Below are 230,686 nucleotides of genomic sequence, written 5' to 3'. Positions count from 1 at the left end.
GAGACACAGAACACGGTGAGTGATCTGTATTACTCCTACCGAGGAGTAACCATAGATGGAAATCACAGCGAACGCCATAGCGTGCCACTAAACACGAATGAGTTTCGTGAATTTAGTCACTCTCTGCCACAACACGTGTCCTGTCAGACCGGCAAAGCCACCACGTCGAGACAGCATTCACACCACAAGAATCTCGCGCGAAAGGATCAGGTCGGAACCGCTCAAGCTGTTCGCACCCCACTCGATTGAGCGAGTACCGGTTGCGAAGCGGAAGAAATCGAACGCGGCGGCCGTCATCGCCGAAGCGTTCGGCGAAGGTGAGGCCGCTGCCTCGCCCGTGCGAGAGGAAAACCGAAATCGGGCGCGATAGCGAATATCGCTGCCCGGAAACCGTTCCCCACCCCGAAAAGAACGCCCCCAGCGGCGTGTCGAACGGGCGAATCGAGCTCCGGGGGCGAGACGCGAAATATCGAACCTGTCCGAAAACACCGTCCCGCCGGTGGTATTCGGCGGGGCCGAGCGCCGAAGACGGCCCCAGTCGCCCCCTTGGCGCGCCCGCGTCGGCGTCCACGGTAAGGAACACCGACGCGGAGCCCCGCCTCGCACCTCCGGGAAGGACCGAGGTGGTACGACTGCCCACTCGAGCTCGGCCCTGCCCGGATGAGTACGGGCGGGAGCCCCCGTCAGCCGGGTGTCCCGGCGAACCGGGACGACAACACTTGGCTACTACCCGTCACGAAGCGGTCGGGCCGGTATCTCACTCCGACTCGGAGCCAGTGCCCGCTTCGTCGGGAGGTCCGGCCGCTCTTCCGGCCGCACGCCGGGACGAACGTCGTACCGGTCCGGCGGAAACCGCGGTGGAACTCGTGGAACCCGCTGGTTCGGAGACGTCCCCCGCGCTCCGCTCCGTGGGATCCAGCACGACCGGCTGGGGAGCGGTGCCGGTGATACCGGTCGGCCTGCTGGCCTTACGCCTCCCCCGCTGAGCCGCTTCGGTTTCGTTCCGAACGCTCTCGTCCGAAGTGGCTCCCTCCGCCCCGGGCTCGCCGTCCGCTGCGTGCTCGGCGGCAGCACCCCGGGCAGTAGTGCTCTCGGCACCAGTGGTCTCCGCGGTAGCACTCTCGGCGGCACTGGTCTCGGCGACAGTGGTTTCCGCGGGAGCGGTCCGCTGAGCCTCCGGGACCTCCGAGGGCTCCGACGGGCGCGCACTTCCGTTGGAGGCCGACTTGGCCGACTGCTCGGCCGCGACGTGCTTGGCGGGCTCAGCGGTCCGACGCCCCGGTTGCTCCGCGTTGCCCGAGCCGTTCTGGCGCCGCTGACGGCGACGGGAACGGGAGTCGGAGCCGTGGTCCCCGTCGTCACGGGTGGTCTCGCCCTCGACCGCCGGGCTCTCGGCGCGAGCGGTTTCCGTCACCTCACCGGTGCTCTCGGCCTGCTGAGCCGACTTGTTGCGCTGCTTACCGCGGCGGGAACCACCCGTGGCCGCGACGTGCTGGCTGTGATCGATCGGTTCCGTGGAAACCAGGACACCACGACCACGGCAGTGCTCACAGGTACTGCTGTAGGCCTCCAAGAGACCCGTACCGACCCGCTTGCGGGTCATCTGCACCAGGCCCAGCGAGGTCACCTCGGCCACCTGATGCCGGGTCCGGTCCCTTCCGAGGCACTCGGTCAACCTGCGCAGCACCAGGTCACGGTTGGACTCCAGAACCATGTCGATGAAGTCGATGACGATGATGCCACCGATGTCGCGCAACCTGAGCTGACGCACGATCTCCTCGGCGGCCTCCAGGTTGTTGCGGGTCACCGTCTCCTCGAGGTTTCCGCCGGAACCGGTGAACTTGCCGGTGTTGACGTCGATGACGGTCATCGCCTCGGTGCGGTCGACCACCAGGTATCCACCGGAAGGCAACCACACCTTGCGGTCGAGGGCCTTGGAGATCTGCTCGTCGATCCGGTACTCGGTGAAGACGTCCTTGGTGCCCACGTGCTTGCTCAGCCGGGTCAACAGATCCGGTGCCACGTGCTTGACGTAGGCCTCGATCGTTTCCCATGCCTGGCCGCCCTGCACCGTCAGCGAGGAGAAGTCCTCGGTGAACAGATCCCGGACGACCTTGATCAGCAGATCCGGTTCGGCGTAGAGCAGCTGCGGGGCCTGCGCCCCGGCGGACTCGGCCTTGTCCCGGATGTCCTCCCACTGCGCCTGCAACCGGCGCACGTCCCGATCCAGTGCCTGCTCGCTGGTGCCTTCCGAGGCGGTACGGATGATCACGCCCGAGTCCTCGGGGACGATCCGCTTGAGGATGTCCTTGAGCCGCTTGCGCTCGTTGTCCGGCAGTTTACGGCTGATGCCGGTGGCCCCACCGCCCGGCACGTACACCAGGAAACGTCCCGGAAGACTGATCTGGGTGGTCAGCCTGGCGCCCTTGTGCCCCAGCGGATCCTTGGTGACCTGCACCAGCACGCTGTCGCCCGTGGAAAGGGCCTGCTCGATCCGGCGGGACTTACCCGCCAGCCCGGCGGACTCCCAGTCGACCTCGCCCGCGTAGAGCACCGCGTTACGGCCCCTGCCGATGTCGACGAACGCGGCCTCCATGCTCGGCAGCACGTTCTGCACGCGCCCCAAGTAGACGTTACCGACCAGTGAGGCACTGCCCGAGGAGGTCACGAAGTTCTCGACGAGAACGTCGTCCTCCAGTACAGCGACCTGGGTCTGCCCCTCGTTCTCCCGCACGACCATCTTGCGGTCGACCGACTCCCGGCGCGCCAGGAACTCGGACTCGGACAGCACCGGAGCACGTTTACGACCGGCTTCCCTGCCGTCCCGGCGCCGCTGCCGCTTGGCCTCCAACCGGGTGGAGCCCTTGACGGAGCGGACCTCGTCCTCAGCGTCCTGTCGGGAGTTGTCGGGCGCGGTCTCGCGCACGTGCACGACGGTGTTCGGCGGATCGTCGTCCCGGCTGGTCACGTTCTCGGACTCACCCGCCGACTTGCGGCGCCTGCGGCGCCTGCGCTTGCTGCCGGCACCACCACTGCCGGAGTCGGTGTCCTCGTCCACCGCATCGGAGCGTTCGGCTTCCCGCTCGCTCGTCTCGGCCGGTTCCTCCGAACCGGAGCCGCGGGAACCACCGCCCCGCTGCCCGTTGGACTTGTTCTCGCTCTCCCCGGACTTGTCCTTCTTGTCCTTCTTGTTCTTCTTTTCCTTCTTCGAGCTCCGCGAGGGTTTCTCGACGTTGTCCGGCTCGGCTGTGGTCTCGGCTTCCGCGGCGGACTCGGTCCCCGAGGCCTCGGAGTCGGCGGAGTTCTCGGAATCGCCCTCACCGCCGCGTCCACGACCACGGCCGCGCCTGCCCCGACGCCGCCGACGGCGCGTGGCGACGCTCTCGGACTGTTCTTCCTCCGAAGACGTCCCGTCGGAGTCGGCCGAGGACTCCTCGGCCTCCTCCTCCGCCTCGGAGGTGGCTTCCGTGACTTCCGCCCGCGACGGCGAGCTCGTCTCCGACGGAGCCAGGAACATGGCCTGCGGGGCCGCGAAAGCCGGCGCGAACGCACTGTCGTCCGAAGTGCCCCCGCCGGCGGCGCCACCGTCGGAACCGCTGTCCCTGTCCGTGCGCACCTCGTCGGAGGCGGTGCCGCTCTTCACTGCCGCATCCTCACCGCTGTCGGTTGCCGCCCCCCGGTCCGTCGTCGACGTGTCCGCGGTGGATTCCGCCTCGGACACGCCCGAACGCCGGGAGCCGGAACCACCCGCCGAGCGGCCGTCCCGGGCCTTCGAGCTCGTGTCCCGCTCGTCGGTGGTCCGCTGTTCGGACTTCCCTTCCGGCTCGGACTGGATCCGGTCCGGACGCAGCGAGCGCACCACGTTGAGCGCGACGTCCCGGGTGATGTTGGACTGCGCGCTGCGCACGGACTCACCGAGTTCACCGAGCGTGGCTATGACCTCACGACTGGTGGCCCCCAGCATCTTGGCCAGTGCGTGTACCCGCAGCTTGGCGGGCATCTCGAAAGTCCGGTGAGCGGATTCGCCCTGGGCCCGCTCCTGCTGCTCCGATGTAGCCGAAGGTCCGCTGGAGTTACCAGCGGACGTCTCCCTGTTCAACATTCAGCTCCTTCGCCCCCGGGCGCGTCCGACGCGGACGCGGCCGCACGAGGGTCTGCATACGTTCGCTGCCCTCCGCCACTGGTGGCGGCAATTCTGTTCGTTTCCCCTGCTTCCCTGGTCCGAACCCAGGAACCGCACGGTGGGTCGACGGCGCCCCCGCCGAATCCGTCACCCTCGGGTGAGATCCACCTGTCGAGATCCGGCCGCCGCCCTGTCCGCGGACAGCGGTTCGGCGATCGCGCCTCCTCCGTCGAGCCGACCCTGCGCCAACCGTGTGGCTCGCGCAACCCCCGGCACGGGCGAGTCGGCGACGACGCGAAGAGCGTCGAGTACGTCGTCGGATCGCACGACCGGAGTAACGTGCCGTACGACCATTACGATTATCCCATATTGTCTCGCGCGATCCGGGCAATCGTCCGTCTGTGGGGCGTCAACCGAAAAACGGTCACACACCGCGTTCAATCGGACACCCCGCCCGGAAAAGCCGTGGCTCGGTAGACCACCACCGTGCCACGGGTTTCACAACACGTCGCCCCTCGTGACGACATACTCCCGTCGCCACTCGGCTACCCGCTGCGACCGCCGGGAAACGGACACCCGTGAGTGGATCGGCCGCGTACCGGCCGGCTCGGGGAGCCGCGTAACGCGTGCTCGAAAGTACGCGCCGGATCTCGATACGAGACGACCCGTGACTGATCACGCCCGAAATCCCGGTCAAGAGCTCTCCACGCCGTCGCGGCCGCGGCCTGGTAGTGACTCAGCGTTTCCTCCGTAATCCGATCGAAGGTCCGCCCCGCCGAAACCGCTCGGGAGGCACCCCGCACCCTACAGCCTGGGCCGGATACACCGAGCCGCTTCGAGGGCAACGTTTCGGACGGTTTCGAACTCGTTCGGACCACGAGAGCCTCGTTCGGACCACCAGAGCACCGCGAAGCCCGACGGGAGCGAACCCGACCCTCGGCCACCCCGAAGGGCCGTCCCCGAACGGCGGGACGGACCAGATCGCTCGGAACGTCCGGTCAGAGGTCGCGGGTCAGCCAGACCTCGTCCCTCGATTCGCCTTCCCCCACGAGCAACGCCCCGGGCCAGCGACCACGCTCGGCCCAGCCCCGCTCGGTGTAGAAGCTCTCGGAGTCGGGGGCCGAACGCATCCGCAGCTGCAACCGGGTGATTCCCAGTGCACGGGCGTGCGACTCGACGGCGTCCAGCAGCTGTGCACCGATGCCACGGTCGACCACCTCCGGATCGACCAACAGCCACTCCAGCTCGGCACGGTGCCGCTCCACCGGGAGCTCTCCCGGACGCAGCACCACCGCACCGGCGAGGGTGTGCTGCTTGCCCGCCGTGAGCACGTGGCGTCGCTTCGGCCTGGTGGAAACGTCGTCGACGATCGCCTGCGCGGTCGCCGTCAACGTGTCCAACTCGGCATCCGCCGTGAAACCGGTGGCACCACCCGCCACGGTGACCCGCCCCAGCAGGTCGGCCAGCGCCTGCGCCAGCTCGGGATGCGGCTGGTCCACCCGGTGGGGGCCGCTGATGAACTCGGCTTCGGTCATGCCGACAGATCCGGGAACCACAGCTTGAGCTCGCGCTCGGCGGACTCGGCGGAGTCGGAACCGTGCACCAGGTTGTACTGCACTTCCAGCCCGTAATCGCCGCGCAGACTACCCGCCTCGGCCTTTTCCACCGGGTCGGTACCGCCCGCGATCTGCCGGAAAGCGGAAACGGCCTTGGGCCCCTCCACCACGGCGGCCACCACGGGCCCCGAGGTGATGAACTCCAGCAGCGAACCGAAGAAGGGCTTGCCGTCGTGCTCGGCGTAGTGCTGCTCGGCGAGTTGTTGGTCGACCTGGCGCATTTCGAGCGCGACCAGCTTGAGCCCCTTGCGCTCGATTCGGCTGATCACCTCACCGACCAGACCTCGCTCGACGCCATCGGGTTTGACGAGGACGAGAGTGCGCTCGCTCAACGGGTGTTCTCCTTGGTTTGCTGGGGTCGTCACAGACCCGGTCGACAACGGTCGATGCTTACCTTGTCAAGGGTATTCGCAACCGGTGCCATACCGACGAGGTGGGTAGCTGCCTCGCTGTCAAGTCTGGTTCGCGGTTCGTTCGCGCGATAACTTCCGGAGGAGCATACCGACTGGCTGGTCTGTCGCCGAATGATGAGGAGCCCCGCATGCGCGCCGCCGTACACACCGCAGTGAACGAGCCGCTGCGGATCGAGGAGATCGAAGCCGAGCGTCCCGCCGACGGCGAGGTGGCCATCGACGTGACTTCCTGCGGTGCGTGCCACTCGGACCTGCACGTACTCAAGGGCGAGTTGCCGTTTCCCACCCCCGCGGTGCTCGGGCACGAGGTCGCCGGGGTGGTCGGCGAGCTGGGGAGCTCGGTCAGCGGTCTGGAGGTCGGCGACCGCGTGGTCACCAGCTTCATCATGCCGTGCGGCAGGTGCGCGCAGTGCGCGGCGGGCAACGAGGAGATCTGCCTGGAGTTCTTCGCCTACAACCGAGCCAAGGGCCAGCTCTACGACGGGCGGACGAGGCTCTCGCGCGGGGACGGCGAACCGGTGTGGATGTACTCGATGGGCGGGCTGGCCCAGCGCGCGGTAACCCCCGCCACCTCGGTGTATCGGGTGCCCGAGGGGGTGGAACTCGCCGACGTGGCGGCGGTCGGCTGTTCGACCATGACCGCCTACGGGGCGCTGCGGCACGCCGCCGACGTGCGGGTGGGCGACACGGTGGCCGTGATCGCGGCCGGGGGCGTGGGCTCGGCGCTGATCCAGCTGGCGCGGGTCTTCGGGGCCGCCGAGATCATCGCGGTGGACGTCGCCGAGGAGAAGCTGGCGGCGGCTCGGGACCTCGGAGCCACCAGCACGGTCAACTCGACCGGGACTGACCCGGCGACGGCGGTCCGCGAACTCACCGGCGGACGCGGTGTGGACGTGGCCTTCGAGGCGCTGGGCTCGTCCCGGACCTTCGAGGTGGCGCGGGACTCGGTGGTCGAGGGTGGCCAGGTCGTCGTGGTGGGCATCGCGCCGCCCGGCGACACCGGGGAACTGAACCTGGGCACCATCGCCAGGCGCAAGCTGCAGGTCAAGGGCTCCTACGGCGCCAAACCCCGCAGGGACATGCCGGTCCTGCTGGATCTGGTTGCCCGTGGGCTGCTGCGGCCGCAGGACGCGATCAGCAAGCACTACCGGCTGGAGGAGGCTGCCGAGGCGTTCGCCGCGTTGGACCGGGGGGAGATTCGCGGGCGGGCCGTGATCGACGTGGCGTGATCGGAGCTTCTGGTTTCCGGCCTGTCAAGGTGATTGAAGTTGCGGAACCTCTCGCACGGCTCTCGCTCCGGCGAGGCCCGACATCGAGTAGCGACCTACACAACGTCGGGCCTTCCTCGCGAGAGCCGCACGCGAGAACCCGCGGCGGTGCCGACTGCGTGAGTGGTCGGAGTGCGGCTTGCGTAGTGGGAGTTCGACTTCGGGAACGCCGGAGAAAACCGCGGGAGGATTCCGCCACCGAGCTCCTGTCCCACCAGCGAGGAGAATTCCGTTTCACAGCCGGAGACGAAGACCTTCGCATCGCCGGCGATCACTCTTCGTCCATCACATCCCGCAACGAAGCATTGTCCGAAATATCCACACCTGGCTTGCAGCCGCCCATGTCAACGGTCGCGAGCGTGAACGGCTCGGGTCGCCTCCGCGTGCTGCTCAACCGCTCCCGCGGACTTTCCCGCACGAAGTCACTCACCGTCCGATGGGCCCGCGAAGCCTGCTGCTCGACTTCTTCCGGTAACTCCTGATCGAGAGTGATGTTCGTTCTCGTGGTGGCCATGCATCCGAGCATGGCCCCCACGCGCAGTGGTGCGCATCGCTCGAACGAGCGAAATTCCGAGAAGACCGCCGGGCGAATCCCTGGGCGGCACGACCACGAGCGGCCTCACTGTGGTGGCGGATAGCCGGGCGGGTGGCCGAGCTGGTCGGCCAGCCTCCCCTCCCGCATCCGCTTGGCCACGTCGTGCCGCACGTACAGGATGTAGCCCCAGATGGCCGCGAAGATCACTCCCATGATCCCCACCGCCGGGTGCACGAAGTAGCAGCCGATCAGGCAGAGCTGCAGCGCAAGCGCCACGCCGAGCCCCCAGCGGCGGCCCTGCACCCCGCTCGCGGCCAGCAGCAGCACGGTCAGCACCGCGACCACCACGAATCCCGTGCTGCTCACTCCCGCTCCGAGCTGCCAGACCACCGGCAGCGCCAGGCCGAACACGATGAACTCCAGCACCAGCGTTCCCGCCATGATGCCGCGCAACCCCTTCCAGGGATCGCGCACCTCGGGCGGTGCCTCGGGAAGTCCCGAGGCGCGCCGCCCGGAGTCCTCGCCGTGGGAATCCCGCTGGTCGCTCACGTGGGCTCCTTGCCGAACAGGGCACGGGCCTCGCCCGCGGTGACCACCGAACCGGTGATCACGATTCCCGCCCCCGAGATGGACTCGCTCGGATCGGTGGTGTGCTCGGCGAGGCTGATCGCGGAGGCGACCGCGTCGTCGAGCCTCGGCTCGGTGTGCACCCGGTCCCTGCCGAAGAGTTCCTCGGCCAGCGCGGCCAGGTCCTCGGGGTCCATGGACCGTGGCGCGGAGTTGCGGGTGACGACGAGCTCCTCGACCACCGGCTCCAGTTCCGCCAGGATACCCCTGGCGTCCTTGTCGGCCATGACACCGACCACGCCGATCAGCCGCCGGAACGAGAACTCGGAGCTGACGGCGTCGGCCAGCGCGCGTGCGCCGTGGGGGTTGTGCGCGGCGTCGACCAGCACGCTGGGGGCCGAGCGCACCCGCTCCAGCCTGCCGGGAGTGATCACCTCGGCGAAGGCGTCCCTGACCTGCTCGATGTCGAGCTGGCGCTCCGAGCCGGCGCCGAAGAACGCCTCCACGGCGGCCAGCGCCAGCGCCGCGTTGTGCGCCTGGTGCTCACCGTGCACGGGCAGGAACACGTCCTCGTAGACACCGCCCAGTCCCTGCAACCGCAGCATCTGGCCGCCGACGGCCACGTTGCGATCCAGCACGCCGAACTCGTGGCCCGCGCGGGCCACGGTGGCGTCGACCTCGGCCACCCGCCGCAGGATCGGCTCCTGCGCCTCGGGGCTCTGCGAGGCCAGCACCACCACCGAGCCCTCCTTGATGATGCCCGCCTTCTCCTCGGCGATGCCCGCGACGTCGTTGCCGAGGTACTCGGCGTGGTCCAGCGAGATCGGGCACAGCACCGCGACCTGGGCGTCCGCGACGTTGGTGGCGTCCCAGCCACCCCCCAGGCCGACCTCGAGCACGGCCGCCTCCACCGGTGCCTCGGCGAACGCGGCGAATGCCATGCCGGTCAGCACCTCGAACTTGCTCATCGGGACCTCGCTGTTGGAGTCCACGATGGACACGTACGGCGCGATGTCGCGGTATGCCTCGACGTAGCCGGCCGGGCTGATCGGGGCGCCGTCGATGCTGATGCGCTCGGTGACCAGCTGCAGGTGCGGGCTGCTGTAGCGCCCGACCCGCAGGCCGATGCGGCTCAGCAGCGCGTCGACCATGCGGGCGGTGGAGGATTTGCCGTTGGTCCCCCCTACGTGCACGACCGGGTAGCCACGCTGCGGCTCGGCGAGCAGATCGGTCAGCGCCCTGATCCGGTCCAGCGTGGGCTCGATCTTGGTTTCGGGCCAGCGCTCGTTGAGCTCGGACTCGACGACCCGCAGTTCCTGCAGGTTGCCGGGCTCGGAGTCGGCCACCAATTCACTCTCCTTCTAGGTGCGGCCGTCTCGCTCGACGGCCGCACCGGACACGGTCACGCCCCCGGAAGCGATTCCAGCCGGGTGTTGATTCGTTCGATCTCGGCGAGCGCGTTGGCACGCCGCGTGCGGATCTTCTCCACGACCTCGTCGGGTGCCTTCTCGGTGAACGAGGGATTGTTCAGTTTCTGCTCGGTACCGGCGAGTTCCTTCTCGGCGGCCTCGAGGTCCTTGTGCAGGCGCTTGCGTTCCGCCGCGACATCCACGGCCCCCGACAGGTCCAGCCGCACGGCCACGTCGCCGCCGGCCAGGCCGACCCGCAGCTCCGAGGAGGCGTTGAACTCCTCCCCCGGTTCGGTGAGCTTGACCAGCGCACGGATCGCCGCGTCGTGCTCGGCGATGCCGACCTCGGGCAGACCGTCCAGTTCCGCCGCGACCTTCTGGTTGGGCTTGAGGCCCTGATCGGCGCGGAACCTGCGGATCTCGGTGACCAGCGAGCGAACCGCGTCGATCCGCTCGGCGGCGGCGGTGTCGGCCGGGTGCCGCGTCGGCGTGGGCCAGTCGGCGATGACGACCGACTCCCTGCCGGTCAGCGCCGTCCACAGCGCTTCGGTCACGAACGGGATCGTGGGGTGCAGCAGCCGCAGCAGGACGTCGAGCACGTGGCCGAGCACCGCCCGCGTGTTCTCGGCACACGACCCGCCCTCATCGAGCTGGACCTTGGAAAGCTCCACGTACCAGTCGCAGAACTCGTCCCAGGTGAAGTGGTAGAGCGCCTCGACCGACTTGGCGAACTGGAAGTCCTCCAGCAGCTCGTCCACCTCGGTGATCAACGCGTCCGCCCGGTCCAGGATCCAGCGGTCGGCGTCGGTGAGCTCGGCGCGCTCCGGCAGCCGCTCGGGGACGTGGGCGTCCTTGCCGAGGGCGAACTTGGTGGCGTTGAACAGCTTGGTCACGAAGCTGCGCGCCCCGGCGACCCACTCGTCGCTCATCGGCGCGTCGGCGCCGGGGTTGGCTCCCCTCGCGAGCGTGAACCGCACGGCGTCGGTGCCGTAGGTCTCGATCCACTGCAACGGGTCGACGGTGTTGCCGGAGGACTTCGACATCTTCTTGCCGTGCTTGTCCCGCACGATGCCGTGCAGCGCGATCCTGCGGAACGGCACGGCCTGCTCCGGCTCGCGGTCGGACATGCCGTAGAGCCCCAGCATCATCATCCGGGCCACCCAGAAGAACAGGATGTCGTAGCCGGTGACCAGCACGCTGGTGGGGTAGAACTTGCGCAGGTCGGCGGTGTCGTCCGGCCACCCCAGGGTGGAGAACGGCCACAGCCCGGAGGAGAACCAGGTGTCGAGCACGTCCTCGTCCTGGTGCCACCCCTCGCCGGTGGGCGGCTGCTCGTCCGGGCCGACGCAGACGACCTCGCCCCCCGGCCCGTACCAGATGGGGATGCGGTGGCCCCACCACATCTGCCTGGAGATGGCCCAGTCGTGCAGGTTGTCGATCCAGTCGAAGTAGCGCTTGGCCAGTTCGGGCGGGTGCACCTCGACCCGGCCGTCGCGCACCGCGTCCCCGGCGGCCTTCGCCAGCGGGCCGACCTTGACGAACCACTGCATGGAAAGCCGCGGCTCGATGGGCTCCTTGGAGCGCGAGCTGTGGCCCACGCTGTGGGTGTAGGGGCGCTTCTCCGCGACGATGCGGTCCTGCTCGCGCAGGGCCTCCCGCACGGCGACGCGGGCCTCGAACCGGTCCATGCCGTCGAACCGGGTGCCGGTTCCGGCGATGCGCCCGCGTTCGTCCATGATCGTGGGCATGGGCAGGTCGTGCCTGCGACCGATCTCGAAGTCGTTGGGGTCGTGTGCCGGGGTCACCTTGACGGCGCCGCTGCCGAACTCCGGGTCGACGTGCTCGTCGGCCACGACCGGGATCTTGCGCCCGGTCAGCGGGAGCTCGATCTCGGTGCCGACCAGGTGGCGGTATCGCTCGTCGTCGGGATGCACCGCGACCGCCGTGTCACCGAGCATGGTCTCCACCCTGGTGGTGGCCACCTCGAGTGCCGAGTCCCCGTCGCCGTAGCGCATGGTGACGAGCTCGCCCTCGACCTCGCGGTGTTCGACCTCGATGTCGGAGATGGCGGTACGCATCTCCGGCGACCAGTTGACAAGCTGTTCGGCGCGGTAGATCAGCCCGTCGTCGTAGAGCCGCTTGAACATCGTGTCGACCGCGCGGGAGAGTCCGGCGTCCATGGTGAACCGCTCGCGGGTCCAGTCCACGCCGTCACCGAGGTGACGCATCTGGGACAGGATCGATCCGCCGTGCTGTTCCTTCCACTGCCAGACCCGTTCCAGGAAGCCTTCCCGGCCGAGGTCACGGTGGTCGATGCCCTCCTGCTGCAGCTGGCGTTCGACCAGCGCCTGCACCGCGATGCTGGCGTGGTCCATGCCCGGGAGCCAGAGAGCCTCGTAGCCCTGCATCCTGCGACGGCGCGTGAGCAGATCCATCAGGGTGTGCTCGAACGCGTGACCGATGTGCAGGCTGCCGGTGACGTTCGGCGGCGGAATGACGATCGAGAACGGCGGACGTTCGCTGTTCGCGTCAGCGGTGAAGTATCCGGCGTCTACCCAGCGCTGATACAGCTCGGCCTCTACGTCGGCCGGGTTCCAGGTCGACGGAAGTTCACGGGGCTGTGCTGGGCTGGTCTGTGTCACACCGGGATTCTACGAACCCCGTCGGGCATGCTTGTACGGTGCTAGGCTTCAACGGCGGAACCGAGCGTGGGAAGGCGGCCTGCGAACCATGGACGAAGCCGGTCTCGACCCCGTCCGGGAGGGTCACCACAGACTGCTGGACCTGGTCAGCGAGCTGGAGACCAGCGATCTCCGTGAGCCCTCCGGGCTGCCCGGGTGGTCACGCGCCCACGTGGTGGCGCATCTCGCCCACAACGCGATCGCGCTGGCGAACATGACCAGCGCCGCCGGGCGCGGCGAGCTGGTCGACCCGTACCCGGACGGGGACCGCGACGAGGCGATCGAGCGCGACGCCGCCCAGGACGCGATCGGGCTGGTGCAGCAGACCGCCACGGCCCACGCGCAGCTGGAGATCGTCTGGGACTCGGTGGCCGAGCAGGACTGGCAGCGGCCGGTGCGGCTTCGGAACGGCACCGTGGCCGACCTGGTTTCGTGCCGGTGGCGCGAACTGGAGATCCACATCGTGGATCTGAACCTGGGCCACACCGAGCTGGAGTGGCCGCCGGAGTTCTGCGAGCACACCATCGACTTCCTGCTGCCGAGGGTGGAGGGCAGCGGGGTCGTGCTGGCGCCCCGCGATCTGGAGCGCACCTGGGAGATCGGCGACTCGCCGACTCGGAAGATCGAGGGCTCCGGCGCCTCGCTGGCGTGCTGGCTGGCGGGCCGGAGCCCGCAACAGCTCCCGACCAGTGACGGACCGCTGCCCGAGCTGGGGCCCTGGCCGTGACCGGGGGCCCCTGGCCGTGAGCCGCGCGGCGATTTCGCGGGAAATTTACGTCCGGCCCGGTCGCCGCGGCGATGCACGCCGATCCCGAGCTACACCGATTCCTTTCCGAACCGCTGGAGGAGGACCACGGCGCCGTCGGTCCTCCGAAAAGCGTCTGGTCACGTAGTCGTCCGGGCGGCTTCGACGAAGCCCGGCGCTCCGCAGCACTTCTTGTACTTGCGCCCCGAAGAGCACCAGCACGGATCGTTGCGTCCGGGAGGCCAGCTGCTTCCCTCGCCGCGGGCAGCCTGGCGCAGGCTGTACTCCTCCAGCGCCGTGGCCCACTTCGGATCCAGTTCGTTCACGCGGCAGAACTCGGTGAAGTCGGCGACGTTTCCCCACAGCACGAGGGGCGTTTCCCCCTGCGCCGCCTCCCGTGCACGGCGTTCCACCACACGCCGGTGCTCGGTACGCGGTTCCTCCGAATCGACCTCCGGACAGAGCACGGGGTACCGACGCGCCAGCTCCTCGATCTCCTCTCCCAGCCAGTACAGCACCAGCGGTGCGGGCGGCAGTTCGGCCTCGTCGTCCTCGAACGATTCCCCGAACGACTCGTCAGCGGGTGAATCGAGGGTCGCCCGGAAAAGCTCGCCGGCTACCGCCGTGGCCTCGTCCAGCGGGTCCTCGGGTTGTTCCAGCGCGGCCCGTGCCCTGCGACGTCCCTGGAGCAGGCGCAGCAGTGAGGAATCGCGTGCCAGTTCCATCGCATCCGGTGGTGAGGGCATCCCCGGATAGCACCGGCTGATGCCGAGATTGAACCACTTCAGCATGCCGTGAAAGTCATCCAAGCTCTCCAGCGCTTCTCCGAGTGGCTCGTACAGGAGCGGTTCGCGTGGGAGCTCTTGCCGCAACCTCTCCAACAATTCGTAACCACGCGCGGTGTCCCGGCCGGAGAGCAGGAAGACGGCGTACCAGATATGACCCTCGCCGGGTACCCCTTCCCACTCGGCAGCCTCTCGGTGGCATCGCTCCGCTTCCGAGAGTTCACCCGCCTGATACCAGGCCTCAGCGGCGTCGCAGAGGATGTCGAGCCGGTCCTCCGGATATTCGTCGACCTCGGCTTCGATGTCTTTCGCCCGCCGGGCCCATTCGTGCGGTGAGAGATCTCCCGGGCGCGGTGGCTCACTGTCCGTCACAACCCGAACATAGCGCTCCGAGCGAGAAACCCCGCCGCTCCCCCGCGACGCGGCGATTTCGCGAGAAATTTACGGCCCTTCGGCCGCAGAGCTGCTGTCAACGATGCGATAACAGCGATGACCAGGTCGTGTTCGCGTTGTTTCTGATCAGGGAGAGCCGGAGTCCGTCGTTCAGGCGTGAGATCCGGGCCAATCGGTACCCGTCGGGTAGGTTCGGGAGGTTAGCCACCTCGTGCGGACTGTGAGCCTCGATGTGGTCGATCAGACCGGCGTCGAGATACGACTGGGCTGTCACACCACCCGCAGCCAGACCGACGACTCGGGCACCTTCGTGATGGAGCCCGGCGAGGGCTTGGTGCGGATCGTTCGGCAATGTGGACAGCGACCTGGGAGCGAGCCGCTCCGTAACAGCGGGCGTGGCCGAGGCCGTGCTCGTGTCATCGTGGACGAGCGTGTCGATCTCGCCCGGCAGGACCGTGGCATCTCCTGTCAGACTTCCCTCTCGGGTGAGGAAACAGCCCCAGGTGAGCACCGGGCGCTGCCGCTCCAGCGCGGCCAACCACGGGCCGAGCACCAAGTGAGCTTCCTCGACGAGCAAGCCCTCAACCACGTCGATCCCGGCCTCGTGCAGCAGGGCGGACCCGCCGCGTCCTCGGGAGGTCGGGTCCAGGACGGCGATGACAACACGGACGATGCCCGCCTCGATCAGTGCCCGATGGCAGGGCGGGGTGCGCCCGTGATGGCAGCACGGTTCCAGCGTGACCACGGCGGTCCCGCCACGAGCGGCGTATCCGGCTTGCGCGAGGACGTGGGCCTCGGCGTGCGGCTCGCCTTTCCGACGATGCCAGCCCTGCCCGACCAACCGCCCGTCGCTGTCGAGCACCACGCACCCCACCGGAGGATTAGGGCTGGTCGTGCCGCGTCCCCATGCCGACAGCGCGATCGCTTGACGCATCGCGCGGCGCTCGACCTCAGCCGTGGTGATCCTCATGAAGCTGGTCTAGCAGATCGGCGGGGTGTGGGTCGGAAGGTGCTGCCAGTTCATCGCCTCCAGTTGGGCGATCATGGGCAGCTCGACGGCTTCTTCCTCACTGGGCAACCCCACGGTCACTGATTCACTCCACGATCGGGTTCGACGTCGCGAGTGATCCTGACTCGCAGCCACGACACGATGGGGTGATTCGGTGACGAAGAGTCATCCATGATGGATCACAGGGCGCCTCGTCAGTACCGTTCCTCGTCCCGCATCATTCGGACGAGTTGCCCACTGTCGTGGTCCTGCCGTATCTGGCCACACGGTCGTGGAATCGGCTCTTTGACAGTGGACACCTCGAACCCGTCGTCTCTTCCCGGCTCCGACAGCGACTCCGGAGGACCGGAGCAATTACGCTCACGCTCCGGCACGGACACTCGCCAGAAAGGAGCGCCTTGGGCAGCGGGTATCGCAAGCATGCCAGTCTCGGACGACTTCGAGTCCCGCACAGCGGCGAAATCTTTGCCGGAGGCAACCTCGACGCAGGTGGTACCACCGTTACTCCCACCGGTGGAGTAACTGCTTCTCCGCCAGGTGCTCATCGGGTAAAGGTTGTCTCCGAACATGTTGCTCCCCTCGCGACTTCACGAATAGCACTTCTTACTTTGCCCGAAAATCCATGGTTTTCCCCTTGCCTACATACCAGACATACAGCAACATCCAGGACATCGAAACAATAGGCAAGCCGTGCGAGTGTACGACGCTCACACGGCTTGTTCTGCCGACTCAGGAGAAACGGTTCGCCTTGATCGCGGCGATGAAAGTCTGCCACTGCTGTCGCTCGGCGGTGACATAACCCACTGCGTGGTTCTTGCTGTCCCGTACGGCCGCGACGTTATCGAGCCACCCGACTTCGACACATGTGCTGGTGTTTTGACTTCGTGTAGGCTTTCGCCACCTTGTGGGGCCTGCCGGTGATGTCATGTCGTCTGCTCCAACTCTGTCCGTAGTTGCGCGAGAAGTTTTGAGGACTCCTCGGGAGTCATCGCCACCTGTCGAACCGTATCCACAGCTTGCCGGTAGGTCCGCACATCCTCGTGCTCGTGCAGGAAAATTCCCGACCGACGATTCTCCAGATGTACCACCGGGCTGTCTTCCGAATCGATCAGCAGAAACAAACCTTCCAGCGCTGGGTGCCATCCGCTGGAGAACGGTACAACCTGTAGTTCCACATTAGACATCCCTGCCATATCAGTGAGATATTCGAGCTGTTCGGCCATCACGGCTGCGGAGCCGATGACCTGCCGCAACGCTGCTTCGCCGATCATGGTCACGAATCGAGCGGGATCACGACGAACGATCGCATCGCGCCGTCCGATCCGTACCGCGACACGTGTCTCGATCTCGTCAGCCGGGACACCGCCCGCCGACATGATCGCTCGCGCGTAGGCGCTGGTCTGCAACAGCCCGGGGATCAGTAGTGGCGATACTTCCGTGATCGTCGTGGCAGTGCGCTCACACTCAAGCAGTGCGGCGAGTTGCTGGCGTTGCTCAGGCAAGTTCACCGCCAACCACTGGGGAGCACTGGTTCCGTCGGTAATCGCGATGATCTCGTCATAGCGCTCGCCACTCACACCGAGATGCGTCAGCAGTCGTGCCACATCGGTCGGCTGCGGTGCGCGCTCGCCGTTTTCCCAGCGGGACAATTGCCCGGCGTCCTTGCCCAATTCGGATGCCAATCGGCGCAGCGTAAAGCCCCGTTCGTTACGCGCCTCGCGTAGTGCGCTACCCAATGCCCGCGCCTTCGGGGTTCGTGTGTTGCCAACCACGCAACACAGCGTAAGACATGACTACTTCAAGTTGAAGATCACCTGATCAGGTAGTTGTCGAGACGAGCACCTCAGTTGCATCGTTGACGCAACATAGCAACATGACAACAGGGCAGGTGGTGAAAGATGATGCTCCCTTTCGCTTGGACCCCCGGTGCCGAACAGCGTCATGCGAGCCGTGAGCTGATGCCCGGCGAGGTGCTTGTTAGTGGTCTGAATGTGGAGACCTTGTGTGGTAAGCAGGTGACCACAATCAATGGTGATCTGGAATGGCTATGGCCAACATGGCCGTACTGCATGGCCACGGCTTGCGAAACAGTTGACGCACCGAATTATTTCCCGCTTTCCGATGGCCGAGACGAAACATGAGTGCCTCAGGGGAACTCGCCCGGCTGATGCGACTGGCTGCGATCATGCTCGCCAAATCCATCAGAGACCACGAGTAAACGATGACCAGTTCCAACCGAAAAATAATCCGGTTCGGCTATCGTTGTCGCTTACACCCGAACCGGCTCCAACCTTTCATCTGCAATCCCACCATCATCGTTGGTATCGCACCTCGTAGTCAGAAAGATATATCTTGCGGGAGGTAGTCATGTCGGGAGACTCAACCAACGGGATCACTTCTGAACCGGAGCGGCTCGCCACACACTCGAATAGCGGCGTGGAAAACTTCGAGAGCAACGTGGCTCTGAGCGACTCAGCCCCACGTGTGTTCGCCCTGCTGGAGAGAACCGGGCCAGATCCTGGCGAGCTGGAGCTGTACGCCTGGGGCGTGGAAGTGGGCGGGAGCGCCAACGTATTCCGTTCGGACGGTCACGTGCTGGCTCACTGCGGCTCGGCCGACGCCGCACAACGCATGTTCGGCATCATCCGCGACGTCGTGCTGGTCTGGCCCGAAGAAACCAGCCTGATCGAGTGAAGATCGGCGTGAGTGCCTTACGTACCCCGAGAGTCCGCCCCTACGAAGAAGTCGGATCACCCGGCGGCTCTGGAACAGCGGAGACCGCCGGGTTGGTTCACCGGCAACCATCGCTGTACCGGCCAGGTCTGTTTAGCGGCCGGGAGTACTGACCGAAAGTCGCTCACAACCAAAGTCGCGGCTGGCATATGAAGCAGCACGAGCGGAACCGACGGTAATCCAGGGGATCACTGCTGAGAACTGACCGCCGAGAAAGTCTCGAACAATGGCGTATCCCGCGCGCTGGCGGGATACGCCCCGAGATTCCAGAAATTATCGGACCGGTTGTCCGAGTCCGCCGCGCCGTGGAAAACAGCACCGGACGAGAGCCCCGAAAAACAGCTCCGCTCAGGAGGAGCAGTCGGCCGCCTGCACGGTCACGACGATGGCGGTGTCGACCTTGCTGACATCGTACTTCTGCTTGGTGGGCGCGCCGTGGCAGCTGGTGACTCCGATCGCGGCCTCCTGCACCTTCTCGAAACCGCCCAGGTAGCGCACCTCGGCCACAGTGGGCAGCTCGGGCTCGACCGACTCGCGCAGCTCACCGGCAGCGGTGGCGTGCGTGAACGTCACGCCGAGGAAGTTTTGCCCGGCCATCTCCACCGGTTTGCCCGAGCCGGGCGCCTTCGGATAACCATCGAGGTGCTTCACCCGATAACTCGGCAACTCGCTCTTGCCACCGACATCCTCGAAGCGGAAAGCGACCCGCGCGGAAGCACCCTCGCCCTCCTTGACGGCCACACCGGCCAACTCGGGGAAATCGCTGCCCCCACCAGTGGAATTCAAGCCCTCACCCGAACCGCTCGAACCGCCGGAGTCCGCGGCCGTGGAACGGCCGTCGGAAAAACTGTCGACGACATCGGTGGCGGTACTTTCCACGCTGTCGCCGTCCGAGCTCGCGCTGTCTGCCTCGACGGAGCCGCTGGTCTCGGCATCCGCAGCCCCAGCGGAGGACGCCGAGTCCGAGGCGCATCCGGCCAGCGGCAGCACCAGTGCCGCCGCCGCGCCCGTCAGCAACATCCGTGCACCACGACGTCGCATCTCCCTCACCCTTCCAAGTAATCTCACCGCGTCGCTCTGACATTCCGTGGGACGCCCGATCGTTCCGACAGGTTGCGAGCGAGCCGGGAGAACGATCCGGCGGGAGCGGAAGGACGAGACCCCCACCTCGGGGACTTCCGGTCAGGACTCGTCCCGACCCCAGCACGCCGAATCGACCGAACGGCGGATCCGCTCCGATGATCGACCTCGCTAGAGTTCGAGTTCGCTCGACTGATCGCCAGTACCGAGCTAACCTCGACTCACCTGGGAGAATCGATGAGACGAATCCTGTCGCTCGCGATCATGCTGCCGCTGTTGATCCTCGCGCCCGCCACCGCCACCGCCGCGCAGAGCTCCGAGGATTCCCGACAGGGCGTAACTCGACAGGCAGCCGTCGCGGCTTGCCCAGCCACCTACTCGCGTGGCGACAACGCCGAGATGATCGTCGCGTTGCAGCGCGCTTTGAACGACTACTCCTACGAGGTCAAGGGACCGGACCTGTTCGTGGACGGTGCCTACGGCCCCAAGACCGAGGCAGCGGTGATCAACTTCCAGAGCTGGTACGGCCTGCAAGTCGACGGGATCACCGGCCCCGAGACCTGGGGACAGCTCGGTTTCTGCACCTGGTGATCAGTGCGCCGGGAGCGTTCCGCACGAACGCTCCCGGCGAACTCCCCCGCAGCGTCCGCTCTACCTGCCTCGGACACGCCGCGTGAACGACGTGGGAGTTATGCTGTGCCTCCACGACGCCGGTGACGACTCGGAGAGCTGGCTGGGAGGCCCACCCGCATGGGACGGATCACGGTACGCAGGCCGGTGCGGCGCATCGGCCCGAACGGCGAGACCACCCGCCCCGACACGCTGGCCGCCGAGGAGCCACTGGAGATCCGGCTGGACGGCAAACCGCTGACCGTGACCATGCGCACCCCCGGACACGACGTGGAACTCACCCACGGCTTCCTGCTGACCGAGAGCGTCATCACCGCACGGGAGGACGTCGCGGCGGCGCGCTACTGCGACAGCCCCGGGCCCGACGGCCGCAACACCTACAACGTGCTCGACGTCCAGCTGGCTCCCCACGTCCCCCGGCCGGACAACTCGGTGGAACGCAACTTCTACACCACCTCGTCCTGCGGAGTCTGCGGCAAGGCCGCACTCGACGCGGTAAGGCTCCGCAGCGCACACCCACCGGAATCGGACGACTCCCGCGTAAGCACGGAAACACTGGTCGAACTGCCGGAGAAGCTGCGGGCGGCACAACGCGTGTTCGACACCACCGGCGGGCTGCACGGCTCGGGACTGTTCGACACGGCGGGCGAGTTGCTGACGGCCCGGGAGGACGTGGGCAGGCACAACGCGGTGGACAAAGTACTCGGCTGGGCACTGCTCGACGGCCGCACACCACTGCGGGGCCACGTGCTGATGCTGTCCGGCCGAGCCTCGTTCGAACTGGTGCAGAAGGCCGCGATGGCGGGCATCCCGACGATCGCGGCCGTTTCCGCGCCCTCGTCGCTAGCAGCCGAACTGGCCGAGGAACAGGGCATCACACTGATCGGCTTCCTGCGCGGCTCCTCGATGAACGTCTACACCCGGCCGGACAGGCTGTCGGGAACCGAATCACCCGAAGAGTGAGCCCGACAGCTCCGAGAACGAGAGCGGTCACACCAGGCGGAACGTACTCGGTGCCGCCCCTCCCGTCTGGGGTGGCGTCTCGAACCTGTCCGCCACCGGTGTCGTGCCGTGCGAAACCCAGCGCTGCACCGCCGGCCATGGGCCGTAACCAGCGTCGGTGTTGAGATGCTCCCCGTCCGGGATCACGTCCAGCGCCACCCGCATGGTCTCGGCCAAGTAGTGCCCGTCCTGCACGGACAGGTAAGGATCGCCGGTACCGACGACCATGCGCGTGGAGCCCGCCGCCCTGCGCAAGGCGTGCGCGTCGACCGGATAGGGGACGAGCCCGTGGACATCCGGATGGCGCCAGTCCGGTCCGGGCGGCGCGACCAGCAGCACCCGGTCGGCTCGACGAGCCGTACCGTGGATCGTCGCGGCGTGGTGCAGCCAGAGCGCCGCCCCACAGGAATGCGCGGCAACGACCAGTTCGGACTCGGCCGGAACGTCCTCCAGCCGCGAACGAAGCACGGCCAACCATTCCTGCAGCACCGGTTGGTCCTGCTTGGGCAGCTGTGGCATCTCACAGGTCACACCCAGTTCGCCCAGACGTCCGCTGAGCCACTGCTGCCAGTGCCACGGCCCCGAACCACCGAACCCGTGCACCAGCAGAACATGCATCTCGCTCACCGTGTTCCCCTCCCGACATCGGCAATCACGATGGTCGGCACCATGATTGCCCATCGGGGGACATTACGCCCGCGATACACGCGGAGCGGACACCATCCGGCTATACAGGTGCACAGCGGACTTGCGCGGCTGGCCGGTTAGCCGGCACGTGAGTCGGCGCCTTGCTGTGTTGGGCCGGCTCTTGAGTAGCGACCTACGCGGCGAGCGGCCCGGCCTCGCAATGCATCCGACTCACGCACCGGGGATGATCCCGCTGCCTCGCTCACGGTCGCTTCTCGTCGGCGGCCCCGTCCCGGCGATTTCTCGCGAAATCGACGCCGCGCCGGGGCGAGAGAACTCAGGCGGACTTCTCGCGGCGTTCGTGGCGGCTGCTCTGGCGGGCGACGATCGTGGGATTGACGTTCTCATCGACCGTCTTCTCGGTGATGACCACCTTGGCCACGTCTGACCGACTGGGAATGTCGTACATCACCGGCAGCAGCACCTCCTCCAGAATCGCCCGCAGTCCACGGGCGCCGGTGCCGCGCACGATCGCCAGGTCCGCGATGGACTCCAGCGCGGCCTGGGTGAACTCAAGCTCCACACCGTCCAGGTCGAACAGCCGGGTGTACTGCTTGATCAGCGCGTTGCGCGGTTCGGTCAGGATCTTGACCAGCGCGTCCTTGTCCAGGTTCGAAACGCTGGCGACGGTGGGGAGCCTGCCGATGAACTCGGGAATGAGCCCGTACTTGATCAGATCCTCCGGCAGCACCTCGCCGAAGTGGTCCGCCGACTCGATCTCGGCCTTGGAACGCAGGTCCGCGCCGAAGCCCACGCTGTGCTTGCCGACCCGGTCCTCGACGATGTCCTCCAGACCGCCGAACGCACCGGCGACGATGAACAGCACGTTCGTGGTGTCGATCTGGATGAACTCCTGGTGCGGGTGCTTGCGGCCACCCTGCGGCGGGACGCTGGCCGTGGTGCCCTCCAGGATCTTGAGCAGCGCCTGCTGCACGCCCTCGCCGGAGACGTCCCTGGTGATGGAGGGGTTCTCGCTCTTGCGGGCGATCTTGTCGACCTCGTCGATGTAGACGATGCCCTTCTCGGCCTGCTTGACGTCGTAGTCGGCGGCCTGGATCAGCTTGAGCAGGATGTTCTCGACGTCCTCACCCACGTAACCCGCCTCGGTCAGGGCGGTGGCGTCGGCGATGGCGAAGGGCACGTTGAGCATCTTGGCCAACGTCTGCGCCAGGTAGGTCTTGCCGCAGCCGGTGGGGCCGAGCATGAGGATGTTGGACTTGGCCAGTTCGACCCGCTCGTCCTTGCCCTCCCGGGAGCCCTGCTGCTCACCGGCCTGGATGCGCTTGTAGTGGTTGTAGACGGCCACCGAGAGGTTGCGCTTGGCGCTGGACTGGCCGATCACGTACTGGTCGAGGAAGTCGTGGATCTCGCCCGGTTTGGGGAGCTCGTCGAGCTTGACCTCGCCCGATTCGGCGAGTTCCTCCTCGATGATCTCGTTACAGAGGTCGATGCACTCGTCACAGATGTACACGCCGGGGCCGGCGATGAGTTTTTTCACCTGCTTCTGGCTCTTCCCGCAGAAGGAGCACTTCAGCAGGTCGCCGCCGTCACCGATACGTGCCATGCCGCTGACCTCGTCCCCTCCGGCACGCAGCCGCGTGCGCGCCTAAGCTGTTTTCATCGTCGGTTCCGCATTCGACGGTACCCGCCATTTCGACCCAGCGGGGTGGATCACGGTCCCGAATTCGTTCGTCCGGCCGAGACCGTTCCCCGCCCGAGATGGGCGCGGGGCACCGCCTGATCAACACCTTGCCTCGCCGGACCGAGCACGTCGAAAACATCGACACGCTCGGCGTGTCGGCGATTTCACGCCTGGTTGACCACTAGGTCCGCCGACCGGCGCGACTCGACTTCCGCTGGGACACCTCGGGCCGCCGGGACCGCTTACACCGTCCCGCGGCCCCCGCCGGATCCACTCGGGCGCCGAGAACGCCCCGGTCGACACGGACCGACACCAACCCGAGAATACGGGCACCAACCCGAGAAACGGGCCGACCGCGCTCTCAGGACTTCTTGGCCGAGAGCTTGCGGTACGGCATGACCTCGTCGATCAGACCGTACTCCTTGGCCTGGTCGGCGGTCAGGATCAGATCCCGCTCGACGTCCTTGTGGATCTGCTCCTGCGAACGCCCGGTGTGCACCGACAGCGTGGCCTCCATCTGGTTCCGCATGCGCTGCACCTCGTTGGACTGGATCTCCAGGTCGGAGACCTGTCCGTAGATCCCCTCGGTGGCGGGCTGATGGATCAGCGCACGCGCGTTCGGCAACGCCATCCGCTTGCCGGGGGTGCCGGCGCCGAGTAGCACGGCGGCGGCCGAGGCGGCCTGGCCGAGGCAGGCCGTGCGGATGTCGGGCCGCACGTACTGCATCGTGTCGTAGATCGCCATCAGCGCGGTGAACGACCCGCCCGGCGAGTTGATGTAGAGCTGGATCTCGCGGTCGGGATCATCGGACTCCAGGTACAGCAGCTGGGCCATGATGTCGTTGGCCGAGACGTCGTCGACCTGGACACCGAGGAAAACGATCCGTTCCTCGAACAGCTTCTGGTAGGGGTTCGACTCCTTGACCCCGTAGGCCGTGCGCTCTACGAACGACGGCACCATGTACCGGGATTGGGGGAGCTGGAATGAGCTCACTGGGGTGACTCCTCGTGACTGTGATGCCGGGCAGGGCTCGGTGGTTCGTAGGGTCAGCTGCTCGGCAGGTTGGCACGGTTGGCGATGTGGTCCACGAAGCCGTACTCGAGCGCCTCGTCGGCGGTGAACCAGCGGTCGCGGTCGGAATCCTCGGTGATCTTCTCGACCGTCTGGCCGGTCTGATCGGCGATGAGCTGGGCCATCTCCCGCTTCTGCCTGGAGAACACATCAGCCTGGATCGCGATGTCCGAGGCCGTACCGCCCAGACCGGCCGAGGGCTGGTGCATCAGCACCCGCGCGTGCGGCAGGGCGAACCGCTTGCCCTTGGCGCCCGCCGAGAGCAGGAACTGGCCCATCGAGGCGGCGAAGCCCATCGCCACTGTCGCCACGTCCGGCTTGATGAGCTGCATCGTGTCGTAGATGGCCATTCCGGAGGGAACCGAGCCACCCGGCGAGTTGATGTAGAGGGCGATGTCGCGTTCCGGATCCTCCGCGGCCAACAGCAGCATCTGCGAGCAGATCTGGTTGGCGATGGTGTCCTCCACCTGGGACCCGAGGACGATGATGCGTTCCCGCAGCAGCCGCTCGTAGACCGAGTCGTTGAGTGAAAGCCCGTTGCTACCGGTCCGCATCTGCGGTGACTGCGCGTCGAACGCCGGAACAGTCTGTTGCTGGGTCACGTCTCCCTGCCTTCTTCCACAATGGACCCGGTAAGCACGTCGTCGAACCGGGCCCGCCTGAAGTATTGCCCGTTACCGGGATGCCGGAGTCCGGGTGATCCGTTACAACCGACCCTAACGAACGTGGGCGGCACCAGCTTCCCGGTGCCGCCCACGTTCGCTGAGAGCTTGTTAACCGAGTCGGAATCGTCGTCGGATCCGACCGGCGCTCCATCACCCGTCGCTCACTGCGCGGCGGTGCGCTCCTCCTCGTCGGCTACCGCACCCTCGACCTGCTCCGGCTGCTCCTGGTCCTCGTCCTGAGTCCCCAGCAGCTCGTCCATGTCCAGCTGCTCGCCCGCGGAATCGGTGACCGTCGCCTGCCGGACGACCGAGAACAGGGCCTTGCTGCGCCGGATGTCGGAGTAGATACGGCCCAGCTGACCGGACTGCTGGATCTGCTGGACGTACTGGTCCGGGCTGATGCCGGACTGCTGCGCCTGGTAGATGATGCGCTCGGTGAGCTCGTTGTCCGAGACGGAGAGCTCCTCGCTGTCGGCGATGGTGTCCAGCACCAGCTGGGTCTTGACCGCCTCCTCGGACTCCTTGCGCGTCTCGGCGTCGAAGTCCTCGCGGGTCTTGCCCTGCTCGCGCAGCGACTCGGCGAAGCGCTCCTCGTCGTGCTCGTAGGGGTGGACCGCGTCGTGCTCGCGGATCTCCACCTCGGACTGCACGACGCTCTCCGGCAGCGGAACCTCGACCTTCTCCAGCAGGGACTCCAGGACCTTGTCCCTGGCCTGCATCCCCTGCTGCATCCGCTTGACCCGGCCGAGCCGCTCGCGCAGATCGGCGATCAGCTCGTCGATGGTGTCGAACTCGCTGGCCATCTGGGCGAACTCGTCGTCGGCCTCGGGGAGCTGGCGCTCCTTGACCGAGTTCAGCGTGACCTCGACCTCGGCCTCGCGGTTGGCGTAGTCCCCCGCCACCAGTGTGGTGGTGAAGTGCTTGGTCTCGCCCTCGCTCGCGCCGATCAACGCCTCGTCGATGCCCTCGACGAGCTCATCCGAACCGATCTCGTAGGACAGGCCACTGGTCTGTGCGTCCTCGACCTGCTCACCGTCGACGGTGGCCGAGAGGTCGATGCTGACGTAGTCACCGTTGGCCGCGGGACGATCCACTCCGGCCAGCGTCCCGAACCGGGCACGCAGCTCGTCCAGCTGTTCCTGGACGTCCTGCTCGGTGACCTCCTGGTCGTCCACGCTGACCTGGATGTCGTCGTAGGCGGGAACGGTCAGTTCCGGCCGTACGTCGACCTCGGCGGAGAACTCGATCTGCTCGCCGTCGGCGATGTTGGTGACCTCGATCTCCGGGCGACCCAGTGTCTGGACCTCGTTGCTGGTGACGGCCTCCGTGTACTTGGAGGGAACGGCCTCGTTGACGACCTCGTCGAGCACGGGTCCACGGCCGATCCGGCTCTCCAGCACCTTGGCCGGAACCTTGCCGGGACGGAAGCCGGGGATCCGGACCTGCTTGGCCAGTTCCTTGTACGCGCGGTCGAAGTTCGGCTTGAGCTCGTCGAACGGCACCTCGACGTTGAGCCGTACGCGCGTCGGGCTCAGGTGCTCGACGGTGCTCTTCACGTGGTCTCCTCGTGCGAACGTGCTTGAAAGACTCCCGGCTTCCCTGGGCTTCCCACGGCCGTAACCACGGGAAACACTTTCCGCGCCGGGCTGACCTCCGATTCTATGGCCTGAGCTCACGAGGGGCCGTTCCGGGTGCCGACCCGCCCGAGCGGGCGAATTGCGACCCCCTCGTGCTTGAGTGGAAACGTGCAGGATCCACGGGAACGAGCCGGTACGGCACGGGAGACGTGCTCGGCGTGGTCCGAGACCCTCTCGGAGCCCCTGGCCGGCACCGCGGCGGTGGCGACCAGCTGGTTGTGCCTGGAACAGCCGGGCCCCTGGGGCGGGGACGCGCTGGTGCGGAGCCATCTGGATCCCGACATCGGCGCCCGACTGGCCGAGCGTGCCGCCGCCACCGGAGTACGGGTCCAGCTCATCCGCAAACCGGGCAGGCACCCGGACACCGGGGTGGACGCGCCACGCACCGTTTACTTCGCCCACACCCGTCCCGGGGCGAGCTGGCTGCGTCGTACGGAACTGACCGACCCGGCGGAACTACTCAACCTCGACTTCGAAGCATTCGCCCGCGGCGAACACGGCGGGTGGGGAAGCCCCACCACCGAACCGGTACTGCTGGTGTGCACCAACGGACGCCGTGATCAGTGCTGTGCGCTGCGCGGAATCTCCCTGCTGCGCGAGATGGGACCGCGACACGAGGATAAGCTGTGGGAAACCACACACACCGGTGGCCATCGGTTCGCGCCCACGGGAGTGGTGCTGCCCTCGGGCTACAATTACGGGCGCCTCACACCGCACGGAGTGGACGCGGTGCTCTCCGCCGCGGCGGCCGGAAAGATGACAACGGCACACTGCAGGGGGCGGTCCGCGTTCTCACAGCGCGCGCAGGTGGCCGAACTGGCACTGCGCGAGGCCCTGGGCGAACACGCCGGAGAGGCGCTGAGCGTCGCTTCGGAAGCCGAGGACGAAGTGGTGCTGCGGCACCGCGACGGGCGCCGTTGGAGCGTCCGACTGCGCGAGATCACGCTGTCACCGCCGCGTCCGAACAGCTGCGGCAAGACTCCGGTGCAGGCCGGCACCTGGACCGCCGAACGGATCCGACGGATGCCGGATCCGGACTGAACCGGCTCCGGAAACGACGGATTCCCGTCGCTCGAGACGAACCTCGGGCCCGACACGAACAGGGCCGGACATCCAGCTGGATATCCGGCCCGAACGTCGGGGTGGCGGGATTTGAACCCACGGCCCCTCGCACCCAAAGCGAGTGCGCTACCAAGCTGCGCCACACCCCGATGACCCCACCGGAACGACTCCACCAGGAGAATTCCCACGAAAGGGGTCCTTCGCGTGCACTCTATCGTTGTTGGCTAGAATACGGCACACGTGGTCGTCGAGATCGGCGGGACCCCCGGGGATCACCCACGGGGATCGATTGTTGTAGTATCGGTGGCGCACTGCGGGTGTAGCTCAATGGTTAGAGCCCCAGCCTTCCAAGCTGGTTATGCGGGTTCGATTCCCGTCACCCGCTCGGTCTGTCGAGTCGGTGGTCATCCGCGCTGCGGGTGATCACCGATTTTCGTGCGGGCACGAGTTTCCACGGCAGGCTCGGGCATCCTCGATCCGGTCGCCTCCTGGCACGACCCTCGAAGCAACGTACGGCTCCCTCCGCCGAGGAGCGCCACGCCGGGCCCGCTCTGCCCCACGGCCGGTCCCCCCGAGAAATCGGATTGGCCCGGGACCCGCGGTGCCCGCATCCTGAACGTTCGCCCACGCACCCGGTCGACGCGTCCTCACGGCTCCGCGCCGGGATGCCTCGCGTTCCACTCGACACTTACGGAGGCGATGCGCCGTTGCGACGGCTCGAGTACAAGTGGCTCGTCGGGACAACTTTCGTACTGGCACTGGTCATGCAGATCCTGGACATGACCATCCTCAACGTCGCGCTGGCGACGCTGGGAAAACGGTTCGACGTCGACGCCGGAACCCTGCAGTGGGTACTGACGGCCTACATGATCAGTCTGGCGGTGTTCATCCCCTCCTCGGGCTGGATCTCCGACCGATTCGGTAGCAAACGAACCTTCCAGTTCGCCGTGATCATGTTCACCGGTGCCTCCGTCATCTGCGGCGCGGCTCCCGGGATCAAAACGCTGATCGCCGCGAGATTCCTGCAGGGAATCGGAGGCGGCATGCTGGTTCCCGTCGGACAGGCGATGCTCTTCCGGGCGTTTCCGGCCGATGAACGTGCCAAGGCCTCCGCGATCCTGGCCATCCCGATCACCGCCGCACCGGCACTGGGACCGCTGCTGGGTGGGACGTTGATCGAGGTGGCCAGCTGGCGGTGGATCTTCTTCATCAACGTGCCGGTGGGCGCGCTGGCACTGGTGTGTTCGATCCTGTTCCTGGTCGAGGAACGGGGACAGCGTCCGGGACGTTTCGACCTGCCCGGCTTCCTGCTCGCGGGCAGCGGGCTGGCCGTGCTGCTGTTCGGACTGGACCGAGCCGCACAGGACGGCTGGACCGAGCCCGCGGTGTGGGCCTGCCTACTGCTGGCCGTGGTACTGATCTGCGGCCTCGTATGGCGGGAGCTGCGGGCGGCCGAACCGATGTTGGATCTGCGGCTGCTCGGCAACCGGATCTTCGGAGCCGGTAACGTACTGCTGCTGTGTCAGACGGGCGCGATGTTCGGGGTGCTGTTCCTCATCCCGCTGTACTTGCAGAACCTGCGTGGTGCCTCCGCGTTACAGGCTGGAGCGATCCTGATGCCCCAGGCCCTGTCCATGCTGCTGGTCACCCAGGTGATCAGCAGGATCTACGGTCGAGTGGGACCACGGCGTCTGGTGGCGGGCGGATTCGCGATGCTGCTGGTGAGCACCGCCACCCTGCAGTTCCTGAGTCTGTCGGTCTCGCTGTGGGCCGTGGTCGGTTCGCTGTTGCTGCTCGGTGCTTCGATGGGGTTGTTGATGACTCCGCTGCAGACAGCCGCGTTCGCGCAGATGAGCTCGGCGGCCATGGGACAGGCGACCTCGCTGTTCAACGTGAGTCGCCAGGTGGCCACGGCACTGGCCACCGCGGTGGTAGCCAGTGCGCTGGTGATGTTCACCGAGGCGGCCACCAGCGAACTGAACTCACCCGATCAGGGGGAACTGGCCCAAGCACAGCTGAGCGGTTTCCACGGTGCCTTCCTGGTGCCGGTGGCGTTCAGCGTGCTCGGACTGCTGTTGACCTCGCTGGTACGCGACTCGGACGCGGTGGCCACACTCGATCAACGGGCGAGGGTTCAGCGGGAGAGTTCCTCGGTGAACTGACACGGCCTCGGACCGCCCCGTCACCGCGAGGCAAACTTGCCTCGTAGCCAACCGAACGCCGTCAGAGCAGTCCCGCACCGTCGCGGACGGTGCATCGTCTGGGAGTGACCCACATGCCGCACGCAGATCAGGTCCGCAAACACGCACGCTGGCGCCAAGGGTGGTCCTCCGGCCGTAGCAGTCTGGCCTGGCTGCTACCGCTCGGTGACCAGCCGGAGCTGCGGAGACTGGCCAACCAGTACCAGTACTCGCTGCGCGATCTGCCCGGTTTCGACCCCGTACCGCTGGAGTGGATGCACATCCTGCTGCAGGAGAACGGATTCCACGACGAGGCCCCGCAGGGACGTGTGGCGACGCTGCTGGAGGCGGCACGCGAGCGGCTGTCCTCCTTCGCCCCGCTCTCGTTGTCGTTCCACAGCGGTCTGGTACTCCCGGAGGCACTGTCGCTGCCCGCCGAGCCGCAGGCCACGCTGACGGATCTGCGGGCACGGCTGCGTGAGGCCACCGCGACGGTGGTGGGATCGGATCTCGCCGGGGAGCCCGAGGAGATCGACCAGCACGTGAGCCTCGCTTTTTCCACGGCCGACGGCCCCGCTGTCTTCGCGAAGGCCACGCTCGACGCGACCAGCGCCGAACCGGCGACGGTGCACGTACCGAGCATCTCGCTGGTACGGCTGAACCGGGATCACGCCTGCAACGAGTGGGAGGTCCTCGGCGAGGTCCCACTGTCCGGTTGACGGATACGGCCGTACGGCTCCCCGGCCGTACGGCCGTACGAGCGGTTCACGCGGAGCACTCGGAGTCGACCACCGGGGAAACCGGGCCGACCCGGCCAGTGGCCCTGGAAGCCGCTACTCGCCCTGACAGTGGGGGCACCAGTAGAGCTTGCGCCCGAGCAGCTCGGTCATGGCGATCGGGGTGGCGCAGACCAGGCAGGGGGCACCGGCACGCCGGTAGACGTAGACCTCACCGCCGTGGCGGTCGTTCCTGGGCTGTCTACCGGTCACCTCGGGCGAGTGGTGTTCCCGAACGGTGTCGATGCGCCCGGTACGGACTCCGTCGGACATCAAACCGACCAGGTCGTCCCAGACGGCGTCCCAGCATTCCCGGGACAGCGCGTGGCCCGGCAACCGGGGCGGGATCGCCTGCCGGAACAACACCTCGGCCCGGTAGGCGTTGCCCACCCCGGCAAGTACCGACTGGTCCAGCAGCAGCGCCGCGATGTTCGACCGCGAGCGCGTCACACGCTGCCAGGCGGTCTCGGAATTGGCGTCCGAACGCAACGGATCCGGCCCCAGCCGGGCAAGCAGGTCCGTCAACTCCTCCTCGGTGAGCAGTTCGCAGGCGATGGGTCCGCGCAGATCGGTGCCGTGGGTGGGGCCGACCAGGCGCATGCGGACCTTGCCCCGCGGCTGTCCGAGCGGGACGGGCGCCTCGGTGAACTTGCCGTACAGCCCCAGGTGCACATGCACCACCCGATCGGGGGTGTAGCGGTGCCAGAGGTGTTTGCCGTGGGCCTGCGCGTCACGGAAGGTGACGCCGTCGAGCAGTTCGGCGGCGGTGAAACGGCCCTGCGGGCTGGTCACCCGGACGGGGTTGCCCGCGAACCGACGCCGATGCAGCTCGGCGAGCCGATGCACGATGTGTCCTTCCGGCACCAAACCTCCAGTAACGACCACCGGGCGGAGCCCGGCGGAACGAACCACCGATCGTTGGCTGTTCCTACCGGATCAGCCGAACCTGATCAGCCGGGCACGGGCATCCCGCGCTGGCCGGTCCAGCCGGGGCGACCGCTGTGGGGCGGGCCGCGAGGCGGTGCTACCCACGTGGCTACCTACGTGACGTGCGGTAGCGGCGGGGATCACTGCTCGGGAAGAGCGGGGGGCTCACCGGTGCGTTCGTAGTCGGCCAGCATGTCGATGCGGCGCTGATGCCTGCCGCCCTCGAACTCGGTGGTCAGGAAGGTGTCGACGATCCCCTCGACCTCGTCGGTGCTGTGCATCCTGGCACCGATGCCCGCGAGCAGGGCGTTGTTGTGCTGCCGGCAGAGTTTCGCGGTGTCCTGGTTCCAGACCAGCGCGGCCCGCGCTCCGGAAACCTTGTTGGCCGCGATCTGCTCTCCGTTGCCGGAACCTCCGATGACCAGCCCGAGGCTGCCCGCGTCGGCCACCACGCGGCGGGCGGCCTCCACGCAGAACGGTGGGTAGTCGTCCTCGGCGTCGTAGACTGCGGGACCCACGTCGACTACCTCGTAGCCGAGACGGTCGAGTCGTTCGACCAGGTGTGACTTCAATTCGAGACCGGCGTGATCGGAACCAAGATAGACGCGCACACGCGTAGTGTGCCAAACCGCTTCACGCGCACTACTCACCCGGTCAAGGGACAGAAATGCCATACGAACCAGCGACGTCACCGACCGCACAGTCCGATCACGCGGTGAGATTCGAGTGGGGAACGGCGGGCCTCCGCTCTCTGGGGGAGCAGTGCGCCGTGCTGGTCGTGGTGGACGTGCTCTCCTTCGCCACGGCAGTGGACGTGACCACGGCAGCGGGCGCCCACGTGCTTCCGCTCCCCTACCGGGACGGCCGGGCCGGTGACGCTGCGTCGGCGGCCGGAGCGGTGCTCGCCCGTGACCGGGGCGAGGGCGGGTACTCGTTGAGTCCGGCTTCGTTGGCGAGCGCGCCAGCGGGCACACTCGTCGGACTGCCCTCGCCCAACGGAGCCACGCTGTGTTCAGAGGCGGCCGAAGTGGGCGCGGTGGTGCTCACCGGTTGCCTGCGCAATGCCGCCGCGGTCGCGGCGGCAGCGGGCTCGGCGGCAGCGGGCTCGGCGGCCCACAACGGCCCCGTCGGCGTGATCGCCGCGGGTGAGCGCCGCACCGACGGTTCGCTGCGTTTCGCGGCGGAGGACCTGTTCGGGGCCGGAGCCATAATCTCGGCACTGCCCGTGCCCGCGTCCGCTCGTTCGGCAGAGGCGGACTTGGCCGCGCGAGCCTACGAGGCGTCCGAGGATCTCGCGCGAAATGTACGGGAGTGCGTCTCCGGCCGTGAGCTCACCGCATGGGGCTACGGGGAGGACGTCGAGCTGGCGCTCGCGAGGGACACCAGCTCGACGGCACCACGCTTGCACGCGGGCGTGTTCAGCCACCACTGACCGTTCCGAGGGCACCGGAGCGGATGCTCGGCGATAGGCGGGGCGACAGGAGTCGCGGGCAGCTGTCGTGAGCCTTCGGACGAGCCGCTCGGGAAACCGCGGTCAGCCGAACCGCGGTCAGCCGAACTGCGGTCAGCCGAACTGCGGGTTCTCCGTCCGGGTGCGCTTGAGTTCGAAGAAGTAGGGATAGCCCGCCAGAGTGCGCGCGGCGTCGAACAACTCGCCCGCCTGCTCACCACGCGGGATGCGGGTCGTGATCGGGCCGAAGAACGCCACACCGTCCACGTGGATGGTCGGTGTGCCCACCTCGTCCCCCACCGGGTCCATGCCCGCGTGGTGGCTGGCACGCAGCTGCTCGTCGTACTCGTCGGTGACAGCCGCCTTGGCGAGCGTGTCGGGCAGCCCGACCTCCTCCAGTGACTCGGCGATCACCCGGTCGAAGTCCTTGTCGCCGTTGTCGTGGAACCGCGTTCCCATCGCGGTGTAGAGCGGCGAGAGCACCTCGTTGCCGTGGTGCTCGGCGGCGGCGATGGCGACGCGAACGGGCTTCCAGGCCCGCTGCATCATCTCGTCGTACTGGTCCCCCAGCTCACGCTCCGCGTTGAGCACGGAGAGACTCATGACGCGGAACCGCAGGTCGATGTCGCGGACCTTCTCGACTTCGAGGATCCATCGAGAGGAGACCCAGGCGAACGGGCAGATCGGGTCGAAGTAGAAGTGGACTTGCGGCTTCTGCGGACTGTCGGTGCTCATCAACACGCCTTCCACGATCACGTGCGGTCACGATTCCTGACGGTCAACCACCCGAGGGGGGCATCGTGTTCCCGGCTGCCGCCGATTCGCGGATATGAAAGCGCACACCGGACGTGATTCCCGCTCACACCACGGTGAGTAATAGCGCGAACAGGCGAACGGAGCACGCCCGCACCCGGCGCGAGGTGCGCGTGCCAGGACGAGACGCCGTGCCGGAGCGTGATTTCATTCCGGCATGATTGTTTCCGGGACTCGCGTAACCCGCGGCCCGGTCCCATCCGACGACGATCAACGAGGTGATCCGTGGCTCCGCCGAACCTGACCCGCCAACAGGCAGAGCAGCGCGCCGAACTGCTGCGCGTGCACTCCTACGCGATCGAGCTCGACCTGTCCGACGCCGCGGGCGGGGAGGACGTGGAGGTCTTCGGATCAAAGACGACCGTGCGGTTCGCTGCCCGACCGGGCACCACCACGTGGATCGATCTGATGGCCGCCCAGGTGCACAACGCCTCCCTCAACGGGGTGGAGCTGGACCTGTCCGACTACGACGAGGAAACGGGAATCGCGCTCCCCGACCTGGCCGAGCAGAACGAGCTGGTCATACGCGCCGACTGCTACTACACCAACACCGGTGAGGGGTTGCACCGCTTCGTCGATCCCGTGGACGGCGGGGTGTATCTCTACAGCCAGTTCGAGACGGCCGACGCCAAACGGATGTTCGCCTGCTTCGACCAGCCGGACCTCAAGGCGAACTTCCAGCTGACGGTGACGACTCCCAGCACGTGGCGGGTGGTCTCGAACTCGCCCGGAGAGATCACCGCCTCCAGCGAAACCCGCAACACGCACACCTTCAAGGCCACGCCCCCGATCTCCACCTACCTGGTGGCGCTGGTGGCCGGTCCCTACGCGGAGTGGCGCGACGTCTACAGCGGCCCGGAGGGCGAGATCCCGCTCGGGCTCTACTGCCGTGCCTCACTGGCCGAGTACCTGGACCCCGAACGACTGTTCACCGAGACCAAGCAGGGATTCGGCTTCTACCAGCAGGCGTTCGGCGTGCCTTACCCGTTCGCCAAGTACGACCAGTGCTTCGTGCCCGAGTTCAACGCGGGCGCCATGGAGAACGCGGGGTGCGTGACCTTCCTGGAGGACTACGTCTTCAGGTCGAGGGTCACCGGGTACTTCTACGAGCGTCGCGCCGAAACGGTGCTGCACGAGATGGCGCACATGTGGTTCGGCGATCTGGTCACCATGCGCTGGTGGGACGACCTCTGGCTGAACGAGTCCTTCGCGACCTGGGCCAGCGTGCTCGCGCAGTCCTCGGCCACCGAGTACACCCACGCCTGGACGACCTTCGCGAACGTGGAGAAGTCCTGGGCCTACCGGCAGGACCAACTGCCCTCCACCCACCCGGTGGCCGCCGACATCGAGGACCTGCAGGCCGTCGAGGTCAACTTCGACGGGATCACCTACGCCAAGGGCGCCTCGGTGCTCAAGCAGCTGGTGTCCTACGTGGGGCTGGAGAACTTCCTCAGCGGGTTGAAGATCTACTTCGACCGGCACGCCTGGGGCAACGCGCGGCTCTCCGACCTGCTCACCGCGCTCGAGGAGGCGTCGGGGCGGGACCTGTCGTGGTGGAGCGCGCAGTGGTTGGAAACCACCGGACTCAACACGGTGCGTCCCGAGTTCGAGACCGACGAACAGGACCGCTTCACCGAGTTCGCGGTGTCGCAGGGACCCGCCAGTCCGGGCGAGGGCGAGTACCGCACGCACCGCATCGCGGTGGGGGTCTACGACGACGACCCCGCCACGGGCAGGCTGGTCCGCACCCACAGGGTCGAGCTCGACATCTCCGGTGAGCGCACCGAGGCCCCCGAACTCGTCGGGGTGCCGCGCGGCAAGCTCGTGCTGGTCAACGACGACGACCTGAGCTACTGCACGATGCGGTTGGACTCGCGGTCGCTGGCCACCCTGGTGGAACGGATCGCCGACATCGACCAGTCGTTGCCCCGCGCGTTGGGCTGGTCGACAGCCTGGGAGATGACCAGGGACGCGGAGATGCGGGCACGCGACTTCGTCAGCCTCGTGCTCGGCAAGGACACCGACGGCGGGATCGGAGGTGAGTCCGAGATCGGCGTTGTGCAGCGGGTCCTGATGCAGGCGCGCACGGCACTGGGTGCCTACGGCGACCCGGGCTGGCAACCGGAGGGTTGGCAGCGCTACGCGGACCGGCTACTGGAGCTGGCACGTGCCGCCCGACCGGGTTCGGACAACCAGCTCGCCTTCGTCAACGCGTTGACGGCCGCGAAGCTCGACGAGGACAAGCTCACCCTGCTGCGCGGTTGGCTCGACGGTTCGCGGGTGCTGGAGGGACTGGTGGTGGACACCGATCTGCGCTGGCAACTGCTGCACGCCCTGGTGGCGCACGGCGCGGCGGAGGAATCCGAGATCGACGCGGAGCTGGCGTCCGACTCCACCGCCACCGGCAAGCGGCGCGCGGAACGCGCGCGGGCGCTCATCCCCACTCCCGAGGCCAAGGAACGGGCGTGGCAGCGGGCAGTGCACGACGACGAACTGCCCAACGCCATCAACGAGGCGATCATCTCCGGGTTCCAGCACCCCGCACAGCACGAGCTGTTGACCCCCTACGTGCGGCGTTACTTCGACGAGATCGACGAGGTGTGGCGGCGGCGTTCCAGCGAGCGGGCACAGCCGACTGTGGTGGGGCTGTTCCCCTCCTGGTCCGTGGATCCCGGGACGGTCGAGGCCGCCGACGCGTGGCTCGCCGGGGAGCACCCCTCGGCCCTGCGTCGCCTGGTCTCGGAGGGTCGTGCCGGAGTGGTTCGCGCGCTGACGGCACGCGAGTTCGACCGCTCCTGAACGCCGAGCACAGCACCGGGTGCCGGGGTCGTGAGGTCTCCTTCGCGGGCCCGGCATCCGATTTCCCGGTGCGAAGGCTCCACCGGACGGCACCGCCGCGAGCACGCCCTTCCGAGTGGCATCCGGCGAAGATCACCCAAACGCAGTATCACTGCGCGTAGGCTTGTGATCGCGCACCGTCCAACACGTCGTGGAGCGGCCGATGCCCGAGTTGATAACCGCCATCGCCACGCTGTTGTGGCCGCTGATCACCTTGCTGGTGCTGCTGCTGTTCCGACAGGCCATCGGAAGAGTGCTGCGTACCGCCGAGAAACGCGAGCTGGAGTTCGAGGTGGGCGGGCAGCGCCTGACCTTCCACGAGCTCAACGACCAACAGAACGAGATGATCCAGGACCTGCAGCGGCAACTGAGCATCCTGAGCAGTCGCCTGGACGAGCGGGAAGCGGTGCCGGTGGGCACGGCGCCCCCGAGCCGGGGCGGGGACGGGGCGAGCACACCCGAGGAACCCTCCGGATGGGAACTGGACGGCGATCCCGAGTCGGCCGAACTGCCCCCGGTGCAGGCACCGGTGGGGCCGGAACCGTTCGCCGTGCTGTGGGTCACCGACCGCGCCCAGAGCCACGCACTGCTCGTGGAGCAGCTCCGCGACAACGGGGTGCGGGTGACGATCACGGCCACCACCTCGGATGCGGTGGCCGAAGTGTCCAAACGCCCCTACCGCCTGGTGGTTTCGGACATGGCCCGCAAGGAGGACGGGGAGTGGATCACCGACGCGGGCCTGGCGCTACTGCGTGAGCTGCGCGATTTGGGCATGGAGATACCGGTGGTCGTCTTCGGCACGCAGCGCGGGCAACTGCAACACGCCAATCAGGCTCGCCAGCTGGGCGCCGTGGCCACCACGGCGTCGTCCTACGAGATGTTCCGCCACTTCCAGAACTTCGGGCTGCTCTGAACGCCCTCCCGCACCGGCACCGAAACGTGATCGGGGTTTCGGCACTCCCGGGTGTTTCGGCGATCGCGGTGCCGAAACACCCGGTCCGGCCTGCCGAAGCCCTGCGGGTGGAAACCTGTCAGTGAGGCTCGCCCTCGGTTTCGAAGTCGGTACCGGCCGCGTCGGAGAGCATCCGCAACGCGCTGATCAGCCCCTCGATCATGTCCCCCTCCTTGAAGGAGGCGACCATGTTCATCACGGCCAGATTGCAGGTGCGGTCGGGTATCCGCCGGTAAGCCTGTTCTCCGGTGACGACTTCCAGACAACGCTGGGCGGGCGAGACGGCGATGAGTACCCCGCGCGATGCGCGGTCGCCCAGGCCGGCGTGGATCTGCTCGGCACGATCACGGGTTTGTTCTCCCAGCTCACCGAGATAGATCGCGAATTCGAGTCCGGTCGTACGGGTGGACAGTGTCAGCGCCTCGTCCAACCGGGCCAGTTCTCCGGGGGAGAACGGCAGCTTCGGGCGCTCCGGCTCGATACGGCGCGCGATCGACAGCCGACCACCCGCCGTCAGAGCGTGTCCCGCCTCGATCTCGGCAGGATTCACGTCCGCTGCTGTTCGGGTCATCTCACCAGTTGCCACGAGCGCCTCCCCTTGCGGTACCGGTCTCCGGCTCGGACCCCGTGTGCTCGGTGGGTGGGCTGCTGGGGCTCACACCGGCGGGATTCGCCACCCACAGCACCGGCGGGAAGTTCCACTCCCCGTTGGGGCGGTAACGGGCACGGAACAGTCTCGGCCACAGCACCATCAACATGACGAGGCCGTAGACAGCCGCCGGTATCACGGCCAAGAAGAGTACGGTCTGCACGACAGTCACACCAGCACGGTATCCGATTTCCCCCACCAGCGGTCGACTACCTGTGCTCCCCGCCTCACCCACTGGGAAAACCTCACCCGGTTCCCGACACAGCCCACCCGCGACCCCGTGAAGTAGTCGCGCGCTCACGAAATACACATCAAGAGACATCGTTTCGTGACCCCGGGCACCTTCGGTGCTGCTTTCGCCCCATTCGAAACCGCCATTCGGAGCCGAACCGGACGGCCGCTCGGAGGGGTCGAGTTGGCGGCTTGTACCGGACAGTTTCCGATTCTAGATTTCACCTGTATGGATCTTGCGTATTTGATCGCATCCATGACAGGAGCAGTTCCGAACACGTGAGGAAACAACGATGACCATCGAAACCGGGAACACCCGCACCAATCTGATCTTTCCGTGTGACGCATTCATCTCGCATGAACACACTGCGTACTCGAAACAGGTGATCCGAACCGGAACCGGTTCCGAAACCGGGATCGAAAGTCGGCTCCGCACGGGAGTGCGTATCAGCGGGCGCGCGGGAGTAAGGATCAGCGGCCGCACGGGGGTGCGGATCAGCGGCAGGAACGGCGTGCGGATCAGCGGAGACGCCGGTGTGCGGATCAGCGGCAAAAGTGGGGTGCGGATCAGCTCGCTGAGCGGTGTTCGGATCAGCGGCAGCCACCGAGGAGTACGGATCAGCGGCAGCCACGACTTCCGCGGCTCGACCTCCGACACGGACGGACCGGGTGGACGCCGAGCTGTCACACGGCCCTGGGAGGAGCGGCGCTGGGAGGAGCGGCGCTGTGACGTGCGACGAAGGCGCGGACGGCAACCGGTCGACCCGGTGGGAAGCACACCGCGACCCGGACGGAGCCGCGGTGCTCATCGTGCCGGACCGAGCCCCGGGAAAGACGGCCCGCCTCACCGGTCAGTGTGATGCGACCTCGCCGAGATAGGGCAACCACATCGGGTCGGGGTCGGTCGCACCGGCCAACAGTCGCCAGTGCCTCCCGCGCGGCGCCTTCGGCGTCTCCGGAAGGCGCCACCCCAGTTCACGAAGCGTTCGATCGGCCTTTCGATGATTACAACGTGTACAACAGGCCACACAGTTCTCCCAGCTGTGCGCACCGCCCCTGCTCCGGGGAACCACATGATCGATGGTCTCCGCACGCACACCGCAGTAAACACAGCGATGGTTGTCCCGCAACATCAGGGCGGAACGGGACAGCGGAACCCGCCCGCGATAGGGGACGTGCACGAACCGGCTCAGCCTGATGACCGAGGGGACCTCGATGCTGTGCGTCGCCGAATGCAACATCGATCCGGCGGAATCACCGTGCACCACTTCGGCCTTGCCGCAGACGATCAACACGATCGCCCTGCGCACGGGCAGTGCGGTCAACGGTTCGAACGTCGTGTTCAGTAGTAGTACCCGCCGCTTCGGCGAAGCGCCCACGCCCTCCGATCTGTCGGCGGAGGCCGACAGGCGGTGACCCCGCTTACGTCCGGCAGGACGTGCGGGGGCGCGGGGCGGCGCCGTCCTCGGAGCGCCGCACGGGCTCGGTTTTCGGTCGGGCACTCGACCACCTCCACCGTGTATGTGCATCAGTCGAACACAAAACCCGCCCGGAACGCACGTGTGATCCGCGCCGCACCGGCGATCGGATATCGAAAATTCGCCGACGAGAAGGCAACACGATCGAAAATGTACGGTTACTCGTGGCGACGAAGCCACTCCGATCATTCGGATCCAACCGATTCGGCCCACAACCCGCCGCTCGCGTCACGTGAACGGACGAACGTTTCCGATACCCGTATCGTCCGGGGAGTGAACGAGGTTCAGTCATTGCCGGAGTCATATCCGAACGCGCATCGCACGGACACGGTGGAAACGCCGCACGGAATCGAGGTGCACGATCCCTACCGCTGGTTGGAAGACCCCGCGGACCCGGCCTGCGAGGCGTGGTCACGTGAGCAGGACCGGCTCACCGACGCGTGGCTGCGCGACCTGCCGCGGCGCGAGGAGATCGCCGAGCGACTGAGCACCCTGCTGCGCACCGGGTCGGTCTCGGCGCCGGTGTGGCGCAACGGCCGCTCGTTCTTCACCAGACGGGAGAGCGACCAGGAGTTCCCGGTGCTGTTCGTGCGGGAACCGAGCGGAACGGTTCGACAGCTGCTCGACGTGACCGAGCTCGATCCGTCCGGACTGACGACGCTGGATCGGTGGAGCCCCAGCCTGGAGGGAGATCGGCTCGCCTACCAGATCTCGAGCGGCGGTGACGAGGAGTCGCTGCTGTACGTGCTGGACGTGACCACCGGCGAACTGTTGGAAGGCCCCATCGACCGGTGCCGCTACTCCTCGGTGGCCTGGCTTCCCGGTGGCACCGAGTTCTACTACGTACGCAGGATCGCCCCTGAACTGGTCCCCGAGGACGAGCGCCAGTTCCACCGCAGAGTGTGGCTGCACCGGGTGGGAACCGACCCGGACAATGACGTGCTGGTGCACGGCGAACAGCTGCATCACACCTACTTCTACTCAGTGAGCCTGTCGCCGGACGGCAACTGGCTGCTGGTGCACGGCAGCCCGGGAACGGCACGACGGGACTCGCTGTGGCTAGCGGACCTGCGAAACGGTGACCGTGTTCCCGAACCGCGACTCGTGCTGGACGACGAGCAGGGCGTGCAGGCGAGCGCCCGGGTGGAACCGGACGGGTGGATGTACATCCGCACCACGCTGGACGCCCCACGCGGCAGGCTCTGCGTCGCCGATCCGAACCGACCGGACCCGAGCGACTGGACGGAGCTGATCCCGGAGGATCCGGAATCGGTACTGGAGACCTCGCGTTGGCTCGACAGCACGGGAGCGGATCCACTACTGGCGGTGTTGCGCACCGCACACGCGGTGTCCGAACTGACGCTGCACGATGCGGGCAGCGGCGAGCTCCGGCGCGCGGTGCCGTTGCCCGGCACCGGGCAGGTGACCACGATGAACACGGTGGACACCCGAACCGCGAGCGGACGGGACCGCATCTGGCTCGGCTGGACCGATTTCGCCACTCCACCGTGCGTGTACTCGTACTCGGTGGCAACGAACGAGACGGAGGCGGTGGAACACGCACCCGGGCAGGACGCCGTACCCGAGATAACCAGCACCCAGCTGAGTTACAGCTCCGCGGACGGCACCACGGTACGGATGTTCGTGCTGGCTCCCGCGACACCACCGACCGGCCCGCTGCCCACGCTGCTGACGGGGTACGGCGGTTTCGCGCTCTCCAGGGAGCCCGCCTACACCCCCAACGCACTGGCGTGGGTGGCCGCGGGCGGCGTGTGGGCCTTGCCCTCGTTGCGCGGTGGTGCCGAGGAAGGGGAACAGTGGCATCGAGCGGGCATGCGGGAGAACAAACAACGCGTCTTCGACGACTTCCACGCCGCGGCCGAGCACCTGATCGAGCGAGGCTGGACCACCTCGGACCAGCTGGCCATCAGCGGTGGCTCCAACGGCGGACTGCTCGTCGGAGCGGCGCTGACGCAACGCCCCGAGCTGTACCGGGCAGTGGTCTGCTCGGCCCCGCTGCTGGACATGGTGCGCTACGAGAAGTTCCTGCTCGGCAGACTGTGGAGCGAAGAGTACGGCAGCGCCGAGAATCCCGAGGAACTCGAATGGTTGCTGTCCTACTCGCCGTACCACAACCTCGGCGAGGCCGTGGAGTACCCGGCGGTGCTGCTGTCGGTGTTCGAGTCGGACAGCCGGGTCGACCCGATGCACGCGCGCAAGATGTGCGCGGCACTGCAGCACGCGACGAGTTCACCACCGGACAAACGCCCGGTACTGCTCCGGCGCGAGACGGAGGTGGGGCACTCGGCACGTTCGGTCTCCCGTAGTGTGGGCATGGCGACCGACCATTTCGCGTTTCTCGCGGAAGCCACAGGGCTCATCCGGAAATAGCAGGTCAGCGGCGGGTGCTCTGCGCGAGCACCCGCTCGCGTCGTGAACGGCGGGGCGTTCACGAAGCTCGCTCGACAGCGCCGGGCTCGCTCGGCGAGACCGGGCACACCGGCTCATCCGTCGGATCGCCGAAGCGCATGTGTGGGAGGACCCACTCGTACGCCGACCGTGAAGAACTTTCCAACGTCCGCATGGAGCCCCGAAACCATGACGACCACGTTGCCCCTGGCACAGTCCCACTGCTCGGATGATTCGAGCCGATGGTGCGAGACCGTCTTCGACTGGACCAGCAACGCGTGGCTGGCCAACTACTCGGAGATGCTGATCGCCACCCCGCTGCGGATCCTGCTGATCGTGGTGGTGGCGTTCCTGACTCGCTACGTGCTGCACCGGATCATCACCAGGCTCAGCCGCACCAACGGCGAGGCACCGAAACTGCTGCAGCCACTGCGGGAACGGCGCGGCGAGGCCGTCTCGGGCGAGACGCTGGCCGAGCAGCGGAGCCAGCGCGCACGAACACTGGGCTCGGTGCTGAAGTCGGTGGTCAGCTTCGTGGTCTTCGTGTTCGCGGGTTTCTACGTGCTGCGTCAGTTCGGTGTGGATCTGGCACCGTTGATCGCCTCGGCCGGAATCGTGGGTGTCGCGCTGGGGTTCGGCGCACAGAACCTGGTGCGCGACTTCCTGTCCGGCATGTTCATGATGATCGAGGACCAGTACGGGGTCGGCGACTGGGTGGACCTCGGCGAGGCCGGCGGTACCGTGGAGACGGTGGGACTGCGAGTCACCACGCTGCGCGACATCAACGGCACCGTCTGGTACGTACGCAACGGCGAGATCCTGCGGGTCGGCAACTCCAGTCAGGGCTACGCGGTGGCGGTGGTGGATCTGCCCGTGGCACACAGCAGTGACGTGGCGCGCGCGCAGGAGGTGGCGCAGTCGGTCGCGGCCTCGGCGGCACAACGAGAACCGCTCTCCAAGGACGTACTGGAGAAGCCGGAGATGCTCGGTATCAACCAGATCACCTCGGATACGATCACGCTGCGGTTGACCGCCAAGGTGCGTCCGGGACAGCAGTGGGCCGTGCAGCGCCTGCTCCGCGCCGAGATCAAGCGGGCCTACGACGAGGCGGACATCAAGCCGCCCTACCCGGCTGGGCGCTTGATGCCGGAGCCAGGCGAACAGCAGTGACGTCGAAGCCTCCCGAGGAGGGCATGTGAGCACTCCGGAAACCTTCTACGACGAGGTCGGTGGCGAAGCCACCTTCCGAACCATCGTGGCCCGCTTCTATGAGGAGGTCGCCAAGGACGAGCTGCTCAGACCGCTGTACCCGGAGGAGGATCTCAGCGGCGCCGAGCAACGACTGCGGCTGTTCCTGATGCAGTACTGGGGCGGCCCGCAGACCTACTCGGAGCAGCGCGGGCACCCTCGACTGCGGATGCGGCACGCGCCCTTCAAGATCGGCCTGGCCGAACGCGACGCCTGGTTGCGCTGTATGCGAATCGCCCTGGACGAGGTGGAGCTGACGGGACAACAGCGTGACCGACTCTGGCAGTACTTCGAGATGGCCGCACACAGCATGGTCAACTCGTGGTTCTGACTCCGTGTCCGCACGACACGGTGGTCCCGCCGCACCACTGATTCCGGACTGACGCCCCCTGGTCGACTCAGGACCGTCCCTCACACCCGTCCCCGCTGCGTATCCTGATCCGAGCTGCTCGACCGCTCCACTCCGAAGGAATCGGTCCTTTCGATCAGGTCCACAGCGGACCGCCGTTCTCGGGTGATCTCCCCAACGACGGCGGGCGGCGGTGTGGGTGCTGGAATATCCGGCACGACACCGCGGCGAAGTTCGCGGTATTACGGTTATCGACAACATCGACACCGGAGACCGGCGTCGCAGCCAGCGTCCGGGCGCATCGGCCCAATCGCCGGACACTCGGCTACGGTGGCCGGACAGTTAAGGGGTGACCACTGTGCGCCGCTGGACAGAACGAGACGCCCCCGGCCAGGAGCAACTTCCCTGGTGGTGGGACGCGACGCACTACGCGATCGACATCCGACTGTTCGCGGATTCCGACGGTGACGGTGTCGGCGATCTGGACGGGCTGCGCCACCGGCTGGGGTATCTCGAACTGCTCGGCATCGACACGGTGTGGCTGACCGGGGTCGCGATGACCGGTGTAGGGCCCAACATCGGCGAACCGCGGCAGGCCGCCGCGGTTCTGGAATCCTTCGAACACCTGACCGCGGCCGCCCACGACTGCGATCTGCGGGTGACCCTCGACATCGGCGCGGACATCTCCGATCTGCGGCAGCCCCGCGCGCAGCAGGAGCTGGTCCGCACGCTGCGATTCTGGACCGACCGGGGAGTCGACGGTTTCCGCCTGGCCCTCTCCCGCCGTGGAGGTCACTCCGGCGCCCCGGACGCCCAGGGGCTGGATCCGGATACCTCCCGCGCCATCAGGGCGGCGCTGGCAGAGGAGTCGGACAGGCTGATCGGCTCCCTGGTGGAGGAACAGCAGTCCAGCAGGGGTGTGTGGGACGTCGACTTCAACCGCTCCCTCGCGGAGGCGGAGTTCGAGGCGGACGAGATCCAGGAGACGATCAGCAAGGAACTGGCCGCCTGCCGGGAGTTCGGAACGCGCCCCGGCTGGATGGTTTCCGGCCGGAGCACCCCGCGACAGGTCACCCGGTACGGCGGTGGCGAACTCGGTCGTGCGCGTGCGCAGGCGATGTCGCTGGTGACGTTGGCGCTGCCCGGGGTCGTGTGCATCGACAGCGGGGAGGAGCTCGGTCTGCCCGAGGTCATCGCCTCCGCCACCGAGAGCCACCCCGGCGAGCTGGTCGGCGCGCGCGTGCCGATGCCGTGGGAGGGCGGCGAGCCACCCTACGGTTTCAGTGCGAACCCGACCTCCTGCCTGCCGGTGCCGGCGGACTGGCGAGAGCTCACGGTCGAGGCACAGCTGGAAAGCGCGGATTCCACCCTGTCGCTGTACCGTCAGGAACTGGAACTGAAACGCACCGCTCCCGCGGAAGCCGGTGTCGGCGAGAGCTCCGGAGCCGCGGGGCTCTTCGACGAGGACACCGTGGAATGGTATGGAGCTCCGAGCGGCTGCCTGGCGTTCCGACGGGGTGTCGGCGGAGTGATCTGCGCGCTGAACACCTCGGAACAACGAGTACCGCTCCCCCCTGGAGAACTCCTCCTCGCCAGCAGTCCGCTGGTGGACGGGCAACTACCGCCGAACTCCGCGGTGTGGTTGACAGCGAACTGATCGGGTCATCCCGCGGTATCGACGAACGGTGGGGTGTTCACCGGTGCGTCGACGCCGCAACACCACGCAGGTGGCTCGCATCATGGGTTCCGCGGGCGATCCCGGTACCACCACTCTCGGTGCCACCACTCTTCGGAATACCGGTTCCGATGACGTCGGAAGCGTGGCGTGGGGAAGTAGTGGCGCGTGGACGACCGATGACGGCGAGCCGCCTCGCTCGAGCCGACGAGATTTCAAGATCCACTCGATCGTGGTCCCGTCGACATCGCCGCGGCGGGGAAACTCAGTGACAGGATGGGCCACCGTGGGCTTGAGTGAATTGAGCCGCGAGGACTCGACGACGGGGCGTGGCTGGTGGGAAGACCGAATTTTTTACCGTGTCGATGTCCGGGCGTTCAGCGACTCCGATGCCGACGGGGTGGGTGATCTGGAGGGGGTTCGGGCCAGACTCGGGTACCTGGAACTGATCGGTATCGACGCCATCTGGCTGACCGGTGTGCTGGCTTCACCGGTGGGACGCACCGGGCAGGGGCGGGACGTGGATCCGTTGGTCGGCACCCCGAACTCGTTGGAAACGCTGCTGACCGAGGCACACGCGGCGGGAATGCGGGTGACATTGGACCTCGCCGTGGATGGCGCGGAGATCGTTCACGACGAGAACCAACGGGAGCTGGCGGAGTCGCTGCGGTTCTGGAGCGGGCACGGCGTCGACGGGTTTCGTATCGCCGCACTACCCGGCATCACCGGCCCGATCGACGAGTCCGCGCACCGGATCGTGCGAATGATCCGCTCGGTGCTCGACGAAGGGGAATCGGTCATGCTCGGTGGTCTGGTCGATGGCTGGCGCACCGGGCTCGGGGACCTGGTGGAACTGGACCTCGGCGTGGACCTGCGATTCAGCCTGACACGGTTCGACGCCACCGAGATACGCCGAATCGTGGACACCGTGCTGACGGACGCGGACAACAACGCGGGAACACCGGCATGGACTCTGTCCACATGGGAAAATCCGCGCCCGACCACCCGGTTCGGAGGCGGTGCGCGCGGCCTGGCCCGCGCACGGGCGATGGCGCTGGTCCAGTTCGCCCTCCCCGGGGCGGTCGGAGTGGACAACGGAACGGAACTGGGGCTGCCGGAAGCCGAGAAACCCGATCGCACGAGCAGCCACCCGGCCCGGGGCCCGATGCCCTGGGAGGGGACGCGACCGCCGTTCGGTTTCTCCGCGGCTCCCGGAAACTGGTGGCCCACCCCACCCAGCTGGGCCGCCAGCACTGTGGAGGCGCAGTTGGAGGACCCGTTGTCGACGCTGTCGCTGCACCGCAACGCGATGGAACTGCGACGCCGCCACGAAATCGCGCACCGCACCACAGTGCGCTGGTACGGAGCGCCGCCCGGATGTCTGGCGTTTCGCTGTGACCGGGCCGAGCTGACCTGCGCGCTGAACGCTTCCGGAGCGAGCGTGCCGAAACCGCCGGGCACGGTCGTGCTGTGCAGCGGATCGTTGGACGGCGAACGCATCCCACCGAACACGGCGGTGTGGCTGACCTGAGTCGGCCGGGAAGTTCCGCCGAACTAACGGACCCGACCGGAAAACTTCGATCAGGTCAGCAAGGGCAGCAGGGCATAGCGCCGCCGGACCACGGCACCGAACCGGGAATCGATGCGAAGCCACGTCTCGGTGGCGCTGACTCGCACGATCTCCTCCTCAGGGGGGTCGCTGGCCAGAAAACCCATCCCGGTCAGCACGAACAAGCAGCGCAACGGAACTTTGACGTGCAGACCCGAGCCGCTGACGGTGAACACTTCCTGATCCATCAGCGAAGCGGGCGGCGTGCCCTTCGGCCCCACGTTCTGCCTGGCGACGCCGACCCCCTGCTCGGCGACTTCTCCGACCACCCTGGCAGGCAGGTCGTCCACGTGCCGCCACCCCTCCGGGGGAGGCAACTCGGACCGCCACAGCAGGTCCCGTGCCGGGCCGGGATCCATCACCGGACCGTTGGAAACCGTCAACGCGGCCAGCAACTCGTTGCCCGAGACACTCACGTCGGCGGGATCGACCGCACCCCCCACCGAACGAGTACACAGCGCGTCGAACGGGGTGGCCGACCAGACGTCGAGCCGCTCGGCGTCGGACCTGTTCCGCAACCGCACGACGGCCTGACCGTCCAACCGCACGGCACGGGCCACGAACGCGCTCAGGTCGTCACGTTCGACCGAACCGGGCATTCGCAGTTCAGGCAATTCGCTGCTCCTCGTTCACGAGCGGATCGAGTACCCACTCCGCGAGGAACGAACGCTCACCCTCGGTGAGGCGACGCGGACGTCCGGCTCGCAGATCGTAGGGCACCATCAGGGTCTCGGCAGTGGCCACCGAATCGTCACCACCCGCGGCGACGGCGTAGTCGACCACGAACGAGGCCGTGCGCAGCTCGCGCACCGACATGCGCACCTGCACGGCCCCCATGTGGTATTCCACCGGGGAGCGGTAGTCGACCGACAACCGGGCCACCACCATTCCCTCCGCCATATCGGCGTGGCCCCGCCGTTCCGCTTCGTTGAAGAGCAGCCCCGCGCGGGCCTCTTCGAGCAGCGTCACGGTTCTGGCATGGTTCACGTGCCCGAAAGCGTCCATATCGGACCACCGCAGGGGCACTTCGGTGACGTAGGCTCCCACCTTCTGCCTTCCTTAGCGCACAGCCGAACAACGGGGGCCGGACAGCGACCGCGTCGCCCGGGTCCCCGGTTACACCGTACGCGGCCACGGTACGGAACCGGATCCGACGAACGCTCACCCTCGGTCGGGCCGAGCGGGCGGCTCCTCGGGGCGAGCCGCGGCTGAACGAACCCGACCCGAGGGGAAAGCCGTCAGCGCACCATGCTGCGCAGCTGCCTGGCCGCCACGGACAGTGTCGCCAGGTCCTGACGTCCGGAACGCTTGATCTCCTCCAACGAGGCCCGGGCCCGTTCGATGCGGGAGGCATTGGCCGACTCCCACTGGGCGATCTTGTTCTCGGGCTGCTCCTCCTGATCGCTGCTACGCAGCACATCCACCGCGATGGCACGCAGCGAGGCGTAGAGGTCGTCGCGCAGCGCCAGCCGCGCCAACGCGTGCCACCGGTTGCCCCGCTCCAGGTCGGCGACCGACACCAGCATCCGCTCCATGTCGAGGTACTCCCACAACGCGTAGTAGAGCTCGGCACTCTCGCGGGGACTGCGTTCGGTCACCAGGCCCGCATCCCGTTCCGCCAACTCCGCTATCTCGGTGATGTCCAGCAGGGCGAACGTGTCCAACAGCGTGCTGACCCGCCGTGCGGTCCGCTTAGGCACGCCCCGACTCACGAGCCGGTCGGTCTCGGTCGCGGCGTTGGCCGCTGCCCGCCCGTGCAGCATCTCCCACACCGATTCGGCCAACTCGGTCACCACGGGACGGAAGCGATGTATCTCGGCACCGATGGCCAACGGCTGCGGACGGTTGGAAAGCAGCCACCTGGAGGCCCGGTCCAGCAGGCGACGCGTCTCCAGAACCATGGAGTCGACGACATCGATGGGAACCGTGCCGTGCAGCTGTTCGATCTCCTCCCACAGCGCGGGGAGATCGTAAACGCCGGTCACCACCTCGAAGGCACGCACCGCGTCGGTGGTGTCGGCACTCATCTCCTCCGCCAGTCGGTACGCGTAGGAGACACCGGCACCGTCGACCACCTCGTTGACCAGGAGGGTCGTGGTGATCTCCCGGTGCAGCGGGTGCTGGCGCACCGCATCGCCGTACTGCTCGCGCAGCGGTCGCGGGAAGTACTCGGGCAGCCGCGAGGCGAAGGCTTCCGTGTCGGGCAGGTCGCTGGCCAGCACGTCCTGCTTCAGCGCGAGTTTGACGTGTCCCATCAGGGTCGCCAACTCCGGTGAGGTGAGTCCGTCACCGGCCTTCTCGAGCTCCCGGAACTGTCCCGGACTCGGCAGCGCCTCCAGTTCACGGTCGAGGCCGGTGCGTTTCTCCAGTTCGGCGACCTGCCTGGCGTGCACCGACAGCATCTGGGTCGCGTGCGAACGGGAAGTGCCGAGCACGGCGTTCTGGCGATAGTTGTCGGCCAACACCAGCTCGGAAACCTCTTCGGTCATCTCCCGCAGCAACTGGTCGCGCCGATCCCGATCCAGTCGCCCCTCGGCGACCAGCTGGTCCAGCAACACCTTGATGTTGACCTCGTGGTCCGAGCAGTCGACACCCGCCGAGTTGTCCAGCGCGTCGGTGTTGACCTTGCCACCGTTCCGGGCGAACTCGATACGCCCGAGCTGGGTCATCCCGAGGTTGCCGCCCTCACCGATCACGCGGGCACGCAGATCGGCACCGTCCACCCGTACCGGATCGTTGGCCTTGTCCCCCACCTCGGCGTGGGTCTGGGTACTGGCCTTGACGTAGGTACCGATCCCACCGTTCCAGAGCAGGTCGACGGGGGCACGCAGAATCGCTTTGATCAGTTCGGCCGGTGCCAACCGGGCGACGTTGTCGTCGATCCCGAGCGCGGCGCGGATCTCCGGGTTGAGCGGGATCGACTTGGCGGAACGCGGCCAGACACCGCCGCCCGCGCTGATCACGTCGCGATCGTAGTCGTCCCATGTGGAGCGCGGCATGGCGAACAGCCGGGATCGCTCGGCGAACGAGGCGGCGGGATCCGGAGTCGGGTCGATGAAGACGTGCAGGTGGTTGAAGGCGGCAACCAGCCGGATGTGCTCGGAAAGCAGCATCCCGTTGCCGAAAACGTCACCCCCCATGTCACCGACTCCGACGACGCTGAACTCCTCGCGCTGCGTGTCGGTGCCGAGTTCACGGAAGTGCCGTTTGACGCTCTCCCAGGCTCCTTTGGCGGTGATGCCCATGGCCTTGTGGTCGTAACCGACCGAGCCGCCGGAGGCGAAGGCGTCGCCCAGCCAGAAGCCGTAGGACTCGGCGACCTCGTTGGCGATGTCGGAGAACGTCGCGGTCCCCTTGTCGGCCGCGACCACCAGGTAGGTGTCCTCGGCGTCGTGCCGGACCACGCGTTCGGGCCCGACCACCTGCCCGTTGACCAGGTTGTCGGTCAGATCGAGCATGCCGGAGATGAACATGCGGTAGCACGCGATCCCCTCGTCACGGACCGCCTCCCGGTCGGCCCCCGGGTCTCCGCTCGGTGCGGGCTGGCGTTTCAGGACGAATCCGCCCTTGGCGCCTACCGGCACGATCACCGCGTTCTTGACCGCCTGCGCCTTGGCCAGCCCCAGAATCTCGGTGCGGAAGTCCTCGCGGCGGTCGGACCAGCGAAGCCCACCGCGCGCCACCGAGCCGAACCTGAGATGCACTCCCTCGAAGCGAGGAGAGTACACGAAGATCTCGTACTGCGGCCGCGGCTCGGGCAGCCCGGGAATTTCCTGCGGCTCCAGTTTGAACGACAGGAAGGAGCGGGGCCGCGAGCGCTCGTCCTCGACGAAGTAGTTGGTGCGCAGCGTGGCCCGGATCAGTCCGAGGTAGGCACGCAGGATGCGATCGGCGTCGAGGCTGGTGACCTCTTCGATGGCCCGCTCGGCGGCGTCGATCAGTTCCTGCTCCCCGGAGAGCCGCAGCGTCTCCGCGACACTCGGATCGAAACGCGTCTCGAACAGCTTGATCAGCCGCACGGTGATCGACTCGTGCGTGATCAGCGCGTCCTCGATGTAGTCCTGGCTGTAGGCCACTCCGACCTGCCGCAGATACTTCGCGTAGGCACGCAGCACCGTGGTCTGCCGCCAGGTGAGCCCGGCTCGCAGCACCAGCGAGTTGAACCTGTCGACCTCGGCGTCGTTCTGCCAGGCGGCCCGGAACGCCTCCTCGAACCGCTCCCGGAGCGTGTCGATCCGTTCGCCGTCGGACTGATCCAGCACGCCCTGCCCCGGGCGGAGTCCGAAGTCGAAGATCCAGCGGACGGTGTCGTCGTCCGGGGAAACCTCGTAGGGCCGTTCGTCGACGACCTCCACACCCATGCTCTGCAGCACCGGAAGCACCCGGGACAGCGTCACACGCTCAGTGAGGAACATCTTGAAACGACGGTTTCCCGGCCCGGCGTCACGTGGCGCGTAGAACGACATCGCGAGATCACCCGGGCTGGCGAGCTTCTCCAGCCTGCGGAGGTCGATCAGACCGTCGGAGGCCTCGAAATCCTCCTTGTACGCCTCGGGAAAGGCCGCCGCGTAGCGCAGCCCGACCTCGCTGATGGCCTCGGAGCCGAACGAGACGAGCCGACCGTCCCGTCGCGCCTCCGTGCGGTCGCCCGTGCGTTCCGACTCGACCTCTTCGACCATGTCGTCGTCCCAGGTGCGGATGGCCTCGCTGAGCCGGCGTTGCACCCGGTTGACATCGGGTTCGAGCCTGCTTCCCGGTTCGGTGTGCACCACGAAATGCACTCGGGCCAGCGCGGACTCACCCACCCGGGTGCTGTACTCCAGACCTGTCCCACCCAGTTCCGCCAGCAGCACTTCCTGCATCGCCAGTCGGGAGCGGGTCGTGTATCGGTCGCGCGGCAGGTAGACCAGGCACGAGAAGAACCGACCGTAGGGGTCGCGCCGCAGGAAGGGCTTGAGCTTGCGCCGTTCCGCGAGCGCGAGCACCCCGGTGATGATCTCCAGCAGGGTGTCGGTGCCGGTGGCGAACAGCTCGGTGCGCGGATAGCTCTGGATCTCCTCGAGCATGCGCTGCCCGGAGTAGGACTCCAGCGGGAACCCCGCACGGTGGATCACCTCGCGGGCCCGGCGGGCTATAACCGGTATTTCCAGCACGTTCTCGTGCAACGCCGTGGTGGTGAACAGCCCGATGAAACGGTGCTCACCGGACATCCCACCGTCGGCGTCGAAGGTTTTGACACCCACGTAGAACGGATGCCCGGCACGATGCACGGACGAGTTCGCGGTCGCCTGGGTAAGCACCAGCAACTCGTCGTTCGGGGACTCGACGAGCGTGTCCGGACCGGTGGACAGGGTCCGGACGACACCGTCGTCGGACCGCAGCACACCGAGACCGGACGCGAGCGCCGGTCGCACCGCGGGGCCGCCGGACTCCTCGTCGTGCACCACTTCGTCGTGTCGGTACCCCAGGAAGGTGAAATGCCCTTCGGCCAACCAGCGCAGCAGGGCGGCGGCATCGGAAGCCTGCTCCACGGACGGCCGGGAACCGTCCCGCTCCAGCGAGTTCGCGAGCTCGCGAGCGGTCTCGTGCATGCGGTCGGTGTCCTCCACGACCTCGCGCACGTCGGTCAACACCCGCAGCAGGCCGTGCTCCAGCTCGGCTATCCGATCCGGTTCGGCCAGTTTGTCGATTTCGAGGAACATCCACGACTCGGCCAGGGCGTCCTCGGGCGGATTCGAGGGGTCCGCACCGGGCAATACCTCGCGCAGCTCACCGGCGACGTCCCTGCGCACCACCACGATGGGATGAACCACGCGCTGCACCTGCGCACCGGCGCGCGACAACTCGGCGATCACCGAATCGACCAGATAAGGCATGTCGTCGGTGACGAGCTGAACCACCGACGCGGGGCTGTGCCACCCCTCGACGGCGCGAGTCGGGTTGAATATCCGCACCATGGCACGCCCGGGAGCACGGTGCGCGGCCAGGTCGTAGTGCGAGCGCAGCGCACCGGCGAGATCGTCCGGCTCCTCGCTCACGACTTCCTCGGCCGGGACGTGGCGGTAGTAAGTACGTAGCAGGTGAGCCAGTTCCGGGACCGTTCGCACGGCTCGCTCCACCAGGCTCGTCAGATACTCGGGACCTACCGCCCCCGGGTCGGACGTCCGCGGTGTCCGCTCCCCGTTCGGTACGGCGTACTCGGTACTCAACTGTCCGGATTCAGAGGTCATCGTCACGCAGCTCCACAACTAGCGGCACCTCGTTGTGCCAACACGACCACCCTAGAGTGCTCGACGCCGTGATCGGTGACGGGCTGAACAGATCAAGTAGAACCGGACCGCAGTGGGGCACGCCCCACCCGAGGTGGAAACGCCACACGTGCGCGCGAGAGGCACAGGTGGATCAACGGATCCGAGGGGTCCAACTGTGGGACTCGCCGGTCTCGGTCTCCCCCGCGGCGTGTCGTCTGCGCCCCCGGAACGCGGTGTCATCCGTGCCTGTCCGGGCCGTCGGCTCGTCCTCGGAACGCATCTCGGACTCACCGGAACGCCGAGAGCTTCGCGCAGTGGGAGACGCCGTTTCGGAGGGGGTTTCCGGAGCCTCGGGATACGCCCGCGGCGCCCTCGCCGGCGCGGACTGCCCGGCACCGGCGGTGTCGTCTGTCCGGTTGCCGTTGCGGTAGGCCACCAGCGCTTCCGCGAGCAGATCGGCCAGTCCCGCCTGCCCCGCACCGGACTCGGCGGCACTGTCGGAAACGTCCATCCCGGAGAAGTCCCTGATCAACTCTCTGCTCTGCTCCAGCAGGTGTTCCGGGACCGCGGGGCGGGAAGTCGTCGTCTCCCGCGGGGTGCCGCCGAAACTCTCATCCCCCTCGGGGTGGGTTCCCGATCCGCCCTCGCCCACCGGTGTCGTCGATTCGGCCCGATCCCCGGATGCGCTCTGCTCCCCGGAGGCGGCCGGTTCCGGTGGTTCCGCACGGCGACGGCGTCCTCCTGGCCGAGTGGGGGTGGCGGGCCGGGCGGAGAGGTCGGGCTCCGTGCCGCTCCCGGCCTCCTCGGTGGTTTCGGCGGCGGAACGACTCCGACGCTGGCGGGGCGCGCCCCTTCCCTCCGCTTCGAGCGCGGCACGGATCTCGTCCAGCGAACGCCCGTGCGACCGCCGAGCCGGTGGTTCCTCGGCTTCGATCGGTTCCGCTCGTCGCCTGGCCCTCTCCGCGCCGGGCTCGGAGGGGGCCGGCTCGGAGGGGCCGGGCGCGGCGTGCTCGTGGAGCGGCTCGGAGTCGTGGCCCGGCGGGGAATCAGCGGCCCGGGAAGGGTGGCGCTCGGTAGGTTCGGGCACGCCGCCCGGTTGCGGGTCGGACGTGGGCCAACCACTGTCGCCACCCGCGTGCTCACCGCTCTCCTCGACCGGGGGCTCCGATTCCGAAAAGCTCGGGACGATCGGCATTATCGTGGTCACGTCCTCGGTGCGGGAGGGCGAAGCGAAATCGCTTCCCGAACCGACTCCCGAGCCGGTGTCCGATTCCGTCGCGGTCCCGCCGAGCCCGGTTTCGGTTGGGAGCTCGGTGGGAAAGTCGATGTCGTCCCGAGCGGCGTACTCACGGGGTGGGTGGTGAGCATCCGGCTCACCCTGCCACGTGGTGTCGCGCGTCGCTCCCGATCGCTCGAACACGCCGGGCGTTACGGAATCGGCAGGGGTGTGCGGATGGGCTGAGCCGTGTTCCTCGGCTCCGTCCGGCACCCGATGGCGCCTGCCCGCGACGGTTCCCCACGAGACGACCTCGCCGAGGGGGGCATCGGAACGGTGAGCGGCGGCACCGTTCCCCTGACCACCCGAGCGATGATCACCGGTGTCGGTGCCTTCCTGCTGGTGCGGCACGCTCGCGGAGTCCCGCGTACCCGGCGCCCCACCGGACAGCAGGGTGTTCATCAACCGCCGGGCCTGTTGCCGGGTGTCCGGGTCCTCCGTCGCGGGCTCCGTCTCGCCCGCTTCGGGAGGCAACGGACCCGACGGCGAATGTTCGGTGGTGTGACCGTGCTGGTCGTAACCCTGTTGATCACGACCGTGCCCGCCGTTTTCGGACTGCTGCCGCGGGATGGCGGAGTTCGGCGCCGGGAACTCCTCCAGCAGGCGCAGCCTGGCCTGTTCGACGGTTCTACGCCAGTGATGATCGGCCGAGTAGGCATCGCGAACGCAACGCAACGCCTCGGGAAGGTCGGATGCTCTCTCGTGCAGCGCGGACAGCGTGTTCAGTACCGCGGCCTGCAGATCGAACAGTTCGTGCCTGCGCCCGCCGTCGAGAGCCTCCCGCAGCGACTCGAACGCGGCCGAATGCTGCCCGGAAGGCACGTGCACCCTGGTCGCCACCGCCAGTCGCAGCCAACCGACCGGAGCCGCGGCGGCGGCACGGAGCGGCTGCCGCACGATCTCGGACGCACACCGCAACGCCTCGGCCTGCTTGCCCAGATCCAGCAGTGACTGCGCCTGTTCGAGCACCAGTCCGGCGCGAACCTCCCCACTGTCAGCGGCCGGGTCACCGAGACGTTCCAGAAAGTCGAGTCCCGCCGTGGCCGACTCGATCGCGAGCGCGAACTCACCGTTGCCGCGGTAGTGAGCAGCCCGCACGACCGCGACCCTGGCACGGAGCAGCCGCGTGGTGTCCTGATCCTCGGTCGACTCGGCGGCGTAGAGCCGGTCGGCCTCGTCCAACGCCTCGACGCGCTCCGCCGCACGACGGTGCATCGGCAACGCACCACACAACTCGACCAGCGCGTGCGCGCGCAGCCGTGCCGGAACACGCTCCAGCTCCAACAACGGATGCAGCACGCGCAACGCCACATCGAGACTGCCGCTGCCACGGGCACAGCAAGCCAGTTCGACCCGCAGCTCCCCGAGTGGTTCCGCCGAGCCAGCGCGCTCGGCGTCCCGAAAGGCCCCGAGCGCGCGTTCGGTGGCGGTGACCGAACGCCCCAAGCGGTTCTCGGCGAAAAGCGCGATCGCCTCCGCCCGGAGTCGCTGCTCGGTGTCACCGGCCTGTCGGGCAGCGGCAGTCGCGCGGTTGGCGAACAACAGTGCCAGCTCCGGAACCCGCCAGCGCAGCTGCCGAGCGGATTCCAGAAGTTCGTGGCCGGGGCTGCTTATCCGCGAACCGCGCTCCCTCGCCAAGTCGACTCTCCGATCCTCAGCCGCGGGTCAGTTTCCGATGGGTAACCCGGTGCGGACGTGCGGCCTCGGCGCCCAACCGGTCGATCTTGTTGTTCTCGTACCCCTCGAAGTTACCTTCGAACCAGAACCACTTGGCCGGATTCTCCTCATCACCCTCCCAAGCGAGGATGTGGGTGGCCACCCGGTCGAGGAACCACCTGTCGTGGGAAATCACCACGGCACAGCCGGGGAATTCCTGCAGCGCGTTCTCCAGTGAGGACAACGTCTCCACGTCCAGGTCGTTGGTGGGCTCGTCCAGCAGCAGCGTGTTCCCACCCTGCTTGAGCGTCAACGCGAGATTCAACCGGTTGCGCTCACCACCGGAGAGCACCCCGGCCGGCTTCTGCTGATCGGCACCCTTGAAACCGAAGGCGCTGACGTAAGCGCGGGAAGGCATCTCGACCTGGCCGACCTGGATGTGGTCCAGGCCGTCCGAAACGACTTCCCAGACGTTCTTGTTGGGGTCGATGCCGGAGCGGTTCTGGTCCACATAGCTGAGCTTGACCGTGTCGCCGACCCGCACCTGACCGCTGTCCGGCTCCTCCAGTCCGACGATGGTCTTGAACAGGGTCGTCTTACCGACACCGTTGGGACCGATGACTCCCACGATGCCGTTGGGCGGCAACGTGAACGAGAGCCTGTCGATGAGTAGATTGCCCTCGAAGCCCTTGCTCATCTCGTTGGCCTCGACCACGAGGTTGCCCAGGCGCGGACCCGGCGGAATCTGGATCTCCTCGAAATCCATCTTCTTGGTCTTCTCGGCCTCGGCCGCCATTTCCTCGTAGCGATCCAGTCGCGAACGCGACTTCTTCTGGCGCGCCTTGGTGTTGGAACGCACCCACTCCAGCTCGTCCTTGAGACGCTTCTGCAGTTTGGCGTCCCGCTTGCCCTGCACGGCCAACCGCTCGGACTTCTTCTGCAGATAGGTCGAGTAGTTGCCCTCGTACGGGTAGGTGTTGCCCCGGTCGAGCTCGAGGATCCAGCCCGCCACGTTGTCCAGGAAGTAGCGGTCGTGGGTCACGGCCAGCACGGCGCCGGAGTAGTTGGACAGGAACTGTTCCAGCCAGTTCACGCTCTCGGCGTCCAGGTGGTTGGTGGGCTCGTCCAGCAGCAACAGGTCGGGCCTGCTCAGCAGCAGTTTGCACAACGCGACCCGGCGACGCTCACCGCCGGAGAGGTAACGAACCTCTGCTTCGGGGGGTGGACAGCGCAGGGCGTCCATCGCCTGCTCCAGTTGCGAGTCCAGCTCCCACGCCTCGGCGTGGTCGAGCTCCTCCTGGAGCTTGCCCATCTCGGCCATGAGCTCGTCGGTGTAATCGGTGGCGAGCTGCTCGGCGATGGCGTTGAAGCGGTCCAGCTTCTCCTTGATCTCGCCAACGCCCTCCTCGACGTTGCCGAGTACGGTTTTCTCCTCGTTCAGCGGGGGCTCCTGCTGCAGGATGCCCACCGTGTAACCGGGGGAAAGGAAGGCCTCACCGTTGTTCGGGTGGTCGAGTCCGGCCATGATGCGCAGCACGCTCGACTTCCCGGCCCCGTTCGGCCCCACCACACCGATCTTGGCACCGGGGTAGAACTGGATAGTCGCGTTCTCCAGTATCATCTTGTCCCCGTGCGTTTTGCGCACATTCTTCATGGTGTAGATGAACTCGGCCATGCCTCCGATCGTAGATGTGCGGGAGCGCGTGGTCTGCACTGCATCCGCACGGTGTGCACCTCCCGTGACGAGCCCCCTGCGCGTGGCGACCGTGCCCCGTCGGGAGACTCGGGATCCTCTCCTCGATCGGGCGGAAACACGACTTGTGCACCGACGAATCGGCAGCGAACGACGCCGCGACACGGCGCCGGGCGGCGGCGCGGAAGCCGGCACGCCGCCCGACGGACCGTTGTGTCGTCACCCGCTGTGCCGTCAGGCGCCGATCGCCTGCGTGGAGGTGTCCTCGGCGTCTCGTGGACAGGGCGGTGCGCCCCGGAAGCAGTCACGGGCAGAACCCGTGCCCCTCCCCGCCGTCACCTCGTCGGTGTCATCCGCCGGGGAACGGGAATCGTGCAACACGTCGAGCCCCACCGCCCCGGCCTCGACCTCCGCTGTGGTTCGACGCTGCCCGTCGGTTTCGTACTCCTTGGTGCGCAGCCTTCCTGTCACCAGCACCGAGTCGCCCTTCTCCAGGGCCTGCACCACGCCCTGGGCGAGCTGCTTCCAGCAGTGGACCGTGGCGTAAACCCGATCACCGTCGACCCAGCGTTGGTTCGCACGGTCGAAACGGCGGGTGATGCTGACCATACGGAAACTCGCCACACGATTGCCGTGTCTGGTCTCACGACTCTTCGGGGCACTGAGAACTTCACCGACAAGAGTGACAGCGGTTTCGTACATGAGCTCCTGCCCTTCCACCACTTCGAGTGGTCTCGTCTCGGCTCGGTGGCGCCGTGCGGCGCTGCACTTCAGCCTGCAAGAGCCCGGGCACGCTGAGCCACACTTTAATTACTTTATGTACATAAAACGCGACCATGTGGACAATTCGCGAGCAGAGCCCCCGATGGGGTAGCCGACAACATCGCGAAACTCCACCCGAACGAGCGAAAACCGAGACCGAAAGGCGCCGCGAGATAACGACTCGATTTCGTGAAAGCGGAGCGGATAGAGTCGTAAGCGAAGCGCGACTACGATGTCCACGATGACTCGTTGTCGCTGCGCAGGTCGCCACCACGCGGCCCGCGCCAGGAAAACGAACAATATTCAGGCAACTGGGATCAACCGCTCGGGATTATGATCGGCTTGCCATTCGATACCGTCTCGGCAACAGCTCCCGTGTGGGTTCTCCGTAAAGCGAGGGGAACCGTTAGTCTGCTTGGCGCGACACGACACGTGCCGTGAGCGCACGCCCGGTGTCGCTCGAGCCCTCGTAGCTCAGACGGATAGAGCAAGAGACTTCTAATCTCTAGGTCGCAGGTTCGAATCCTGCCGGGGGCGCCTAGTAGCAGGTCACAGACGTGGGGGCGGATCGGAGTCAAGATCCCTCCCCACTTTAACCCCACTTCTGCTCAGTCTTCCCGTTGCAGGTCGGCCAGGGCTCTGGCCGCCGAGTCACCGACCGTCTTCCGGAAACTACGGCGGTGCCGGGATCACCGCGCCAGGAAGCCGGACGAGTGCGAGCACCGCTGCCGCAAGCACCACGGCAAACCGTTGGGCGCCACACAGATCCGCCAGATCCACTACCTGCTGTCCGGCGCTGCCGCGCGATCGGGCGGGTCACGCACGCGTGGCAGCTCACCGGCACCTCGTGGACAGGTTGGGGCGCCGGATCGCCGGGTGAGTGGGATGCCTCAGTACTCGTCGGATATCGGGCGGACATGCCTCGCGAGGCTTGTGAACCGGTAATCGTCGACCTCTGGCGGGAAGCGCTGATTGGCCACGCGGGTGTTCACCGCCGAGGAGTTGGAGGGTTGCGGAGGTTCCCGGAAACCGGCGGTTAGGGGCTGCTCCGATTTTTCACGGTGCCCCGGAGGAAGTGCGTGGAGTGGGTTCGGTCAAGGGCCCCTGACCGAAGCAATCCTGGTGTTGCCCCGGACTTCGTCCGAAAACATGAGGACCTCGACACCGACGCGACCACTACTCTGGAACCACGATGATCCGTGAGCGCAGAAACGAAGACCTCGACCGGCTGTGCGAGCTCCTGGACGAATTGGACGACCACGCCCACGTCCTCGGAAGACGGCAACCGCGAGACTGGCTGCAGGAGGTCGACGCCGAGTGCTCCTGGGTGTTCGACCAGGCACCGGTGCGCGTCGCCCCGACCCGAAACGTGGTGGGCCACGTCCAGATCCATCCACCGCCCAACGCCCGCTGGGTCCGCGACGTCGCAGCCCAGACTTCTCGGCAGGTAGATGAGCTGCTGGTGATCAGACGACTGTTCGTGAAACCGGCCAAGCACGACCACGGCATCGCGCGATATCTGCTCAAGGAATCGGTGAAACACATCGAGACGCGTGGGAGTCTGCCCGTGCTGGATCCCGATGACCTCGCCTTCATCCCACCATCACTGTGCACGAAACTCGGTTTCAGAGAGTTCCAGACCGAGGACGACACCCCGAATCCCCTGGCCCGTGCGAAGTGACCCAGCAGGTGGTCTCCCCAGCCGTTCGCAGTTGCCGCACAAGAGCATCGCGCAGACAACCAGGGTCTCTGCACCTAACGGAACTCCCGCCCCCGCTCGATGGTCGATCGATCCGCGCGGAGAACAGCGCTCGCAATTCGCCGGCCAGCAGACGTGCCTCGGGATCGTCGAGACGGATCACTGTGTGAGTGTGGAGCACACCGCGTTTCCGGTACTCGGCGAATCGCGTACGACAAGAGCGCACCTGGTCGCCGATCTCACGTACCCGCAGCCTCACCAGCCGGGCGAGGTGACGCAGCAGGTAGGTGCGAAACCGAGCCCACAACACCCCGGCGTGGGCTTGCCCGAGTGCGTGCCCGGGGTAGTCATAGGTCTCGGGATCAAGGGCGGACCTTGCCTGGGATACCAGAGAAACGAAGCCCACGAGTACCTTCCGACGAGCGCCGACGCGGAGGCTCGGGGCGGTGGGGACGAGCGATCGCTGTCGCCTGCTGTGGACATCGAGGCTCGCGGACGAGCCGCGCTCCCCACAGCGGTTGCCCCCTGCCTCGTCGAACTGGCCTCGAGGCGAGACAGAAATGACCTACGGTAGAGCTCTCAGCCAACTTTTGGAGGCCTTGTGGAGATCGGCGCACTCCTGGCGTTCCTCGGCGTCGTGACGGTCATCAGCCTGGTGCCAGGTCCCGACACGCTTTTCATAATGGCCAACGGTATGACCTCGGGCGCACGTGCGGGGGTGATCGCCGCAGTCGGTATCTCAACGGGAATGGCAGTTCACACGCTCGCTGCCGTGTTCGGCTTGAGCGCACTGTTGCAGGCAGCCCCCGCTGCGATGAACGTCATCCGAGTCTTCGGGATCTTCTTCCTGCTGTATCTTGCCTTTCAGGCATACCGGTCATCAGGCGTCGAGGCCGAATCTCCGCAGGTGAACGCGCCAACGCGCTCGCTGCGCCGCGTCTACACCATGGCCGTCCTGACCAATCTCGCCAACCCGAAGATCATCCTGTTCTACCTCGCGTTCATGCCCCAGTTCACGAATCAGTCGTACGCATGGCCGGTGTCCGTTCAGCTACTGGCCCTCGGAGGCCTATTCATCCTGGTCGGCGTGGCGTTGGACGGCATGACCGGGTTGACCGCCGGAAAGCTGTCGGAGTTCTTGAGCCGACGCCGCAGCGTTCGTAAGTGGATGGACCGCGTCTCAGCTGGTGTATTCGGGGCATTGGCTGTTCATCTGGCCACCAAATTCGCCAGGCCCTGACCGAATGCCCTTGCCGGATGGGCAGGTCAGCGGCTGTGTTCTCTTCCTTGCCGGTGAGATCGGCCAGCGAGGAATCACTGACCACTTGCCCCGCGTCGAGCACGATCACTCGCTCGGCCACGGCCGCGACGTCTTCTGTCAGATGCGTGCTCAGCAGCACCGCCTGCTGCTGCCCCACGGAGGTGATCACCTCTCGAAGCGCGTTCACACAGCCCGGTGGATTCCAGCACCCGCCGCACCGCTGAACCGCGTTCCGCGCGTGGCACACGTCGCCACCAAGCGGACAGGGTCAGAAACTCCGCAGCGGTCAACTGCGCGGGCGCGTCGAAGTGCTGCGGCAAAAACCCAACGATTCACGATATCGTCGCCGATCCCGGACCGGATCCAAACCGTTCAACTCGATCCTACCCTGCTGCGGCGACAACACGGTGGAGAGCACACTCAGCAACGTGCTCTTACCCGCACCATTGGGCCCCAACAACGCGGTAACACCCGCGGGCAACGTGATATCCACATCCCGCAACGCCGTACGACGCCGATAAGCATGTGTTACGCCGCTGATCCGAACAAGCGCAGTCAACAGTCCACCTTCTAATGTCCATCAGAAGCCAATTCGGACAATAGCGGACAGACTGACGGCAACACGCTAAAATTCACGGCACAAGAAAGTTTAAATCGCCCTTGAGTTCCAATAGTCCGGATTTCGAAAAATCGACGTAACCGAGCTGTCCCCCAGTATAGCATACGAGCATGTCTGCGTTACCGTTCCCGGACCTCCGCTCTCCGACGAGGCCGTGGCTTTGCGCTGCTGGGCCACCTCCGACGCGCGGCAGTGGTTCGAGGGCTTCTCCGACCCGTTGTGCCTGCACTTCTCCTGGCCGCTCGTGGAGCCGTTCACGATCGCACACGTGCAGCAGGACATGGTGGAGCACGAGAAGATGCGGCTCCGCGGGGAGGCGATCAACTTCGCCGTGGTGGAGGCCACCGACCACGATCTCGTCCTGGGAGGTGCCTCGGTTTACGAAGTCGCCCTCGACCAGGGGCGCGCGGCGGCCGGTTACTGGCTCGCACCCCACGCACGAGGGCGCGGCCTGGCCACGCGGACACTGCGCCTACTGGTGGGGTGGGTGTTCGACCACCTGGAGTTGGAACGCTTGGAACTGACCTGTGCTCCCGACAACATCGCCTCCCAGCGGGTGGCCGAGCGTTGCGGCTTCGCACGCGAGGGAGTACTGCGCTCTTACCTCCCCTTTCAGGGCGGACGACGTGACAGCGTGATGTTCAGTCTGTTGCCCGGTGAACGGCTGTAAGAGGGAAGCGACCGGTTTTCCGGTGAGCGGCCGGACTTTCCAATGTGGACCATTCGCCCGGACCGGCGCCGAACCCGAGCACATCCGCTACGCATCTACCGCCGGGAGTCGGTCAGTGCTCGCTCGCACCGACCGCATCCGAACGATCGCCACGTGGTGAACGTGCGGCGATGACCACCAGGACACCGCAGCAGAGGGCAAGCACCGCCGGGGGCAGGAGGACCGAGAGTACCGGCACCACTTCCGGGATCCCGAAGCTGACGAACAGCGCCACGTGTTCCAGCAGGAACAGCGCGCCGATCACGGTCAGCGCGACCGACCAGGAGTTCGGAACCCGTTCCGGGGAACGAAGCCGTGCGACCAGAGTGAACCCGGCGGCGAGTAGCAGGCCCCAGACCTTTACTCCGGCAACCACTACCGGCGGAACGAGCCATCCCAGCAGCATGAAGACCAAGGTGGCCAGCACCGCGCCCGGCAGAGCGAACAACCACGGTTTTCGCGAGGGCTCGGGCGCGTCGCGGTGGAACCCGAGGAACACGCACGCGACCGGCAGCCAGCTGCCGACTCCCATGAGCACACTGGTGAGGGCCGTGGCCGGGCTGTTGTCCGGGCGGATCGCCGAAAGCAGCGAGGGCAGCAGCGCGGCACCCGCGAAGAGCATGCCCGTACGGCGCTTCCCCAAAACCAGTGACAGGTACGCGGGCACCCACAGCAGGCCGGGCAGCAAGCTCAGGAAGACGTATCCGCCGAGCGGGAACATCAACGTGGTCGGGTCCGCGAACGCCGCGCCGCCCCGAAGCTGGACGTGCACCAGACTGCCCACGGAAACGAGCGCCAGCACAGCGCGAACGAGCAGCCCGAGCAGCGCGATGGTGCGAACGGTGTCACCCCGGTTACGAGCCGCACTGGGTGCGCCGATACCACCGAAGCGGGTTCGGACCGCGAGCCCCGCCACGGCGAGGAACTCGCGCCAATCGGGCCAACCGTACTCACCACGCAGGTCCTCGTCCCAGCCGTCACCGCCGCCCCAGTCGTCCTGCTCCTCGTCCGCTCCCCCGCTGTGCCTCGCCGCGTCGGCGAGCAGGAAGACGTCCACCATCTCCTCCTCGCGATCGGCGCGGTACCAGCTCGGCAGCAGCCGCAGCAGATGTCGGTAGCGCTGTTCCAGTCGCGTCATGCCGTACCACCCGATTCCGGTTGCAGTCCCCGGGTCCGCAACCGCTCGGTGGCCGCCCGCACGGCATCGGAGCGACGAGCGGTCTCACCGACCAGTGTGGTCAGTCCGTTGTCGGTGATGCGGTAGTAGCGGCGCAACCGGCCGTTGTGGACCTGCTCGCTGTCGAGCTCCACGAGGCCGTCGCTACACAACCGGTCGATCACCCCGTAGAGGGTGCCCACCCGCAGCACCACTCGCTGCCGCGAGAGCTCGCTCACCGCACGCACGATCCCGTAACCGTGCAGGGGCCCATCGGCCAGCACGGTCAGCACCAGGAACGACTGCTCGGACATGGCTCGCCGTGTCATGTGAACAGCATATATTGTAAACCGATATATAGCGAATAGTGAGAGCTTTTATCCACCGAACGGAGGACAGCACCCTCGGGTGAGCTGCCGACCGACGAAGCACCGATCCGAAAGCACGTCGAACGGAACTACGGGAAACCGACGCACCTGCCGCGCTTACACTCGTGGTGGACACACCGGCGGGGAAGGTTTCGAGGACCACGGCATGAGCACGAGACACACGGTGATCGACTCACCGGTGGGTGAGCTGACCGTCGTGGCCGAGGACGACCGGCTCATCGGGCTGCACTTCGAGGGGCGGGAGCACAAGAACCCGGCGGCGACGCTCGGCCCCCGCGCCGACGGGGACTTCCGATACACCAGGGAACAGCTCGCCGAGTACTTCGCGGGAGAACGCACCCGGTTCGACGTTCCGCTGGCTTTCCACGGCGACGAGTTCGAACAGCGGGTCTGGCAGCTGATCGCCGCGATCGGCTACGGTGCGACGCGCAGCTACGGCGAACTGGCCCGCGAACTCGGCAACCCGGGCCTGTCCCGGGCTGTGGGAACGGCGACCGGACGCAACCCGATCGCGGTGATCGTGCCCTGCCATCGCGTGGTCGGCGCCGACGGCAGCCTGACCGGCTTCGGCGGCGGGCTGGACCGCAAGCGCTTTCTGCTGCGGTTGGAGGAACCGCCCGCCGAAGAGGCGGGCAGGCTGTTCTAAGGGACAGACCCTTCCGAGGAATCTCGCTGCGAACCTGGGAAAACGCTCGCCCCGAGCAAAAAACCAAAGCCGTTCCGGGGCTCCGCCCACCTCTTCAGTCGAGAAGCCGCACCGAGCTGACGTCGGCGACCCGACGATAGCCCAGCCTTTCGTAAACCTCGATCGCCCGAGTGTTGGCCACGGTCACCCCCAGCGCGACCTCGCCGAACTCCTCCAGCAGCACGCGGGTCATCGCCGTCGTCAGGTCGCTTCCCAAGCCGCGACCGGCGTAGGCGGGATCGACGGTGATCTTGGCGAGGAAACCGACCCCGTTGATGCTCCGGTCCGCACCACAAGCGACGAGCCGGTCACCGTCGCGGATACCGAACCAATGGCGAATCCCAGGGGCGCGAGGGTTCGCCGAGGTGGCCGGATGCCCCTCCCGCAGCAACCGCTCGACCCGCTCGTTCTCCCCGCTCGGCAGCACCTCGACCGCCGCCTCGCCGTGCCGCTGCTCGGGGGCGACCTCGGCCGCGAGGAAATACCAGTCCTCCAGTCGGGAGACGGGCAGCCGCACGTCTTCGTCCTCGCCCGACAGCAGCGGCAGCCGTACCGAATCGACCGAGTCGAGCAGCCCGGCCGCTCGGAGTTCACCGAGCAGGTCGATGGCCGCGCGCGGCCGACCACGCAGCGAGAGCGAACCGGGCTGCCACGGAATGCGGGTGAACCAGGCGACCGCCTTGTCGGTGGCGTAGCCGGTCACGTCCTCGGCCACGGTCATGCGGGTGTAGGTGTCGGTACCGGCCACTGTGAACAGTTCGGCTGCTCCGGCCAGGTGACGGACTGTCGCGGCGGACGAAGTCATGCCGACGATCCTGGCAGAGCGGCGCCGCTGCCGGGCGGGGGTGTCCGAAAGACGCCGGAGGAGCCGGAAAACCTCGGAAGTTCCAGGAACAACGGAGCTTCCAGGAGCGCCGGAGGTTCACTGGGCGCCGCGCCCGCTCGCCCACCGGTAGCGGTGTTCGGGCCTGCCCGCCGAGCCGTACCGCAGGTGCAGCGTGATCCTGCCGGTGGTGGCGAAGTGGTCGAGGTAGCGCCGGGCGCTCACCCGGGACAGTCCCGCGTTGTTGGCGACCTCGGAGGCGGACAGGTCGGTCTCGGCCGAGCGCAGCGTGTCGAGCACCAGGCGCGCGGTGACCGCGGAAAGCCCCTTGGGCAGCTCCTCGGGGACGGTGTGCTGGGGTTCGGCGGCGCGCAGCTTGCCGTAGACCCGGTCCACATCGGCCTGCTCGGCCTCGTCGACCGCGTCGAGTTCGTGCTGGGCCTCGGCGTAGCCGTTCAGCCGTTCCCGCAGCTCCCGGAACGGGAAGGGTTTGAGCAGGTAGTGCACCGCCCCGCCCTGCATGGCGGCCTTGACCGTCTCCACGTCCCGCACCGCGGTGATCACCAGCACGTCGAGCGGGTGGGCGTTGCCGCGCAGCCGCTGCAGCACCCGCACCCCGGACTCGTCCGGCAGGTACAGGTCCAGCAGCACCAGGTCCGGAAGCAGCCGTTCGCTCATGGTCAGTGCCTCGTGGGCGGTGTGTGCCACGCCCGCCGCCTCGAATCCGGCCATGCTCTCGACAAGTTTGCGGTGGTTGTCCGCGACCCGGACGTCGTCGTCGACCACGAGAACTCGGATCATCGGGAACTCCGGTGGGAGGACTGCCGGCCGGTCGGGGCCAGCCGCGAGTGGTTTTCAGGGGTTACGTCGGGTACCCCCGTCTCGTCGGGTGGCCCTGTTTCGGCGGGGTCGCCCACCACGGGCAGCAACGCGGTGAAGACCGCGCCGTCGTCGTTGTCGGCACGCACCCAACCTCCCCGGTTGCGGCAGGTCTGTCGGACCAGGGCCAACCCCAGCCCGCCGGTGCCGCCCTGCTGGGCCACCTTGGTGGTGAAACCCGCGCGGAACACCTCGTCGGCCAGTTCGGGGGCGATGCCCGCGCCGGAGTCGCCGACCTCGATGCGGGTGACCGCGGCCCCGTTGATTTCCTCCGACAGCAGCGACACCCGGACCCGCCCGGAGCCCGCCAGTGAGTCCAACGCGTTGTCGATGAGGTTTCCCACCACCAGTATCAGGTCGTCCCTGGCCGTGGTGGAGGGCAGGGCGTCGAGGTCGGTGTCGGTGCCGAGCACGAACTCCGCGCCCCGCTCGGCGGCGGCAGCAGATTTCGCCAGCAGCAGGGCCGCGACGGCGGCGTCGCGTACGCGGGTGGTGAGATCCTCGGTGAAGCGCCCGTGGGAGGCGCTGAGCTCGTCCACGAAACTGCGTGCCTGCTCGTACTCGCCGAGTTCGAGCAGCCCGGAAATGGTGTGGATGCGGTTGGAGAACTCGTGCGCCTGGGCACGCAGCGCGTCGGTGGTGGTCCGTGCCCCGTCGAGTTCCTGGGCGAGCTGGTCGAGCTGGGTGCGGTCGCGCAGCGTGACCACCGAGCCGCCCTCGGTGCTGTCCAGTCGGACCGGCATACGGTTCAACGCCAGCACCCTGCCCCGCCGCAGCACGATCTGATCGGTGCCGTCGGCCTGCCCGGCCAGCACCTCGTGCAACCGCTCCGGCAGTTCGAGTTCTTCGAGGTATCGGCCCTCGGCATCCGGGGGCAGCCCGAGCAGCCGGTGCGCCTCGTCGTTGACCAGGGTGATCCTGCCGGAGGGGTCGAAGGCGACCACACCCTCCTTGAGGGCGTGCAGCATGGCCATGCGGTGCTCGACCAGGCTGCCGATCTCATCGGCCGCCATGCCGAAGGTCATCCGGCGCATCCTCCGGAACACGAGATAGGTGCCGAGCCCGCCCAGCACCACCAGGGTCAGCACGGTTCCCAGCAGTTCGGGAAGGCTCTGCGACACCTCCTCGCTGACAGTCGAGACGGGCACACCGACGGAGACGACGCCGATCACCGTTCCCGACTCGTCGAGCACCGGCACCTTGGCACGCATGGAGCGTCCGGTGGTGCCGGTCTGGATCCCGGTCCATACGTTGCCCGCCAGCGCCGGGGCGGCATCGGTGGACAGCTGGTGGCCGATGCGCTCGGGCTCGGGGTGGGAGTAGCGGATCTGCTGCCTGTTGGCGACCACGATGAAGGAGGCGCCGGTGGCGCGGCGGATTCGTTCGGCCAGTGGCGCGATGGTGTTCTCGGGGTGCGGATCGTCGAAGGCGTCGCGCACCGTGTGCAGCGTGGCGACCGACTCGGCGATGGCCAGCACGCGCTGCGCGTACTGCTCGTCGAGCTCGGCGCGGGTGTTGCGCCACCAGAACAGCCCGCTGGCCACGAGCGCGAGCACGACCAGCACCAGCTGCAGCGCGAAGAACTGGCCCGCCAGCGGCCAGCGGCGCGCGCGGCTGCGAGTGCGCGCTGTGTTGTCCTCGGCGATGACGTCCACCCCTCCCGCTGTCGACGACCGTACGACGGTAACGGCAGCGCAGCGCGGCGGGAAACCACACCGGGGACGTGGCCGGGAAATCCGGTCCGACCGTGACCACAACGACCATTACTGCGTTTATGAACACCACATTTCCACCGAACGGGTGTGACCCACACCCTGTGATCCACGACTCGTAACGTGCTGTTCATCTCACGGTGTCGTGCCGCCGGTATCGCGGTGAACGTTCGCCGCCGGCACTTCCGGCCACGACGAACCGGGAACAGCGGGGCGCGGAGTCGACGTGAACGATCCGGACTTCGCAGGGAAGAAACCATGACAGGACGACTGATCCTGCGCCTGACCGCCGCGGTCCTGGGCGTGGTCATCGTGGGGGCGGGCCTGGCCGACGCCCACACGAAGGCCTCCGGTGGGAAAGATCCCCGGGACAAGTTGCAGCTGATGGCTCCCGCCGATCCGGGCGGGGGCTGGGACACCGTGGCCAGGGAGATCCAGAGCTCGGTGGACGCCCACGGTCTCTCGCGCGCCACCGAGGTTCTCAACGTCCCCGGCGCGGGCGGCACCATCGGGCTATCCCGGCTGGCGAACCAGTCCGGCAAGGGAAACAAGCTGATGATGAGCGGGGCGGTGATGACCGGCTCCATCCAGACCACCGACTCCGCCACGACGCTGGACGACGTCACCCCGATCGCGCGGCTGGCCGACGACTACGAGGTCGTGGTGGTGCCGAAGGACTCACCGTTCCGCACGGTGGAGGACCTCATGTCGGCCTGGCGGAACGACCCGCGCTCGGTCGCCGTCGGCGGCGGTTCGGCGGGTGGAACGGACCACCTGTTCGCGGGGATGCTGCTGCGCGCCGCCGGGGTGGATACCTCCGAACTCAACTACATCGCCTACGCGGGCGGCGGTGAGGTCGTCACTGGGCTGCTCGACGGCGGACTCGACGTCGGGGTCTCCAGCTACGCGGAGTTCGCCGGGCAGATCGAAGCGGGCAAGCTGCGTGCGCTCGGGGTCTCCTCCAAACGCCCCCTGGAGGGCGTGGACATTCCGACCTTCGTCGAGCAGGGCGTGGACGCCTCGCTGGCCAACTGGCGTGGAGTCGTCGCCCCGCCGGGGCTGTCGGATGCCCAGCGTGCGGAGCTGGAAAAGATCGTCACAACGGTGCACGGAAGCGCGCAGTGGCAGGACGCGGTGGAACGCAACGGCTGGAAGGACACTTTCCAGACTGGTGAACAGTTCCGGTCCTTCCTGGAGTCCGAGACGGCGCGCATCAAGCGAATCAGCGAGGAGCTGGGTCTGTCATGACCACATTCGTGCAACGAACCGCTTCGCGGCAGCGGGACGGCGAGAGCGGTTCCGGTTCGTTCTGGGCCGGACGCAGTGAACTGTTCGTGGGCGTGCTGGTCGGCGCGATCGGCGGTTTCCTGCTGCTGCGGACCGCGATGATGGCCGTGCCCTCCTCGGTCAGCTTCCTCGGCCCCCGGTTCTTCCCGGCGGTGATCGGCGCGCTGCTGGTGGTGCTGGGCGTTTCGCTGGCCGTGCGGGTGGCGCTGCCCGGGCATCGCCCCGCCGTGACTGACGAACAGCCCGCCGCGGCAGCCGAGGCGACCGGAGCGGGTAGTGACTGGAAACCGCTGCTGCTGACGGCCGGAACCCTGGTGGCGCATCTGGCGCTGCTGCGAACCGCCGGATGGATCGTGGCGGGAGCCCTGCTGTTCTGGGGTGTCTCCTGCGCGCTGGGCAGCAAGCACAAACTTCGTGACCTGGGGATATCGGTGATCGTTTCGTCCGCCGTGCAGCTGGCCTTCTCGGCCGGGCTGGGCCTGTCGCTGCCCTCCGGGCTGCTGCTGGAGGTGCTGTGATGGAAACGCTGTCGCTGCTGCTCGACGGGTTCGGCTCGGCGCTGACTCCCGTCAATCTGCTGCTGTGCCTGGCCGGTGTGGTGCTGGGAACGGTCGTGGGTGTGCTGCCGGGACTCGGCACCGCCATGGCGATCGCCCTGCTGGTGCCGGTCACGTTCCAGCTGGAGCCCACCGGTGCCTTCATCATGTTCGCCGGGGTCTACTTCGGAGGCCAGTTCGGTGGGGCGACCACCGCGATCCTGCTGAACACCCCGGGGCAGAGCTCCTCGATGGCCACGGCGTTCGAGGGCTTTCCGATGGCCAGGAACCGCAGGGCACCGCAGGCGCTGGCCACGGCCGTGCTCGGTTCGTTCCTGGCCAGCATCGTTGCCGTGACGCTCGTGGTGTTCTTCTCGCCGCTGATGGTCGACCTGGCCGTCGGGTTCGGGCCTCCCGAGTACTTCGCGCTGACCGTGCTGGCCTTCCTCGCGACCTCGGCCGTCGTGGCCGGCGATGTGCTGCGCGGGCTGAGCGGACTCGGGCTCGGGCTGGCCCTGGCGATGGTGGGAATCGACGAGCAGAGCGGTGCGGTCCGGTTCACGCTGGGGAGCCCGCGACTGCTGGACGGGATCAGCATCATCGTGGTGACGGTGGGGCTGCTGGCGATCGGTGAGGTGCTGTACGTGGCGTCCCGCGCGCGGCGGAAACCCGCCACCGAGACGGTCGCCTCGGGCAGGCCGTGGCTGAGCAAACGGGACCTGGGCAGATCCTGGCGGCCGTGGCTGCGTGGCACCGCGCTGGGTATCCCGTTCGGCGTGATCCCCGCGGGTGGCGCGGAGATACCGACATTCCTGTCCTACGGCACCGAGAAAACACTGTCCCGCCGCCGCGGCGACGACGAGTTCGGCCGGGGCGCCATCGAGGGCGTGGCAGGCCCGGAGGCGGCCAACAACGCGACCACGGCCACCTCGCTGGTGCCGCTGCTGGGGCTGGGACTGCCCACCTCGGCCACCGCGGCGATCATGCTCGGCGCCTTCCAGCAGTACGGCATGCGACCGGGACCGCTGCTGTTCACCCAGGAGGCCGACCTGGTCTGGGCGCTGCTGGCGAGCCTGTTCATCGGCAGCGTCATGCTGCTGCTGTTGAACCTGCCGTTCGCACCGGTATGGGCGAAGTTGCTGCGGATCCCGCGCAACTACCTCTACGCCGGGATCGTCGTGTTCGCCACCCTCGGGGTTTACACCGCGAGGTCCTCGCTGTTCGACGTGCTGCTGCTCTACGTGGTGGGGGCGCTCGGTTTCCTGCTGCGCCGCTACGGCTTCCCGGTGGCGCCGGTGCTGATCGGCGTGATCCTGGGGCCGCTCGCGGAGACCTCGCTGCGGCGGGCGATGGCGATGAGCCAGGGAGACGTGGGAGTGCTGTTCGCCAGCCCCTTCGCCGTGGGGATCTACTCGATCCTGCTGGTGGCGGTGGTCGTCTCCACCGTGCTGCGGGTGAGGCGCACGCGGGCGGCCTGACGAGGCCCTTCGTGCGGTGGGTTCTCCGGAGCACCTCCACCGGAGAACCCACCTCGCCGGTTCACGGACGAGACCAAGGACGGTCAGAGAACGGATCAGCACAACAGTTCGGCCTCCACCGCCGGTGTGAGACCGGACTTGCGCGGACGATGCAGTCCGCGTGCGCGTTCCTCGGCCAACGCGGCCCGCACCGTCTCGGCCAGTGGCCTGGTCAGCAACCCGTCGGCCGCTGCCGGTGCGGGGTCGTGCGTGACTACGCCGTAGTGCGAACTCGGCGCCCAGAGCGGCAGTGAGCGCGGCCCCTCCCAGTGCACTATTCCCGCTTCGAGCAGCTTCTCCGGCGTTACCGGCACCTGTTGGACATCGGCGGTTCCGGCGAGCTCCGCGATCTCGTCGAGCACGGAACCGAGCGTGCGGATCGGCCCGACGGCGTCGTGGGTTCCGGTGATCCCCAGTTCTCCCGCGGTCACGACCCACTCGGCCAGATCACGCACGTCGAGGTGCTGGATCGGCTGCTCAGGAGCGCCCGGGACGACCACTCGCCCGCCCCGCGCGAAGCGTGCGGGCCAGTAACCGAACCGATCCATGTTGTCACCGGGACCGGTGATCAGTCCCGGGCGCACCACCAGGGCCCGGTCACCGACCACCTCGCGCACGGCCCGTTCCGAGGCGACCTTCACACCGCCGTAGATTTCCGGGGTGAGTCGCGCTCCGGCCGATCGCTGGGGTTCGGTGACCGGTTCCAGCAGTGGGGCATCGATCGTCTGGTACCGCGTCGCGGTGTCGGCATAAACATTGATCGTGGAGACGAAGGTCCAGTGACCGGCGGTTTCGGCCAGTGCCCGCAGTGCGTTCCGTACCCAGCCGAGATCGTGGGTGGCGACGTCGATCACGGCGTCGAACCCGCTCCCCGCGAGTCGCTCGATCTCACCGGGCGCATCACGATCCACCGGGAGCAGGGTGGCACCGGGAGGCACCGCTCCAGAGGTTCCCCGAGCCGCACAGCTGACTTCGTGGCCACGCCGAACCGCTTCGGTCGCGATCGCGTGGGAGACGAACACCGTTCCACCAAGCACGAGAATCCGCATGTGTCCAACATGACCCACGGGATCCGATTTCTCCAGATGAATCACTTCCGGCGAAAACCAGCAGCTCGGACTCGCCTGTCGCGGAGTAGGTTGAAGCTGTGACATCGCGGTTGGTGGTACTCGGCAGTTGCGGCGCCTGGCCGGAACCGGGCCGGGCATGCAGTGGCTTCCTGTTGGAACACGCGGGTTTCCGCGTGGTGCTGGACCTGGGTTACGGAACACTGCCCGGGTTGTTGCGGCTGCTGGGAAACACGACAGCGTCCGGTGTGGACGCCGTAATCGTCACCCACCGGCATCCGGACCACATGGTTGATGTGCACGGTCTGTTCCGCGCCCGCTGGTTCGGTGAGCGCGGCGGTGCGGCGATACCGCTGTACGCGGCGGCAGGGGTGTGGGAACGGCTCTGCGAGTTCGAGGAAGACGACACCGAACCGCTGCACCGGGTCTTCGAACCACACCCGCTGCCCGCCGAGGAATACTCGCTGGGCCCCTTCCGGCTGGAGTCCAGGAGCCTGCCCCACTTCGTCCCCAACGCGGGAGTGCGCCTCAGCTGCGAGGAGTTCGTGCTCGCCTACACCGGTGACACAGGCCCCTCGCCGGAGATCACCGAGCTGGCACGGGAAGCCGACCTGCTCATCACCGAGGCCACCGATCGGCAGCAACGCGAGGGTGTCCCGGCTCCGGATACCGCCGAACGGCTGGATCTGACGTCCACCGAGGCGGGCGGGGTCGCTCGGGAGGCGGGAGTGGGAAAACTGCTGCTGAGCCACTTCTGGCCGGGCAACGACAGGAGCGAGTCCCGGAGTGCGGCGGCCGAGGCGTTCCCCGGCGAGATCGTGCTCGCGGAAGAAGGGCTGGAGCTCGCGCTTCCCCGAGCCATGTTCCCTGGATGAGGGGTAGCGCAGCCTGCTCGATGTCGGTACCCGCGACACGGGAAAGTTCATGAGATTTCGCCGGATCACCGGCAGTGCGGCACGTCTCGCGTAGTGTCCGATCCGGCACCGTGGTTCAACGTGGACGGTCCCACGTGGTCATCGGTTCTTCACCGCGGTATTGACCGGTGTTGACCCCCACTTGTCACGCTACGGGGGCCCTCTCACCCCAGCACGTGAGGAGAACGACCGTGCATCGGTTATCGATCGCGTTGACCACCGCGTTTTCCGCGGGAACACTGCTGCTCGCCACGGCGGGAACCGCCGCCGCCTACCCACCCGACCCGCCCGGCGAATCCACCGCCCGGCAGAACCTCGCCGAGCTCACGGTGAGCGCCGAGGGCTCGATGAGCGGCTACGACCGGGACAGGTTCCCGCACTGGTCGAGCCAGTCGGGCAACTGTGACACCCGGGAGACCGTGCTGCGGCGGGACGGCAGCGGAGTCACCGTGGGCTCGGACTGCTACCCGGACTCGGGAAGCTGGTACAGCGTCTACGACCAGCAGTGGGTCAGCGACCCGAGCGAAGTGCACATCGACCACGTGGTCCCGCTCGCCGAGTCCTGGCGCTCCGGAACCGCGAGCTGGAGCGACGCGAAACGCGAGGACTTCGCCAACGACCTGAACAGCCAGCAGCTGATCGCGGTGTCGGGCACGTCCAACATGTCCAAGAGCGACGACGACCCGGCCGCGTGGCAGCCCTCCAACACCGGCTACCACTGCGTGTACGCGCGCAGCTGGATCAACGTGAAGCACGTCTGGGGCCTGAGCGTCGATTCGGCCGAGAAGAACGCGCTGTCGAGCATGCTCGACAACTGCTGAACGCGCACCGCTCGGGTCACCGGGACAGCTCCCGGTGACCCGAGCGGGACGCCCTGCTCAGTCCCACTCCAGCGCCGCACCGGACTGGTACTCGGTCACCCGCGTCTCGAAGAAGTTCTTCTCCTTCTTCAGATCGACGGCCTCCGACATCCAGGGGAACGGGTTCTCGGTCTCGGCGAACACCGGTTCCAGTCCCAGCTGGTCACAGCGGCGGTTGGTGATGAAGTGCATGTACTCGGTGCACACCTCGGCGTTGAGCCCCAGCATGCCTCGCGGCATGGTCTCGCGGCCGTAGGCGACCTCCAGCTCACAGGCCTCGCGCAGCATCGTACGCACTTCCTCCTGGAACTCCGGTGTCCACAACCACGGATTCTCCAGTTTGATCTGGTTGATGCAGTCGATCCCGAAATTGAGGTGGATCGACTCGTCCCGGAGGATGTACTGGTACTGCTCGGCGATACCGACCATCTTGTTCCTGCGCCCCAGCGACAGGATCTGCGCGAAGCCGGTGTAGAACCACATCCCCTCGAAGATCACGTAGAACGCCACGAGGTCGCGCAGGAACGCCTGGTCCGCCTCCGGCGTCCCGGTGGCGAAGTCGGGATTCTCCAGGTTCCTGGTGTACCGCAACGCCCACGAGTCCTTGTCCGAGATGGACGGAACCTCGCGGTACATGTTGAACAGCTCGCCCTCGTCGAGGCCCAGACTTTCGCAGATGTACTGGAAGGTGTGGGTGTGCACCGCCTCCTCGAACGCCTGACGGAGCAGGTACTGCCTGCACTCCGGATTGGTGATGTGCCGGTACACCGCCAGCACCACGTTGTTGGCGACCAGTGACTCGGCGGTGGCGAAGAAGCCGAGATTGCGCTTGAGCATCAACCGCTCGTCGTCGGTGAGCCCGTCCGGGGACTTCCACAGCGCGATGTCGGCCTGCATGGACACCTCGGTGGGCATCCAGTGATTGTTGCACCCGGCCAGGTACTTGTCCCAGGCCCAGCCGTACTTCAACGGCAACAGCTGGTTGACGTCGGCGCGGGAATTGATCATCGCCTTGTCCGCCGCGTCGACCCGGGATCCGGAACGGTCGATCTCCCCGAGTCCGCTGGTGTCGGGGCTGGCGGTTTCCGGCACGTTCAACGAGGTCATACTGGCTTCCGGTCCTCCTGTGAATGATTTCCGCGAACCTTTCCGGCCCGCTGCGGTGCCCAGTGCTCTCGCTGGGACACCTCGAGACTTTCCCGGTGGGGCGAGCTCACCCGCGCGCTGTCCGTCCGCTCATTGGCAGACTTCGCAATCGGTGTCCGCCACGGCACAGGCCGAGCTCTCGCCCGTGCCATCGGCGGGGATCACGGTGGGTGAGACCGCGTTGAGCTTGCCGTCGGTGCCGCGCAGCGTGCTCTTCTCCACGTCCGAGGCGCTGCTGGAACGCAGGTAGTAGGTGGTCTTGAGCCCCTTGCGCCAGGCGTTGCGGTACTGCCTGTCGAGTTCGCGTCCGCTCGGCCGCGCCAGGTACAGGTTCAGCGACTGGGCCTGGTCGATCCACTTCTGCCTGCGCGCCGCGGCCTCGATGAGCCAGTCCGAGTCGATCTCGAACGCCGTGGCGTAGAGCTCCTTGAGTTCCTCCGGGATTCGCTCGATCGATCCGAGAGCACCGTCGTAGTACTTCAGATCGGCCACCATGCGCCGGTCCCACAGCCCCGCTCGCTTCAGGTCGTCGACCAGGTGCGGGTTGATCACGGTGAAGTCGCCGGACATGTTCGACTTGACGTAGAGGTTGCGGTAGAGCGGTTCGACGGACTGCCCGACGCCGCAGATGTTGGAGATCGTGGCGGTGGGAGCGATCGCCATCACGTTGGAGTTGCGCATTCCCCGCAGCCGCACTTTCTCCCGCAGCGACTGCCAGTCCAGTGTCGAGGAGCTCGACAACTCGACGTCCCCGTCGCGTTCGCGCCGCAGCAGCTCCAGCGAGTCCAGCGGCAGGATCCCCCGACTCCACAGCGAACCCTCGAACGATTCGTAGCGGCCGCGTTCGGCCGCCAGTTCCGAGGAGGCGGAGATCGCGTGATAGCTGATCTCCTCCATACTCCGGTCGGCGAACTCCACGGCCCGTTGCGAGGACATCGGGATGCGACGCCTGAACAGCGCGTCGGTCAGTCCCATGACTCCCAGCCCGACCGGCCGGTGCCGCAGGTTGGAGTCGCGTGCTTCCGGAATCGTGTAGAAGTTGATGTCGATGACGTTGTCGAGCATGCGCACAGCGGTTCGGGTGGTGCGTTCCAACCGCTCGCGATCGATACCGTCGGCGGTGACGTGGTTGGCGAGGTTGATCGAGCCCAGATTGCACACCGCGACCTCGTCCCGGTCGGTGTTGAGCGTGATCTCGGTGCACAGGTTGGAGGAGTGCACCACCCCGGCGTGCTGCTGCGGGGAGCGCAGGTTGCAGGGATCCTTGAAGGTGATCCACGGGTGGCCGGTCTCGAACAGCATGGTCAGCATCCGGCGCCACAGGTCCACGGCCCCCACCTCGCGGTGGACCTTCAGCTCGCCGCGCTCGGCGGCGCGTTCGTACTCACGGTAGCGCTCGGCGAACTCCGTGCCGTACAGGTCGTGCAGGTCACCAACCTCGTCGGGGGAGAACAACGTCCAGGTGCCGTCGGCCTCGACCCGCCGGAGGAACTCGTCCGGAACCCAGTTCGCGGTGTTCATGTCGTGGGTGCGCCTGCGGTCGTCGCCGGTGTTCTTGCGCAGGTCGAGGAACTCCTCGATGTCGATGTGCCAGGTCTCCAGGTAGGCGCACACCGCGCCCTTGCGCTTGCCGCCCTGGTTGACCGCCACCGCCGTGTCGTTGGCGATCTTGAGGAACGGCACGACACCCTGGGACTGCCCGTTGGTGCCGTTGATGTGGGCACCGATGCCGCGTACCGGTGTCCAGTCGTTGCCCAGTCCTCCGGCGTACTTGGACAGCTTGGCGTTGTTGCCGATCGAGTGAAAGATGTGCCGCAGGTCGTCGTCGACGGTGGTGAGAAAGCAGGACGACAGCTGGGGACGGGTGGTTCCCGCGTTGAACAGCGTCGGGGTGGAGCACATGAAATCCATGCCCGACAACAGCTCGTAGAACTCCACCGCACGACGGCCGCGATCGTCCTCCGCCAGCGCGAGCCCCATGGCCACCCGCATGAAGAACGCCTGCGGCAGCTCGTAACGCATCCCCCGGTCGTGCAGCAGGTAGCGATCGTAAAGGGTGCGCACCCCGAGGAAGTCGAACAGCGTGTCGCGTTCCGGGCGCAACGCGGCGCCGAGTTCTTCGAGATCGAACTCACCCAGCCGCGAATCGAGCTGGCCGATCTCGATGCCGTGTCGCACGTAGCGGGCGAAGTAGTCCGGATAGCGGTGCCGCATCTCTTCCTGGTCGGCCTCACGCTGCTGTCCCTCCAGGAAGCTGAGGGCCTCGCGGCGAAGGTCGTCCAACAACAGCCGGGCCGTGACCAGTGAGTAGTTCGGTTCGGCTTCGACGAGCGTGCGGGCGGCCATGATCAGCGCGCTCGCCAGCTCGTCGGACGAGATACCGTCGTAGAGGTTGCGCCGCACCTCGCGCAACACGTGCTCGGCGGACACGTCCGCCAACCCGGCACAGGCCTGTTCCACCACTGTGGACACCCTGTCCCAGTTCAGTGGTTCCGATTCCCCGAGCGGGCCGCTGACGCGGATGTCGAGGGCGACGGAAGACACGACGGCGTCGGACAGTTGAGTCACTGTGCACTCTCCTCGCGAGTTCGAACCGATGCCCGGACCGGGCGGGAACACACGAGGCCCGCGGGACACGGCACCGGATTCCGGGGCACGCGTCCGGCCAAGTTCGCGCGGACCCTCCCTCGAGGTCGCGGACGGCGCGCACGCTCGTGCGCGCATCGACGGCAGGTCTTCGGACTCACGGGCTTCCGGCGGTTCGACCGCCGGTCCTGATAACCGTCGCTTCCCGGACGAATCGACGTCCAGTGCTGAAACCACCCTGGGGGTGGCACGGCGTTCGTTCCCGTTTACCGCTGCGGGGCAGTCCCGGAGTCGCACCGGGTTCCCTGTTGGCACACCGAATCGTTCGAATCCGGTGAACCGCCGACATCAACACACTACATGTTGACTTGTTGGATCTATGCAACCCCCACATGGGCTACCGAGCTTTTGCTGCCCGGGTGTACGACCACTACCTGGGTGGAGCCACCAACTTCGCGGCCGATCGTGCAGCGGCCGAGGCCGGATCGACCGCGAGACCACACGCTCGCGAGTACGCGCGGGCCAACCGGGCCTTCCTCGGACGACGCGCGGTCGCGTACCTGTCCGCGCGGGGGATCGACCAGTTCCTGGACCTGGGGGCGGGCATTCCGACCGTTGGCAACGTGCACGAAGTGGCCCAGTCGCTCAATCCGAGTACCCGGGTGACCTACGGCGATCACGAACCGGTGGCGGTGGCCCACGCACAGCGACTGCTCGCCGACGCCGAGGAGGTCATGGCCCGCACGCCGACACCGGTCAGCTGGCGCCCTCCGCACGAGATAACCGAGTTGATGGGGCTACGAACTGGTGGACCCCGGACTCGTACCGCTGCCGAGCTGGCACCCCGGACACTGTCACCCGCGAGGCGATCGAGGTCTCGAACGCGTACGGAGCGGCGGGACGTCTGGCACGCTGAGACAGCCCCGGCAGGCCACGACCTCGAACCTCGGACAGCCTCAGAAACGGCGCTGACTCGGCACCGGAACGGGATAACCGAACCTGAGCAACGCGTGCGGGGGCCCCGGCAGTCCGAGTCGGTCCCGGAGTCCCGCGCGCACCTCGGTGAGGTTGAACGGTTGCGTGATGACCGAGGCCACCAGGCCCAGGCTGGTGGCGGTGAGCCAGGCGAACTGCATGGCTTCACCGGCACGGAGGTGCGCGGCGGGTTCGTCGGTGCCGGTGGTCAGCACCATGATCGACTCATTCGCGATCCACTCGGAGAGATGCCGTTCGTCGGGCAGCCTGCTGCTCGAGCCGACGAGGCCGACGGCGGCCACACCCTCGCTACCGAGATCCTCGGAGGCGATGCCGCCTCCCGGGTCCACACCACCCTGTCCACTCACCAGCCACATGGCCAGTTCCCGCTGGTAGTGGCGGTCCCTGCGGTGCACTCGAGCCGCGTAGCCCAGGATCTCGGCAAGGGTCCTGGCCTCCTCGATACCGGTTATCCAGCGCGCGTGAACCTCGGAGGAGTTCCCCGCCGCCAGCAACGCCTCCCGCCCCACGTGGGGGAGCTGCTGTTGGTGGAACGGCCTGCGATAGCTGGCACGCCGGGGGATCGCCCGGAAGCGCTGCCCCTCGGAAACCGTCGGCTGTTGCCGATGCGTGGCCCCGACGGTGGCGACCAGCCGGGGATCGTCGGATTCGCTTTCCTCCGGTCCCCGTCGAATCTGGGCGGCCCAGCCGCTCGCGCGCACCGCGAGGAACAGGTTGGTCACCGCGGCGCCGCAGGAGAGCCGCCGATCCCTGCCTTCCGGATCGTGCTGTTCGAGTGCCACGTCGGGTCGCTCACGCAGCAGGGCCGTGCGATCACTCGTCGTCAGTTCCCAAGGTTGGGTATTGTGCACCGAGGGTGCCCGGGCGACCGCGTCCTCCAGGCTGTGGACCTCTTCGGGTGACCAACCCTGTTCGGTTGTGGAAGTACCGGCTCGCCGCCGGTGCGGTCTGAGCCAACTCATGGTCGACCCCCTGGGACACGAGTGTGCGCTCGCCGCGATAGCGCGATCGATCGGCACCAGTGGCGGCCGAAGTGCCGGGCGGGATCACCGAGCGCGAAAGGGCCGGATATCGAAATCCCAGGGCTCACTATGCCGCCGTGCCGGGAAAGCCGCAGCGCGGTTACCGGGCACGAGCGGAATTCGACGGATATATGCCGGCGGAAAAGCGCGGGCGGACGGTACCGCGCTCAGGATCGGCGAGAGCAGTGCCAACCGCACGAGCTCGGACCGCGACGGGAGCACCATCCGTGCCGGACTGATCAGCCGAGCACGGGCAGCCCGATCGCGGCGTCGACGGCCAGTGCCAGGAACAACCCGCTGAGGTAGCTGTTCGACAGGTGGAACAGCCGCATCGGGTTGACGCCGCGACCACGGCGCACCCCCTGGTGCAGTCGCTGTGCCATCACCAGGAACACCGCACCGATCGCCACGGCACAGCCGACGTAGATCCAGCTGGTGACCGGGATCAGCAGCAGCGTGCTCGCCACGGTGGCCCAGGAGTAGGCCAGGATGCGCGCCGAGACCTGCCGCGGAGTCGCCACCACGGGAAGCATCGGCACGCCCGCCCGTTCGTAGTCCTCGCGGTACTTCATCGCCAGGGACCAGAAATGCGGGGGTGTCCAGAGGAAGACCACGGCGAACATCACCACCGCGGGCCACTCCACGGTTCCGGAGACGGCGGCCCAGCCGACCAGGACCGGCATGCAGCCGGCGGCGCCGCCCCAGACGATGTTCTGCGAGGTGCGCCGTTTGAGCACCAGCGTGTAGATGAAGACGTAGAACAACGTGGCCGAGAGCGCGAGCACCGCGGCCAACAGGTTCGCCCCGCCCCACAGCACGGCGAACGATGCCACGCTCAGCACGAGCCCGAACACCAGGGCGTGAGTACGCGGCACGCGGTAGCTGACCAGCGGGCGGGACTTGGTGCGGTCCATGACCGCGTCGATGTCCGAGTCGGCGACGCAGTTGAGCGTGTTCGCACTGCCCGCTGCCATGGCTCCCCCCACCAGGGTGACCAACACGAGCAGCAACGAGGGGACCCCGCGTTCCGCCAGGAACATGGCCGGAATCGTGGTGATCAGCAGCAGCTCTATGACGCGTGGCTTGGTCAGTGCCAAATAGGCGCTGAGCACACCGCGCGCCCCGGCGCGGCCCGCGGAGCTTTCCTCGTCCCCGGTGGATCGTGTCGCGGTCGTCATGTCTGCGCCGACCCGGTCTGCTGGGTTGTCCCGGCCGCGGGACCGTACTTTGCTGTGCTCCACACGCGGAACCACTGAACCACCTTGTGCTCGGCGAAGAAGGCACCGAAGGGAATCGTTCCGGCCAACAGGACCAGGATCATGGGCCCGATGGGGACCCGCAACAGCCGAGTGATCAACAGTGCCAACACCAGATAGACCATGTACAGCCAACCGTGGGCGATTCCGATGACGGTGGTGGCGGTCTCGCCGACGTGCTGCACGTCGGTGCCGCTCGGCCAGCCGTACTTGCCCACCATCGCCACGCACAGTGCGATCAGCAGCACGGCCGTCACATACGCCATGACCCGGTAACCGGTCAGCAGAACACTCGGCTTCACGACAACTCCCTCAATCCCGCCTCGTGCCTCCACCACGACCCCGGCGGCGGTGTCCGTCCCGTTCGTGGGCCGATGGATCGACTGCCGTCCGTGGCACGCGGATGAGGCGGGCCACCGTGGCTGCCCGTCGCTGAAGACCGTACGCCACGGCTCACAGCGACTTGCGACTACCTGACACCGACAGTGGTCTCGGCCACTTCGGGCGGGTACAACGGCACCCCGAACCGCCGGGTTCACGCGATGCACGGGGACGCCCCAGGCGGGTCACCGCGAGCGCTCCGGGCTGCGCCGCGGCACGGCCATCCCCGGAGCGACCACCACGCGCGAGCGACCCCAGCCGGGCCGCCGCCGTCGACGAACGATCGGCGAGCCGGGATAGCGGTCTCCCGCTACCGGTGCTCGCCGAGTGGGCCGAGTGGCGAGTGGGCCGAGTGGTACGCCTCGGCGCCGAACTCGTAGGAACGCGACTCGGGCTTCCGAGTGGCGAGGGCGGCGGTGATCATCGACTCGTCGGCCGGTGGTGGCTCGGAGTTCGTCGCCTCGGCACGCCCGGTCGCGCGGAATGCGGTAGACCGCCTCGGACCGCGGTTGGCGATGCACGCCTGTTCGGTGAACTCGTGTCGGCCACCTCCTTCGAGTTGGGAGCCTACTCGTACCTCCGGAATACAGTCGCAGCATGCTCAGCGCGGGTCAGGGAATTCGTCGAGCACTGCCACACGTTTCGTGAAAATTTTTCCTATCGATTTCGTATTCGCCACGATTTCGCGCGTAACATCCGCGTACCTACCCACAATAAAATGAATTTATTTCATTCAACGAGGAGTCTCGCTCGTTCGAGTGAGAACGCGGACGTGCGCATCAAGCATGCGCCGGAAAATCCGTCACTCCGCTTAGGATCACCAGCAGCACAGTGTCGAGCGGAAGTGCGGTGGACCATGGAAGACGAGGCCATCGTTCCCCTTAGGCCGGGGTTCGACAACGAGTTCCGCGGATTCAACCGAAAACAGGTTCTGGAACACATCGAACTGCTGGAGGACCAGATCCGGATCCTGGTCACCGACAGGGACGAGGCGATCCGGCTCAACGAGGACCAACGGCGCATCACCGATGAGACGCGCAGGCAGATGGAGGAAACCGCCGGTGAGTTGAAACGGGTGCAGAACGCCGATACCGGGCAGCCCTACATCACCGCGCGGATGCAACACATGCTGAACATGGCGGAGGAAGAAGCCACCGCCATTCGTGAGCACGCCAACCGTGAGGCCGAGACGATCCGCGGCGTCGCGGAGACCGATGCCGAACGCGTCCGGACCGAGGCGGAGAACCGCGCGGCCGAACTGCGCCAGGAGTGTTCGGAACTCGTCGACGACCTCGAGGAACGCAGAAAGCGTCTCGACGAGGAGCACGCTTCGCGTTCCGCCCAGGTCGAGGCGAGGGCCGAGCAACTCAAGCAGTCCTACCGCAGTACCTACGAAGAGGCCCTGACAGCCGCGCGCAGGGACGCCGACGAGCTGCTCCAGAACACTCGTCAGCGCTGCGGCGACTTGGAGGAGGACGCCCGTCGCAGGCACAGCGAGCTCATGAGTGAGCTGCGTTCCCGCGCCGAACAGCTGGAGGATCTGCGCAGCAGGTTGGTGCAGAACATGGACGCGGTGGCCACCTTCGTCGGGCAACAACGCGACGTACTCAGCGAACAGCCCCGACCGCTGTTGATCGTCGAACAGCCCCAACGGGAGACGGACCTCTCCTACGCCACTCCCGGTGGTGGGGCAACCGGTGAGACACGCGAAGCGCTCTCCCCCGCCGAACCGGAAATGCCGCGGGAGTCGGTGGAGGAACGCATCCCGTTCCAGCCGGACCAGCAGGCCGCGGAGACCGGCAATCGGCCGATCCCCGTGAACCCCGTCACCGAGGACGACCCGGTACACGACGAGGTCCCCGTGCTGAACAGGGCAAACCCCCTGGGTACGGACGGCGAGAACCACCCCCATTCGGTCGACTACGGACACTGATTCGATGACTGCTGAGCTGATCCCGTGGGCTCCGGCCGGATGGCACCTGCTCCGGCTGGGGCTCGCGGTGCTTTCCGGAGTCCTACTCACGGCGCTTCCGGCCGCGATCCTGCTCTTCCGAGCACGGCGACGGCAACAACGATTGCGCAGGCAACTGGCCAGACTGACCACCTCGACGGCCCTGCTGAGCGGTTCGGGACGTAACGGGCAACCGAGAAGGATCGGAAGGGGAGCTCCGCAGGAGGACGACGCGGAGCGCGTCGAGTCCTCCGAGGCAAGCGCGGCGGAACCGGATAACCGAACGGACCCGACACGGGACGAGGGTCCTCGGAACCGGCCGGTCACTCCTACCGGGGTGGAGGCACCCACCGAACCAGACGCGATGGCCGGAACCGATGTGTCGGAACAACCCGCCCGAACCGAACAACCCACGAACCCCGGGAAGTCGAACGCCGGGGACTCGCCCCCCGGGAGCCCCGGTGCCGAGTCCCACTTCGGCAGCGAGGAGAGCGCGGAGCGGTTCCACCGGGAGTACATCCAACCGATGGACGACAGCAAACAGCGGCTGGAGGAACTGCGCATGCGCCTGACCGGCGAACTGCGGATGGAGGAGAACGGTCATTCGAGCAACGGCAGGCAACAGCGGTAGCGCCGGAGCCACCCGGCGGCGAGCCGAAATCCCACCGGGCGCGGCACGCCGATAAGCACCCCCTCGTGGGGACCAGCGATCCCACGTCTCGATCCGATACGGCAATCCCACTCTCGATCATCATCGAGCCGATCTCGTAGGGCAGTCGCGGACAGGAGGATTCGACATGGAAGACGCCGCCGACGCCGTGGTTCCGCTCCGGCCCGGGTTCGACGTCCAGTTCCGCGGATTTCAACGTGAGCAGGTACTGGAGCATCTCGAGGTGCTGGAGAACCAGCTCGAACTGGTGACCATAGATCGCAACGAATCGGCTCGACTGAACTCGGATCTGCGCGAGCTCTACGACCGGACCCGTCAGGAGCTGATCGAGACACAGCAACGCCTGCACCACGTGGAGTCCTCGGAAACGGGTCTACCAGCCGCCTCCCAGCGGGTGCAGGAGATGCTGGCGCTCGCCGAGCAGGAACTGCGGACCATCCGCGAACAGGCAGGGCACGAAGCGGAAGTGATCCGCGGTTCCGCCGAGAGCGAGGCGAACCGGCTGATCGAGCAGGCCGAGGACACCGCGGGTGAGCTGCACGGGCAGTGCGAACGACTGCTCGCCGAGATAGAACGACGCCACGAACGGTTGCACCGCGACCGGGCACGACAGCTCAACGAACTGCGGGAACGGGAACAGCGGATGCGCCGGTCCGTCCGGGACGCCTACAAGTCGTTGATGAACGCGGCGCGGCGGGACGCGGCCGAGCTGGTGGAACGAACCCGCCGCGAATGCGGTAAGCAGGAAGCCGAGGCGGAACGGCACAGGCGGGAAACGCTGGAGGAAATCACCCGGCACCGCACGGAGCTGGAGTCGCTGCGTGATCACGTGCTGAACACGCTCGACACGGCCAGCAACACCATCGGCGCCTCCGCGGTCTCACTGCGCAAAGCGCCGGAGCAGGACGAAGCGCCGACACCGGAGGATGCCGGGCAGCAGGGTACGGCGCGGTACGACAGCACTTCCGGAAAGGAGGAGCGGGAAACGGCCGAGGCCGACCGGAAATCGGACGTGACCCGTTTCGTCACCTCGCCCACTTCGATCCCGGTACAGCTGACTCCGATCCTCCCCGAAGCGGAGGACGGCACATCGGAACCGGCCTCGGGTACCGACGGTTCCGCCCCGGAAACCTCGGTGATGGCGAGCGCCCCTGATCCACGCGTGGGTGATTACGAGCGCCCGGGGGGAGAGCAGTCGGATGCGGTGGTGACCCCCGAGGAGGGACTCACCACCGTCACCGGCGCGGCTTCCGGATCGCTGGAAGAGCAGGATCCCGCCGGTCGGAACTGACCAGGCACGGCAGGCGGAAGCGACACCGAAGGACCGCCCCACTCCGTTGACCGCGCTCGGGTGAAGGCCGTCCCGAAACAGCAGAGAGGAGCACACGCGACGATGGCGCTGGCACAGCTCACCTTCCCGGCGATCGACCTGCTCGCACTAACCTTCCTGGCCGGTTTCGGTGTGGCCACCTTGGTGTTCGTGCCGCTGTGGCGGCGCGAACACCGTCGCGGCAACCGAGCCGCGGCCAGGTCCCGACGACAGGCTCGAGTGGTGAGCGACGCACTTCAGTCGAGCCCGCCGACAGCGAGCCCGACCACGGCGAACATGCCGACAGCGAACGTGCCGACGCCCCCACCGGCGAGCACACCGGAGAATCGGCATCGGAACGAGGCCGGGGAGACCGATCCGGAATCGACCCTGCCGGACCACGAGGACGCGGCGAGCCCCTGGAACACCGAGGAGGCCGACCTCGGCACCGGACGTTCGTCCAACGCTCGCAGGAGCGAGCGGATCGAACTGTGCGCCGCCAAACACCGGGTACGATTCGGGCAGGCGAAAGCTCGGCTGCTGACGATCAGCAACGAACTCGAGCTCCACTGAGCGACGGCGCCGCGGAACGACTCCGCCGCGGTTCGTGAGCCTCGCTTCAGCACGGACCGGCCGAGGAGTACGTTTGACCGAACCTTCTCCGCAACAGGAAATCGTGTACCTGGTCGGCACCACCGGCCACCCCAACTACGGTGACGAGCACATCGCCGCCTGCTGGCTGCGCCACCTGGCACGCCAGGCACCCGACTCGGAGGTCTGGCTGGACTGCCCCAACCCCGGGCCGAGCGAGGTGCTGCTGGGGAAACTGCATCCGCACGTGCGGTTCACCGACACCCTGTGGCGACTCTGCTGGCACGCCGACTCGCGGGAGCCGTGGGAGGTGGCCTCGTTCGTGCGCCAGGCGATCCACGACCCCGGGACGGCACCACGCTGGGTCGCGGGCGTGCTCGCGGCCACCGGGGCGGACGTGGTGCACGTAATCGGTGGTGGCTACATCAACGGAATCTGGCCGCACCATCTCGGGCTGCTCGCGGCGGCCGTGGCGCTGGGGGAACGCTCCGGTGCGCGGCTGGCGATGACCGGACAGGGCCTGACGCCGTTACCCAGCGAGGCGAGGCCGTTGTTGAGTGCCCTGGCGAGGCGGTTCGACGTGGTGGACGTGCGGGACACGCCCTCGCTGGACGCGCTGGCCAACGTGCCGGACGTCACCGACACCGGCGACGACCTGTTCTTCGGGATCACGCCCCACATGTACCGGCAGGACGACTGTCCCGAGGTCATGATCTGCGTGCAGTCCGACCTGCTGAGCATGAGCCGGGCCGCGCTGGCCGGTTTCGTACTCGAGACCCTGCGGCACTGGAAAACCCCCTCCGAACGCATCGGATTCGTGGAGGGGATGCCGCTGGTGGATCGCGAGATCTACACCCTGCTGAAACACGAGTTACCCGGGGCCCGTTTCTACCCGTTCTCCGAGATCATGAATTCGGGCCTGCCCGCCAACGCCGAACAGCGGTGGTTGTCCACCCGGTTCCACACCCACCTGGTCGCCGCGGCGAGCGGAGCGGCCGGAACCGCACTGGCGATCGACGCCGACTACTACACCGGCAAACACGGTTCACTGATCGCGAGCGGGTCCGGGTGGTCGCTGAACACGGATCTGAGCATCTCGGTAGCCAAGGAGCCCGCCGGTGGATTCGATCTCGGCACGCTGGACTCGCTTCGCTCGGCCAAGGCCGAACTCGCCGCCAAAATCTACTCCCAGTAGAGCCCTGACCGGTCTCCGTAGCTACTCACTTGGCGGAACCTCCGGGGGCGCCTCGCTGCGGGTGCCCCGACATCGGGTAGCGACCTACACAACGTCGGGGCCGTCCTCGCGAGGCACTCCCCGGAGAACCCGCGGCGGTGCCGACTGCCGGCGCGGTCGGAGTGCGGCTACTCGTCGGTGCTGGCGGCCCGGCGATTTCGCGGGAAATTGACACCGCTCCGAAGCCGGGAGCCTCCCGAGCGGACCTCGCCGTTGAAGTGATCGTTTCGACGCTCACCGCGCCGAAGGCACACACCGAGCGAGGAGTCGACCGGGGACGAACTCCGGTGCGCGCGTCACTCGTGCGGTGCGGGGAGCCAGGCCGCGGTGGGCCAGCTCTCGGTCTCCCACGCGCTGTTCCAGAACAACCATTCGTACTCGCTGCACCGCACGAAGGCCGTGAGCATGCGGCGCCGCGTGTTCTCGTCGGTTCCCGCGGCGAGCCTGTCGGTGAGTTCCCTGGCACCGAGTACCGCGTTGGCGAACTCCTCGTCCGCATAGGTGGCGATCCACCGACCATAGGGGTGCCCGGCCGTCGTTCCGGTGCTCTCCAGAATCGTGCTGCCCACGTGCTGGTACACCCAGAAGCAGGGCAACAGGGCGGCGACCAGCACCGGGTAGGGCTCGCTCAGCGCGGTGGCACGCAGGTAGGAGGTGTAGGCCAGACAGGTCGGTGAGGTCTGGATCCCCGACATCTCCTCCTCGGTGAGACCGAGCTGTTCGATGTAACCGGCGTGCAGTTTGCGCTCCTCGGCCAACGCTCCGTGCGCGCTGCCTGCCAGGAAAGCCGCATCGGCGGGATCGTCGGCCCGACTCGCGGCGGCGGCCAGTGCCTGCGCGAAGCCGAACAGGTAGCGCGAGTCCTGCACGATGTAGAACGCGAACCGGTCCCGTGGCAGGCTGCCGTCGGCCAGTGCCGTGTTGAACGGGTGGTGCACGATCGCACGTTGCAGTTCGGCGGTGTAGGACCAGGCTTCGGCGCAGAAACCGCCGGGTACTGGGTCGGGAAGGCGGTAACTCATGTCTTTCCTCCGCTTCGGCGGTTCGTCGGGGCGGTTTGCGAGGTCTTCCCCTCGTGGGCCGTGTTCCCCTCTTGGGCCTCGGGAGCGATCCCTTCGAGGCGGGCCCACCGAGGAGACGGCGGTGGCAGGCCGGGACCTTCGCGGATGGTGTGCTTCGACGTCATGGACGGAGTGATCAGCTGGGCGGCGTGCTCGCAGCAGGCCACCAGCGGTAGAAGTGGTGCACCGGGCCGTGGCCCTGTCCGACGTCGAGCAGGTCGGCGGCGCGCAGCGCACCGGTGAGGTACTCCTTGGCCTCGCGCACGGCGGTGGGCCAGTCCCGCCCCAGGGCCCGCAGTGCCGCCGTGGCGGCCGAGAGGGTGCACCCCGTGCCGTGGTCGTTCTTGGTCACCACGCGCTCGTGCGCCAACATCTCGACACCGCTCGCGGTGCGCAGCACGTCCACGCTGGACTCGCCCCCCAGGTGACCGCCCTTCAGCAGCACCCGCTCGACTCCCAGCCCGGACAGCCGTTCGGCCTGAGTGGCCATTCCATCGGTACCGGTGGGCTCCGACGTACCGAGCAGATCCGCGGCTTCGGGCAGATTGGGTGTGATCAGGTCAACGCGGGGCAGCAACTCGTCCCGCAACGCGCGGACCGCGTCGGCGGCAAGCAGCCGGTCTCCGCTCTTGGCGACCATTACCGGATCCAGCACGATCTCGCGTGCCGAGTACTCGGACAACACCCTCGCGACGGTTCGGATGATCTCCGTGTCCGAGAGCATCCCGATCTTGACCGCGTCGACCCGCACGTCGTCGAACAGGGTCCGTAGCTGATCGGCCACGAAGTCCGAGGGGATCTCCCTCACCGAGGAGACTCCCGTGGTGGTCTGGGCCACGAGCGCCGTGGTCACCGCCATACCGTAGGTGCCGTGGGCGGAGAAAGTCTTCAGATCGGCCTGAATACCCGCTCCCCCACTGGGATCGGTACCGGCGATCGTGAGCACGTTCGGAATCACTGCTGCCCCTCTCACGGCTGGACGCGCACGGGGGCGTGGCGACGGCGTACGTGGCTCGTCCGGAGCGACCGCACACCGGCCCCGGAACAGCTGGAACCACCCGGCAACCGGGCATGACGGCACACGTACGAGCCGGCAACACCGCGACGTCCCTCCGCTAGTGCGAACTAGTTCAGGTTCGACGGGTCTCTCTCAGCCCGACCGAACGGCCGGGCACCCCGCGTCACTGGCCGGAGAGGGTTCGTTCGTCACCACTCCGGCGAACCTCAAGATAGCAGCGGCGGTCAACGCCGAACGGCACAACGCCGCGTCCGTCCAAGGCCGCTACTCGATCAGGCCGACCGGAAACCCCGGCAGCAACGCCTCACCCTGCCGCACCTGTTGGCGCAGCGTTCCGGTAGCCAGGGAGTGCACCCGGTCACTCCTGCCCGCGGCACGTACTTCCGCCAACGGCTGCCCAGCCCTCACCCGGCTGCCGTCCGCCGCCAACCACCGGACCAGTACGCCACTGGCGGTTTCCGGCATACGACCCTCCGGCTGTTCGGCGCAGTACAGCAACTCCGTCATCCGCTGCCTCCGACTCGCGGCCAACATGAGGCGTGTTCGTCGTCCGGTCGCTGCCAGACCGGACGGCGGGTACCTTCGAAAGGTGCAGCCTCCAAAACACACAGTCCCGGACGCAACACTGTACGGACACCTTTCGCGGAACGCGGGGCACGGTGGGAGCGACCGCCGCACTACTCGGATCCGGACGCCACGGGGGAACCGGCCGGGCACCACATCATGGAACGGCCTCCGGCGAGTTATGTCACACCGAGGGCCGCGGATGCCGCACAGCACTCCGGGATCGTGAGGCCACGCACGACGGCGGACTAGAGTTGGGGCAATGAACAGCACTACCGAAGTACTCAGCAGCACGCACGCCGGGCAGAACCCGGAGCAGGACCCGGCCGCGGTCTGGGAACCGCTGGCGGGACTCGCCGAGGCGGCAGCCGAAACCGCGAGTGGCTCCACCACGGTCGCGATCAACCGTGGTTTCGACCGCAAGGCGCGGGAGCGTGCCCGAGCGCTGCGGCAGCTGCTCGACGAGCGTGGGGTGCGAGCCACCGAGATCACCCCGGCGCCGGACAGCGAGGAACTGCTCGCCGACAGCAGTGTGGACTCGGTGATCAACCTGGTGGGCACGGGTTCCTGGCAGCCCTACCGGCTGGCCGCGAAGGAACGGGCGGCACTGCTGGCGCCGCGCCCGGAGGAGGGCGAGCCGGGCGAGAGCCTGCGGCGCGACGTGATCGCGATGAACCGGCAGGACTCCCGCAGGGACGCCGCGCTGAGCAGGGTCGTGGTGCTTCCGGAGAACGCGACGGAAGGCAGCATCACGCTCAACCGCGGCGGTGAGCCGCTGTCCATTCCCGGTGGGCAGGTCACGATCACGCTGCACGAGGGGCAACTGGACGTCCGCATCGAGGGGCCGGACTACTCCGAGCAGCACTTCACCGCGGACCGGTTGAGTCTGGAGACGCACGGTGGGCCACATCGCTTGATCCGCGACGAGATGCCGATCGCGGAGTTCGAGGGCTCGCTGGATTTCGTTTGCGAGCGGGAAGGTCTGGTCGTTCGGTCGGTCTGACCATCACCCGTTCTTCCGGCGGCTCCCGGGAGCGACCGGAGCGCGCCGAGGAATCGGGCCTCGTGCCACGACCAGCCCGTTCCGGTCGTGGCGAGTTGTCCGAAGCTCTCAACGACCCCGCCCGCCGGTGACCCGAACACCGAGGGTGGCGAGCCCGGCGAGAGCGAGCGCCGGAACCGCCAGCGCCAGTGGTGCGAGTGTCCCGGGCGTGAGGGCGTTGTGGAGAGTCCAGAGCGCGATGCACATCGCCGCACATGCCGCCAGGAACGCGGTGACCGTCAACAACCGACGGCGACGCGGGAGTTCGCGAAGTCTCGCGCGTGCGTGGGAGGGAAGTCGGCCCACGGTCACCGCGATCGGCAGCACAGCCGCCGCCAGGATCAGCAGCCCGAGGGCCGAGTCGACTCGTTCCGGCGAGTCGCCGAGCCCGATCAGCAGGCCCAGCGTTCCCACAGCCAGGATCAGCAGGGCCCGGTCGAGCACTCGCCACAGCCGCGCGTCGTAACCGCTCACCCCGCTGAGTGTGCCAGCCGATTCGGAGATCTGGACATTCCTGACGCCTCTCCCCTTCCTTGCGAGCGCCACACAAGGCATTATCTACTCACGAGTAGATAGAGTTGTGAGGTGTCGCGTGACGAGTGAGCGGACCCCTGAGAGCCGGTCGCGGAGCCCGTTGCCGAGAGCAACCGGTAAACGCCGAGTCGAGCGAGCCGAACAGGGCGCTGTAGCCCGATGGTTCGCACGACGGGCACCGGTACTGCTCGACGCCCTTACCCTGATAAGACAGGGTGTCGTCCGCCCGATGCGGCCGGACAGGCTGCTGCGGATCGCGATGGCCTACCGACGTTGGGGGATCGCGATTCCGCTCGGGTACACGGTGGGCGCGATACGCCACCCCGACCGCCCTGCCGTGATCGACGAGCGCGGTGCGCTGAGTTTCGCCGAAGTGGAGCAGCGCACCACCCGGTTGGCGAACGGGCTGCGCGAGTACGGGGTGAAATCCGGCTCCAGGGTGGCGATCCTGTGCCGGAACCATCACGGTTTCGTCGAGGGCCTGCTGGCGGCGAGCAAACTGGGTGCTGATTCCGTGCTGCTCAACACCGGCATGAGTGCCGAGCAGATGTCGGCCGTACTGGCCGAGCAGAGTGTGGCGGTGGTGATCTCCGACTCCGAGTTCACCGAGGGGCTGCGGCTGCCGGACGGCGCGGAACTGCTCGTGAGCTGGACGGAGAGCACGACGAGCGAGACCACCCTGGAGCAGCTGATCGGACGATCCCCGGCGACTCCGCTGCCCAAACGTCCCCGGCACGGCCGGATGATCGTGCTGACCTCCGGAACCACCGGCACACCCAAGGGCGCGCGGCGTCCCGATCCGCCGAACCTGAGCCCGGCGACGACGATCATGTCCAGGGTGCCGCTGCGCAGCGGTGAACGGATGTTGGTCTGCGCTCCGATGTTCCACACCTGGGGGCTGGCCGCGTTCCAGCTGGGAACCGTACTCGGAGCCACCCTGGTGCTACGCAGAGGATTCGATCCGCAGCAGACTCTCGCCGCGCTGCAGCGACATCGCTGCGGCGCCATGTTCGCGGTGCCGGTGATGCTGCAACGAATCCTGGAACTGCCGGAACGGCAGCGGCGCAACTACGATCACCGCGAACTGCGAATCGTCGCCTGCAGTGGTTCGGCACTGTCCGGCACGCTCGCCACCGAGTTCCAACGGGCCTTCGGGCCGGTGCTGTACAACTTCTACGGTTCCACCGAGGCTTCCTGGGTGAGTATCGCGAATCCGAGGGACCTGCGCACCGCGCCCGGCACGGCGGGCAAACCGCCCCGAGGCACGACGCTGCGGATCCTGGACGAGTCCGGCTCTCCGGTGGACAGCGGCGAGACCGGTGTTGTCCATGTGGGCAACGACATGCTGTTCGAGGGATACACCAACGGCAAGGAAGTCCGGCGCACGGACGGGTTGATGCCCACCGGCGATCTCGGCTATCTCGATCGGGAGGGCCGACTGTTCATCGTCGGGCGAGCCGACGACATGATCGTCTCGGGCGGGGAGAACGTCTACCCCAAGGAGACCGAGGACGTCATCGCCTCGTTCGAGGAGGTCCGCGAAGTGGCGGTCACCGGGGTCGAGGACCCCAAGCACGGACAGCGGCTGGCTGCCTTCGTGGTGCCGCACGACGGCCACGAGTTGGACGAGGACACCGTTCGTGAACGGGTGAGGGAAAAACTGTCCACGTTCGCCCGCCCCCGTGACGTGGTATTCCTGAACGAACTCCCCCGCAACGCCACCGGCAAGGTGGTCCCGAACAGGCTGCCCTTCCGGGACGCGTCACGGTAGAGCTCGTCGGCCGCACGCTGTCGGGGATGCGGTCGGTGGGACCGCTCGCGCGGCAATCGTTCCGGGAGGTGCGACGTCGAACGTTCCACCACACCACGTCGCACCTCCCCCGTCGCGGGTCCAGGTGGCAAGTCCCCTGGGGGAGAGCCGTGGCGTGACGACGCACCGACGGTTTAGCGTGCACCCACCGTGGCGCGTTAGGCTAACCACGGTGAACGATCGTCTAGTGTGGATCGACTGCGAAATGACCGGGCTGGAGCTCGGCAACGACGCGTTGATCGAGATCGCCGCCCTGGTCACCGATGCCGACCTGAACATTCTCGGCGAAGGTGTGGACATCGTGATCCACGCCGACGAGGAGGCACTGCGAAACATGCCGGAGGTCGTGCGGGAAATGCACGACCGTTCCGGGCTGACCGAGGAGGTACGCCGGTCCCCGGTCACCCTCGCCCAGGCCGAGCAGCGGGTACTGGAGTACCTGCGGGAGCACGTGCCGAACGGGCGGTCCGCACCGCTGGCGGGGAACTCGATCGCCACCGACCGCGGTTTCATCGCCAGGGACATGCCGGAACTCGACCAGTACCTGCACTACCGCATGGTGGACGTCTCCTCGGTCAAGGAGCTGTGCCGCCGATGGTACCCACGTATCTACTACGCACAGCCGGAGAAGGGGTTGGCGCACCGGGCCCTGGCGGACGTGCGGGAATCGATCCGGGAACTGGCCTACTACCGGCGCACCGCGTTCGTCCCGCAGCCGGGGCCTTCCAGCGAACAGGCCCAGGAGATCGCGGCGGAGCTGCTGGCCGAGGAGCAGGTCGGCGGCACGGAGCGGGCGAAGCGGCGTCTCGAGGAGGAATAAGCTTCGCCACCTCCGGTTGCGCAGCGAAATCGAGAACACGATCAGCAAAAGGGGATCCCGTTGCGAGCCCGAAAACCGGCCACGCTAGGATGGGATCCGTTGCCCGGCGATGAGCCCGGGTGAGCACGGTGGGTGTAGCTCAGGCGGTAGAGCACTGGGTTGTGGTCCCAGGAGTCGCGGGTTCGAATCCCGTCACTCACCCCACAGAAGGCGGTCCCGAGATCGGTTTCCGATTTCGGGACCGCCGTTTTCGTATCGGACGGCGTTCCCGGGCACCGTTCTCACGAGGTACGCCGAAACCGGGGCGCCCACCACGCACCCCGGTACGCTCGCACCCGACGGCTCGTGACCACCCGGGGCAGCCCGCCGGCCTCGGGCGGGGCGGTTCCGGACCCTCGGTTCGGGGGCAACAGTTCCGGGCCGTCAGTTCTCGGGAAAGCGCTCGGGAAGCATCCTGCCGAGCCTGCCGGTGAGTTCCAGCGCGCGACGCGCCCAGCTCGGTGAGGCCGCCGCCAGACCGCACCTCGGCGTGGGAACCACCTGTTCGGCGAGGATCCGTTCGGAAAAGCCCAACTTGGTCACGAAGGTGCGTACCGGCTCGACCAGTTCGCGCAGCCCCGACTCGCGGCGGGGCTCGGTGGTGGGAACCATGCCCAGCAGCACGGGCAGCCCGGCGTCGAAGACCTCGCCGACCTCTTCGGCGAACTCCTCGGAACAGGCCTCCAGTGTCCCGGCGTCCAGGCTCAGGGCCCCGGCTCCGGCACGGCGCAACATCCGCACGGGCGGCCGTGCCGCGCAGCAGTGCACGATCACCGGCCGCGCCACGGCTTCACCCAACCGATCGATGGTGTGCTCGAGCAGCCGCTGCACCTCGGGCTCCGGGAACGCCGGGACGGTCCCGTAGCCGGAAGGAGTGGGCAAATCCCCGGAGAGCACCGCGGGCAGGGTCGGTTCGTCCAGCTGTAGCAGCGTCCGTCCACCGGTACGTTCGGCAACCAGCGCGGCGTGCTCGCGAACCCCTTCCACCAGTGCTTCGGTGAAGTCGCGCAACGCGCCGTGGTCGGTCAGTACGCGATGTCCGCGCTCCAGTTCGATACCCGAGGCCAGCGTCCAGGGACCCGCGACCTGAAGCTTGATCAGCCGGGGTTCGGTGTCGGCGGCGGTGACTTCCTCCAGGGCATCGAGGTCCCAACGCAGCAAATCCCCCGCCCGCCGCTGGTCGCGCCCGACCGCACGAGCGACCCGGTAGCCGGAAGGTACGACCTCGACAGCCAGGTCGGGCAACATCGCGGCGGTGCGCCCCAGCATGTCCCCACCCACACCACGAGCGGGCAGTTCCGGTATCGGGGTCAGCTCGGGCAGTTCCCCCGCCACGATCCGTGCGGTTTCCAGCGGGTCGGTGCCGGGCATGGAGCCGATGGCGGTCGCGGTACCGGGGTTCCAGGGCTGTCGCTGCGTCACGCGACCATTCTCGCAACCGAGTTCGCGCCATCCGCCAAACGGGAATCAGGCGTTTCCCACGAGAGCGGGTCCACCCCGGGAATCGTCGGACCTCGCTGCCCTCGAACATCGCGTCACGGTCACTTCAACACTGCGACCGCCGAACCCCCACCACTTACGAAGTCGGCACCGCCGCGGGTTCTCCCGTACGGCTCTCGCGAGGACGGCCCCGACGTTGTGTAGTAACTACCCGATGTCGGGACACCCGCAGCGAGAGCCGTGCGAGAGGTTCCGCCACCCGCACCGCCACGCAACCCGAGCCGACACCACCGTTTCACCGGGTGCTGGAGATCTTGGCACTCCCGAGCACCAGATCTCCTGCTTCGTCGGGCCGGTAGAGCACCACCGACTGTCCGGGAGCCACACCGCGCATCGGCTCGTGCAGGCGCACCAGCACGCCCTCGTCGGTCGTCTCGGCCACGGCACGGCAGGTCTCGCCGTGCGCACGGATCTGGGCCACGCACTCGGTCGGACCGTCGAGGGGGCTCTCGGAGGGCCAGATCGGCCGGTCCGCGTCGATCTCGGTCACCGAGAGCCGTTCCGCCGAACCGACCTCGACCGTGCCGGAAACCGGCTCCAGCGAGAGCACGTAACGCGGCCGTCCGTCAGCGGCGGGCTTGTCGATGCCGAGCCCCTTGCGCTGCCCCACCGTGAAACCGTGCACCCCGGAGTGCTCGGCGAGCACCTCACCCGAGTCGGCGTCGACCATCTCGCCCGGTCGCTCACCCAACTTGGAGTCGAGGAACTTCTTGGTGTCGCCGTCCGGGATGAAGCAGATGTCGTGGCTGTCCGGTTTTTGCGCCACCGCGAGATCGCGCCGCTCCGCCTCTTCGCGTACCTCCGACTTCAGCGAGTGCCCCAGCGGGAACATCGCGTGGCGGAGCTGTTGCGGGGTGAGTGAGGCGAGCACGTAGGACTGGTCCTTGTCCTCGTCCCTGCTGCGGCGCAGCTCCGGCACTCCCGACTCCTGCGAGAGCCTGGCGTAGTGGCCCGTCGAGACGGCATCGAAGCCGAGCGCGACGGCCTTCTCCAGCAACGCCTCGAACTTGATCTTCTCGTTGCAGGTCATGCACGGGTTGGGGGTACGTCCCGCGGCGTACTCGCCCACGAAGGTCTCGATGACCTCCTCGCTGAACCGTTCGGCGAAGTCCCAGACGTAGAACGGAATTCCCATGATGTCGGCGGCACGCCGCGCGTCACGGGAGTCCTCCACGGTGCAACAGCCGCGGGCTCCCGTTCGCAACGTCCCCGGTTTGGCGGACAGCGCCAGGTGCACGCCGGTGACGTCGTGCCCCGCGTCCACAGCTCGGGCGGCAGCCACCGCCGAATCCACACCGCCGCTCATCGCCGCGAGTACTCGCACCCTCACACCTCCGTAGGCGCGGTGGCCGATCCCACCGAAGTCTTGCTCAAACCGGAGAGCCCGGCGCCACGGGCCCGCCGTACGGCCGGTTCCAGCGCGTCCAGGAACGCACGGACGTCCTCTCGGGTCGAGTCGTGTCCGAGCGTGAGCCGCAGCGACCCCCGAGCGACCCGCACGTCCGCGCCCATCGCCAACAATACGTGGCTGGGTTCGGCGACACCGGCGGTGCACGCGGATCCGGTGGAGCACTCGATGCCGTTGGCGTCGAGCAGCATCAGCAGGCTGTCCCCTTCGCAGCCGGGGAAGGTGAAGTGCGCGTTCCCCGGCAACCGGCCGCCCCCGACGGTACCCGGATCGCCGTTGAGCACCGCGTCCGGTACGGCCGAGCGCACGCCCTCGATCAGTTCGTCCCGCAGGGCGGCGAGCTCCACCGCGTGGTGCTCCCGGCGGTCGACCGCCTCGCGCAGCGCACTGGCGAGGGCCAGCACGGCGGGCGTGTCCAGCGTGCCGGAGCGGACCTCCCGCTCCTGGCCACCCCCGTGCAGCAGCGGCGTGCAGGTGACATCCCTGCCCAGCACCAGCACCCCCACGCCGTAGGGACCACCGATCTTGTGCCCGGTCATCGTCAGCGCCGACACCCCGGAGGACTCGAAGTCCACGGGCAGCGTCTCCACGGCCTGGACGGCGTCGGTGTGCAACGGTATGCCGTAGCGAACGGCCACCTCCGCCAGCTCCGGAATCGGGTTGACCGTGCCGACCTCGTTGTTGGCCCACATCACGGTGGCGAGCGCGACCTCCTCCGGCGCCTGGCGAACCGCCTCCTCCAGCACTTCGGGAGTCACCCTGCCGTGCGAGTCGACCTCCAGCCAGGTGACTTCGGCTCCCTCGTGCTCGGCCAGCCATTCCACGGTGTCGAGCACCGCGTGGTGCTCCACGGCGGAGGCGAGCACTCGGCGGCGCCGCGGATCGGCGTCCCTGCGGCCCCAGAAGATTCCCTTCACCGCGAGATTGTCACTCTCGGTTCCGCCTCCGGTGAACAGCACCTCGGAAGGACGAGCGCCGAGTGCGGCCGCGATGTCCTCGCGGGACTCCTCCACGGCACGACGAGCTCGCCTGCCGGAGGTGTGCAGGGACGAGGCGTTGCCCAGCGTGGCGAGCGCCTCGGTCATGACCTCGATAGCGCCCGCACGCATCGGGGTGGTTGCCGCATGGTCCAGGTACGTCATCGCCCGTCCAGGATAATCCCTCGGGAGCGTGCGACCAGGCGCGCACCCAGTGAGCCCGTCACCATCAGCAGCCCCGCGAGCACGGCCACGCCCAGGGTCGGTTCCTCGGTACTGGCCAACAGGTTCACCAGTGCCCCTCCCAAGCCGATCAGCAGGGCCTGCCCGAGCATGTCCGAGATCTGCAACGCGGCCGAGTTGAACCCTCGTTCGGTCTGGTCCGAGAGCCCCAGCACCCGCACGGCCGTGCTGGAGACGGACACCCCCATGCCCGCACCGGCGATCGACCAGAACACGAAGATCGCCCGGTCCGCTCCCCATTCCGGTGCCAGCATCGCCACACCGAGCACACCCACGACCACCAGTACGAATCCGGACGCCACCAAGTGCTCTCTGCTGAAGCGACCCTGCCTGCCCTGCCAGAACGATCCCAACGACCAGCCCAGCGAGGCCACGGTCAGCGGAATTCCGGCCAACATCGCCGAATAGCCGTGCACGACGGTAAGCACCAGCGGGATGAAGGCCTCGGCGGTGAAGAAGACACCGGCCAGCAGTCCACGCGCCAGCACCATGACCGGGATGCCCGGTCGGGCCGAAAGCGTCCCCGTGGGCAGCAGAATCCGCATGCAGCCCCACAGCGAGCCGATCGCCGCCACCCCGAGGAGCGCCGAGAGCACCGAGGGATGGTCGGCACTCCAGTTCAGCACTACTGTGCCGAACCCGGCGCCGAGCGCCGCGGGCATCAGGCCGGGTCTCGCAGTGGGCCGCGTATCGGGCTTGCTCCCCCCGCGCCGGATGGTGGGAGCGAGCAGCACCGCGCCGAGCAGCACGAACGGCGCGAGCCCGAGAAAGACCCATCGCCAGTGCAGCTGTTCGGTGATCAGGCCCGACAGGGCGGGCCCGAGCAGCGAGGGAAGAACCCAGGCCGCGGACATCGCGCCGAACGCCCTGGGGTGGTGTCGTTGGGGATAGACCCTGGCGATCATCACGTACAGCGGCACGGCGACGCTGCCGCCGCCCAGCCCCTGCAGGGCCCGGGCGAGCAGCAGCACGGGCATGTTCGGCGCGGATCCGGCCAGCAGGAGCCCCGCCGCGAACAGTGGCAGCGCGAGCAGCAGCGGCAGTGCGGGCCCGTGCCGGTCGGCGAGTCGCCCCGCGAAGACGGTTCCGACCGCGCTGGCGGCCATGAACAGCGTGAACGCCCAGGAGTACCACCGCTGGCCGTCCAGTTCGGAGGCGATGGTGGGCAGCGCCGTCGCCACCCCCATCGCCTCGAAGGCGACCAACGTGACCACCAGCAGCAGGCCGATGGTGAAGTTACGATACTGCTTTGACCACAGTGGACTTTCGGGTTCCGGTTCCGTCGTGGCGGTCGGCTCGCGAGGATCGTTCCGATCGGTCACCACACGATGTTGCGACTTCCACCGCGGTGCAAGTCCAGTGCTTCCCGGCGGGACGTGGCTCACACGCCTCGGTGATGATCCGGGCACAGTAGGAAGCCAGCTCCCGCCGCGTGCGGGGAGCGTCCCGCCGTACGGCCGCGTAGCCGATGGTTTCCGCACGGCCCGGCGTCCCCGCGGAAGCGTCGAGTGCGACCGCACCGGGCCCGCCGTCGAACCGCCCCGGCGAAACGGTGGTCGGGGCAGCGATGGCCGGGACAGTGGGGGACGAGGCAGCGGGGGACGGCAGCTGGATCAGCTCCACGACGAGGCCGCGCACCGCCAGGACCTCGCGCAGCGAACCCAGCAGGGTGTCCTCGCCGACGAACGCGGCAACCGTGGTGGGCTCCCCACTCATCAGTTCATAGCGCAGCGCGACGGGCCGTACCGGGGCGCCCGCGTCCAACGCCGCCTGGAAGACCGCGGAGCGGTACCGCCCGGAAGCACGACCGCATCGAGTCGTGCCTTCCGGGAAAGCACCGACCACATGGCCGTGGCGCAGTGCCTCGGTGACGGAACCGATCGCGACGGGGAGCCGGCTGGGACGGTTCCTGTCGATGAACAGCGTCCCCGCACGCGCCGCCAGCGTCCCGAGCAACGGCCAGTCGCGCACCTCGGCCTTGGCCAACAGGCGCATCGGACACACCGCCTGCAGCGCGAGCACGTCCAACCAGGAGACGTGGTTGGACACCACCAGCGCTCCCGTCCCCTCCCCCGTTCGGGGTGGCGGAACACCGCGCACTCGTAGTCGCACGCCGAGAGCGGCGAGAACGCCGGTGAACCACGTTCGGGCGGCGGCACGACGTCGGCCTTCGGGCAGCATCGGCGTGGCCGAGGCGAGCAGCACCCCGTACAGCAGCAGCACCGCCACCACCAGCAGCCTGCGGAGCCGACAGGTGAACGTGGCGCGGGGCAACGTCCGCCTGGGAGGCAGGCAGTGCGTTCCGCACGGCGAGTTCGGCGTCCAGGTGTCGGCCCCGTTCACGAGTCCCCCAGAAAACGGTCGAGGTATCGCCGGTCGATCTCGTGCGAGTCCAGCAGTACGAAGAAGTCCGCGACACCGAACTCGGGGTCGTGGGCGGGTGGGCCGCACACGCGAGCTCCCAACCGCAGGTATCCGCGCAGCAGCGGTGGCAACCGGACACGATCCGGAGCGGGCACAGTCCGGGTCGGCCAGGGCCGGTAGGGCCGAACCCGGTGGGAGCGGGATGCGTAGTAACCGCGGCGAACCGCCTGCCACACCCCGGCGGCCGACGTTCCGCCGTCCCGCAGCGACACCGAGGCGCAGCCCGCGAGCCAACGATGCCCGTGCAGCAGCAGGTAACGAGCGATACCGGCCCAGATCAGACCGATCACCGCTCCGGTGCGGTGGTCCGGGTGCACGCAGGAACGGCCGGTTTCCACCAGGTCCGGGCGCAGCGGCGCCAAGGTGGTGAGGTCGAACTCGTCGTCGGAGTAGAGCCGCCCCGCGGCGAGGGCGTGCTGGGGCGGCAGCATCCGGTAGGTACCGACGATCTCGTCCGATCGCTGCGATCGCACCACGAGGTGGTCGCAGAACTCGTCGAAAGGGTCGGTCTCGAGCCCGGCCTCGTCCTGGTGCACCAGGGCGCCCATCTCCGTGGCGAACACCCGGTGGCGTAGCCGCTGGGCGGCTCGAATCTCGGCTGGTTCCCTGGTCAGAAGTAATGAGTAGCGATCGGCTCCGCTCCGGTCCCGCCCGTCGGTAACGGCCAGCAGTGTGGCGTCGGATCGCGCTGTTTCGGCCATGTCCGCAGATGTAGCCGGGCGCGTGCGACCACCGGTAGTGGCGCGGGACGGACGCGACGAGAACTTCGGATGAATGACGGGTACCCGAGCCCCACCGGAACTCGGGAGCAGGGCCGACAGCATTCGGGGGCGAAAGAGACCGGACGATCTCCTTCGCCCCCGAGGACGCCGTGGCACGAGTGGTCGTCAACCCTTGCGGTTACCGACTTCCTCGGTCAGCTGCGGGGCCACCTTGAACAGGTCACCGACGACACCGAAGTCGGCGATCTCGAAGATCGGCGCCTCGGCGTCCTTGTTGACGGCCACGATGGTCTTGGAGGTCTGCATCCCGGCGCGGTGCTGGATGGCGCCGGAGATCCCCAACGCGAGGTAGAGCTGCGGGGAGACCGTCTTGCCGGTCTGACCGACCTGGAACTGGGCGGGGTAGTAGCCCGAGTCCACCGCGGCGCGCGAAGCACCGACGGCGGCGCCGAGGGAGTCCGCGAGCTTCTCGATCACCTCGAAGCTCTCCGCGCTGCCGACACCACGGCCGCCCGAAACCACCACGTTGGCCTCGGTCAGTTCGGGGCGGTCCCCCGATTCGGCGGGCTGCCTGCCGGTGACGGCACCGGACTTGCCCGCGTCGGTGCCCGGAACCTCGACGGATTCGCGCGCACCGCCGCCGTCCAGCGTCCCCGGCTCGACGCTGCCCGGCAGCATCGACACGACCGGAGCGCCGGAAGCGGCCTTGGCCCTTGCCTGGTACGACCCGCCGAACAGCGAGTAGTCGGCCACCCCGTCGGAATCGATGTCGGCGACCTCGGACAGCAGTCCGCTGCCGGTCCGCACCGCCAGCCTGCCCGCGATCTCCTTGCCGTCGACACTGGCCGACAGCAGCACCGCAGCGGGGGAGACACGCTCGACGAGGCTCGACAGCACGTCGACCTGCGGCGTGATCAGGTAGTTGTCGATGTCGGCCGATTCCGCCGTGTAAACCTTGGCCGCACCGGCCGAAGCCAACTCGTCGGCGATCTTGTCGGTGGCACCGGGGCCGCCGGTGACCACCGCGGCGGGCTCGCCGAGTCGGCGGGCCGCCGTGAGCATCTCGTACGTAACCTTCTTGACCTCGCCACCCGCGTGGTCGACGAGGACCAAAACCTCAGACATGGATAACGCCCTTCTCAAACGCGACCGAAGCCGAAACACACCACGACTCGAAACGATCCGGAATCGTCACGACCACCCCGCCAACGGCCGAGGAACGCCGTGCGAGCACCGGAACGCGGCACCCGGCCGGCACCCGGCCACGGAGCCGAATCCTCTTGCGGTGAGGATCTCTCAGACGAGGTTCTTGCCCGACAGGAACTCGACGATGCGGGTGCCGCCGTCGCCCTCGTCGGTTACCTGCTGGCCTGCTTCCTTCGGCGGCGCGGGCGCGGACGAGACCATCTGCGTCAGCGCGCCGGACAGTCCGACCTCGTCAGCCTCGATACCGGCGTCGCCCAGCGCCAGCGTGGAAACCGGCTTCTTCTTCGCGGCCATGATGCCCTTGAACGAGGGGTACCGCGGTTCGTTGATCTTCTCGGTGACGCTGACCACGGTGGGGAGCTCGGCGCGCACACTGGTAACCCCGGCGTCGGTCTCGCGTTCGACCGAGACCGTCGATCCCTCGACCGAGAGCGAGCGCGCGTAGGTGAGCTGCGGCCACCCCAGCAGTTCGGCCAGCATCGCGGGCACGGCACCGCTGCGTCCGTCCGTGGACTCGTTACCGGCGATGAGCATGTCCACCGAATCCAGCGTGCCGACAACCTTGGCCAGCGCCTTGGCCGTGCCGACCGCGTCGGTACCGTGCAACGCCTCGTCCGTGAGGTGCACGGCCTTGTCGGCACCCATCGACAGTGCCTTGCGGATCGCGTCGGACGCACCCTCGGGGCCCATGCACAGCACGGTCACTTCACCGCCGTGGGCCTCCTTGGCCAGCAACGCCTCCTCAACGGCCCGCTCGTTGATCTCATCCAACACCACATCGGCGGATGCCCGATCCAACGTGTGATCCGAGTCGGACAACTTGCGCTCGGACCACGTGTCCGGCACCTGCTTCACCAGGACGACAATATTCATGGGCCCTCTCCGACCTCCTGCGGACTGTTGACGGCTTCCTGGCTGGGTAGTCCCGGCACGGCTTGTCCCCGGGAAGGTTGACCTTGCCACGTAGCCCGGCGAAAAGCACAGTGACGCCAACCACCATGGATGTTACCGGCCGGTAGCCCCAGCGTAACCCGGGTACGAGGGTGACGGTACTCACGCCGTGAGGCCTTTCCCCGACGGGGCACCGAACACCGAATCGGCCGAGCGTAACCCCTAAGCCACGGGCATTCATACGAATAGATGATCAAAGCTAGTCTGAAAGCATGAATCGACGCGTCGCAATCGTTACGGACTCCACCGCATCGATCCCCTCCGGTCTCGCCGAGGAGCTGGGCATCACGGTCGTGCAGCTGGAACTGAGCATCGACGGAGAAAGCGACGACGAGCGACGCGTCCCGCACGGGAGACTCGCCGAGGCGATGCGCTCGGGACGAGCTGTGACCACCGCCGCCCCGCCCGCTCCCGCGTTCTTCTGGAACTACGCGGACGCGGTCGGCGAGGGCGTCGAGGCGATCGTCTCGGTGCACCTTTCCGGCGGACTCTCGGCCACCTGTGAGGCGGCACGCGCCGCGGCGGCGGAAGTCAGCGTGCCGGTACACGTGGTCGACTCCGGAATGTGCGGACTGGGATTCGGCCTACCGGTGATCGCCGCGGCCGAGGCCGCCGCCCGGGGGGCCGACGTGCAGACGGTGCTGGACCTGTTGCAGCAGCGGCTGAACGGCACTACGGAGATGGTCTACGTCGACACCCTGGAGCACCTGCGGCGCAGTGGACGGGTCAGCGGCGGGCAGGCCACCCTCGCACGAGCACTGTCGATCAAACCTCTGCTGGTGATGCGCGACGGCGAACTGCGGGAGATGACCAAGGGAATCGGACCGGAACGGGTGCTGCGCAAGGCAGTGGAGCAGGCCACGCGCACGGGAGCCGGAAGGGTCGATTTCGCCACGGAACACTTTCAGGCTCCCGAACGCGCCGGCTGGGTGCTGGAAAAGCTCAGCCGCAGGTTGTCACCGCAGCGAGAACCGCTGTTGGAGGAGACCAGCGCGATCATCGGTGCGCACGCCGGACCCGGAGCAGTAGGAATCACGATCACACCCGCGTGAACGAGAACTCCGCACCCCGATTTTCGTAGCGGTGCGAGTGGCGGAACCTCCGGGGGCGCCTCCCTGCGGGTGCCCCGACATCGGGTAGCGACCTACACAACGTCGGGGCCGTCCTCGCGAGGCACTCCCCGGAGAACCCGCGGCGGTGCCGACTGCCGGCGCGGTCGGAGCGCGGCCTGCGGAAGTGGTGGGAGTGCGGCCACTCGTCGACGCTGATGGCCCGGCGATTTCGTGGGAAATTGACGCCCACGAGCAGCGGTTTGGCTCCAGCTCCGTCAATTTCCCACGAAATCGTCGAAACGGGGCGGCGGTGTGGCCCCGGGTGCGTAAATTTCCCACGAAATCGCCGCGCCCTTGATGCTCCGAAAGCCGAGCCCCAACCACCAGCGCAGGCCGAGACCCGACCACCATCGCGAGCGGCACCGCCGCGGGTTCTCTCGTGCGGCTCTCGCGAGGAAGGCCCGACGTGGCGTAGGTGGCTACTCGATGTCGGGCCTCCCGGAGCGAGAGCCGTGCGAGAGGTTCCGCCACCCGCACCGCCACACAGGCCGAGTCAGCACAGTGCGACGCTCAGGGTTGGAGCTTGTCCATGGCCCGGTGTATCCGCTTCTCGGAGACCGAGTGCGGCGTTCCCAACTCCTGCGCGAAGTAGCTCACCCGCAGTTCTTCGATCATCCAGCCGATCGACCAGAGCTGCTCGCCCACCGGTTTGCCCTCACCCACGGAGTCGAGCATCTCCTGGTAACGCTGTTCCACGCCGCGCACCCCCTCCATCAGATCGCGATCCCGGCCGGGATGCTGCGCGACCTTCCGCAACCGGTAGGAGATCCCTTCGAGGTAGCGCCGCAGATCGGCCAGCCGCCACCACCCGGTGTCGGTGACGAAACCGGGATAGATCAGGTTGGACAGTTGGGTACGGATGTCCGCAGCGGCGTCGGCGGAAAGCGAGCGTGTGCCGTCCAGCTCGGCCTCGACCCGCTGTTGCGTGGCAAGCACCTGTTCCACTGTGGACAACACTCGCGCGGAGGTCTCGTTCACCCCCTCACGTACCTGTTGCACCACCGTGGCAAAGGCGTCCTGATCCTCGGGCACTCCCCCGGCTCGGTCGATGAGCGCATCAGCGGCACAGGCGATACAGTCCTCGAAGAGATTCTCGGGATCCCCGTGCGGGCTACGACCGAACACCAGTTTCGCCGAGTTCGTCAGTCGACGCCGCAGGAACTTAACCGGTGAGGGCAGGTTCAACAGCACCAGCCGACGGGCGCCACGACGTTGCTGGTCGCGTTGTTCGGCGACCGTGTCGAAAGCACGGATGCCGACGCTGTCGCCCTCGTCGACCAGCGCCGGGTAGGCCTTGACCACCTGACCGTGCCGCTGCCGCTCGAAAGTACCGGGAATCTTGCCGAAGTCCCACTCCCGCAGCCCGTGTCGTTCGATACTTTCCGCTGCCGCCGATATCTCGGCCCGCAGCCGAGGGCGCAGTCGTTCGGAGAGTTCCTCGAGGTCCTTGCCCTCCGCGAGGATGCTTTCCTCGCCGCTGTTCTCGTCGCCTTCCACCACCCGGAAGGTCATCCGCAGATGGTCGGGAATCCGCTGCGGGTCCCAGGCATCGAGCGGAACGGTGACCCCGGTCATGCGACGCAGCTCGGTGGACAGCGCTTCGAGCAGTGGACCGTCGTAAGGTCGCAGCCGCGCGAGCAGTGCCCTTACGTGGTCGGGAACCGGCACGAACTCACGTCGCCACTGCTTGGGCAGCGACTTGAGCAACGCCGTGATCAGTTCCTCCCGGAGCCCGGGGATCTGCCAGTCGAAACCGGCTGGGCTGAGCTGGTTGAGCACGGTCACCGGCACGTGCACGGTCACCCCGTCGGCGTCACTGCCGGGTTCGAACTGGTAGCTCAGTCGCAGCCGGTGCCTGCCCTGCTGCCAGAAGTCCGGGTAGTCGGTGTCGGTCACGCTCGCGGAGGTCTCGTTGAACAGCAACGACCTCGGGAACGTGAGCAGATCGGGCTGCTGACGCCGGGCCTTCTTCCACCAGGTGTCGAAGTGGCGCGCGGAAACCACCTCGGCCCCGACCCGCTGGTCGTAGAACTCGTAGAGCGCGTCGTCGTCCACGACGATGTCGCGGCGTCGGGCGCGTTGTTCCAGCTCCTCGACCTCCGCGAGCAGCCTGCGGTTGGTGTGGAAGAACTCGTGGCGGGTCTCCCAGTCGCCTTCCACCAGTGCGTGCCGGATGAACAGCTCGCGGCAGAGTTCGGGTTCGACGCGGCCGTAGTTGACCTTGCGGCCCGCCACGAGTGGAACACCGTAGAGCGTCACTCGTTCGTAGGCCATTACCGCGCCCTTGTCCTTCTCCCAGTGCGGCTCGCTGTAATGCCGCTTGACCAGGTGCCCCGCCAGACGCTCGATCCAGGCGGGTTCCACCTTCGCGACGGTGCGCGCCCAGAGTTTGGAGGTCTCCACCAGTTCGGCCGCCATGACCCACTGCGGCTGTTTCTTGAACAGCGCCGAGCCGGGGAAGATCGCGAACTTGGCGCCCCGCGCGCCGAGGTACTCGGTGCCGGAACGGCGGTTGGAGCCGGACTTGCGCTCGGTGTCCTTCAACCCGATGTGGGAAAGCAGTCCGGCCAGCAGCGACTGGTGCACCCGGTCCTCGTCGGCGGGCTCGTCGTTGATCGAGATGTCGAGCGAGTTGACCATCTGTCGCAGCTGGCTGTAGAGGTCCTGCCATTCCCGCACCCGGATGTAATTCAGGTACTCGTTGCGGCACATTCGTCGGAACTGGTTGCCGGAGAGCTCCTTGCGCTGGTCACGCAGGTACTGCCAAAGGTTGAGGTAGGCGAGGAAGTCGGACTGCTTGTTGTTGAACCTGGCGTGCTGCTGATCGGCTGCCTGCTGGTGCTCCGCGGGACGCTCCCTGGGGTCCTGGATCGACAGTCCGGCCGCCACGACCATCGTCTCGTGCACGCACCCGTTCACCTCGGCCTCGACGATCATCCTGGCCAGCCTCGGGTCGATCGGCAGCTGCGCCAGTTTCGACCCGACCTTGGTAAGCCGCTGGTTGTCCTGCTTACCCCGCTTGGTGGACTGCTCCAGCGCGCCCAACTCGTGCAGCAGGTTCACCCCGTCGGTGATCTGTCGCCGGTCGGGAGGCTCCACGAACGGGAACGAGGCCACCTCGCCCAGCCCCAGCGAGGTCATCCGCAGGATCACCGAGGCGAGATTCGTACGCAGGATCTCCGGATCGGTGAACTCCTGCCGGGCCAGGAAGTCCTCCTCGGAGTACAGCCGGACGCAGATCCCCTCCGACTCGCGACCGCAGCGCCCCTTGCGCTGGTTGGCCGAAGCCTGCGAGACGGCCTCGATGGGCAGCCGCTGCACCCTGGTCCGGAAGCTGTAGCGGGATATCCGCGCGGTGCCGGGATCGATGACGTACTTGATGCCCGGCACGGTCAGCGAGGTCTCGGCGACGTTGGTGGCGAGCACGATGCGCCGCGTGGAGTGCCGCTGGAAAACGCGCTGCTGTTCGGCCGAGGACAGCCGCGCGTACAGCGGAAGCACCTCGGTGCGAGCCGGTTTGCGCTGTTCCAGCGCCTCCGCGGCGTCGCGGATCTCCCGCTCACCGCTGAGAAAGACCAGGATGTCGCCGGGCCCCTCGGCGCACAGCTCGTCCACCGCGTCGCCGATGGCCGTGATCTGGTCGCGCTCGACGTCCTCGAGCTCGTCGGAATCGTCGACCAGCGGCCGGTACCGCACCTCGACCGGATAGGTGCGTCCGGAGACCTCCACGATCGGCGCGTCGTCGAAGTGCCGGGAGAACCGCTCCGGGTCGATGGTGGCCGAGGTGATGATCACCTTGAGATCGGGGCGCTTGGGCAGGATCTGCTTGAGGTAACCGAGGATGAAATCGATGTTGAGGCTGCGCTCGTGGGCCTCGTCGATGATCAGCGTGTCGTAGCGTCGCAGCAGCCTGTCCCGTTGGATCTCCGCGAGCAGGATGCCGTCGGTCATCTGCTTGACCAGGGTGTCCTCGTCGGCACGTTCGGTGAACCGAACCTGGTATCCGACCGCACCGCCCACCTCGACGTCGAGTTCGGTGGCGATCCGTTCGGCGACGGTACGCGCGGCGAGCCTGCGCGGCTGGGTATGACCGATCGAACCGAATATCCCGCGGCCCAGTTCCAGGCACATCTTCGGCAGCTGCGTCGTCTTGCCCGAACCGGTCTCACCGGCGACGATGACCACCTGGTTGTCCCGGATCGCGCTCAGCAGATCCTCCCGCCGCCCGGTGACGGGAAGCTCCGCGGGATAGGTGATCTCGGGAACCTGCTCCTTGCGGCGGGTGACGCGCTCGTGCGCCGCCGTGATGTCGTCGGAGATCTCGGACGCGACGCCGCGCAACGCCTCCTGGTCGCGGATCTTGTGCGCACCTTCGATGCGCCGCCGCAGCCGCCGGTGGTCCTGCGGCATGAGTTCGGTGAGGCGGTCGCGGAGCTCGGACAGCGAGGGCGGAACGGGTGCAGTGGCCATACTCTCTCCAGGATAGAGATCCCGGCGGACGGCACGCCGCCGTGCTTCGCGAATCACACATCACGGGCCCGGCAGTGACCGTGCCGGGCGGGCAGCCGGTATCAGCCCGTCCCGGCCTGACACAGTATCGCCGTGGGGGTTCTGCCCACGCGGGTGAGCACCACGGTGGCCGCCGCGTCGCCGGAAAGCTTGAGCCTCCGGCGCAAAGCGTCCGGATCCACGTCCAGGCCACGGACCAGAATCTCCAGCCGCCCGACATCGTGGCTACGCAGCAGCGCGCGCAGGCTCTTCTCGTTGTACTTGCCGTGCTCGAGCACTCGGAACGCCCGCACTCCCGGCGGTGGTGTCTTGCCGGTCAGGTAGGCGATGCGGTGATCGAGCTGTCCCAGGCCGTAGCGGGCTGCGTACTGCCGGACCAGCCCGGCACGCACCACGGCGCCGTCCGGATCAACCAGCCACTCCCCGATCGCCCGCTCCGGGCAGTCGTCCGGCTCGACGTCGGTGACGCGAAGCTTCGTCCCGCCCGACTCGTCGAGCAGGGTGGCCCCGCGCCGAACCCCCGGTTCGGCCAGTTCGCCGAACCACAGCGACGCCTCACGCACCTGCCCGGCGAGTGAGACCAGCTCGATCTCGGCTCGTTCCGGCACCGCCTCGAAATCCAGTCCGGGCGCGCACTTCACGACCAGGTCGCGGTCCCGGTAGGTCTCGACCAGCTCCCGCAGCGGCGGTTCCAGATCCTCCGGGCTCCACTTCCTTCGCCCCGCGCCATCACGGCGGCCCGGATCGGCGACCACCGTGCTCGCCGTGGTCACCGGTCGTAGTGCGTCCGCCCGCACCAGCATCGGTTCGACACCGCGCGCGGCCAGGTTGCCGCGGGCCATGTGGAGTCTCACCTCGTCGCGATCGGAGCCGACGAAGCTCCGTGCCAGCGGTGCGATCTCCGCGAGATCCGCACCGATGGAACAGGTGACGTCGTGCACGTCCCTGCCCGCCAGTCGGGCGGCACGGTGCGCGGCGACCGAACCGGTCGTGGCCTGCTGCAACGCGGTGTCGGTGAACAGCCATTCCGCGGCGTCGCGCAGCTTGGCGCCTGCCCTACGACGCAGCGCGACGGTCTCCAACACCGCGGCGGCGTACCGCTCGCCCGCGACCTCCCGGGCGGCTGCCGTGTCCGCCAGGCGGGAGGAGTCGGTCAGCGGGAGTCGTGCGACCCGTTCCAACGCCTGCCGTCCCGGTGCGGAACGCAGAAACGCGACGTCGGAAGGGTCGAACCGGTATGCCACGACGCCGCCTGATCAGTTGCCGGTGAACTCGGCCTTGCCGGGACCGTTCTCGATGAACGAGCGCATCCCGATCTTCTGGTCCTCGGTGGCGAACAGCGAGGTGAACAGGTGGGTCTCGATCCGTAGTCCGGTGTGCAGATCGACCTCCAGTCCCTCGTCGATGGCCCGCTTCGCCGCGGCGAGCGCGTGGACGGGGCCGTTGACGAACTGTTCGGCCCAGCGGCGCGCGGCGGTGTAGACGTCCTCGGCGGCCACGATCTCGTCCACCATACCGAGCGACAGCGCCTCCTGCGCCTCGACGAACCTGCCGCTGAAGACGATCTCCTTGGCCTTGCTCGGACCGACCAGCCGAGCCAGTCGCTGCGTACCACCGGCACCGGGGATCACCCCGAGCAGGATCTCGGGCTGCCCGACCTTGAGTCCCTCGGCGGCGATGCGGCGGTCGCAGGTGAGCGCCAGCTCGAAACCGCCCCCGAGTGCGTATCCGGTCATGGCGGCCACGGTGGGCTTGGGAATCTCGGCCACCGCGGTCAACGCGGCGGAGAGCCCGCTGCGCTCCTTGCTCGCCATCTCGGTGGCCGACTTCTCCGACATCTCCTTGATGTCGGCACCGGCCGCGAACACCTTCTCGCCGCCGTAGACGATCACCGCACGCACGTCGTCACGCTCGGCGGCCTCGTTGGCCACCTCCAGAATCTCGCGCTCGACCTGGCTGTTGAGCGCGTTCATCTTGGGCCGATCCAGCCGGATCGTGCCGATACCGCCGTCCACTTCGAGCCTGACGAACTCACCCACGTCGCAACCTCCTGAAAACCTGTGAAAACGCGCTGATCCAACCACGAACGGTGCCGCAGGCTACCGCGCTCGAACACCCGCCGCGCCCGTGGCCTCGGTCACAACCACCGCATCCGGACTTCCCCAGGAGGTGCCGGAGGAGATCACGAGGACGAGATCGAGACGGTAACGCGGGCGCACGGAGAACTCGCCACAGCGCTCCGGACGATATTGACCACGCCGCGGTTGGACCCCGGGACGTACGTGCGTGACACCGAGTATTCCGCTCGGAGCGCGGTCCGAAACGAGTGGCCCCGGTGGAGCGCGAGCCCGGGACCACTCTGTTGCCGGGCTACTGGATCACTTGGATCACTCGAACCGCTCGCTCTTCACGGCGTCGATGAACGCGGCCCACTGGGTGCCGGTGGTGGTGAAGTATCCGGCCGAGCGGTCCTTGGTGTCACGCACCGCCGCCCCATTGCCGATGCGGCCGATTTCGACGCAGCTCGTCCGCTGATGCGAACGGCTGGACTTGCGCCAGCCTTCAGGATGTGCCGTCATTGCTGTCATCCTCCATTTCGTCTGCACGGCTGGCGATGAACTCCACGGAGGCATCGGGGCTCATCGCCACCTCGTGCAGATTAGTAACCGCTTCCTGGTAGGCGTGAGCGTTGCCCGGGGTGTGCAACGACACCGATGAGTGGTACTGCTCCATGTGCACGATCGGCGTTGCCTTCGGGAACTCGAACAGGATGAACGAGCCCATGTGCGCCGGATGCCACATGGTCGCGCCGCTACGCAGGATACGAATCTCGATATTGTCCGCGTCAGCCATTTTTGCCAGGTGGCGCAGCTGTTCGACCATCACCTCACGGCCTCCGATCGGATCATCGAGTACGGATTCCGTGATGATCGCCACGAAGTGCGGAGCGTTTCGCGTGGTTAGGATTTCACGCCGTCCGATGCGCATGAGGACGCGCTGCTCACGCTCGTCGACGGGCAGCATACGCATAATGGCGCGTGCGTAATCCGAGGTCTGCAGAAGTCCAGGGATCACACCGGTGGCGACATCGGTGATGCGTCTGGCGCTGCGCTCGAACTCGATGAGCGTGGTGAGTTCCTTGCGCGGCCCGGAGGACCCGGTCGACAACCAATCGGGCTGATCGGCGTCGCGAGCCATCTCGATCAGGCGTTCGCGTTCGGCCGCTGATACGCCGAGCGCTCCGAGGTACGCGGCGACGAGCTCCGGATTCGGAACCGTGGCACCGGTTTCGTATCGCTGGACTTTGACGTGGTTGGTTTCGAGCTCGCGTGCCACGGCTCGCAGAGTGAACCCCGCGTTCTCCCGGATTTCCCGCAGCTCAGCACCCAGTGCTCGCGCTTTCGGTGTCCCGCCGCTGTTACGTGCCATGTAACAACCGTATCCACAACGGGTGGTTGTGCACCATCACCTGTTTAGGCCATTGCCCAAGTTGGACGAGTAAATCACTCTGGTACGCGTACCAAATCTGGTTACTGATTCTATTGCAGGAAGGGACACGAACATGCCGCAGAGATATGACTTTTCCGACCCCGGCGAACGGGCGAGGTGTGTTCATGAGGCCGGCCCGAGCTCGGTGCGGGTGTGGATCTCGCCGCACACACCGAGGGTGATCCAGATCGACACGCCGACGGTCTACAACCGGACACGGTGGACGCTCGGGCAGGCTCGGTACCTGCGCGCGGTGCTGGACGCGGCGATCCGGGTGGGAGAGCGGGCATGAGTCCCGGCGAGTTCGCGATGTGGGTCGCGCACGAGCAGTGGCGCATGGAACAGCTCTCGCACGACATCGCCGGGCGGCTGGCCACCGGACGGCAGTGCCGCGAGGCCGCCGAGGTGTTCGAGCGGATGGCCGACCGCCTCCGGCGCTACGCCGACGAACTGGACGGGACCACCGTCGTCGACGGGGACACCGATGCCTGACGAGGTCCGGGCGGATGCGGCGTTGACCGAGATCATGCCCGCCCTCGGCGGGGGCCGGTTCTCGCACTGGCGCGGCACGTTGCCGCTGCCGGCCGTGACGAAGCGCCGTCCCGGAAGCAGCGACCTCCCCGGTCGGCCCGCGACGGACAGCCCGCTCGCGCTCGACGGCGCGGACCCGGACCTGCTCGCCCGCGTCCTCGCTGGACTGCACGCCCTATGAACCACGGCCCGGCACTGTCGAGCCCCGACCTCCGGTGCCGGGCCGTCCGCCGCCCGGCCGGTCTCTCCCCTTCCCCGTCCGGCCGGGCGGTTCCAACCACCACCGAGGAGACGAAAATGGACCTGCCCGAGATCCTCGAACCGCTTCCCGGCACCTGACGTACCCGGGGTTTGCACTGGCACGGCTACCTGCTGCCCGCTGTGACCGGGGTCAGGGAACGCAGGTACCACACACCGAGCGAGGTGCTGACGGATCCGCACCACGCCGCCGTGTGGGGCGCGGAAACCATCCGCACCCACAGCACCCGCGACGTGTTCTTCAGCTGGAACACCCCTGGGATCACACGCTGAACGGCGAGGACGAACGCGACAGTTCTCGCGGTCGGTGGGTACTCACCAAAGGTGGCGACGTCGACGCCGTGATCGAGACAGGCAGTCGTCGGATGTGCCTCTACGTCGACCCACGCATCCCCCGAGCAGTGCCCACAGCAATGGAACCGTCCACGGCCGGGTTGCGGCTGTTCGACACTCTGACTGTCGTGGCCGCCTGGTAGGAGAAGTCGTGATGTTCGACGAGATCCGTGGACAGCTTCAGCAGATCATCGACACCGCACCAGCCGGCGAGCTCCAGACCGTGCGGACCACGCTCGACGAGCTGCGTGGGCAGTTGAACCAAGTCGCCGGAACCAGCACCAACCACGACGTGCAGCAGGCGACGCGACTGTTCGGCATCGCCTACGAGAAAGCAGGCGAAGCCGCGCGGGCAGCGATGGAAGCCGCCGACCACGTCAGCACCTTCTCAACCGTGCTGCGAGGAGCCTGATATGTCCCACGTGGAAGACATGGGCAACGCCCTCAGTGGGATGCTCGGGCGACTGCCACCCGAGCAGCTGCACCAGGCACGGGCCTGGATCGAGGAATACGCCCTACCCACCCTGACCGAGATCGGCCAGGGCAGCACCTCACCCGAACTGGCCGAGGCCATGGCGCTGCTCGAACAGGCTCGCGAGCTCATCGACGACGTGCTCGCCCTGTCCGACAACACCCGCGGACACCTGGTGAACTACCTCGCCACCCTCGGCATGAACGGTGACCAGCCTTCGCCGAGCCTGCCCCATCCCTCGACCCTCCCGCGCATTCCTACCGACACGTCCCGCGACCGATCATGGATCAACCAGGTCCGCGAACGGCTGCCCGAGCACACCGGAGGGCAGACCACCGGACTCATTTACGACCAGGACGGAAACGAACTCACCGAAACCAGCGGACGCGAAGAGGTCTCCGACCGCGCCCGGCTGAACCTGCACGATTCCACCTGGTTCAGCACGGACGATCGCGGCGCTCCCGCCGTCTTCACACACGTTGAGGTGAAATACGCCCAACGGATGAAGGAGCGCGGGCAGACACACGGCGTGATCGTGCTGAACAATCCGATCTGCGACATGGAGCGAGGATGCGGCGCGGCCGTGCAAGCCATCCTGCCCCAAGGATCCACGCTCGTGGTGTGGGAACCCGGCACGACGAAACCGATCGAATTGCGAGGAAAGGCTCGACCGTGACCAGCATCGACACACGCACAGTGGTTACCGTGGTGTTTCGCCACCTGTTCCGATACGCGTACACATCTGACGAGATCGCCGAGCTGATCGAGACCGTCCTCACCGAGCCGCCGTTGCCGATCTGCGAAATCTACGTGTGGGACCGTCCCTGCCGGTCGATCCGCGATGAGGACGGCCCTGCTTTCCCCGAGGACGGCCGGTTGCGTATCGCCTGCCCTGCCGACCAACCATGGGCGGCGTTGAACTACATCAACCCCGGAGCGCCGGACGGTGCGCTCGTCGACAGCTACAACCCCCACGCCACCGAGGCCACGCCCCCACTGCTGTTCGACCCCGAAGGCGACCTGTGGTTCCCAGCCTCTGCCTCGCTGCCCCTCGAGCAAGCCCGCGAAGCCATCACCGAGTACTGCCGCACTGGCACACGACCCGAATCCGTGCGGTGGCAACCCGGACAGTGGTACTGACCTCAGCCATCGATTCGGAGCGAAAGTGATTCCCACAGCAGGAAAGCGCTGTTAAGATCGCAGGCCACGAAGTGTAGGCCCCGCGCACGCGGGGATGGACCCGCTTCGCCCAGCACGGACAGCGCGTTGGCGGCGTAGGCCCCGTGCACGCGGGGATGGACCGTGCATCCCCCAGAGGTCGAACAGTGCACCGGAGTAGGCCCCGCTCATGCGGGGACGGACCCGGTGGCCATGTTCCACCAGCTTCGAGCGCTCCCCGCTCCGGGGCGGGGAGCGCCATCGACTCACACCCGCCAGTTCCCGGGTGGAACGGCCAGCCGTTCCGTCCCGTGCCGCTGTGCGGGACTTACCTCATGTCGCGCCCACCCGGGACGAGACCGGCTGGGCGCGAGCAGGCGGGAGATTCCGCCGAGCGAGCGTCCCGACGCCCCGATCGGAAGGCTTCGATCAGTCGCGGCGCGTCGCGAAGTAGCGATCCCCGGTGCGCTGCAACCGCAGGTCCTGGCCGAAGGTCTCGGAGAGGTTCCGCTCGGTGAGCACGTCGTCGAGCAGCCCCTGCGCGACCACGCCGCCCTCGCGAAGCAGCAGTGCGTGGGTGAATCCCGGCGGGATCTCCTCCACGTGGTGCGTCACCAACGTCATCGCGGGCGCGTCCGGGTCGAGGGCCAACGCCGAGAGCCTGGCGACCAGGTCCTCGCGCCCACCGAGATCCAGCCCGGCAGCGGGCTCGTCCAGCAACAGCATCTCGGGATCGGTCATCAGTGCCCGCGCGATCAGGGCCCGTTTGCGCTCCCCCTCGGAGAGCGTGCCGAAGGGCCGATCGGCCAGCTCTGCGATACCCATACCGCGCAGCAGTTCCTCGGCGCGCTCGGTGTCGATGTGGTCGTAGTCCTCGTTCCACCTGCCGACCACCGCGTAACCCGCACTGACCACGACGTCGCGCACGAGCTCCTCGGTGGGCATCCTCGACGCCAACGCGGCCGAGCACAGCCCGATGCGAGGGCGCAGCTCGAAAACGTTCGTGTTGCCGAGTCGCTCACCGAGCACGTCGACAGCGCCCGTGGTGGGGTACATCTCGGCACCGGCGAGCTTGAGCACGGTCGTCTTCCCCGCACCGTTGGGCCCAAGTACCACCCAGCGCTCGTCCAGCTCGACCGACCAGTCCACATCGGTCACGAGTGTGTTCGCCGCCCGCCGGACACTGACGCCATCCATCCGGATGACCAGGTCGTCCACGTCTACCTCCCAGCCCTGACCGGCCGTTGTGCGCTCGTTGGTCGACACGCGCTTCGCCTCCGCCGCGGACGGGCGGGGTCTCCGCGTCCGCGCTTGTCATTGTCCCGCTCGTCCGGTGGGGCTCCTCCACCGGGAGACATCCTCACCGGCCACGATATGCCAGTTTTTCCCACGAAATCGACGGCCGATTCCAACGGGGACGAGTAACATCCCCCGCCCGTGCACTCCTGGTTGAGACTACTCGGCAAACCCTGGTTCGTGGCGGCGACGGTGGCCCTGCTCGGACTGACGACTGTGGAAATATCCCTGGGCAACGGCATTCTCGGTGTACTCGCGGCGGTGGCCGGGGCACTGCTCGGCACGATCGTGCTCCCCATGTGCACCCGGACGGGCCTACTGCTGGGCTCGTTCCTCCTCGGACTGCGGGTTCGACACATCGTGTTCGGGGCGGGACGCCGAGTCGGCACCGTACACGCCGGACAAGTGGAAGTGACCTTTCGCACATTGCCCGTGGTGCTCAGCGCGGACATCGGCCCACGGCGGGAACCGGTCATCGCGCGTTGCTGGGCGGCCGGAGTCGTCTCGGCACTGTTCGGGGTGGCCGTGGCCGCGGCTGGTTGGTTCGGCATCGGAACGCCGTGGTGGGACGGTTTCGCGCCGGCCGCGACCGCGGTACTGCTGTATCAACTGATCCCCGGCAGGACGCCGTTGCGCACCTCGACGGGATGGCTGCTGTTCGGGCTCCCTCGACAGGACGAGCAACGCGCGCGGGAGTTCCGCGCGGGCGCTTACGCCGCCGAGGCACACGCGCTGCTGCAACGCGGTGAGCTCGACCGGGCGCAGGCCGTGGTGGACGAACTACACGGGATCGCACCGGAGTCGCACAGCGCGCTGTCCTGCCGGGTGACCATGCACGAGGCGCGTGGTGAGTTCGGCACGGCCACCATGCTGCTGCTGGAACGGCTTTCCGAGCAGCCACCGCCGCGACGAGAGATGTGCTACACGCTCGCGGGGCTGGCCGGACTGGGACTGGCCGCGGCTGAGGCGGGCCAACTGCCCGCCGCCGACATCGTGCCCACGGCAGAGCAGGCGCTGCACGACTCCGTCCGGCTGGGCTTTCCCGCCTTCGAGCTCAGCGGAACGTTCGGTCTGCTCGCGCTGTCGCACGGGGAAACGTCGGAGGCGGTCCGGTTGTGCGGCACCGGCGCGGAGTACTCGACCTCGGCCACCAGCCGTGCGGACAACCTGGCAACGCTGGCGAGGGCGTACATGGCCGAGAACGAGAACGGGCGGGCCCGCGAGACGCTGGCCGAGGCGGAACGCCTCGCGGACTGGTGGCCCCGCGTCCGCTCGGTGCGGGAACGACTGGACGTGGTGGGTTGACCGGTGTTTCCGCGGTCGACCCGTGTGGGCGCGGCACGGTAGTACCGGGGCGAGACCACTCAACGGGCGATTCACGACAGGCGATCACGACTTCTCGTCGGCGGGCACCACCTTGCCGAGCTCGGCGGGGCTGGAAAGCAACCGGTGTTTGGGCAACACCCGCACGGTGTAGCCGGCGGGTCCGGTGTGCGGCAGCGTCACGGTGGCCTGATAGCCGCCGTCGGCGACGCAGCGCATCGAGGTGGTGACGAAGTCGCGCAGCTCGTCCGAGTCGTCCACCCTGCCCACCACGACCTGCACGGTCACGTCGGAGTCGTGCAGCCCCGCGAGCTCCACCAGCGCGCGCACGGTGATCTTGCCGCCGAGCAGCGGGGTGGAACCGTCCTCGACCGACATGTAGGTGTCGGTGACCCGCACCGCGCTCCACGCCTCGTCCAGCCGCTCCCGGTAGCTCGCGATCTCCTTCGCCCCCCGGTAGTCGTTCGCGGTGGCGGCCTGCACCGAGCGAACCGCGGGCGAGTAGTGGTTGTCGACGTACTCGCGCACCATGCGGGAGGAGTGCACCTTGGGCCCCAGCGTGGCCAGCGTGTGCCGCACCATCGACATCCAGCGACCGGGCAGGCCGTCGCTGTTGCGCTCGTAGAACATGGGGGCGACGTGTTCGGTGATCAGTTCGTAGAGCGCGTTGGCCTCCAGATCGTCCCTGCGTTCCGGATCACTGACCCCGTCGGCGTTGGGGATGGCCCAGCCGTTGTGGCCGTCGTACATCTCGTCCCACCAGCCGTCGCGCACCGAGAGGTTCAGCCCGCCGTTGAGCGCGGACTTCATACCGGAGGTTCCGCAGGCCTCCAGCGGACGCACCGGGTTGTTCAGCCACACGTCGCAGCCCGCGTAGAGGTACCTGGCCAGTGACATGTCGTAGTCGGGCAGGAAGACGATGCGGTGGCGCACCTCGGGATCGTCGGCGAACCGGACGATGCGCTGGATCATGGCCTTGCCGCCCTCGTCGGCGGGATGCGACTTGCCCGCCACCACCACCTGCACGGGACGGTCCGGATCCAGCAGCAGGGCGCGCAGCCGCTCGGGATCCCGCAACATCAGGGTTAGCCGCTTGTAGGTGGGCACTCTCCTGGCGAACCCGATGGTCAGCACATCGGGATCGAAGACCGAGTCACACCAGCCCAGCTCCAACTCGGAGGCACCGCGCTGCAACCAGGCATGCCGCAGCCTGCGGCGCACCTCCTCGACGAGCCTGCCACGCAACGAGCTGCGCAGCTCCCACAACAGCGAGTCGCTGACCGGCTCGATGCCACGCAGTCCCGCTCCCTGATCCATCTCCGACTCGCCGATCAGCTTGCCGAGCTCCCGCGCCGACCAGGTGGGGCCGTGCACGCCGTTGGTGACCGAGGAGATCGGGATCTCCTCGGTGTCGAAACCGGGCCACAGGCCGCTGAACATCCGTCGGCTGACACCACCGTGCAGTTCGGAGACGCCATTGGCGCGCTGGGCCAACCGCAGCCCCATGTTGGCCATGTTGAAAGTACCCGGCTTGTTCTCGGCACCGAGTTCGACGACCTTGTCGGTCGGAACTCCGGGAAGCAGTGACTGCGCGGAACCGTCACCGAAGTAGTGCCGAACCAGGTGCACCGGGAACCGGTCGATACCCGCGGGGACGGGGGTGTGGGTGGTGAACACGGTACCGGCGCGGACCGCGGCCACCGCCTCGTCGAAGCCGAGACCGGGATCGGCCAGCAGCTCGCGGATGCGCTCCAGCCCGAGGAATCCGGCGTGGCCCTCGTTGGTGTGGAACACCTCGGGGGCGGGTGTCCCGGTCAGCTCGCAGTAGGCGCGCACCGCGCGCACCCCACCGATGCCCGCGAGGATCTCCTGCCTGATCCGATGACTGGCGTCCCCGCCGTAGAGTCGGTCGGTAACTCCCCGCAGATCGTCCTCGTTGTCGTCGACGTCACTGTCCAGCAGCAACAGTGGGACGCGCCCCACCTGGGCCTTCCAGATCCGAGCCCGCAGCAGCCTGCCCTCGGGGACCGCGACGTGCACCATCACGGGCTCCCCGGAGGGGCGGGTCAACAGCTCCAGCGGCAGGCCGCGCGGATCCAGCACCGGGTACTGCTCCACCTGCCAGCCCTCGGGGGAAAGCGACTGCCGGAAGTAACCGGAACGGTAGAGCAGCCCCACCCCTACCAGCGGAAGCCCCAGGTCGGAGGCCGACTTGAGGTGATCGCCGGCCAGCACCCCGAGTCCACCGGAGTAGTTGGGAAGCGCCTCGGTCAGCCCGAACTCCATCGAGAAGTACGCGATAGACGAGGGCAACGGTGTTCCCTCGTCGCGGCGTTGCTGGTACCACCGCGGCACCGTGAGATAACGACGCAGGTCGTCGTCGACGGCACGGCAACGAGCGAGGAAGTCCTCGTCCGCGGCCAACCTGTCCAACCGCTCCGCGGGTACCTCGGCCAGCAGCCGGAGCGGATCGCCACCGACCTTCGTCCACACGTCCGGTTCGACGGAGGCGAAAAGATCCTGGGTGGGCGGATGCCAACTCCAGCGCAGGTTTATGGCCAGTCGGCCCAGGGCCTGTAGGGAATCCGGCAGGTGCGCACTGACGGTGAAGCGACGAACGGCTCTCACGGACGCGCAGGGTATCTCGCCGGGACACGAGGGCCGAACCACCCACGCGCGAAACCCGGCGTGCGAACCTGGTGTACGTGCCCACGGGAGCCCGCCACAACCGCGTTCTCCGCGCGAACCGTGCCGAAACGAACCCGCGAACCTCGACGGGGGCGCGGACCCCCACCCGCTCGGGGAACCCCGTTCGGGCAACACGGCGTCGGAGCCTGGCGCTGTTGCCGATGGTGTTGCTGGCGCTGCTGAGCGGTTGCACCGTGGTCCGAAGCACGCCCGCCCCTGATCCGGGTGTCGTTCGTCATGCCGTGGCTCCCTCATTCGTGTTCGGGACCGATTCCTCCGCCGTGGACGAACTGGCGGCGACGGTGGTCACTGACGCGCAGGACTACTGGGAGGGCGAGTTCCGTCGACTGTTCGGACGGGACTGGCACGATCTGGACGGCGGCTTCTTCTCGGTGGACACCACCGACGAGAACGCCACACCACCGCCGTGTTCGGCCGATGTGACGGAGCTGACGGGCAACGCCTACTACTGCGCCGCCGTGGACGCGATCGCGTGGGATCGCGCGGCGATGCTGCCGGTGCTGCGGGACCACTACGGACAGTCGGCCGTGGTGCTGGTGCTGGCGCACGAGATCGGGCACGCGGTGGCACATCGGCTCGGCCACGAACCCGCGTCAGGCGAACGGAGCCCGTTGCGGATCGAAACCACGGCTGACTGTTACGCGGGCAGCTACGTGCGGTGGGTGGTCGACGGCGATTCGCGACGGCTGCGAATGGACTCGGCCGAACTGGACGCCGCGCTGCGAGCACTGATCAACTTCGCGGATCCGGTGACCCGAAGCGGCACCGACGCGCACGGCACCGCCTACGAGCGCACGGGCGCGTTCCAGGACGGTTACACGAACGGCCCGCGAACGTGCGCCACAGAGCACGAGCTCAGCGGTGAGTGGTCGGCCGGAGGCGGCTCGCGGGGCAACCGCGACGTGACTGAGCTGTTACGGGAGCGGGTTCCCGCGGCACGGGACTTCTTCGGCAGGCTGGTGGAACGACGGGGCGGTCGGTGGAACCCGCCGAGAGTGCTGGCCTCGGAGGTGGCCGGATGCGAGGGGCCCGCGATCCTCACCGACTGCGGCGGGAACGTGCTCGCGGTCAACCGCGAACGCCTACGACGTTCGATCTACGAGCTCGGTGACCAGGCCGCCGAAACGCCGCTGATCGGCGCGTTCGCCACCGCCGCGGCACGGGGGACGGCTTCCGGGACACCGGAACGGCGGGGGCTCCGTGCCGCGTGTCTCACGGGTGCCTACACAGGTCACCTGGTACGCGACACCGATCGCGCCGCCGGCTCGGACCTGAACGAGGCGATCCGCGCCGTGCTCGCCGGTGATGCGGCGCGCCGGGAGGTGTTCGGGGCGAGCACGGCCAGTGGCTTCGAGGAGTTGCGGGCGTTCCGGGGCGGGGTGAGCGGTACCGCGAAGTCCTGTTCATAGTATGACCTCGTCGGCTCGGATGTCCGCTCTGCCCGGTTGGCGGAAGCTCTCGCGGGCTCTCGAACCGGCGAGCCCCGACATCGGGTAGGCACGCGCCGGAAGCGGCGTGGGTACCGGGTGGCGACCCGCTCGGAACAACACGTCGTGTTGTGCAGCCCGGGATTCACTGGGTTCTCGACCGGATGCGCCTGGGGAAATGTGGGCAGGATTCATTCGCTACGCTGCGCGTGGCGCTCTGCCGAGCCCAGGTGGGGGACAGGACCCGAGCGATTTCGAGGATGGGACACGTCAGTGGGACGAAGCTCGACGACGCGGCGCCTGCTGGCAGGATCGGCGGCCGCCGTCGCACTGTGTTTGTTGGTGACGGGGTGTTCCCGTCCGGTCGACGGAATTCCGACCGCCAACGACGAACCGAAGGTCGATACGGTGGCCGGGCTGCCCGCCAGCGACGGCCCGAGTGGTCGCAAGCCGGGCGCGACGGACGCGAAGCTGCCGGTTGTCGGGAGTACCGGTGGTGAGATCGACACCCTCGCGGTCGACACGGTCGCCGATGTACGGGAGTACTGGAAAACCGCCTACCCCGACACTTTCGACGGCACCGCGTTCCGCCCGATCGCACGGTTGGTCTCGTACGATTCACGGAACACCGACAGACGCGTCTGCGGACAACGGCTGGCCGGATTGTCGAACGCCTTCTACTGCCCGCGAAGCGACACGATCGCCTGGGACCGCGGGGTGCTGCTGCCGAAGCTGCGCAACACGTTCGGACAGATCGCCCCCGTCACGGTACTGGCACACGAGATCGGGCACGCGGTACAGCACCGGGCGGGTCTCGTGGACGAGGACACGCCGACGCTGGTCAGTGAACAACAGGCGGACTGCTTCGCCGGGGCGTTCTTCCGGCACGCGGCGGAGGGCTCGGCACCACACATCCGCGTATCGACCGGTAACGGACTCAACACCGTCATGGGAGTACTCAGCTACATCCGGGACATCCCGGGGCGGACCGGCTTCGCGGATCCCCAGGCGCACGGCACCGCGTTCGACCGGGTTTCGGCGTTTCAGTACGGCTTCAGCGACGGCCCGAGCCGGTGTGCCGAGATAACCGAGAAGTCGGTCACGGAACGAACCACCCAGTTCCACTTCTGGAAGGACAAGCAGGAGTCGGATCTTCCGGTGGAACCGGACAACATCCGAGCCGTGACGCGGAGTCTGCGGAAGGTCTTCAGCGAGACCGGGGTCGCTCCCCCGCGGGTGGTCGTCGGTTCCCGCTCCTGCACCGAAGTCGACAGCACCGAGCCGGTCTCGTACTGCGTGGAGACCAACACCGTCTCGGTTCGACTGTCGGGGCTGCGGGAGCTCGCCCAGCCACCCACGAACGGCGAACGCGCCTCGGGCTACGGAGACTTCGCCGCCTACGCCCAGCTGGCCTCGCGCTACACGTTGGCCGTGCAGGAGTCCGCCGGACTGTCGCTGCGGGGGGACGCGGCGGGGCTGCGTACCGCGTGTCTGGTGGGCGCGTGGAGCGGCCTGCTCGTGGAGGACCCGATCGGGCAGCGCAATCCGGTCGGCAAGCTGCGAATCGCCCCTGGCGACGTTGACGAGGGCGTGGCGGCGCTACTGGGTGATGACAGCCTGATCGCCGCAGACGTGAGCGGTGAACAGGTACCTGCCGGCTTCCCCCGGGTGGAGGCGTTCCGCATCGGTTTCCAACAGGGGATGAGCCCCTGTGCTTCCGAGTACGGCACCTGAGCGCGGAGTCCCGGCCTCGCTCCTCCGGCACGAGTCAGGTGGCACCTGCCGCCGAGCTCGTTTCCGGGGAGGAAAGATCGGAGCCGGTACGCGAGAGCCCGGTGTCTCGACCGAAGCCCCCGGCGACCCTCGCCGGGGGCCAGCATCCCGCTCGGATCAGAAAAGCGCGCTGGCCAACGAGCGCCGCGCGTTGGCGACTCGTTGATCGCCCTCCGGGAACAGCCCGAACATCTCCAGCAGCTCCTCGCGGACACGATCGCGGTCCGCACCGGAAGTGCGGCGGACCGTAGCGATCAGCCGGTTGAAGGCGTCCTCCACGCGCTGTTGCGCCAGTTCGGCGTCGGCGGCGGCGAGCTGTGCCTCGACGTCGTCGGGAGCTCCCTCGGCACGCTCGATCGCGCCCGGGTCGGCGCTCTCGGCACGGGCGGTGAACCGGACCTGCGCGAGTGCGGCCTTGGCCTGCTCGTTGTCCGGCTCCGCGTCGAGGATCGCCTGGTAAGCCTGTTCGGCGGCCGCGTACTCACCGCGTTCCAGCGCCTGCTCGGCCGCGGTGAACCGGGAGTCCTCCTGCTCCTCCTCGGCCGCGCCCGCGCCCTGCTCGGCGGCACGGATACCGGGAAGCTGATCGCGCTGCGAGTCCAGGATGGAATTGATCCACTGCCGGATCTGCTCCTCCGGCTGCATGCCCTGGAACGCCTCGACCGGTTGCCCGCCGGCGATGGCGATCACCGTGGGGATCGACTGGACACCGAACAGCTGCGCGATGCGCTGGTTGTTGTCCACGTCGATGGTGGCCAGCACCCAGGAACCGCCGCCCTCGCCCGCGAGCTTTTCCAGGATCGGGGAAAGTTGCTTGCACGGCTGGCACCAGGTCGCCCACAGGTCGACCACGACCGGCACCTGCATCGACCGGTCGACCACCTCGGCCTGGAAGTTGGCCTCGGTGACCTCGACGACCGAAGCGCCCGCCCCACCGGACTCACCACCGGAGCCCGCGGACTTCGCCTGGGCATCGGCCCGGTTCTTCAACCCCGACAGGTCGACCGCCCCTGCCATGGAGGCGGCGGCCGCCGAGCTCTGCGCTGCATCGGAATTCTGGCGTGGATCAGGCCGTGTCACACCCCCATCGTGCCACGTCGCCAGTGGCAAGCGGTGCACACCCCGACCCACCGATCCGGGCCCGTGAAGACCCCGAAATCGATCACCGAGCGCATTCAAGCAGGCATTTTGCATCTCGACCGAGTTAGCTTTGCTCACTCGATCAGGGGCATCTAGCGAAAATCTCTAATCTTCGAGCGGGACAGCGTCGAAACCCACTCACGAGTCCGCGAGCGGCGCCGCACCGTGCGGTGCCCCGCAACTCCGTAGGGACTCGATCGGGATTTTTCCCTACCCACAAGTTCGACGAGAGGTATCAGAGAGTGCGTATTGCAACCCGTGTTGCCGGTGCAGCAGGCGTCGCCACCCTGGGCATGATGACCATGGGCACGGTCGCGTTCGCCGACACCAAGGACAACGACGGCATCAACGCGGTGGACGACAACAACATCAGCGCGGTGCCGATCCAGGCGTGCGGCAACAATGTCGGCGCCGCCATCGGAGTCGTCGTCAACCTGCTGTCGAGCCAGAACTCGAAGTGCGTCAACGCTCCGGTGGTCGACCACCCGCTGTCCAAGTGAGCTGACGGAGCTCCGTCGGGCGGCCCGAGGAGCGTTTCGTTCCAGAAGCGTTCCGAGGCCGCTCCGTGAGTCGTCCGTCGCGGCGGGTGAATCCGCCTCGTACCGGTGAACCGCAGGACGCGGTTGGCGTCCTCACGGACCCGGGACGTCACCGCCGAGGGGATTCGCGGCCCGCCGCGGCGGGCACTTTCACGGCACGCGCGTCACTGGGCGCGCGTGCCGATGGCCGGTTCTACTCGTCCGGCTTTGGCTACCCGGCTTTCGGGACCCAGCTCCCGGTTGTCGACCTCGCTCGGCCGAACCACCGGAATCGATCTCAGCTGCCGCCTTCGAGCTGCTGTTCGACGCGCTCGACCTTCTCCCGGAGCTGGTCGGTGTGGCCCGGTCGAATATCGGCCTTGATCACCAGACTGGTGCGGGGTGCCCTGGCCGAGACGGCCTCGGTGGCCCGCCGAACCACGTCCATGACCTCCTCCCACTCGCCTTCCACGGTGGTGAACATGGCGTTCGTCTCGTGCGGTAACCCGGACTCGCGCACGATCCGCACCGCCTCCGCGACAGCGGCACTCACGCTGTCGGAGTCCCCCGCCCCGGAAGGGGCCACGCTGAATGCGACCAACATGTGTGTTTCTCCTGACTACGAAGTCTCGTTCTCCTCGGGCTTCGCGGAGGGGTACCGCGACGAACCTATCGGCGCCCCGTGGCGCACGTGTCGGACCCGCGCCGAATACGGCTACAACGAACACCCCACATCGCCCGTTCGTGCAACAGCACGCTGCTAGCGTCGAATGTCATGAGCCCCCGCCAACCGCTGCCATTCGATCCCATAGCTCGCGCGGCCGAGACCTGGTCGCAACGTATCGGTCCTTCGTCGACGATGGCCGCGGTGACCAGCATCATGCGGGTCCAGCAAATCCTGCAGTCGGCGGTCGACTCGGCACTGCGGCCGCACAATCTGACTTTCGCCCGCTACGAGGCGCTCGTACTGCTGTCATTCTCCCGGCAGGGAAGCCTTCCGATGCGTGTCATGGGGGATCGGCTGCAACTGCACCCGACCAGTGTCACCAACATCGTCGACCGGCTGGAAGCCGACGAACTGGTGCGACGCGTCCCCCATCCGACCGATCGACGTACAACGCTGGTGGAGATCACCGAACACGGCCGCACGGTCACGGACAAGGCCACGGAATCGGTCACCGACATCGACTTCGGACTCTCGGGCATCACCGAACGACAGACACAGCAGCTCACCGATCTGCTCGGCAAGGTCAGACAGGCTTCCGGGGACTTCTGACCGCATCCCTCCGGCCCACTCGTTCAAAGCTCGTCGAACGGAACCATCCGGTGAGTACCGCTCCCGGATGGGAGGACATCGGGTGGGCGCGGTCAGTTCAACGCACGCAACGCGCCGACCAGCCTCGACAAGGACGTGGGCCCCAACGGTTCCGGCGTGGTGAGCAGCCCGCGTCGCAGCGCCCAGCGCTCGAAAACCACCGATCCGAACGGCGGTACCGAGGCGATCAGGGCGAGCACCAGCACCCGGAAGCTCCACCGCAATGGCCCGTACATCACCAGGCTGACGACTACGTAAGCGGTGAACACCAGCCCGTGAATCCACCCCATGACGGTCACGGCCTCGGGAAAACCGAACCCGTACTTGAGCACCATCGCGAGCAGCAACCCGGCCCACGAGACAGCCTCGGCGACCGCGATCAATCGGAACCATCCGACACCAGTCCTGAGCACGACCTCACCGTATCGTGGGAGCTGCCCACCTCGATGTCCGGTATGCACCGGTGGGGACGTGGCATGTGCGCACCGGACTGGTCGTTGTCGGTGGAATTTCGTTCAATGGCGGTATGACTCGTTGGGTGCTGCACTTGGACATGGACGCTTTCTACGCGTCCGTGGAACAGCTCACCCGCCCCACGTTGCGCGAGCGGGCCGTGCTCGTCGGTGGAACGGGACCGCGCGGCACCGTGGCGGGAGCCAGCTATCCGGCGAGGAAGTACGGAGCTCGCTCCGCCATGCCCATGTCGGAGGCCAGACGCCGATGTCGCACCGCAGTGGTGCTACCGCCGCGTTTCCGGCTCTACCGGGAGGTAAGCGAGCGGGTCTTCACGATAGTCAGGCAGCTTTCCGAGCGATTCGAGCAGGTTTCGATCGACGAGGCGTTCCTGGAACCGTTCGAGTTGGCCGGATCCGCTCCGGAGGTCGTGGCGGAATTCGCGGAGTTCCTTCGCACCCGGGTGGCCGCCGAGGTCGGAGTGCCCGCGTCCGTCGGGGCCGGCTCGGGCAAGCAACTGGCCAAGATCGCCTCGGGAATGGCGAAACCGGACGGCTCGATGGTTGTTCCCCCCGACGGAGAAAAGGAACTGCTGGCCGAGCTGCCGGTCCGCCGGCTGTGGGGCATCGGCCCCATCGGTGAGTCCAAGCTGCGTCGTATCGGGGTGCAGACGATCGGTGAGCTCGCGGCACTGAAACTCGGCGACGTGACCTCGTTGCTGGGGCAGGCGCACGGCACCGAACTGCACGAACTGGCCCACGGCATCGACGAGCGAGCCGTGACCGAACGGGCCGAGGCCAAACAGGTCAGTGCCGAGACGACATTCGACATCGACCGCACCGACTCAATCGGGCTGGCGGGGGAAATAGTCGGCATGGCCGAAGCCGCCCATCGACGGCTGGTGGCCTCCGAACGTGCCGCGCGCACCATCACCCTGAAGGTGCGTGACGCCGACTTCAGCACCATCAGCCGGTCCGAAACACTGTCCTCGGCCACCACCGAACGCGAGGAGCTGGTGGCCGCCGCGCGACGGCTGGCCGGGATCGCGCTCAGTCCCGGAGTGCCAGTACGGCTGGTCGGGGTCTCGTACTCGGGACTGACCGTCGCCGAACAGGCCACCCTGTTCCGGGTTCCCGAGACCGAGGAGAACGAACACCCGCAGGTCTCATCGGAACCACCTCGCACACCCACGCCCGCCGTCGCTACCGAGGGACGACAGTGGCACCAGGGCGACGACGTGAGCCACCCCAGCTGGGGCCACGGCTGGGTGCAGGGCTCCGGCCACGGCCGTGTGAGCGTGCGGTTCGAGACGTCCGCCACCGGCCCCGGCAGGATGCGCACCTTCGACATCGGGGACCACGAACTGGTGGCGGCCGATCCGCTCGACAGCCTCGAGGGAACCGACGAACCAGCCTGACCGCTGGGTCGGCGACCGGCGCGCCGGTACCCGTGCACCGCTCCGCTCACGGTGACGCTTCGATGATCATTCCGGATCCGGCGATTTCGCGAGAAATTGACACCGCCCCGGCCGCACCGCCACGTAACCCGCGTGGAGCAAGGTCACGATCAGGTTTCGGGTGACGGGAGGCGCCTGCGATAGTTCCCCACCCAGACGCGCGGCGCGGCGGCTTGAACGGCCTGTTCCAACCGCTTGGGAAGCCTGCTCAGTACCGGCAGGTGGAATCGGTAACGCACCGAGGGCAGTCCCTGCATGGGTGGGGACTCCTCGACCCGCCAGCGCTCCAGCTCCGGGTGCCTGCCGGGAAAGGCGGAATCGGCTGGGAACAGTTCCAGACAACGCCGACGCTCGGGGTGGACCAGCCTGCGGTTCTCGATCGGGCGCAACGAACCGATCCCGGCCGCCGCCACCTCGTCCCAGGGCACCGCGAACACCTCGCCACTGGTGCGGGGGCAGATGCCGCGCTGGTCCACCAGGAATCCGCGACCACTCAACGACCCCTTGGCCGAGGTGATGAACCAGACGAAGCAGACCCCGAACACGAGCTGCCAGATCCACAGCCACACCCCACCGGGGGAGTCGACCAGCGCTGCCGCGCACAACACGGTCAGGAAACCGCTGCTACCGCCGCCGACCGCGAGATTGCGGAAGGCCGCGGCGCTGACGTCGATGTCTCGGGCGTGCTCACCGAGCAATACGGCCGGACCGCCCGCACGTTCCGCGCCAGGTCTGTTCGGGTCACCCCCCGCTCGCCGCTGTACCCGGGTGGCCGGAGGATAGGCGTCCTGCCTGGTGCTCCCACCTCCCGAAGCGGAGGGCGGAGTGGGCTCCCCAGGGGGAACGTTACGACGTTCCACGACCGTTTCCTGCTGTGGAACCGTACGGCGCGGAGCCGTCCTTCCCTCCGGATCCACACGATCGGCGCGTTGCCATCCCCCGGGTAGCCACTTCATGCCGCCAGAATATCTTCACCGACGGTGTTCGGGCGGCACGGACCCACCGCCGGAAACGCCGACGATGGCGTGAACCCGAACACGTCCGGTCAGCTACGCGGTGCGTGCAGCAGCAGGGCGTCACCCTGGCCACCACCGCCGCACAGCGCGGCAACACCGTCGCCGCCCCCGCGCCGCCCGAGTTCGAGGGCGAGGTGCAACGCGAGCCGGGCGCCCGACATGCCGATGGGATGCCCGAGCGCGATCGCTCCCCCGTTGACGTTGACCTTTTCCTCGTCGACCCCCAATGCCTCGGTGGAAACGATCCCCACCGCGGCGAACGCCTCGTTGATCTCGATCAGGTCGAGATCGGTCGGCGCCACTCCCGCACGGTGGCAGGCTCGGTCGATCGCGTTCGAGGGCTGCTCGTGCAGACTGGCATCCGGTCCCGAGACCACGCCGTGCCTGCCGATCTCGACGAGCCAGTCGAGTCCCAGTTCCTCGGCCTTGGACTTGCGCATCACCACCACGGCCGCGGCCCCGTCCGAGATCTGCGAAGCCGTTCCTGCCGTGATGGTGCCGTCCGGATCGAAGGCGGGGCGCAGTTTGCCGAGACCTTCCGCCGTGGTGTCCCCGCGGATGCCCTCGTCGCTGTCGACGATCACCGGGTCGCCCTTACGGCGCGGCACTGTCACCGGCGCGATCTCCTCGGCGAAGACACCGCGTTCGGCCGCCGCGGCGGCCCGCTGGTGCGATCGTGCGGCGAACTCGTCCTGCCGGGCACGGGTCAAGCCGTAACGACCGTTGTGCTTCTCGGTGGAGGCCCCCATCGCGACCTGGTCGAACGAGCAGAACAGCCCGTCGTGGGCCATGTGATCGAGCATCCGCACATCGCCGTACTTGAAACCCTCTCGCGAATCGCCCAGCAGATGCGGCGCCCGCGTCATGGATTCCTGGCCGCCTGCCACGACGACGTCGAACTCACCGGCACGGATCTGCTGGTCGGCCAACGCGATCGCGTCCAGCCCGGAGAGGCAGACCTTGTTGATGGTCAGCGCGGGAACATCCATGCCGATTCCCGCCGCCACGGCTGCCTGCCTGGCCGGGATCTGTCCGGCACCGGCCGTGAGTACCTGCCCCATGATCGTGTACTCGACCTGCTCCGGAGCGACTCCGGAACGGCGCAGCGCCTCGGCTATGGCGATCCCACCGAGCTGGGCGCCGGAGAAGTCCTTAAGCGAGCCCAACAGCCTGCCCATGGGGGTACGGGCCCCGGCTACGATCACGGAACTTTCCACGGCTGCCTCCGATGCGGTGTTGGAAGTCTTGCGTAACGAACGGTCCGACGGGTCGACACCGGTCGGGCGGTCAACCACGGTTACCCCGTCCGGTCACCATGATGAACCGTGCCGACCGGCGGAACCATACCTGCACGGATCCGCACGATCCGCTGTGAGACGAAGCACACCGCTGTCACGTTTCCACCATGCCGCGTCGGCGGGTTAAGGTGCCGCCATGCGGGAGGAACTCGGTGAGCTGGTGACCGCGGTCGATCACGTGGGGGTCGCGGTGGCCGATCTCGACAGGGCGATCGACTTCTACCGGAACACCTTCGGTCTGGTGGCCACTCATCGCGAGACCAACCAGGAACAAGGGGTGCACGAGGCGATGCTGGCCGCCCCCGACTCCGCCGAATCGGACACGAGGCTACAGCTGCTGGCTCCGGCCGACGAGAGTTCCACGATCGCGAAGTTCCTGGACAGGAACGGCCCCGGACTGCAGCAACTCGCCTTCCGCGTAACCGACGTCGAGGCCGCCTGCACGATGCTGCGGAACAGGGATGTACGGCTGCTGTTCGAGACACCACGACGAGGCACCGCGAACAGTCGGGTGAACTTCGTTCACCCCAAGGACGCGGGTGGTGTGCTGGTGGAGCTGGTCGAACCCGCCTGAGCGCTCCGACCGTGTGGGGCTCGGCTCGCCCTCCACCGACGGCACCGGGTAGTGGTTCTCAGGTTCCCCTGGGCCTGGGGTGCCACCGGGGTCTCGGATCGAGCGCGCGGGCGATCAGCCCGATCTCACTGTCCAGCAACGAGCGCGATTCGGGAAGCCGTGCGGTGGAGTGGCCGTGGTTGACAGCCCTGGCCAACAGCAGGGCAGCGGTGTCGATGTCATCGGCCCGGTCGTACGGCAGTACCGCTTCGATCACGCGACGGATCTGTTCGACCACCAGCTGGAAGCGGCGGCGCAGCGCAGCGCGTATCACTTCGTGTGTTTCGGCCTCCCGCCAGAGCAGGTGGCTGAGCACCGGCGAGGGCTGCACTCGTCGCTCCAGTTCGGCCACCAGCCCACGCAGACTGGCGGCCAGATCGTCGCGCACCACCACTTCCTCGCAGGGGACGCTCTGCTCCGGCAGCCGCTCGACGAGGGCCACCAGGAGGTCCTCCTTACGTCGGAAATAGTAGTGGATCAGTCCTTTGGGCACCCCGGCGTGCTCGGCGATCCTGGAGGTCGGTGTCGCGTCGAAGCCGGATTCCGCGAAAAGCCGGACGGCGGCGTCGAGTATGCGTTCCCGGGCTCCGGTCGAACCGACACCGGCGTTCCTCCCGCGCGCCGGAGGGCGACTACCGGCGGTCATCTCCGTGCTCTTTTCACTGGTCGCTGCCGAGCGCTCCACCGGTTCCGGTGTGCCGGTGGGGTGCGGCCCGGGTCGAGCGAGGGCCGCGTCCCACCGGTGAGCGGTCGTCAGTGCTGTCCCGCCATTCCCGAGCGGTGGGCCGAGTTGGCTTCCGGGAGCGCCGCGACTCCCACGACCACGGCCAGTACTCCCACCACCCAGGAAGTCCAGGCCGCGCCGCCGAAAGCGGCGAACCCGAGGGCCCAGGGCGAGATCACCAGCAGGATTCCGAGCAGCACGTGCGCGTACTCGCTCGTTATGGATCCCGGCATCGCGAGTGACCACACTCCGGAGAGACCGAGCAGCACGCCGAGCACGAGCATCGACGTCAGCGCCGCCGGACCGGTGAGAGTCCACAGCGTAGCCAGAATCAGATAAACACCCAGTATCACGGCTCCCCAGTCCTGCCACCGGGTCCAAGGCCGTGTCTGCGAACCAGCCGAACCACGAGCCATAGTCGATCACCTCTCCCTTGTGACCGCTGAAAACACATTCTCCTCCTTGGTTGGCCAGCCGGTCAAACTGTGAGACAGCTCGCATCGCGGGGCGGATTCCCGGCCTGTTCCGGACTCGGAGCGCGCACCGGACAACATCGACAACGGTTCGGAGGTAGCGTTAGTGCCATGGGTCTTGCCGACGATCGTGATCTGCTACCGCTGGGATCGGGCTTCGACATCGTTCGTAAGGGTGGCTACGACAGAGCCCAGGTCGACGAGCACCTGGAACGTATCGACGCGGACCTGCGCCTACTCACCTCGGATCGTGATGCGGCGGTCTCGCAGTCTGGGGAACTGTCCAAACAACTGGAATCGGCGCGCTCCGAGATCGAGAGCCTACGTGGACAGGTCGAGCGGCTGGGGCAACCGCCGACCACGATGGAAGGACTCAGCGAGCGCCTACAACGAATGCTGCGACTCGCCCAGGAGGAAGCGGGCGAGATCCGTTCCAAAGCGGAGAGTGACGCCGCCGAGCGGCGGGAACGCGCCGAGCGGGAGGCTACCGATCTCCGCAACCGCTACGAGCAGTTGATTTCCGAACTCGACTCACGACGTACCGAAATGGAGTCCGAGCACCGCTCGGTTCTGGAGACCGCGAGGGCCGAGGCCGAGCGCATCACGACCGAGGCCGAGGAGAACCGCAAGCGGGCCGACGAGGAGTCCGAGGCACGTCGTGCCCAGGTCGAGGAGGACTTCGAGATCGCTATGGCGGCTCGCCGCAGCGAGTCGATGCGAACCCTTGCCGACCAGGAGGCCAACAGCAAGGCCGAGGCCGAGCGCCGTGTCAGCGAGGCCGCCGAGGAGGCCGACCGCAGGTTGCGGGAGGCGAGTGGGGAGGCTCACCGCCGGGTCCAGGAAGCCACCGAGGAGGCCGAACGGCTCACCCGGGAGAGCACCGAGGCCGCGGAACAACGCGAACGGGAAAGCAAGCAAGCGGCCGAACAACGCGAACGCGAAAGCGTCGAGGCCGCCGAGAAGCGGGAACGCGAGAGCAGGGAAGCTGCCGAGAAGCGGGAACGCGAGAGCATCGAGGCCGCCGAGAAGCGCGAGCACGACAGCAAGGCCGAAGCCGAACGCCTGGTCACCGAAGCGCAGGAGCAGGCGAGGTTGACTACGCAACGTGCCACCGAGGAAGCCACCCGCCTGCTGGAGGAGGCCACCCTCGAGAGTGAGCGGCTGCGCGGCAGGGCACGTGCGGATGCCGAGGAGCGGATCACGGTCACCACTCAGGAGTGCGAACGGCGGTTGAACACGGTCGACGAACAGGTCGGCACCCTGACCGAGTTGCGCGACAGCGTGGCCGGAAAGCTGCGGGACGCGTCCGAGCTGCTCGGGCAGACCGCCCCGTTGCTGGACAGGCTCACCAACGACGACGAGGCGGAACAGCGGCTGCGGGAATCCGCCGCCACCGCCCGTGAGACGGCCCGGTTGGAAACGATCGCCGCGCTGGACGAACCGGAACGAAACAACGAGGAGACTTCCTCCTCCCAGGTGGACGGTACGGAAACGACCGGGACCAGTTCGGAGACATCGGACGAGGAGAACGGCAACACGGCGACGATAAGGTTCACGCGGGCCGACATCGAGAAGTCGGGGGCCACGCTCGCCGAGCCGTCCGGCAACGGTCACGCCGACTCGGAAACCCCCGATCCCGGCACCGAGGGGGAAGCGGCTTCCAACGGGGCGGCGCCGAGCGGGAAGGTATCGCTGGAGGCGGCCACGGAAAAGATCGACCTTTCGCAGCTTTCCCGGCAGGAGACGGAGAAGAACGGGGGCGTGGACGCCCACGATCCGCCGACCAGGCGGATCCCACTTCCCAACATCGGGCACGGCTCGTCCCCCACCGGGGACGACGATTCGGGGACCGAACCGGAACACGGCTCGGATCAGCCCGTCCAGCAACACTGATCGAGCATCCCGGTTATGTCGCCGGGGTACCCCGGTGCGCCCCGGGCAGTCCGTCGGGTGGGTCGTCGCTCATTCGCCCAACCATCCCCGCACGGCCTCGGCGAACGCCTCAGGCGTCTCCAGCGGGGAGAGATGCCCGGCTTCGGGCAGGGTGACGACCTCGGAGCGGGACAGCAGCGCCGCCGTGTCACGCGCGGACCGCGGTGGGGCGAGGGTGTCCTCGGTGCCCGCCAGCACCAGGGCCGGCCCCTGGTAGGCACGCAGTGTGTCGGAGTTGTCCGGGCGGTTCGCCATGGCACGCTGTGCCCAGGCGATCCCGGCGGAGGGTTGTTGCTCGACCAGCTCGCGTGCCTGCTCGACCACGTTGCCGCGTCGCTGCCGGGTGCTCTCGCCCAGGATTCCCGGCAGGGTGTTCTCGGCCAACCAACCCGTGGTCCCCTCCCGCTCGGCCCGATCGGCGATCCGCAGCCGGTTGTCGCGCTGTTCGGTGGAGTCCGCATCGGCCTTGGTATCGGCGAGGATCAGCCCCTCGAGCCGCTCGGGCGCCTTGCGTGCCATCGCCATCGCCACATAGCCGCCCATGGAACAGCCCGCCACGTACGCTCGCCGCAACCGCAGCTCGTCGAGCAGCGCGAGCACGTCCTCGGCGACCGTTTCCAGACTGGGTTCCTCCGGAACGGAGCGCGGTGACTCGTCGGAAGTGAGTTCGGTCGTGGTGGCCTCCCACGACGAGTGCCGCCCCATCCCGCGTTGATCGGGGGCGATGACTCTGACGTGGTCCTCGAGTTCGCTACGCACCCCCTGCCACATCCGTGCGTCCACCGGGAACGCGTGCAGCAGCACGAGCGGCGTCCCGACTCCTGACTCGACGTAGTGCACGATCTCCATAATGCCGTAACGGATCACCACACGCGCGGTGTGGTGATCTTCCGGTGCGTGCTCGCCGAGTCAGGGCGGTGGAAATCCGTTGGAGAACCGCGTCCCGGAGCAATGCGGGGCGTGCGTGCCAAGGGGAGCCACCGCGGCTGTGCACTGACCGAGCGGGAGTTGCCGACAGAGGGGACCGGAACTACTCACTGCGATCTTCCGCCCCGATCGCTGTTGGGGCCACCGGGCGAACGCCGCCGCGGACTCTCAGGAGTCCACGATCGTCACCTGGTGGGTGTCGACCTCACCGTCCCAGTAGCGGGGCAACGGGTTGGGAACCTCCGGAGCGACCGCACGGACTACGGCATCGAGCGCCTGGTCGGCCTTGCCGACCCACAGGTGCTTGGTGTCGGGGAATCCGGTGACCTCGGCCTGGGTCAGCGGGGCGAACCTTCGGCGTGCCTCCTCGGGACGCAGATAGTCGTCAAATTCCGGGATCAGGGCGTGCACCGGTTTTCCGGACTCGGCCCAGGCACGCAGATGCCGCTCTTCGCTCCAGCGCAGCGGCGGGGAAAGGAGCACCGCACCCGTGACGGACGGGTCCAGACCGTGCACCAGCGTCAGATCGGTGCCGAAGGACCAACCGAGCAACCAGACATCGGGCAGATCGTGGAACTCGGCGTACTCCAGTGCCGCGGCGACATCGAAACGCTCCGATTCGCCGTTGTCGAAGGCACCGTCGCTGCGGCCCGCCTCGCTCGCGGTGCCGCGCGTGTTGAAGCGCAACACGGCGAGATCGGCCAGCGCGGGCAACCGCCAGGCCGCCTTGCGCAGCAGATGCGAGTCCATCATCCCACCGTGGGTGGGCAACGGATGCAGGCACACCAGGGTGGCTCGGGGGGAACGGTGCTGTGGCAGGGCGAGTTCACCCACCAGTCGCAGACCGTCCGCGGTGTGCAGCGTGATCGGCTCACGGCGGCCCGGGAGCACGGTGTTGGCGCGGATTTCGGTGCTCATCGTCGCGATCCTGCCACGAAGGGGTGAGGCTGCGGTGTCGGGTCGGCACAGGAGTTCCCCTGGTCACTCCGAGGCGGGCAGCGGTTCGTCCACCGCGGAACTCGACGGGCACTGCCGGTGATCCGGCTGCTGTAGAAGCCCGTGGCGATCTCCGCTCCACGGGGCTTACCTGAGGCCGAATCCGCGTCCACTGCGTTTGCGGGCGTTCCAGCATCCGGTGTGCCAGTGGCGGCGATCCCGCACGGTGCCGTACTCGTCGGCGGGCCAAGCGACGACATGTCCCACCCCGGGACGTATCTCGTGGTCACAGCCGGGACAACGGTAGTCCTTCTGCGCCTGGGCGGCCGGTACGGTTCGCACGATCCAGTCACCGTCCGGTCCCGTCTCGGTACGCGCGAAACCGAAACCGGACCCGAGCGGGCGCGCCGTGGACTCCGGTCTACGAGAACTCTTGGGGCGGTTGCGGCGGGGCACATCCCAACGTTAACCGGCGGGTTCAGCCCCCGAAAGCACCTCCCCGCCCGGGGTGTCCACGGCATGGCCGACCCGAACGCTGTTCACGATCTAGGACCCCTCCGGGCCGAGCTGCCTCGCCTTGCCGTTGCGTCGGTGCGGCGTAAATTTCCCACGAAATCGCCGGGCCCTCGGTACGGTGCCGAGTCCGCACCACGACCGCAGGAGAAACTCCCACCACCCTCGCAGCAGGACCGACCGCGGGAGGTTCCGCCAAGTGAGGGGCCGGGACAACCACGGTGACGACTTCGTGCCGAGTCACCGTTCCGGGAGTTCGGGCCATACCCGCTCGGCCAGTCCGCGTGCGTACTCGCAGGCCCGCACCCCGTCGGCCTCCGGCAGAAAGACCACCAGCATAGCGACCTCGACCTCACCGGCAGCGGGATCCCCGAATGGGATGTGGCCCGTCTCCGCGGCGCACAGCCCCACCTTCGGGTCGTCGCCGATGATGTCGACCACGGTACGTCTGCCCGCGGTGCGCTCCACCACGGCCGTGGCATCCCGCCTGCGCGGTGGTTCTCCCGCGGTGAGCGTCAGTTCCACACTGGGTACCCGAATGCTCTCACCGCCCCAACGACACCGGTGCCCGGCGGGACCGGCCTGCCGCTCGGCTCGCCGCAGCCCCGCGACCCGGTGCACGACCTCCGTCGGCAGCAACCCGCACGAATCCGTCCTGGCCAGCGAGTTCGGCGGAAAATCCCGATGCTCGACCCCACCGGCCAGCACGGCCTCGGCGGCGGCCTCCGCTCCCGCACCGGCTACGGTGCACAGTCCCACCTCCGGATCGCCGGAGAGCAGGTCGACGTCGACGCTCATGGCGATCCCGTCGGAGAACAGGATCCGCCTACCGCAGTGCTCGGGAACCGGAGGCTCGTCGACCACGCGGAGGCCACCGACGTGCCGGACGGGATTGCCGGAGGTCAGCTCGGCGGCGTTCACGTCGTGCAGTCGTCCCACGGCCAGTTGCAGCAGTCCGCCGGACTCCGGACGCAGATGGAACAGGCAGTAGTCCAACGAGACGGTGTCGGCGCGAGTCACTCTCCCGAACCGTTCGAGCTGCCGTGTCCGCAACAACCCGCACGGCTCGAGCGTGGACAGGTCCCCCAGCACGGCGCTGGAGATTCCCCGTTCTTCCCGGCGCGTGGCATCCCGGGAGGGAAACACCGCACAACCGGCGAGCAGTCCGAGCAGCAGCCCGAGCACCACGAGGGACCGGACACTTCGGTAGCGCGAGCGCGTGGCCACGCGTTCTTCACCGGTGAACATACGGAACGATCCGCACCCCGAAACTGTTCGACGTGCCGTCGGGCTCACCCTTCGAAATCGCTATCGGCCAGCTCGGTCACGCGTCGCAGGGCCGACTCGGCGTCCGGACCGGTGGCCTGCAGCCCGATGCGGTCGCCCTGGCGCGCCCCGAGTCCCATGACACCGAGCACGCTGCGGGCGTCCGCGGAGTTCTCGCCCGCGGTGATGGTGACCTCCGCGTCGAACCCGGTCAACGCGCGCGCCAACAGCGCGGCGGGCCTGGCGTGCAGTCCGACTTCGTTACGCAGGACCAGTTCCTGTTCCGCTCGTGGAGATGTCGAGGTGGGCGCCTCGGTTCCGGAATCCGTGCCTTCGGCCGCGGTGGTGGCTTGTTCGGGGGATTCGACGATTCCTCCCACGGCGCGTTCCGCCGCGTCGACAACGGTTTTCAGCCCGTCGCCTCCCTGCGCCGAGGCAGCGGCGGCGACGGCTCCCTCGACGAGTGGAGCCTCCGCCACCGCGGCGGTGTCCGGATCGGCCAGCGACTCGACGGCGAGTTCCGCCGTCATGCGAGCGCTGCCCAGGTCGTACAACAACACCACCCCGGCACCGGTGTCGGCATCGGCCAGAGCGGCGGAGGTCGCCTCGAAGTCGGTTCCGAGACCTCCGGCCGACATGCCGCCCGCGGGCTCGGCCCTGACATCGGGAGCGAGCTGCCCCAGCAGTTCGACCACCCCACGCGCGAGGGCGTCGCTGTGCGAAACGATCACAAGTCCGACCGGCATCACTCGGCTCCTTCGACGTCGGCGAACGCGGCCAGCAACAAGGCCACGGAACGGGCTCCCGGGTCGAGGTGCCCGGCACTGCGGTCCCCGAGGTAGGAAGCGCGCCCCTTCCTGGCGACCAGCGGCACGGTGGAGCGCGCCCCCACCTCGGCCGCCTCGGCCGCCGCCGACAGGGCCCCGACCGGCTTGCCACCCCGGCCCGCGCTCTCCTCCGCGGCACGCACGGCCGGGAACAGCGCATCGATCATCGTCTTGTCCTCGGGCTCCGCCTTGCCGCGGGCCACGACACCGTCCACGCTCGCACGCAACGAGGCCGCGATCGCCGTGGCGTCGAGTGATTCGGCGTCCCCGGCGGTGGATGCCGCGCGCAGGAAGGCGGTACCGAACAACGGACCGGCTGCCCCACCCACGGAGGAGATCAGGGTGGTGGCCACCAGTTTGAGGACGGCACCGGGTGTGGGCGGGTCGGCGAGCTCCAGTTGTGCCACCACCGCGCGGAACCCCCGGTCCATGTTCTCCCCGTGGTCGCCGTCACCGATCGCTCTGTCCAGTTCGACCAGCTCGTCGCGGTGGGCGGACATCACCTCGGCACCCCGACGTACCGCGGCGGTGACTTCTCGTGCCGTGCAAGACATGCGGTCCTCTATCCTGTCTTCGGGAGTCCTCACGCGACAACCGGAGTACTCGCGCGGGAATACGGCGGGACGAACCATCGGGGCGGGACGACACCGGACGAGCATTCGCGCCCACCCCGAGGGTGTCACCAGGTCAGTGCGGGAGTACTCACCGGCGCGTCCCACAATTGCCGCAGCTCGTCATCCAGCTTGAGCAGTGTAAAGCTCATTCCCTGCATTTCCAGACTGGTGATGTACGGTCCGACCAGTCTCCGGGTGACGCGGACACCGCGTTCCGCGAGGAACCGCTCGGCGACACCGTGCGCGAGGTACAGTTCCGTCGGAGGCGTTCCCCCCATCGAGTTGGTGAACAACAGCACCTCGTCACCCTCCCGGAACGGCAGATCCTCCAGAATCGGCTCGAGCAGCCGTTGCACGATCCGGTCGGCCGACTCCAGCTCGACCCGTTCCCTGCCGGGCTCGGCGTGGATGCCCACACCGATCTCCATCTCGTAGTCGGCGAGCTCGAAGCTCGGTTCACCCACGTGGGGGACGGTGGGAGCGGTCAACGCCATCCCCATGGAACGCACCCCGGCGCTGACGCGCTCGGCGATCTCGTGGCAGCTCGCCAGATCGTGACCTCGTTCGGCGGCGGCACCGACGATCTTCTCCAGCAGGACGGTCCCGCCCACCCCGCGCCGCCCCGCGGTGTGGGTGGAGTCCCGTACCGCCACGTCGTCCTGGAGCAGGACGGTGCGTACTCCGATGTCCTCCCCCGCTGCCAGCTCGGCGGCGGTCTCGAAGTTGAGCACGTCGCCGGTGTAGTTCTTGACCACCAACAACGTTCCCGCACCGCCGTCCACTTCCCGGACAGCTGCCTGCACGGCGTCCGGGGTGGGGGAAGTGAACACCGCCCCCGGTACGGCGGCGTCCAGCATCCCGGAACCGACGAACCCGACGTGCAGCGGCTCGTGCCCGGAACCTCCGCCGGAAACCACGGCCACCTTGTCGGCCACCGGGGCGTCGATGCGTGCCACGAAGTCCGGATCCAGGTGGATTCGCAACCGATCGGGGTAGGCGGCGGCCATGCCGCGCAGCGCGTCGCTCACGATATCGGCGGGAGCGTTGATGATCTTCTTCACTGGCGACCTCCTGACAGACCGTGGCACTTTCGGCCCGGCTCACCGCTGGATTTTCGAAACCGATACCTACCGGAGCCGGCCCACACCGGACGAATCCGCCCTAGGCCCGAGCCGGCCGCCCTGGTCGTGAACGGTTCCGCTTACCCAGGATCCTTCGGGAGACCACAGTCCGGCAACAGTCGAGTACCGGCCAGTCGAAAAGTCGTTCCGCCGGCCCCTCGGAGGCGGTCCGTCCGTACCCCGGTGGCCGGGTCCGTACCCGGAGCCCGGCGAGACACCCTCGAACGGGTGCCGGGTGGGGCGGGTGCGGTGTAGCGGCGGAAGCCTCACCGGCGTCCGCGAATCAGTTTCATCAGGCGCACCAGATACCGCACGGTCCGCGCGGAACGGCCGAAGGTCATCGGATCGATCGGCATGCGGAACCTGGTCCGGGTGACGGACTGTGCCCTGGCGAACTCCCGCAGCCCGTCGGCACCGTGAATCCGGCCGAAGCCGGAGTCCCCCACCCCGCCGAACGGCAGAGCAGGCACGGCGGCGAACGAGATCACCGAGTTCACCGCGACCATGCCGGTGCGCATGCGACGCGCCAGTGCCATCCCCCTGGAGCGTGAGAACACCGTTCCGCCGAGGCCGTAGTCACCGGCGTTGGCGCGTTCGACGCCTTCTTCGGCGGCACTCACCCGGTTGATCACGATTGTGGGTCCAAAGGTCTCCTCCGTGACAGCGGCCGAGTCCTCGGGCACGTCGGTGAGCACCACCGGAGCCACGTACGGTGGGCGAACCGAGGTCTCACCGCCCAGTTCGGCCTTCCCACCGGAGCGGACGGCATCGGCGATGTGCTCACGGATCACCTCCACCTGCGAATCCATCGTGATGGGACCGAGGTCGGCGGTGGGCTCTCCGCCGGGGCGCAACTTCTCCGCGCGCTCGAGTACCAGCTGGACGAACCGGTCGGCCACGGAGTCGACCACGTAGACGCGTTCCACCCCGATGCAGGTCTGTCCCGCGTTGGAGACGGCTCCCCACACCGCGGCCTCGGCGGCAGCACGCAGGTCGGCGTCCGAATCCACGATCAGGGCATCCTTGCCACCGCACTCCACCAGCACCGGAGTCAGCGACTCCGAACACGTGGCCATCACCCGCTTGCCGGTCTCGGTCGAACCGGTGAAAGCGATTTTGTCCGTCTCGGCACGACACAGCGCTGCACCGGTGTCACCGAATCCGGTCACCACCTGCAGTACGGGCTGTTCGGGAACCACCTCGGCGAAGGTCCGCCGCAGCCACTCCCCCACACCAGGGGTGAGCTCGCTGGGTTTGAACACCACCGAGTTGCCCGCGGCCAGTGCGTAGGCGATGGATCCCATCGGGGTGAACGCGGGATAGTTCCACGGCCCGATGACTCCCACCACGCCGAAGGCGCGGTACTCCACGGTGGCGGCCTGGTTGGCCATGAGGGCACCCGCGGAAACTCCGCGCCTGCGGAGCACCTTGGGCGCGTTGGTGGCCGCCCAGTGCAGATGGTCCACGACGAGCACCAGCTCGAGCCTGGCGTCGTCCATCGGCTTGCCGGTCTCCGCGGCGATCAGCTCCGCGGCCTCGTCCAACCGCGAGACCAGCAGCCTGCGCCAGACATCCAGCCTGAGTTTCCGCTGGTGGAAGCCCAGTTCCTCCCACCAGTGCTGGGCGTCGCGAGCGGTGCGGACGGCGTCGGCGACGTGCTCCCCGTCGTGAATCGGGTGAGTGTCCACCACTTCACCGGTACGCGGGTCGATCGATTCGAAGGTGGAACCGGGCGAGGTGTCGGCCGTCTTCTCGACAGGTGCCTCGACACCGCCACGGGCGGTCTGGGTCATGCTCGGCCTCCCCACCGGTCGGTGTTCGCCGGTCGCGACGTCGCTGATGTGACGCAGCCTACGCAATTCGGCCGGACGACGACGCACGCGACCTCCGCGCGGGCACGTGCCCGCGCGGAGGTTCAACGAATCATCGGCTCACCGGTTGCGCCGAGCCCGCGACCAGGGAAACGGGGAGCCGACGAGCTCTCACTAGGACTCGTTCTCCGAGTCGGTGGGAACGACGATCGGACGCAACCAACCCCAGAGGATGAAGGAACCGGCGAAGATCAGCATGCCGATACCGCTCCAGAGGTTGATGTTGATTCCCGCCGCCTGGTCGATCTCCTGCGAGCTGGTGCCGAACAACCCCATCAGGGTGCAAACCAGACCGTAGAGCACGAACAGCGCGGCGATCACCTGGCGAACGTCGAACACTCCGGCACGCTGCCCGCTGCGGGAGCCGTTCTCGTTGGATGCGCTCATACTTGCCTCCCGATATGGCGAACGCGGTTACCCGAAGACGATGTTGAGGATGATGACTATCACCAACACGATCCCGGCCAGCAGCGCGGGCCTGCGGTACCAGCCCGCGTCCTCTCCGGTGTTCGAGGCGGTGCGCTCCTCCTTCGGGGTCAGTCCGTAAACCAGGCCGACCAGCTCGGCGGCGGGCTTGGGCCTGGTGGCCAGGCTGACCACGACGCTGACGAGGATGTCGACCACGAAGGCCGCGCCTGCTCCGACGAAGCTCGCTCCCTGGCCCGGCAGGTCCAGCACACCGGTCTCTGCCATCAGGAAGACGCTCAACGAGGCAGCGGTACCACACACGAGACCGGACCAACCGGCCGCCGGGGTCATTCGCTTCCAGAACATACCGAGGATGAACGTGGCGAACAACGGCGCGTTGAACAGCGAGAACAGCTGCTGCAGATAGTCCATCAGGTTCGAGTAGCCCGAAGCGATGAACGCGGTACCGATCGCGATGACCGTGGAGCCCACCGTGACCCAGCGACCCATGTTCAGGTAGTAGCTGTCCGGGCGGTTCCGGACGATGTAGGCCTGCCAGATGTCGTAGGTGAACACGGTGTTGAACGAACTCAGGTTCGCGGCCATACCCGCCATGAACGATGCCAGCAGTCCGGCGAGCGCGATTCCCAGGATGCCGTTGGGCAGCAGGTCACGCATCAGCAGCAGGAGGGCGTCGTTGTACTCGACGTTACCCTCACCCGTCTGCTTGAACACCATCATTTCCTGGACGGACGCACCGGCGATCATACCGGGGATGATCACCAGGAACGGGATGAGCATCTTCGGGAAGGCACCGATGATCGGGGTGCGCTGCGCGGCGGACATGCTCTTGGACGCCATCGCACGCTGGACCTCGACGAAGTTGGTGGTCCAGTAGCCGAACGCCAGCACGAAGCCGAGCCCGAAAACGATCCCCAGCACCGACAGGAAGTTGCTGCCGAACCCGGTGAGTTCGTTGCCCGGCCAGGCGGAGAGTTCGTTGGCACCGTACTGGGTGCTCACCTTGTCCACCAGACCGGACCAACCGCCGACCTTGATCATGCCGACGATGGTCAGCGGGAGCAGCGCGGCGACGATGACGAAGAACTGCAGTACCTCGTTGTAGATCGCCGCGGAGAGGCCACCGAGACCGGTGTAGCTGAGCACGATCAACGCGGCGATGACCACGGAGATCCACAGCGGCCAGCCGAGCAGGACGTTGACGATGCTGGCGAGCAGGAACAGGTTCACACCCGCGATGAGCAGCTGCGCCACCGCGAAGCTGATGGCGTTGACCAGATGCGCGGGTTTACCGAAACGGCGCAGCATGAATTCCGGAACGCTGCGCACCTTCGAGCCGTAGTAGAACGGCATCATCACGACACCGAGGAACAGCATCGCCGGGATGGCACCGACCCAGAAGTAGTGCATCGTCGGCATGCCGTACTGGGCGCCGTTGGCGGACATTCCGATGATCTCGACGGCACCGAGGTTGGCCGCGATGAAGGCCAGCCCGGTCACCCACGCGGGCAGTGACCGCCCGGACAGGAAGAAGTCGAGACTGCTCGACACCGAACGACGCGCCAGGAGCCCGATCCCGAGCACGAACGCGAAGTAGAGCGCGAGCAGCAGATAGTCGACCGGCCCGGCGTCCAGTCGAAGCTGCTCCTGGGCTAGCACATGCACGCTACCCCACCTCCAAATTAAACAAGTTCAAACGGTAATCACCATTCACCAAAGCAGGTGAACAATACCCCACAGTGCGCCGGGTCACAGAGGGGCCGATATCAATTCGTTGACTACGGACGCTAAATCGATCAGGCACGCTCAGCCAAGCGGCCAAACGGAAGATCATCCTAGCCGATCAGGAGTAGTCCGCACTACGACATCCGGCTCGGCACGGAGGCGCCGCTCGAGTTCGTGGCCGCACGGCAGCGCCGAACCGGAACGAAAACGGGAACCAACACGAGCGCAACCGAGTGTTGAACACCGCACAGTACGACAGGAAAGATCAACAAATAGCCACCGAGAGTAGCCATGAAAATGAATCACGCTCGAACATTCGGAAGAGTCTCGCCACCGTGGCATCCAACTGAACACACACAGTCGAAAATCCGCACCACACAACCGCTACACGGGCCACTACCAGGGAGAGATATTAACCCGAAAAGTGCAGTAAATTCCGAACATCTACCACGGAAAGGAAGTCACAAATAACATCATATCGACCACAGGAGGTGAATCGATGAGCATCGCCGCCGTACTGGCACTACTGGCCGTGACACTGGTGGTGGGCCCCTGGTTGCTACTGCGCTGGCTCTCCACCACACCGCGGCGCGGCACACCTCATGGGTGAAGCGGCTCGCTCGCGGAACAGGTCCGACCCCGAGCTGCCGAGCGAGGAGGCACTTCCATGAGTGGACGGACCCCACAGTCGGGGACGTCGTGGACAGGACATCGGTGGCTGCCCGGCGAACACCGAGTGTCGACCGGAGCCGTGACGGAGCCGTCCGTCGTGGCGCATCGTGCCGCTGCCCCGGGGGACGACACCACCGCTGTGCTCACTCCGACAGCTCTTACATCGAAACGCGGCAAGGAAACCGAACAGTGACGGCTCCCGTTATTCCCGAAACACTTCCTCCCGTCGATGCGGAGCCGCTGCCGCGAGCACCACGCCCCTGCCGGACACATCGTTACGTAACCGCGTTCCGGGGCGAACTGCCACGACAGCACTCCCCGGGAGCCACCGCCCCATCGCCGTACCGCCCTTCCGGCTTCCCCGACCAAACTTGGAGTCCACCTCGGGTGAGCTCGCCGGACATGGAGCTGATGGAACGGATTCTGAACGGACTCCGCAGCCTACGGTAATTCTCATCAACTCGAGGACCGAGATGGTCGCGCGGCTGGTTGCGAGAGCGGGCGTAGGCGGCTGCGCCGCCTGTTCGTCAATTTCCCACGAAATCGCCGCACCTCCGGCACTCCCGTGCCGAGCTCCCACCAGGCCCCCGATCGAGACCGCCCCGAGTGGCGACTCCACGGAACCGACTCGGCGAACCGCTTCCCGAGCGGCATTCAGAAGAGCCGGTACTCGTCCGGTGTGATTCCCCGCAGTCGTTCGTAGTCCAGCGTCACACAGCGGATGCCGCGGTCCTCCGCGAGCGTACGTGCCTGTGGTTTGATCTGCTGCGCCGCGAAAACACCGCCGACCGGTGCCAGCACCGGGTCACGGTTGAGCAGCTCGAGATACCGGGTCAACTGTTCGACTCCGTCGATCTCGCCGCGCCGTTTGATCTCGACGGCGACATTGCTGCCCTCGGAGTCGCGGCACATCAGGTCGACCGGCCCTATCGGGGTCGGATACTCCCGGCGTACCAGACTCCAACCGTCACCGAGTGTGCTGACGTGTTCGGCGAGCAACTGCTGCAGGTGCGACTCGACGCCGTCCTTGACCAACCCCGGTTCCGCCCCCAACTCGTAGTTGGAGTCCTGCAGGATCTCCTTGACGTCGATGACCAGCTTCTCGCCCGCCTTGTTCTGCACGGTCCACACATCGGGATCCTCGATCAGCCAGCAGGGCGGACTCATCCAGTTCAACGGCTTGTAGGCTCGGTCATCGGAGTGCACGGACACCGAACCATCGGCTTTGATCAACAGTAGTCGTGTCGCCAACGGCAGATGAGCGTTGAGCCTGCCGATGTAGTCGACCTTGCAGGAAGCGATTACCAGACGCACTCGACAGAGCGTAAAGGCAAGACTCACCACTTCCGACAACCGCCTACCGGAACCACATCCGGAACCGGGGCCACATCCGAAGCGGACGGAGCAGATGCGAACCGAGAGCAGTAGGCAGGTTTACGCCAATGCGTGGATGACCGTCCGGGAGGACGCCGTCCGACGTGCCGACGGTTCCGACGGGATTTACGGCGTCGTGGACAAGCCCAACTACGCTCTGATCATACCGCTGGAAACCGGTGAAGTGAGCGATGTTCCGGGGGCCGAACGAGTACAGCTGGTCGAACAGTACCGCTATCCACTGGGGATACGCCGTTGGGAGTTTCCGCAGGGAACCGCACCCGGTCTGGTCGAGCTCGACGAGCTGGATCTAGCCGGGCGCGAGCTGCGCGAGGAGACCGGCCTACGGGCCGAGCGTCTCGTCGAACTCGGTTCGCTGGACGTGGCGCCCGGACTGTCCAGCCAACGGGGCCGTGCCTTCCTCGCCACCGGCCTCACCCCCGGTGAGCACGAACGTGAACCGGAGGAACAGGACATGCGCTCGGCCTGGTTCACACGTGCGGAATTCGAAGGGATGATTCGACAGTGTGCGGTAACCGATGCGCAGTCCATCGCCGCCTACACGCTGTTGTTGCTGCACGAACGAAGCGGAACGGACGAGGCGAACGGCTCGTAGCGGGAGCGCACGACGCGGTGCTCCCGTGTCGTCGGAACCGATGATAACCGAGGCCCCTGACACCTAACCTCGGAACGTGCCCGATCAACTGTTGCCGTTCCTGGTCCTGGCCGCCCTGATCACGATAACCCCCGGCCCCGACATCACCCTCGGGCTGCGCAACAGCCTGCGTGGCGGAACGAGCGCGATGTGGTGGACCGGACTCGGATGCTGCAGCGGGCTGGTGGTGCACGCGACGGCCTCGGTCATCGGGCTGTCAACCGTGCTGGCCACTTCGGCCACTGCCTACGCGGTGCTCCGGACGGCCGGAGCGGGATATCTGCTCTGGCTGGGATTCCAGAGCCTGCTGGGGGCCGTACGTGCGAACCGGACGCGCACGACACCGTCCGAGCCGGGTGTCACAGCCGCCCCGGCAGCCCTCGGAAGAAGTGTGGCTTACCGCCAGGGGCTTTTGAGCAACCTGCTCAATCCGAAGATCGCCGTGCTGTTCCTGACACTGTTGCCCCAGTTCATCGGGCCGAACGAACCACACGCGAGGACATCACTGCAACTGGCACTGGCGTTCATCGCGGTCGGACTGCTGTGGTGGCGGCTGACTTCCTGGTTGTTCGGCAGCATCCAAGGCGCGCTGCGCCGCCGCTGGTTCCGTCCAGCGCTGGAGTCGACCACCGGCCTGGTGCTGATCGCGTTGGGACTGCGCGTGGCCTTCACCACTTGGCGGGACGGCATACCTTGAACATCCGTTCGGTAGGCCATCGCGATACTCGCGTCCCCTTCCAGCGAGTGGCAGCACTCGCGGAACGGGGCGGTACGAAGCTCAGTCGTGGCTGCCGAGCAGTAGCAACGGGACCGCGGCCACGATCACGATGCCCTCGGCGACCCCGGCCAGCAACTGCGGAACTCCCATCGCCACCTCCTCGGAACCGAACAAGCCGATGGTGACGGCGAGGAGGAAGGCAACCAGCGTGAGAACACCGAAACCGAGCGCACCGAGCACGGGAAGCCAGTGCTTCCACCACAGCAACACGAACGCGAGTACCACACCCGCGACCGCGTTGAGCAGAAAGAGCGGCCCGATCACCGCTACGTCGCGCACACCTTGAGCCCAGAGTTCGAGGTGGACCACAGCGGACATGAGCAGTCCTGTCGCCACCAGTGTCCTCAACAGCTCGACGATTGCGCGTCCGGCTTGGTCAGAAGGGCTCATGGTTTTTCCAGCTCCGCCGTCGAAGTGTCCGTCACCGGGTCCGCCGTTGCGAGGCGCGTTCCGATCGGTTCCCGGAACGCTGTACCGCACTCGGCGACCGTGCCACTATGCCGGTATCGTGCGGTTCGACGCGAGTGACAGCTCGGAGGCGAAATGAGTTCCGAACGAGCGACCTCCCGGCGTCGATTCCTGGTCACCGGAGGGGCCGTCGCGGGCATGACGGCGTTGAGCGGCTGCGGGGACGGTTCCTACAACGGTTCCTCGTTGACAACCACCGAAGAGACCGGCTCATCGACGGGGGAAAGCCCGAAACAAGGCAGCGCACTGGCACGTGTGGACGAGGTTCCGGTCGGTGGCGCGCTGATAACCGAGGGACCCGAGAACGAACAGATCGCGCTGGCCCAGCCGAGCGAGGGGGAGTTCACCGCGCACAGTGCGGTGTGCACTCACATGGGATGCACGGTGCGGGCCGATGGCGACCAGCTGCGCTGCCCCTGCCACAACTCGGTGTTCGAATCCTCCTCGGGTGAGGTGGTCAGTGGTCCGGCCCGCACCGCGCTTCCCGGGATCGCTGTGCACGTGGAAGGGGAGCGGATCGTCACCGGAGAGGGCTGATCGAGTTTCTCACCCCGAGATGTCGACGGGACGTCCGGTGGAACCTCCTGCTCGCTCGGCGCGATAAGACGTGCGAGCGAGCAGGGTCCCACACCGGGCTGTCGGAGTGATCGATCACGATCGAGTTCCGCTCGGACGCTTGTCCGCGGCTACGCCGGGCGGGACCGACCCTGAATCAAACGGCATACCGGGGAGGAGGACGGAATCCGTCAGACTCCGAACTCACCGTTGCGGATCCCGGAAGCGAACGCCGCCATCTCCGCCTCGGTGAACTCGAGTACCGGCCCCTCGGGATCGCGCGAGTTCCTTATCCCGTAGATGTCACCGAGTCGCGCCACTTCGACGCACTCGGTGCCCTCGATACTGGAGGCTTCCGCCTTGCGGAACGTGGCCTGCGACCAGTCGAAGCTCATATCAGCTGCTCCTCGGATCCTGCGGCCCGAGAGTCCGAGACACACGGCACACGAACCCGCAACGAGCCGCGCCTTCAGTCGATCGGGAACTTCACAGCACCCATGTTCTTGAGATCGTGCAGAATCTCCGAACTGCGGGCGTTGACGGCGGCGGCCGCACGGGTCTCGCCCGGTACCGGACCGATACGTGGACACAGCTTGCTGAACCTGCCTTCGTCCAGCAACTGGGTCACCTGCTCCCAGGGAGCATCGCTGTCCCGGGAATTGAGATCCCAGGAACCGCCGCACCGCAGACAGTCGATCTGGACCAGCCACTGCTCGAACGAGCCGGTGAAGTCACCGAGCCAGCGCAGCCGCTCCCGCGGATGCGGGCACTCCGACTGTGTCAGCCGGATCGCGTTCGGATGGTCGAGATCGTGTCGAGGACGCTGCACTCCGTCTTCCATGGCCGTGTGAACTCCCCTGCAATGCCGGCGACAACCACGTCAAGATCATCGACAGCACACCCAAGGTAACTGAACGAACACCAAAAGTAACCACACGTAAGTGTGTAGTTCGCCTCGAACCGGCGTCAGCGGGTTACCGAACAGCTCGCAGGCCGCACCTACCTCGGGGAGAGCTCGCGGGCTCCGCACGAGCGGGGACACCCTCGGCGACCGGGATCTCCCGCTCAGTCGGAGACACGCTCGATGTCGGCCCCCAGTCCGCACAGCTGTTTGACGAAGTCCGGATAACCGCGATCGATGTGGAAGACGTCCCAGACCTCGGTGGTTCCCTCGGCGCACAGTCCCGCGAGGACGAGTCCCACCCCGGCACGGATGTCCGAGGCCCACACTGGAGCGCTGGAGAGCCGTTCCTGTCCCCGCACCACGGCGTGGTGCCCGTCGGTGCGAGCATCGGCCCCCATCCGGACCAGTTCCTCGATGAAGCGGAACCGGGACTCGAAGAGATTCTCGGTGATCATGGATGTGCCGTCGGCCACGGCCGACAAGGCGAGTGCCATGGGCTGCAGGTCGGTGGGAAAGCCGGGGAACGGCAACGTGACGTAGTCCACCGCGCTGGGACGCCGCTCCATGGCGACACGGAAGCTCTCGTCCTCGATCGCCACCTCGGCCCCGGCGCCGCGTAGCTTCTCCAGCACGAGATTCACGTTGTTCGGATCCACACCGTGCACGGTCACGTCACCACGGGTGGCAACGGCGGCGAAGGCCCAGGTCGCCGCCACGATGCGATCGCCGATCACCTGGTGACGAACCGGTTCGAGCCGCGGCACACCGTGCACTGTCAGCGTGGAAGTACCCGCTCCCTCGATCCGTGCACCCATCTGCTGCAGCATCACGCACAGATCCACGATCTCCGGTTCGCGGGCCGCGTTGTCGATCACGGTGGTGCCGTCCGCGAGCACCGATGCCATCAGAATGTTCTCGGTGGCACCGACGCTGGGGAAATCGAGCCATATCCGCGCACCGTGCAGGTTCTCGGCCTGTGCCACCACGGCGCCGTGCTCGATGTGGCTGGAGGCCCCCAGCTGCCGCAGCCCGTTCTGGTGCATGTCCAACGGTCGGGATCCGATCGCGTCACCACCGGGCAGGGTGACCACCGCGTGCCTGCAACGAGCCACGAGTGGCCCGAGTACGCACACCGAGGCCCGCAACCTGCTCATGTGAACCGAAACGGCTTCGTGACTGATGTCGGGCGGCGTGGTGATGGTGGTGGTGGGGCCGTCGATACTGACCGAACATCCCAGGCTGCGCAGCACGTCGGCCATCAACGGGACGTCCAGGATCTCCGGGCAGTTCGTGATGGTCGTCGTGCCCTCGGCCAGCAGCGAAGCGGCCATCAGCTTCAGCACGCTGTTCTTGGCGCCGACCACGCCGACTTCTCCGACGAGACGGGCGCCACCGTGTACCCGGAAATGCTCACTCACGGACAGCCAGGTTACGGCCGCGGTGCGGGTGCTATCCGAGTGGGTGGTACGACGATCGGACCAACGCGCCCCACCTATACTCCGAAACGGCCTCAGGGCGGCCCGAGAGCCGAGGACGCATAGGCTGGCACGCATGAGCGTGCACCTGACCAAGATCTACACGCGTACCGGCGACTCGGGCACCACCCGGCTCTCGGACAACTCCGAGGTCTCGAAGACCGATCCGCGGTTGGATGCCTACGCGGACGTGGACGAGACGAACTCCGTGCTCGGCGTCGCCCTGGCCACCGCCACGTTCGACGCCGACGTGCATGACGTGCTGCGTTCGGTGCAGAACGACCTGTTCGACGTCGGAGCGGATCTGGCCACACCAGTGCTGGAGGAACCGAAGTATCCACCGCTGCGGGTGCAGCCGAGCTACGTGTCGCGGCTGGAGAGCTGGTGCGACGAGTACAACGAACGTCTGGGCAAGCTGGAGTCGTTCATACTTCCCGGCGGCACCCCCGGCGGTGCACTGCTGCACCAGGCCCGTTGTGTGGCTAGGCGGGCCGAGCGTTCGGCCTGGCGGCTGCTCGACACCCATCCGGAGAACACCAACGAGGCACCGGCCAAGTACCTCAACCGGCTCTCCGACCTGCTGTTCATCCTCGCCCGCGTGGCGAACCCGGCGGGCGACGTGCTGTGGCGCCCCGGCGGCAACGCGGAACAGGAATCGTGAGCCGAAGTCGGTTCGACTTCCCTCAGGTGGATCGACTTCCCGCCCTCGGTATCGCGGTTAAGGCCCGCCGTCGGTATCGCGGTTAAGGCAGATCCATCAATCGGCGCAGCAGCGCCGAAGTCCCACCACAACCGCAGCTCGCACCGCCGCGGGTTCTCGTGTGCGGCTCCCGCGAGGAAGGCCCGACGTTGTGTAGGTCGCTACCCGATGTCGGGTCTCCCGGAGCGAGAGCCGTGCGAGAGGTTCCGCCCCGCCCCCGATGCGGTGTCAATTTCTCGCGAAATCGCCGCGCCGCTCGTCGGGACGGGACCATGGGATCAAGCAACGCGCGTGTCCCCGGTGCGGGAGTCGGATGCATCGCAAGGCCGGGCCGCTCGCCGCGTAGGTCGCTACTCAAAAGCCGGCCCAACGCCGCAAGGCACCGACTCACGTGTCGGCTACCCGACCACGCACACAAGCACTTTTCCGAGGTCTAGTTGAGTTCCTTGGCGAAACATCGGCTGTCGGGCTCCTCGCGGTACACCCCGAACTTGGCTGTCTCGTGGTAGCCGGACGACTCGTACAGGCCGATCGCCTCGGGCTGCTGCAGCCCGGTCTCGAGGACCATACGCTTCCGGCCTGCCCGCACGGCGGTGTTCTCCAGCTCGGCGAGGACCGCCCGCGCGAAGCCGGAACCACGTGCCCCCGGAATCACGTACATCCGCTTCATCTCAGCGTCGCCGTCCTCGAAGCCGTCGACCTCGGAGTCCTGCGCGCGCCAGCCACCGATCGCCACCGGAAGCTCGGCGTGATAGCCGATCAGGAACAATCCGCGCGGCGGCAGGAAGTCCTCGGGCAGCAGCGGCGTGCTGTCAGGCCCACCGTAGCGGTGGACGTACTCCTGCTGCACCTGACGGATGAGTTCCGCAGCGTCGGGGTGATCATAGCGACTGATTTCGATTCGCACTTCGCCATGCTAAGCAACCCGTCACGGAGCCCGCCACGAAAGTCTCCGGAAGCTTCCGCACCGGTGGAACGGCACGGCAGGACGGGCCTCAATTTCCCAAGAAATCGCCGCGCCGGTGAGCGAGAGCCGTGCCAGAGGATTCCGCCACCGGACACCTACGCGAGCCGGGCGGAAAACCTCAATGCCCGGCCCAGGGAGCGACGCTGCTGGGGGGTGCCGATTCCATCCAGGAGAGAAAGCCCGTCAACGCGTCGTAGCCCATCGCGATCTCGATGTCGTCACCGGATCGGCTCAGATGTACCACCAACGACCCGGAGGGCATGGTGTAGGTTTCGGCGGTACTGGGGTTTCGCCGGGAGGCGATTTCCATGTCGCCCCGGTTGAGTGCCCAGTCGGGGCCGGAACGCAGACTCAACGCGCGATACCAGGCGAATTCCTCGCCGTGGTAGTGCGCGACCCCCAGATGCCAGCCCCGACCGGGTTCAGCGCGGTGGACCCGCAGTGCGACCTCGATGCCCCCCGCCTTCAGCTTGCCCAACCGCCGACGCGCGAGCAGCAGCCCGCCGAGCACGGCCAGCACGACGACAACCGCCGAGCCGAGCACGAGGGCCAGCAGCAGGATCGAGGGGCTCATTCGTCGTGGCCGTCAGACGGAGTAGCCCGCCACTCGCAGCCGTGACCTGGCCCGCACTCTGGTCTGCTCATCCTCACCCTCGGCATCGCGCCGCGCGGCGGCCACGTCGATCTCCTGAGCCAGCTCCGCCGACTCCGCGAGAACGCTGACGACGCCGTTCGAGGTCGAGAGGAAGCCACCGTGCACCGCGGCGGTGACGGTCTCGTGATCGGGGGTCGTGATCTTGACGACACCCCCTTCGACCAACTGACCGAGCATCGGCTCGTGTCCGGGCAGGATGCCGATTACACCTTCGGTCGTCTGGGCTACCACACTGGTCGCGGTACCGGACCAGAGTCGGCGCTCCACGGCGACCAGCTCGACGGACATCTCGGCCACGCGTGTCTCCTTCGTCGGTGTGTCGTCGTAGTCTATCCGATGGATCGGGCCCGCCCGAACAGCGGCGTCACCGAGGTTCGAACCGTCCCGAACACGGCGCGGGTGCCGAGAGTCCCGACACCCGCGATCCGCCGAAGCAACGGGTGACTACCCGATCACTCCTGGTTGTACTTCTCGTAGGCCTGCTGCAGGTCCTCGAGCCCACCGATGGACAGGAACGCCTGCTCCGGATAGTGGTCGAAGTCACCGTTGCAGAGCTTGTCGAACGCCTCGATGGTCTCCTTCAGCGGCACGAAGGAGCCCTCCTGGCCGGTGAACTGCTTGGCCACGAAGAAGTTCTGCGACAGGTAACGCTCGATCCGGCGTGCCCGGTTGACGGTAACCTTGTCCTCTTCGGACAGCTCGTCCATACCCAGGATCGCGATGATGTCCTGCAGCTCCTTGTACTTCTGCAGGATCTGCTTCACCTGCTGGGCCACCCGGTAGTGGTCGTCCCCGACGATGCCGGGGTCGAGGATGCTGGAGGTGGAGGTCAGCGGGTCCACCGCTGGGTAGATCCCCTTCTGGGTGATCGACCGGGACAGCTCGGTCGTCGCGTCCAGGTGGGCGAACGTGGTCGCGGGCGCCGGGTCGGTGTAGTCGTCCGCGGGCACGTAGATCGCCTGCATGGAGGTGATGGAACGCCCCTGCGTGGAGGTGATCCGCTCCTGCAGCGCACCCATCTCGTCGGCCAGCGTGGGCTGGTAACCGACCGCGGAGGGCATCCGGCCCAGCAGGGTGGACACCTCCTGCCCGGCCTGGGTGAACCGGAAGATGTTGTCGATGAACAGCAACACGTCCTGGTTCTGCACGTCGCGGAAGTACTCCGCCATCGTGAGCCCGGACAGCGCCACCCGCATACGGGTACCCGGCGGCTCGTCCATCTGGCCGAACACGAGCGCGGTGTCGGCCAGCACGCCGGACTCCGACATCTCGACCCAGAGGTCGTTGCCCTCACGGGTACGCTCACCGACACCGGCGAACACCGAGGTGCCACCGAAGTTCTTGGCGACACGGCGGATCATCTCCTGGATGAGCACCGTCTTGCCCACACCGGCACCACCGAACAGGCCGATCTTGCCGCCCTGCACGTAGGGAGTCAGCAGGTCGATGACCTTGATGCCGGTCTCCAGCAACTGGGTCTTGCCCTCGAGCTTGTCGAAGGTCGGCGGGTTCCGGTGGATGCTCCAACGCTCCGCGTCGGAGGCGTAACCGGGCTCGTCCAGGCAGTTGCCGAGGGCGTTGAACACGTGGCCCTTGACCACGTCACCGACCGGTACGGAGATGGGGGCACCGCTGTCGGTGACCGGCGCGCCACGCACGAGCCCCTGAGTGGGCTGCATCGAAATGGTGCGCACCACGTTGTCACCGAGGTGCTGCGCGACTTCGAGCGTGACGTTGTTCGACATACCCACTGCCGTGATCTCCACGGACAGCGCGTTGTTCAGATCCGGCACGTGATCGCGGGGGAACTCGACGTCCACCACCGGGCCGAGGACCCGGACGACGCGACCGGTGCCAGTAGCAGTGCTAGTGGCAGTTGCAGTCATGTCACTCACTTCCTGCAGACGAGAGCGCCTCGACACCACCGACGATCTCGCTGATTTCCTGGGTGATCTGGGCCTGGCGCGCCCGGTTTGCCTCACGGCTGAGGTTCTGCACGATCTCGTCCGCGTTGTCCGTGGCCGACTTCATGGCGGTACGGCGCGCGGCGTGCTCGGAGGCAGCCGAATCCAGCAACCCGGCGAACAGGCGGGTGTTGATGTATTTCGGAAGCAGCTCCCGGAACAGGGTCGAGGCGTCCGGCTCGAAGTCGTAGGCCGGTCGCAGCCCCTGCGATTCGGTGTACTCGACTTCCAGCGGAGCGACGCGTCGAATGATCGGCCGCTGGGTGAGCATCGAGACGAACTCGGTGTGCACCAGATGGATCTCGTCCACGCCCAGTACGTCCTCGGGCGTTTCCCGATGCTTGGCCTCTTCGGTGCCCTGCATGAAAGCATTCACCAAGGTCTCACCGACGTCCGCGGCGTTGGCGTAGTCCGGCCGGTCGGTGAAACCGCTCCAGCTCTTGGTGATCTCCCGGTTGCGGAATCGGTAGTACGCCTCGCCCTTGCGTCCGATCACGTACAGCAGCGGAGTCTTGCCCTGCTGCCGCAACGTGTTCTGCAGCTCCTCCGCCGCACGGATCACGTTGGCGTTGTAGGCACCACAGAAGCCGCGATCACTGGTGACGACCAGCACGGCGGAGCGCTTGGAGTTCTCCCGCTCGACCAACAGCGGATGATCGAGTGGGCTGGCATCGGCCAGTGCGGTCAGCACCCTGGTGATCTCCTCGGCGTAGGGCCTGGAGGCCTCGACCCTCGCCTGTGCCCGCGTGATCCGCGAGGTGGCGATGAGTTCCTGCGCCTTGGTGATCTTCCGGGTCGACTGCACCGACCGGATGCGGTCTCGTAGTTCGCGAAGCTGAGCCATAGCTACCCGGTCACTTCTCGCTGTCCCCGGCGGGGCGGTTGACCTTCACCGTCTCCTGGGCGACCTCGTCGGCCTCCACGGTGCCGGCCTCGTCGTGCTGCGGGAGCGCAGCACCGCCTTCCGAGGTGGTGAACTGCTTCTTGAATTCCGTGACGGAGTCCTCGATGGCCCGGACACCGTCGTCGGAGAGCTTCTTGCTCTCGACGATGTCCTTGAGCACCGTGTCCTGGTTGCGCCGCATGTGCGCCAGGAACTCGGACTCGAACCGACGCACGTCGGCGGTCGGGACGTCGTCCAGGTGCCCCTTGGTTCCCAGGTAGAGCGAGACGACCTCTTCCTCGACGGGGAACGGCGAGCCCTCGCCCTGCTTGAGGATCTCCATCAGGCGTGCACCGCGATCGAGCTGCGCCTTGGAGGCCGCGTCCAGGTCGGAGGCGAACGCGGAGAACGCCTCCAGCTCACGGTACTGCGCCAGGTCGATCTTCAACGAACCGGTGACGGTCTTCATCGCCTTGAGCTGCGCGGAACCACCGACACGCGAGACCGAGATACCGACGTCGATCGCGGGGCGCTGCCCGGAGTTGAACAGATCCGACTGCAGGAAGCACTGTCCGTCGGTGATGGAGATGACGTTGGTGGGAATGTAGGCCGACACGTCGTTGGCCTTGGTCTCGATGATCGGCAGTCCGGTCATCGAACCACCGCCCAGGTCGTCGTGCAGCTTGGCACAACGCTCCAGCAGCCGGGAGTGCAGGTAGAACACGTCACCGGGGTAGGCCTCACGTCCCGGCGGGCGCCGCAGCAGCAGCGAGATCGCACGGTAGGCCTCGGCCTGCTTGGAAAGATCGTCGAACACGATCAGCACGTGCTTGCCCTGGTACATCCAGTGCTGACCGAGGGCCGAGCCCGCGTAGGGGGCCAGCCACTTCAGACCCGGGGAGTCCGACGCGGGGGCGGCGACGATGGTGGTGTAGTCCATCGCGCCCGCTTCCTCCAGCGAACGCTTCGCCGCGGCGATGGTCGAACCCTTCTGACCGATCGCCACGTAGACGCAGCGAACCTGCTTGTCCGCGTCACCACTCTCCCAGTTGCTCTTCTGGTTGATGATGGTGTCGAGCGCGACCGTGGTCTTGCCGGTCTTGCGGTCACCGATGATCAGCTGGCGCTGGCCACGGCCGATCGGGGTCATGGAGTCGATGGCCTTGATGCCGGTCTGCATCGGCTCGTTGACCTCTTGGCGCTGGACGACCGAGGCGGCCTGCAGTTCCAGGTCGCGGTTCTGCTCGGCCTCGATGTCGCCGAGCCCGTCCATGGGCTCACCGACCGCGTTGACCACGCGGCCGAGGAAGTTGTCGCCAACCGGTACAGACATCACCTTGCCGGTGCGCCTGACTTCCTGGCCCTCCTCGATCTGGTCGGCTTGACCCAGGATGACCGCACCGATCGACTGCGCCTCGAGGTTCATCGCGACGCCGTAGATGCCGCCGGGGAACTCCAGCAGTTCCTCGGTCATGACCGAAGGCAGACCCTCGACATGGGCGATGCCGTCACCGGTGTCCGTGACGACCCCGACCTCCTCGCGGCTGACCTCGGGTGAGTAGCTGGAGACGTACTTCTCGATCGCACTGCGGATCTCGTCCGACGAGATCGTCAGCTCCGCCATGTCTCGTTCCTGCTCTCGCTTCGTTCTGTGGAAAGGGGGTCCGGCCCCTTCCGACGACGGGCTCGGGAATACCGTCCGTCAGTCGGAGAGGTCGCGCCGCAGTGCCTGCAGCCGTCCGGACGTGCTGCCGTCGATGACTTCCTCACCGACCCGGATAACCAGCCCACCACCGATTTGCGGGTCCACTTCCAGGTGTACCGCAATCGGCCGCGCGTATATGCGCTGCAGGGTACTGGCCAATCGCTGCTGCTGCTCGTCGCTGAGCGGAATCGCCGAGCGAACGTGGGCGACCGAACGCTCCCGCCGCTTGGCGGAAAGCTCGGCCAACTCCTCCAGCCCTTCGCTGAGGTGCTGTCCCGACGACTGCTCGACCAGCTGCCGAACCAGTCGCTCGGTCACGTCCTCGACCCTGCCGCCGACCAGCTGTTGGATGACGGCTCCCTTACCGGTGGCATCGGCCGTGGGGTCCGACAACAGCCGTTCCAGCTCGGGTTGACCGCCGATGATGCGGCCCAGCCGGAACAGCTCGTCCTCGACCGCGTCGAGCCTGCCCGCACGCTCGGCCTGCACCAGCAGCGCGACACGGGCGAGCCGTTCGAGACCGTGCACCAGGTCACCGGGGTACGACCAGCGAACTCCCACCGCCTCGGTTACCACCGGCAGCGCCCGTGCACCGAGGTGATCGGTCAGCAGTTCGCGGACCAAACCTTGCCTGGACTCAGCGGGGGTGGCGGCATCGGCAAGAGCACGCCGCAGGGCGGACTCGCCGCGCAGCAGCGCGGCGACCCCGAACAACTCCTCGGCGAGCCCGGTGATCTCCGCGGGTCCTGCCCCGTCAGTGGCCTGCAACAGCTGCAGCTCGCTGGCTGCCAGGGCATCGCGACTCGCGGCGTTCACGAGGGTGCTCAACTCTGCACGCCTTTCTCTCCTGGGCCCATCACTTACGTCCCTTCGACCTTCGACCGAACGGTCGGAACCGTTCAGCTGTTGGCCGATGTCGACGGGGCGGAAGCGGCGTCCAGCTCGTCCAGGAACCGGTCCACCGTGCCGCGCCGCCGGGCCTCGTCCTCGAGGGATTCACCGACGACCTTGCTCGCCAGGTCAACGGCCTGCCTGCCGAGATCCTCACGCAGCTCCGCGATGACCTGCGAACGCTGCGCGGCGAGCTGTGCCTGCCCCTGGCTGATGATGCGGTCGCTCTCCTCCTGAGCCTGCGAGCGCATCTCGTCCAGGATCTGCTGCCCCTCGGCACGGGCATCGTCGCGGATCCTGGCGGCCTCCGCACGTGCCTCGGCGAGCTGTGCCTTGTACTGCTCCAGGGTGCGCTGTGCCTCGGCCTGCGCTTCCTCGGCCCGGGCGATGCCACCCTCGATCCGCTCGCTGCGCTCCTGGTAGACCTTCTCGAAGCGCGGAACGGCGTACCTGTAGAGCACGAACAGGAGGGCGGCGAACGCGACGAAACCGACGATTATCTCGGCCGGAGCGGGCAGAATCGGATTGTGGCCCTCCGCTGCCAGCACCATCTTGTTCTCCATCAGGACTTCTCCCAACCCGTCAAGCTGTCGGACTCAGGCGTTGGAAGCGATGAAGTAGAGGACCAGACCGATCAGCGCCAGCACCTCGACCAGAACGAAGGAGATCCAGGCGATACCCATCAACTGGCCCTGCGCCTCGGGCTGGCGAGCGGTTCCGTTGATGACGGCCGACCAGATCAGACCAACGCCGATACCGGGACCGATCGCACCGACGCCGTAGCCGATGGCGGCCAGGCCCGGGTTGATGTTGCTTGCGGTCTCCGCAGCCTGTGCAAGAACGATGTTGCTCACTGTTACTACCTTTCAACTCGGTCCGCATAACACGCGGATCGTGAGGTCTCGATCTGTCCTTCAGTGGTCTTGCGCGAGTGCGGCACCGATGAAGTTGGCGGTGAGCACCGCGAAAATGTACGCCTGCAAGACCTGAATCAAGGCCTCGGCGAAGGTCAGAAGGATCGCGAAGGCGAAGCTGACGATGGAAACCGGCTTGAGCAGCGCACTCCCCTCGAGCAGCAGATACTGCCCGCCGAGAGTGAACACCAGCAGAATGAGGTGTCCGGCGAACATGGCCGCGAAGACTCGAATGGCCAGCGCCACCGGCTGAAACAGGAACTTCTGCAGGAACTCGATGGGGGCCAGCAGGATGTAGACCGGCTTGGGTACCCCCGGGGGGAACATCACATGCTTGAAGTACCCCAGGAAGCCGTGACGTCGGAATCCCACGGTGTGGATAACGACGTAGACCATGAGGAACAGTGCGACCGGGAACCCGATCTTGGCCATCGTGGGGTACTGGATCAGCGGAATGATCCCGAACAGGTTGTTCACCAGGATGAAGGTGAACAGCCCGAAGATCAGCCCGATGAAGGGACGGAAGTGCTGCGCCCCGATCTGATCCCTGGCGATCGTGTTCCTGCTGAAGTCGTAGATGTACTCCGCCGCGAACTGAGCCTTGCCAGGTACCAACTTGAGATTGCGGGTGGCAATCAAGAAGTACGCACCGACGATGACAGCCGAGAGCACTACGAGCACGATCGGCTTGGTGACTTCACCAAAGATCGGCGGGAGGAAAAAGCTATCGACACCGGGCGGCTCGAAAGTTCCGCCCTGGCTCAACACCAGCGCGCCCAACTGGGCTCCTTCCGGTTCTCCCGGCTGGAGCTAACTCCACCGGGGGAATCGTCACGATTTGCACTCAACGTACCTGATACACGATCGAGAACTTAGGGGCCCTCCCACCGGACAGGTACCGCCGGGCAAGTCCCACGGGACGGACCACGACTTCCGACGACGGAGGACGTACTCGCGTCGAAACCCGAGTTACCTGCGCAGCGAATCCTACCATTCGGTAACAAAACGGTCGTAACGCCCACGTTCCGGGGAGCGCCGCCCGGGACGGACCGGCCCGTTCAGGAGCGGTCGGCCACCGCGATCGTGGGGGTCCTGGTCCTACGGAAACCACGCACTTCGGCCGCGGTCCACACCAGGACCGTGACCAGTATCGTCAGCGCCACGGACTCCACGTGGACGAAGTCGAGTCCACGCAGCAGGGTCACCACCACGAACAGCACGATCATCTTCCCGATGTAGCCGCCGAGCGCGGCGACCATCACGAACATCGGGTGAAAATCGGCTGTACTTCGCATCAACCACAGCGTGAGCAGCGACGAACCGAAAGCCACCGCGCCACCGATCAACCCGCCCGACAGACCCGGCATCCCTGTCAGGAAAGCGGCGACGACCGTGCACAACAGCACGGCCAGGGCACCCGGCAGTAGGGCGGCGCGAAGCATCGCCGCGGCCAACCGGCGCACCGTTCGGGCGTGCGGATTCGTCTCCTCGGCCGTGGGCCGGTCGGTGTCGTCGGAGGTTCCGGTCGCTTCCGTCATCACTCTCCCGCCGCGAAGTTCTACTTGGTCCTCATTCGGGGTATCGCGGATACGGTACCCGCTACGAGCACCGCGAAGCCCACAGCCCATGCCACGAGAAGCATATCGTCGAACAGCGTGAGCGAGACCGCACCGAACGCGACCACACCCGCCCACAGGTAGATGAGCAGCACCGCACGCCGCTGCGAGTGCCCCAGTTCGAGCAGCCGGTGGTGCAGGTGCATCTTGTCGGCGTGGAACGGGCTCTTACCCGCTCTGGTCCTGCGCACCACGGCCAGGCTCAGGTCGAGCAGTGGCACGAACAGCACAGCCGCCACCACCAGCAGCGGGGCGAACAGCCCGAAGGCGTCCAGGCTCGTGGGATCCATCTTGCCCGCGGCGGTGGTGCTGGCCGAGGCGAGCATCAACCCGATCAGCATGGAGCCCGAGTCGCCCATGAAGATACGGGCGGGCTGGAAGTTGTGCGGCAGGAAGCCGAGGCAGGCGCCAGCTATGGTGGCCGCGATGAGCGCCGGAGGATAAGCGGTGACGTCTCCGCCCTGGTCGTTGAGCAGCCCCAGGCAGAACGCGCAGGTCGCACTGGCGGCGATCAGACCTATGCCGGAGGCGAGACCGTCCAGCCCGTCGACGAAGTTCATGGCGTTGACCATGGCCACGGTCAGCAGCACCGTCAGCAGCTGCCCCTGGTTTCCGCTGAGCACCAGTACCGAACCGGACTCACCACCCTGACCGCCGGGCAGCATGTACCACTGCACACCCATCAGCACCAGGATTCCCGCCGCGGTGACCTGACCGGCCAGCTTGGTCCACGAATCGAGTTCGAAGCGGTCGTCCAGCGCGCCGACAAGCGTGATCAATCCACCGGCGAAGATCACCGCGAGCGCGTCGTTGGAGTAGTCGAACCCGCGGGAGAGAGCGGGCAGGTTGTCGGCCAGGAACATGCCGCCGAGCACGCCGAAGTACATCGCGACCCCGCCCATCCTGGGGATGGGGGTCGAGTGCACGTCCCGGCGTCGGGGGTGCGCCACAGCCCGGCTGCGAATGGCGAACACCCGGATCAGGCCGGTGAGCAGGAAAGTCACGGCCGCGGAAGTCAGGCACACCAGCAGGTACTCGCGTGCGGGCAGCCCTACCGGGGCCCAGGAGGGAACGGTGTCCATCGTCGCCACCTAGCCGCGCGTGGGAACGTGGCGCACGACACCGCTTTGATCCCACGACAGCACAGTCACCGTTGGTTGCTCCTCGTCATTTTCCGGGACGAACACGAAAAGATCGGCGTAACCGCGCCGACGCGCCGTTGCCGAGGACCGCACGGAACGGAACGAAAGCGTCGTCCACTGGCCGCGCACGCTCGTTCACGCTATCGAGAAGCGACGCGGCACACCGCGCGGGTCCGCACCGGCGGCCCCGGGAGGTCACCTTGAGCTCGTTTCAGCAGGTCAATCACCTGCTCAGCCCAGAGGGACACGAATTCCGCGCGGCAACGATTCACCCGTCCGAGGGAGGAGCGGGTCGAACGAACAGTGGTACGACACGAACGACCCGTTACTCCGCGGGCAGCTCGACACCCAGTTCGACGGCCAGCTCGTCCCGACTCACCGCTCCTTCACGCAGCACCCTCGGCTGGTCCCCGGTGAGGTCCACGATCGTGGAAGCGACCGGTTCGCCGGATGGACCGCCGTCCAGATAGACCGGGACGGACTCACCGAGCTGTTCCCGTGCCTGTTCCACGGTGGCGGCGGGGGGATTGCCGGTGGTGTTGGCGCTCGAGACCGCCATGGGGCCGACCTCGCGCAACAGATCCAGAGCCACCGGGTGCAGGGGCATCCGGAGATTGACCGTGCCGCGGGTCTCCCCCAGATCCCAGGAGAGCGAGGGTGCCTGCGGCAGAATCAGCGAGAGTCCACCGGGCCAGAACGCCTCGATGAGTGCCCGGGCCTGCCGCGGCACGGACATGACCAACCCGTCCACGGTGTTCCAAGAGCCAACCAGCACCGGAACGGGCATGTCGGGGCCACGTCCCTTCGCCGAGAGCAATGCGCGGACCGCCTCCGGATCGAAAGCGTCCGCACCGATTCCGTAAACCGTGTCGGTCGGCAGGACAACCAGCCCACCGCCGCGCAACGAACTCGCAGCCCTGCTCAGGCCTGCACTACGCCCGTCCGGGCTGCCGCAATCATAGACCGTGCTCACGGTCTCAAATCCTGGCACGTGCCCGAAGCTCGGCTGCGAGTGGTACCTCACCCGCGCATCGGACGGCACGTCCGGGCGATCGCGTTCGTCGGGCTCGACAACGGTTCCGGGAGGAAACCCCTGCTCCCGCCCGCGAGATCGCCGCGCCGCGAGGCGCCGGTCACGTGCGGGCACCCGACCGCGCACACCGGCCGAGCACGCACCCGAGTCCCGTCACGGACTCACGGAGGGTTCATGAGATTTCTTCTCGGCCGTGGCGAAACGTGGCCGCCCCGCCAGATCCGAATGATCGTGCACCTCGGCCAGCGCCCCGCTGTCGTTCATGAGCGCGGGTACGGCCTCGGCGTGCGTGTCATCGTGCTCAACCGCGAGAACCCCACCGGGACGCAGCAGACCGATGGCACGCGTCAGCACGTGCGGCACGATCTCGAGTCCGTCACGACCGGCGAAAACCGCCGCGTGCGGGTCGTACTCCCACACCTCCGGAGGAACCGGAGTGCCTTCCGGCACGTAGGGCGGGTTGCAGAGCACCAGGTCGACGAGCCCGTCCAATCCGGTGAGCAGGGTGGAATCGGTGACATCCCCGGCGAGCACCTCCACGGAGGTGTGCGCGGTGACACGAAGTGCGTCGGCGTTGTGTCGAGCCCATTCCAACGTGGTGGGATCGTTGTCCACGGCAAGCACCCGAGCATCGGGGCGCTGCTGGGCAACGGCCAACGCGAGCGCGCCGGACCCGGTGCACAGATCCACCACGAGGGGCTCGTGTACCGACCGGATCCGGGTCAACGCCCACTCCAGCAACTGTTCGGTCTCCGGGCGAGGGACGAACACCCCTGGGCCGACGGAGAGCGTCGTGCTTCCCAACGCGGCGGTACCGGTCAGATGCTGCAGCGGGACACGCTCCGCTCTGCGACGTACCAACTCGTGCAGTGAGTCGAGCACGGCGGGTTCGAGCGGCGGCAGCAACAGCAATCGAGGGCGCTCGACACCGAGCAGGTGCGCCGCGAGTGACTCCACGTCGGCACGGGGACTGGGAATCCCCGCCGCCGCCAACACGCGCTCGCCTTCCAGGACGGCCAACCGCAACGGCTTTCGTTCCACGGTGGTAACGATCCTTTCAGCATGCTCGTCGGGGGGAGTTCGGCGGGAATCACCGTGCGCTGTACCGACAACTTCGGAACGGTTCGAACGAGGCCACGGCCGTCCCCGGTGGTCGAACCCGGACGGCGTCACGGGTTCCGGCACGCGAAGTGGGCGGAGATCCGGATCAGACCCCGGCCTGCATCCGTTCGTTCCGATCGGCCTCGCGCAGCGCACCGAGTACCGAATCCAACTCGCCTTCGAGCACGTGGTCAAGGTTGTACGCCTTGAAGTTGATGCGGTGGTCGGAGATCCGGTTCTCCGGGAAGTTGTAGGTGCGTACCCGCTCCGAGCGATCCACGGTGCGGACCTGACTGCGTCGTGTCTCCGCGACCTCGCGTTCGGCCTCTTCCTCGGCCATGGCCTGCAGCCGAGCGCGCAGCACCTGGATGGCGCGCAGCTTGTTCTGCAGCTGCGACTTCTCGTTCTGGCAGGCCACCACGACACCCGAGGGAAGGTGTGTGATGCGTACCGCGGAGTCGGTCGTGTTCACGCTCTGCCCGCCCGGACCCGATGAGCGGTAGACGTCGATGCGCAGGTCCTTCTCGTCGACCTCGACCTCGACCTCCTCCGGCTCGGGATAAACCAGCACGCCCGCCGCTGAGGTGTGTACTCGTCCCTGCGACTCGGTGACGGGAACACGTTGCACCCGGTGCACCCCGCCCTCGAACTTGAGCTTGGACCAGACTCCTTCGAGACCGGGTTCGCCCTTGGACTTGACCGTGGCGATGACGTCCTTGTACCCGCCGAGGTCGGATTCGGTGGCGCCGAGTATCTCGGCATGCCAGCCCTGCCGCTCCGCGAACCGCAGATACATTCGGAGCAGATCTCCGGCGAACAGTGCCGACTCCTCGCCGCCCTCGCCGGACTTGATCTCCAACACGACATCGGATCCGTCGCGTTGGTCACGCGGAGCCAGCAGTTCGGCGAGTCTGTCCTCCAGCTCCGGAATCCGCTGTTCGAGCTGGTCGGCCTCACTTGCCAGACCGGGGTCCTCGGCGGCGAGTTCACGTGCGGTGGCCAGGTCGGAGCGGGCGTTCTCGAGCTCCCGCGCCGTACGCACGATCGGAGTCAGTTCGGCATGTCGCTTACCGAGTTTACGGGCCCGCGCCTGGTCGGCATGGACGTCCGGATCCGCGAGCCGCCCTTCAAGCTCGGTGTACTCGGCGAGCAACTCCTCGAGCCTCGACGTCTCCACGGTGCTCCCCACTTTCGCTACGAGTCCGATACAAGAACGGCGCCCGCCACGTTGTCGAAAACGGCGGGCGCCGCGGACCCGGCTACTTCTTGGTGCGAGCGTTCTGCGGACGACGACCGTACCGAGCCTCGAACTTGGCCACGCGGCCGCCGGTGTCCAGGATCTTCTGCTTGCCCGTGTAGAACGGGTGGCAGTTGGAGCAGACCTCGACGCTGATGTGCCCGCTGGTCTTGGTGCTGCGGGTGGTGAAGCTGTGCCCGCAGTCGCAGACGACCTGGGTCTCCACGTACTCGGGGTGAATGTCGCTCTTCATGGCTCGTCCTCTCTTCGTGGCACCGGGTCCTCGCGGCGTCAACCGGAGGTGAACCGGCACCGGAACAGCTCCCGATTCTGTCAGACCGGGGACCGCTGCTCGGCAACGCCCGAGGCAGCGCGGGTATTCCCGGAGGAGGCGAGTTTCGTCACGGCACCGTGCACCCCGGGTGGTCCGGGCCGGTGCCGCGACGTAACTTCGGCATCGCCGAGAAGCGGCGGGAACCGCCTTCCGGTGGCTCGCCGCACCACCGGGACGGCCCGTGCCGCACGCTTCCCTACTCTTCCTCCTTGCCCGGAGTGGTCTTGGCGACCTGGGTGAGGAACTCGATGTTGGTACGGGTCTTGCGCAACTGGTCCCGGACCAGTTCGAGCGCCTGCTGCGTGTCCAACGCTGCCAGCACCCGGCGCAACTTCTGGTGCACGGCCAGCTCGTCGGACGACATCAGCAGCTCGTCCTTACGAGTGCTGGAGGCGTCCACGTCCACCGCCGGGAACAGCTGCTTGTTGGCCAGCTTGCGGTCGAGCTTGAGCTCGGCGTTGCCGGTTCCCTTGAACTCCTCGAAAATCACGGTGTCCATGGCGGAACCGGTTTCCACCAGCGCAGTGGCGAAAATGGTCAGTGAGCCGCCGTTCTCGATGTTGCGCGCCGCGCCCAGGAACCGCTTGGGCGGATACAGCGCCGTGGAGTCCACACCACCGGACAGGATCCGGCCGGACGCCGGCGCGGAGAGGTTGTAGGCACGCCCGAGACGCGTGATCGAGTCCAACAGCACCACCACGTCGTGTCCCATCTCGACCAGACGCTTGGCACGTTCGATGGAGAGCTCGGCGACAGTGGTGTGGTCCGACGGCGGACGGTCGAAAGTGGAGGCGATGACCTCACCCTTGACCGAGCGCTGCATGTCGGTGACCTCTTCGGGCCGCTCGTCCGCGAGCACGACCATCAGATGGCACTCGGGGTTGTTCGTGGTGATCGAGTTGGCGATCGACTGCAGGATCATCGTCTTGCCCGCCTTCGGCGGGGAGACGATCAGTGCCCGCTGCCCCTTGCCGACCGGCATGACCAGGTCGATGACCCTGCTGGTCATACCCTGCGGGTCGGTTTCCAGGCGGAGCCGTTCGTTGGGGTAGAGCGGAGTGAGCTTGTGGAACTCCGAACGCTTCTTGGCGGCCTCCGGCTCCAGACCGTTGATGGCGTCGACCCGCACCAACGGGTTGAACTTCTGCCGTTGCTGCTCTCCCTCGCGAGGCTGCCGAACCACGCCCTTGAGGGCGTCGCCACGACGCAAGCCGTACTTGCGGACGAGCGAGAGCGAGACGTAGACGTCATTGGGTCCCGCGAGGTAGCCGGAGGTCCGGACGAACGCGTAGTTCTCCAGCACGTCGAGGATGCCCGCCACGGGCAGCAGCACGTCGTCGTCACGCACCTCGGGCTCGTTGTCCCCACGACCACGGCCACGTCTGCGGTCCCGGAAACGACGACTGCGCCTGTTGCCGCGGTCCTCGTCGTCCTGCCGGTTGTTGTCGTTGCGGTTGTTGTCGCCACGACCGTCCCGGCGGCTCTCCTGCCTGTCACCGGTATTGCCGTCCTGACGATCCTGGCGGTTGTCGGTGCGTTCCGCCCGACCGCCGCCGTCCGCGCCGCCCCGCTCGTTGCGATCGCCGCGCTCGTCCTGATCCTGGTTGCCGGACGAACGCTGCGAGGAGCGGCGACGACGGTTGTTCCGACGTCCTTCCTCGCCGGATCCGTCGTTACCGGAACGACGCGAACCGCCCCGGTTCGGCGCGGAACCGTTGGAACGTTTCTCGGTGCCGGTGCCGGATTCGGTGGCCGAGTCCCGGTCATCGTCCTTATCGGAGGGCGAGCCCGCGGCGGGTTTGCCGGACGTCCGTTCCGCTGTGCGGTTCCCGGCGCCCTGATCCCTGCCGCCTCGGCCCTTGGCCTGCTGCCCCTTGGGGCCTTGGTTCTCGGTGTCCTGAGTGTTGTCCTCCGGGGCCGCCTGCTGGTCGAGAGTCGGCTGACGGGTGCCGGACTCCGCTTGGCGCGGCGCGGCGGCACCTCCCTGACGCTCCTTGATCGCGGTGATCAGGTCGCCCTTGCGCAGGCCCGTGGTGTCGATCCCCAATTCGCCGGCGAGTTGCCGCAGTTCGGCGAGCACCATGCCCGACAGGCCACCCCGGCGGCGTGCGCTGCCGTTGGTTCCTGATCCGGAGGCTGCCTGCTGCGAATCGGACTCCTGCCCGCCGGACGGAGAGACGCCGTTGGTCGTCTCGCTGCTCAACAGATCGGTGTTGCTCACGAATGTCCTTCCTGACCGGATCCGCGCCTCCTACGCGGCCCAGCGGATTACCCCGCTCGCTGCGAACGCGAGCGGCCTTGTAGTGCTACCGGCCCCTTTATCGAATGAACTCGACGAGGACACCCGGCGCGCGTGGTGTCGGCACCCACTCGAAAACCGGCAGCACCGGGCAGCGGAGACGCCCGACTCGCGCACCCGTGGTGATATCACTCGTCCACAGCGGTACCACCACCTGCCGGAACAACCGTGACCGTGTTCGTTCACCACTCCCGGATGCATGCCTTGCTGCTCACTCGTTACCGGACTCACCGAATCGACCGGTGACGACGAGGTCCGCACTGCCCGTTCGGAGTGCGATCCCGTACGGTCGCGGAATACGGTGGCCAGCGAGGCCGAAGCCTCCACTGTGGTCACCGAGTTGTTCGTGACTGCCGTGCGGAACCACAATCCGTAACGCCAGAGCTCCCAGTCCGACACCGGCAACTGCGTGAAGTTCGACTCGACGACGCGAACCCCATTGAGTTGACAACTCTTGCCTCGGCCACCGCGCTCGGCCACTCGCCATCCTGATCTTCACCCGGAAGGTGTAGTCGATTCACAGCGAGGGATGCATCCCGGAAAGAAGCTCCCGGGCAAGGCACCGGCGCCGATGCGCCCGGTGACTGATTGACCTTGAGGGTATACGCCGAGTCACTCCGGTGCAACAACCAAGAGCATGACACGCCCGCCGCTGGAGCGCCCCTACCCGGTCACATGTTTGTCGGTCTCCCCCGCCGAACCACGAACCCGGTGCGACAGCACGGGGATTCACCGGCCGCGGCTACCGTGCCCCGGGCCTCGCGGGACCGACGATCCGACGACGGCGATGCCGACATTTCCTTTATACCACTCGAAACACCGGCCACCACGACCCGGCCCCGATCGGGAGCCACCACCCGACACACCTGCCGGGAAACCTCTCGGGAACAGCCGACCGGGAACGAGCTAAGGCCGGTGACACCGCCCCCGAGGACGAGCGACGGACACCACCGGTGACCGCCGCGCCCTGGTCACTCCATCGCGCCCCGGTCCATCGCGCCCCGGTCAACCCATTCGGTCGACCCACACGCCGGTCCGCTCCACATCCAGTCGCCTGACCTCGAAGTTCCCCGCCACCGCAGGCTCGGGAAGCTCACCGCCGGGTGGCAGGGCGAACACGGTGGGTCCCGCCCCGGAAACAACGGCGGGCACGCCGCTATTCCGGAGCCGGTGCACGAGTTCCAGCGTTTCCGGCATCGCGGGCCCGCGATACTCCTGGTGCAGCCGGTCCTCCGTGGCCTCGAGCAGCAGCTCCGGCTCGGTGGTCAACGCGTGCACGGCCAGAGCCGTGCGTCCGGCGGCGAACACCGCGTCGGAGTGAAGCACCTTCTCCGGCAACAATCCCCGCATCGTGTGGGTAGCGGATTCCGCACTGGGGATGAACACCACCGGATTCAACTCCGAATGGGGTTCCAGTCGAACGGATCGGTAACGATTTTCCACATTCCACGCGACAACCAGCCCGCCGAACAGCGCCGCGGCGACATTGTCGGCGTGTCCCTCGTAGGAGGCAGCCAGTCGCAACGCCTCCGGACGAACCCCTTCGGCTCGAACGTCGAGCCCGGCCAGCCGGTAACCGGCCGCCACCCCGGCGACGATCGCGCCCGCGGACGAACCGAGCCCCCGCGCGTGCGGCACGGCGTTCGTACAACGCAGCCGCAGCGCGGGTGGTGCCACACCGAGCCGATCCATGGTCGCGTGCAGCACCCGAACCACCAGATGACTCTCGTCGGTGGGTACCTCACCGGCCCCGGAACCGGTGACCTCGACACGCGCGGTCCGCGGGGCGGCATCCGTGCGGGTGATCTCCACTACGTCGTGCATAGCCAACGCCATGGCCAGCGTGTCGAACCCCGAACCGAGATTCGCGGTGGAAGCAGGCACGGTCACCCGGAAAGCGGCGTCCGTTCCGCTCGTGGCCGATTCGGCGTCGTAACCGGAAGGAAGGACGGTACCGGAACTCAAGACAGCTCCAGAGCCGTTGCCACCGCGTCCGGATCGACCGGTAGGGGCTCGACCTCCACCATGTCCGCCAACGCGGTGTCCGGGTCTTTGAGGCCGTGTCCGGTGACCGTGCACACCACCGTGGAACCACTCGGTAACCGGCCGTCGGCCGAGGTGGCGAGCAGCCCGGCGATACTCGAAGCCGAGGCGGGTTCCACGAAAACGCCCTCCTTCGAGGCCAGCAGCCGGTAGGCGTCCAGAATCCGCTCGTCGGTGATCGCCTCGAACAACCCGTTCGAGGCGTTCTTGGCGTCCACCGCCCCGGTCCAGGAGGCCGGGCTGCCGACCCGGATGGCGGTGGCCACGGTCTCGGGCGAGGCGACGGGCTCACCGGAAACCAGTGGCGCGGCGCCCGCGGCCTGGAAACCGAACATCGCCGGCGTGCGGTCGCTGAGCCCCTCGTCGGCGTACTGGCTGTAGCCGGCCCAGTAAGCTGTGATGTTTCCCGCGTTGCCCACCGGCAGGCAGTGCACGTCCGGTGCCGTGCCGAGCGCGTCGCAGATCTCGAAAGCGGCCGTCCGCTGACCGGCCAGCCGAACCGGATTGACGGAGTTGACCAGCGTCACCGGGTACTCCGCCGCTGTTTTACGCGCAAGCTCCAGGCAGTCGTCGAAGCTCCCTCGCACCTGCAGGATCCGCGCGCCGTGCACCACGGACTGGGCGAGCTTCCCCATGGCGATCTTGCCCTGCGGCACGAGCACGGCCGAGGTCATCCCGGCACGGGTGGCGTAGGCCGCCGCGGAGGCGGAGGTGTTTCCGGTGGAGGCACAGATCACGGCACGCATGCCCGCGGCCTTGGCGTGGGTCATCGCCACCGTCATACCGCGGTCCTTGAACGAACCGGTCGGATTGGCGCCCTCGACCTTGACGAGGACCCGGCAACCGGTCAGTTCCGACAGGTACGGGGCAGGCACAAGCGGGGTGTTGCCCTCGTGCAGGCTCACCACCTCGGCCTCGTCGGGAACGCCGATCCGGTCACCGTAGGCTTCGATGATCCCACGCCAACCGGTGCCTTCCCCGGAGGCCGCGAGTTGTGCTTGCGAGGTCAAGACGGTTCACCCTCCACACGCATAACGCTGGCGACCTCGTTGACCGAGGAGAGCCGTGCGATCTGTTCCACGGTGGCGCGCAGCGCGGAGTCCGCGGCGGTGTGGGTAACCACCACGAGGCTGGCATCGGCGCCCCGGCCCTGCTGCCGAACCACGGAGATACTGACGTCGTGCTCGTTGAACGTGGCAGCCACCTGGGAGAGCACACCCGGTCGGTCGGCCACGTCCAGACTGATGTGATAACGCGTGGGAGTCCAGTCCATGGAACGCGCGGGAAGCTGCGCGTGCGCGGACTCCCGCGGCCCCTTGCCCGAAACCACCACGTTGCGAGCGGCGGCGACGAGGTCGCCCAGCACCGCGCTGGCGGTGGGAGCACCCCCGGCTCCCTGACCGTAGAACATGAGCTGACCCGCCGACTCGGCCTCTACGAAGACCGCGTTGAACGCCCCACCGACCCCGGCCAGCGGGTGATCACGCGGAATCATGGCCGGATGAACGCGGGCCGAGACGGATTCGGTGCCGTCCTCGTCGATCACGCGCTCGCAGATGGCCAGTAGCTTGACCGTGCGGTTCAGCGAACGGGCCGCCTCGATGTCCCCGGCCCCGATACCCGATATCCCCTCCCGGTGGACGTCACCGGCACCGACCCTGGTGTGGAAGGCCAGTGAAGCCAGGATGGCGGCCTTGGAGGCGGCGTCGAATCCGTCGACGTCGGCGGTGGGATCGGCCTCGGCGTAACCGAGCCGGTTCGCCTCTTCCAGCGTCTCCTCGTAACCGGCGCCCGTGGAGTCCATGGCGGAGAGGATGTAGTTGCTGGTGCCGTTGACGATCCCGGTCACCCGGTTGATGCGGTCGCCCGCCAGCGACTCCCGCAGCGGACGAAGGAGCGGAATCGCCCCGGCCACCGCCGCCTCGAAGTAGATGTCCACCCCGTTGGCGTCGGCGGCCGCGTACAGTTCCGAGCCGTGCTCGGCCAGCAGTGCCTTGTTGGCGGTCACCACGGACTTGCCCGCGCGCAGCGCGGCCAGCAACAGCGAACGCGCGGGTTCGATACCGCCGATCAGCTCCACGACCACGTCCGCGCTGCCCTCGACCAGGGCGGCGGCGTCCGTGGTCAGCAGCTGCTCGGGTACATCGGGGTGCTTGTGCGGACGACGTACCGCCACTCCGGTGACGCGAACCGGCGCACCGGTTCGAGCGGCGTACTCGGTGGGATGCTCCTGCAGCAGGCGCACCACCTCGGTGCCGACGGTGCCGCAGCCCAGCAGCGCCACCCTGATCGGTTCCCGATCCTCGATCACTCACACCTCCAGGCGAAGCAGGTCGTCCTCGGTCTCCCTGCGTAGCAACAACCGCGACTGCCCGTCGCGTACCGCGACGACCGCGGGCTTGGGGAGTCGGTTGTAATTGCTGGCCATCACGTAGCAGTACGCACCGGTGGCGGCCACCGCCACCAGATCCCCCGGTGCGACATCCTCGGGCATCCAGCTGTCGCGCACCACCACATCGCCGGATTCGCAGTGTTTGCCCACGATGCGGGACAACACACCGTTCCGTTCCCCCGCACGGGAGACCAGTCGGCAGTCGTACGCGGCGTCGTAGAGCGAAGTGCGGATGTTGTCACTCATACCGCCGTCGACGCTTATGTAGCGGCGGGAAGCCCCGCCGTCGAGTGCGACGTCCTTGATCGTGCCCACTTCGTAGAGCGTGACCGTACCGGGGCCCACGATGGCACGGCCCGGTTCCACGGCTATCCGAGGCGGGTCGAACCCCGCCGCCGCGCACTCCTTGCGCACGATCTCGTGCAGCCCGGCGGCGAGTTCGGCGGGCGGCAGCGGATCGTCGTCGGCGGTATAGGCGATGCCCTGGCCCCCGCCGAGGTCCACCGTTCCGACCGTCTCCAGCGCCTGTTCACCGTGTTCGGCACGCAGTTCGGCCAGCAGACCGACCACTCGGTGCGCCGCCAGTTCGAAACCGTTGTCGTCGAATATCTGCGAGCCGATGTGGCTGTGCAGCCCCACCAACAGCAGTGAGTCCGACTTCAGCACCCGGCGCGCCGCTTCGGCGGCGTCGCCGGAGGCGAGTGAGAAACCGAACTTCTGGTCCTCGTGCGCGGTGGCGATGAACTCGTGGGTGTGTGCCTCCACACCTACGGTCAGCCGGATCATCACCCGCTGGCGGGTGCTGTGCTCGGCGGCGAGGTGCTCCAGTCTGGCGATCTCGTGGAACGAGTCGAGCACGATCGCGCCGACACCGGCTTCGAGCGCCGAGGCCAACTCCGCGGTGGACTTGTTGTTGCCGTGCATCGCGACGCGCTCCGGTGGGAAACCGGCTCGCAGCGCCACCCGCAGTTCGCCACCGCTGCAGACGTCCAGCCCGAGGCCTTCCTGGTCGACCCAGCGGGCCACCTCGGTACACAGGAACGCCTTGGCGGCGTAGTGCACCGCGGCGGGGTCACCGAACGCGGCGGTGTACTCCCGGCACCGGGTGCGGAAGTCGTCCTCGTCGAGCACGAACAGCGGCGTGCCGTGCTGCTCGGCCAGTTCACGGACATCGCATCCGGCGATGGTGGTCACCCCGTCGGCGCCCCGGGTCGCGTTGCGGGGCCAGACGGCGGGGTGCAGCCGATTGGTCTCCTCCAGCGAGGAGGGGGCGGGGCCGGCGGCATCGGCGTTCACGGCGACGTCGGCGTGCCTCGGCCCGGCTGGATGGGCGCGCATCATGCGCCTCCTCTACATCTGTTCGGGAGCACTGACACCGAGCAGGCTCAGGCCGTTCGCCAACACCTGGCGGGCCGCTTCGCAGAGCTGCAGCCGGGCGATGGTCAACGGCCCCGGCTGGTCGTCCCCTGGCTGCAGGACGCGGCAGGAGTCGTAGAAGCGGTGGTAAGCGCTGGCCAGGTCCTCCAGGTAGCGGGCCACGCGGTGCGGCTCGCGCAGCTCCGCGGCCGAGCGGACCACCCTGGGGAACTCGCCCAGCGTACGGATCAGATCGCCTTCCCGGTCGTGCGTGAGCAGCGCCAGGTCCGCGGCCTCGACGTCACCCCGGTCGATACCGAGTGAAAGCGCGTTGCGCTGCAACGAGGAAAGCCTGGCGTGCGCGTACTGCACGTAGAAGACCGGGTTCTCGTTGGTGTGTTTGCTGATGAGGTCGAGGTCGATGTCCACGGCCGAGTCGACCGAGGAACGGATCAGGGAGTAGCGAGCCGCGTCCACTCCGACCGCCTCGACGAGGTCCTCGAGCGTGACGACCGTGCCCGCGCGTTTGCTCATCCTTACCGGCTCGCCGTGCCGGACCAGGTTGACCAGCTGACCGATGAGGACCTCCACCGAGTCGGGGTCCTGCCCCATCGCCGCCGCGGCCGCCTTCAGCCGGGAGACGTAGCCGTGGTGGTCCGCACCGAGCATGTACAGGCAGAGTTGGAAACCGCGGTCGCTCTTGTCCCGCAGGTAGGCGATGTCACCCGCGATGTAGGCGGGCGCGCCGTCGCTCTTTATGACGACCCTGTCCTTGTCGTCACCGAACTCGGAGGAACGCAACCACCATGCGCCCTCGGCGTGGTAGAGGTTACCGGAATCCTTGAGCCACTGAACGCATTCGGCGACCGCGCCGGAGTTGTGCAGCGAATCCTCGTGGAAGAAGACGTCGAAATCGGTACCGAACTCGTGCAGGCTGCGCTTGATCTCGTCGAACATGAGTCCGACGCCGACCCGGCGGAACACCTCGTCGCGCTCCTCGGCGGGCAACGCGAGCACGTCGTCCGAGCGGGAGTTCACGACCTCGGAGGCGATCTCGGCGATGTACTCCCCGCCGTAACCGTCCTCGGGGATCTCCTCGCCCCGCGCGGTGGCGACGAGGGAACGCACGAAGCGGTCGATCTGCGCACCGGCGTCGTTGAAGTAGTACTCCCTGGTCACCTCGGCGCCCTGCGCCGTGAGGACGCGTCCGAGCGCGTCACCGACCGCGGCCCAACGGCTTCCCCCCAGGTGAATGGGCCCGGTCGGGTTGGCCGAGACGAATTCCAGGTTGACCCGCAGTCCGCTGTAGAGCTCACCCGCACCGAAGGCCGCCTGGCTGGTCAGCACGTCGCGGACGATGGCCGCCTGGGCGTCGGCGGCGAGCCGGAGGTTGAGGAAACCGGGTCCCGCCACCTCGGCGGAGGTGATCTCGTCGCGTTGCGCGAGCGATTCGGCGAGCCAGCCCGCCAGTTCCCGGGGGTTGAGACCGGCGGGTTTGGCGACCTGCATGGCCAGGTTGGTCGCGTAGTCGCCGTGCTCCGGGTTTCGGGGGCGCTCAACCGTGACCTTCTCCGGCAGCACCGAGGTGTCCACCCCTCGGGCGGACAGGACGTCGGCAGCGGTCGTTCGGACGAGTTCGGCAAGCGCGGCTGGTGTCACCTGATGAAGTCTAAGAAAGCAATGCCGCTGGTTAACGAGCGGGTGGCCGGGACAGTGGGATCCGGAACGGACCGGACGAACATTGTCTCACCATCTGAGAGAATGACAGCCGGTGGTGCGGTCGCGCGGTTCGATCTGCAGGGTGGCGTGTTCGATGTGGTAACGCTCGGAAAGCAGTCGCTGCGCACTGGCCAGCACGTCGCAGTGGTCGGCTTCGGAGACCGTGGTGAGGTGTGCCGAGGCAACCTCCATGCCGGAGGTCAGTGTCCACACGTGCAGATCGTGCACCTCGGTCACCGGCTCGATGTCGACGAGATCACCGTGCATCCGCTCGACGTCGACCCCCTCCGGTGCCTGTTGCACCAGAATTCGCAATGCCTGCCGCGCCAGCTTGTAGGTGCGGGGCAGCACGAACAGCCCCACAGCCACGGCCACGATCGGATCCGCCAGCCCCCACCCGAAAGCCCAGGTGAGCGCACCGCCGATCAGCACACCGACCGAACCGACCGTATCGGCGAGCACCTCCAGGTAAGCCCCGCGCACGTTGAGACTCTCCTCCGCGCCGTGTCGCAGCAGCGCGAACACCACGAGGTTGGCCACCAACCCGGCCGCGGCGGTGAGCATCATCGGCAGGCCCGGAACCTCCGGAGGTCGCGCCAGCCGCCCGATCGCCTCGTAGAGGATGTATCCCGCCACGCCGAACAGCAGCACGGCATTGGCCAGGGCCGCCAGGACCTCCACCCGGTAGAGCCCGAAGGTGCTCCTGGATCCCGAGGTCCGACGCGCGGCGGTGATGGCGGCCAGGGCCATTCCGATGCCGAGCACGTCGGTGAGCATGTGGCCGGCGTCCGAGAGCAGGGCCAGCGAGGAGGTCATGAAGCCGACGACCACTTCGACGACCAGGAACGCCAGCAGCACGAGCAGGGAAAGCGCGAGTCTGCGCACATAACGCCCCGAGGCACTGGCGACCGCTTCACCGGTTCCGCCGTGTCCGTGACCGTGTCCCACTGCCGCACCTCCCGAATGGCTTCCGACGGAACACATAGTGACATACGCATAAGTCGACGCAACAAGAAACACGCACCGCACGGGTGACTTCCGTCACGAGAAAATCCCCAGTGGGAGGACCGACCCGAGACAGGCGGTCGGTGCCACCCGGCGTCGGATACCCGCGGCGAACGAGCGGAACACCCGAATTCGCCCCACGAATCGCGCACTACGAGTGACCGGGAGTCCGCGTGGGCACGCTGAGCAGCTCCGAGCCGAACACGCGGGAGCGGAGCGACGAAGAGACACGGGCCACCGCGAGGGCAGCCACGACTTCCCGATCACCCCCACCCTCGAACCCCGGCGCGGCATGGGTTAGGCTTTGGGAAGTCCAACAGCAAAGCCCTCGTAGCTCAGCGGATAGAGCACCGCCCTCCGGAGGCGGGTGTCGCAGGTTCGAGTCCTGCCGAGGGCACCTTTCGTCAATTTCTCGCGAAATCGTCGTGCACCACGACTTCGCGATCACGCACCACGACTTCGCGATCACGCACCACGACTTCGCGGTGGACACGCCTCCCGGTTACCGGTAGAGGTCCGCGGTGAGCATCGACCATGAACGGTGCAGTGCGCGTTCCCAGTACGGCCAGCTGTGCGTACCCCGGCCGTAGAAGTCCGTCGTCACGGGTATGCCGTTGGCCCGCAGCTTACGCACGAAGAACTTCGAGGTGTACAGCGCCGCCGGTTCGAGAACGTCGAACTTCGGTCTCGGATCCAACGACCCACTGACACCGTTGCCACCGGACACGTAGAGATCGGTGCCGCGCAGCGCGCCCACGTTGCTGTAGGGGTTGTGAGCGCGCCACAACTCCCGGTTGTTCCGGTCGTCTCCCCAGAGTGCCTTCCAGTCGTAGTATCCCTCGCGGATGAGGATGCCCTTGACGATCTCGGGCACGAACGGACCGGTGGTGTGGAGCATGCCGCTGTAGGAGGCCGCCGCCCGGAACATGTCCGGATGCCGGAAGGCGTAGTGCATCGCCCCGAAACCACCGATGGAGACCCCGGCGACCGCTCTGCGGGTCCCGGCGTTGTAGTTGCGTTCGAGGAGCTGCCGCACCTCGGTGAGATGAAAGGTCTCCCAGTCCGGGACGGTGGCCACTCCGAAGTTGCGCCACTGGCTGTACATCCCCGCGGAGCCGTCACTGGGCATGACCACCATGACGGGTTTGTCGGCGACGAACCGGCGGACATCGGTGAACTCGGTCCACGATCGGTAGTCGGCGGGCTCGCAGCAGCCGTGCAGCAGATAGAGCACCGGCCATTCTCGCGAGGGCTGCTCGCGCCAGCCGGGAGGCAGCAGCACCCGCACCATCCCGACGTCCGCCAGCGAAGGGGACCGGATTCCCAGATCCAGCGCTCGTTGCCCCACCCAGTTGCGCGACACGATCCGCGCACCGTTGTCGGCGGGCTCGCCACGCGCCCCGAAACCATCGTGCACCCAGGACGGCACTCCGGCGGAGAAAAGCTCGGTGTCGGGGCCGTTGGCACTGTCGGAGCCTGCTGCGACCCCGGGCACGGTGGCGCCGGGCAACTGCGAGAGCACCAGTACGAGTGACATCGCGAGTACTCGTCCGGCGCCGCGTAAGGTTCTTCGTATCGACAAGAGCTCATCGCCTCGAATTCTTCACTCGACTGGTCGGTCGCACACCTGGATCGGGGCTCCCGGGGGAGGCGGGTCGCAGCAGTGGCCAGGCCAGTACCGCCGCGATCACCTGTAGGAAGGCCGCGAGCAGGACGCCGTACGTGTAGCCCGCGGCCAGCGCGGCCGGTTCCGGGCTGCCGGTAGCGATTCGGTGCCGCAGTACGGTGGAAACGACCAGACCGACAACGGCCACCCCGAAAGCGCTGGACAGTTCCCGTGAGGCGGTGAGCACCCCGGAAGCGGTCCCCGCGTCGTCCTCGTCGCTGCGGTCCAACGCGTGGGAGGTGATCGGAGCGGTGAAGGCCGAGCCCGCACCGATCAACAACAGCGCCGGGACGCGCGGGAGTATCGCGGTGACGGTGTTGACCGCGGCCAGCCCGAACAGTCCCAGCGCGACCACACCGAGCCCGCAGGCGACCATCCGATGCGTTCCGAAGCCGCGGGCCGCCGGCCCCACCAGTGGGGCCGCGACGGTCACCCCGAACGCGACCACCACCAGTGGGAGACCCGCCGTACCGGGGTCCAGGCCGAGATAGCTCTGGTGCACCAGCGGGGTGAAGAAAACAACGCCGCTGATGCCGAGACCCCACAGCAGCAACAGCACGTTGGCTCCCGGGAAGACTCGCCCGCGCAGCAGCCGCGGGGGAACCAGGGGATCGGGTGCGCGGCGCTCACTGAACACGAATCCCGCCAACAGTAGTGCGCCGAGCGCTCCCAACGGCACTGCCCACGAGGCACCGGCATCGGTTTTCGAAGCCGTCACCAGTGCCGATGTCAGCAGCACCAGTCCGGTGGTCACGGCCAGCGCGGCGGGGAGGCGCACCTTCGCGGCGCGTCGCCGGTCTCGTTGCGAGGTGCCGAGCGAGACCAACACCACGGCGGGCAGCACGAACGGCAGATTGCCGTAGAAGATCCAGCTCCAGTGCAGATACTGCGAAACCACACCCCCCAGCCATGGACCGAGTGCCAGCGCGGCGGCCAAGGCCGCCGTCCAGATGGCTGCGGCGGTGGCACGAAGCCGTTCCGGCAGTTCGGTGCGCAGCAGTCGCAGGGTTCCCGGCACGATGAAGGCGGCGGCTACTCCCTGGCAAGTGCGTCCCAGCAACAACGGGGCGGCACTCCCGGCCGCGCCGCAGACCACGGCTCCGGCGGCGAACGCGCCGAAACCGGCCAGCAGCGCACGGTCTCCTAGTCGGTCGAGCACGGTTCCCGCGACCAACACCAACCCGGCATAGGGCAGCATGTAGGCGATACTGACCCACTGCAGTGTCGCGAGGCCGATTCCCAGGTCACGTCCCACGGAGGGCGCGGCGGCCGCGATGATCGTGTTGTCCAGCGCCGTGACGAAGCCGACGAACGCCACCACGGCCAGCACCATCGCGGGGGGCCGTCCCGGACCCGTTTCGACGCGGGCTGTGCTGTTGGAGGGCGCTGTCATGGGATCAGCTGATGGGGGCTCGTCATCGGATGCCGACACCTCCGGCAGGTCGAAATCGTGAACGGGATCTCGCGAGAACCCTTTCCGGCAACGGAGCACTCGCGACCGGTGCGCCGAAACGGGACGGAAATCGGAATCGACACATCCGGTCCACACGCGACTCCCGAACGCTCCGGCCCTGGCCTCGCCGAAGCCCGTGGCGGCAAGCTACTGGCACAGGGACCTCCACACAACCGGAAACCGTTGTGCGGGCCACGATCCATAATCCCGGTAACAACCAGCGTCCGCACCGGACTCACTCAGGTGCGCGAAACCACGTTGTTGGCACTCGGTTGCCATAACCGGAATCCGGAATTGTCCGCGAAATAACAAAAAAGCAAGCGATCCGGTCCTGCCGGTCGCTTTCCACTCGTTCAGGGCATTGAACCGATTCCCGCCGTACTCGGATGCTCAATTCGCCGTTTCACGCGGCCAACGACCGTTTCACGCGGCCAACGACTCGGCGCCGTCCTACGTGAAAACCAAGTGTGGGTTTCGGAGTCGACGCGAAAACGGTGCCCTGCAAATCCTCGGTCGCTGCGCACGAACGCGGTTTTCGATCAGCGTGCTTCGGACGGCCGGGAATTCGAGAGGAGCCAGGATGAATCGAGCGGCGCGACTACTGCGCGGTCTGGTGGCAGGAACGGGTGCCCTGGCACTGGTCACAGTCACCGGGATCGGGATGACGGGTGTTTCCAGTGCCGAGAGCACCTCTGCGGAAACCGGCCCACGACAGGAGGACTTCCTGAGCGCGTTCGCGTACTCGCAGCATCACCCGAACGCCGTACCCGCTGGAGCGAACGATTTCTCGTGCGAACCGAGTGGTGAACACCCGGATCCGGTGGTGCTGGTGCACGGTACCTTCGAGAACCGGTACGACAACTGGGCGGAGCTGTCACCGGAACTCGCCGAACGCGGATACTGCGTGTTCTCGCTGAACTACGGCGGCGGCACGAACAGCGCGATCAAGGGCACCGGCGAGATCACCCGGTCCGCCGGGGAACTGAGCGGCTTCGTCGACCGGGTACTCGCCGCCACAGGGGCCGAGGAGGTGGACATCGTCGGCCATTCCCAGGGCGGGATGATGCCCAGGTACTACATCGAGAATCTGGGCGGTGCGTCCGAGGTGGATTCACTCGTCGCTCTCGTCCCCTCCAACCACGGAACCACGCTGTACGGGATCGACCAGTTGGCCGGCTTCCTGCCCGAGGGGCAGCCCCCGTGCGCCTCGTGCACGCAGCAACTGGCGGGTTCCGACTTCATCACGGAGTTGAACTCGAACGGTGAAACGGTGCCGGGAGTGGACTACACCAACATCGCCACGAAGTTCGACGAGGTGGTCACGCCCTACACATCCGTTTTCCTGGAACCGGGCCCCAACGTGACCAACCTGACGCTGCAGGACTTCTGCGCCGTGGACCTGACCGAGCACATCGGTATCTCCTACAACGGGACGGCGCAGCAGCTGGTGTTCAACGCCCTGGATCCCGCCAACGCGCAGCGCCCCGGCTGCTGAGTTTTGCGAGTTCCGGACAGTGGCGCCAATTTCGCGAGAAATTGACGCCGTACCCAAGTCGGTGCGGAACCTCTCGAACCGCTCCCGCCGCGGGAAGGTCCGACATCGGGTAGATAGGCGGCGTGGGTGGGAACTCCGGCTACTCGGAGTCCCACTCACGCGTTCTCGCCGGTTTTCGGCTGCAGCGAGCCCGAGACGAGCAGCTGCTCGAGTTCCGTAACGGGCAGCGCCGGCGCGAACAACCACCCCTGGAAAGTGTGCACACCGACGTCACGCAGCAGTTCGAACTGCTCGAACGTCTCCACGCCCTCCGCGGTGCAGGTACATCCGATCGCCTGGGCCAGATCGACGATCGCCTTGATGACCATGAGGTCTGCCCGGGTGTTGGCGACATCGGCGACGAAACCCCGATCGATCTTGATGACCTCGATGGGAAGTTCGCGCAGCCGCGCCAGTGAGGAGTACCCGGTGCCGAAATCGTCCACGGCGAACCGCACCCCCTGCTCGGTGAGTCCGCGCATGCTCCTTCTCCCCCGATCGGAGACATTGATCAACGAGGTCTCCAGCAGTTCCATGACCACGTGCCGCCGATCGAGCCCGCTCTGGTTCTCAACGGTGTCCAGCGTGGCCACGAAATCCGGATCGCCGGGTGAGAGTTCGGCGAGGTTGACCGAGACCGAGGCCTGCTCACCGTCGGGTTTGCCGGGCCAGGCGGCGGCGTCCCGCATGGCCGTACGCAGTACGCACCGGTCCAGATCCCCGAGCAAATCGGCCCTTTCGGCTACCGGCAGGAACGTGTCGGGGCTGAGCAGCCCCCGGCGGGGATGATGCCAGCGAACGAGTGCCTCGGCGGCGACGATCGCGCCGCTCGCGCGGACTATCGGCTGGTAGAACAGCGTCAACTCGTCGGACTCGATCGCCGTGCGCAGCTCGCTCTCGAGTTCCACTTTACGATCCATCTCCGAGATGGTCGCCGGGCCGGCAACCGAGATCCGCCTGCGTTCGTTCACCTTGGCTTCCATGACGGCCGCACCCGCCGAACGCAGCAGCTCGTCGACGGTGGAGGTGGTCTCGTCGCCCACCGCTATGCCGATGGAGGCAGAGACCCGGATCGGCGGATGTCCGCGCAGGTACACGGGCTGGTGGAACAACTCGCCCACGGTGGTGGCGATCATCTCGATTCCCCCCGCCGCCGCGGGCTCGGGGCACACGATCAGGTACTCGTCCGCTGCCATCCGTGCGGCCAGCCAGTCCCTCGGCAGATCACTGCGCATCCGCTTGGCCAGTTCGATGAGCAGCTCGTCCCCCGCCCGCAACCCCAGTGATTCGTTGATCCGCCGGAAGTTGATGATGTCGCAGTACAGCATCGCGAAACCCCGCGTGTCGGTCCCGCTGAGCAACTCGTTGACCGCGGCTCGGTTCGGCAGCCCGGTCAAGCTGTCGTGCGTCGCCCAATAGCGCCATTCCTCGGCGCGCCGGTGGCGTTCGGTGACGTCCTGGAACACCGCCAGCCAGAACGACTCCCCGCTCGCGCGAACAGATTTCGCGATGTGCAGTTCGCAGATCACCCGCTGACCGTCGGCACGGATCATGGACCACTCCTGGGTGAGATCCTCGTTCGGCGGTTTCCCGGAACGGAACGCCCGACGCAACGGTTCCCTGCCCGGCTCGTCCGGGTGGACCATGTTGGCGATGTGGGCGCCGCGCATCTCCTGCTCGCGGTATCCGAGCAGCTCGCGCAGCGCTGGGTTGGAATCGAGTACGTAGCCGTACCGGTCGAACACGCCGATGCCGACCGGGGTGAGACCGAACAGGTCGCGGAACTGACGCAGCGAACGCTCCAGGCGGGAGTGCAACTCGGTGTCGTCCCTGGTGACGCGGGCGAAGCCCTGCAGCGCCCCCGCAGTGGACCACAGCGCGATGGTGGTGACGTGCGCCCAGAACCTGGTGCCGTCCTTGCGCACCCGCCATCCCTCGTCGGTGTGACTACCGAACCGGGCTGCTTGTGCGAGCAGTTCCTCCGGTTGCCCTGCCGCGAGCTGCTCGGCGGTGTAGAACACCGAGATGTTTCGTCCGATCACTTCCTCGGCAGAGGCACCGGTGATTCGTTCCGCTCCGGGATTCCAGGTCGACACGACCCCGAGCGGGTCGAGGGTGTAGACGGCGTACTCCCACAGCGACGCGCCGAACCTGCCGATCAGTTCCTCCGCGTCGGCCCCGATACCGGGTCCGTTCTCCGCTCCGCTCATCACCAGCTCCGGCCGCCGGGACACCATGACCCGCACGACCCGGGTGGTCGTCGGTATCCCCCACCGGCATGGAGCTCACCCCGCGGAGCGAGCTTCGGAGGTTCCACGAACGACGTCCCGACCGTGAGGCCCATCCCGAGTGTCCGCCCCCTCCACGTTGTGCGCACGGCACCGTAAGAAACGAAAAATGCTCGATTCAGCTGCCCGGCAGTTCTCCGGCACGGCACCACTGGAACAGACACTCTCACAGGACGACCCCGGACCACCCTCGCAGCCAGCCACCGCCGCGGTTCTCCTGGACGGCTCTCACGAGGACTATCGGAGCCGTGGTGTAGGTGCCTATCCGATGTCGGGCCTCCCGGAACGGAAGCTCCCGCCAACCGAGCAAGCAATACGAACAACCGGCCCTACCCTGGTCCAGTGGAGATCGGGCCGGATAGGGGATGCGGGAAGTGGTCGGATGACGGCTCGCCGGATTCATTCCGGACCGCGGTGTGCTCGTAGTCGACCGCTGTGGGGGCGAGACCCCGCCGTCGCGGTACAGGATCTGGCATGGCGAACACTCCAAGCGGGCGGCTACCGCCACCCCAGATCAGAATAAATTTCGCATTGACGTTATGTCCGGCACCCTGGAACCTCAACCCGCGAGAGGAGCATCCGGAAACGACCGTCGGAAGTATGCTCTGTGCCATGCCGAACGAATCGCCCGAACTGCGTGCGTCGGACGACGACAGGGAACAGATCGCGACCCTGCTGCGACAGGCACAGCAGGAAGGTCGCTTGACGTTGAACGAGTTCGACGAGCGGGTCGCCGAAGCGTACCGGGCGCGAACCTACAGTGAGCTGGCACCGCTGATCAGCGATCTGCCCGACGAGACCGGCAAAGCGCCGGGAACCGAGCCGGTCTCCCGTGGCACGAACTCGGACTCGCCGCAGGCAAGGACCGCGGTGGGAGTCATGAGCTACGCCGAGCGCGTCGGCCCCTGGCGCGTGCCACCGCGCTTCGCCACGTTCGCCTTCTGGGGCGGCGGCAAGATCGACCTCCGGGAGGCCTACCTCGACGCGGACGAGGTCGAGATCCGCTGTTACGCGATCATGGGAGGCATCGAGGTCATCGTTCCCCCGGGAACCAGGATCGAGGACCGGTGCGCCGCCATCATGGGCGGTGTGGAGCGCGAGGTGCGCGGTGCCACCTCACAGAGCGGGATCAAAGTACTGTTGACGGGTTTCGCGTTCTGGGGCGGTATACAAATCCAAAGCAAGGAGCCCGGCGAACGGGACGACTGACCTACCGGCTGAGCGATTCCGCTCAACCGGCCCGCTGGACCGGAGTGAGCTCGCTCCCCGCCGGGTGCGCCGCACGGGCTTCGACCAATCGCCGCCGAGCCGTGACCGTGTCGGCGGTGAGCACAGTGGTCAGTGATCCCCCACCCGCCAACGGCTGCAGTGCCCAGTCGGCCTCCGAACGTGGCTCGGGATCCCGGTCCCAGACCACGACCTCGTTGGCCAGTACCCGGGCGCCGCCGAGGTGGGCGTGGCCGGCACGCAACCGCTGCCGCCCGGGCTCGAAAGTGTGTCGCAACAGCGGCCTGCCCGCGCGCTCCAGCCTCGTACTGGTCACCAATCCGCCCGGGGCCTCCCCGGAGCGCCCCAACACCAGCGTCTCCCGGAAGCACGCCCGCGCCGAGTCGGCCAGTCGCATCGAGAGATCGGCTCGGTGCTCGGCACGGGAGGTCACCACCGTGGGTTCGGGCAGGTACTCGATCGTGCCGCCCTCCTCGACGTCGATGCTGATCGAACCGCGGCTGCCGCCGGGGCCGTGCCCCGGCAACGCCAGCGAGGCCGCGATACCGCGCAACAGCAGCCGGGCACCGGCCCCGACCCGAACCCGCAACGTGAGGTCGTCCCCTCCCAGCGGCGAAGTGGCCGAGCCCACCAGGTGCACGACCGCCCCTCCCGGCGCGGAAGTACGAGGACGGCGCGGCACCAGGGTCAGCGGCGCCATCGAACGCAACCGCCGCACCACCGAGTTGCCCGCGCCGTCGAGCTCGACGGTCAACGTGGCCACCGACCTCATTTCGCGCTCGGTCCCACGACGGAACGATGCTCAGCGACCTGCCGTCTCACCCAATCAGCGGCCCCCGAGGCGGCCGGGTCGTCCGTCAGCGACTGTGCGAGCACGGCCAGCTCACCACGCATCCGGTTGGCATCGGCGAGCATGACCGCCATGTCCGCACCGACCCGTTCGGCCAGATCCACCTTGTTGATGACCAACAGGTCAGCCGTGGTCACACCCGGCCCACCCTTGCGGGGGACCTTGTCGCCGCCCGCCACGTCGACCACGAAAACCTGCACATCCGCGAGACCCCGGCTGAACACCGCGGTGAGATTGTCGCCGCCGCTCTCGACGAGCACGAGATCCAGCGCGGTGTAGCGCTGTTGCAGCCGCTCCACCGCGTCCAGGTTCGCGGTGATGTCGTCCCTGATGGCGGTGTGCGGGCAGGCACCGGTCTGCACCGCCTCGACCCGGCCGGGATCCAGCACTCCCGCCTGCCGTAGGAAATCCGCGTCCTCGGTGGTGTAGATGTCGTTGGTGACAACGGCGAGTTCGAGTTCGGCTCCGAGAGTGCGGCACAGCGCCGCGGTCAACGCGGTCTTGCCGCTGCCGACCGGGCCTCCGATACCGATCCGCACCGGCCTGTTGCCCGAGTCCGCGGGCGCGAACGGATCCGGCCCCGCCGCGGTCGGGTCGAAATCGACCGAATGCCGGTGGCCGCCCTGGCCGTGTCCATGCCGTCTGTGTCCTTGGTGGTGGTGTTCAGCTTGCAAAGAGCCGCACCTCTTCCCGGTGGTGGCGTTGGTGTTGTTCGGCTAGCAGATCGAGCGCCGGAGAACTCGTACCGGGCAGGTTCTCGGGACGGTGGCCCGCCGTTCGTGCCGCTTCGGCCGCGACGCGTTCGGTATCGGCCCGCAGCGCGGTGACGGCCGCGTTGGCCGCGAACGGGTCCAGCCCCAGCAGCCGAACCGCGGCCGAAGCCGGACCGCTGACCGACAGATAGGCCACCACCGAGGCGGCATCGGCCGGCGAACCGGACGCACCCGCCCCCAGCAGCACACCGACCGCGACCGGATGGTGTGGACTGCCAGCGGTGCCGAGCAGCTCGTCGAGAGCCCGCGAGGGCCACGCCGCCCGACCCGCGCGAAGCGTGCCACGCCCCTGCGCACGGCTCGCCGCGCGCAGGGCGGGCGACGGTGTTCTCGCGTCGAGTTCGGCGTCCAGCAACGACCAGTGCTCCGGACGCACTCCCCTGGCGGCGGCGTGGGCAGCGGCAGCGGCGAAGACCGCCGCCTGCGCACCGGCTCCGTGCAACCTGCTGTGGAGAAACTCGGCCAGCTCTCCCGGCCCGGACACGACGCCGCGGTGCACCGCCTCCTCCAGACCACCGGAGTGCGCGTGGCCACCGCCGGGGAACCGGGAGTCGGCGAGCGCGAGCGTCGCGAGCGAAATCGTGGGCACTGTCGATGTCATCAGAACAGGAAGTAACGCTGGGCCATGGGAACCTCGGATACCGGCTCGGGCTCGACGAGTTCACCGTCCACCCGCACCGCGAAGCTGTCCGGATCGACCCGCACGTCCGGGGTGGCCTCGTTGTGTCGCATGTCCTCCTTCATCACAGCGCGCGTGTCGGAGGTACCGACGAGCTCACGCCGCAGCCCCAACCGCTCCGCCAGCCCCCTACCGAGCGCTTCGGGCGCCACGAAGGAGACCGACCCCGCTGCCGCTGCTCGCGGTTCCGCGCCGAACATCGGGCGGGACAGCACCGGCTGCGGTGTGGGGATGGAGGCGTTGGCATCACCCATGGCCGCCCGCACCGCGAATCCGCTCTTGAACACCGCGTGCGGCCGGACTCCGAAGAACTTCGGCTCCCACAGCACGAGGTCGGCGAGCTTGCCCACCTCGACGGATCCGACGGAACCGTCGATGCCGTGCGCGACCGCCGGGTTGACGGTGTACTTGGCGACGTAGCGACGGGCGCGTCGGTTGTCCGCGACGTCGTCGCCCGGCAGCGCTCCCCTGCGGCGCTTCATGACGTGCGCGGTCTGCCAGGTGCGGTTGACCACCTCGCCGATCCTGCCCATGGCCTGCGCGTCCGAACCGACCATGGAGATCGCTCCGAGGTCATGCAGTACGTCCTCGGCCGCGATGGTGGTCGGGCGGATGCGGCTCTCCGCGAAGGCCAGGTCCTCCGGGACCGAAGGGTTCAGGTGGTGGCAGACCATCAACATGTCCAGGTGCTCCTCGATGGTGTTGACCGTGTGCGGTCTGGTCGGATTGGTCGAGGAGGGCAGGACGTGGGAGTGGCCCGCCACCTTGATGATGTCCGGCGCGTGCCCGCCACCCGCCCCCTCCGCGTGGTAGGCGTTGATCGACCTTCCCGCGACCGAATCCAGAGTGGACTCCAGGAAGCCCGCCTCGTTGAGCGTGTCGGTGTGGACCGCGACCTGGACACCGCTGCGGTCGGCGGCACGCAGCGCGGCGTCGATGGCTGCTGGGGTCGCCCCCCAGTCCTCGTGCAGCTTGAGCCCTCCGGCACCGCCACGCAACTGCTCGGCCAGCGCCTCCTGGCTCGCCGTGTTCCCCTTGCCCAGCAGCAGGGTGTTCACCGGCGCGGTTTCCAGCGCGAGCAGCATCCGGGAGAGGTTCCACTCACCCGGCGTGACCGTGGTCGCCTTGGACCCCTCGGCCGGGCCGGTGCCACCCCCGATGAGGGTGGTGACGCCGGAAGCCAGTGCGGCCTCGATCTCCTGCGGGCAGATGAAGTGCACGTGGCAGTCGATGCCACCGGCGGTGAGGATCCTGCCGTTGCCCGCGACGATCTCGGTCGCCGGGCCGATCACCATCGCCGGATCAACCCCGTCGGCCGTGTCCGGATTGCCCGCCTTGCCGATACCGACGATCCGCCCGTCGCGCACGGCCACGTCGGCTTTGACCACACCCCAGTGGTCGAGGATCACCACACCCGTGATGACCAGGTCAGGCGTGCCCTGCGCCCTGGTGGCCACCGACTGTCCCATGGACTCGCGCACCACCTTGCCGCCACCGAACACGGCCTCCTCACCGGATCCGTGTGGCCCCGCGGCCAAGTCCTCGGTGACCTCCACGAGCAGCTCGGTGTCGGCGAGCCGGATCCGGTCACCTGTGGTGGGCCCGAACAGTTCCAGGTAGCGCTCCCGATCGACTTCCTTGGGCTCGCCGGGGTCAGTCATGCGACTCCTTTCCGGATCGCTCCGGATCCTCGGTGTCGAGGCGGACGTCCCGGAGACGGCCGTGATCGAGAGGGGTGGCATCGAAAGACACGGAGTCGAGGGCGCCCGCGAATTCGGGGCGAAGTCCCGGCACCGTGCGCGCACCGCCGATCGGGACCAGTTCGACCTCGCGTTCGATCCCCGGCTCGAAACGCACCGCGGTGCCCGCGGCGATGTCCAGCCGATGCCCCCAGGCGGCGTCCCTGTCGAATTCGAGCCCAGGGTTGGCCACCGCGAAGTGGTAGTGCGAGCCGACCTGCACCGGACGGTCGGCACGGTTGCGGACCGTCAGCCGCACCCGGGGGCGCCCCGGATTGAGCGGCACGGGTTCGGCTGCGGGGATGATCTCTCCGGGATACACACTGACTCCTGGCGGTTCGGCGAGTGCCCTACTGGATCGGCGAGTGCACCGTGACGAGCTTGGTCCCGTCCGGGAAGGTCGCCTCCACCTGAACGTCGTCGATCATCTCCGCCACGCCGTCCATGACCTGGTCCCTGCTGAGCACGTGCCGACCGCTGGACATCAGCTCGGAGACACCGCGCCCCTCACGCGCCCCCTCGACCACATGATCGGTGATCAACGCGATCGCCTCGGGATGGTTCATCCGCAGCCCACGTTCCAGCCTGCTGCGGGCGAGCTGGGCCGCGACGTAGACGAGCAGCTTGTCGCGTTCCTGCGGTGCCAGGTGCATGGCACACTTTTAGCATCGCGAAGTACTTTGGACAGCAGCAGCGGCACAGAATTAACCACGACGAAACAGGCTGCCCGGATCGTTCATCCGCCTGATACAACCGATACGGCAGTACTCATCCGCCGGGCGAAACACGGCGCCGCCACTTCGCGTCACCAAAGCCGTTCGATCGGGTTGTCCGCGTGCTCTTCGAGGAGAATTTTCCGTCGAACGCGACTTCGACTCGGCGGAGACGGACTCAGCCCTGGCCGGCCCGCCGCCGCAACCGTCGACGCTCGCCCACCGCGGCGAGGAGAACGACCATGGCGCTCATGAGCGTGGCCCAGGCTCCGATGGGATCACGCTGCACCGCAACAGTGATCACCGCACAGACCAGGATCACCGCCAGCGAGCCCCACATCAGGACTTCCCAGACGTTCAGCGGCTTGAGCATGCCAACTCCCCTCGATGGCGCGTTGTGTCGATCTTACTGATCACGGGCTCCACTCGCCAACCGAAAGGCCGACTCGCGTTCTCGCTCATCCCGCGAGAGACGAGGGTGGCCCGCGATGTCCACCGGCTCGGCGGGCACTGGTCGCGCGGTGGGCAACCAATCATGCGCGGTGCGCCAGGCCCACTCGATCAGTGCGGCCGTATGACGGAACGAGTAGGGCGAAAGCCGGTCCACCTTCGGCGAGGGCAGCACGTAGAGCTCGCAGTGCGCCGCGTTGAGCTGCATGTCCAGTCTCGAAGCCGCGAACATGGCCGCACTCAGCGCGGACCCGTTGATGCCGCCGATCGACTTGGCGGGGCGTTTCGGTGGAGGCAGCACGCCGAACCTCGCCTCCTCCGCATCCAGGGAGCGGGTGCCGCTGCAGGGCAGCACGTACACGCGTTCCGCGCCCTGCGCCACCGCACGGCTGATCGGCATGAACGCGGCCGGTCCACCGTCGATCAGGGAACGCCCTGCCACCTCGACGGGCGGGAACACGCCGGGAATGGCGCACGAGGCCACCAGGGCGGGTAGGGCGGGGCCGCTGTCCAGGAACACCGGCTCGCTGGTGTCCACATCGGTCGCGGTGACCGTGACAGGCAACCGCGCCTCCTCCAATCGCCGGAAGGGCAGGGTGCGGTGCAGCCACACCGCCAGACCGCGGTTGCTCATCAGGTGGTTCGACATTCCCAGCTTGCCCGAGAGGATGCGCAATGGTTCGACCGGAAACACGTCGCGGCGACGCATACCGCTCCACAGTTCCCGAAGTCGCTCGGCACCACTCGCGGTCGGATCCGCTGCCAACCAGGCCGAGTTCAGCGCTCCGGCCGAGGTGCCGACCAGCATGTCGGGAGTGACACCCCCCTCGAACAGCGCGCTGACCAGTCCTGCCTGCACCGCACCGAACGTGGATCCTCCCGGCAGCACCCATGCGGTGGTCCTTTTGGTTTCCCTCCCAGTAGTCACGACCCCAACATATCCGCGGGGCGCCGGGATCGCCGGGAATCGGAGCGGCGGATCACACCGGGAGGACCGCCCCGGGATTCTTCGGACGGCACCCGAGCGTGCGAGCGCCGAGTCCCCCGAACGAACCCTACTGTTTTTGGGAGCGCTCCCATAACATGCTTCCCAGCCACGGCCACATCGGCGGTATCGCTCGATCCCGGAACCGAACTCTTCGGGAAGGCCGTGGCGAACGGCGAGGTGCCGCCGGATCGGCCAATCGGCACGGAACCGATCCGCGATCGCACCCCGACAGAACCCACCCCGACAGGGAGAGCGAAATGCGACGAAGAACCGGCACGATACTCCTGTCACTGATCCTGAGCGCGGTAACCCTGGGCGCACCGGCAATGGCGGCACCCGTCACGAAGACCGGCGATTCAGCCGCGGCTCGATCGGAGCGACCGGCGCTGACGGATCTGAACGTCACGGCCACGCGGGTGGCCGTCGATCGGCTGCGACGTCCCACCGACATCACGTCCGCTTCGGACGGCACCGGCCGAATGCTCATAGCCGAGAAACCGGGCACGATACGCGCCTACGATCCCGCGACCGGATCCTTGGGGCAGCCGTTACTCGACATAACGAACCGGGTGGAGAACGCCGGTAACGAGCAGGGCCTGCTCGGCATAGTCCCCTCTCCCGAGGACACCGGAAACAGCACGCTCTACGCCGCCTACACCCGGGCCTCCGACGCCGCCGTGACCTTGTCACGGTTCTCGCTGGCGGCGGACGATCCCGCCGCTTCCGAGGAAGTCCTGCTCACTCAGCCGCACGCCGAGCACACCAACCACAACGGCGGCGACATCGCCTTCGGGCCGGACGGGTTCCTCTACATGGGAATCGGCGACGGCGGCGGAGCGGGCGATCCACTGCGCAGCGGCCAGAACCTCGGCACGCTGCTGGGCAAGGTGCTGCGGATCGACGTCAGCAGGGAGTGCGGTGATCTGCGGTACTGCGTCCCGCCGGACAATCCGTACGCGCACACCCCCGGAGCGCGTGACGAGATCTGGAGCTACGGACTGCGCAATCCGTGGCGGATCTCCTTCGATCCCGAGGGAAGGTCGCTGTGGATCGCCGACGTGGGGCAGGGTTCCCTGGAGGAGGTGAACCGGATCCCACAAGGGGTGCGCGACCAGAACTTCGGCTGGTCCTGCATGGAGGGAACGGAGCAGTTCGCCCCGGATCGGTGCGACCCGAGCGCCGACTACGTGGACCCGGTGTTCACCTACCAGACCTCGGTGGAGGGCTGCGCCGTGATCGGTGGACGGGTCTACCGGGGGCAGCAGTACTCGGACATCGCGGACGGCACCTACCTGGCGGCGGACTACTGCTCGGCCAACGTGTGGGGCATCCGCAGTGACGACGGCGGGCACACCTATCAAAGCGCCAAGCTCGGGAAGCTGCCCATCCAGGTCACCGCCTTCGGAGCGGACAACTCCGGCGAGCTGTACGTGGTCAACGACCTGCCCGGCAGGATGTACCGGTTGTCCTTCTCGACCGACTCCTGAGATTCCGACGCGGCTCGTGAACGCGACGAACCGGCCGGGTGGAACCAATCCACCCGGCCGGTTTGATCACTGATCGGAGTGGACGCTCGCCAGAAGACGAGCTGAGCGGGGACAACTCATCCACCACCGACGTGGCGGCGTCAATTTCTCGCGAAATCGCCGCCGCTTCGATACCGCCCCCTCGGGACAACACCATGCGGCTGAGCAACGCGGGTGTCTCAAGCGCATGAGTCGGATGCATCGCGAGGCCGGGCCGCTCACCGCGTAGGTCGCTACTCAAGAGCCGACTGATGCCCTTTCGGTGCGGCAGCACCGACCCACCACGCACGCAGCTCGCACCGCCGCGGGTTCTCCGGTGCGGCTCTCGCGAGGACGGTCCCGACGTTGTGTAGTACCTACCCGATGTCGGGGCACCCGCAGCGAGAGCCGTGCCAGAGGTTCCGCCACCCGCAACCCCACGAAACGGTGCCACTGAGTGCGCATCGTCAGTCATGCGGCTTTGAGCAGCGTGCGTGTCCCCGGTGCGTGAGTCGGATGCATTGCAAGGCCGGGCCGCTCGCCGCGTAGGTCGCTACTCAAGAGCCGGCCCAACGCGGCAAGGCGCCGACTCACGTGCCGGCTACCAGACCACACGGACGACTGCCACTACGGATTTTGGTTCGAAGGGTTGGCGTAGATAACGCCTCTCCCGTTGGTGCCGAGATAGACCCGCCCGTAGACATCGGGGTCACCGGTGATGGCGTCGCCGATGTTGCCGTACTGGTGCTGGTCATCGTTGATGCGCGTCCAGCTCCGCCCCGCGTCGTCGGAGCGGAAGACCCCGGTCACCCCGTCGACGGTGGCGATCGAGTACATGGCGGGGTAGTCGCTTCCCGGCGCGGACTTGCCGAATCCGATGTTGTCGGAGTCGGCCACTCCGGAGATCCTGCTGAAGGACTCTCCCGAGTCGGTCGAGTGCCAGAGTCCGCCCTCACCGGTGAGCCAGATCTCGCCCGCCCGGCCGGGCACGGCCTTGAAGTAACCGCTGCCTGTCGGGAGCTCGGAAGCGGACGAGGCGGTGAAGGTGGCTCCACCGTCGGTGCTGACGTAGAAGGTTCCCTGGTGGAAACCGTAGAACTTGTCCGGGTCGACGCGGTCGGACTCCACACGCGCACCGTCGGGGATTCCGGTGGCCGACTGCCAACTCGCTCCCTGGTCGGTCGTGTAGTGCACCCCGGTGCCCTCCGGGCTCCAGACGAAGCCGCTGCCGTCCGCGGCGGCAGCGACCGTACCGCCGCCGGTGACACCGGAGGGTTCGGTGTTCTGGAACCAGCTCTTCCCACCGTCGTGGGAGAACGCGACCCGGCTGTCATCGGGCCTGCTCGACTTGTCGAACTCACCCACCCGAACGATCGTGTCGGGCGAGGTACCCGCGTAGTCCATGCTCGTGGTGCTGGTGAAGACGGGGTTCTCGTAAATCGAGTCCGGGATCTCGTCCAGCCGCTCGTGCCGGAAACCACCGAGGTCGCCGAGGGCGGACAGCACCGGAGCGCCGCCCGGCGGGCTGATCAGGTCGAGCACCGCGGTCTCCTCCAGCCCGGCTACCCGCGGTTCGATGGTGATCTTGTTGCCCTCGTCCCACTCGGTGAGGTTGTCGGTGCCGTAGATGGTGGCGCCGGTGCCGTAGAGCATGTGATCGGAGTCGAACGGGTCGATCTCCACCGATTCGGTCATCCAACCGAGCTTCGGGGAGGTTTCCGGCGGGGCGGGTTGCTCGGTTCCGAAGGTCAGCCAGGGAACCGAGGAGATGTCCATCTCGTAGTTCAGTTCCCGGTTCGGGTAGGCGCCCCAGTCCCAGATGCGGCTCCAGCTCTGGCCGCCGTCGGTGCTGCGGAAGAGGATCACGTCCGGATACCACGAGATCTGGGTGGCGACCATGAGCGTGTCCGGGTTCTGCCGGTCGATGGTCAGCCCGCTGTAGCCGTAGTAGTTGTCGGAGCTGGTCGAGGGCACCGGGCTGATCCGGGTCCACGCACCGGTTTCGGTGTCGAGTTTCCACACGTCGCCCGAGCTGCCGTCGTACGGACCACCGGTGTCGCTGGTGGCCATGTAGAGATAGCCGTTCGCACTGTCGACCACGGCCTTGTGAGCGAGATGGCCGGTCGGCTGGTTCGGAACACGTTCCCAGGTGGCCCCGGCGTCGGTGCTGCGGTAGATCGTGTTCTGCTTGTCCGCCACCCCGACGTAGATGTCGCTGGTGGGGGAACCGCTGGATCCGCTGCCTCGGTCGAAAGCGACCCAGGTGACCCCCTGGTTGTCCGAGTACAGGCCGGTGGTGTCGCTCGGGTCGGCGACGTAGTTACCGGGGTTCGGGAAGTTCCCCACCTCGGACCAGGTCTTGCCGTGGTCGGTGCTGCGCCATAGCCCGTTTCCGCTGGGAGTGCCCAGGTAGAGCACGCTGTTGTCGTTGGGATCGATCGCCAGCCGTTCTCCCATGCCTCGGCCGGGCATGTTCCCCCCGAGTTTGAACGGCAGTTCGGTGATCTTCCAGCTCTCGCCGCGGTCCTTCGAGCGCAGGATGGCGCCGTTGTTGGGGTCCCAGCTGTTGGTGTACATACCGACGGCGGCGTAGACGCGGTCGGGGTTCACCGGGTCGGTCGCCAGGCTGGCCACCCCGTTGTAACCCCAGTTGTCCTGACCGACCCAGTCCAGCAGTGGTACCCAGCGACCGTCGGTACCGGAGTCGCGGCGGTAGGCACCGCCGATGTCGGTTCTCGCGTAGACCAGTCCCGGCTCGGTCCGGTTGAACACGATCCCCGGGACGAATCCGCCACCGCCGATTTGCGCGTTGCGCCAGTCGTACTGTTCGCTGTCGGCAGTGGACTCGGCCGCCGCCGAGGGTGCCGTGCTAGCCGGGCTCGTGAGCGGCACGGCAGCCAACAGCGCGGCCGCCAGCAGTACGGGTAACCGTCGCCACATGAGCTACCTCCGAAGTATTGGGAGCGCTCCCAGAATCGAAGCGCTTCACCTCGCTGTCAACGAGATCGCTCGGGGAAACGCCGGAACGGACCAGTGTGGGCTCCGGACACACGCGTCCGGAGCCCACGGCGAGAATCCGCCGGAGGTCCCGTCACCGCACTGCACGGCGTCGATTTCTCACGAGATCGCCGCGCCCGGGGCATGGCAACCTCGAACCCCGCCTACCGAACCCATCCGCAGGGTACCGCCACGCGACCACCCCGGCGAGGGCGGAATGCGGTATACCGTCAGCCCTGCTCGGGCGACTCCATGCGCCCGTTCACGCGCCGCGGCACTCCCAGCGGATTGCCGTCCCGGACCGCTTCGGGCAGCACCGCCCGAGGGGCGTTCTGGAACGACACCGGGCGCAGGAACCTGTCGATCGCGGCGGTGCCCACCGAGGTGTGTATCGGCGCCGTGGTGGCGGGGTACGGCCCACCGTGCTGCATGCCGTGGCTGACGCTGACCCCGGTGGGCCAGCCGTTCCAGACCACCCTGCCCGCGCGTGCACTCAGCGTCCGGAACAGCGGCGCTACGATGCTCTCCTCCTCGTTGCCGTGCACGGTCGCCGTCAGCTCCCCGGTGAAGACACCGGCCGCTTCCAGCAACTCGTCGGTGTCGGAGTAGCCCACCAGCAACGAGGCCGGACCGAAGCACTCGGCCGTGAGCTCCTCGCGGTTGTCGACGAGCTCACGCGCACCGGTGTAGAGCAGGCTCGGGCCGACCCCGCCCTCGGAACGATGGCCCGAGACCAGGGTTTCCACCGCCGCGTGGTCCCGCAGCGAGCTCAGCGTTTCCCGGAAGGCGGCATCGATGCCGTCGTTGAGCATGGGAGCGGCGGGGCGCTGCTCCACCTCGGGAATGAGCACGTCGCGGAACCGCTGCGCCGCGCTGGACGGCACCAGCAACAGGCCGGGTTTCGTGCAGAACTGTCCGACCCCCAGCGTGTAGGAGTCGAGATATCCCCGCGCGATCTCCTCGCCCCGACCGGCGGCGGCCTCGGGAGTCACGAAAGCGGGATTCACGCTGCCCATCTCGGCGTAGAACGGGATGGGTGAGTCCCGGGAAGAGGCGAGGTCGAACAGCGCACGGCCCGCGGTGTTCGATCCGGTGAACGCACCGGCCCGCACCCGCTCGTCCAGTAGAACGGCCTTGGCCCGCTCGGTCCCCTCCACCAGCGCGAAGGTCCCCTCGGGGGCACCGGACCGAGCCAACGCCGCCGTAACGATCTCGGCGGTTCGGCGGGACAGCTCGGGATGGCCCGGATGTGCCTTGACCACCACGGGACAACCGGCGGCCAACGCCGAGGCGGTGTCGCCCCCGGCCACGCTGAAGGCGAACGGGAAGTTGCTGGCCGCGAACACGAGAACCGGACCGAGCGGCAGCACGGTACGACGCAGATCGGGGCGGGCACCGGTCGGCCAGGCCGGATCCGGGGTGTCGATGGTGGCCTTCAGGTATGCGCCTTCCTCGACGGTGTCCGCGAACAACCGCAGTTGGAACGTGGTGCGCACGAGCTCGCCGCGCAGTCGCCCCTCCGGCAGGTGGGACTCCCGCTGCGCCAGCGGCACGAGTTCCTCGGTGTGGGCATCCAGCTCGGCCGCCACCCCCCGAAGCAGACCCGCGATGTCGGACGGGCTCCTCGCGGCGAGTTCCTCGGCGGCGGCAGTGGCGTTGTCCAGCACGGTTTCGTGGTCTTCACCGGTGGAAACGACTCGGGACGTTGTCATGGGACTCGGTTTCCTCCTCTGTTCGGAGTTCTGCGTTCGGACTGCCGGGTCACGGGCGCAACAGGATCTTCACGTCCGCACCCCGCCGCTCGCCGAGCAGGCGCAGCGCTTCGGAAGCCTCGTCCAGTTCCAGCTCGCGAGTGACGAGCAGGCCCGGGTCCAGCACACCGCTGGTGAACGCCGAGACGGCGTGTCCCCAGGCTCGGGAGGGCGCCCCGAAGACGGTGTGCACCGTGACCTGCGATAGCACCAACCGCGCCGGGTCGGGGGGCCGGGAGTCCTCGGCGGCCACGCCGGTGAGCACCACCCTCCCGCCGGGGCGCACGAGCCTGGTGGCGAGACCGGCCGTTCCCTCCGCACCGGCTGCCTCCACCACGGCGTCGAAACCACCCGCCAGCTTCTCGGCCTCCGCCGGGGTGCGGATCGCGGTGGCACCGCAGGCGGTGGCTATCTCGGCACGCTCGCCCGGCTCCACGACGGACAGCTCGGACGGGGACGCCGCCGCGATGAGCTGGGTGGACAACAGTCCGAGACTCCCACCACCGACCACCGCGACACGTTCCCCGGGGACCACCGCGAGTTTGAGGGTGGCAGCGGCCGCGCAGGCGGCCGGTTCCAACACCGCCGCGCCGCGCGGATCGGCCTCGTCGGGCAGCACGTGCAGCAGCCTCGCGGGCAGGGTCAAGTAGTTCGACCAACCCCCGGGTCGGGTGAAACCGGTTTCCTCGTACTGCGTGGCGCAGAGATTGTTGTCGCCTCCGCGGCAGGCGGGACACACCCCGCAACCGCGGAATCCCTCCCCCACGACCAACCGACCCCGGAGATCAGCCGGGGCCTCCGGTCCCACCTCGACGACCCTGCCGGACCACTCGTGGCCGGGGATCACGGGGTAGTTCACGAAGTCCGCAGGCCGGTTGCCGGTGAAGACCTCGCGGTCGGATCCGCAGATGCCGCTGTGGGCGATCTCGACGAGTGCCTCTCCGGGGCCGGGTTCGGTGGGTTCGATGGGAACGACGCGAACACTGCCGGGTTCGTCGATGCGTACCGCTCTGGGGTCGCTCAAGAGGCGTTCTCTCCCTTCGTGCCCCGAAACTGCCAGTCCTCGGCGTAGAGGTCGAACCTGGCGCCGCGTGCCGGGTACTCCCGCACGAAGTCGACGTCGAGCTCCACCCCGAGGCCGGGCCCCTGGGGCAGCGCGAAGTAGCCGTCCTCCACCTCTGGGACTCCGGGAGCGGCCTGTTTCACGTGGGAGTCGGCGAAGTCGTTGAAGTGCTCCTGGATCTTGAAGTTCTCGGTGACCGCGGCGAGGTGCAGGTTGGCCGCGGTGAGCACCGGACCGCCGACATTGTGCGGGGCCAGCAGCACGTAGTGGGTCTCTGCGGTGGCGGCGACCTTTCGCGTCTCCAGTATGCCGCCGAAGTGGCCGATGTCGGGTTGGATGATGTCGGCGGACTGCCGTTCGAACAGCTCGCGGAACTCGATGCGGTCGTGGATACGCTCACCGGTGGCCACCGGCAGCGTGGTGTTCCGCGAGACCTTGGCCAAGGCTTCCTGGTTCTCCGGCGGCACCGGTTCCTCGATCCAGCTGGGATCGAACGGCGCGAGCTCCTTGGCGATGCGGGTGGCCTCGGCGGGGGTGAAGCGGCCGTGCATCTCGACCAGGATCTCCACCTCGGGGCCGACGGCGTCCCGCACGGCCGAGACCAGCTCCACCGAGCGCCGCAACTCGGCGGGCTCCAGTTCCCAGCGGCCCGGACCGAACGGATCGAACTTCAGTGCCCGGTATCCGCTGTCGACCACCGCACGGGCCGCTTCGTGGAACTGTTCGGCGGTGCGCTCCACGGTGTACCAGCCGTTGGCGTAGGCCTTTATCCCGTCCCGGACGTTCCCGCCCAGCAACCGCCAGACGGGTTGCCCGAGTGCCTTGCCGATGATGTCCCAGCAGGCCATCTCCACGCACGCGATGCCGGACATGACGACCTCACCGGCGCGGCCGTAGTCCCCGCGCTTCATGCGCCACACCAGCGCTTCGATGTTGAACGGGTCGGCACCGATCACGTGGTTGCGTGCGGCCTCGTTGAAGTAGCCGAGCAACGCCTCGGTGTGTCCCAGCATGCGGGTCTCTCCGACACCCACGATGCCGTCGTCGGTGTGCACCCGCAGGTAGGTCAGATCGCGCCAGGGCGTGCCGAGCACCAGGGGTTCGATTTTCGTGATCCTCATCGGTGTTCACCCACTTCGGTCGGGACGGCCAGATCGGCCACGGGCAGTTCGGATGTCTCCGCCTCGGGCATGTAGCGGTGCAGCATGTCCAACCCGATGCGGGCGCGGCGTACGCGTTCCTTCCCGAGGCCGACGACCGTGTCGGTGAGATGGCTTCCGCTCGGATAGATGTTGGGGGCGTTGCGCAACCCGAACTTGACGTAGACCGGCGCCGCCACCCGCACTATCTCGGCTATCTCGTAGTGCCGGACGAATCCGCCGAGATCGTCGGGGGACTCGATGTAGACGTCGAGCGGGAGGTCCGTGGCCGCTCGGATCGCGGCCAGCTGTGCCGGTGAGAGATCGGTCGGCACATTGTAGGTGTCGGCGCCGAACTCCTCCGCGATACGTATCGAGGCCGGATTGGACAGAGCCATTTGGACACTGATCTTGAAGCGCATGTCCGGTGGGAGTTCCCGCTGGGCCCGCATCCTGGCTGCCACGGAAAGCACTCCCAGATCGGTGATCAGCACGCTGCGCACTCCGGCCGCCGCGCTTCTGCGGATGTCCTCGAGCACGTGAACCAGCTGCTCGGTGCCGCGTGCCTGGGACGCGACCGTGCCGCCGGTCGGGGACGAGGCCATCGCACCGGTGTGCCAGCCGGCTTGTGGCCGGGCGAACAGGCTCAACTCGACGTGGTTGCGGGCGGCGGTGCCCGCCATTCGCGTGAGCTCGTCGTCGGTGAGCAGCATCGCCCCGCTTCCCTGGGAGATCCGGTGCACCGGGACATCGCGCTCATCGGCCTCGGCAAGCACCGCGTCGAGCACTTCCGGCCCCTCGGTGCTGGGGATCTCCACCCGGTAACGAGCACCGTCCGGGAAACGCTTCGAGCTGTCCGGCGGTGACTCGGCATCCCCGGAGGGCAATCCTTGGGATCGCAAGAACGTTCGTGCTTCCAACGCCTACTCCGTTCGAAATATCGGACGTTGTTCGGACAACTTAGTCGCGGGAGTTCCGCGAGGTCAATAGGCGATGCCGCGAGCAACCGACGGCTCCGTTCGGTAGGCTGTTCGAAATACCGGTCAAATACCGAAGCACAGCCGGCAGGCATCGCGGGCCGGGTCACAGCGCGTCCCGGCCCGACAACGGGAGGTAAGAACCCGGTGGCACGAGCGGTACCCGCACTACAGCGGGCATTCGACATCCTGGAGCTCTTCCTGGACGAACCGGAGCTGAGCGCTCCGGAGATCACGGGAAAGCTGGGACTGCCGCGCACAACGGTGCACGAGTTGCTCAGCACGCTCGTGGAACGCGGGTATCTCGTCCCCTCCGGACGGGGCGGCGCTCGCTACCGACTGGGGGTGCGGGGTTTCCAACTCGGCTCCGCCTACGCCGAGCGTCTGGACCTCGCCCGCGAGGGACAGCTGGTCGCGGAGGAAGTGGCCGCCGAGTGCAACGAGACCGTGCACCTCGGTATCCGCGAGGGCACCGAGGTGCTCTACATCGCCAAGGTCGACAGTGGACATCCGGTGCGGATGGTCTCGGCCGTGGGCAGGCGGTTGCCCGCCCACTGCACCGCTGTCGGCAAGGCCCTGCTCGCCTCGCTCTCGAAGCGGGAGCTCGACGAGCTCTACGGTTCGGAGAAACTGCGCGCGATGACGGACAACAGCCTCACCGACCTCACCAGCCTCCGCGCGGAACTCGACGACGTGGCCGAGCACGGTCGCTCCCGGGAGTACTGCGAGTCCAACGACGCGGTCGCCTGTGTGGCGGCTCCGGTGCACGACCACTACGGAGTGGTCGTGGCCGCGATGAGCATCGCGGTCCCCATCCTGCGCTGGAGCGAAACCGCGGCGAGCGAACTCACCGGAACCGTGATGCGGGGAGCGGAGAACCTCTCGGAACGGCTGGGCTACCGCGCATGACGGGGCTTTTCGTTCCGGCCGGAACGAAAAGCCCCGTCAGCGGGTTTCCACGGCGGAAACCCGATCAGTCGCCCTCATCGCCCTGCGCAGGGGTTTCCAACGGCCGCAACCGCACCCACAACAGGAAAAGCGCGCCCAGGATCAACATCGACAGCCCCGTCCAGAGATTGATGTTGACCCCCTGAGCCTTGGCCAATCCCTCCTCGGTGGGAAACAGCCCGGCCGATCCGACCAACAGGCCGTAGACCACGAACAGGCCGCCTATGACCGTCCGCACGTCGAACAGCTTCGCCGATCTCTCCCGCCGTGCGGCGTCCGACTGCTCGCTTCCCGGTTCACGCGACTCCGACATCGCTCACCTCCACCGAACCTGCTGTCCTTCTTGATCCAAAAACCCGAGTCCCCAACTCAACGAACACCACCTCTCGGCCCGAGAGCATCTCCTCGTCGAACTCCTCGATCCGCACTCCGGTCAGGATGTGACGATCTTCTACGGCACGACAGCTCCGAACTCCAACCACTCCCGCGGGTCGAACTCCCATCACTCACGCGGTCGGCACCGCCGCGGGTTCTCCCGTGCGGCTCTCGCGAGGACGCCGGAGACGTTGTGTAGTACCTACCCGATGTCGCCGGACCCGCAGCGAGAGCCGTGCGAGAGGTTCCGCCACGGGACCACCCCGGCAGCCCGGCCACAGACTCTGTCCAAAACTAGAGGGAGAAGGGGACGTAGCACAGCACGGCGAGCACGATCGCACCCCAACCGAGCAGGGCCGGTTTGCGGTACCAGGCGTCGTCGCCCCGCTGCATCTCTCCGGAGTCCGTGGCATCGGCCCGGGTGTAGACCAGCCCCGCGAGTTCGGCCTCCGGCTTCGGGGTCGTCGCCAGCGCGATCGGGACACTGACCACGAGGTCGGTCACGAGCGCGATGATGGCCGCGATCATGTTCACGCCCTGCGCGCTGTCCATGTCCACTATTCCGGCCCGGTACATGCTGTAGAACGCGATCGGCGCGAGGGTGCCGAGCAGCAATCCCCAGAAGCCCGCCTTGGCGGTCATGCGTTTCCAGAACAACGCCAGAATGAACGTGGCGAACAACGGGACGTTGAAGAACGAGAACAACGTCTGCATGTAGTTCATGATGTTGCTGAAGGAAGCCGCGATGAACGCCGTTCCGATACCGATCACCACACCGATGGCGGTGATGACACGGCCGACCGTGAGGTAGTGCGAATCCGGCATGTTCGGTTTTATGTACGGCTCCCAGATATCCGCGGTGAACACGGTGTTGAAACTGGAGACGTTGGCCGCCATACCGGCCATGAACGAGGCCATCAGACCCGTGACCGCCAGCCCCAGCACGCCGTTCGGCAACAATTGCGCCATGAGCAGCGGAATCGCCGAGTTGTAGTCGTACTGGCTGCCCGGTTGCCCGATGTTGGGCTGCATGATCAACGCGATCAGACCGGGCAGCACCACGACCAACGGGATGAACATCTTGGGGAACGCCGCGATCAGTGGAGTACGCCGGGCAGCCGAGAGGTTCTTGGCGGACAGCGAGCGCTGCACCTCCGCGAAGTTGGTGGTCCAGTACCCGAAGGAGATCGCGAAACCGAGGCCCAACGAGATGGTGAGCCAGTTGGCCCCGAGCGGGTTGTCCTGCCCGAAGCCTGTTCCGCCCCATGCGGTCAGGAACTGCGCTCCCTCGGAGGCGGTCACCTTGTCGATGACGCCACTGACACCACCGACCCGGATCAGGCCGAGCACGGTCAGCGGCACCAGCGCCGCCACGATGACGAAGAACTGCAGTACCTCGTTGTAGATGGCCGAGGTGAGTCCACCGACGGTGATGTAGATCAGCACGAACACACCGGCTATGACGATGGACAGTGGGATCGGCCAGCCGAGCAGTGCCCGCAGCACGATGGCCAGTGCGTAGAGATTCACACCGGCTATCAGGACAGAGGCCACCGCGAATATGACCGCGCTCAGCAGATGGGAGGAACTGCTGAACCGCCGCAGCAGGAATTCGGGAACACTGCGCACCTTCGAGTTGTAGTAGAACGGCATCATGACCAGGCCGAGGAAAACCATGGCCGGAATCGCGCCGATCAGATACCAGTGCACGGTGTAGGCGCCGTACTGCGCGCCGTTGGCGGCCATGCCGAGAATCTCGGTGGCTCCCAGATTCGCCGAGACGAACGCCAGTCCCGTCACCCACGCGGGTAGTGAACGCCCGGACAGAAAGAAGTCGAGCGTGGAGTGGACGCTTCGTTTCGCGGCGAACGCGATACCTAGCACGACCACGAAGTAAATGACAAGAATGAGGCTGTCCATCCAGTTCATGGACAGCCGTAGCCCATCGGCCAGAGTGTGCATTGTCGTCCGATCCTGTCGCCGTCCGCGAGTTGGCTCTCCAATCGCATGTCCGGAATACCGAACGTTGTTCGACAACGTACGACACGATCGGGTGACGGTCAACACATGCGAGACGGCAGGTTCTCCCTCGGACGGAGTACCAGCAGCGATCGTCCGATACGCACGGCAGCAGGCAAAGAAGCCGAGGACGCACGCTGCACACAGCGGACACCGGCGAACACGAGTTTCTCCGAGAGCGCTCACACAGCGTAGATCGTCCGCGAAGGACGACGCACGGTCCGGCACACCGCGAAGCGACGTCTCAAGGAACGGGCTCCCGTGGCCTGGACTCCCGCCACCGGATGCCGGACAACCGTCTCCGCCAGCGGTCCGTCGAGGAACCGGGGCGGATCCCCGGGGCGGGACTCCCGAATGTCGGGATCGGCCGACGCGCGATCACACGCAGGCTCGTGCTTCGCAGCAGGGGGCTTCCCTGGACGCAGGGCGCGACGAAGTCACGCGGAAACTCGCACCGAGTTCTCACTCCCAGGGCAATGTTCCGCCCGGAACGGGGGCCGACGGATCGTAGGGCCTTCTGGTGAAGACGAAGGTGTTGAGATCCAGATGCGTGGCTGTGCCGTCCGCGGCGCGCACCACGCGCAGTCGTTCCCCGCGGTGGTACCCGTCCAGTCCGATCCAGTTGTCCGGTCCGTCCGGCCGGAATCGTGATGGCCGACCCGGCCCCTGCCAGGCAGCGAGATCGAGCACCCCGTCGGGCAACACTCGGAGCAGCTGCGGGACCGGCCCCCAGTACCACAGGCCGGTCAGCTCCAGCAGCTCCTCGGAGACCCCACCCTCGGGAACCCACTCCGGCGGGATGCGGGGTTCGTGCTCGGCGAGGATCTCGAGCAGATCGACCGCGAGTGCGCCGTTCGCTCCGGCGGTCGTGTTGGCGAGAAAGATCACACCGGTGGACTCGGCCGGGTCGGCCAGCATGTTGGCCAGAAAGCCCGGCATGGAACCACTGTGACCCACGAGCGCACGACCGTTGTGCCGTGCCAGTTGCAGCCCCAGCCCGGCTCCCCTGGTCCACTGCGGCCCGTCGTCCACACTGGCCGGTTTGCGCATCTCGTCGAGCGTGTCGGGGTGCAGCACCTCCCCGGTCTCACCGGTCAGGAAGCGCAACCAGCGGATCATGTCATCCACCGTGGACCAGAGCTGACCGGCCGGGGCCATCGCGACCGCGTCCTCGAACGGTTCGGATTGCAACACGTCGGCCCAGGGGTGCACCGCCAGCCCGGGGGCGTACGGCGGGACGGGGCTCTCGGTGGTGCGGCGCATCCCGAGCGGTTCCAGGATCTCCTCGCGGACCACCGACATGAACTCGTTGCCGCGTACTCGCTCAACCAACTGCCCCAGCAGCCCGAACGCGGTGTTGGAGTAGTGGAACACGTGCTGCGGTTCGGGACGCAGCTGGGCGCTGTCCACGCCCGCGAGGAAGTCCTCGGCGGACTCGCCCTTTGTCCGTTCCCACCACTGCCCGGCAGGCTCGGAGCTGAGCCCACTGCAGTGCGCGAGCAGCTGCCAGATCTGCCGGTCGTCGACCGCCGTGCCCGGCACGTGGTCACCGAACCGGTCGGCCAACGACAGCAGCCCCTCGTCGCGCAGTCGCATCACCAGCACCGCCACGAAGGTCTTGGTGATGGACCCGATGCGGTACTGCGTATCGGAGTCGGGCCGCCGATCGTCCACCCGCCCACGAGAATCCACCCAGATCGTCTCACCGTCACGCACCAGTCCGGCGATAATCGAGGGCACACGGTTGCCCGACTGTTCCAGTGCCAGTCGGCGCAGCAGGGCGCGTCGGGTCGCGGGCAGCAGTTCACCGGCCATGCGCCTCATACTTTCGCGCTGTCACCGACGTTGGCAAGTTCGCCACGCGGCGGGACGCGGTGTGACCGCTGCTACATCGAACGGCGAAACGGCAGCCGAGCGGCGGTACGAGCGTGCCGATCAACCGCCGTGAAAGGCGGGTGGGGCTTGCCAAACCGGACGGCGAGCGCAACCATACGAGCGCCGATGGTTCAGCGGCGAGGGCGAACGGTCCCGCCGCTGAGGCAAGAGGGAATCCGGTGCGAATCCGGAACTGCCCCGCAGCGGTGAGTGGGAACGAACGTCGTCACCGCCGCGCTCCCCGACCGGGATCGCGAGCGGAACACGGCACTGGACCCGAGGTCCGGGAAGCCGACGACCAGTAGGAGAACCGGCTGAAGCCGGTGGTGCCCGCGAGTCCGAAGACCTGCCGTCGGTGCGTACCGCGAGCGGTGCGCGAGTCCGGGACCTCGAGGGAAGGTCGGCAGGGCGGTCACGTCGCGAGCTCCCACGCGACCGTGGACACGTGTGCCCTCATTCCTCGAGGTGCTCGGTCGACCATGTCGTCGAGCTCGCGAGGAGAGAGCTTTGACCAGCGAAATCGGATCCACCGTACTCGGATACCCCCGTATCGGCCCGCAGCGGGAACTCAAGCGGGCGCTGGAGAGCTACTGGGCGGGCAAGAGCGGCAGGGAACAGCTGCGCGAGACGGCCCGCACGCTGCGTACCCAGAGCTGGCGGGAACTGCACGCGGCGGGTCTGGGATCCGTTCCCAGCAACACGTTCTCCTATTACGACCAGGTCCTGGACACCGCGGTGACCTTCGGCGCCGTGCCGGAGCGCTACCGCGAGCTGGGGCTGGACTCGTTGGACACCTACTTCGCCATGGCGCGCGGCGTGGAATCCACCCCGCCGCTGGAGATGACGAAGTGGTTCGACACCAACTACCACTACCTCGTTCCCGAGATCGGCCCGAACACCGAGTTCAGCCTCGCCGACCGCACCCCCGTGAAGCGGTTCCGGGAAGCCGGGGAACTCGGGATAACCACCCGCCCCGTGCTGGTGGGGCCGCTGACCTTCCTGCTGCTGTCCAAGAGCGCCGAGGGGGCACCGTCCTCCTTCACGCCGCTGCACCGGTTGGACGATCTGCTGGAGGTCTACACCGAGCTGCTGGGTGAGCTCCACCGCGCCGGTGTGGAATGGGTGCAGCTGGACGAGCCCGCGTTCGCGGCCGACCGCCAGCCGGCGGAACTGGAGAAGCTGCGCGGGGCCTACCGCAAGCTCGGTGAGCTCACCGCGCGGCCGAAGCTGTTCGTGCCCACCTACTTCGGTGATCCCGGCGAGGCCCTCGGCGTGCTGGCCTCCTCGCCGATCGAGGCGGTCGGGGTCGACCTCGTGGCCGGCTCGACCACGATGGAGGTGCTGTCCGGACTGACCGGTCTGCGGAACAAGACGCTGGTGGCCGGTCTGGTGGAGGGTCGCAACATCTGGCGGACCGACCTCGACGACGCGCTGTCCAAGGCGGCGACGCTGCTCGGGCTCGCCGGTGAGGTCTCGGTGGGCACCTCGTGCTCGCTGCTGCACGTCCCCTACGACGTCGAGGCCGAGAAGGACATCGACCCGCAGGTCAAGTCCTGGTTGGCGTTCGCGCGGCAGAAGGTCGAGGAGGTCGTGCTGCTCGACCGCGCCCTGCACGAGGGGCGGGACGCGGTGCGCACGCAGCTGGACAGGGCCCGCGCTCCGATCGAGGACCGGCGAAACGCGGCCCGGCTGCGCGCCAAGACGGTGCGTGACCGCACCTCGAAGCTGCGTCCACGGGACGCCGAACGCGGTGAGTACGCCAAGCGGCGTGCGGAGCAGCAGCGGGCTCTCGGACTGCCGCCGCTGCCGACCACCACGATCGGTTCGTTCCCGCAGACCACGGACGTCCGCAAGGCGCGTGCCCAGCTCCGGGACGGCAGGATCGACGAGGCCACCTACAACACCAGGATGGCCGACGAGATCCAGCGTGTGATCACCATGCAGGAGGACCTCGGACTCGACGTGCTCGTGCACGGCGAGCCGGAGCGCAACGACATGGTGCAGTACTTCTCGGAGTACATGAACGGCTTCGTGAGCACGCTGAACGGCTGGGTGCAGTCCTACGGTTCGCGCTGCGTGCGCCCGCCGATCCTGTTCGGCGACGTCTCGCGGCCCGAGCCCATCACCGTCGAGTGGGCCAAGAAGGCCCAGAGCATGACCAGCAAGCCGGTCAAGGGCATGCTCACCGGCCCGGTGACCATCCTGGCCTGGTCGTTCGTCCGCGACGACCAGCCGCTCGGTGATACGGCCAACCAGGTGGCGTTGGCGATCCGGGACGAGGTGAGCGACCTCGAATCGGCCGGTATCGGTGTGGTGCAGGTCGATGAGCCCGCGCTGCGGGAGCTGCTGCCGCTGCGTTCGGAACAGCACGGGCAGTACCTGGAGTGGGCGGTGCGCTCGTTCCGCCTGGCCACGGCGGGCGTAACCGACGCCACGCAGATCCACACCCACCTGTGCTACTCCGAATTCGGCGAGGTCATCGACGCGATCGTGGACCTCGACGCGGACGTGACGAGCCTGGAGGCCGCTCGTTCCCGGATGGAGGTGTTGGACGACCTCAACGAGGTCGGTTTCGCCAGGGGCGTCGGCCCGGGTGTCTACGACATCCACTCGCCGCGTGTGCCGGACTCCGACGAGATCGAGAAGCTGCTCGGCGCGGCCCTGGCGGCCGTGCCCGCCGAGCGGCTGTGGGTCAACCCCGACTGCGGGCTCAAGACCCGTGGCTACGAGGAGGTGAAGACCGCCCTGGAGAACATGCGTGTCGCGACCGAGCGGGTGCGCGGTTCGTTGCGGAGCTGAGCGCGCCCGACGGGTCGGATCGTCGGACTAGCGCCGTGCGTGTTCACCAGCCATGAGCTCCCGCGCGGTTCGCGGGGGAGCGACACGCGCACGGCGTGGAACGGGTCGCTCCGGAGTTCACGGACTCCGGGGCGACCCGTTCGTGTTCGGTGGACGACCGTACGGTTCTCGCCGCGGCGAGAACCCGCGAGATGTTGTGCCGACCGCCCCCACGGAGGCCGGGAAGTCGGGTTTCCGTGGAGAATATCGACGATCACCCGCTGTATCCGTGCGACTTGGATTGGCAGAATACCGTGATGAGCTCCGAGTACGACCGAGTGGACGTTCGCGGGGTGGTCGGCTTCGTGCTGATCGCCTACATACCGGCGTGGTTGCTGACCCTGCCGCTGTGGCTTTCCGGCGAGGGCCTGTCCTGGGCCTGGTACCCACCATTGCTGATCGCGATGATGTTCACGCCTGCCGTGGCGACGTTCGTGACGAACCGCTGGATCAGCCCGCGAGGCCGGATACTCCGCGAGACCGGTGTGACCCACCCCAACGGGATACGCGGCTGGTGGCGGTACGGGGTGCTCGGCTGGCTCGGCGCCCCGGTGGCGATGCTGCTGGCGCTGGTTGTCGGCTGGGCACTGACCGTCTACGACGCGCACTGGTTCGACTTCGCCGGGCTGCCGGGCCAGCTCCGCTTCGCGCTGACCGACCAGGCTCCGGACTCCGCCTTCGTCGGGGGCCTGCTGCTGCTGTCGCACGTGTTCGTGTTCGGCTGGTTGAACGTGATTCCCGCCGCGGGTGAGGAGTTGGGCTGGCGCGGTTACCTCACACCCGCCCTGCTGCCACTGGGGCAACCCGCCGCTTTCCTGATCACCGGGGTGCTGTGGGGGCTCTGGCACGCTCCGCTGCTGGTGCTGGGGTACAACTACCCGACGGTGCCTGTCGTGGCCGCCTTCATTCTGATGATCGTGTTCTGCGTGCTCGTCAGCGTGCTGCTCGGCTGGCTCCGGCTGGCCTCGCGCAGCGTATGGCCCGCCGTGGTCGCACACGGCTTCCTCAACGCGGCGGCCGTACTCCCCGCCGTGTTCAACGCACCGAAGGAAACGTTCTCCAACGTCTCGGTGGGACTGCTCGGCTGGACGGGCTGGATCGTGCTGGGGCTGCTGATTCTGCTACTGGTCGCACTGCACCGGCTGCCGGTGCACATCCCACGGCAGCAGGTGGAAGAGGAGGGCATCACCAGCGGTGTCTCCCGGTTCCACCACCGCTGACGACCCCAACCGGAATCACCGTGGACCCGGCCGTCCGGCAACGGAAGGGCGGCTGGGTCGGCCACCGGGTTATCGCTCGTAAACCGGGGCGGGTGTGCCGGCCGGGGATTCAAGTGCAGGGGTGCGTCTCGCTGCTCGATGCCCGAGACGCACCCCGTCAGCTAGCACTAACTCACATCATAGCTGCTGTACTCGGGATCCGGCGCGAGATCCGGATCGGAACAGAATTGCACCGAGGACGGATTGAAACCGGGTCTCGGCACGGGGTTTATACCCCAGGGATTCTTGTTCCGAGCGAACGAGTTGTCCTCCACGTACGCTCTGCACTGGCCGTAGGGAGTGTACTCGTGCGCGACTTCGATGGTCGCCGTACTGAAGTTCTCGAAATCTCCTCTCATCAGGGGGAGACTGGTCTTGCGCAGGGCGCCGGACTGATCCATGGCCGTACCGTTGTGATACAGGTAGTGATCGGGCATCCAGCTGGCCCGCAGGATCGGATAACCATCCACCTTGCGGACCGTTTCATTGGTGCAGGCCCGGAAGTTCAGGTCCTGCCATATGGGCGGAGCGACGTTGTACAGGCTCGACTCCACCACCGGGAACGAACCGCTGTCGAAGAACATTTCCCGAATGTTCTCGACCAGCTCCCAGACACTCTGGGCGACATACTGCGAATTGCTCAGTGTGTCGCTGAAGTCGCTCATGGCGGTGGTCGGCCCCTCCTTGCTCAGCAGGGTCCGGTAACCGATGCTTCCCCCCGCCACGGTTCGGACCGCGACGCAGGTGGCCCCACGTTGCTCGCCCGACCCCGTGTAGGTGGTCAGCTTCGGAGCCTGCCCGCCGTAGGAATAAGCACGGCCGGGGATTATCCCGCTCCGGAGTGGATCGACGCTCGTGTACTCCCCGTTGTGCTCGTTGAGGTCCTTGGCCCTGTAGCCGAGGTCCGGAAGACTTATCTTGTAGTCCTCGGAGATGGCCCTGAAAAGCTCGAGCACGAAGTGGGGAAGGTGGGTGTCAGCCGTTCTGTTGGCGTAACTCGCGGACTGGCTCCCCGGCACGATCTTCCCGTTCTCATCACTGACGAACGTAGTGGTCGCCTTGGTTCTTATCTTGAAACGGGAGTCGTCGTCGAAGCTGTCCGGCCTGGTGTAGGAATCCGGCCTGTCCTTGTAGGAGTTGGCGAACCCGATCCAGCTGGAGATACTGTTTCCGTCCGGATGGTTGATCGGATCCTTGCCCGCGGCCATCACCTCTGAACGCCAGTTCGCCACGGCCGCTCCGACATGCGGCGTAAGACAGTCTCCCACCTCCGAATCGCAGTTCTTCATGGAAAGAATCTTGTCGGACATGGTCATGGCCCAGTTGTAGAGCCTTTCCCTGCTCTCCAGCGGGCTCTCGTTCAGCCACGATTCGGGGGCGGCGGTGTCGATGTTCTGGTTCTCGTCGAACAGGGCATCGGCCTCGACGGTGTGCTCGTGGTACTGCCCGTCGATGGGTATGAATGCCATCGCGTCGAACGCGATGTCGTTCTCCCCGGTTCCGTACGGTGTCTCCGAACTGAGCGTGACCTTCGGTACCACCCCGTCGAACATGTACGTCCCGATGGAGACCCACCTGACGCCGTCACCCGGTTGCTTCGTCACTCGTCCGCCGGGACCCCGGGTGGCGTTGACCCGGTAGTTCGCGATCTCGGTGTGCGCGCCGTGGTCGGGAAGAGCGGCCATGATCTTCATGGGACCGGTGCGCTCGTGGTCGAGCGTCCAGGTGCCCGTGACCTTCATCTTGCCGCCCATGGCGCCGGGTTTGCGCGTGTGCGCGAACCAGAAGTGACCTCCGAATCCAGCACCGATCTGGTGGAAGTCTATCTTCGAGGGGTACTTGCCGTTGGCGTCGCTGGCGAACCGCAGGTCGAAACTTCCCGAATTGCTCCAGGAACGCGAACAGTTCGGTCTCACCGACCCCACCGAATCGGCCACGTCGTCGACCACGAAAGCATCGGCGGGGAGGCCGTTCAGGTCGCACTTCGGGGGTAGTTCGTGCCGTCCGGCTGCTCCGGATACGTGGTGTCGAATCTGATGAACTCGTTACCGCAGGTGACGTCACAGTCGGTCTTCCACACCACCGGCTTGTGGAACCAGCAGCGGTAGTCCTCCCGCTTGCACGGCTTCGTGAGGTTCGTCGGCTCGCACGAGTTGCTGTCCCCGCAGAACAACTGGATGGGCGGCTTGGCATTGGCACGCGCCCCTGTGCTGTTCCACCAGGCCGCGCGGTAGCCCGCGCCGTCCGCGTTGGCCAACGGGTGCCCCGCCCAACCGATGACCTTTTCCGGGTACGGCCAGTCCTGCGGATGCGCGGCGTCGTGGTAGGTCTCCTCGAGGAACGGTGCGCGATCGGAGGGATAGCGCGGATTGATCGGATTGTTGAACCATCCGACTCCCCACTGACCGGTGGGATGATCCCCCTCGGGGTAGAAGCCGCTGTTGTACGCCCACAGCGCGTAGAACCAGTTCTCGATCTTGGCCGGATCACCGTTGTTGATGGTCATCCCGGCACGTCGTGTGGCGTTCCACTTCTTCTGGAGTATCTGCATACCGGCGGCCAGATTGGTGGCGTAGTCCAGGGCCACCGCACGCTGCTTCCGCATCGGCCAGGACGGGAGACCACCCGGCTTCTCGTGCCCGGCCAACCGCATGTGGTCGGTAACCTGGGACATGCCGTAACCGCAGTCGGCCTCCGAGAAGTCGATGTCCCAGTCGTTGCCGGGATCCTCGTCGTAAACCTCACGGCCGTAGTAGTTGCCGATCAGCGGATTGCCGGTCACGCCGGGCAGTACGTGCCAGCTGGCCTGCGACATGTTCGATTCCTGCGTGAGAACCCCCAGCATGATCTGTGCCGGGATCTCCCCACCGCCCTCGAGGGGGATCGGAGGAAACATGCCCTGCGGATCCCAGGACTGCAGCCCGGATTCCTTCCAGTTGTCGGGCCTCGACGGATGCAGGTTGTGCTGCACGGCCTGGTTGACGGCCCATTCCACTTGACGCGGGGTCGGCTGGTAGACCTGCGTATTGGGATCGTTGCGCGGAACGGCGCAGGTTCTCCCCTGGTCGACCGGACTGGTGGCGGAACCGCTCGCCCGCATCGTGTCGGAGCCGCCCGACTTCGTCACTCCCAGTTTCGGGTGCGGTGCGCTCGCCTCGGTGTCCGAGGCGGCAGGCGAATCAGGCGTCACGCCGAATTCCAGATCAGCACCGGTCTCGAACACCTTCGCCCGGATCTCCACTTCCTCCCTGCGGGAGGGGCGAGGTCGCGTCGGCGCCTTCTTCGCGACACTGCTGCTCAGTTCGACACCGGTAATGGCGACATCCCCGGTCGTGGACGGTTGAGCCTCGGTCGAAACCGGCAGGATCCGCACCGGGCCGGACGCTGCCCGCGCCGCTCGCACCGCATCACCGGTCACGAACACCGATCCGCCCTTGCCCGATTTGACCCGGATTTTGCCGAGCTCCCCGCTGGCCACCGGGCGGACCTGTTCGCCGTCCCAGCGGCGTACCCTGACCGTTTCGTCGTTCCGCGAACGCTCCTGGAACACGATGCCACCGGCCGAGTCGCTCTTCATCCGGAACGGGACGCTGGAAGCACGAGCGACCTCGTGCTGGCCGCCCGAACCATCGATCCGCAGCAACCGGCTGCCCCGTGCGGCGATGATCCCGTGCTTGGACGGCAGTGCGGAGGTCACCTGCCCGTCGGTAACGACCGGGGACAACTCGCCGGTGGCGGTGTCGAGACGGATCAGACGGGTCTGCCCGTTCTTCTGATGTCCTTCCTGGGTGAGCACGACCTCTTCACCGGGGCCGCAGCCGGGATTGAAGTAGGCCATGCTGGACCTCACCGGGATCTTGTCGACCTCACCGGTGACCAGGTTCACCACCGCGGTGAAAGCGCCTCGCTTCACGAGTTTCCGCTCATTGGTGAACCCGCGCGGCGCGTAGACCGCCACGGCACGGTCACCGGAACCGGTCACGCAGGCATTGCCGATCCAGCGGTCCGAGGGTATTCCCGGTTCGGAGAGCGTCGCCACCGTGCGCCACGAGTATCCGGAATCGGCTTTCGCCGTGAGAATATGAAAACCGGTCGTATCACCGGAGGTGGTCCATGCGAGATCCTCCGAGGAGCGCCACCCCTCGCCCAATTTCTCGGCACGTTTCTCGGGCGCCACTCTCGCCTCGGACTCGGGGGACTCGTTTTTCTCCTCGCCCGAGGGAGGCGCCGGGGTCGCATCCGCATCGAACGGAGCGGTCAGCAGCCCGACCACCACCAGGAACGCGGAAAACGGCACTACAAGTCTTCGTGCGAACGACGCCGCACGCGAAAAATAGAACAATGCTCGATGAGCCCTTCCGCTCAAACGGGTCGCCCCCCCCCCCGGAACACGACCCACAGGCACTTCGGGGGAATCAAAACCGAGAAAGAATACCGTTAACCAATTCCCCCATGATTCCGAAAAAATTTCCTAGTGGATCGTACCGGAGCGGCCGCATTCCGAAACGCCCCCGAGAGCAGCATCTTCGCTGATCCGTCCGGAGCAGCGAAAAGACCCGACGACCCAAAAAGAGAAAAAACGGGAATTCCACCCGAGCACGAGACCATCCCGGAAAGAACGCGGGTGGCGGGTACCCGGCCGTCGAACCGGGCCGTCGAAGAGGGAGCCGGTGCGGCCGGGTGGGTGCTGCCGGACTCAGGGAATAGGCGTCACGAGCCACCTCGCTCGTCGAGGACGACCGACAGTGGTGGCCGTGACTCCCCGTTGGCAACGGCTGGAATCACGGCCACCTCTCCCGGCTCCCTCGGCGGTTCCCGGACCGACCATCCATCGGGAATCGATCATCGATCACGGAGGCGGGAACCGGACGAGCGTAATCAGAACTTGGGCAGCTGTTTGACTGGAAGGCCCTCGTGCACCGTGTTCATGGCCGGATAGAACGTCCGCGCCGGGATGGTGCCACCGTAGAGGTTGCCGCCCGTGTCGCTGCACTGGTAGGGCGCCGCACTGCCGTTGACGCAGATGCCCTCGTAGGGCGGGCCGTCGGTGTAGGTCATCACGGCGCCCGCCATCTGCGGCGTGGCGCCGACGAGCACCGCGGACTGGTAGTACTGCGTGGTTCCCGTCTTGGCCATGAGCGGCCTGCTCCAGCCCGCGGCCTCGGCGGCGGCGTGCGAGGTACCGCCTGCCTTGTGGTCGTCGGAGAGCCCCTGCGCCAAACCGTGCGCGGTGCGCGGTGCGACGACCTGTGAACAGGGTTGCTCGTTGACCTGGACCGGATTGCCGTCGCGATCGGTGATCGACTCCACCGGGGTGGGTGGGCACCACTTGCCGTGACTGGCGATGGTGGCCATGACGTTGGACAGCTCCAGCACGCTCACCGGCGTGACACCGAGGGTGAACGAGCCCTGCCTGCTCTGCTTGATGTCCTTTGCCTTGGTGATCTTCTTGTCCGTGGCGGACTCCCCGTCGGCATCCACCTTCCGAGTGAGACTGTGGCGCAGCCCCAGTTTCTTAGCCACGTCCACGGCGTTGTTCAGTCCGACTCGCTCCAGCAGCCAGACGAACCCGGTGTTCGGGGAGGTGGCCAGCGCGTCCCGCAGGCTTCTGCTTCCGGAGGAGACGCCCTCGGCGTTGTGCACGGTCCACTGCTGCCCGTGGCCGAACTGGTGCGTCGTGTAAGCGGACGGAACCGGAATCGTGTCGTTCGGGCTCCACCCCTGCTGGATCGCCGCGGCGGCGGTGAAGATCTTGAATACCGAGCCGGAGCCGTAGGGAATCACTTCGGTGGTGATGTTGTAGGCCGTCTGGCCCTTGCTGGCGTCGTTGCCGTAGTCGCGGTTGGCGACCAGTGCCCGGACCTTGTGGCTGTTCTGGCCCGGTTCCACGATCGCCATCGGGTTGGCGATGTTGTCGGAGTTCTTGGGGACCTGCGCCTCGGCCGCCTTCTTCGCCGACTTGGTGGCCTCGGGATCCATCGTGGTCCGGATGGTGTAGCCGCCGTTCTCCAGCTCCTTGTCGCTGAAACCGGCCTCGTTGAGGTAGTCCCGCAGGTAGGAGCAGAAGAATCCGTTTGTGGCGCTGCCACCCGCGCTCACGCAGCTGCTCGGCGGCCGACCCAGTGGGGACAGCACCCCCAGCGGCTGCTGCTTGGCACGCTCGGCGTCCTCCTTGGTGATCCGGAAGTTGTTGTTCGGCTGGGCCATCCGGTCGATGACCTCGTTGCGCCGTTCCCGCGCCGCGTCCGGATTGCTGTTCGGATTGAGCGCGCCGGGCGCGTTGACGATCGCTGCCAGCAACGCGGCCTGCTGAATGTTCAGCTGGTCCGAGCTGACCCCGAAGTAGGTCTGGGCGGCGGCCCCGACCCCGAACGTCTGGTTGCCGAACGGCACCACGTTCAGGTAGGAGGTGAGGATCTCGTCCTTGCTCATGGTGCGTTCCAGCTCCACCGCCAACCGTGCCTCGCGCAGCTTGCGGGCGATGGTGGTGGCCTGGGCGTCGTGCCGCTCGACCTTGTTGTCGGCCGCCACGTGCACCAGGTAGTTCTTCACGTACTGCTGCGTGATCGTGGAGGCACCCTCCTGCACGGAGCCACTGCTGATGTTGGTGGCCAACGCGCGCATGGTGCCCTGCCAGTCGACACCGTTGTGGTCCCAGAACCGCTTGTCCTCGATCGCGGTGATAGCCGAACGCATGGTGTCGGCGATCTCGTCGGAGGAGGTGGGGATCCGGTAATCGTCGTAGAAGTGGGCGATCGGATCGCCGTTGCGGTCGAGCACGTCGGTGGTCAGCGGCATTCGCGCCTTCTCCAGCGAATCCGACATCCGGGACATGGCCGAGGTCGTCTCGTTGACCATCGCCCCGGCACCGATGGCGGCGGGCAGCATCAGACTCGCCACCAGCACACCTGAGAGCACACAAAGACCGAAGAGTTTTAACAGCACGCCGCCGCGCCGCACGCAAGCCCCAATCACACTCGTGTCCACCGAGCAGAGCATCGACATCGGGCCCCGAAGAACATGCCGCGTTCCAACGGCGCTGGTAGGTCCGGAACCCGCGAGGGAAACGTGGCGCCGGGTCGGACCGGGCACCGATCCCGGATCCCCCGTCGTCGCTCGCTTACTTGATATCACACCGCACCTCGTCGGTAACCGGGTTCCATTGGAAAAAGTGGACTTCACCGGGGAAAACCACTCGAACGCAGGCGTCCGGGTGAGTGATGTCACCGAAAAGCAACCGAAATCACGTGACGACGCACGGTAATCCACGAAGACCGTGGCACGAACCGAAACGCCGTTCCTCAGCACTGATGGGCCTCGCGAGAACGAGCCCGAAACGGAACGACTCACACCGATTCACTCACACATCGCGAACACAGTGGATACCCGAATGGTTACACTGGGCGAATGACCGATCCCTTCCTGGACTCCATCGCGGCGGCACTGGCCGGGCAGGCCGCGGCGGCACTCGGCAGCGCCGGCTCCACGGCGCTGGCGAAGGTGTGGGAGCTCGTACGAGGCAAGTCCGAAGCGGACCCGCGAACCGAGGCAGCGCTGGAAGCCGCCGAGGACCGTCCCGCCGATCACCCGAAGGTCACCGCGCTGGCCGAACGGCTCGAACAGCTGGAACACGACGATCCCGAGTTCGGCGCGCGGTTGCGCGAGGCGGGTGACCCCGTGCATCAGCAGCTGCGGGCCACCGGCAACCGGACGGTCAACCAGTTCAACGGCAACGCGCACAACGTGGTGCAGGGAGAATCATTCGACCGGATCGAGTTCAATGGGTGACGATATCTACCGCGAACCTTGTGCGCGTGGTCGATTAGCCGTCACGTGAGTCGGCGCCTTGCTGTGTTGGGCCGGCTCTTGAGTAGCGACCTACGCGGCGAGCGGCCCGGCCTCGCAATGCATCCGACTCACGCACCGGGGTTCCCTGCGCTGCCTCGCTCGCGGTCGCGTGCCGAGGGGACCCGCGTTTTCGCGAGAGCCGCACCCGAGAACCCGCGGCGGTGCGGCGCCGATTGCGAGGGCGGTGGGAGTTCGCCCTGCGTCGATGGCGCGGTGATTTCGCGGGAAATTGACGCCGCCCGGGATCAGCGACGACGCGACTCGGCGGCGTTGAGTTCGGCGAGGTAGCGGTTGTACTCGGCGAGCTGCGGATCCTCCTCCTCGGTGACCGAGGGAGCGCGCTCCGGAACCGGGGAACGTCTCGGGCGCTCGGGAGCGCTGTCCTCGGCGGTGCGTCTCGGGACACCCGCACGGGACGATGCCGCCTCGTCCGATTCCTCGCCCCCGGAGCCACCGGTATCGACGGAGGTGCCGGCATCGGGACCGGACAGCTCCGGATCCATGACCGGCTCGACCGTCTCCTCGCCCTCGCTGTCGAGCGAGATCCGGATCACCTGGTACCACAGGAACAGGGCGAACGCTCCGAACAACGGCCACTGCAGTGCGTACCCGAGGTTCTGGAAGCTGCCCCCCGCGTCGTGGGCACGTTCCCACTGCCACCAGCCCAGCCAACCGGAGGCGACGACGGCGGCGAGAAACACCAGGTGCAGCAGCACCCAGCCCGGCGAAAGCAGACGGCCCTTCACGTCCCCCATTGTAGGTTCGAGTGCACGTCGCCGCCGCGAATGCCCGGCCACGAGTCAGGCTTCCCGCCGGGAACCCCACCACCGAGTCGGCGTACGACGTGACCGCGCGGCGTGTGCGCGCACAACACTCGCCGCGCGTCGCGCGAGCCGCGCCGTCACCCGATACCGAGTTCCTCCAGCCTGCGCTGGGCCTCCTCGAGCTCGCGCTGCAGCTGTTCCACCCTGGCGCGCTGGTGTTCCCGCTCGGCCTCCAGCAGTGGCTCCACCGCTTGCGCGACGTCGTCGTGCAGCGCTTTCGCGGCCTGCCCCACGGCCGAGGCGGGAACGTCGGTCGGGCGCAGCACCCGTTTCCTGCCGTTGCTGACCTCAACGCTCCAATGCCCGTCCTCACCGGCGGTGAGAATGATGGTCGCGCCCGCCGGACGACGCGAGGAGTTGTTCTTGGCCGCACTTCCGCTCGTCCGGGAAGTACCGTTGCGCTTGGAACCGCTCGATTCGGCCTTGTTCGACTGCTCCCCGGCGCTCGAGGAGGACGCCGAACCACCGGACCGTTTCGACGTCCCGGCGGTGTCGGTGCCACGTTCGGTCATTCCGGAGTCCTTCGCGGTGTTCGTCGTACCGCCCGGATCACCCGCGCCCGAGGACTCGGACGCGGTTTTCATCGGTTCGGAGACCGAGGCCGTCGGCTCGGCGGAGGCAGCGGGCTGGGCCGCCTCGGCGCCCTTCTTCTTGGCGGCCCGGCCGGTCTCCTTGCGCTTCGGCGCCGGCTTGTCCAGGGTCACCTCGGCCGCGGAGAAGGACAGCACATCCTTGGACCCTGCCGGTTTCACCTGCAGGAACTCTCCTTCCGCGGGCTCATCCATGGCGACGACCTTGCCGGAGCGCCCGGCGTCGACACCGACCGCCGAACCGGTGAACCACACGGTGGGTGTGGTTCCGTTGTCCAGTTCCTCACGAAGGCCGCTGATCTGTTCGGAGGACAGCGCACGGGCCTCGGACATTTACGCTCCCGAGTGGACAACGGCAGCCGCCCGCCTCGCCGCTCGGCGTATCGGACACCGGTCGTACCCGCGCGGAAACCGCGGGAGCCGCTCCGACGCGCGGCGGTCGGGAGGCTTGCCGGGATGGGCTCACACGACCTGACCGCCGCAGCTTATCGAACGTCCGTGCGAATCCTCAACGCGCCCCGGCGCGTTGGAGCTCGTAGTCCTTCGGGTCGGCCTTGCGGGTCTGCCACCAGTAGTTCCAGGTGAAACCCGGCCAGAGAGTGCGGTTGACCCCGTTGGCGTCCAGGTACCAGCTCTGGCAACCGCCATCCGACCACACCGCACCGGCGAGGTGCGACTGGATCCGCTCGTTGAACTCGTCCTGGGCCGACTGGCGCACGTCGGCCTGGGTGAACTCGCCCCGCAGCAGCGGGCGCAGGATGCTGAGCACGTAGTTGATCTGCGACTCGATCATGAACACCACCGAGTTGTGCCCCAGCCCGGTGTTCGGCCCGAGCAGGAAGTACAGGTTGGGGAAGCCCGAGACCGTAATCCCCTTGTGCGCCTCCATCCCGTCCTTCCACGCGTCCCGCAGCTTGCGGCCACCCCTGCCGACGATCTCCAGGTGGTCGAACGCGTCGGTGACGTGGAAGCCGGTGCCGAAGACGATCGCGTCCACGGGGTGTTCGACCCCCTGACCGTCGACCACCGAGTTCTCGCGCACCTCGGTCACCCCGCTGGTATTGAGTTCCACATTGGACCGGTTCAGGGCGGGGTAGAAGTCGCTGGAGAGCAGGATTCGCTTGCACCCCATCGAGTAGTCCGGGGTGACCGCCTCACGGATGCGCTCGTCGTGCACCTGCTTGCGGATGAACCGCTTGGCCAACCACTGCGAGACACGCTGCAGTCTGGGCTCGCGCAGCACGGCCACCGAACGGATCTCCAGCGTCATGTAGATGGCGAACCGCACGGCGCGCTGCAGGAAGGGAACGCGGCGGAAGGCGCGACGCAGCTTCGCCGGGATCGGGCGGTCCGGCTTCGGCTGGATCCACGGCGGGGTGCGCTGGAAAAGGTTCAGCTTCCCAGCTTGCTCGGCGACCCGCGGCACGAACTGGATCGCGCTGGCTCCCGTCCCCACCACCGCGACCCGTTTGCCGGTCAGGTCGTAGTCGTGGTTCCAGTCGGCCGAGTGAAAGGCCTCGCCCTGGAACCGCTCCAGACCGGGCAGGTCCGGATAGTTCGGGATGTGCAGTGCGCCCACCCCGGAGACCAACGCCCTGCCCACGTACTCGGTGCCGTCGGCGGTGGAGACGTGCCAGCGGTGTGCCTGCTCGTCCCACTCCGCGCCGGTGAACTCCACCCCGTAGTGGATGTGCTTGTCGATGTCGTACTTCTCGGCGCAATGGCGCAGGTAATGCTCGATCTCGCCCTGCTCGGCGAACATCCTCGACCATTCGGGATTCTGTTCGAAGGAGAACGAGTACATCAGCGAGGGGACGTCACAGGCGCACCCTGGGTAGGTGTTGTCCCGCCAGGTCCCACCGAGGTCCCGGGACTTCTCCAGCAGGACGAAGTCCTCCACACCCTCGGTCTTCAACCGGATGGCGGTGCCCAATCCCGAGAAACCGCTACCGACGATGACGACGGAGGCGTCGTACCTGTGTTGTTCCCGCGGTTCGTTACCCATCCCCCGGTACCTCCCGAACGAAGCGACGTGAGCTTACCAATCAGTAGGTTACTACGAGTAGGTTACTTGCGGTAGGGTGGATTTCGTGGAGATCGCACAGCGAGCGGGCTCGGGCCGCAAACGGATGTCGAGGGCCGAACGGGAGCAGCAGATCCTGGGGATCGCGGAGGAAGTGTTCGCCGAACGCGGCTACCAGGCTGCGGCCATGGACGACATCGCGCAGCGCGTCGGCCTGTCCAAACCGATGCTGTACGAGTACTTCGGTTCCAAGGAAGGACTGCTGCTGGCCTGTCTGGAGCGGGCCAAACGCGAACTGCTGGAGTGCACGTCCGCCGCGGCGGCCAACGCCGAGAGCCCCGAGCAGCTGCTGCACGACGGACTGCTGGCCTTCTTCCGGTTCGGCGAGGACCACAAACAGTCCTGGGCGCTGCTGCGCAACGAATCGGCCGTGCCCGGTATGGAGCTGGGCACCGAACTGGAGGGGATCCGCAGACAGCAGGTGGGTTTCACCTCGGACATGCTGCGCATGTCGCTGCCGGAGACCGACGAGTACCGCATGGAGGCCTTCGCCGAGGCCATCATCGGGGCCTGCGAGCGCATGGCGCTGTGGCGGGAGGACCACCCGGAAGTCACCCCGGAGATGGCCACCGAGCACCTGATGGCGCTGATCGGCCCGAGCCTGTCCGGCGAGGCGCGCTCGTTCACCGAGCAGGCATCTTCCGATCAGGGTTCCTCCGAACCACGACCGCCCGAACGAACGCCCCGGACTTCGGAGTCGTCTTCACACGATCAGGGGTAGCAAAAACTCAGGCCTCAAGCTCCGGGGCTGCCCTTCCGATGCGATCGCGTAGGTCGATTGTCGCGTGTACGCGCGGCCTCCGAAAGGACGACGCGCCCGGCGTGTCACGACCCACGCCCGTGAACTCGGATTCAAGGAGTACTGATCTTGCGCCCCTGGACCACGCGCACGTTGAACGCTGTTGTTGTGGCCGCGGGGTTCGCCGCAGCCGGAACGGGAGCGGCGGCCGCCGACTCCCCCGAAGCAACGACGCCGGACCTCACCAAGCCGGACCTTTCCCAGGTTCCCGACGAGATCGACTTCACCGCCCCGCTGGACACCTGCAAGAACCCGGGCGGTGTCCCCGGACGGGAGAAGCTGCCCTGCGCTGACACCTCGCTGCGAACGAACACCCCCAACCTCGTCAAGGAGGTGGGCGCCGAGATCAACAGGCTCGGCCACGGTGTCGCCAACGAGGTCCGCGACGACGAACCGACACTGCAGTCGGGTGAGGCGACCAGGCTGCTCGGTCAGGTGGCTACCACCACCGCACGAGCCCAGCAGTGGACCAAGACCCGGCCGGAGGTCGGGGTCAACGTTCGGCCCGACCACACCGGTGTGCTGCGGGAGAAGACCGATGACGCCGAGTTGCTCGACGCCGAGGTCGGGCCGCGCGGCGAGAACCACGAAGGTATGTCCACGCTGGACACAGCTGTGGATGCCACGGTCGCCCAGGGCTACGACACCGAGCCGCTGACCAACCCGGTCGGGGCGGTGGGCAAGGTGGCCGAGAACAACCCGTTGCAGACCTCCGGCAAGCCGGTCGAACTGCCCGAGGTGGGACACGTGGTTCCCGCGACGAAGCAGGTCCCGACGGTTCGAAGGCTGGATGACAACCCGGCCGGAGCGGTGCGGGACGCGGCCACCGGCCTGGTTCGGAACCCTTCGGAAACGCTGGCAATGGGCAAGGGAACCAGCCTCAACGAGGGCCGGACCCTTCCCGTCGGTGAGGTGCTCCGCAACGCGGCACTGAACTGACCGACGCTCGGGCGCGGGGTTTCTTCTCCCGCGCCCGAGCTGTGCGGGCTCCCTTCGAACCACACGGGGCAACCGGAACCACACGGGCGGCCGTGAATCACCCAGCGGTGGTGGCGACGAGCACCGCGACGACCGAACCCGCACCGCCGGCCGAGTTCCTCACGAGACGTCGGGGCGTCCGGGAAGCCGGTAGTTCTCCCCGAGCGCCGCACCTCGGTCCGGCTTGTACTGGTCGAAGCCGCGGGGGTCGCACTGCAGGCCGCCGTTGATGCAGTGGCTCACCAACGCCTCCAGAGTCGGCGGGTCCCAGGCGTTGATGAAGTCGTAGTGCCAGGAGTAGCCCTCACCGCTGGCAAGCCGGACATCGGACATGTCCCCGTCCACGGGGAAAGCCATCTTGAACTCGAGCATCGGCACCGCGACCGGATGCGTGTCCGGACAGACACCGTCCACCGGGTAGGACATGTGGCTGCGATGGTCAGGTGAGTCGAGGTGCACCCCGTCCCAGCAGCTGGGCGCCTGGAAACGGATATTGAGCTGACTGCCCTCCGGACAACTACTGGCGGGAAAATTCCAGTTGTGCGTGTCGTTACCGCACTCCCAACCCTCCACCGCGCCGGGCGAATTCCGGAACTCCTCCTCGGTGTTGGCTGGATCGCCCGCTATGAAACGCAGTCCCCGCGGGAAGGGCTGAACGCTCTGGTAGTCGATTATTCCGGATTTGTAGTAGATCACCCGCTTTCCGATGGGTTCGATCGGCTCGTCGTTCTTGTAGAGCGTCGGGAACCAGTAAGCGGAGAGATCGTCCGGATTGAGGCAGGTGGTCGACCCGACTCCGGCGGCCGACAGCGATTCCGTCGTGGAGTCGGCGTCGGTGCCGGTGTTGCCCAGGAATGTGTGGTCGTGCGAGGCCCCGGACTCACCGGGGAAGACGATGGGGTCGTCCTTGGCACGATGGGAGAACGAGCAGTTTACCTGGAACTCGTGATGAGTGACCAGCGGCGCGGCGGTCGACTCCGCCTGCGGTGCCGCGGCGAGCAGCGCCGCTGCGACAACCGTGGCGGCCCCACCGCACAGGGGCTTCATGACAGTGCGTAACACGGATCCTCCCGGGGAACGGAACAATCGCGTCCCCGAAAGCGGCACACGAAAGCGCGAATCCGGCCACGAACCCGGCGATCGCTCGTGTTGCCCGTTCGGGAACGCTGCCGCAAAAGATTGCGCAACGCGAGTCGCCCGTGTCAACCGAATGATCGTATTCACGAACGAGCCGAAATTTCTTTCCCCTGCTTTCCCACCGGGAAAGGATTGTTCAGCACCACCGGAATACGGGAAATTTGCTCCCCGGGGATCAACGGCGTTGCTCCACCCGGATCCAATCCTGCTTTCTCACCCCGACAACGGCCGGAGACGCGGGAGCGGGAGGCGGAAGCGAAGTGAGCGGGTGCCTCCTCCCGCCCAGGGAGGCACCCGCTCACGTCTCGTTGAAGTTTTCCGGTCGGGTTATCGGGACGCTCGCTCGGCGAACCCGCGGGTGGTCGAGTTGGTGATGTGGCCCCGATGGTCCGGAACCGGAAGGACTCACACCCAACGGAAACACGACGGGAAAACATCAGCGACAGAGGCGGAATCAGGCCGCCGCCGCGGCCACGATCTCCTTGTCCGGTTCCCCGATCTCGAAGACCTCACCGGACTCCGCCTTAGCGACCAAGGAAGCGGGCGGCTCAAACCGGGCACCGTACTGTTCGGCCAGCTGCCGGGCACGCGCCACGAAACCACGCAGTCCGCCCTCGTAGCCGTTCATGTACTGCACCACGCCCCCGGTCCCGGCTGGGAAACCGATCCCGAAGATCGATCCGATGTTGGCGTCCGGCACGGAGGTGAGCACTCCCTCGTCCAGGCAGCGCACCGTTTCCAGTGCCTGCACGAACAACATGCGTTCCCGCAGGTCGTGCAGCGCGATCCGTTCCGGGTCGACCCCGCCCGCACCGAAGTGTTCGCCCAGTCCGCTCCACAGTCCCAGCCTGCTGCCGTCCTCGGAGTAATCGTAGAAACCGGCACCGGAGGAACGTCCCTTGCGACCGAACTCCTCGACCATCCGGTCCAAGATCGGGTCCGCCGGGTGGTCGCTCCAGCTGCCGCCCGCGGCCTCGACCGCCTTGCGCGTCTCGTCCCGGATCTTGCGGGGCAGCGTGAGGGTGAGTTCGTCGTACAGCTGCAGCACCGGGGCGGGGAAGCCCGCCTGCGAGGCGGCCTGCTCGATCGAGGCGGCGGGTATCCCCTCGCCCAACATCGCCACACCCTCGTTGAGGAAGGTGCCGATCACGCGGCTGGTGAAAAAGCCCCGGCTGTCCCGCACCACGATCGGTGTCTTGTTGATCTGGCGAACCACGTCGAAGGCCCTGGCCAGCGCACGGTCACTGGTGCGCTCACCGCGAATGATCTCGACCAGCGGCATCTTGTCCACCGGCGAGAAGAAGTGCAGCCCGATGAAGTCCTCCGGCCTGCTCGCGCCCTCCGCGAGGTCGCTGATCGGCAGTGTGGAGGTGTTCGAGGTGAGCAGCGCGTCGCTGTCGACGTACTGCTCGGCCTCGGCGTAGACCCGGTGCTTGACGTCGGGGTCCTCGAAGACCGCCTCGATGACGAGGTCGCAGCCCTCCAGCTGTTGGGCCTGGTCGGTGGCGGTGATCCTGGCGAGCACCCCGTCGCGTTCCCGCTCGGTGATCCTGCCCTTGTGCAGCGCCTTGTCCAACACCTTGGCCGAGTACTGCTTGCCCTTCTCAGCGGACTCGGCGGAGACGTCCTTGAGCACGACGTGCATTCCCGCCTTGGCGCAGACGTAGGCGATACCCGCCCCCATCATGCCGCCGCCGAGCACACCGACCTTCTCGGCCGACCACTGCGGCTGTCCGTCCGGCCTGCTGCCACCGGAGTTGATGTGTTCCAGGTCGAAGAAGAAGGCCTTGCTCATGTTCTTCGAGGTCTGCCCGCACATCAACTCGACGAAGTAGCGTCCCTCGATGGTGAAGGCGGTGTCCACATCGACCTGTGCGCCCTCCACCGCGGCGCAGAGGATGCTCTTGGGAGCGGGCAGATCGGCGCCCTTGAGCTGTTTGCGCACGTTGGCGGGGAACGCGGGCAGATTGGCCGCGAACTTCGGATCGGAGGGGGTGCCACCGGGAATCCGGAAACCCTTGCGGTCCCAGGGCTGGCTCGCCTCCGGGTTCTCCTTGATCCATTCTTTCGCGCGACGCAGCAGGTCGTCCCGGTCGTCGACGAGCTCGTCGATCAGCCCGATCTCGCGCGCCTTCTCCGGACGCAGCCGCTGGCCCTGCGTGAGCACTCCGAGCAGCGCGTCGGCTATGCCGAGCATCCGCACGGTACGGACGACACCGCCACCGCCCGGCAGCAGGCCCAGGCTCACCTCGGGAAACCCGAACCTGGCCTTGGGCGAGTCCAGCGCGACGCGGTGATGGCAGGCCAGCGCGATCTCCAGCCCACCACCGAGCGCCGTACCGTTGAGGGCGGCGACGACCGGCACACCGAGGGTTTCCAGCCTGCGGAGCTGTCCCTTGGCGGCGGTGCTGCTCTCGGCGGCACGTGTGACGTTCTCGGGTCGCGCCTTGATCAGCTCCCGCAGGTCACCACCGGCGAAGAAGGTGCTCTTGCCCGAGGTGAGGATCACCCCGCTGATGCTCTCGCGCTCGTTCTCCAGCCGCTGCACGGTTTGTTCCATGGAACGCAGATAGCGCTCGTTCATGGTGTTGGCCTGCTGCTCCGGGTCGTCGAGAGTGAGAACGACGACGCCGTCGGCGTCGGGACCCTCCCAGCGGATGGTGTTCTGTTCGCTCATTGATCCGTCCTTGGAAGCTGTTTTCGGAAGTCGGTCGGGTGGCCGGGGCGGATTGGGTGAACCGCGCGTCCCGGAATTCGCTCGAAGTGGCCGAATCGGCCGCGGCTCGGTGGTCGGGATCCGGCGGCTTCGGGTGCTACTCGGTCACTCGTTCGACGATCGTCGCGATTCCCATTCCACCGCCGATGCACAGCGTCGCCAGGCCGTAGCGTTGGCCGCGTCGTTCGAGTTCGTCGACGAGCGTGCCCAGGATCATCGCCCCGGTCGCGCCGAGCGGGTGTCCCATCGCGATCGCGCCACCGTTGACGTTGACCTTCTCGTGCGGGACGCCGAAGTCCTTCATGAACTTCAGCGGCACGGCCGCGAACGCTTCGTTGATCTCGACGAGGTCGATGTCGGAGATGTCGAGCTCCGCCTTGCCCAGCGCCTTGCGCACGGCGGGTCCCGGACCGGTGAGCATGATCGTCGGGTCCGCACCGCTGAGGGCCGCGGAGACGATCCGGGCACGCGGGCGCATCCCGCTGTGCTCGCCGAACCGCTCACCACCGATCAGTGTTAGCGCGGCGCCGTCGACGATGCCCGAGGAGTTGCCGGGCGTGTGCACGTGGTTGATCTTCTCGACCCAGTGGTACTTCTGCTGGGCGACGGCGTCGAAGCCCCCCATCTCGCCGATTCCGGCGAACGAGGGTTCCAGCCCGGACAGTCCCTCGACAGTGGTGTTGGGCCTGACGTGTTCGTCGCGCTCCAGTACGGTCATGCCGTTGCGGTCACTCACCCCGATGACGGATTCGGCGAAGCGGCCGTCGGCCCACGCCTTCGCGGCGCGGGTCTGCGACTCGGCGGCGAAGGCGTCGACCGTGTCCCGATCGAACCCCTCGAGGGTGGCGATCAGATCGGCGCCGATTCCCTGGGGGACGAAGGACGTTTCCAGGTTCGTCTCGGGGTCCATCGCCCAGGCTCCGCCGTCGGTGCCCATGGGCACGCGGGACATGGACTCGACGCCGCCCGCCAGCACGGCGTCCTCCCAACCGGAACGGACCTTCTGAGCGGCGGTGTTCACGGCTTCCAGCCCGGAGGCGCAGAACCGGTTGAGCTGCACACCGCTGACGGTTTCGGGAAGTCCTGCCGCGAGCGCTGCCGCCTTGGCGATATCACCGCCCTGGTCACCTACCGGTGTGACGACGCCGAGCACCAGGTCGTCGAGAACTTCCGGGTCCAGGTTGGGGTGACGGCGGCGCAGCTCCTCCACCAGCCCGACGACGAGGCTGATCGGCTTCGTCCCGTACAGCGCACCGGTTTTCTTGCCGCGACCGCGCGGGGTGCGGATCGCGTCGTAGACAAAGGCCTCGGACATGTGGGGGGTGCCTCCTCGTTGCGGCTTTCCTCCAGGGAGAGTGTGACACCAAGACTGTCACAGTCAATAGGATATATTCTTCCCGACTCGGCGGAGTGCTGCTCGCCACTCGAGGTCGCCGGCCCGCGGCGAGAGCCGGCGGGAGGTTCCGCCGAACGAGCGACTCGGCCGGAAACTTCGATCAGGCGGAGTCGTGCAGGAGTGACTCGACCGGACGGCCGCGGATGGCGGCGTCGAGCAGTTGCACCGTGTGTGCCATCGGCAGTCGGGTCCCCTTGGCGCGCAGCGCTGTCCGGATCTGCATCGAGCACCCCGGGTTGGCGGTCACCAACAGGTCGGCCCCGGT

At 67.2% G+C, this 230,686-nt stretch carries 199 protein-coding genes, 5 tRNA genes, 1 pseudogene and 3 riboswitches (1 of these 208 only partly in view); of the genes and pseudogenes, 67 read left to right on the top strand and 138 right to left on the bottom strand.

Features of this window, described 5'->3' with window-relative positions:
• Positions 1 to 757 precede the first annotated feature (757 nt).
• The 3 genes from ACOQFL_RS11580 to ndk all read right to left on the bottom strand — a co-directional run bounded on the left by ACOQFL_RS11580 (position 758) and on the right by ndk (position 6,071).
• Complete coding sequence (locus tag ACOQFL_RS11580) at positions 758 to 4,000, bottom strand: translation initiation factor IF-2 N-terminal domain-containing protein (protein WP_435544286.1); 3,243 nt, start codon at positions 3,998 to 4,000, stop codon at positions 758 to 760.
• A 1,121-nt stretch (positions 4,001 to 5,121) separates the two neighbouring features.
• Positions 5,122 to 5,658 (bottom strand): GNAT family N-acetyltransferase, encoded by a 537-nt coding sequence (locus ACOQFL_RS11575; protein ID WP_435544133.1) that lies wholly within the window; start codon positions 5,656 to 5,658, stop codon positions 5,122 to 5,124.
• Positions 5,655 to 6,071, bottom strand: coding sequence for a nucleoside-diphosphate kinase (gene ndk, locus ACOQFL_RS11570; protein WP_435544132.1), 417 nt, complete (start codon positions 6,069 to 6,071; stop codon positions 5,655 to 5,657). Before ndk ends, ACOQFL_RS11575 begins: the two co-directional genes overlap by 4 nt.
• Before the next feature lie 209 nt (positions 6,072 to 6,280).
• Between ndk and ACOQFL_RS11565 the strand changes: the two genes are divergently transcribed.
• On the top strand, positions 6,281 to 7,381 hold the full coding sequence (locus ACOQFL_RS11565; RefSeq protein ID WP_435544131.1) for a zinc-binding dehydrogenase: 1,101 nt from the start codon (positions 6,281 to 6,283) through the stop codon (positions 7,379 to 7,381).
• 310 nt (positions 7,382 to 7,691) lie between these two features.
• On the opposite strand, the gene ACOQFL_RS11560 is transcribed toward ACOQFL_RS11565, so the two are convergent.
• From ACOQFL_RS11560 to ACOQFL_RS11545, 4 genes are all read right to left on the bottom strand, one after another.
• Complete coding sequence (locus ACOQFL_RS11560; RefSeq protein ID WP_435544130.1) at positions 7,692 to 7,934, bottom strand: type II toxin-antitoxin system VapB family antitoxin; 243 nt, start codon at positions 7,932 to 7,934, stop codon at positions 7,692 to 7,694.
• Between the two features lie 105 nt (positions 7,935 to 8,039).
• On the bottom strand, positions 8,040 to 8,504 hold the full coding sequence (locus tag ACOQFL_RS11555) for a DUF4233 domain-containing protein (protein ID WP_435544129.1): 465 nt from the start codon (positions 8,502 to 8,504) through the stop codon (positions 8,040 to 8,042).
• Positions 8,501 to 9,868 (bottom strand): bifunctional tetrahydrofolate synthase/dihydrofolate synthase, encoded by a 1,368-nt coding sequence (gene folC / locus ACOQFL_RS11550; protein WP_435544128.1) that lies wholly within the window; start codon positions 9,866 to 9,868, stop codon positions 8,501 to 8,503. Before folC ends, ACOQFL_RS11555 begins: the two co-directional genes overlap by 4 nt.
• A gap of 56 nt (positions 9,869 to 9,924) precedes the next feature.
• Positions 9,925 to 12,573, bottom strand: coding sequence for a valine--tRNA ligase (locus ACOQFL_RS11545; protein WP_435544127.1), 2,649 nt, complete (start codon positions 12,571 to 12,573; stop codon positions 9,925 to 9,927).
• An 88-nt stretch (positions 12,574 to 12,661) separates the two neighbouring features.
• Here ACOQFL_RS11545 and ACOQFL_RS11540 point away from each other — a divergent pair, with 88 nt between their 5' ends.
• Positions 12,662 to 13,339 carry a maleylpyruvate isomerase family mycothiol-dependent enzyme gene (locus ACOQFL_RS11540; RefSeq protein ID WP_435544126.1) on the top strand — a complete coding sequence of 226 codons (678 nt, stop codon included), beginning with the start codon at positions 12,662 to 12,664 and terminating at the stop codon, positions 13,337 to 13,339.
• Positions 13,340 to 13,497: 158 nt separating this feature from the next.
• Here the strand turns inward: ACOQFL_RS11540 and ACOQFL_RS11535 are convergent, their stop codons facing one another.
• From ACOQFL_RS11535 to ACOQFL_RS11515, 5 genes are all read right to left on the bottom strand, one after another.
• Positions 13,498 to 14,514 carry an SEC-C metal-binding domain-containing protein gene (locus ACOQFL_RS11535; protein ID WP_435544125.1) on the bottom strand — a complete coding sequence of 339 codons (1,017 nt, stop codon included), beginning with the start codon at positions 14,512 to 14,514 and terminating at the stop codon, positions 13,498 to 13,500.
• Between the two features lie 97 nt (positions 14,515 to 14,611).
• Positions 14,612 to 15,505: a bifunctional diaminohydroxyphosphoribosylaminopyrimidine deaminase/5-amino-6-(5-phosphoribosylamino)uracil reductase RibD gene (gene ribD / locus ACOQFL_RS11530; RefSeq protein ID WP_435544124.1), complete on the bottom strand. Its 894-nt coding sequence runs from the start codon at positions 15,503 to 15,505 to the stop codon at positions 14,612 to 14,614.
• A gap of 233 nt (positions 15,506 to 15,738) precedes the next feature.
• Positions 15,739 to 16,089 (bottom strand): DUF397 domain-containing protein, encoded by a 351-nt coding sequence (locus ACOQFL_RS11525; RefSeq protein WP_435544123.1) that lies wholly within the window; start codon positions 16,087 to 16,089, stop codon positions 15,739 to 15,741.
• Between the two features lie 184 nt (positions 16,090 to 16,273).
• The gene (locus tag ACOQFL_RS11520; protein WP_435544122.1) at positions 16,274 to 16,471 is read right to left on the bottom strand and encodes a DUF397 domain-containing protein; all 198 of its coding nucleotides are present in this window, start codon (positions 16,469 to 16,471) and stop codon (positions 16,274 to 16,276) included.
• On the bottom strand, positions 16,468 to 17,316 hold the full coding sequence (locus tag ACOQFL_RS11515; RefSeq protein WP_435544121.1) for a helix-turn-helix domain-containing protein: 849 nt from the start codon (positions 17,314 to 17,316) through the stop codon (positions 16,468 to 16,470). The genes ACOQFL_RS11520 and ACOQFL_RS11515 overlap by 4 nt, the downstream gene beginning before the upstream one ends.
• A 126-nt stretch (positions 17,317 to 17,442) precedes the next feature.
• Here ACOQFL_RS11515 and ACOQFL_RS11510 point away from each other — a divergent pair, with 126 nt between their 5' ends.
• Both ACOQFL_RS11510 and ACOQFL_RS11505 read left to right on the top strand, forming a co-directional pair.
• Positions 17,443 to 17,685 (top strand): HC3 family zinc finger protein, encoded by a 243-nt coding sequence (locus ACOQFL_RS11510; RefSeq protein WP_435544120.1) that lies wholly within the window; start codon positions 17,443 to 17,445, stop codon positions 17,683 to 17,685.
• A gap of 295 nt (positions 17,686 to 17,980) precedes the next feature.
• On the top strand, positions 17,981 to 18,238 hold the full coding sequence (locus ACOQFL_RS11505; protein ID WP_435544119.1) for a hypothetical protein: 258 nt from the start codon (positions 17,981 to 17,983) through the stop codon (positions 18,236 to 18,238).
• A gap of 387 nt (positions 18,239 to 18,625) precedes the next feature.
• On the opposite strand, the gene ACOQFL_RS11500 is transcribed toward ACOQFL_RS11505, so the two are convergent.
• A complete protein-coding gene (locus ACOQFL_RS11500; RefSeq protein ID WP_435544118.1) occupies positions 18,626 to 19,318 on the bottom strand; it encodes an AMIN-like domain-containing (lipo)protein in 693 nt (230 codons plus the stop codon).
• A 276-nt stretch (positions 19,319 to 19,594) separates the two neighbouring features.
• Between ACOQFL_RS11500 and ACOQFL_RS11495 the strand changes: the two genes are divergently transcribed.
• Both ACOQFL_RS11495 and fdhD read left to right on the top strand, forming a co-directional pair.
• On the top strand, positions 19,595 to 19,948 hold the full coding sequence (locus ACOQFL_RS11495) for a peptidoglycan-binding domain-containing protein (protein ID WP_435544117.1): 354 nt from the start codon (positions 19,595 to 19,597) through the stop codon (positions 19,946 to 19,948).
• 159 nt (positions 19,949 to 20,107) lie between these two features.
• Positions 20,108 to 20,950: a formate dehydrogenase accessory sulfurtransferase FdhD gene (fdhD, locus tag ACOQFL_RS11490; protein ID WP_435544116.1), complete on the top strand. Its 843-nt coding sequence runs from the start codon at positions 20,108 to 20,110 to the stop codon at positions 20,948 to 20,950.
• A 27-nt stretch (positions 20,951 to 20,977) separates the two neighbouring features.
• Here the strand turns inward: fdhD and ACOQFL_RS11485 are convergent, their stop codons facing one another.
• The 5 genes from ACOQFL_RS11485 to tig form a co-directional block, all read right to left on the bottom strand.
• Positions 20,978 to 21,607 (bottom strand): RBBP9/YdeN family alpha/beta hydrolase, encoded by a 630-nt coding sequence (locus ACOQFL_RS11485; protein ID WP_435544285.1) that lies wholly within the window; start codon positions 21,605 to 21,607, stop codon positions 20,978 to 20,980.
• 346 nt (positions 21,608 to 21,953) lie between these two features.
• Positions 21,954 to 23,240, bottom strand: coding sequence for an ATP-dependent Clp protease ATP-binding subunit ClpX (clpX, locus tag ACOQFL_RS11480; RefSeq protein WP_435544115.1), 1,287 nt, complete (start codon positions 23,238 to 23,240; stop codon positions 21,954 to 21,956).
• A 439-nt stretch (positions 23,241 to 23,679) separates the two neighbouring features.
• The gene (locus tag ACOQFL_RS11475; protein ID WP_435544114.1) at positions 23,680 to 24,312 is read right to left on the bottom strand and encodes an ATP-dependent Clp protease proteolytic subunit; all 633 of its coding nucleotides are present in this window, start codon (positions 24,310 to 24,312) and stop codon (positions 23,680 to 23,682) included.
• Between the two features lie 53 nt (positions 24,313 to 24,365).
• Positions 24,366 to 24,992 (bottom strand): ATP-dependent Clp protease proteolytic subunit, encoded by a 627-nt coding sequence (locus ACOQFL_RS11470; RefSeq protein WP_435544113.1) that lies wholly within the window; start codon positions 24,990 to 24,992, stop codon positions 24,366 to 24,368.
• Between the two features lie 224 nt (positions 24,993 to 25,216).
• Complete coding sequence (gene tig / locus ACOQFL_RS11465) at positions 25,217 to 26,611, bottom strand: trigger factor (RefSeq protein WP_435544112.1); 1,395 nt, start codon at positions 26,609 to 26,611, stop codon at positions 25,217 to 25,219.
• 189 nt (positions 26,612 to 26,800) lie between these two features.
• On the opposite strand from tig, the gene ACOQFL_RS11460 reads away from it, so the two are divergent.
• Entirely contained in the window at positions 26,801 to 27,733 is a 933-nt protein-coding gene (locus tag ACOQFL_RS11460; protein WP_435544111.1) for a ferredoxin family protein, read from the top strand.
• A 96-nt stretch (positions 27,734 to 27,829) separates the two neighbouring features.
• Here ACOQFL_RS11460 and ACOQFL_RS11455 read toward each other — a convergent pair.
• Positions 27,830 to 27,903, bottom strand: a tRNA-Pro gene (locus ACOQFL_RS11455).
• A gap of 164 nt (positions 27,904 to 28,067) precedes the next feature.
• Here ACOQFL_RS11455 and ACOQFL_RS11450 point away from each other — a divergent pair.
• From ACOQFL_RS11450 to ACOQFL_RS11440, 3 genes are all read left to right on the top strand, one after another.
• Positions 28,068 to 28,139: transfer RNA gene (locus ACOQFL_RS11450), tRNA-Gly, on the top strand.
• Positions 28,140 to 28,461: 322 nt separating this feature from the next.
• The gene (locus ACOQFL_RS11445; RefSeq protein WP_435544110.1) at positions 28,462 to 29,916 is read left to right on the top strand and encodes a DHA2 family efflux MFS transporter permease subunit; all 1,455 of its coding nucleotides are present in this window, start codon (positions 28,462 to 28,464) and stop codon (positions 29,914 to 29,916) included.
• A 113-nt stretch (positions 29,917 to 30,029) separates the two neighbouring features.
• Positions 30,030 to 30,653: a 2'-5' RNA ligase family protein gene (locus tag ACOQFL_RS11440; RefSeq protein ID WP_435544109.1), complete on the top strand. Its 624-nt coding sequence runs from the start codon at positions 30,030 to 30,032 to the stop codon at positions 30,651 to 30,653.
• A 114-nt stretch (positions 30,654 to 30,767) separates the two neighbouring features.
• On the opposite strand, the gene ACOQFL_RS11435 is transcribed toward ACOQFL_RS11440, so the two are convergent.
• Positions 30,768 to 31,574, bottom strand: coding sequence for an Fpg/Nei family DNA glycosylase (locus tag ACOQFL_RS11435; protein ID WP_435544108.1), 807 nt, complete (start codon positions 31,572 to 31,574; stop codon positions 30,768 to 30,770).
• A 203-nt stretch (positions 31,575 to 31,777) separates the two neighbouring features.
• Positions 31,778 to 32,248 carry a ribose-5-phosphate isomerase gene (locus ACOQFL_RS11430; protein ID WP_435544107.1) on the bottom strand — a complete coding sequence of 157 codons (471 nt, stop codon included), beginning with the start codon at positions 32,246 to 32,248 and terminating at the stop codon, positions 31,778 to 31,780.
• Between the two features lie 104 nt (positions 32,249 to 32,352).
• Between ACOQFL_RS11430 and ACOQFL_RS11425 the strand changes: the two genes are divergently transcribed.
• Positions 32,353 to 33,069 carry a 2-phosphosulfolactate phosphatase gene (locus ACOQFL_RS11425; RefSeq protein ID WP_435544106.1) on the top strand — a complete coding sequence of 239 codons (717 nt, stop codon included), beginning with the start codon at positions 32,353 to 32,355 and terminating at the stop codon, positions 33,067 to 33,069.
• A gap of 132 nt (positions 33,070 to 33,201) precedes the next feature.
• On the opposite strand, the gene ACOQFL_RS11420 is transcribed toward ACOQFL_RS11425, so the two are convergent.
• On the bottom strand, positions 33,202 to 33,822 hold the full coding sequence (locus ACOQFL_RS11420; RefSeq protein ID WP_435544105.1) for a mycothiol-dependent nitroreductase Rv2466c family protein: 621 nt from the start codon (positions 33,820 to 33,822) through the stop codon (positions 33,202 to 33,204).
• Between the two features lie 303 nt (positions 33,823 to 34,125).
• Between ACOQFL_RS11420 and pepN the strand changes: the two genes are divergently transcribed.
• Both pepN and ACOQFL_RS11410 read left to right on the top strand, forming a co-directional pair.
• Positions 34,126 to 36,699 carry an aminopeptidase N gene (pepN, locus tag ACOQFL_RS11415; RefSeq protein WP_435544104.1) on the top strand — a complete coding sequence of 858 codons (2,574 nt, stop codon included), beginning with the start codon at positions 34,126 to 34,128 and terminating at the stop codon, positions 36,697 to 36,699.
• Positions 36,700 to 36,901: 202 nt separating this feature from the next.
• Positions 36,902 to 37,651, top strand: a complete 750-nt coding sequence (locus ACOQFL_RS11410) for a DNA-binding transcriptional response regulator (protein ID WP_435544103.1) — start codon at positions 36,902 to 36,904, stop codon at positions 37,649 to 37,651.
• Between the two features lie 118 nt (positions 37,652 to 37,769).
• On the opposite strand, the gene ACOQFL_RS11405 is transcribed toward ACOQFL_RS11410, so the two are convergent.
• From ACOQFL_RS11405 to ACOQFL_RS11390, 4 genes are all read right to left on the bottom strand, one after another.
• Positions 37,770 to 38,276 carry a DUF5130 family protein gene (locus ACOQFL_RS11405; protein WP_435544102.1) on the bottom strand — a complete coding sequence of 169 codons (507 nt, stop codon included), beginning with the start codon at positions 38,274 to 38,276 and terminating at the stop codon, positions 37,770 to 37,772.
• On the bottom strand, positions 38,263 to 38,511 hold the full coding sequence (gene ctaJ / locus ACOQFL_RS11400) for an aa3-type cytochrome oxidase subunit CtaJ (RefSeq protein WP_435544101.1): 249 nt from the start codon (positions 38,509 to 38,511) through the stop codon (positions 38,263 to 38,265). The genes ACOQFL_RS11405 and ctaJ overlap by 14 nt, the downstream gene beginning before the upstream one ends.
• 273 nt (positions 38,512 to 38,784) lie before the next feature.
• Positions 38,785 to 39,228 (bottom strand): hypothetical protein, encoded by a 444-nt coding sequence (locus tag ACOQFL_RS11395; RefSeq protein WP_435544100.1) that lies wholly within the window; start codon positions 39,226 to 39,228, stop codon positions 38,785 to 38,787.
• Between the two features lie 193 nt (positions 39,229 to 39,421).
• Positions 39,422 to 40,072, bottom strand: a complete 651-nt coding sequence (locus tag ACOQFL_RS11390; protein WP_435544099.1) for an HNH endonuclease — start codon at positions 40,070 to 40,072, stop codon at positions 39,422 to 39,424.
• A gap of 249 nt (positions 40,073 to 40,321) precedes the next feature.
• On the opposite strand from ACOQFL_RS11390, the gene ACOQFL_RS11385 reads away from it, so the two are divergent.
• From ACOQFL_RS11385 to ACOQFL_RS11365, 5 genes are all read left to right on the top strand, one after another.
• Complete coding sequence (locus tag ACOQFL_RS11385; RefSeq protein ID WP_435544098.1) at positions 40,322 to 42,439, top strand: prolyl oligopeptidase family serine peptidase; 2,118 nt, start codon at positions 40,322 to 40,324, stop codon at positions 42,437 to 42,439.
• 207 nt (positions 42,440 to 42,646) lie between these two features.
• Positions 42,647 to 43,627: a mechanosensitive ion channel family protein gene (locus ACOQFL_RS11380; RefSeq protein ID WP_435544097.1), complete on the top strand. Its 981-nt coding sequence runs from the start codon at positions 42,647 to 42,649 to the stop codon at positions 43,625 to 43,627.
• Between the two features lie 25 nt (positions 43,628 to 43,652).
• Complete coding sequence (locus ACOQFL_RS11375) at positions 43,653 to 44,036, top strand: globin (RefSeq protein WP_435544096.1); 384 nt, start codon at positions 43,653 to 43,655, stop codon at positions 44,034 to 44,036.
• Between the two features lie 367 nt (positions 44,037 to 44,403).
• Complete coding sequence (locus ACOQFL_RS11370) at positions 44,404 to 45,711, top strand: alpha-amylase family glycosyl hydrolase (RefSeq protein ID WP_435544095.1); 1,308 nt, start codon at positions 44,404 to 44,406, stop codon at positions 45,709 to 45,711.
• A 304-nt stretch (positions 45,712 to 46,015) separates the two neighbouring features.
• The gene (locus ACOQFL_RS11365; protein WP_435544094.1) at positions 46,016 to 47,260 is read left to right on the top strand and encodes an alpha-amylase family glycosyl hydrolase; all 1,245 of its coding nucleotides are present in this window, start codon (positions 46,016 to 46,018) and stop codon (positions 47,258 to 47,260) included.
• 50 nt (positions 47,261 to 47,310) lie between these two features.
• Here ACOQFL_RS11365 and ACOQFL_RS11360 read toward each other — a convergent pair whose 3' ends face one another.
• From ACOQFL_RS11360 to ssb, 6 genes are all read right to left on the bottom strand, one after another.
• A complete protein-coding gene (locus ACOQFL_RS11360; protein ID WP_435544093.1) occupies positions 47,311 to 47,952 on the bottom strand; it encodes a DUF8185 domain-containing protein in 642 nt (213 codons plus the stop codon).
• Entirely contained in the window at positions 47,945 to 48,385 is a 441-nt protein-coding gene (locus ACOQFL_RS11355) for an acyl-CoA thioesterase (RefSeq protein ID WP_435544092.1), read from the bottom strand. Before ACOQFL_RS11355 ends, ACOQFL_RS11360 begins: the two co-directional genes overlap by 8 nt.
• A gap of 191 nt (positions 48,386 to 48,576) precedes the next feature.
• Positions 48,577 to 53,568, bottom strand: a complete 4,992-nt coding sequence (locus ACOQFL_RS11350) for an NAD-glutamate dehydrogenase (RefSeq protein ID WP_435544091.1) — start codon at positions 53,566 to 53,568, stop codon at positions 48,577 to 48,579.
• A gap of 172 nt (positions 53,569 to 53,740) precedes the next feature.
• Positions 53,741 to 56,503 (bottom strand): tetratricopeptide repeat protein, encoded by a 2,763-nt coding sequence (locus tag ACOQFL_RS11345; RefSeq protein WP_435544090.1) that lies wholly within the window; start codon positions 56,501 to 56,503, stop codon positions 53,741 to 53,743.
• 16 nt (positions 56,504 to 56,519) lie between these two features.
• Complete coding sequence (ettA, locus tag ACOQFL_RS11340; protein ID WP_092975689.1) at positions 56,520 to 58,196, bottom strand: energy-dependent translational throttle protein EttA; 1,677 nt, start codon at positions 58,194 to 58,196, stop codon at positions 56,520 to 56,522.
• A 252-nt stretch (positions 58,197 to 58,448) separates the two neighbouring features.
• Positions 58,449 to 58,916: a single-stranded DNA-binding protein gene (ssb, locus tag ACOQFL_RS11335; protein ID WP_435544089.1), complete on the bottom strand. Its 468-nt coding sequence runs from the start codon at positions 58,914 to 58,916 to the stop codon at positions 58,449 to 58,451.
• A gap of 523 nt (positions 58,917 to 59,439) precedes the next feature.
• On the opposite strand from ssb, the gene ACOQFL_RS11330 reads away from it, so the two are divergent.
• Together ACOQFL_RS11330 and ACOQFL_RS11325 are read left to right on the top strand one after the other, a co-directional pair.
• Positions 59,440 to 59,513: transfer RNA gene (locus ACOQFL_RS11330), tRNA-Arg, on the top strand.
• Between the two features lie 655 nt (positions 59,514 to 60,168).
• Positions 60,169 to 60,657, top strand: coding sequence for a GNAT family N-acetyltransferase (locus ACOQFL_RS11325; protein ID WP_435544088.1), 489 nt, complete (start codon positions 60,169 to 60,171; stop codon positions 60,655 to 60,657).
• On the opposite strand, the gene ACOQFL_RS11320 is transcribed toward ACOQFL_RS11325, so the two are convergent.
• Positions 60,602 to 61,081, bottom strand: coding sequence for a replication initiator (locus tag ACOQFL_RS11320; protein WP_435544087.1), 480 nt, complete (start codon positions 61,079 to 61,081; stop codon positions 60,602 to 60,604). The genes ACOQFL_RS11325 and ACOQFL_RS11320 overlap by 56 nt on opposite strands.
• A gap of 195 nt (positions 61,082 to 61,276) precedes the next feature.
• Between ACOQFL_RS11320 and ACOQFL_RS11315 the strand changes: the two genes are divergently transcribed.
• The gene (locus ACOQFL_RS11315; protein ID WP_435544086.1) at positions 61,277 to 61,915 is read left to right on the top strand and encodes a LysE family translocator; all 639 of its coding nucleotides are present in this window, start codon (positions 61,277 to 61,279) and stop codon (positions 61,913 to 61,915) included.
• 307 nt (positions 61,916 to 62,222) lie between these two features.
• Here ACOQFL_RS11315 and ACOQFL_RS11310 read toward each other — a convergent pair whose 3' ends face one another.
• Complete coding sequence (locus ACOQFL_RS11310; protein ID WP_435544284.1) at positions 62,223 to 62,429, bottom strand: ATP-binding cassette domain-containing protein; 207 nt, start codon at positions 62,427 to 62,429, stop codon at positions 62,223 to 62,225.
• Positions 62,430 to 62,709: 280 nt separating this feature from the next.
• On the opposite strand from ACOQFL_RS11310, the gene ACOQFL_RS11305 reads away from it, so the two are divergent.
• Complete coding sequence (locus tag ACOQFL_RS11305) at positions 62,710 to 63,225, top strand: GNAT family N-acetyltransferase (protein ID WP_435544085.1); 516 nt, start codon at positions 62,710 to 62,712, stop codon at positions 63,223 to 63,225.
• A gap of 112 nt (positions 63,226 to 63,337) precedes the next feature.
• On the opposite strand, the gene ACOQFL_RS11300 is transcribed toward ACOQFL_RS11305, so the two are convergent.
• Positions 63,338 to 64,402 carry a hypothetical protein gene (locus ACOQFL_RS11300; protein ID WP_435544084.1) on the bottom strand — a complete coding sequence of 355 codons (1,065 nt, stop codon included), beginning with the start codon at positions 64,400 to 64,402 and terminating at the stop codon, positions 63,338 to 63,340.
• Positions 64,399 to 64,749, bottom strand: a complete 351-nt coding sequence (locus tag ACOQFL_RS11295; protein ID WP_435544083.1) for a PadR family transcriptional regulator — start codon at positions 64,747 to 64,749, stop codon at positions 64,399 to 64,401. Before ACOQFL_RS11295 ends, ACOQFL_RS11300 begins: the two co-directional genes overlap by 4 nt.
• Before the next feature lie 205 nt (positions 64,750 to 64,954).
• Here ACOQFL_RS11295 and ACOQFL_RS11290 point away from each other — a divergent pair, with 205 nt between their 5' ends.
• Complete coding sequence (locus ACOQFL_RS11290) at positions 64,955 to 65,455, top strand: methylated-DNA--[protein]-cysteine S-methyltransferase (protein ID WP_435544082.1); 501 nt, start codon at positions 64,955 to 64,957, stop codon at positions 65,453 to 65,455.
• Positions 65,456 to 65,549: 94 nt separating this feature from the next.
• Here the strand turns inward: ACOQFL_RS11290 and ACOQFL_RS11285 are convergent, their stop codons facing one another.
• From ACOQFL_RS11285 to ACOQFL_RS11275, 3 genes are all read right to left on the bottom strand, one after another.
• Positions 65,550 to 66,299, bottom strand: coding sequence for a GNAT family N-acetyltransferase (locus ACOQFL_RS11285; protein ID WP_435544081.1), 750 nt, complete (start codon positions 66,297 to 66,299; stop codon positions 65,550 to 65,552).
• 117 nt (positions 66,300 to 66,416) lie between these two features.
• A complete protein-coding gene (locus ACOQFL_RS11280) occupies positions 66,417 to 67,118 on the bottom strand; it encodes a response regulator (protein WP_435544080.1) in 702 nt (233 codons plus the stop codon).
• A complete protein-coding gene (locus ACOQFL_RS11275; RefSeq protein WP_435544079.1) occupies positions 67,115 to 68,851 on the bottom strand; it encodes an ATP-binding protein in 1,737 nt (578 codons plus the stop codon). The genes ACOQFL_RS11280 and ACOQFL_RS11275 overlap by 4 nt, the downstream gene beginning before the upstream one ends.
• Positions 68,852 to 69,166: 315 nt before the next feature.
• Here ACOQFL_RS11275 and ACOQFL_RS11270 point away from each other — a divergent pair, with 315 nt between their 5' ends.
• Genes ACOQFL_RS11270 through ACOQFL_RS11260 form a run of 3 tightly spaced genes read left to right on the top strand, consistent with a single transcriptional unit; the run spans position 69,167 to position 72,209 of the window.
• Entirely contained in the window at positions 69,167 to 70,156 is a 990-nt protein-coding gene (locus ACOQFL_RS11270; protein WP_435544078.1) for a Bug family tripartite tricarboxylate transporter substrate binding protein, read from the top strand.
• Positions 70,153 to 70,713 (top strand): tripartite tricarboxylate transporter TctB family protein, encoded by a 561-nt coding sequence (locus ACOQFL_RS11265; protein ID WP_435544077.1) that lies wholly within the window; start codon positions 70,153 to 70,155, stop codon positions 70,711 to 70,713. Before ACOQFL_RS11270 ends, ACOQFL_RS11265 begins: the two co-directional genes overlap by 4 nt.
• Positions 70,713 to 72,209 carry a tripartite tricarboxylate transporter permease gene (locus tag ACOQFL_RS11260; protein ID WP_435544076.1) on the top strand — a complete coding sequence of 499 codons (1,497 nt, stop codon included), beginning with the start codon at positions 70,713 to 70,715 and terminating at the stop codon, positions 72,207 to 72,209. The genes ACOQFL_RS11265 and ACOQFL_RS11260 overlap by 1 nt, the downstream gene beginning before the upstream one ends.
• 95 nt (positions 72,210 to 72,304) lie before the next feature.
• Here ACOQFL_RS11260 and ACOQFL_RS11255 read toward each other — a convergent pair whose 3' ends face one another.
• A complete protein-coding gene (locus ACOQFL_RS11255; RefSeq protein WP_435544075.1) occupies positions 72,305 to 73,297 on the bottom strand; it encodes an NAD-dependent epimerase/dehydratase family protein in 993 nt (330 codons plus the stop codon).
• A gap of 98 nt (positions 73,298 to 73,395) precedes the next feature.
• On the opposite strand from ACOQFL_RS11255, the gene ACOQFL_RS11250 reads away from it, so the two are divergent.
• Complete coding sequence (locus ACOQFL_RS11250; protein ID WP_435544074.1) at positions 73,396 to 74,190, top strand: MBL fold metallo-hydrolase; 795 nt, start codon at positions 73,396 to 73,398, stop codon at positions 74,188 to 74,190.
• 230 nt (positions 74,191 to 74,420) lie between these two features.
• Positions 74,421 to 75,050, top strand: coding sequence for an HNH endonuclease family protein (locus tag ACOQFL_RS11245; RefSeq protein WP_435544073.1), 630 nt, complete (start codon positions 74,421 to 74,423; stop codon positions 75,048 to 75,050).
• A gap of 57 nt (positions 75,051 to 75,107) precedes the next feature.
• Here the strand turns inward: ACOQFL_RS11245 and ACOQFL_RS11240 are convergent, their stop codons facing one another.
• Complete coding sequence (locus ACOQFL_RS11240) at positions 75,108 to 76,196, bottom strand: ribonucleotide-diphosphate reductase subunit beta (protein ID WP_435544072.1); 1,089 nt, start codon at positions 76,194 to 76,196, stop codon at positions 75,108 to 75,110.
• 129 nt (positions 76,197 to 76,325) lie between these two features.
• Positions 76,326 to 78,803: a ribonucleoside-diphosphate reductase subunit alpha gene (locus ACOQFL_RS11235; RefSeq protein ID WP_435544071.1), complete on the bottom strand. Its 2,478-nt coding sequence runs from the start codon at positions 78,801 to 78,803 to the stop codon at positions 76,326 to 76,328.
• Between the two features lie 143 nt (positions 78,804 to 78,946).
• A riboswitch (cobalamin riboswitch) is annotated at positions 78,947 to 79,180 on the bottom strand.
• A 33-nt stretch (positions 79,181 to 79,213) separates the two neighbouring features.
• On the opposite strand from ACOQFL_RS11235, the pseudogene ACOQFL_RS11230 reads away from it, so the two are divergent.
• Positions 79,214 to 79,498, top strand: a pseudogene (locus ACOQFL_RS11230) (SAM-dependent methyltransferase); the annotation flags it as partial.
• 279 nt (positions 79,499 to 79,777) lie between these two features.
• On the opposite strand, the gene ACOQFL_RS11225 reads toward ACOQFL_RS11230, so the two are convergent.
• The 3 genes from ACOQFL_RS11225 to ACOQFL_RS11215 all read right to left on the bottom strand — a co-directional run bounded on the left by ACOQFL_RS11225 (position 79,778) and on the right by ACOQFL_RS11215 (position 82,397).
• Positions 79,778 to 80,779, bottom strand: coding sequence for an Acg family FMN-binding oxidoreductase (locus ACOQFL_RS11225; protein ID WP_435544070.1), 1,002 nt, complete (start codon positions 80,777 to 80,779; stop codon positions 79,778 to 79,780).
• A gap of 299 nt (positions 80,780 to 81,078) precedes the next feature.
• Positions 81,079 to 82,017 (bottom strand): heme o synthase, encoded by a 939-nt coding sequence (locus ACOQFL_RS11220; RefSeq protein WP_435544069.1) that lies wholly within the window; start codon positions 82,015 to 82,017, stop codon positions 81,079 to 81,081.
• On the bottom strand, positions 82,014 to 82,397 hold the full coding sequence (locus ACOQFL_RS11215) for a DUF3817 domain-containing protein (protein ID WP_092975737.1): 384 nt from the start codon (positions 82,395 to 82,397) through the stop codon (positions 82,014 to 82,016). Before ACOQFL_RS11215 ends, ACOQFL_RS11220 begins: the two co-directional genes overlap by 4 nt.
• A gap of 935 nt (positions 82,398 to 83,332) precedes the next feature.
• Between ACOQFL_RS11215 and ACOQFL_RS11210 the strand changes: the two genes are divergently transcribed.
• The 5 genes from ACOQFL_RS11210 (at position 83,333) to ACOQFL_RS11190 (ending at position 88,192) form a co-directional block, all read left to right on the top strand.
• Positions 83,333 to 84,409 (top strand): DivIVA domain-containing protein, encoded by a 1,077-nt coding sequence (locus tag ACOQFL_RS11210; RefSeq protein WP_435544068.1) that lies wholly within the window; start codon positions 83,333 to 83,335, stop codon positions 84,407 to 84,409.
• A gap of 4 nt (positions 84,410 to 84,413) precedes the next feature.
• A complete protein-coding gene (locus ACOQFL_RS11205; RefSeq protein ID WP_435544067.1) occupies positions 84,414 to 85,058 on the top strand; it encodes a hypothetical protein in 645 nt (214 codons plus the stop codon).
• A 166-nt stretch (positions 85,059 to 85,224) separates the two neighbouring features.
• Positions 85,225 to 86,388, top strand: coding sequence for a coiled-coil domain-containing protein (locus ACOQFL_RS11200; protein ID WP_435544066.1), 1,164 nt, complete (start codon positions 85,225 to 85,227; stop codon positions 86,386 to 86,388).
• Between the two features lie 102 nt (positions 86,389 to 86,490).
• A complete protein-coding gene (locus ACOQFL_RS11195) occupies positions 86,491 to 86,979 on the top strand; it encodes a hypothetical protein (protein WP_435544065.1) in 489 nt (162 codons plus the stop codon).
• 73 nt (positions 86,980 to 87,052) lie between these two features.
• Positions 87,053 to 88,192, top strand: coding sequence for a polysaccharide pyruvyl transferase family protein (locus tag ACOQFL_RS11190; protein WP_435544064.1), 1,140 nt, complete (start codon positions 87,053 to 87,055; stop codon positions 88,190 to 88,192).
• A 335-nt stretch (positions 88,193 to 88,527) separates the two neighbouring features.
• Here ACOQFL_RS11190 and tenA read toward each other — a convergent pair whose 3' ends face one another.
• From tenA to ACOQFL_RS11175, 3 genes are all read right to left on the bottom strand, one after another.
• Positions 88,528 to 89,253, bottom strand: a complete 726-nt coding sequence (tenA, locus tag ACOQFL_RS11185) for a thiaminase II (RefSeq protein WP_435544063.1) — start codon at positions 89,251 to 89,253, stop codon at positions 88,528 to 88,530.
• Positions 89,254 to 89,428: 175 nt separating this feature from the next.
• Entirely contained in the window at positions 89,429 to 90,250 is an 822-nt protein-coding gene (gene thiD / locus ACOQFL_RS11180) for a bifunctional hydroxymethylpyrimidine kinase/phosphomethylpyrimidine kinase (RefSeq protein WP_435544062.1), read from the bottom strand.
• Between the two features lie 132 nt (positions 90,251 to 90,382).
• Positions 90,383 to 90,481: riboswitch (TPP riboswitch) on the bottom strand.
• Between the two features lie 93 nt (positions 90,482 to 90,574).
• On the bottom strand, positions 90,575 to 90,817 hold the full coding sequence (locus ACOQFL_RS11175) for a biotin/lipoyl attachment domain-containing protein (protein ID WP_435544061.1): 243 nt from the start codon (positions 90,815 to 90,817) through the stop codon (positions 90,575 to 90,577).
• A gap of 319 nt (positions 90,818 to 91,136) precedes the next feature.
• On the opposite strand from ACOQFL_RS11175, the gene ACOQFL_RS11170 reads away from it, so the two are divergent.
• On the top strand, positions 91,137 to 91,877 hold the full coding sequence (locus ACOQFL_RS11170) for a hypothetical protein (RefSeq protein WP_435544060.1): 741 nt from the start codon (positions 91,137 to 91,139) through the stop codon (positions 91,875 to 91,877).
• A gap of 108 nt (positions 91,878 to 91,985) precedes the next feature.
• Here the strand turns inward: ACOQFL_RS11170 and ACOQFL_RS11165 are convergent, their stop codons facing one another.
• Complete coding sequence (locus ACOQFL_RS11165) at positions 91,986 to 92,390, bottom strand: hypothetical protein (RefSeq protein WP_435544059.1); 405 nt, start codon at positions 92,388 to 92,390, stop codon at positions 91,986 to 91,988.
• A 289-nt stretch (positions 92,391 to 92,679) separates the two neighbouring features.
• Here ACOQFL_RS11165 and ACOQFL_RS11160 point away from each other — a divergent pair, with 289 nt between their 5' ends.
• The 3 genes from ACOQFL_RS11160 (at position 92,680) to ACOQFL_RS11150 (ending at position 95,284) form a co-directional block, all read left to right on the top strand.
• On the top strand, positions 92,680 to 94,221 hold the full coding sequence (locus tag ACOQFL_RS11160) for an AMP-binding protein (protein ID WP_435544283.1): 1,542 nt from the start codon (positions 92,680 to 92,682) through the stop codon (positions 94,219 to 94,221).
• A gap of 211 nt (positions 94,222 to 94,432) precedes the next feature.
• Complete coding sequence (gene orn / locus ACOQFL_RS11155) at positions 94,433 to 95,080, top strand: oligoribonuclease (RefSeq protein WP_435544058.1); 648 nt, start codon at positions 94,433 to 94,435, stop codon at positions 95,078 to 95,080.
• A gap of 128 nt (positions 95,081 to 95,208) precedes the next feature.
• Positions 95,209 to 95,284, top strand: a tRNA-His gene (locus tag ACOQFL_RS11150).
• Between the two features lie 219 nt (positions 95,285 to 95,503).
• Here the strand turns inward: ACOQFL_RS11150 and ACOQFL_RS11145 are convergent.
• The 8 genes from ACOQFL_RS11145 to ACOQFL_RS11110 form a co-directional block, all read right to left on the bottom strand.
• A complete protein-coding gene (locus ACOQFL_RS11145; RefSeq protein ID WP_435544057.1) occupies positions 95,504 to 96,541 on the bottom strand; it encodes a methionine synthase in 1,038 nt (345 codons plus the stop codon).
• A 313-nt stretch (positions 96,542 to 96,854) separates the two neighbouring features.
• Entirely contained in the window at positions 96,855 to 97,943 is a 1,089-nt protein-coding gene (mnmA, locus tag ACOQFL_RS11140) for a tRNA 2-thiouridine(34) synthase MnmA (RefSeq protein WP_435544056.1), read from the bottom strand.
• A gap of 2 nt (positions 97,944 to 97,945) precedes the next feature.
• On the bottom strand, positions 97,946 to 99,169 hold the full coding sequence (locus ACOQFL_RS11135; RefSeq protein ID WP_435544055.1) for a cysteine desulfurase family protein: 1,224 nt from the start codon (positions 99,167 to 99,169) through the stop codon (positions 97,946 to 97,948).
• Positions 99,166 to 100,569 carry an MFS transporter gene (locus ACOQFL_RS11130; protein WP_435544054.1) on the bottom strand — a complete coding sequence of 468 codons (1,404 nt, stop codon included), beginning with the start codon at positions 100,567 to 100,569 and terminating at the stop codon, positions 99,166 to 99,168. Before ACOQFL_RS11130 ends, ACOQFL_RS11135 begins: the two co-directional genes overlap by 4 nt.
• Positions 100,484 to 101,590 carry a lysophospholipid acyltransferase family protein gene (locus ACOQFL_RS11125; RefSeq protein WP_435544053.1) on the bottom strand — a complete coding sequence of 369 codons (1,107 nt, stop codon included), beginning with the start codon at positions 101,588 to 101,590 and terminating at the stop codon, positions 100,484 to 100,486. Before ACOQFL_RS11125 ends, ACOQFL_RS11130 begins: the two co-directional genes overlap by 86 nt.
• A complete protein-coding gene (locus ACOQFL_RS11120; protein WP_435544052.1) occupies positions 101,587 to 102,372 on the bottom strand; it encodes a GNAT family N-acetyltransferase in 786 nt (261 codons plus the stop codon). Before ACOQFL_RS11120 ends, ACOQFL_RS11125 begins: the two co-directional genes overlap by 4 nt.
• A gap of 186 nt (positions 102,373 to 102,558) precedes the next feature.
• Positions 102,559 to 103,518, bottom strand: coding sequence for an electron transfer flavoprotein subunit alpha/FixB family protein (locus ACOQFL_RS11115; protein ID WP_435544051.1), 960 nt, complete (start codon positions 103,516 to 103,518; stop codon positions 102,559 to 102,561).
• A gap of 171 nt (positions 103,519 to 103,689) precedes the next feature.
• Complete coding sequence (locus ACOQFL_RS11110; protein WP_435544050.1) at positions 103,690 to 104,472, bottom strand: electron transfer flavoprotein subunit beta/FixA family protein; 783 nt, start codon at positions 104,470 to 104,472, stop codon at positions 103,690 to 103,692.
• A gap of 290 nt (positions 104,473 to 104,762) precedes the next feature.
• On the opposite strand from ACOQFL_RS11110, the gene ACOQFL_RS11105 reads away from it, so the two are divergent.
• A complete protein-coding gene (locus ACOQFL_RS11105; protein WP_435544049.1) occupies positions 104,763 to 105,602 on the top strand; it encodes a DegV family protein in 840 nt (279 codons plus the stop codon).
• 570 nt (positions 105,603 to 106,172) lie between these two features.
• Here ACOQFL_RS11105 and hrpA read toward each other — a convergent pair.
• From hrpA to ACOQFL_RS11080, 5 genes are all read right to left on the bottom strand, one after another.
• Positions 106,173 to 110,132, bottom strand: coding sequence for an ATP-dependent RNA helicase HrpA (gene hrpA / locus ACOQFL_RS11100; protein WP_435544048.1), 3,960 nt, complete (start codon positions 110,130 to 110,132; stop codon positions 106,173 to 106,175).
• 101 nt (positions 110,133 to 110,233) lie between these two features.
• The gene (locus ACOQFL_RS11095; protein ID WP_435544047.1) at positions 110,234 to 111,415 is read right to left on the bottom strand and encodes a THUMP-like domain-containing protein; all 1,182 of its coding nucleotides are present in this window, start codon (positions 111,413 to 111,415) and stop codon (positions 110,234 to 110,236) included.
• A 12-nt stretch (positions 111,416 to 111,427) separates the two neighbouring features.
• Entirely contained in the window at positions 111,428 to 112,210 is a 783-nt protein-coding gene (locus ACOQFL_RS11090; RefSeq protein WP_435544046.1) for an enoyl-CoA hydratase/isomerase family protein, read from the bottom strand.
• A gap of 348 nt (positions 112,211 to 112,558) precedes the next feature.
• Positions 112,559 to 112,750 carry a DUF397 domain-containing protein gene (locus ACOQFL_RS11085; RefSeq protein ID WP_435544045.1) on the bottom strand — a complete coding sequence of 64 codons (192 nt, stop codon included), beginning with the start codon at positions 112,748 to 112,750 and terminating at the stop codon, positions 112,559 to 112,561.
• Positions 112,734 to 113,600 (bottom strand): helix-turn-helix domain-containing protein, encoded by an 867-nt coding sequence (locus ACOQFL_RS11080; RefSeq protein WP_435544044.1) that lies wholly within the window; start codon positions 113,598 to 113,600, stop codon positions 112,734 to 112,736. Before ACOQFL_RS11080 ends, ACOQFL_RS11085 begins: the two co-directional genes overlap by 17 nt.
• Positions 113,601 to 113,948: 348 nt before the next feature.
• Here ACOQFL_RS11080 and ACOQFL_RS11075 point away from each other — a divergent pair, with 348 nt between their 5' ends.
• The 6 genes from ACOQFL_RS11075 to ACOQFL_RS11050 all read left to right on the top strand — a co-directional run bounded on the left by ACOQFL_RS11075 (position 113,949) and on the right by ACOQFL_RS11050 (position 116,394).
• Entirely contained in the window at positions 113,949 to 114,152 is a 204-nt protein-coding gene (locus tag ACOQFL_RS11075) for a hypothetical protein (protein WP_435544043.1), read from the top strand.
• A complete protein-coding gene (locus ACOQFL_RS11070; protein ID WP_435544042.1) occupies positions 114,145 to 114,372 on the top strand; it encodes a hypothetical protein in 228 nt (75 codons plus the stop codon). The genes ACOQFL_RS11075 and ACOQFL_RS11070 overlap by 8 nt, the downstream gene beginning before the upstream one ends.
• Before the next feature lie 170 nt (positions 114,373 to 114,542).
• Positions 114,543 to 114,722: a hypothetical protein gene (locus tag ACOQFL_RS11065; protein ID WP_435544041.1), complete on the top strand. Its 180-nt coding sequence runs from the start codon at positions 114,543 to 114,545 to the stop codon at positions 114,720 to 114,722.
• A 214-nt stretch (positions 114,723 to 114,936) separates the two neighbouring features.
• Complete coding sequence (locus ACOQFL_RS11060) at positions 114,937 to 115,194, top strand: hypothetical protein (RefSeq protein WP_435544040.1); 258 nt, start codon at positions 114,937 to 114,939, stop codon at positions 115,192 to 115,194.
• Position 115,195: 1 nt separating this feature from the next.
• Positions 115,196 to 115,930: a DddA-like double-stranded DNA deaminase toxin gene (locus tag ACOQFL_RS11055; RefSeq protein ID WP_435544039.1), complete on the top strand. Its 735-nt coding sequence runs from the start codon at positions 115,196 to 115,198 to the stop codon at positions 115,928 to 115,930.
• Entirely contained in the window at positions 115,927 to 116,394 is a 468-nt protein-coding gene (locus ACOQFL_RS11050; RefSeq protein WP_435544038.1) for an Imm1 family immunity protein, read from the top strand. The genes ACOQFL_RS11055 and ACOQFL_RS11050 overlap by 4 nt, the downstream gene beginning before the upstream one ends.
• Positions 116,395 to 116,841: 447 nt before the next feature.
• On the opposite strand, the gene ACOQFL_RS11045 is transcribed toward ACOQFL_RS11050, so the two are convergent.
• Complete coding sequence (locus ACOQFL_RS11045; protein WP_435544282.1) at positions 116,842 to 117,609, bottom strand: ABC transporter ATP-binding protein; 768 nt, start codon at positions 117,607 to 117,609, stop codon at positions 116,842 to 116,844.
• Positions 117,610 to 117,849: 240 nt separating this feature from the next.
• Between ACOQFL_RS11045 and ACOQFL_RS11040 the strand changes: the two genes are divergently transcribed.
• Positions 117,850 to 119,013, top strand: coding sequence for a hypothetical protein (locus tag ACOQFL_RS11040; RefSeq protein WP_435544037.1), 1,164 nt, complete (start codon positions 117,850 to 117,852; stop codon positions 119,011 to 119,013).
• Between the two features lie 84 nt (positions 119,014 to 119,097).
• Here ACOQFL_RS11040 and glgP read toward each other — a convergent pair whose 3' ends face one another.
• Entirely contained in the window at positions 119,098 to 121,659 is a 2,562-nt protein-coding gene (gene glgP / locus ACOQFL_RS11035) for an alpha-glucan family phosphorylase (protein ID WP_435544036.1), read from the bottom strand.
• Between the two features lie 71 nt (positions 121,660 to 121,730).
• Between glgP and ACOQFL_RS11030 the strand changes: the two genes are divergently transcribed.
• Together ACOQFL_RS11030 and ACOQFL_RS11025 are read left to right on the top strand one after the other, a co-directional pair.
• A complete protein-coding gene (locus ACOQFL_RS11030; RefSeq protein WP_435544035.1) occupies positions 121,731 to 123,149 on the top strand; it encodes a neutral zinc metallopeptidase in 1,419 nt (472 codons plus the stop codon).
• Positions 123,150 to 123,440: 291 nt separating this feature from the next.
• The gene (locus tag ACOQFL_RS11025; RefSeq protein ID WP_435544034.1) at positions 123,441 to 124,901 is read left to right on the top strand and encodes a neutral zinc metallopeptidase; all 1,461 of its coding nucleotides are present in this window, start codon (positions 123,441 to 123,443) and stop codon (positions 124,899 to 124,901) included.
• A 156-nt stretch (positions 124,902 to 125,057) separates the two neighbouring features.
• Here the strand turns inward: ACOQFL_RS11025 and ACOQFL_RS11020 are convergent, their stop codons facing one another.
• Positions 125,058 to 125,957, bottom strand: coding sequence for a tetratricopeptide repeat protein (locus ACOQFL_RS11020; RefSeq protein ID WP_435544281.1), 900 nt, complete (start codon positions 125,955 to 125,957; stop codon positions 125,058 to 125,060).
• A 365-nt stretch (positions 125,958 to 126,322) separates the two neighbouring features.
• Between ACOQFL_RS11020 and ACOQFL_RS11015 the strand changes: the two genes are divergently transcribed.
• The gene (locus ACOQFL_RS11015; protein WP_435544033.1) at positions 126,323 to 126,580 is read left to right on the top strand and encodes a hypothetical protein; all 258 of its coding nucleotides are present in this window, start codon (positions 126,323 to 126,325) and stop codon (positions 126,578 to 126,580) included.
• 316 nt (positions 126,581 to 126,896) lie between these two features.
• Here ACOQFL_RS11015 and ACOQFL_RS11010 read toward each other — a convergent pair whose 3' ends face one another.
• Positions 126,897 to 127,202, bottom strand: a complete 306-nt coding sequence (locus tag ACOQFL_RS11010; RefSeq protein ID WP_435544032.1) for an MTH1187 family thiamine-binding protein — start codon at positions 127,200 to 127,202, stop codon at positions 126,897 to 126,899.
• Between the two features lie 171 nt (positions 127,203 to 127,373).
• Between ACOQFL_RS11010 and ACOQFL_RS11005 the strand changes: the two genes are divergently transcribed.
• A complete protein-coding gene (locus ACOQFL_RS11005; protein ID WP_435544031.1) occupies positions 127,374 to 127,874 on the top strand; it encodes a MarR family winged helix-turn-helix transcriptional regulator in 501 nt (166 codons plus the stop codon).
• Between the two features lie 92 nt (positions 127,875 to 127,966).
• On the opposite strand, the gene ACOQFL_RS11000 is transcribed toward ACOQFL_RS11005, so the two are convergent.
• A complete protein-coding gene (locus ACOQFL_RS11000; RefSeq protein ID WP_435544030.1) occupies positions 127,967 to 128,326 on the bottom strand; it encodes a DUF3817 domain-containing protein in 360 nt (119 codons plus the stop codon).
• Between the two features lie 113 nt (positions 128,327 to 128,439).
• On the opposite strand from ACOQFL_RS11000, the gene ACOQFL_RS10995 reads away from it, so the two are divergent.
• Positions 128,440 to 129,783, top strand: coding sequence for a DNA polymerase IV (locus tag ACOQFL_RS10995; RefSeq protein WP_435544029.1), 1,344 nt, complete (start codon positions 128,440 to 128,442; stop codon positions 129,781 to 129,783).
• A gap of 149 nt (positions 129,784 to 129,932) precedes the next feature.
• Here ACOQFL_RS10995 and ACOQFL_RS10990 read toward each other — a convergent pair whose 3' ends face one another.
• The gene (locus ACOQFL_RS10990) at positions 129,933 to 130,778 is read right to left on the bottom strand and encodes a hypothetical protein (RefSeq protein ID WP_435544028.1); all 846 of its coding nucleotides are present in this window, start codon (positions 130,776 to 130,778) and stop codon (positions 129,933 to 129,935) included.
• Between the two features lie 89 nt (positions 130,779 to 130,867).
• Entirely contained in the window at positions 130,868 to 132,055 is a 1,188-nt protein-coding gene (locus ACOQFL_RS10985; protein ID WP_435544027.1) for an acetyl-CoA C-acetyltransferase, read from the bottom strand.
• 217 nt (positions 132,056 to 132,272) lie between these two features.
• Between ACOQFL_RS10985 and mce the strand changes: the two genes are divergently transcribed.
• The gene (gene mce, locus ACOQFL_RS10980; protein ID WP_435544026.1) at positions 132,273 to 132,710 is read left to right on the top strand and encodes a methylmalonyl-CoA epimerase; all 438 of its coding nucleotides are present in this window, start codon (positions 132,273 to 132,275) and stop codon (positions 132,708 to 132,710) included.
• 58 nt (positions 132,711 to 132,768) lie between these two features.
• On the opposite strand, the gene ACOQFL_RS10975 is transcribed toward mce, so the two are convergent.
• Complete coding sequence (locus ACOQFL_RS10975) at positions 132,769 to 133,395, bottom strand: TetR/AcrR family transcriptional regulator (protein WP_435544025.1); 627 nt, start codon at positions 133,393 to 133,395, stop codon at positions 132,769 to 132,771.
• A gap of 107 nt (positions 133,396 to 133,502) precedes the next feature.
• The gene (locus ACOQFL_RS10970; protein WP_435544024.1) at positions 133,503 to 133,889 is read right to left on the bottom strand and encodes an SPW repeat domain-containing protein; all 387 of its coding nucleotides are present in this window, start codon (positions 133,887 to 133,889) and stop codon (positions 133,503 to 133,505) included.
• Between the two features lie 168 nt (positions 133,890 to 134,057).
• Here ACOQFL_RS10970 and ACOQFL_RS10965 point away from each other — a divergent pair, with 168 nt between their 5' ends.
• The gene (locus tag ACOQFL_RS10965; protein WP_435544023.1) at positions 134,058 to 135,839 is read left to right on the top strand and encodes a coiled-coil domain-containing protein; all 1,782 of its coding nucleotides are present in this window, start codon (positions 134,058 to 134,060) and stop codon (positions 135,837 to 135,839) included.
• Positions 135,840 to 135,908: 69 nt separating this feature from the next.
• Here ACOQFL_RS10965 and ACOQFL_RS10960 read toward each other — a convergent pair whose 3' ends face one another.
• The 11 genes from ACOQFL_RS10960 to nucS form a co-directional block, all read right to left on the bottom strand.
• The gene (locus ACOQFL_RS10960; protein ID WP_435544280.1) at positions 135,909 to 136,727 is read right to left on the bottom strand and encodes an alpha/beta fold hydrolase; all 819 of its coding nucleotides are present in this window, start codon (positions 136,725 to 136,727) and stop codon (positions 135,909 to 135,911) included.
• Positions 136,728 to 136,973: 246 nt separating this feature from the next.
• On the bottom strand, positions 136,974 to 137,723 hold the full coding sequence (locus tag ACOQFL_RS10955; RefSeq protein WP_435544022.1) for an alpha/beta hydrolase: 750 nt from the start codon (positions 137,721 to 137,723) through the stop codon (positions 136,974 to 136,976).
• Positions 137,724 to 137,888: 165 nt separating this feature from the next.
• Entirely contained in the window at positions 137,889 to 138,197 is a 309-nt protein-coding gene (locus ACOQFL_RS10950; RefSeq protein WP_435544021.1) for an Rv1322 family protein, read from the bottom strand.
• A gap of 297 nt (positions 138,198 to 138,494) precedes the next feature.
• Positions 138,495 to 139,502 (bottom strand): DUF3558 domain-containing protein, encoded by a 1,008-nt coding sequence (locus tag ACOQFL_RS10945; protein WP_435544020.1) that lies wholly within the window; start codon positions 139,500 to 139,502, stop codon positions 138,495 to 138,497.
• Positions 139,503 to 139,546: 44 nt separating this feature from the next.
• Positions 139,547 to 140,266: a dihydroxyacetone kinase phosphoryl donor subunit DhaM gene (gene dhaM, locus ACOQFL_RS10940; RefSeq protein ID WP_435544019.1), complete on the bottom strand. Its 720-nt coding sequence runs from the start codon at positions 140,264 to 140,266 to the stop codon at positions 139,547 to 139,549.
• Complete coding sequence (gene dhaL, locus ACOQFL_RS10935) at positions 140,266 to 140,901, bottom strand: dihydroxyacetone kinase subunit DhaL (RefSeq protein WP_435544018.1); 636 nt, start codon at positions 140,899 to 140,901, stop codon at positions 140,266 to 140,268. Before dhaL ends, dhaM begins: the two co-directional genes overlap by 1 nt.
• 125 nt (positions 140,902 to 141,026) lie before the next feature.
• A complete protein-coding gene (gene dhaK, locus ACOQFL_RS10930; protein ID WP_435544017.1) occupies positions 141,027 to 142,022 on the bottom strand; it encodes a dihydroxyacetone kinase subunit DhaK in 996 nt (331 codons plus the stop codon).
• A gap of 326 nt (positions 142,023 to 142,348) precedes the next feature.
• The gene (locus tag ACOQFL_RS10925; protein WP_435544016.1) at positions 142,349 to 143,875 is read right to left on the bottom strand and encodes an aldehyde dehydrogenase family protein; all 1,527 of its coding nucleotides are present in this window, start codon (positions 143,873 to 143,875) and stop codon (positions 142,349 to 142,351) included.
• 192 nt (positions 143,876 to 144,067) lie between these two features.
• Complete coding sequence (locus ACOQFL_RS10920; protein ID WP_435544015.1) at positions 144,068 to 144,340, bottom strand: hypothetical protein; 273 nt, start codon at positions 144,338 to 144,340, stop codon at positions 144,068 to 144,070.
• Positions 144,341 to 144,367: 27 nt separating this feature from the next.
• Complete coding sequence (locus tag ACOQFL_RS10915) at positions 144,368 to 146,047, bottom strand: sodium:solute symporter family protein (RefSeq protein ID WP_435544014.1); 1,680 nt, start codon at positions 146,045 to 146,047, stop codon at positions 144,368 to 144,370.
• A gap of 1,386 nt (positions 146,048 to 147,433) precedes the next feature.
• A complete protein-coding gene (gene nucS, locus ACOQFL_RS10910) occupies positions 147,434 to 148,093 on the bottom strand; it encodes an endonuclease NucS (protein ID WP_435544013.1) in 660 nt (219 codons plus the stop codon).
• Between the two features lie 94 nt (positions 148,094 to 148,187).
• On the opposite strand from nucS, the gene ACOQFL_RS10905 reads away from it, so the two are divergent.
• Both ACOQFL_RS10905 and ACOQFL_RS10900 read left to right on the top strand, forming a co-directional pair.
• Positions 148,188 to 148,769 carry an NUDIX domain-containing protein gene (locus ACOQFL_RS10905; RefSeq protein WP_435544012.1) on the top strand — a complete coding sequence of 194 codons (582 nt, stop codon included), beginning with the start codon at positions 148,188 to 148,190 and terminating at the stop codon, positions 148,767 to 148,769.
• Positions 148,770 to 148,845: 76 nt separating this feature from the next.
• On the top strand, positions 148,846 to 149,505 hold the full coding sequence (locus tag ACOQFL_RS10900; protein ID WP_435544011.1) for a LysE family translocator: 660 nt from the start codon (positions 148,846 to 148,848) through the stop codon (positions 149,503 to 149,505).
• 81 nt (positions 149,506 to 149,586) lie between these two features.
• On the opposite strand, the gene ACOQFL_RS10895 is transcribed toward ACOQFL_RS10900, so the two are convergent.
• Positions 149,587 to 149,976, bottom strand: a complete 390-nt coding sequence (locus ACOQFL_RS10895; protein ID WP_435544010.1) for a hypothetical protein — start codon at positions 149,974 to 149,976, stop codon at positions 149,587 to 149,589.
• 153 nt (positions 149,977 to 150,129) lie between these two features.
• On the opposite strand from ACOQFL_RS10895, the gene ACOQFL_RS10890 reads away from it, so the two are divergent.
• Positions 150,130 to 150,591, top strand: a complete 462-nt coding sequence (locus ACOQFL_RS10890; protein ID WP_435544009.1) for a Rieske (2Fe-2S) protein — start codon at positions 150,130 to 150,132, stop codon at positions 150,589 to 150,591.
• A 209-nt stretch (positions 150,592 to 150,800) separates the two neighbouring features.
• On the opposite strand, the gene ACOQFL_RS10885 is transcribed toward ACOQFL_RS10890, so the two are convergent.
• The 3 genes from ACOQFL_RS10885 to murA form a co-directional block, all read right to left on the bottom strand.
• A complete protein-coding gene (locus tag ACOQFL_RS10885; protein ID WP_435544008.1) occupies positions 150,801 to 151,004 on the bottom strand; it encodes a DUF397 domain-containing protein in 204 nt (67 codons plus the stop codon).
• Positions 151,005 to 151,078: 74 nt separating this feature from the next.
• The gene (locus ACOQFL_RS10880) at positions 151,079 to 151,450 is read right to left on the bottom strand and encodes a hypothetical protein (protein ID WP_435544007.1); all 372 of its coding nucleotides are present in this window, start codon (positions 151,448 to 151,450) and stop codon (positions 151,079 to 151,081) included.
• A 224-nt stretch (positions 151,451 to 151,674) separates the two neighbouring features.
• Positions 151,675 to 152,931: a UDP-N-acetylglucosamine 1-carboxyvinyltransferase gene (gene murA, locus ACOQFL_RS10875; RefSeq protein WP_435544006.1), complete on the bottom strand. Its 1,257-nt coding sequence runs from the start codon at positions 152,929 to 152,931 to the stop codon at positions 151,675 to 151,677.
• 133 nt (positions 152,932 to 153,064) lie between these two features.
• Here murA and ACOQFL_RS10870 point away from each other — a divergent pair, with 133 nt between their 5' ends.
• Entirely contained in the window at positions 153,065 to 153,649 is a 585-nt protein-coding gene (locus tag ACOQFL_RS10870; RefSeq protein WP_435544005.1) for a cob(I)yrinic acid a,c-diamide adenosyltransferase, read from the top strand.
• A gap of 472 nt (positions 153,650 to 154,121) precedes the next feature.
• Here ACOQFL_RS10870 and ACOQFL_RS10865 read toward each other — a convergent pair whose 3' ends face one another.
• From ACOQFL_RS10865 to ACOQFL_RS10755, 23 genes are all read right to left on the bottom strand, one after another.
• Positions 154,122 to 154,595 carry a GNAT family N-acetyltransferase gene (locus tag ACOQFL_RS10865; protein ID WP_435544004.1) on the bottom strand — a complete coding sequence of 158 codons (474 nt, stop codon included), beginning with the start codon at positions 154,593 to 154,595 and terminating at the stop codon, positions 154,122 to 154,124.
• Positions 154,596 to 154,773: 178 nt separating this feature from the next.
• Positions 154,774 to 155,229 carry a DUF2550 domain-containing protein gene (locus tag ACOQFL_RS10860; RefSeq protein ID WP_435544003.1) on the bottom strand — a complete coding sequence of 152 codons (456 nt, stop codon included), beginning with the start codon at positions 155,227 to 155,229 and terminating at the stop codon, positions 154,774 to 154,776.
• 12 nt (positions 155,230 to 155,241) lie between these two features.
• Positions 155,242 to 155,607 (bottom strand): F0F1 ATP synthase subunit epsilon, encoded by a 366-nt coding sequence (locus ACOQFL_RS10855; protein ID WP_092630073.1) that lies wholly within the window; start codon positions 155,605 to 155,607, stop codon positions 155,242 to 155,244.
• Positions 155,608 to 155,762: 155 nt separating this feature from the next.
• Positions 155,763 to 157,196, bottom strand: a complete 1,434-nt coding sequence (gene atpD / locus ACOQFL_RS10850; RefSeq protein WP_092630070.1) for a F0F1 ATP synthase subunit beta — start codon at positions 157,194 to 157,196, stop codon at positions 155,763 to 155,765.
• Between the two features lies 1 nt (position 157,197).
• On the bottom strand, positions 157,198 to 158,118 hold the full coding sequence (locus ACOQFL_RS10845; RefSeq protein WP_092923917.1) for a F0F1 ATP synthase subunit gamma: 921 nt from the start codon (positions 158,116 to 158,118) through the stop codon (positions 157,198 to 157,200).
• Between the two features lie 10 nt (positions 158,119 to 158,128).
• Positions 158,129 to 159,781: a F0F1 ATP synthase subunit alpha gene (gene atpA / locus ACOQFL_RS10840; RefSeq protein WP_435544002.1), complete on the bottom strand. Its 1,653-nt coding sequence runs from the start codon at positions 159,779 to 159,781 to the stop codon at positions 158,129 to 158,131.
• 78 nt (positions 159,782 to 159,859) lie between these two features.
• The gene (locus ACOQFL_RS10835; protein ID WP_435544001.1) at positions 159,860 to 160,690 is read right to left on the bottom strand and encodes a F0F1 ATP synthase subunit delta; all 831 of its coding nucleotides are present in this window, start codon (positions 160,688 to 160,690) and stop codon (positions 159,860 to 159,862) included.
• A 71-nt stretch (positions 160,691 to 160,761) separates the two neighbouring features.
• Entirely contained in the window at positions 160,762 to 161,316 is a 555-nt protein-coding gene (locus tag ACOQFL_RS10830) for a F0F1 ATP synthase subunit B (protein ID WP_092923926.1), read from the bottom strand.
• Positions 161,317 to 161,349: 33 nt separating this feature from the next.
• Positions 161,350 to 161,607 carry an ATP synthase subunit C-like protein gene (locus tag ACOQFL_RS10825; protein WP_092630055.1) on the bottom strand — a complete coding sequence of 86 codons (258 nt, stop codon included), beginning with the start codon at positions 161,605 to 161,607 and terminating at the stop codon, positions 161,350 to 161,352.
• 60 nt (positions 161,608 to 161,667) lie between these two features.
• A complete protein-coding gene (atpB, locus tag ACOQFL_RS10820) occupies positions 161,668 to 162,447 on the bottom strand; it encodes a F0F1 ATP synthase subunit A (RefSeq protein ID WP_092630053.1) in 780 nt (259 codons plus the stop codon).
• Positions 162,448 to 162,725: 278 nt separating this feature from the next.
• Positions 162,726 to 163,205 (bottom strand): Cg1360 family ATP-synthase-associated protein, encoded by a 480-nt coding sequence (locus tag ACOQFL_RS10815; RefSeq protein ID WP_435544000.1) that lies wholly within the window; start codon positions 163,203 to 163,205, stop codon positions 162,726 to 162,728.
• A gap of 20 nt (positions 163,206 to 163,225) precedes the next feature.
• Complete coding sequence (locus ACOQFL_RS10810; RefSeq protein ID WP_092630386.1) at positions 163,226 to 164,365, bottom strand: MraY family glycosyltransferase; 1,140 nt, start codon at positions 164,363 to 164,365, stop codon at positions 163,226 to 163,228.
• A gap of 385 nt (positions 164,366 to 164,750) precedes the next feature.
• Positions 164,751 to 165,398 (bottom strand): L-threonylcarbamoyladenylate synthase, encoded by a 648-nt coding sequence (locus ACOQFL_RS10805; protein WP_435543999.1) that lies wholly within the window; start codon positions 165,396 to 165,398, stop codon positions 164,751 to 164,753.
• 213 nt (positions 165,399 to 165,611) lie between these two features.
• A complete protein-coding gene (gene prmC / locus ACOQFL_RS10800) occupies positions 165,612 to 166,499 on the bottom strand; it encodes a peptide chain release factor N(5)-glutamine methyltransferase (protein WP_435543998.1) in 888 nt (295 codons plus the stop codon).
• 166 nt (positions 166,500 to 166,665) lie between these two features.
• Positions 166,666 to 167,736, bottom strand: a complete 1,071-nt coding sequence (gene prfA, locus ACOQFL_RS10795) for a peptide chain release factor 1 (protein ID WP_435543997.1) — start codon at positions 167,734 to 167,736, stop codon at positions 166,666 to 166,668.
• A gap of 82 nt (positions 167,737 to 167,818) precedes the next feature.
• Entirely contained in the window at positions 167,819 to 168,049 is a 231-nt protein-coding gene (gene rpmE / locus ACOQFL_RS10790; RefSeq protein WP_435543996.1) for a 50S ribosomal protein L31, read from the bottom strand.
• Positions 168,050 to 168,326: 277 nt separating this feature from the next.
• On the bottom strand, positions 168,327 to 170,351 hold the full coding sequence (gene rho, locus ACOQFL_RS10785; RefSeq protein WP_435543995.1) for a transcription termination factor Rho: 2,025 nt from the start codon (positions 170,349 to 170,351) through the stop codon (positions 168,327 to 168,329).
• Positions 170,352 to 171,434: 1,083 nt separating this feature from the next.
• Complete coding sequence (gene thrB, locus ACOQFL_RS10780; RefSeq protein WP_435544279.1) at positions 171,435 to 172,319, bottom strand: homoserine kinase; 885 nt, start codon at positions 172,317 to 172,319, stop codon at positions 171,435 to 171,437.
• 71 nt (positions 172,320 to 172,390) lie between these two features.
• Positions 172,391 to 173,482 (bottom strand): threonine synthase, encoded by a 1,092-nt coding sequence (thrC, locus tag ACOQFL_RS10775; RefSeq protein WP_435543994.1) that lies wholly within the window; start codon positions 173,480 to 173,482, stop codon positions 172,391 to 172,393.
• Positions 173,479 to 174,783 (bottom strand): homoserine dehydrogenase, encoded by a 1,305-nt coding sequence (locus ACOQFL_RS10770; RefSeq protein WP_435543993.1) that lies wholly within the window; start codon positions 174,781 to 174,783, stop codon positions 173,479 to 173,481. Before ACOQFL_RS10770 ends, thrC begins: the two co-directional genes overlap by 4 nt.
• A complete protein-coding gene (gene lysA / locus ACOQFL_RS10765) occupies positions 174,784 to 176,202 on the bottom strand; it encodes a diaminopimelate decarboxylase (protein ID WP_435543992.1) in 1,419 nt (472 codons plus the stop codon).
• A 12-nt stretch (positions 176,203 to 176,214) separates the two neighbouring features.
• Positions 176,215 to 177,879: an arginine--tRNA ligase gene (argS, locus tag ACOQFL_RS10760; RefSeq protein ID WP_435543991.1), complete on the bottom strand. Its 1,665-nt coding sequence runs from the start codon at positions 177,877 to 177,879 to the stop codon at positions 176,215 to 176,217.
• A gap of 87 nt (positions 177,880 to 177,966) precedes the next feature.
• The gene (locus tag ACOQFL_RS10755) at positions 177,967 to 178,887 is read right to left on the bottom strand and encodes a cation diffusion facilitator family transporter (protein WP_435543990.1); all 921 of its coding nucleotides are present in this window, start codon (positions 178,885 to 178,887) and stop codon (positions 177,967 to 177,969) included.
• A 381-nt stretch (positions 178,888 to 179,268) separates the two neighbouring features.
• Here ACOQFL_RS10755 and ACOQFL_RS10750 point away from each other — a divergent pair.
• Positions 179,269 to 179,341 (top strand) — tRNA-Arg (locus ACOQFL_RS10750).
• Positions 179,342 to 179,446: 105 nt separating this feature from the next.
• On the opposite strand, the gene ACOQFL_RS10745 is transcribed toward ACOQFL_RS10750, so the two are convergent.
• Positions 179,447 to 180,481, bottom strand: a complete 1,035-nt coding sequence (locus ACOQFL_RS10745; RefSeq protein ID WP_435543989.1) for an alpha/beta hydrolase — start codon at positions 180,479 to 180,481, stop codon at positions 179,447 to 179,449.
• Between the two features lie 49 nt (positions 180,482 to 180,530).
• The gene (locus ACOQFL_RS10740) at positions 180,531 to 182,003 is read right to left on the bottom strand and encodes an MFS transporter (protein WP_435543988.1); all 1,473 of its coding nucleotides are present in this window, start codon (positions 182,001 to 182,003) and stop codon (positions 180,531 to 180,533) included.
• Positions 182,004 to 182,643: 640 nt separating this feature from the next.
• On the opposite strand from ACOQFL_RS10740, the gene ACOQFL_RS10735 reads away from it, so the two are divergent.
• Positions 182,644 to 183,558, top strand: coding sequence for an esterase/lipase family protein (locus ACOQFL_RS10735; RefSeq protein ID WP_435543987.1), 915 nt, complete (start codon positions 182,644 to 182,646; stop codon positions 183,556 to 183,558).
• Between the two features lie 155 nt (positions 183,559 to 183,713).
• Here the strand turns inward: ACOQFL_RS10735 and ACOQFL_RS10730 are convergent, their stop codons facing one another.
• Positions 183,714 to 185,807, bottom strand: coding sequence for a putative bifunctional diguanylate cyclase/phosphodiesterase (locus tag ACOQFL_RS10730; RefSeq protein WP_435543986.1), 2,094 nt, complete (start codon positions 185,805 to 185,807; stop codon positions 183,714 to 183,716).
• A 690-nt stretch (positions 185,808 to 186,497) separates the two neighbouring features.
• Between ACOQFL_RS10730 and ACOQFL_RS10725 the strand changes: the two genes are divergently transcribed.
• Positions 186,498 to 187,094: a DUF1707 SHOCT-like domain-containing protein gene (locus ACOQFL_RS10725; protein ID WP_435543985.1), complete on the top strand. Its 597-nt coding sequence runs from the start codon at positions 186,498 to 186,500 to the stop codon at positions 187,092 to 187,094.
• 22 nt (positions 187,095 to 187,116) lie between these two features.
• Here the strand turns inward: ACOQFL_RS10725 and ACOQFL_RS10720 are convergent, their stop codons facing one another.
• From ACOQFL_RS10720 to ACOQFL_RS10685, 8 genes are all read right to left on the bottom strand, one after another.
• Entirely contained in the window at positions 187,117 to 187,884 is a 768-nt protein-coding gene (locus tag ACOQFL_RS10720) for an urease accessory protein UreD (RefSeq protein WP_435543984.1), read from the bottom strand.
• Positions 187,881 to 188,636, bottom strand: coding sequence for an urease accessory protein UreG (gene ureG / locus ACOQFL_RS10715; protein WP_435543983.1), 756 nt, complete (start codon positions 188,634 to 188,636; stop codon positions 187,881 to 187,883). Before ureG ends, ACOQFL_RS10720 begins: the two co-directional genes overlap by 4 nt.
• Entirely contained in the window at positions 188,626 to 189,315 is a 690-nt protein-coding gene (locus ACOQFL_RS10710; RefSeq protein WP_435544278.1) for an urease accessory protein UreF, read from the bottom strand. Before ACOQFL_RS10710 ends, ureG begins: the two co-directional genes overlap by 11 nt.
• Before the next feature lie 20 nt (positions 189,316 to 189,335).
• Positions 189,336 to 191,075 carry an urease subunit alpha gene (locus ACOQFL_RS10705; RefSeq protein WP_435543982.1) on the bottom strand — a complete coding sequence of 580 codons (1,740 nt, stop codon included), beginning with the start codon at positions 191,073 to 191,075 and terminating at the stop codon, positions 189,336 to 189,338.
• Entirely contained in the window at positions 191,068 to 191,475 is a 408-nt protein-coding gene (locus tag ACOQFL_RS10700; protein WP_435543981.1) for an urease subunit beta, read from the bottom strand. The genes ACOQFL_RS10705 and ACOQFL_RS10700 overlap by 8 nt, the downstream gene beginning before the upstream one ends.
• A gap of 28 nt (positions 191,476 to 191,503) precedes the next feature.
• Positions 191,504 to 191,806, bottom strand: coding sequence for an urease subunit gamma (locus ACOQFL_RS10695; protein ID WP_435543980.1), 303 nt, complete (start codon positions 191,804 to 191,806; stop codon positions 191,504 to 191,506).
• Positions 191,807 to 192,044: 238 nt separating this feature from the next.
• The gene (locus tag ACOQFL_RS10690; RefSeq protein ID WP_435543979.1) at positions 192,045 to 192,239 is read right to left on the bottom strand and encodes a hypothetical protein; all 195 of its coding nucleotides are present in this window, start codon (positions 192,237 to 192,239) and stop codon (positions 192,045 to 192,047) included.
• A gap of 33 nt (positions 192,240 to 192,272) precedes the next feature.
• Entirely contained in the window at positions 192,273 to 193,244 is a 972-nt protein-coding gene (locus ACOQFL_RS10685; protein WP_435543978.1) for a patatin-like phospholipase family protein, read from the bottom strand.
• Between the two features lie 317 nt (positions 193,245 to 193,561).
• On the opposite strand from ACOQFL_RS10685, the gene ACOQFL_RS10680 reads away from it, so the two are divergent.
• Entirely contained in the window at positions 193,562 to 194,791 is a 1,230-nt protein-coding gene (locus ACOQFL_RS10680) for a PQQ-dependent sugar dehydrogenase (protein ID WP_435543977.1), read from the top strand.
• 645 nt (positions 194,792 to 195,436) lie between these two features.
• On the opposite strand, the gene ACOQFL_RS10675 is transcribed toward ACOQFL_RS10680, so the two are convergent.
• The 5 genes from ACOQFL_RS10675 to ACOQFL_RS10655 form a co-directional block, all read right to left on the bottom strand.
• Positions 195,437 to 197,749: a beta propeller repeat protein gene (locus ACOQFL_RS10675; protein WP_435543976.1), complete on the bottom strand. Its 2,313-nt coding sequence runs from the start codon at positions 197,747 to 197,749 to the stop codon at positions 195,437 to 195,439.
• 287 nt (positions 197,750 to 198,036) lie between these two features.
• Positions 198,037 to 199,518 carry an aldehyde dehydrogenase (NADP(+)) gene (locus ACOQFL_RS10670; protein WP_435543975.1) on the bottom strand — a complete coding sequence of 494 codons (1,482 nt, stop codon included), beginning with the start codon at positions 199,516 to 199,518 and terminating at the stop codon, positions 198,037 to 198,039.
• A 49-nt stretch (positions 199,519 to 199,567) separates the two neighbouring features.
• Complete coding sequence (locus ACOQFL_RS10665; protein WP_435543974.1) at positions 199,568 to 200,581, bottom strand: zinc-dependent alcohol dehydrogenase; 1,014 nt, start codon at positions 200,579 to 200,581, stop codon at positions 199,568 to 199,570.
• A complete protein-coding gene (locus ACOQFL_RS10660) occupies positions 200,578 to 201,741 on the bottom strand; it encodes a mandelate racemase/muconate lactonizing enzyme family protein (RefSeq protein ID WP_435543973.1) in 1,164 nt (387 codons plus the stop codon). The genes ACOQFL_RS10665 and ACOQFL_RS10660 overlap by 4 nt, the downstream gene beginning before the upstream one ends.
• Entirely contained in the window at positions 201,738 to 202,661 is a 924-nt protein-coding gene (locus ACOQFL_RS10655; protein ID WP_435543972.1) for a U32 family peptidase, read from the bottom strand. Before ACOQFL_RS10655 ends, ACOQFL_RS10660 begins: the two co-directional genes overlap by 4 nt.
• A 222-nt stretch (positions 202,662 to 202,883) precedes the next feature.
• Here ACOQFL_RS10655 and ACOQFL_RS10650 point away from each other — a divergent pair, with 222 nt between their 5' ends.
• Positions 202,884 to 203,645: an IclR family transcriptional regulator gene (locus ACOQFL_RS10650; protein ID WP_435543971.1), complete on the top strand. Its 762-nt coding sequence runs from the start codon at positions 202,884 to 202,886 to the stop codon at positions 203,643 to 203,645.
• A gap of 64 nt (positions 203,646 to 203,709) precedes the next feature.
• Here ACOQFL_RS10650 and ACOQFL_RS10645 read toward each other — a convergent pair whose 3' ends face one another.
• The 3 genes from ACOQFL_RS10645 to ACOQFL_RS10635 form a co-directional block, all read right to left on the bottom strand.
• On the bottom strand, positions 203,710 to 203,997 hold the full coding sequence (locus ACOQFL_RS10645) for a hypothetical protein (protein WP_435543970.1): 288 nt from the start codon (positions 203,995 to 203,997) through the stop codon (positions 203,710 to 203,712).
• 356 nt (positions 203,998 to 204,353) lie between these two features.
• A complete protein-coding gene (locus ACOQFL_RS10640; RefSeq protein WP_435543969.1) occupies positions 204,354 to 206,021 on the bottom strand; it encodes a sodium:solute symporter family protein in 1,668 nt (555 codons plus the stop codon).
• A 519-nt stretch (positions 206,022 to 206,540) separates the two neighbouring features.
• Positions 206,541 to 207,893: a serine hydrolase domain-containing protein gene (locus tag ACOQFL_RS10635; protein ID WP_435543968.1), complete on the bottom strand. Its 1,353-nt coding sequence runs from the start codon at positions 207,891 to 207,893 to the stop codon at positions 206,541 to 206,543.
• Positions 207,894 to 208,063: 170 nt separating this feature from the next.
• A riboswitch (cobalamin riboswitch) is annotated at positions 208,064 to 208,321 on the top strand.
• A 139-nt stretch (positions 208,322 to 208,460) separates the two neighbouring features.
• On the opposite strand from ACOQFL_RS10635, the gene metE reads away from it, so the two are divergent.
• Both metE and ACOQFL_RS10625 read left to right on the top strand, forming a co-directional pair.
• A complete protein-coding gene (gene metE, locus ACOQFL_RS10630) occupies positions 208,461 to 210,752 on the top strand; it encodes a 5-methyltetrahydropteroyltriglutamate--homocysteine S-methyltransferase (protein WP_435543967.1) in 2,292 nt (763 codons plus the stop codon).
• Between the two features lie 296 nt (positions 210,753 to 211,048).
• A complete protein-coding gene (locus ACOQFL_RS10625) occupies positions 211,049 to 212,011 on the top strand; it encodes a CPBP family intramembrane glutamic endopeptidase (RefSeq protein WP_435543966.1) in 963 nt (320 codons plus the stop codon).
• A 167-nt stretch (positions 212,012 to 212,178) separates the two neighbouring features.
• Here ACOQFL_RS10625 and ACOQFL_RS10620 read toward each other — a convergent pair whose 3' ends face one another.
• The 3 genes from ACOQFL_RS10620 to ACOQFL_RS10610 all read right to left on the bottom strand — a co-directional run bounded on the left by ACOQFL_RS10620 (position 212,179) and on the right by ACOQFL_RS10610 (position 218,950).
• Entirely contained in the window at positions 212,179 to 213,999 is a 1,821-nt protein-coding gene (locus ACOQFL_RS10620) for a hypothetical protein (RefSeq protein ID WP_435543965.1), read from the bottom strand.
• Between the two features lie 23 nt (positions 214,000 to 214,022).
• On the bottom strand, positions 214,023 to 216,347 hold the full coding sequence (locus ACOQFL_RS10615; RefSeq protein WP_435543964.1) for a hypothetical protein: 2,325 nt from the start codon (positions 216,345 to 216,347) through the stop codon (positions 214,023 to 214,025).
• 581 nt (positions 216,348 to 216,928) lie between these two features.
• Entirely contained in the window at positions 216,929 to 218,950 is a 2,022-nt protein-coding gene (locus ACOQFL_RS10610; protein ID WP_435543963.1) for a transglycosylase domain-containing protein, read from the bottom strand.
• Between the two features lie 507 nt (positions 218,951 to 219,457).
• Here ACOQFL_RS10610 and ACOQFL_RS10605 point away from each other — a divergent pair.
• Positions 219,458 to 219,838, top strand: coding sequence for a hypothetical protein (locus ACOQFL_RS10605; protein WP_435543962.1), 381 nt, complete (start codon positions 219,458 to 219,460; stop codon positions 219,836 to 219,838).
• Positions 219,839 to 220,143: 305 nt separating this feature from the next.
• Here ACOQFL_RS10605 and ACOQFL_RS10600 read toward each other — a convergent pair whose 3' ends face one another.
• The 3 genes from ACOQFL_RS10600 to ACOQFL_RS10590 form a co-directional block, all read right to left on the bottom strand.
• Positions 220,144 to 220,653, bottom strand: a complete 510-nt coding sequence (locus ACOQFL_RS10600; RefSeq protein ID WP_435543961.1) for a hypothetical protein — start codon at positions 220,651 to 220,653, stop codon at positions 220,144 to 220,146.
• Positions 220,654 to 220,799: 146 nt separating this feature from the next.
• Positions 220,800 to 221,645 carry a DUF6319 family protein gene (locus ACOQFL_RS10595; RefSeq protein WP_435543960.1) on the bottom strand — a complete coding sequence of 282 codons (846 nt, stop codon included), beginning with the start codon at positions 221,643 to 221,645 and terminating at the stop codon, positions 220,800 to 220,802.
• 175 nt (positions 221,646 to 221,820) lie between these two features.
• Positions 221,821 to 223,317: a flavin-containing monooxygenase gene (locus tag ACOQFL_RS10590; RefSeq protein WP_435543959.1), complete on the bottom strand. Its 1,497-nt coding sequence runs from the start codon at positions 223,315 to 223,317 to the stop codon at positions 221,821 to 221,823.
• An 85-nt stretch (positions 223,318 to 223,402) separates the two neighbouring features.
• On the opposite strand from ACOQFL_RS10590, the gene ACOQFL_RS10585 reads away from it, so the two are divergent.
• Together ACOQFL_RS10585 and ACOQFL_RS10580 are read left to right on the top strand one after the other, a co-directional pair.
• Positions 223,403 to 224,116, top strand: a complete 714-nt coding sequence (locus tag ACOQFL_RS10585; protein ID WP_435543958.1) for a TetR/AcrR family transcriptional regulator — start codon at positions 223,403 to 223,405, stop codon at positions 224,114 to 224,116.
• Between the two features lie 147 nt (positions 224,117 to 224,263).
• Complete coding sequence (locus tag ACOQFL_RS10580; RefSeq protein WP_435543957.1) at positions 224,264 to 225,133, top strand: hypothetical protein; 870 nt, start codon at positions 224,264 to 224,266, stop codon at positions 225,131 to 225,133.
• Between the two features lie 159 nt (positions 225,134 to 225,292).
• Here the strand turns inward: ACOQFL_RS10580 and ACOQFL_RS10575 are convergent, their stop codons facing one another.
• The 4 genes from ACOQFL_RS10575 to ACOQFL_RS10560 form a co-directional block, all read right to left on the bottom strand.
• Positions 225,293 to 226,234, bottom strand: a complete 942-nt coding sequence (locus ACOQFL_RS10575; protein WP_435543956.1) for a DUF1996 domain-containing protein — start codon at positions 226,232 to 226,234, stop codon at positions 225,293 to 225,295.
• Between the two features lie 529 nt (positions 226,235 to 226,763).
• Positions 226,764 to 228,986: a 3-hydroxyacyl-CoA dehydrogenase NAD-binding domain-containing protein gene (locus tag ACOQFL_RS10570; protein WP_435543955.1), complete on the bottom strand. Its 2,223-nt coding sequence runs from the start codon at positions 228,984 to 228,986 to the stop codon at positions 226,764 to 226,766.
• Between the two features lie 136 nt (positions 228,987 to 229,122).
• On the bottom strand, positions 229,123 to 230,340 hold the full coding sequence (locus tag ACOQFL_RS10565) for an acetyl-CoA C-acetyltransferase (RefSeq protein WP_435543954.1): 1,218 nt from the start codon (positions 230,338 to 230,340) through the stop codon (positions 229,123 to 229,125).
• 181 nt (positions 230,341 to 230,521) lie between these two features.
• Positions 230,522 to 230,686: the 3' end of a (Fe-S)-binding protein gene (locus ACOQFL_RS10560; protein ID WP_435543953.1), read on the bottom strand. 1,170 nt of this gene lie beyond the right edge of the window; the window shows 165 of its 1,335 coding nt (coding positions 1,171–1,335); its start codon lies off the right edge, out of view; it ends in the stop codon at positions 230,522 to 230,524.

The sequence above is a fragment of the Actinopolyspora sabaoui genome (assembly GCF_051225635.1).
In the GTDB taxonomy this organism is placed as follows: domain Bacteria; phylum Actinomycetota; class Actinomycetes; order Mycobacteriales; family Pseudonocardiaceae; genus Actinopolyspora.
Note: the sequence above shows the minus strand (reverse complement) of the source record. Positions and strands in the feature narration are given on the sequence as shown.

Coding starts and splice junctions, on each gene's coding strand:
- ACOQFL_RS11105 (WP_435544049.1), top strand. CDS start 104,763: ATGAATCGACGCGTCGCAATCGTTACGGACTCCACCGCATCGATCCCC.
- clpX (WP_435544115.1), bottom strand. CDS start 23,240: ATGGCACGTATCGGTGACGGCGGCGACCTGCTGAAGTGCTCCTTCTGC.
- lysA (WP_435543992.1), bottom strand. CDS start 176,202: ATGCGCGCCCATCCAGCCGGGCCGAGGCACGCCGACGTCGCCGTGAAC.
- ACOQFL_RS10830 (WP_092923926.1), bottom strand. CDS start 161,316: ATGGAGAACAAGATGGTGCTGGCAGCGGAGGGCCACAATCCGATTCTG.
- ACOQFL_RS11295 (WP_435544083.1), bottom strand. CDS start 64,749: ATGACACGGCGAGCCATGTCCGAGCAGTCGTTCCTGGTGCTGACCGTG.
- ACOQFL_RS10705 (WP_435543982.1), bottom strand. CDS start 191,075: ATGACTGACCCCGGCGAGCCCAAGGAAGTCGATCGGGAGCGCTACCTG.
- ACOQFL_RS10810 (WP_092630386.1), bottom strand. CDS start 164,365: ATGGACACCGTTCCCTCCTGGGCCCCGGTAGGGCTGCCCGCACGCGAG.
- ACOQFL_RS10720 (WP_435543984.1), bottom strand. CDS start 187,884: ATGAGGTCGGTGGCCACGTTGACCGTCGAGCTCGACGGCGCGGGCAAC.
- ACOQFL_RS11260 (WP_435544076.1), top strand. CDS start 70,713: ATGGAAACGCTGTCGCTGCTGCTCGACGGGTTCGGCTCGGCGCTGACT.
- ACOQFL_RS10975 (WP_435544025.1), bottom strand. CDS start 133,395: ATGACCGCCGGTAGTCGCCCTCCGGCGCGCGGGAGGAACGCCGGTGTC.
- ACOQFL_RS11135 (WP_435544055.1), bottom strand. CDS start 99,169: ATGACGTACCTGGACCATGCGGCAACCACCCCGATGCGTGCGGGCGCT.
- ACOQFL_RS11170 (WP_435544060.1), top strand. CDS start 91,137: ATGAACAGCACTACCGAAGTACTCAGCAGCACGCACGCCGGGCAGAAC.
- ACOQFL_RS11255 (WP_435544075.1), bottom strand. CDS start 73,297: ATGCGGATTCTCGTGCTTGGTGGAACGGTGTTCGTCTCCCACGCGATC.
- ACOQFL_RS11495 (WP_435544117.1), top strand. CDS start 19,595: ATGAGACGAATCCTGTCGCTCGCGATCATGCTGCCGCTGTTGATCCTC.
- ACOQFL_RS11010 (WP_435544032.1), bottom strand. CDS start 127,202: ATGTTGGTCGCATTCAGCGTGGCCCCTTCCGGGGCGGGGGACTCCGAC.
- ACOQFL_RS10600 (WP_435543961.1), bottom strand. CDS start 220,653: ATGGGGGACGTGAAGGGCCGTCTGCTTTCGCCGGGCTGGGTGCTGCTG.
- ettA (WP_092975689.1), bottom strand. CDS start 58,196: ATGGCCGAGTTCATCTACACCATGAAGAATGTGCGCAAAACGCACGGG.
- ACOQFL_RS10885 (WP_435544008.1), bottom strand. CDS start 151,004: ATGAGCTTCGACTGGTCGCAGGCCACGTTCCGCAAGGCGGAAGCCTCC.
- ACOQFL_RS11265 (WP_435544077.1), top strand. CDS start 70,153: ATGACCACATTCGTGCAACGAACCGCTTCGCGGCAGCGGGACGGCGAG.
- ACOQFL_RS11160 (WP_435544283.1), top strand. CDS start 92,680: ATGCGGCCGGACAGGCTGCTGCGGATCGCGATGGCCTACCGACGTTGG.
- ACOQFL_RS10995 (WP_435544029.1), top strand. CDS start 128,440: ATGACTCGTTGGGTGCTGCACTTGGACATGGACGCTTTCTACGCGTCC.
- ACOQFL_RS11580 (WP_435544286.1), bottom strand. CDS start 4,000: ATGCCCGCCAAGCTGCGGGTACACGCACTGGCCAAGATGCTGGGGGCC.
- ACOQFL_RS11085 (WP_435544045.1), bottom strand. CDS start 112,750: ATGACGGCACATCCTGAAGGCTGGCGCAAGTCCAGCCGTTCGCATCAG.
- ACOQFL_RS11080 (WP_435544044.1), bottom strand. CDS start 113,600: ATGGCACGTAACAGCGGCGGGACACCGAAAGCGCGAGCACTGGGTGCT.
- ACOQFL_RS11070 (WP_435544042.1), top strand. CDS start 114,145: ATGCCTGACGAGGTCCGGGCGGATGCGGCGTTGACCGAGATCATGCCC.
- ACOQFL_RS10605 (WP_435543962.1), top strand. CDS start 219,458: ATGACCGATCCCTTCCTGGACTCCATCGCGGCGGCACTGGCCGGGCAG.
- ACOQFL_RS10905 (WP_435544012.1), top strand. CDS start 148,188: ATGCGAACCGAGAGCAGTAGGCAGGTTTACGCCAATGCGTGGATGACC.
- ACOQFL_RS10925 (WP_435544016.1), bottom strand. CDS start 143,875: ATGACCCAGACCGCCCGTGGCGGTGTCGAGGCACCTGTCGAGAAGACG.
- ACOQFL_RS11270 (WP_435544078.1), top strand. CDS start 69,167: ATGACAGGACGACTGATCCTGCGCCTGACCGCCGCGGTCCTGGGCGTG.
- atpA (WP_435544002.1), bottom strand. CDS start 159,781: ATGGCGGAGCTGACGATCTCGTCGGACGAGATCCGCAGTGCGATCGAG.
- ACOQFL_RS11205 (WP_435544067.1), top strand. CDS start 84,414: ATGACTGCTGAGCTGATCCCGTGGGCTCCGGCCGGATGGCACCTGCTC.
- ACOQFL_RS10625 (WP_435543966.1), top strand. CDS start 211,049: ATGAGCTCCGAGTACGACCGAGTGGACGTTCGCGGGGTGGTCGGCTTC.
- ACOQFL_RS10920 (WP_435544015.1), bottom strand. CDS start 144,340: ATGAGCGCATCCAACGAGAACGGCTCCCGCAGCGGGCAGCGTGCCGGA.
- ACOQFL_RS11045 (WP_435544282.1), bottom strand. CDS start 117,609: ATGGATGGCGTCAGTGTCCGGCGGGCGGCGAACACACTCGTGACCGAT.
- ACOQFL_RS10965 (WP_435544023.1), top strand. CDS start 134,058: ATGGGTCTTGCCGACGATCGTGATCTGCTACCGCTGGGATCGGGCTTC.
- ACOQFL_RS11290 (WP_435544082.1), top strand. CDS start 64,955: ATGAGCACGAGACACACGGTGATCGACTCACCGGTGGGTGAGCTGACC.
- ACOQFL_RS10735 (WP_435543987.1), top strand. CDS start 182,644: ATGAATCGAGCGGCGCGACTACTGCGCGGTCTGGTGGCAGGAACGGGT.
- ACOQFL_RS10645 (WP_435543970.1), bottom strand. CDS start 203,997: ATGTCGGAGTCGCGTGAACCGGGAAGCGAGCAGTCGGACGCCGCACGG.
- ACOQFL_RS10680 (WP_435543977.1), top strand. CDS start 193,562: ATGCGACGAAGAACCGGCACGATACTCCTGTCACTGATCCTGAGCGCG.
- ACOQFL_RS11005 (WP_435544031.1), top strand. CDS start 127,374: ATGAGCCCCCGCCAACCGCTGCCATTCGATCCCATAGCTCGCGCGGCC.
- ACOQFL_RS11510 (WP_435544120.1), top strand. CDS start 17,443: ATGATGCTCCCTTTCGCTTGGACCCCCGGTGCCGAACAGCGTCATGCG.
- fdhD (WP_435544116.1), top strand. CDS start 20,108: ATGGGACGGATCACGGTACGCAGGCCGGTGCGGCGCATCGGCCCGAAC.
- ACOQFL_RS10880 (WP_435544007.1), bottom strand. CDS start 151,450: ATGGAAGACGGAGTGCAGCGTCCTCGACACGATCTCGACCATCCGAAC.
- ACOQFL_RS11410 (WP_435544103.1), top strand. CDS start 36,902: ATGCCCGAGTTGATAACCGCCATCGCCACGCTGTTGTGGCCGCTGATC.
- ACOQFL_RS11195 (WP_435544065.1), top strand. CDS start 86,491: ATGGCGCTGGCACAGCTCACCTTCCCGGCGATCGACCTGCTCGCACTA.
- ACOQFL_RS10725 (WP_435543985.1), top strand. CDS start 186,498: ATGCCGAACGAATCGCCCGAACTGCGTGCGTCGGACGACGACAGGGAA.
- ACOQFL_RS11500 (WP_435544118.1), bottom strand. CDS start 19,318: ATGCGACGTCGTGGTGCACGGATGTTGCTGACGGGCGCGGCGGCGGCA.
- ACOQFL_RS10660 (WP_435543973.1), bottom strand. CDS start 201,741: ATGAGGATCACGAAAATCGAACCCCTGGTGCTCGGCACGCCCTGGCGC.
- ACOQFL_RS10860 (WP_435544003.1), bottom strand. CDS start 155,229: ATGAGCCCCTCGATCCTGCTGCTGGCCCTCGTGCTCGGCTCGGCGGTT.
- ACOQFL_RS10640 (WP_435543969.1), bottom strand. CDS start 206,021: ATGCACACTCTGGCCGATGGGCTACGGCTGTCCATGAACTGGATGGAC.
- ACOQFL_RS10695 (WP_435543980.1), bottom strand. CDS start 191,806: ATGCACCTGGCACCGCAGGAACGCGACAAGCTGCTCGTCTACGTCGCG.
- ACOQFL_RS11200 (WP_435544066.1), top strand. CDS start 85,225: ATGGAAGACGCCGCCGACGCCGTGGTTCCGCTCCGGCCCGGGTTCGAC.
- ACOQFL_RS11565 (WP_435544131.1), top strand. CDS start 6,281: ATGCGCGCCGCCGTACACACCGCAGTGAACGAGCCGCTGCGGATCGAG.
- atpD (WP_092630070.1), bottom strand. CDS start 157,196: ATGACTGCAACTGCCACTAGCACTGCTACTGGCACCGGTCGCGTCGTC.
- ACOQFL_RS10845 (WP_092923917.1), bottom strand. CDS start 158,118: ATGGCTCAGCTTCGCGAACTACGAGACCGCATCCGGTCGGTGCAGTCG.
- ACOQFL_RS11350 (WP_435544091.1), bottom strand. CDS start 53,568: ATGACCTCTGAATCCGGACAGTTGAGTACCGAGTACGCCGTACCGAAC.
- ACOQFL_RS10945 (WP_435544020.1), bottom strand. CDS start 139,502: ATGTTCACCGGTGAAGAACGCGTGGCCACGCGCTCGCGCTACCGAAGT.
- ACOQFL_RS10870 (WP_435544005.1), top strand. CDS start 153,065: ATGAGCGTGCACCTGACCAAGATCTACACGCGTACCGGCGACTCGGGC.
- ACOQFL_RS11525 (WP_435544123.1), bottom strand. CDS start 16,089: ATGAGCACCTGGCGGAGAAGCAGTTACTCCACCGGTGGGAGTAACGGT.
- tenA (WP_435544063.1), bottom strand. CDS start 89,253: ATGAGTTACCGCCTTCCCGACCCAGTACCCGGCGGTTTCTGCGCCGAA.
- ACOQFL_RS11485 (WP_435544285.1), bottom strand. CDS start 21,607: ATGCATGTTCTGCTGGTGCACGGGTTCGGTGGTTCGGGGCCGTGGCAC.
- ACOQFL_RS10670 (WP_435543975.1), bottom strand. CDS start 199,518: ATGACAACGTCCCGAGTCGTTTCCACCGGTGAAGACCACGAAACCGTG.
- rpmE (WP_435543996.1), bottom strand. CDS start 168,049: ATGAAGAGCGACATTCACCCCGAGTACGTGGAGACCCAGGTCGTCTGC.
- ACOQFL_RS10895 (WP_435544010.1), bottom strand. CDS start 149,976: ATGAGCCCTTCTGACCAAGCCGGACGCGCAATCGTCGAGCTGTTGAGG.
- ribD (WP_435544124.1), bottom strand. CDS start 15,505: ATGAGGATCACCACGGCTGAGGTCGAGCGCCGCGCGATGCGTCAAGCG.
- ACOQFL_RS10960 (WP_435544280.1), bottom strand. CDS start 136,727: ATGGAGATCGTGCACTACGTCGAGTCAGGAGTCGGGACGCCGCTCGTG.
- ACOQFL_RS10590 (WP_435543959.1), bottom strand. CDS start 223,317: ATGGGTAACGAACCGCGGGAACAACACAGGTACGACGCCTCCGTCGTC.
- hrpA (WP_435544048.1), bottom strand. CDS start 110,132: ATGGCCACTGCACCCGTTCCGCCCTCGCTGTCCGAGCTCCGCGACCGC.
- ACOQFL_RS11075 (WP_435544043.1), top strand. CDS start 113,949: ATGAGTCCCGGCGAGTTCGCGATGTGGGTCGCGCACGAGCAGTGGCGC.
- ACOQFL_RS11110 (WP_435544050.1), bottom strand. CDS start 104,472: ATGAATATTGTCGTCCTGGTGAAGCAGGTGCCGGACACGTGGTCCGAG.
- ACOQFL_RS11560 (WP_435544130.1), bottom strand. CDS start 7,934: ATGGCCACCACGAGAACGAACATCACTCTCGATCAGGAGTTACCGGAA.
- ACOQFL_RS11420 (WP_435544105.1), bottom strand. CDS start 33,822: ATGAGCACCGACAGTCCGCAGAAGCCGCAAGTCCACTTCTACTTCGAC.
- ACOQFL_RS10570 (WP_435543955.1), bottom strand. CDS start 228,986: ATGAGCGAACAGAACACCATCCGCTGGGAGGGTCCCGACGCCGACGGC.
- ACOQFL_RS10740 (WP_435543988.1), bottom strand. CDS start 182,003: ATGACAGCGCCCTCCAACAGCACAGCCCGCGTCGAAACGGGTCCGGGA.
- ACOQFL_RS11055 (WP_435544039.1), top strand. CDS start 115,196: ATGTCCCACGTGGAAGACATGGGCAACGCCCTCAGTGGGATGCTCGGG.
- ACOQFL_RS11020 (WP_435544281.1), bottom strand. CDS start 125,957: ATGGCAGGGGCGGTCGACCTGTCGGGGTTGAAGAACCGGGCCGATGCC.
- ACOQFL_RS11175 (WP_435544061.1), bottom strand. CDS start 90,817: ATGACGGAGTTGCTGTACTGCGCCGAACAGCCGGAGGGTCGTATGCCG.
- mce (WP_435544026.1), top strand. CDS start 132,273: ATGCGGGAGGAACTCGGTGAGCTGGTGACCGCGGTCGATCACGTGGGG.
- ACOQFL_RS10970 (WP_435544024.1), bottom strand. CDS start 133,889: ATGGCTCGTGGTTCGGCTGGTTCGCAGACACGGCCTTGGACCCGGTGG.
- ACOQFL_RS11520 (WP_435544122.1), bottom strand. CDS start 16,471: ATGACATCACCGGCAGGCCCCACAAGGTGGCGAAAGCCTACACGAAGT.
- ACOQFL_RS11060 (WP_435544040.1), top strand. CDS start 114,937: ATGTTCGACGAGATCCGTGGACAGCTTCAGCAGATCATCGACACCGCA.
- ACOQFL_RS10955 (WP_435544022.1), bottom strand. CDS start 137,723: ATGAGCACCGAAATCCGCGCCAACACCGTGCTCCCGGGCCGCCGTGAG.
- ACOQFL_RS10675 (WP_435543976.1), bottom strand. CDS start 197,749: ATGTGGCGACGGTTACCCGTACTGCTGGCGGCCGCGCTGTTGGCTGCC.
- ACOQFL_RS10890 (WP_435544009.1), top strand. CDS start 150,130: ATGAGTTCCGAACGAGCGACCTCCCGGCGTCGATTCCTGGTCACCGGA.
- ACOQFL_RS11120 (WP_435544052.1), bottom strand. CDS start 102,372: ATGGCCGAAACAGCGCGATCCGACGCCACACTGCTGGCCGTTACCGAC.
- dhaL (WP_435544018.1), bottom strand. CDS start 140,901: ATGTCTTGCACGGCACGAGAAGTCACCGCCGCGGTACGTCGGGGTGCC.
- ACOQFL_RS10815 (WP_435544000.1), bottom strand. CDS start 163,205: ATGACGGAAGCGACCGGAACCTCCGACGACACCGACCGGCCCACGGCC.
- ACOQFL_RS11280 (WP_435544080.1), bottom strand. CDS start 67,118: ATGATCCGAGTTCTCGTGGTCGACGACGACGTCCGGGTCGCGGACAAC.
- ACOQFL_RS10990 (WP_435544028.1), bottom strand. CDS start 130,778: ATGAAGTGGCTACCCGGGGGATGGCAACGCGCCGATCGTGTGGATCCG.
- ACOQFL_RS11210 (WP_435544068.1), top strand. CDS start 83,333: ATGGAAGACGAGGCCATCGTTCCCCTTAGGCCGGGGTTCGACAACGAG.
- ACOQFL_RS11540 (WP_435544126.1), top strand. CDS start 12,662: ATGGACGAAGCCGGTCTCGACCCCGTCCGGGAGGGTCACCACAGACTG.
- ACOQFL_RS11380 (WP_435544097.1), top strand. CDS start 42,647: ATGACGACCACGTTGCCCCTGGCACAGTCCCACTGCTCGGATGATTCG.
- ssb (WP_435544089.1), bottom strand. CDS start 58,916: ATGTACGAAACCGCTGTCACTCTTGTCGGTGAAGTTCTCAGTGCCCCG.
- ACOQFL_RS10730 (WP_435543986.1), bottom strand. CDS start 185,807: ATGAGCGGAGCGGAGAACGGACCCGGTATCGGGGCCGACGCGGAGGAA.
- dhaM (WP_435544019.1), bottom strand. CDS start 140,266: ATGCCGGTCGGACTTGTGATCGTTTCGCACAGCGACGCCCTCGCGCGT.
- ACOQFL_RS11440 (WP_435544109.1), top strand. CDS start 30,030: ATGCCGCACGCAGATCAGGTCCGCAAACACGCACGCTGGCGCCAAGGG.
- ACOQFL_RS11225 (WP_435544070.1), bottom strand. CDS start 80,779: ATGAGTTGGCTCAGACCGCACCGGCGGCGAGCCGGTACTTCCACAACC.
- ACOQFL_RS10565 (WP_435543954.1), bottom strand. CDS start 230,340: ATGTCCGAGGCCTTTGTCTACGACGCGATCCGCACCCCGCGCGGTCGC.
- ACOQFL_RS10635 (WP_435543968.1), bottom strand. CDS start 207,893: ATGGCCGGTGAACTGCTGCCCGCGACCCGACGCGCCCTGCTGCGCCGA.
- ACOQFL_RS11575 (WP_435544133.1), bottom strand. CDS start 5,658: ATGACCGAAGCCGAGTTCATCAGCGGCCCCCACCGGGTGGACCAGCCG.
- ACOQFL_RS11220 (WP_435544069.1), bottom strand. CDS start 82,017: ATGACGACCGCGACACGATCCACCGGGGACGAGGAAAGCTCCGCGGGC.
- ACOQFL_RS10595 (WP_435543960.1), bottom strand. CDS start 221,645: ATGTCCGAGGCCCGTGCGCTGTCCTCCGAACAGATCAGCGGCCTTCGT.
- ACOQFL_RS10745 (WP_435543989.1), bottom strand. CDS start 180,481: ATGTCACTCGTACTGGTGCTCTCGCAGTTGCCCGGCGCCACCGTGCCC.
- ACOQFL_RS11300 (WP_435544084.1), bottom strand. CDS start 64,402: ATGACGCGACTGGAACAGCGCTACCGACATCTGCTGCGGCTGCTGCCG.
- ACOQFL_RS11325 (WP_435544088.1), top strand. CDS start 60,169: ATGATCCGTGAGCGCAGAAACGAAGACCTCGACCGGCTGTGCGAGCTC.
- ACOQFL_RS11285 (WP_435544081.1), bottom strand. CDS start 66,299: ATGACTTCGTCCGCCGCGACAGTCCGTCACCTGGCCGGAGCAGCCGAA.
- ACOQFL_RS10690 (WP_435543979.1), bottom strand. CDS start 192,239: ATGCTCAAGCCGCTGAACGTCTGGGAAGTCCTGATGTGGGGCTCGCTG.
- ACOQFL_RS11240 (WP_435544072.1), bottom strand. CDS start 76,196: ATGACCTCGTTGAACGTGCCGGAAACCGCCAGCCCCGACACCAGCGGA.
- ACOQFL_RS11115 (WP_435544051.1), bottom strand. CDS start 103,518: ATGTCTGAGGTTTTGGTCCTCGTCGACCACGCGGGTGGCGAGGTCAAG.